We start from the raw sequence: 209272 nt of genomic DNA on the forward strand, positions 1-209272 counted from the left end.
GCGACTGCACCTCGCCCGTGCGCGTGCGCGTGAAGAAGGCCAGGGACATGCGCTGGAGCCGGCCGTAGACGGCGGTGCGCAGATCGTGCATGACGCGCTGGCCGACCGTCGTGGAGATCAGGGTCTGGAGGACTCCGAAGACGCTGGTGAGGACCGCGCTGAGGATCATGCCGAGGGCGAGCAGGCTGAGCAGGCCCGTGCGCCCCTCGGGGATCGCGACGTCCAGGATCTCCTTCAGCAGGAAGGGGGTGGCGACCGAGACCAGCGACGCGGCACCGACCAGCAGGCCGACGATCGCGAGGCGGCCCCGGTAGGGGCGGAAGAGGCCGAGGATGCGGCGGACCTGCCGGGGCTGCTCCTTCGAGTCGGCCGGTGGGGTCCAGGAGGCTTCACGGTCGGGATGCATGGGCTCCTACGAGGGATGCGGCGGATCGGATCACAGCTCATTGTTACCTATACTCACAATGAACTGCATCCTGATATTGTTCCCGCATGACCACGCCCGACTCCGACGGCCTGCTCGCCGAGCAGTTGCTGCGGCTCACCCGTCGTGTGCACCGCATCCAGAAGCGCCATCTGGAGCAGCGCGACCTCGGCATCACCCCGGCTCAGTCCCGCCTGCTGCGCACGCTGGCGCACTGGGGCTCGCCACCGCGCATGGCGGACCTGGCGGAGCGCCTCGAGGTGGTGCCGCGGGCCGTGACGACTCTGGTCGACGCCCTGGAGGCGAGCGGCAAGGTGCGCCGGGTCCCGGACCCCGCGAACCGGCGGGTGATCCGCATCGAGCTCACGGACGACGGCCGGGCTGCGCTGCGCGAACTGCGGGCGGCCCGCAGGTCGGCCGCCGAGGAGATCCTCGCGCCGCTGACGGGCGATCAGCGCGAGGCGCTCGGTGGGCTGCTGAACACACTGATCGACGGGGAACCGGTCAGGTCCTGCTGACCGGCCGAACCCCGCAGACGGACCGCGGCCGTCGCTCCTTCGTCCGGAGCGGCGGCCGCGGTCCGTGCGGTCCCGTCAACCCGCCCCGGCGGCGGGCTCCCTGAGCTCCTCGGGCGCCGTGGACTTCTGGGCCGGGATGGCCGCGGCGAGCGCGCCGGCGCCGGTCTCACCGCCGGCGGCCCCCTCATCGCCGTCCGGCTCGGAGGTGTCCTCCCCGTCGAGCACCCTCTTCGCCCTGTCGGTGTCGAGGGCTCCCTCCCAGCGGGACACCGCGAAGACGGCGACACAGTTGCCGAGCAGGTTCGTCACGACCCGCATCGAGTCCATGATGCGGTCCACGCCGAGCAGCAGCGCGACGGCGCCGGTGGGGATCGCCCCCAGGGACGAGGCGGTCGCGGACAGGGCGAGGAACGCGGAACCGGGAACGCCCGCCATGCCCTTGCTCGTCAGCATCAGCACCAGGACGACGGTGATCTGCTGACCGAGGCTCAGGTCCACGCCCACCGCCTGGGCGATGAACAGCGTACCGATGGACAGGTAGAGCGAGGCCCCGTCGAGATTGAAGGAGTAGCCGGTGGGGAGCACCAGCCCCACAGCGTCGTCCCGGGCACCGGCCCGGCGCAGTTTCTGCATCACGCGCGGCATGACCGACTCGGTGGAGGCGGTACCGAGCGCCAGGAGCATCTCCTCGCGGATGTAGCGCAGGAACTTCCAGAGGCTGAGCCCTGTGACGGCCTTCAGGGCGACGGCGAGCAGCGTGAGGAACAGCGCCGCGGCCACATAGCAGACCACGATGAGCTCGGCGTACGTCCGTATCACGCCCAGACCGTAGTTGCCGACCAGGTGGGCCATCGCCCCGAACACCGCGAGCGGTGCCAGCCGCATGATGAAACCGACGACCGCGAAGACGATCTCCTGCGCCTGCTCGACGGCCGGCAGGATCTTCGGCACCTTGGTGTGCCCGAGGTGCAGCAGGGCCGCGCCCACCAGGCAGGCCAGGATGAGGACTTGGAGCAGCTCGTTCTCGGCGAAGGCGCCGACGAAGCTCTGCGGCAGCGCGTTCAGGACGAACTCGGTGGTCGAGGGCAGGTGGCCCCCGCCGGTCGTCGCGTCCACCGCCTTGGTGTCCAGCGAGGCGGGGTCGACGTTCATGCCCCTGCCCGGTCCGACGACATTGGCCGCGACCAGACCGATGACCAGGGCCGCCGTGGAGGCGATCTCGAACCAGACGAGGGCCTTGACCCCGATCCGGCCGAACGCCTTGAGGTCTCCGGCCTGGGCGATGCCGACGACGACCACGCAGAACACCAGGGGCGAGATCACCGTCTTGATGAGCCGGGTGAAACCGTCGCCGAGCGGCTGGAGAGCCGTGGCCGTGTCCGGCCACAGCTTCCCGACGACGATTCCGAGGACCAGCGCGACGGAAACCTGCGCGAAAAGCGAGGTGCGTAGGGTGCGTGCGAGGCGGCGCGGAAGGGACGCTGCGGAGGGCGGCACGAAGCCTCCTAAGGGGGACGGGGCGCGCAGAAGCCGGAGGGGACTTCTGTGATACGGAATGCAAATTCCGTTTACGACACTCTGGGCGCTGTCTCGATCACGCACAAGACCGCAGCGTTTCGGCCAGGTAAAAATGCCATCGCCGCCGCGCCTCACTCGCCCCGCGACACCCTCAGCAACGCCTGCGGTCTCCCGTGAGCACCCCCTGAACAGTGGTCAGGGTGCGGTCGTGGCAGCCGTGCGAGCCGTACAGCCGGTAGCGCTCGCTCGTGGTGCCGACCGCGTGACGCTGGTCGCGCGGCACGTTCGCCGTGTAGGTCGCGTCGCCCGTGACGGTGTCGTCGAGCCTCGACCACGCGACGCGCCGCCCGCCGTGCGTCCTGACGACCGTGGCGCGGTCGCCCAGGGTCAGCACGGTGCGCAGCCGGTCGCCCGCGCCGAGGGTGGTCGTGCCGTCCATGGTGTAGGTGCGGTGGGTGCGCGTGGCGCGTCCGCCGACGGTCACCGACTCGGCGTCGGTCCACGTGGCGTCGAGTGCGTCGGTCGTCTCGCCGTCGGTCCAGCGGTGCGTGGAGGTGTGGGTCAGCGAGCGGCTGACCGTCGTCCTGACGCGGCCGTGCGAGGTGTCTACGTAGCCGCCCACGGTCAGCCGGTGGCCGCCCTCGGTCTCGACGCGGTGCTCGGAACCGGGCGTGTAGGCCGACGAGTTCGTGAGGCCGTCCGCCCTGTGCACGGTGAGCTTGCCGGTGACCCGCTCGCTTCGCTCGTCCTGCCAGACGAGGATGTTCACCGGCGTGCTCCAGCCGCTCTGCCCCTCGGGCACGCCGGCGACCGTGACCTCGACGCGGTGCGGACGGCCGTCGTTGAGGATCCCGGCGAAGGGCGTGAGGTCGTAGGTGACCGGCTTGACGTCGAAGGCGCGCGGACCCGGGATCACGTACCAGAGGAACGGGTTGGACCAGCCCCCGGTCCACACCGTCGGGAACGGGGCGGCGATGCCCGCGAGTCGCCCGTCGACGCTGATCCGCACCTCCCGGTAGGGGCCCTGCCCGGCCTTGCAGGAGTACGGCGCCGGTTCGGGGACCGTCAGGTACCAGTACTCCTCGCAGCCGCCGCCGGAGCCGGTCGCGTAGACCTCGGCGAGGACGCGCTCACTGTTGCGCGGGGTGGTGAGGGCCGAGTCGCCGTCGAGGGTGAGGACCCGGTCGGGAGTCGTCCCGTCGGGGCGGCCCGGGTAGAACGTCAGCGTGACCTCGACGTCGAACACGCCCGTGTAGGTGTCGTCGACGACGTTGCCGATGAGCATCTCGACGTCCCCGGGCGCGCGGAAGGTGTCGCTGTAGCGCGTGACGTCCTTCTCCACGGACCACTCGATGCCGTCCGGGGAGGGCTGCGGAGTCGATGTCCGGAAGACCTCCACCCCGCCGACGTGGAGGTGGCCGAGCCGGTCGTACTGGCGCCCCTTGACCTTGCCGTCGAGCCGGAGCACCACCGTGCTCCAGCGGTCGCCACAGCCGACCGGCGGGGTGTACGTGCCGCGGTACGGGGTGAAGTCGCGGAACCGCGCCCGCACGAGGGTGACTTCGCAGGACTTCCCGGCGGGCCTCTTCACGGGCGGCGCGGCCGTGACCGGGTCGTGCCAGTCGGTGCCGAACTCGGCGGGTGCGCCGGGGGCCGGGGCGGCGGCCGCCGGGACAGGGGCGGCCGCCGCCCCGGCGGGACCGGTACCGAGGAGGGTGCCCGCCAGGAGGGTCGCTCCGGCGAGCATGGACATGACGATCCGTCTCTTCATGGCGGTGTTCTACGGGAGTCGGCCACCCGCGCAATGAGCACTAAGCCGCCAGGTCGGCCCGGTCCCCCATCACCACCACGGGACGCTGTCGCGGGTCGAGCGTGCGCAGCAGGTACCTCATCGCCTGCTCGGGGAGGCTGACGCAGGCCGACGTGCCGCTGCCGTGGTCCATGTGCAGCCAGATCCCGCCACCCTTCTTCTGACCCTCGGGGCGGGTCTGGTCGTTCGGCGGGGTGCCCTTGACGCGGTTGTAGTCGATGGCGATGACGTAGTCGAAGTCGTGCCAGTAGGACTTGGACCACCAGCGCGGTGCGGCGAAGGCCGCGGAGTGGGTGTACGGGAGCCGGGAGCCCGGATCCGGCAGCACGCCGCCCGCGTCGCTGAGGGTGAACACGCCCACCGGGCTGCGGTCGTCGTCCTCGTGGTGGTCGGTGGTCCAGCCCTTCTTGCCGTTGTGGCCGGCCCAGCCGCGCTCGCGCTGCCAGGTCGAGCCGTGCTTGGTGTAGAGCACGACCGTGGAGGCGGCGGAGTCCTTCCCGTCGCCGTAGACCGCGACGACCTGGCGGGAGCCGGACGGGATCCGCCGCTGGAGCCGCTCGCCGACACCGGGAATGCGCGTCGGGGCGGCCTTGGCCGCGGGGGTGTGGGCCGCCCGGCCCGCGGCATCCGTGCCCCCGGTGCCCTTCGTGTTGCCGCAGGCGGACAGAGCCGTCAGAAGAGAGGCGAGGACCGCCGCCGCGGCCACCGCTCGTCGTACGCCACCACTGTGCATCGCTCCATGGTCGCACCGGGTTCGGAACGACGGTGGGTGAGGTCCGGACGGTCGGCCCGTCGCCGGGCGAGTGCACCCGGCTCGCTGTCGGCTGTCGGCCGATTCCGCACGACTGTCGAACGGTTCCGCGCGACGGTCGGCTGGTTCCGTAACGCGCGAGGACCGATTCCGCACGACGGTCGGCCGATCCCGCACGATGGTCGGCCGGTTCCGTACGGCGGACGGAAAACCGTTTGCCTCCGGCCCCGCCGCGACGCGAACCTGTCACGGTTTGCTGCCTCCGTCGGCGGGCGCCCTCGCCTCCCCCGCCGACCCGCCTCCCCATCCGTTCGCCCCCTGACACGAGCCACTGGGACGTCATGCAGATTCGAGATCTTCCCTACCCCGACCCAGGCGTGCCGGACGCGCGTTCGGGCCCCCGATTCCTGTGGTGGCTCTTCAGGAATCAGCTGGGCGGCCAGCTCAAGTCGCTGGCCTGGGGGCTGCTGCACTTCGCCTCCGTCGCCGCGCTGCCCTTCTGTGTCGGCGTCGCCGTCCAGGCCGTCGTCGACCGCTCCGGCTCCCGACTCGCCCTGTCCGGCGGTCTGCTGGCGCTGGCCTGCGTCGGCAACGCGGTCGGCGACACCTTCCTGCACCGCACCGCCATCACCAACTGGATCACGGCCGCCGCCCGCGTGCAGCAACTCCTCGCCCGCAAAGCCGCCCATCTGGGCTCGGCGCTGACCCGGCGGGTCGCGGCCGGTGAGGTGGTGGCGGTCTCGACGGGTGACGTCGAGAAGATCGGCTGGTTCGTCGAGGCCCTGTCCCGGTTCACCGCGGCCCTGGTCACCATCGTGCTGGTCTGTGCCGGCCTGCTCGTCTACCAGCCGGCACTCGGTGTGGTCGTCGCCGTGGGACTGCCCGCGCTGGCGCTCGCCGTGCTGCCGCTGCTCCCCCGCGCCACCCGGCGCGCCGACACCCAGCGGGAGAAGGCCGGACGCGCCACCGAACTCGCCTCGGACACCGTCGCCGGCCTGCGCGTGCTGCGCGGCATCGGCGGCGAGCAGCTGTTCCTCGACCGCTACCGCAGCGCCTCCCAGGAGGTCCGCCACGCGGCCGTGCGCAGCGCCCGGATGTGGTCCCTGATCTCGGCGATCCAGGTCCTGCTGCCGGGACTGCTGCTCATCGCCGTCGTCTGGCACGGCGTGCGGCTGGCGCGGGAGGGCCGGATCGCCGTCGGGGAACTGGTCACCGTCTACAGCTCGGTCATGGTCCTCACGTACCCGCTGCGGCACTTCGAGGAGATCGCCATGGCGTACTCCTTCTCCCGGCCCTCCGCCAAGCGGGCCGCGGGAGTGCTGTCCCTTCAGCGGGCCACGGACACCGCCGGGTCGCGCGCCGCCGACGTCCCCTCCGGTGACCTCTACGACCCGGAGACGGGACTGCTCGCGCCTGCCGGGCGGCTCACCGCCGTGGTGTGCGGCGACCCGGACGCGGCGGGCCTGCTCGCCGAGCGGCTGGGCGGACACGCGTCCCAGGAGGGCACCTCGGTGCTGCTCGGTGGGGTGCCGCTCGACGAACTCCCGCTGGACAGCGCCCGCACGGCCGTCCTCGTCCAGGACAAGGACCCGGTCCTGCTGTCCGGCACGCTGCGCGAACTGCTCGACGTGCCCGCGTCGGGTGAGGTCCCACCGCGGGCGGCGCTGGCGGCAGCGCAGTGCGACGACGTGCTGGCGGCGCTGGTGCAGGGCTCGCTGGAGGCGGCCGATCCCATGGACGCGCGGATCACCGAGCGCGGCCGGTCCCTGTCCGGCGGTCAGCGCCAGCGGCTCGCTCTGGCCCGGTCGCTGGTGACCGACCCCGAGGCGCTCGTCCTGGACGAGCCGACCTCGGCCGTCGACTCCCACACCGAGGCACGGATCGCGCAGGGCGTGCGGGAGTTGCGCGCGGGGCGCACGACCGTGGTGTTCACCTCCTCGCCGCTGCTGCTGGACCGCGCCGACCGGGTGGTGTTCCTGCACGACGGCGAGGCCGTGGCCGTGGGCGCCCACCGCGAGCTGGTGCGGAGCGAGCCCCGCTACCGGGCGGTGGTCACCCGCGAGACGGACGACGAGGCCGCGCCGAACGGCTCCGTCGCCCTGAAGGACGTCCTCCAGGAACTGCAAGAGATCGAGGAGAAGGCATGATCGGCGTAGCGCCACCGGCGTACGACCCGGCGGCCCCGACCACGGCGAGCACCCTGCCGGTCGGCGCTCCCGAGACCGTCCGCGGCTACGTGGCCGAACTGCTGCGGCGGCACCGGCGGGCGTTCCTGCTGCTGATCGCCGTCAACACCGCCGCCGTGATCGCTTCGATGGCCGGTCCCTGGCTGCTCGGCGGGCTCGTGGAGCGGGTCTCGGACGGGGCGCGTGACCTGCGCCTGGAATTCACGGCCGGGCTCTTCGTGGCCGCGCTGGCCGTGCAGGCGGTGTTCGTCCGTCAGGTGCGGCTGCGCGGCGCGATGCTGGGCGAGCGGATGCTGGCCGACCTGCGCGAGGACTTCCTCGTCCGGTCGGTCGGGCTGCCGCCCGGGGTGCTGGAGCGGGCCGGGACCGGCGATCTGCTGTCCCGGATCACGACCGACATCGACCGCCTGGGCAACGCCATGCGCGAGGCGGTACCGCAGCTGTCGATCGGCGTGGTGTGGGTGATCCTGCTGATGGGCGGGCTGGTGATCACGGCGCCGCCGCTGGCGCTCGCCGTGCTGCTCGCCCTGCCGCTGCTGATCGTGGGCTGCCGCTGGTACTTCCGGCGGGCCCCCTCGGCCTACCGCTCCGAGGCCGCCGGGTACGCCGCCGTGGCCGCCGCGCTCGCCGAGACCGTGGACGCCGGGCGCACCGTCGAGGCCCACCGCCTCGGCGACCGCCGCGTCGCGCTGTCGGAGCGCCGGATCCAGGAGTGGACGGCCTGGGAGCGGTACACGCTCTGGCTGCGGTCGGTGCTCTTCCCGGTCATCAACGTCACCCACGTGACCGTACTCGCCTCGGTCCTGATGATCGGCGGCGTGTTCGCCCTGCACGGGTGGATCGACGTCGGGCAGCTGACGACCGGCGCGCTGATCGCCCAGATGTTGGTCGACCCGGTGGGCATGATCCTGCGCTGGTACGACGAGCTCCAGGTGGCCCAGGTGTCGCTGGCCCGGCTCGTCGGGGTCCGCGACATCGAGCCGGACGCCGGTGATCCGTCGGTGGCCCCCGAGGGACGCCACGTGCACGCCGACCGGGTGCACTTCGGTTATCTGGAGGGCGTGGACGTGCTGCGCAAGGTGTCCCTGGAGGTCTCCCCCGGCACCCGGCTGGCCCTGGTCGGCCCGTCGGGTGCGGGCAAGTCCACGCTGGGCCGGCTGCTCGCCGGGATCTATGCGCCCCGGGACGGCCGCATCACCCTGGGCGACGCCGAGCTGTCCCGGATGCCCGCCGAGCGCGTCCGCTCCCATGTGGCCCTGGTCAACCAGGAGCACCACGTCTTCGTGGGGTCCCTGCGCGACAATCTCCGGCTCGCGCGGACCGGTGCCCTCGACGCCGAGCTGTGGGCCGCGCTGGGCGCGGTCGACGCCGACGGCTGGGCCCGGGCGCTGGAGGAGGGCCTGGACACCGAGGTCGGCTCGGGCGGTCTGGCGCTCACCCCGGCCCAGGCGCAGCAGATCGCCCTGGCCCGCCTGGTGCTGGCGGACCCGCACACGCTGGTCCTGGACGAGGCGACGTCGCTGCTCGACCCGCGCGCCGCCCGCAACCTGGAACGGTCCCTGGCCCGGGTCCTCGACGGCCGGACCGTCGTCGCCATCGCGCACCGGCTGCACACCGCCCATGACGCGGACGTCATCGCCGTCGTCGAGAACGGCCGCATCAGCGAGCTGGGCAGTCACGACGAGCTGGTCGCGGCGGACGGGGCGTACGCGGCGCTGTGGAGGTCGTGGCACGGCTGAGGCGGAGCGGGGCGGGCCCGGGGGCCGCGCGGTCCTTGGCGTTGCGCGGTTCTTGGCGTTGCGCGGTCCCGAGCCGGGGTGAAGGCTGGAATCAGGCACCGGCTCGGGGACGTCCGGGAACCAGCGGTTCGGGCGACGCCAGTGCTCCGTGCGGCGGCGGCCCGGCGCGGGCTCCGTGAAAGGGGCCCGCCCCCACCCCCTGGAGGTACCCGTGAACAGCTCCGACGGCTGGGGAGACGACGTCTACCAGCCGGACCAGGACGAGCAGAGGGAGGACACGGGGCTGCTCGACGCCGAGGACACCCTGGAGTACGACGGCGTCGACGATCCCCTGGACCGGGGCTGGTCCCCGCCCGAGCGGCCCTGGGCCGTCGAGCACCTCGGCGTGACGGCGGCCGAGCGGCAGCGGGGCGAGACGCTGGACCAGCGGCTGTCCGAGGAGCTGCCGGACGCCGCCGCCCCGGACGGTGACGGTCTCGGGGACTGCGCGGGGACCGACGGGGAACTCCTGGACAACGAGGTCGGTGCCGCGCGCTCCGGCCGGCTCGTGGCACCCGACGAGGGCGCCCACGAGGACGAGGAGGAGGCGCTGGTCGCCACGGACGTGGGCATCGACGGCGCCGCCGCGTCGGCCGAGGAGGCCGCCGTGCACATCGTCGACGAGGACACCCTGTACGGCTGATCGCAGCACCGGCCCGAGTCGTTCGAGGAGCATCCATGCAGCAGGACAAGCACCCCGACTACCACCCCGTCGTCTTCCGCGACCGCGCCGCCGGGTACGCGTTCCTCACCCGGTCCACCGCGGCCAGCGACCAGACCATCGAATGGGACGACGGGGAGACCTACCCGGTCGTGGACGTGGAGATCTCCTCGGAGAGCCACCCCTTCTACACGGGCAAGGCCCGGACGGTGGACTCGGAGGGCCGGGTCGCCGCGTTCGAGCGGCGCTACGGCGGCGGCTGAGGCTGCTGAGGCGCGCGGGCTAGATGACGTTGAGCGCCGCCGCGCAGCCCACCCCGCCGAGCAGCATGAACACCGGCATCAGCACCTTGAGCTCGACCCAGCTGCCGGCCCGGAACCGCATGACCTTCGGCGGCCCGACCGGATACCAGCGCTTGCGCCCGACGGGGATCGGCCACAGGATCGGACAGCCGGACACGGTGAGCGCGTCCCCGATGTCGTGCACGATCGCGCCCAGCACCACCGGCAGCCCCAGCCACAGGTACTCCTGGCCCGGCGCCGTGAACAGCCAGTCCGCGCCGTTGCCCGGCTTGTCCAGGACGCCCGCGAGGATCCACGCGGTGGTCGCGGCCAGCAGCCAGACGAGGACGTCGGCGCTGGAACCCCGGGTCGCGCGCCACAGCAGGCCCTCGATGGCGAGCACCAGATGCACGAAGAGGATCGCCAGCACGCCCCAGCGGTCGCTGGTGATCGCCACGACCGAGGTGCCCGCTCCGATCAGGACCGCCCACAGCCAGGTGTGCGTGAGGGTGCGGTGACCGCCGGAGCGGCGCGGGTCGCCCTGCTTCTTCGTGGCCTTGTAGACGGCGTAGGACAGCTTGTCGACGACCTCGCACAGCCAGCGTGACAGCGGTCCGAAGGCCCGGGAGATGGTGGCGGCCTTGTGATCGAGGTCCGGGGCCAGGGCGGCTCCGGCGCAGATCAGGGCCCCGGCGAGGAGGACGGGCCAGGGCATCGGCTGCCCGGCCGCCGCGGCGGCCGCACCGACGCCGAGCCAGGCGGCGGCTCCCGACAGTGAGTGTGCTGGTCCCATCATGGCCGCTGCCCGCCCCATTCCTCGTCCGCCGCTGTCCAGTTGACCGGGCGTGCTGACGTCCCGTCGGCGCCCCAGCGTAGCGCCGGTGATCTTCGGGCCCGCAGCCGATTCCCGCATCGGGCACCGGGCCAGGCAAGATGGGGGCGTGACCCTCATCGATCAGCTGCCGCGGACCGCCGACCCCGACGCCTTGTACGAAGCCTTCGAGTCGTGGGCCGGCGAGCGGGGGCTCACCCTCTACTCCCACCAGGAGGAGGCGCTGATCGAGGTGGTCTCCGGTGCGAACGTGATCGTGTCGACGCCCACCGGCTCCGGCAAGAGCATGATCGCGGCGGGCGCGCACTTCGCGGCTCTCGCCCGTGACGAGGTCACCTTCTACACCGCCCCGATCAAGGCGCTGGTGTCGGAGAAGTTCTTCGAGCTGTGCAAGATCTTCGGCACCGAGAACGTCGGCATGCTCACCGGCGACGCCTCCGTCAACGCGGACGCTCCCGTCATCTGCTGCACCGCCGAGGTGCTGGCGTCGATCGCGCTGCGCGACGGCAGGAACGCGGACGTCGGCCAGGTCGTGATGGACGAGTTCCACTTCTACGCCGAGGGCGACCGCGGCTGGGCCTGGCAGATCCCGATCCTGGAGCTGCCGCAGGCGCAGTTCGTGCTGATGTCGGCGACCCTCGGCGACGTGTCCTTCTTCGAGAAGGACCTCACCCGCCGCACCGGTCGCCCCACCGCGGTGGTCCGCTCGGCGACCCGCCCCGTGCCGCTGTCCTACGAGTACCGCTACACCCCGCTCACCGAGACCCTCACCGATCTGCTGTCCGCCCGGCAGGCCCCCGTGTACATCGTGCACTTCACGCAGGCGCAGGCCGTGGAGCGGGCGCAGGCGCTGATGAGCATCAACATGTGCTCGAAGGAGGAGAAGGAGCAGATCGCCGACCTGATCGGCAACTTCCGCTTCACCACCAAGTTCGGCCGCAACCTCTCCCGTTACGTCCGGCACGGCATCGGTGTGCACCACGCCGGCATGCTGCCCAAGTACCGCCGCCTGGTCGAGAAGCTCGCCCAGGCCGGTCTGCTGAAGGTCATCTGCGGCACCGACACCCTCGGCGTGGGCGTCAACGTCCCCATCCGCACGGTGCTGTTCACGGCCCTCACCAAGTACGACGGCACCCGCGTCCGCACGCTGCGCGCCCGGGAGTTCCACCAGATCGCGGGCCGGGCCGGGCGTGCCGGGTACGACACGGAGGGCTTCGTCGTCGCGCAGGCGCCCGAGCACGTCGTCGAGAACGAGAAGGCCCTCGCCAAGGCCGGCGACGATCCGAAGAAGCGCCGCAAGGTCGTCCGCAAGAAGGCGCCGGAAGGCTTCGTCGCCTGGTCGGAGCAGACCTTCGAGAAGCTCATCGGCTCCGAGCCGGAGCCGCTGACCTCTCGGTTCCGGGTGACGCACACCATGCTGCTGTCGGTGATCGCCCGCCCCGGCAACGCCTTCGAGGCGATGCGCCGGCTGCTGGAGGACAACCACGAGCCGCGCAAGCAGCAGTTGCGGCACATCCGCCGGGCCATCGCGATCTACCGTTCGCTGCTGGACGGCGGCATCGTCGAGAAGCTCGACCAGCCGGACGCCGAGGGCCGCGTCGTCCGCCTCACGGTCGACCTCCAGCAGGACTTCGCCCTCAACCAGCCGCTGTCCACGTTCGCCCTCGCCGCGTTCGAGCTGCTCGACCCCGAGTCGCCGTCGTACGCGCTCGACATGGTGTCCGTCGTGGAGTCCACGCTCGACGACCCGCGGCAGATCCTCGCCGCCCAGCAGAACAAGGCGCGCGGCGAGGCCGTGGCCCAGATGAAGGCGGACGGCGTCGAGTACGAGGAGCGCATGGAGCGCCTCCAGGACATCACGTACCCGAAGCCCCTGGAGGAGCTGCTCTTCCACGCGTACAACACGTACCGCAAGAGCCACCCCTGGGTCGGCGACCATCCGCTGTCGCCCAAGTCGGTCATCCGTGACATGTACGAACGGGCGATGTCCTTCACCGAGTTGGTGTCCCACTACGAGCTGGCCCGCACCGAGGGCATCGTGCTGCGCTACCTCGCCAGCGCCTACAAGGCCCTCGACCACACCGTCCCCGACGACCTCAAGTCCGAGGACCTCCAGGACCTGATCGCCTGGCTCGGCGAGATGGTGCGCCAGGTCGACTCCAGCCTGCTGGACGAGTGGGAGCAGCTGGCCAACCCGGCGGAGATGACCGCCGAGGAGGCCCAGGAGAAGGCCGACGAGGTCAAGCCGGTCACCGCCAACGCGCGCGCCTTCCGGGTCCTGGTCCGCAACGCCATGTTCCGCCGCGTCGAACTCGCCGCCCTCGACCAGGTCGGGGTACTGGGCGAGATGGACGCCGAGTCCGGCTGGGACGCCGACGCGTGGGGCGAGGCGATGGACAAGTACTGGGACGAGTACGAGGATCTCGGCACCGGCCCCGACGCCCGCGGCCCCAAGCTGCTGCTCATCGAGGAGGAGCCGGAGAACGCCCTGTGGCGGGTCCGGCAGATCTTCCACGACCCGAACGGCGACCACGACTGGGGCATCAGCGCGGAGGTCGACCTCACGGCCTCGGACGCGGAGGGCCGCGCGGTCGTCCGCGTGACCGACGTCGGCCAGCTGTGACGGGCCGGGCAGCAGCGAGCACAGGAGAATCCCACCGATGACGACGAACCCTGCCGAGAGACTTGTCGATCTGCTCGACCTGGAACAGATCGAGGTCAACATCTTCCGCGGCCGCAGCCCGCAGGAGTCCTTGCAGCGGGTCTTCGGCGGCCAGGTGGCCGGGCAGGCCCTGGTCGCCGCGGGCCGCACCACGGAGGGCGACCGCCCGGTGCACTCGCTGCACGCGTACTTCCTGCGCCCGGGCCGGCCCGGCGTGCCGATCGTCTACCAGGTCGAGCATGTGCGCGACGGGCGGTCGTTCACAACCCGACGGGTGACGGCCGTGCAGCAGGGCCGCACGATCTTCAATCTCACCGCGTCCTTCCACAAGCCGGAGGAGGGCAGCTTCGAGCACCAGCTGCCGCCGGCCCGCGAGGTCCCGGATCCGGAGTCCCTGCCCACGGTCACCGACGAGATCCGGCAGCACCTGGGCACGCTGCCCGAGCAGCTGGAGCGGATGGCCCGCCGCCAGCCGTTCGACATCCGCTATGTGGACCGGCTGCGCTGGAGCACCGCCGAGGTCGAGGACGCCGAGCCGCGCAGCGCGGTGTGGATGCGCGCGGTCGGGCCCCTCGGCGACGACCCGCTCGTGCACACCTGCGCCCTCACCTACGCCAGTGACATGACGCTCCTGGACGCCGTCCGCATCCCCGTCGAGCCGCTGTGGGGCCCGCGCGGCTTCGACATGGCGTCGCTGGACCACGCCATGTGGTTCCACCGCCCGTTCCGCGCGGACGACTGGCTGCTCTACGACCAGGAGTCGCCGATCGCGGTCGGTGGCCGTGGCCTGGCCCGGGGCCGGATCTACGACCGTGAGGGCCGTCTGGTCGTGTCCGTGGTGCAGGAGGGGCTCTTCCGCAAGCTCGGCTGACCTGGCTCCTGGCCCGTCCGGGCCCGTGCGGCGGGGTTCCGATCGCGTCCCCGACCGGATCCGGCGACCATGGCAGGAGCAGGCACAGCCGACGTCACACGCCCTCCGCTCCGGGAGGTGGCCACGCTGCACACCGTGCTCCCCGTCGTGTTCGCGATCTGCGCGGCCTTCAGCAACGCCGTCGCGACCGTGCTGCAACGCAAGGCGGCGCTCACCGTGCCCGCGTCCCAAGGACTGCGGGCCGGGCTGATCGTCGACCTGCTGCACCGGCCCGTGTGGCTGGCCGGCATCCTCGCGGTGATCGGCGCCGCCGTCTGCCAGGCGCTGGCGCTGGCCACCGGGCCTTTGACGATCGTGCAGCCGCTGTTCGTGCTGGAGCTGCCGCTCACCCTGATCGTCGCCTCCCTGCTCATGCACCGGCACCTGCCGGGCAGGGGCTGGCTGGCCGTGACGGTGGTGGTGACGGGTCTGGCGATCGCGCTCGCCGCCGCCTCCCCCGCCGGCAACCGCACCCATGTGGCGCTGGACCGCTGGATTCCCGCGCTCGCCGTGTGCGCGGGGGCCGTCGTCGCCCTGGCTCTCGCGGCGCTGCGGCGCCCGGAGGGCCGCGCCCGGGCGGCCTGCCTGGGTGCCGCGACGGCGATCAGCTACGCGGTGACCGCCGCGCTGATGAAGGCCGCCACCCACATCCTCGACGAGCAGGGCCTCGTCGGTTTCCTCACCGCCTGGCAGACCTACGCCTTCGCCGCGACCGGCGTGTGCGCGCTGTTCCTGCTGGAGAACGCCATGCAGGCCGGCCCGCTGGTCGCCTCGCAGCCCGCGCTCACCCTGGGTGACGCGCTGGTGAGCCTGGCCCTCGGCATCACCCTGTACGAGGAGACCGTCCGCGCCGGGTGGTGGCTGCTGCCCCAGCTGTTCGGTGTCGCGCTGATCGCCGCGGGAGTGCTCGCGCTGGCACGGATTCCGCTCACGCAGTCGCTGGTGGCCCCGGACGAGGAGCAGGAGACCGCGGCGGCACCCTGACCGGATGAGGTCCACCAGGGAACGCCTCAGCGAGCGGATGGCGATCGTCACCGGCGGCGCCGCAGGCATCGGGAGCACCGTGGCACGCGCCCTCGCGGCCGAGGGGCCTCCGTGGTGGGACACCGAGGGGACGGACCTCGCCGCTGCTCATCGTGGACGGCGGCCTCCTGGCCGGGGCACCGGCCGTCCTGGACCCCGGCCGGGTGACTGATCGCCGGTGACTGAATCGCCGTGACTGAATCGCCGGGGCGCCCGCCCGGGCACCGGCCGATCCCCGGGCCGCCGACCGGCCGGTGGCCGACCGACGGGACCCGGCTGGCCAGGAGCCGGCCGACAGGAGCGGGCCGTGCCCGGTGGGTTACCGGTCCGGCTGGCACCGCGGGCACCACACCGTGCCCCGCCCGCCCATCCGGGACCTGCGCAGCCCGCTGCCGCACCGCGGGCACCTCGGGTCCGGGCCGTCCCGGTGGCCGGTGAGCCAGGACTCACGCGGCGGCACGCAACCGGCGGCGACGGACCGGCGCAGGGTGCTGCGCATCTCGCTGTACAGACGCCGGCGTTCCTCCTGCGTGAGATCAGCTGCCCCGTGGGCAGGACGCAGCCGGGCCCGCCACAGGATCTCGTCGGCGAGCAGGTTGCCCAGCCCGGCGAGGACGGACTGGTCGGTCAGGACCGTCTTGAGACGCCCCCGGTGCGACGAGAGCGCCTCGTCGAACCCGGCCCGGTCCACCGCCAGCGCGTCCGGCCCCTGCGAGTCCAGCAGCCGCTCCACATCGGACTCGTCGTGGGCCAGCCAGAGCCCCTGGAGTTTGCGCTGGTCACGAAAGCGCAGCTGACGGACCCCGCCCAGGGTGAACAGGACCCGGTCGTACGCGTGGACGGGATCATCGGCCTGCCCGCACACCAGCCGCCCGGTCATGCCGAAGTGCAGTACGAGGGTCGGGCCACCGGTGCGGGCGAGCAGCCACTTGCCGTGCCGCTCCGGCGAGCCGAACCGCCGCCCCTCCAGGGCGTCCCGCAGCCGCCGGGCGTCGACGCCGTGCAGGACACCCGCGTCCCGCACCTCGACGCGCCGGATGACGCGGCCCTTCGCGCAGGACTCCAGCACCTGCCGGTAGCCCTCGACGTCGGGGAGCTCGGGCATGGGCGGCGCGTCAGGTTTCCTGGAGGACGGACAGCACGTTCCCCGCCGGGTCGGTGAACCACGCGATCAGCGGGCCGCCGCCCCGGAAGATGCCCTTGTCGTCCGTCTCCAGGTGGTCGTAGCGCTCGAACCGCACGCCTCGTCTGCCCAGCTCGTCGACCGCGGCCTCGATGTCGTCGACCGGGAAGTTGAGGATGGTGAACGTCGCCGGGGTGTGATCCGGCTTGGGGTAGACCAGGGTGTCCCGGTCGCCCGCGAGGTGCAGGATCAGCATCCCGTTCTCCTCCGACACGCGCAGACCGAGTGTGTCGCCGTAGAACGCCCTGGCCGCGTCGATGTCGTCCACCGAGAACCCGCTGAACGCCTTCGTCGTACCGAACATGATCGCCTCCTCGGGCCAGTCTCCTCGGAGGTGGGACCCCGGCGCATCCGGAAACTCATCGGTCGGCTCCTCACCCCGGCGTGACGCGGTGCTGCGGTGACGCGGTGCCGCGGGGTCACCCGGCCGGCCGCCTGCCCGCGGGATCACCCGCCCGGCCGCCTGCCTCTGCGGAGGAGTCTGCTCAGCAGGCCGTGGGGAGGTGTGGGGTCCGGGGGCGCGAGTGTTTCCGCGGCCGGTGCCCGGGGCGGCCCGGGCGGCTCCGGTACCGGTGGGCGTGTCAGGGGAGCCTCTGCCGGAGGGAGGTGCCTTCGGGCGGTCGCCAGCGTGTGGGCCAGGTCCGCTCGGAACCAGGCCACCTCGTCCGGCTCGCTCGCGGTCATCAGCGTCTCGGCCAGCTCGGCGGTGGGCGAACCGGGGGTGCCGTGCGCCGGGAGCCGCGGGCGGCAGCGGTCCAGGTGGTCTCGCTCGTGCCGGTCGGGGACGACGTCGGCGACGTCGGCGGGGTCGAGGAGACAGGCGACGGCCGCGGCGCGTGCCCAGGGGTCGTCGCCCGCCTGCCGCAACAGGAATCCGATGTGCCGCCCCCGCCAGTTGCGGGGGCGTCGGTCCATCTTGGCCTTCAGCCCCTCCCGGACCTCCGCGGGTGTGCGGCGGCCCGTCAGCAGCCGGGCGTTGCTCGGCTCGGCCGCGAACTGCCGCAATTCCTCGGCGAGATACAGCCAGACGACCGTCCGATAGCGGTTCAGGTAGAAGGTCACCGGGATCAGCAGGCCGAAGCGTGCCAGGCTCGTGAACCTGGTGGGCGTCACCCCCATGAGCCGGGCGCCCTCCGTGGTGCCGGCGGTCGCGACGCGTTCACGCAGGGCGCCCGGAAAGCCGTCCGCGGAGCGCAGCCGGTCGATCTCGGCCCGGGGAACGCACCGGCCTCCGCCTCCTTCGTCGGGGACGGTCCGGATCAGCCCCAGGTTCACCGCGAGCTCGAACTCGCTTCGCTTGAGCTCCAGTTCGCGGGCCGCCCGGCTCGGGGCGCAGGTGAGGTGGTGGGGTGTCGTGCTGATGCGTGCCATGGTCGGTCTCCCCCGTGGAGTCGGCGGCTCACGCCGTGTGCGGTCGCCGTGAAAAAAACCGTAGCCGCTGCCGCGCATCTCGTGGCGAGCCTGTGGATAACTCCGCGGGGATAACGGACGTGCAGGTCAGAGGTCTGCGATCGGTTTTTGTTCCGGCTGGCGGGCGTCCACGTCGAGGTGCTCGCCGACCCGGTTGACCAGCAGCGTCATCTCGTAGGCGATCTGGCCGATGTCGGCCTCGGCGCCGCTGAGGACGCACAGACAGCTGCCGGTTCCGGCGGCGGTGACGAAGAGCACCGCGTCGTCGAACTCGATCATCGTCTGGCGTACGTTGCCCGCGCCGAAGTGCCGTCCGGAGCCTTTGGCCAGGCTGTGCAGACCGGACGACACGGCCGCGAGGTGTTCGGCGTCCTCGCGGCGCAGTCCGGTGCTCGCGCCGGTCACCAGGCCGTCGTTGGACAGGACCAGTGCGTGACGCACTTCGTGGACGCGCTCGGTCAGGTCGTCCAGCAGCCAGTCGAGTCCCTGGTTCTGCGCCATGTCCGTTCTCCCCGTTTTCTCCCCGTGCGATTCTCCTCCTGGCCGGAGGATCTCCATGCCAGCCTTCACCACGACCGCTGCCGGGGCAAGGAGGATGGGAGCCATGGCAGAGAAGATGACCGACGCGCAATGGCGGGAGTTCGTCTCCCACGGCACACGCACCGCGAAGCTCTCCACCGTCCGGGCCGACGGCAGCCCGCACGTGACTCCGATCTGGTTCCTGCTGGACGGCGACGAGGTGGTGTTCAACACCGGTCAGGACAGCGTGAAGGGGCGCAACATCGTCCGGGACGGCCGGGTCGCCCTCTGCGTGGACGACGACCGGCCGCCTTACTCCTTCGTGGTGTTGCGGGGCCGCGCCCGCGTCGTCGAGGACCTCGACGAGGTGCGGCACTGGGCCACCCGGATCGGCGCCCGGTACATGGGCGAGGATCGCGCCGAGGAGTTCGGCGCGCGCAACGGCGTCCCCGGCGAACTCCTCGTCCGGGTCACGGTCGACAGGGTGCTGGCGGAGCGAGGCGTCGCGAACTGACCGCGGGACACCCGCTCCCCGGTCAGCCGACCGAGTCGAGCAGCCGGGCGGTGTGCATCCGTCCGGCGTACTCGACGAGCCGGATCAGCACCTCTTTCCCCGAGTCGCGGTCACGGGCGTCGCACAGCACCACGGGCGTTCCCTTGTCGAGGTCGAGGGCGCGCGAGACGTCCGGGGCGCCGTGCCGGCGGGCGCCCGCGAAGCAATTGACGGCCACGACGAACGGAATGCGCCGGTGCTCGAAGTAGTCGACCGCCGGGAAGCAGTCCTCCAGGCGGCGGGTGTCCGCGAGGACCACCGCGCCGAGCGCCCCTTGCGACAACTCGTCCCACAGGAACCAGAACCGGTCCTGGCCGGGCGTGCCGAACAGGTACAGCGAGAGACCGGACCGGATGGTGATGCGGCCGAAGTCCATGGCGACCGTCGTGGTGGTCTTGTGGTCCACGCCGTCGGTGTCGTCCACCGACTGCCCCGCTTCGCTGAGCAGTTCCTCGGTGCGCAGCGGCCGGATCTCGCTGACGGCGCCGACCAGGGTGGTCTTGCCCACCCCGAACCCGCCGGCGACCAGAATCTTCAACGCCAGCGCGGCGGTCTCGCCGCCCGGGTCGTCGGAGTGCTCGGAGACCATTGATCACTTCTCTCAGGAGTGCCGGGTGTCGTGAGTAACGCGCGGGGGTGTGGGTGATGTCGGGGACGGTCACGTGGTTCGAGCAGGGCGTGGGAGCTACAGCGCCCTCAGCCCCTCGATCACCTCGCGCAGGATGCGCTCGTCGGGCAGCTGCGCCGGCGGTACGGGGCGGCTGACGGTGACGCAGCCGAGTTCCATGAGGTCGCCCAGGAGGACTCTGACCACGCCGACGGGCAGGTCCGCGCCGGCGGCGAGTTCGGCGACCGACTGGGTCTCCGTGCGGCACAGGTCGAGGAGGTTGCGGTGTTCCGGCCCGAGCGGGGCGTCGTCGGCGCCGGGTGCGCCCGGATCCAGCGTGACCAGGGCGATCAGGTCGAACCGGACGCCCGTGGGGCCGGGCCGGGTGCGTCCGCCCGTCATGGCGTAGGGGCGGACCAGCGGGCCGGCCTCGTGGTCGTACCACTGGCTGCCCTGTTCGAGCGGGGTGCCCGTCATGTCCTCGGTCATCTGCGCGGACCGTTCTCCCGGTTCATCCGGCGGCGGGTGGCCGGGCGGCGGCACGGGGCGCGGTGCCGAGGTGCTCGCCGACGCGTTTGACCAGGCGTGCCATCTCGTAGGCCACCAGGCCGATGTCGGCGGTGACGGAGGTGAGGAGGGCGAGGCAGGAGCCGTCACCCGCGGCGGCCACGAACAGGAACCCCTCGTCCATCTCCACCATGGTCTGGCGGACCCCGCCGGCGCCGAAGTGCCGTCCCGCCCCCTTGGCCAGGCTGTGGAAGCCTGAGGCGACCGCGGCCAGGTGCTCGGCGTCCTCACGGCGCAGGCCGGTCGAGGCGCCCACGGCGAGGCCGTCGTTGGACAGCACCACGGCGTGCCGTATGTCGCTCACGCGGAGCACCAGGTCGTCCAGCAGCCAGTCGAGTTCGCCGGAGCGCCGGGCGGAGTGTGTGCTCGGGTCCTGGATCATGCGGGGTCTCCTTCGCTGCTGTCGCTGCCCGTGGCGGGGTGGTGCGTGAGGGCGCGGCCGGGTCGCCTGCCGCCGCCGCGCGCCCAGCCGTCGCGATAGGCCGCCATGCGGTCCCGTACGAGTTCGGGGGTGCGTTCGTCGTCCTGGGAGGCGGGCGTCGGCGGTCGCTCCTCGGGACGCCCGTCGCGCAGTTGGGGGGCGAGGCTGGCCTGTCGTACGCGGCGCGGGAGGTCGTCGGAGTCGTCGGGCTGCTGCGGGCGGTGCAGTCGCAAGGTGGCGACTCCTGGTGGTGGGGTCTGGCTCGGGGTCTCGAGATGGCGCGGGCCCTGCGTGTGACGCGACAGGTCCGCCAGGCATGACGAGTCCTCGTGACCCGATGAGTAGTCCTGACGCGATGAGTCCTCGTGACCCGATGAGTAGTCCTGACGCGACGAGTCCTCGTGACGCGACGAGTCCTCCTGCCGGAACGAGTCCTTCTGACGGGACGGGTCTTCGTGCCACGACGGGTCCTCGTGACGCGGAGGGGCTTCGTGACCCGACCGGTCCGCGTCACGCGAGAAGTGCTCATCCGGCGAGGGGCCCGCGTGAGGCACGCGCTCGTTCTGCGCGGAGACCGGTACGGGCGCCACGAGGGCACGCCGGTCGCTCCGGGCGGGGACGGCGTCCGGGAGCCGGGTGGACTCGGGCACGCGCGCGTGGGCGCGTTCCCCGGACGGCCGCACGGGTTCCACCGCCTCGGGGGAGCGCTCCGCCACCCCCGTCTGGAGCAGGGCCGTCGGCAGCAGGACGACCGCGGTGGTGCCGCCGTACGGTGAGGTCCTCAGGTGGACCTTGACGTCGTGCCGTGCGGCCAGTCTGCTGACCACGAACAGGCCGAGCCGGTCGCTGTCGAACAGGTCGAGCGCCTCGGAGTGCGCGATACGGCGGTTGGCCTCGGCGAGGGTTTCCTTGCCCATGCCGAGGCCGCGGTCCTCGACCTCGACGGCGTAGCCGTTGCCGACGGGTTCACCGGTGACGCGCACCCGCGTGTGGGGTGGCGAGAACTGGGCGGCGTTCTCGATGATCTCGGCCAGCAGATGGGTGAGGTCGGCGACGGCCGAGCCGACGACGGCTGCCTCGGGGAGCCGGCGGACCTCCACGCGCGCGTAGTCCTCCACTTCGGAGACGGCCGCGCGGACCACGTCGGTCAGGGAGACGGGCATGCGCCAGGCCCGCCCGGGGGCGGCGCCGGAGAGGATGATCAGGCTCTCCGCATGGCGTCGCATGCGGGTGGTGAGGTGGTCGAGGCGGAACAGGTCGCTCAGTTCGTTCGGGTCGTCGGAGCGGCGTTCCATGCTGTCGAGCAGGGCCAGTTGCCGGTGCACGAGGATCTGACTGCGGCGGGCCAGGTTGACGAAGACGCCGGAGATGCCGCTGGCGAGCTCGGCGCGTTCCACGGCTGCCCGCAGCGCCGCGCGGTGCACGGTGGTGAGGGCCTCGGCGACCTGCCCCGTCTCGTCCTCCGCGGGCGTTCCCGCAGGCGCCTCGACCCGGAGGTCGATCTCCTCGCCCGCGCGCAGTTTCCGCATGGCGTCGGGGAGTTTGCGCCGGGCGATCTCCAGGGCGGTGTTGCGCAGGTCGACCAGTTCCACGACGAGGCCGCGTCCGATGCGCACGGAGATGACGAGCGAGGCGGCGACGGCGGCGAGGCCGAGCAGGACGGCGGCACCGGCGGGGGTCAGGAGCCCTCGGGTGAAGGGGTCGGCGTCCCGCGCGACACCGCGTGCGGCGTCGTTCTCGATGGCGCGCATGCCGTTCTGCACGCGCGCGTGGGCGGTGCTCCAGGCGCTCTCGGGGGCCGCGTCGACGGCCTTCGCGCCCGGCCCCCGGGCGAGGACGCCGTCCTCGGCGTCGGTCACGGTGGTGGAGGCGCTGTCGTCGGCGAGGGCGTCCCAGGCGGCGCGTTCGGCGCCGCTCAGATCCGCGACGGCCGATGCGGTGAGCGTGCGGCGCAGCTCGACGGCGCCGGTGAAGAGCCGGAGCCGCTCGCCGCTCAGGGTGCCGTCCAGGCGGGCACTCGCCAGCACCGTGTCCTCCTGGGCGAGCGCCTCGCCCGCGCGGGCGAACTCCAGCAGCACGCGCGCGTCGGATCCGAGATCGGCGTCCTGGATCCCCGTGAGGGCACCTTCGACGCCGAAAGCGGCCGCGATGGTCCCGGTGTAGCGGTCGTACGTCTCGGCCCAGCCGGCGCGCCGCTCCCGTACCGCGGAGCGCAACGGCCGCAGGTGTTCGGCGCCGGTGACGAACTCCTCGAGCCGGTGCGCCACCCCGGTGGGCAGTTCCCCGCTGTCGGCGACGGTGTTGCCGCTGCCGAGCCGCAGTTTCGCGACGGCCCGGTCGGTGCGCCGGGCGAGCTCGTCCAGTTCGCCGGTGCGGACGGCGGACGGATCGGTGGCGTGCCGTACGGCGGCCGCGCGTTCGGCCTGGAGGGCGGTGACGGCGGCCGAGACGGGGGCGCGGACCGTGGCGTCCACGCGCTGGACCTGCCGCAGCCGGGAGATGTCCTGGGCGGTGGTGACGGTGGCGTAGGCCCACAGGGCCAGGAGGGAGACGACCGGCACCATCAGCAGGCAGACGATCTTGGCCCGCACGGTGCGGGGCCGTATGTGCCAGCGCTCCGCGCGCGCGGGTATCCCGTCCGCCGTGGCGCCCGGGTCCGTCTCGGGGCCCTCTTCGGCCGGTGGTCCGGCGTGCGCACGGCGACCGCGCACGGGCGGAGGCGGCGGCTCGACGCCGTCGGTGGGGCTCCTACGGGGTGTTCGCATGGACTCCTCGCTCGGGAGTGGGTCGGGGGCGTGCGAGCCGGAGTTCCGGCCGGGGACACCGTCGGGCTTCTGGGCGCACGGCGGGACCGGAGGCGGTCGCCGAGCCGTTCGCTAGGGGGCCGCGTTCTGAACGGGCCGCTGGGCCGAGGCGGACGCCGCTCGCTCCCCCGCGGTCGGAGACAGGGCGACGAAGGCCGAGGTGAGGAAAAGGTAGGAGCCGAGGCCGACGGCGAGGGGGAAGATGAACTGCATCGCCGTCGCCCCGGGCAGGGCCTCCCCGGAGGGCGTCACGCGCACCCCCACCGCGAACATCCCGGTGTAGTGCATGCTGCTGACGGCCGCGCCCATGATCAGCGAGGCGATGGTGACCGCCACGGGCGACTTGATGTTGAGGGCCGCCCACAGGGCCGCCGTCGCGGCGACGACGGCGATCAGCACGGAGAGTCCGACGAGCAGCGGGTCGTAGGTCACGTCTCCGTGCAGACGGACGGCGGCCATGCCCAGGTAGTGCATGCTCGCGACGCCGAGGCCGGTGGTGAGCCCGCCGACGAGCAGCGCCCGGCCCCGGTCCTTGCCGTAGCCGACGGCGAAGACGCCGGCGCTGACGACGACCATGGCGACGAGCAGGCTCAGCAGGGTGAGCGGCACGTCGTAGCGGATGTCGGTGCCGGTGACGCCGAAGCCGAGCATGGCCACGAAGTGCATGGTCCAGATGCCGGTGCCGATCGCCGAGGCGGCGGTGACGAGCCAGTTGCGGCGCGAGCGCCCGGTGGTGGCGAGGGCGCGGACGGTGCAGCGCAGACCGAGCGCGGCGCCTATGCAGGCCATCACGTACGACAGTGCGGGGGTCAGCCACCCCAGGGCTGCGTGGTCCAGGTGTCCCATGGCCCCGGGACGCTAGACCCGGCTGGGGCGCGCGAAGGGGGCGCATTTCGAAAGGTGCTGGAATATGACGCAAGGAGGTACCGGAACGATCGGGTCACTTTCGAACGTGTGCACTGAGGCGTCCTCCTTGCCGGTGACTCGACCTCTGTGCCGGTGCGGCGCCCTTCAGGCGGGTCATCCCTCTCCGCCGTGCGGCGCCCTTCAGACGGGTCATCCCTCTGTGCCGGTGCGGCGCCCTTCAGGCGGGTCATCCCTCTGTGCCGGTGCGGCGCCCTCCAAGGCGAGTCGTCCGTCTGCGCCGATGCGGCGCCCTCCGCGCCGGTGCGGAATCATGCCGTACATGAGTGACGAGCAGACGCGTGTCCAGGAGTTCTTCACCGCCCGCGCCGCCGACTGGGACAGCCGGTTCCCCGACGACGGCCCGGCCTACACCGCCGCGGTGGCCGAACTCGGGCTGCGGGCCGGCGACCGGGTGCTCGACGCGGGCTGTGGGACCGGACGCGCCCTGCCGCCCCTGCGAGCCGCCGTGGGGGCCTCGGGCGTGGTCATCGGGGCGGACCTGACGCCGGCGATGCTGCGGGAGGCCGTGCGGGCCGGGCGCGACCGAGACGGGCAGTTGCTGCTCACGGACGTGGCCGCGCTGCCCCTGCGCTCCCGGTCGCTGGACGCCGTGTTCGGGGCCGGCCTCATCTCGCACCTGGGAAGGCCGGCCGAGGACCTGCGGGAGCTGGCGCGCGTGGTGCGCCCCGGCGGGGTGCTGGCGCTGTTCCACCCGATCGGCAGGGCGGCTCTCGCGGCCCGCCACGGCCGCCCGCTCACCCCGGACGACCTGCGCGCCGAGCCCAACCTCCGCCCCCTGCTGGCCGGTTCCGGCTGGCGTCTGACCTCGTACGTCGACGAGGACTCCCGCTTCCTCGCGCTGGCCGTGCGCGAGGACTGAGCCGTCGCGTCAGCCCTCCTCGGCGTCCGGCGCGGCGTGCCGCACGGGGCAGCCCCGGACACCCGGGACCGGGTGGGTGCCGAGGTCGGCGATCCGGTAGCCGTAGGGGTAACTCTTGATCTCCCAGTTCTGGCGGGCGAAGTGCGGGGCTCGCCGGGGCGGCAGCAGACGGACGGCTCGGCCCCGGAGCCGGACCGCGCGACGCACCCACGCGCGCGTGGCGGCGCTCGGCGGGGCGTAACGGAAGGCGCGCAGCAGCGAGTCGTCGAGCAGCGCGAGGGTCGTGGTGCGCAGCAGGGGCGCGAGGGGGGCGGGGTACCAGGAGGCCATCAGAGCGAGCGTGGCGTCCGACACGCGCCGGGCGTCCTCGTCCCAGGCGAAGTGGGCGGCCTCGTAGGAGTCGAGGAAGCTCTCGAACTCCTCGTAGGTCTCGGGGATGTCCTTGATGCCCATGTGCCGGCCCAGGGTGCGGTAGTGGACGACACTGGCGACGATCTCGTGGCGTGACATCCTGCGCCAGCCGTAGGCGTCGATCCACCGCTTGGGCATCACGACGAACGTGCAGAGCACGTAGCGCATGTCGTCGTCGCCGATGTCGTAGCCGCGGTGCATCTGGTTGATGCGGCGGATCGCGGTCCGGCCCTGGTCACTTCCGAAACCGTGCTCGACCACGGCGTCCAGGAGCAGCGAGGTGTCGTCGTAGCGCTTCTGCGTCCGGTCGGTGAGTTCCGCGGTCCGCGCGAGCAGCCGGCCGATGCCGGGGACGGCGTACGTGCGGTACAGGGCCAGCTCCAGGGCGCGTGTGAAGTCCCAGGGGAACTCGTAGGCCACGCTGAGCCGGTAGATCTCTGTAGCCTCCTCGTACGGGTCCATCCCCCGGATCTGTTCGAGCCGTGAAAAGCGCTTCACCGTGCCGTCCCCCTTCTGCCACAGGTTCACCAACTTTACGTTGGGGGCAGGGAGATGGAGGAAGAGGCACCGCAGGTGCGCAGGGGGGAGAGGTGGTCAGCATGTGGGGCAGGTTCCGCAAGGCCGGGGGAAGGGTCGCCGGCGCGTGGCGCACCGAGCCGAGGGCCGGTGGCGGCGAGCGCCCGCACAATCTGTTCGAGGCCGCGGCGACGTATGTCACGGCGAGCGCGGAGGACGACCAGGAGCGGGCCGACGAGGCGGCCGCCTGGGTGTCTCCCGAGGCGCTGTCGTTCGGTGTGAACGAGCTGGCCTGCCGGGCCGTGGTCGCGCTCGCCCGGGAACGCGGCGAGTCACCGGAGACCGTGGCCCGCGGGTTGCTGGGGCTGCCGGCGGCGTGAGGGGGGCCTCCCGGAAGGCCGATTCGCCCCGTCCGCCGGAAAACGGCAGCTCCGAGCGCGCGGGACAGGCCGTGACAAGGGGCTCGCGGGCGCATTAGGGTGCGCGCCGGTGGACGAACCGATGGGGAGGCTGGGATGGCCGGGACGGACGAGGAAGCCGTCGCCGCCGCGGACGACGCGCTTTATGTGCTCACGGCGGTGCTGCTGACGCCGGCGAAGTTCCCGAGCGTGCTGGGCGACGACTACCCCGAGGCATGCGCGGCGCTCGGCCTCGCGCCGCTCGCCGACGGTTACGGGCTGGTACTGGGCCAGGACGGCGAGGGCGCCCGGTGGACGGTGGCCATCGACGACGTCTCCCTGGTGGCCGTGGCGATCGCGTCCTGGGACTGCGGCATGGAGTACGAGCTGTCGCCCGACGAGCGCACGGTCGTCGCGGCCCTGCCCGGCTGGCCCCTGGAGGTCGCCGTCGCGGCCCCCGGGGTACCCGCGCCGCACGACCCCGACCCGGAGGCGGACGACCGGCCCCCGCTGGCCCCTCCGGACGCCGGTGTCTGGGGTCCGGCCCAGCGGCGCCTGGGAGCCGACGAGATCGCGCTGCAGTGGGCGGCGTGGCGGGAGCAGGTGGACGACGCGACCTTCCCGGTGCCCGGCTCCTCGGCGACGCCGGGTGACGGGGAGGGTGCGGCCGACGGCGAGGGCGCGGCCGGAGCCGCCGAGAGCGGGTCCACAGGGGGGCACAGCGGCATCCGGCGCGTCCTCGCGGAGGCCCGCGCCTACCTCGACTCGCCGCCGCCTCTGGGCCGGGTCCGGTCGTCGTTCGCGTCGGGTGACGCCAGGACCCTGCGGGCCGACGGTCCGGGCTGGTCGCTCGTGGCCCGGACCGACGACATCGCGTTCGTGCTGCTCGACGAAGAACCCGGCGAGGTGCTGCCGGTGGGCCGGGGGCCGGAGCTGCCGGGCCTCCTCGAAGCGCTCGACAAGATGGCCGTACGGCCGAACTGAGCCGGTTCGGCCGGGCCCGGATGACGCGCCGGTTCGGCCAGCCCCGTCGACACGCCGGTTCAGCCGGCCCCATCGACACACCGGTTCAGCCGGCCCCATCGACACACCGGTTCAGCCGGCCCCATCGACACGCCGGTTCGGCCGGACCCGGGTGACGCGCCGGGCCGGGCCCGCCCCGGGTCAGCGTCTCAGCGGCCGAGCTCCTTGCGGGTGGTGCGGCGCAGCCGGCGCCGCTGCGACGGGTCCAGCGCGAGGTACGCGGCGGCCGGGACGCCCAGGATGATCAGGAGTGATGCCCACCAGGGCAGCCAGATCAGCAGGATGAGCCCGACCGCCACACCGCCTGCGGCGATCTTGGCGTTGTTCGACATGACTGTCGCCTCCTTCGCGGTCACTGCCGCTCTCTGTCCCGAGAACGGACCCGCGCTCACGGCGGTTCCGGACCGCGACCCTGAGTCATCCCCGATGTATGACCCCTACGCACCCCCGAGACCTCCATGGTGACCCAGCTCACCTACAAGTCATACCCGCGCGCATCGAAAGTGCTGTACTCTCGGCGACTCCGTTCCACTAGTCAAATTTGAGGAATCAGTCATAGCCGAGCATCCGACTCCCCCGGACTCTTCCACCGATCTCTGCGAACTAGCCCTGTGTCCCTCGGTGTTCGTGCCCGGCGACCCCGCGCGCGCCGGCAGGGTCGCCTTCTGGCGGCCCGATGGCACTGCTCCTCCGGTCGTGGCGTCCGCGACCGTCGCGGACCTGACCGTCGTCGTGCCTCACGGCGGCGGGGTCGAGGAGGTGAGTGTGCCCGCCACCCTGGTGCCGGTGCGCTCGGCCCTGCCGGTCCTCACGCGTGCGCGTGCCGGCGGACAAGGGCACCGGTCCACCGTCTTCTGGGGCGCCGCGGCTCTGCACGCCCTGCATCTCGTGGCGCGCGGGCTGCTGCTGCCCGGCCTGTCCCCGGGCGACCACGACGCCTGGCGCGCGGGCCCCCTGCGCACACCGGACGTGGAGGCCGTACGCCGTCTCGCCGCCGCGATGCCCCCCGAGGCACACGCCGTGCCCCTGGAAGGTGCCGGGCGCGGGCGACTGCCGGACCCGGAGCAGCTCCTGCGCGCCTTCCTCGACGCGGTCGCCGACACCCTGCCCCGCTCCCCCGCCGCCGTGCTGGTGACGGGCGGCCCGGCCTACGCAGCGCCGGAGCCGGTGCGGATGCCCGGGCAGCGCGCCTGGGCCGCCGATGTCGCCGCGGGACACGACGCGGGCGTCCGGCTGTCGTTGCGGATCGAGGCGGACGGCCTGGGAGACGCGGAGGCCGACGACTCGGACGTGCGGTTCCGAGCCGTACTGCAGGTGCACAGCGTGAGCGATCCCGCGCTGGTCGCGGACGCCGCGGACGTCTGGGCCGGCGCCGGGGGCGAGGCCTTCGGCCCGCGCGCGCGGATGGACGCCCTCCTCGCGCTGCGCCGTGCGGCCCGGGCGTGGGCTCCGCTCACGCCCCTGCTGTCGGAGACCGTGCCGGACGCGGCCGAACTCGCCGACGAGGAGGTCACCGAGCTTCTCGGCCCGGGCGCCCGTGCGCTGAGCGCGGCCGGTGTCGACGTGCACTGGCCCAAGGGGCTGACCCGCGAGTTCACCACGCATGCCGAGGTGGGCCCGGCCGAAGGCGAGCCGGAGTCCGGCCGGTCCTTCGCGGCCGTGCCGTCGTTCCTGTCCGCAGACGCGCTGCTGGCCTTCTCCTGGTCGTTCGCCCTCGGTGACCGGCGGCTGGACAGGGAGGACCTGGACCGGCTGGCCGAGGCCAAGCGTCCGGTGGTGCGACTGCGCGACCAGTGGGTCCTGATCGACCCTCAGGAGGTGCGCCTGGCCCGCTCCCGGCAGGACCGCAAGGTGACACCGGTGGACGCCCTGGGCGCTGCCCTGACGGGCTGGGCGGAGGTGGAGGGCCACCGGGTGGAGGTGCGGCCCACCGGGTGGCTGGCCGTCCTGCGGGAGCGGCTGGCCGACCCCGAGGGACAGCGGCCGGTGGAGCAGCCGGCCGCCCTCGCGGCGACCCTGCGGGACTACCAGCGGCGCGGCCTCAGCTGGCTCTCCGGTATGACGTCGCTGGGCCTGGGCTGCTGTCTCGCCGACGACATGGGACTCGGCAAGACGATCACCCTGATCGCCCTTCATCTGCACCGGCAGACGGAGTCCCGGTCGGCCGGGCCCACCCTGGTGGTCTGCCCGACGTCCCTGATGGGCAACTGGCAGCGGGAGATCGAACGGTTCGCGCCCGGCACACCGGTACGGCGCTTCCACGGCGCCGGACGCGGCCTGGACGACCTGGCGGACGGCGAGTTCGTGCTGACCACGTACGGCACGATGCGCCTGGACGCGCCCCGGCTCGCCGGAGTGCCGTGGGGCCTGCTCGTGGCGGACGAGGCCCAGCACGTGAAGAACCCCTACTCCTCGACCGCGCGGGAGCTGCGCTCCATCGGGGCACGCGCGCGCGTGGCGCTCACCGGCACTCCGGTGGAGAACAACCTCTCGGAGCTGTGGGCGATCCTCGACTGGACGACGCCGGGGCTGCTGGGCCGGCTCGGCACCTTCCGCCGGCGGTACGCGGAAGCCGTCGAGGGCGGCCGGGACCCGGCCGCGGCCGACCGTCTGGCCCGGCTCGTCAGTCCGTTCCTGCTGCGGCGCCGCAAGTCGGACCCTGGGATCGCGCCCGAGCTGCCGCCCAAGACCGAGACGGATCACGCCGTGTCCCTCACCCAGGAGCAGGCGGCGCTGTACGAGGCGGTGGTGCGCGAGGCGCTCGCGGAGATCTCCGGCGCCGGCAGCATGGCCCGCCGGGGCCTGATCGTGAAGCTGCTGACCGCTCTCAAGCAGATCTGCAATCACCCGGCCCAGTACCTCAAGGAGGACCGTCCGGTGATCGTGGGACGGTCGGGGAAGCTGGAGCTGCTGGACGAACTGCTCGACACGATCCTCGCCGAGGGGGCGGGGATGCTGGTGTTCACGCAGTACGTGCAGATGGCCCGTCTCCTGGAGCGGCATCTGGCCGCCCGGGGCACGCCGTCGCAGTTCCTGCACGGCGGGACCCCGGTCCCGGAGCGCGAGGCCATGGTGCGGCGCTTCCAGGACGGTGAGGTGCCGGTGTTCCTGCTGTCGCTGAAGGCGGCGGGCACCGGCCTGAACCTCACCCGGGCCGAGCACGTCGTGCACTACGACCGCTGGTGGAACCCGGCCGTCGAGGCGCAGGCCACCGACCGCGCGTACCGCATCGGCCAGACCCGCCCCGTGCAGGTGCACCGGATCATCGCCGAGGGAACCATCGAGGACCGCATCGCCGAACTGCTGCTGCGCAAGCGGGAGCTGGCCGACTCGGTGCTGGGCGCGGGCGAGGCGGCGCTCACGGAACTCACAGACGCTGAACTGTCGGATCTGGTCGAACTGCGAGGGGACCTGCGATGAGCCGGCACGAGGGCGACACGGAACGCACCTTCGCGGCGCTCCCGCCCGCGCAAGGGCGGGGCTTCGCACAGACCTGGTGGGGTCAGGCGTGGCTGACGGCGCTGGAGGCCACGGCGCTGGACTCGGCGCAGCTCAAGGCGGGCCGCCGGCTCGCCCGCGCGGGTGCGGTCGGCGCGGTCTCGGTGCGGCCGGGGCGGCTCACGGCCGTCGTCCAGGACCGCGACCGCACGGCACACCGGGCCGACGTGCTGCTGGAGGAGCTCTCGCCCGAACAGTGGGAACGTTTCCTGGACATGGCGGCCGAGCGGGCCGGTCATGTGGCGGCGCTGCTGGACCGGGACATGCCGCCGCACCTGGTCGAGGACGCGGCGGACGCGGGCGTCGAACTTCTGCCCGGCCTGGGTGATCTGGAGCCCCGGTGCGACTGCGGGGGCTGGGACCACTGCGGGCACACGGCGGCACTCTGCTACCAGGTGGCACGGCTGCTGGACCAGGACCCGTTCGTCCTGCTGCTGATGCGCGGGCGCGCCGAGACCACCGTGCTGGACGACCTCCAGACGCGCGGCGGCTCCACGTCCGGTGCCGGGCTCGCGGGGCCTTCGGGGGTGGACGCGGCGGAGGCGTACGCGGCCGGTGACATCCTGCCCCCGCTGCCGCCCCTGCCCGAACCGCCCGACGAGCCGGGGGCGCCACCGTCCCTGGACACCGAGACGCCGCCCGCTCCCGGCATCGACCCGGACGCGCTGGAGTACCTCGCGGCGCGGACCGCCGTACGGGCCCACACGCTGCTCACGAGGGCGCTCAGGGGCGGCTTCGAGGCGGAGCTGACGCCGGCGCAGGACGCGGCGCGGCTGGCCGCGGGCTCTCCGGGACGGGAGAGGGAGGACCGGCTCGCCGACGGATCGGGACGCGGCCGGGAGGGGCTCGCGGCGGCGGTCCGTGCCTGGCAGCACGGCGAGGCGGCCGCCCTGTCCGTCCTCGACGAGGAGTGGCGGGTGGAGGGCGACGCGCTCGCACGCGCGCGTGCCGCGCTGGACTCGGCCTGGGAGAAGGAGGACCGACCGGAGCTGCGGGCCCGCGGCAACCGCTGGACGGTCGTCGGGGCACCGGCCCAGCTGCGTCTCGGCCGGGACGGCCGCTGGTGGCCGTACCGCAAGGAACGCGGGCGCTGGCTGCCCGCCGGAGGCGCCGCACAGGACCCGGCGACGGCCCTGGCCGCAGCGGTGGCCCCGGCTTCGGCGGAACCCGCTCCGGGGAGCCACGCCCCAGGAGGTGCGGAGGACGCCCCCTTCGGCGCCGGACGGTAGGAGCTCGAACCCTGCCGGAGGACTGCAGGTGTCAGGGCTGTGGCTCGCCCGCGTCCAGGGAGGGCAGGAGCGATGCGATGCCGCTCGGCAGATCGCTCGGCAGATCGCTCGGCAGCCGGGTCGGGAAGCCCGACGGCAGCCGGGTCGGCAGCTCACTGGGCAGCCTGGTGGGCAGCTCGGTGGGGATGCCGAAGGAGGGAGTGGAAGTGCGGCCGGTGCTCCCGCCCTCCGGCTCGCCGTCCGGGGAGTCGTCCCGCCCCGAGGCCATCAGCACCACGAGGGACATGGCCGCGGCGGCCACGAGGACGGCGAGCAGGACGAGCAGCGGATTGCGGCGCCGGGGAGGTCCGGGCGGGTGCGGCGGTACGGGAGGCATGGCCATACCGACCAGAGTCGCCGCGCACCGGTCGAACCGGGAGAGGCGTGCGGAAGCCGAGACGCACCCATGGCGTGGACCGCATGATTCCGGAGCATGACGGGCCCGTCGGCCGGACGGAGTGACGGCAGGAACGGCCGCCGACGGGCCCGCACGCGCGCGTGGTCTCAGCCACGGGCCCCCAGCAGGTGGTCCATCGCCAACTGGTCCAGGTGCTCGAAGGCCATGCCGCGCGCGGCAGCCGCCTCCACGTCGAACGACTCGAACGCCGACCGGTCGGCGAGCAGTGCCTGGAGGCCGTCCGCGGCGGTGGGCTGGGCCAGCTCGTCCAGGCGGGCCGCGCGCAGGGCCTCCTGGACCTCCGGGTCGGCGCGGAAGGCGGCCGCGCGCTCCTTGAGGATGAGGTAGTTGCGCATGCAGCCGGCCGCCGAGGCCCACACGCCGTCGAGGTCCTCGGTCCGCGGCGGCTTGAAGTCGAAGTGGCGCGGACCGGTGTAGCCCGCCGACTCCAGCAGGTCGACCAGCCAGAAGGCGGCGCGCAGGTCACCGGCGCCGAAACGCAGGTCCTGGTCGTACTTGATGCCGGACTGGCCGTTGAGGTCGATGTGGAACAGCTTGCCCGCCCACAGCGCCTGCGCGATGCCGTGCGGGAAGTTCAGACCGGCCATCTGCTCGTGCCCGACCTCGGGGTTCACGCCGTACAGCTCGGGGCGCTCCAGGCGCTCGATGAACGCCAGGGCGTGGCCGACGGTCGGCAGCAGGATGTCGCCGCGCGGCTCGTTCGGCTTGGGTTCGATGGCGAAGCGCAGGTCGTAGCCCTGGGAGGTGACGTACTCGCCGAGCAGGTCGAAGGCCTCCTTCATCCGGTCCAGGGCGACGCGCACGTCCTTGGCGGCGCCGGACTCGGCCCCCTCGCGCCCGCCCCACGCGACGTACACCTGGGCGCCGAGCTCGGCGGCGAGGTCGATGTTGCGGATGGTCTTGCGCAGGGCGTAGCGGCGCACGTCGCGGTCGTTGGCGGTGAACGCGCCGTCCTTGAAGACGGGGTGCGTGAAGAGGTTGGTGGTGGCCATCGGGACCTTCATGCCCGTGGCGTCCAGTGCCTGCCGGAAGCGCTTGATGTGCGCCTCGCGCTCGGTGTCGCCCGACCCGAACGGGATCAGGTCGTCGTCGTGGAAGGTCACACCGTGGGCGCCCAGCTCGGCCAGGCGCTGCACCGTCTCGACCGGGTCGAGGGCACGCCGCGTGGCGTCGCCGAAGGGGTCCCGTCCCTGCCAGCCGACGGTCCACAGGCCGAACGTGAACCTGTCCTCGGGGGTGGGCTGGTAGCTCATGCCGCGGCTCCTTGCTCTCTGAGGTATTTCGTCATGCCGATTTACAAATTAGTATGCGAGCACCTCTCTGGGAAGAGACAAGGTGCCTCCGAACGGAGACACGTGCCGCGCGCAGTAGGGAGAAGCCCGATGTCAGCAGCCGAGGGTCCGCTCGTCGTCGGTGTGGATTCGTCCACCCAGTCCACCAAGGCGCTGGTGGTCGACGCGTCCACCGGCCGGGTGATCGCGAGCGGCCAGGCGCCGCACACGGTCTCCTCGGGGGCCGGGCGCGAGAGCGACCCGCGCCAGTGGTGGGACGCGCTGTGCGAGGCCCTGCACCAGTGCGGTGAGGCGGCGCACGAGGCGGCCGCCGTGTCGGTCGGGGGCCAGCAGCACGGCCTGGTCACCCTGGACGGCCGGGGTGAGCCGGTACGGCCCGCCCTGCTGTGGAACGACGTGCGTTCGGCGCCGCAGGCCCGCCGGCTGATGGAGGAACTGGGCGGCGCGAAGGTCTGGGCCGAGCGCACCGGGAGCGTGCCCGCCGCCTCGTTCACGGTCACCAAGTGGGCCTGGCTGGCCGAGCACGAGCCGGAGGCGGTCCGCGCCACGAAGGCCGTGCGGCTCCCCCACGACTACCTCACCGAGCGGCTCACCGGGCAGGGCACGACCGACCGCGGCGACGCCTCCGGGACGGGCTGGTGGGCGTCCGGGACGGAGGCCTACGACGAGGAGATCCTGGCGCGCGTGGGGCTCGACCCGGCCCTGCTGCCGCGTGTGGTCCGGCCCGGCGAGATCGCGGGCACGGTGCGCGACCGTCACGATCTGCCGTTCTCCAAGGGCACTCTGGTCGCGCCCGGCACCGGCGACAACGCCGCCGCAGCGCTGGGTCTGGGAGTGCGCCCCGGGGTTCCGGTGATGAGCCTCGGCACCTCGGGCACGGTGTACGCGGTGTCGCAGCGGCGGCCCGCCGACCCGAGTGGCACCGTGGCGGGCTTCGCCGACGCCCGCGGCGACTGGCTGCCGCTGGCCTGCACCCTCAACTGCACGCTCGCCGTCGACCGCGTCGCGGCGCTGCTGGGTCTCGACCGCGAGGCCGTGGAACCCGGCACGGCCGTGACGCTGCTGCCCTACCTGGACGGCGAACGCACTCCGAACCTGCCGAACGCCTCCGGCCTGCTGCACGGACTGCGTCACGACACGACCGCCGGCCAGCTGCTCCAGGCCGCCTACGACGGCGCCGTGCACTCCCTGCTCGGGGCGCTCGACCTGGTCCTCGACGAGGACGCGGACCCCTCGGAGCCGCTGCTCCTCATCGGCGGCGGTGCCCGCGGCACCGCCTGGCAGCAGACCGTACGGAGGCTGTCGGGACGGCCCGTGCAGGTGCCGGAGGCCAAGGAGCTGGTCGCGCTGGGGGCCGCCGCGCAGGCGGCCGGGCTGCTGACCGGGGAGGATCCGGCGGCGGTCGCGCGACGCTGGGACACCGCGGCCGGGCCCGTGCTGGAGGCCGTCGAGCGGGACCAGGAGACGCTGGCCAGGATCGCCGGGGTACTCTCCGACGCGGCTGCGCTGCTGGAGCGGCCCACCGACACCCACTGAGGACTGGCGTCAGGCATGACCGCACCGCTGCACGAGGCACGTCACGCCGGGCCGGGACGCGCCCTGCCCGACACCCAGCAGGGCATGCGCCGCCGCAACCTCGCCCGCGTCCTGCACACGGTCCGCGACGAGGGGCAGCTGTCCCGGGCCGCCGTCGCCTCGCGGATCGGCCTGACCCGGGCGGCGGTCTCGACCCTCGTCGACGAACTCATCCGCTCGGGACTTCTCGAGGAACTGGGGCCCGAGCGGCCCGGCCGGGTGGGCCGCCCCGGCTCCGCGCTCGCCGTCAGCGCACGCGGCCCGGCCGGCATCGGAGCGGAGGTCGGCGTCGACCATCTCGCGGTCTGCGCCGTCGATCTGCGCGGCACGACCCGGTCACGGGCGATACGGCAGGGAGCGAACCGCGACCGCTCCCCTCGACCCGTGCTCGCGGAACTCACCGAGCTGATCCGGCAGGTCGTCGCCGAGGCGGAGGGCGAGGGCCTGTGGCCGGCCGGACTCGCCGTGGCGGTGCCGGGCCTGGTGGCGCGTGACGCCCGGACCGTCGTGCGCGCCCCGAACCTCGGCTGGCACGACACGGACCTCGCCGAGCTGCTACCGGCGGACCTCCCGCTGACCGTGGACAACGAGGCCAACTTCGGCGCCCTCGCCGAACTCTGGCTGGGCGACGGCACGCCCCAGGACTTCCTGCACGTCTCGGCGGAGATCGGCATCGGCGGGGCGGTCGTGGTGGACGGCGGGCTGCTGCGCGGAACCCGCGGTTTCGCGGGCGAACTGGGGCACGTTCCGGTCCGGCCGGACGGGCCGGAGTGCGCCTGCGGCGGGCGGGGCTGCCTGGAGCAGTACGCCGGCGAGGAGGCCGTGCTGCGCGCCGCCGGCCTTGAACCCGACGAGGACCGGGTCGGGCTGCTCGCGGGGCGCGCCGCGGAGGGCGACGAGAACGTACGCCGCGCCCTGCGCGAGGCCGGTACGGCGCTCGGTGTGGCCCTGACCGGGGCGGTCAACCTGCTCGACCCGCGAAGCGTGGTCCTGGGCGGTGAACTCTCCGGGCTGGCGCCGTGGCTGCTGCCCTCGCTGCGGGACGAGCTGGCCCGGCGCACGGCGGGCCCGGTCTGCCCGGTGTCCGTGTCCGCACTGGGTCCCCAGGGGCCGCTGCTGGGGGCCGCGCACTCGGTGGTGCGGGCGGTGCTCGACGACCCGGCGTCCGTCGCCGGGCAGGCCTGAGAAAGGCCACCGGACACGGTCACCAGCTCGTCTCTCGCCTCGCCAATCACCCGGCCGAGTGAGGGAGTTGTCCACATCCGCAGGCCCGTCCACCGCGACGCACCGCCTCCCCGCACGCCGTCGGCAGGAGCCGTAACTTGATCACCGCGGGCCGCGACCACGACGGCCGCCGCTCCGCTCAGTCGATCAGGACACACCCTCCCGTCGAGCCCGGAAGAGGCACACACCCATGGAACGGACCACCACCCCCTCCCCCAGCCGGCGCGGCATCCTCGCGGGCGCCGCCCTCACCGCCGTCCCCTCCGTCCTGCTCACCGGCGGCCGGGCCGGTGCCCGGCCCCAGGCCGTCGATCACCCCGGAGCGGCGTGGCACCCGGCGAGCCGCGGCAACTACACGCCGTCGAACCGCCCGCGCGCCCATCCGCTGCGCTATGTGGTCATCCACGTGGCGCAGACGACCTTCTCCGGCACCCTGTCCGTGTTCCGGGACCCCGGGAAGAAGGTGTCCGCGCACTACGTGGTGCGCTCCTCCGACGGGCGCGTGGCGCAGTATGTGCGCGAGTCCGACATCGCGTGGCACGCGGGGAACTGGGACTACAACACCCGCAGCATCGGCATCGAGCACGAAGGCTGGGTGGACCGGCCCGGGTACTTCACCGACGCCATGTACGAGCGGTCGGCCCGGCTCACCGCGGCGATCTGCGCGCGGTACGGCATCCCGAGGAACCGCGCCCACATCATCGGCCACCACGAGGTGCCGGGCAGCGACCACACCGACCCGGGCCGGCACTGGGACTGGAAGCGCTACCTGAGACTCGTCACCTCCGCCTGAACGCCCGGCCGGCGCACGGCGGTTCACCTCACGTCCCGGTTACGAATCGCTCAACTGCTGGTTGCGGACCGGTGAGCGGGCGACGATGGGGCCATGACTCTGGCCCAGCGCGCCATGGAGCGCCTGCAGGCCTGGCCCGACCTGATGGCGGGCCCGGCGAGTTGCGGTACCGGAAGGGCGCTCCGTTCCGTCCGTGACGAGATCGTCCACTTCCACTCCTCGCGGGACGTGGACCTCCACCTCACCCGCCGGGCCGTCCAGCGCTTCCACTACGACCTCGCCGGTTCGAGCGCGATCCACCTGCTGCCCGGTTCGTGCTGGGTGACGGTCCACCTCGACTGTCAGGCGGACGTCGATCTGCTGCTGAGCCTGGTGAGCATCGCCCTCAAGGCACACCAGAACCGGCCCGCGGACACGGCGGAACCGGGGCGCACGGGGTGCAACTTCCACCGGGTCACGGTGTTGCCGCGGGACGCCGTCGCGGGCGGCTGAGCCTCACCGCGGCCCGCACCGGACGTGGCCGCAAGAAGAGCGCCGCCTGCCGGAAGCCGGGTCCGCCGATCGACCCAGCGCCCGCGCACCCGCGCACGTCACGCCGTTCGACACCGGAACGGGTGACGGCTGAGCACCCAGAGGGGTGCGTTTTTTCAGCCGTTCCCGCGGAGAAGGCGCTCAGCCGCCCTGCCGGACCCCGTGGTCTGGTGCACTGCCCCGAGGACTCCGGACGGTTGACGAGGCATCAGGGGGCACGGTGACAGGTCGGCACAGGCGCGGCGGAGCGGGCAGAGCGGTACTGGCGTTCGTCACGGCCTTCAGCGCGCTGACCGGCGCGGCCCTGGCGGGAGCGGCTCCGGCCGGCGCCGTCCAGAAGGGCGGGCGGGTCGCGCCGGGCGTGACGTACGAGGAGTTCGACATCAAGGCGGCCAAGGGGGTGACGCACGCACATCTGCTGAAGGTCGATCTGAGCAATTCTCAGGTGCGGGTGGATCTGCTGTACCCGGGGGCGGTGGCCTCGCGCGCACAGGTCTCGGCGATGGCGGACACCCAGGGCGCCGTCGCCGGTGTCAACGGCGACTTCTTCAACATCAGCGAGACCCAGCATCCGGGCGTCGAGGCGACCGGGGCGAGTGTGGGACCGGCGATCGCCGCCGGGCGGACGCTCAAGGCGGCCGTGCCGAACGGCCAGCGCTTCGGACCGGCCCTGCCACCCGGTACGACCACCGAGGACGTGTTCGGCGTGGACGGCGACGGGCGGGCACGGCTGGACCGGCTGAAGCTCTCCGGGGTGGTCCGCACGGCCGAGGCGCAGCTGCCTCTGGGCGGTCTGAACCAGTACGCGCTGCCGGTGGGTTCGGTCGGCGCGTTCACCTCCGACTGGGGCAGCGTCTCGCGGGTCCGCGCCACGTGCGGCACGGACACCGACCGCGCCGCTCCGTGCAGCACCGACACCTACGAGGTGACGGTCCGCGACGGCAAGGTCGTCTCGGCCGCCGACACCCCGGGCAGCGGTCCCATCGCCGCGGGCACCACGGTGCTGGTCGGCCGGGAGGCGGGCGCCCAGCAGTTGCGCAAGTTCTCCACCGGGGAGCCGGTCGAGGTCGAACACGGTCTGGTGGCGGCCTCGGACGGCGCCGCCTACCGGGCCGCCCTCGGCGGCTACCCGGTCCTCACGGGCGGGCAGCCGCTGCCTGGGCTCGACACCACGACGTCGGCCGTCCGTACGGCCGTGGGGATCGCCGACGGGGGGCGGCGCGTGCTGCTGTTCGCGCTGGACGGTGCCGCCGCCTACCGCAGCGGGCTGACGATCGCCGAAGTCGCCGCCACGCTGCGGGACCTGGGAGCCGAGGACGCCTTCAGCCTGGACGGCGGCGGATCGTCGACCCTGGTCGCCCGGGAGCAGGGCGCGAGCAAGGTCTCCGTGCGCAACCACCCCAGTGGCGGCGCCGAGCGCCTCGTGCCGAACGGCATCGGCGTGTTCTCGGGGTGAGCTCAGGGCCGCAGACCGCTGACGATGTCCGCCGTCGCCGTGAGGCCGCTGTGGATGGTGGGGGCGATGCTGGTGCTGGCCAGGTAGAAGCCGAGCAGCAGACAGACCACCGCATGGGAGACCTTCAGCCCGCCGTTGCGGAGGAAGATCACCGCAAGGATCAGCAGCAGCAGCACCACAGAGATGGAAATGGCCATCGTCAACTCCTCCGCCACGCCGCCATGTCCGGTTCACGGCGTTCGGCCGCAAGTGTGGCGTAGCGGAGGGTTCGTCCGGGCGGCTGACCTGTCCGCCGAACGTGTGGTGTTCGTGTGGTGTTCTTCCGGCCCTAGGCGGCCCGCCGGGCGTCGAGGAACGCCTCCAGTCCGGCGAGGTCGTCGGTGTTGAGGTGATCGACGCCGGCGGCGAGCAGTTCGCCCCACAGCGCGTCGCGGGCGGGTCCGGCCAGGTCAGGGGTGGCCCAGAACCGCACCCTCTGCCCGCGCCGGTGGGCGGCCCTCACGATGCTCCGCAGCTTCTCCCGCTCGGCGTGCGGGAAGGGTCCCACTCCCTGCCAGGTGAAGTTGAGCGACCAGTTGTCGCTGATCAGCGGGACGAAGGAGGCCGGTGCCTGGCTTCCGAGGTCGGCGAGGCGGCCGTCGTAGAAGGCGCGCCGGGCGGTCTGGGCCTCCATGGGCACGCGGGCCGCGCGGTCGCCGGAGATCACCACGGTGACCGGGCCGCGGTGGACGCGGCCGTGGGCGTACGTGGTGAACAGGTGCCGGTGGCGCCGGAGGTGACGGTCGAGTTCGAGGTAGGTCGACGCGCCCTCGGTCTTGATGTCGATGAGCAGTTGCAGCGAGCCGCGGTGCCCGCGGTACACCGAGCCGTGGTGGGACCGGACGCGGGCCGCGAGCGGGTCGAGGTAGAGGGACTCCAGGGTGCGGGAGGGGTCGAGGCCGTCCGGGTCGTGGCCGACGAGGAGCTGGTCGCCCACGAGGTGGATGTCGGCCTCGACACTGCCGAAGCGGTGGTCGAGGGCGTCGAACAGGGGGCGCGGGTGCTCGTAGTCGTTGTGGGCGTGGGCGCGCCACAACGGGCGTTGCCGGTCGTTGCGTTCACCGGCCGACGCGGGTGCGGCCGGGAGGGCGATCGAGCCCGCGAGGGCTGCGCCGAGGGCGGTGAGGGCTCCGCGACGGGTGGTGAGGGCCATGCTCTGCCTCCCTGGAGGTGCCGTACGGGAACCCTGCGAGTATGGGGTCCCGATCGGCCCAAGGAGCAGGCCCGCGCGCGGAGTTGGCCGGACTGCCGCCACGCGTTCACTTCGGTGGAGCGGGGTGCGCCAAGGCCCGCCCCTGGTGGGACGGGCCTCTTGGTTTCCCGGGTCTCGCGAGGGTGCCCTCGCGTCGGCCGGATGTGCGTCAGGGGGCCTGGAGGTCGACCAGTGCGGCCAGGGCCTCCCGGTGGGCGCCGGCGGTGCCGTAGGCGAGGGAGTCGGCCTTCGCGCGCTTGAGGTACAGGTGCGCGGGGTGCTCCCACGTCATGCCGATGCCGCCGTGCAGTTGCACGGCCTCCTCGGCGGCGTGCACGGCCACGGGTGCCGCGTAGGCCTGGGCGACGGTGACGGCCACGTCGACGTCCTCGCCGGTGGTCAGGGCGTCGGCGGCGTTGCGGGCGGCCGCGCGGGTGTTGACGACCTCCAGCCACAGCTGGGCGAGCCGGTGCTTGAGCGCCTGGAAGCCGCCGACGGGCCGGTTGAACTGCTTGCGGTCCTTCAGGTGGCGGACGGTCTCCGTCAGCGTCCACTCGGCCAGCCCGTACTGCTCGGAGGCGAGCAGTCCGGCCCCGGCGCGCAGCGCACGGCGCACGGCCGATTCGGCGTCGCCCAGCAGCCGGCCCGGCGCTCCGTCGAGGGTGACGGTCGCGAGCGGCCGGGTCAGGTCCAGGGAGGTCCGGGGGGTGACGGTCGCGGCCGAGGCGTCGACCGCGTAGAGGCCGCCGTCGTCGGCGGGCACGAGCAGGACGTCCGCGACGGCGGCGTCGGCGATGCCGGTCAACTCCCCGTGCAGGGCGCCGCCGTCGTGCCGGACGGTCCGGTAGGCGGTCCCGGGTGCGATGTGGAGGGCGACCGCGAGGATGCCGATCGTCGTCCCGGTCGCGAGGTCGCGGAGCAGGTCGTCGGTGCCGCAGGCCAGCAGGGCCTCGGTGGCGACGACCGCGCTGGTCAGGTACGGCACGGGCGCGACCGCGCGTCCCAGTTCCTCCAGCACCACGGCGGCTTCGCGGTGGGTGGCGCCCTGGCCGTCGAGTTCCTCGGGCACCAGCAGGCCGGCGAGGCCCATGCCCTCGGTCAGGGTCTTCCACAGCGCCCGGTGGTGCGGGGTGTCCGACTCGGTGCGGGCGATGACGCCGGGCGCGTCGCAGTGGTCGGCGAGCAGGTCGCGGACGGCGGCGCGCAGCGCCTCTTCCTCTTCCGAGTACAACAGGTCACTCATCGGGCGAGGTCCTTCCAGGCGACGTCCTTGTCGGTGCGCGGCTCGGCGGGCAGGCCGAGGACGCGCTCGGCGACGATGTTCAGCAGGACCTCGCTGGTCCCGCCCTCGATGCTGTTGCCCTTGGAGCGCAGATAGCGGTAGCCGGCGTCGCGGCCGGTGAAGTCGACCAGCTCCGGGCGCCGCATGGTCCAGTCGTCGTACAGCAGGCCTTCCTCACCGAGGAGTTCCACCTCCAGGCCGCTGATCTCCTGGTTGAGGCGGGCGAAGGCCAGCTTCATGCCGGCGCCTTCGGGGCCGGGCTGGCCCACGACGAGCTGCTGGCGCAGCCGCTCCGCGGTGAGGCGGGAGACCTCGGCCTCCACCCAGAGCTTCAGCAGCCGCTGGTGCAGATCGTGGGTGCGCAGCTCGGGCCGCTCGCGCCAAGTCTTCGAGACCGGGCCGATCATGCCGCCCTCGCGGGGCAGCCGCATGCCGCCGATCGCCACGCGCTCGTTGTTCAGCGTGGTCTGGGCGACCTTCCAGCCGTCGCCGACCGCTCCAAGGCGCCGCGCGTCGGGGATGCGGACGTCGGTGAGGAACACCTCGTTGAACTCGGCCTCGCCGGTGATCTGCCGCAGCGGCCGCACCTCGACACCGGGGTCGGTCATGTCACAGACGAAGTAGGTGATGCCCCGGTGCTTGGGCACGTCCGGGTCGGTGCGGGCGATGAGGATCGCCCAGCGGGCCACATGGGCGCTGGACGTCCAGACCTTCTGCCCGTTGACGACCCAGTCTCCCCCGTCCTCCCGCACGGCCCGGGTGCCCAGCGCGGCCAGGTCGGATCCGGCTCCGGGCTCGCTGAACAGCTGGCACCAGACCTCCTCGCCGGTCCACAGCGGCCTGAGGAAACGCCGTTTCTGTTCCTCGGTGCCGAACTGGAGGATCGTCGGCGCGGCCATGCCCAGACCGATGCCGATGCGCCGCGGGTCGTTGTCGGGCGCCCCGGCGGCCTCCAGCTCGGCGTCCACGACGGCCTGGAGAGACCGGGGGGCGCCGAGTCCGCCGAGGCCCTCCGGGTAGTGCACCCAGGCCAGCCCGGCGTCGAAGCGGGCCCGGAGGAAGTCCCGGCGGTCGGTGGAGGCCGGCGGGTGGGCGGCCAGCAACTCCCGGGTGCGGCGGCGCAGTTCCTCGGTGCCGGTCATGCTGCCTCCTCCATGACGACCGCGACCCGGCCGGTGGTCAGACCGTCCGCCACCTTCTGCACGGCGGTCGCCGCCGAGCCGAGCGGCACGCGTTCGCTGACCAGCGGCTTGATCGCACCCTGGGCGGCCAGTTCGGTGAGCCGCTCGTGGCAGTGCCGGACCAGCTTGGGGTCCTTGGTGTTGTACAGGCCCCAGTGCAGGCCGAGGATCGAGTAGTTCTTCACCAGGGCGTGGTTCAGGCCCGGGCTGGGGATCGTGCCGCTGGCGAAGCCGACGACGACGATCCGCCCCTCGAAGGCGACGACCTTGGCTGACTGTGTGTAGGCCTCGCCGCCGACCGGGTCGTAGATCACGTCGGCGCCCCGGCCGCCGGTGGCCTCCTTGACGGCGGCGACGACGTCCTCGGAGTGCCGGTCGATCACGACGTCGCAGCCCAGCTCGCGGGCGACGGCCGCTTTCCCGGGGCCGCCGACGACACCGATGACGGTGGCGCCGGCGGCCTTCCCGAGCTGCACGGCCGCGCTGCCGACCCCTCCGGCGGCAGCGTGGACGAGCAGGGTCTCGCCGGCCTCCAGACCGGCCCGGCGGTGCAGACCGAACCACCCGGTCTGGTAGCCGATGTGCAGGGCCGCGGCCTCGGCGTCGTCGAGTGCGTCCGGCGCGGGCAGCAGGGCGGCGGCGTCCGCGACGGCGTACTCGGCGAAGCCGCCGTGGGGCAGCGCCGGGTTGGCGATCACCCGGCGGCCGTCCTCGGTCTCGCCGCAGATCTCCACGCCCGGGGTGAACGGCAGGGGCGGCCTGACCTGGTACTGGCCGCGGCACAGCAGGGCGTCCGGGAAGTTGATGTTGGCCGCCCGTACCTTCAGCAGAACCTGGCCGTCACCGGGCGTGGGCGGCTCCACGTCCTCGAGCTTCATCACCTCGCCCGGCTCGCCGTTCTCGTGCACTTGCCATGCCTGCATGCGGGGCCTCCACGGGGGACTGCTTCGTCTGACCGGGGTCGGTTCGCATACTAAGCGGTCGCTTGCTGATCAGGGAACAGTCTCCGGGAAAGTCCCGCGCGGAGGTCCGCCGTACGTCACGCGCCCTTCGGCCGCGCCCGCACGTGCATCCGCTCGCCCTGCGGTCCGAACAGGCTGAGGAACTCCACGGGCCCCTCCCCCGTCGAGCCGAACCAGTGCGGCACCCGGGTGTCGAACTCGGCGGCCTCCCCCGCGGTGAGCACCACGTCGTGCTCGCCCAGCACCAGGCGCAGCTTCCCGGACAGCACGTACAGCCACTCGTAGCCCTCGTGCGTCCGCGGTTCCGGTTCCTGCCGGCGCCGGGGTTCCAGGACTTTGTAGGCCTGAAGGCCGCCGGGCTGGCGGGTGAGCGGCCAGTGGGTGCGGCCGCCCATCACGATCGGCTTGGCACGCACGCGCGGATCACCGGCCGGCGGGGCGCCGACCAGCTCGTCCAGCGCCACCTGGTGGGCGCGCGCGATCGGCAGCAGCAGTTCCAGACTGGGTTTGCGCAGGCCGGACTCCAGCCGCGAGAGGGTGCTGACGGAGATGCCGGTGGTCTCGGACAGTGCCGCCAGGGTCACCTCCCGCTCCTTGCGCAGCTGCCGCAGCCTGGGGCCCACGCCCGCGAGTACCTCGTCCGTCGTCATGGTGGTATTGCAGGTTCGGCAAAGTCGTTTGTCAATCCCGCAGTGCTCGGGCGACGCTCGGCAGCGGAGGTGGTCACATGACCGACACATACACGGTGGTCGTCGTCGGCGGGGGCGCGGCGGGTCTGTCCGCCGCGCTGGTGCTGGGGCGCGCCCGGCAGCACACGCTGGTGGTCGACGCGGGCGAACCGCGCAACGCGCCCGCCGCCCACATGCAGGGTTACCTGTCTCGGGACGGCATGCCGCCCGCCGAGTTCCTGGCCCTCGGCCGGGAGGAGATCGCGCGCTACGGCGTGGACCTCGTGCGGGACCGGGTGGTGGACGTGGAGAAGGGTGAGGACTTCACCGTGGTGCTGGCCGGCGGCCGGACCGTACGGGCCCGGCGGCTGGTCGTCGCCACAGGGCTGAAGGACGAACTGCCCGAGGTCGACGGACTCGCCGAGCGGTTCGGGCGGGACGTGCTGCACTGCCCCTTCTGCCACGGCTGGGAGGTGCGCGACCAGCCGTTCGGCGTGCTGGCCACGACCGCGGCGAGTGTGCACCAGGCGCTGATGGTGTCCCAGTGGTCCAAGGACGTGCGGTTCTTCCTGCACACGGTCGCCGAGGAGGAGCTGTCCGACGTGGACCTGCGCCGGCTCGCCGCGGCCGGGGTGGAGGTGGTGCCCGGGCAGGTCGCGGGACTGGTGGTCGAGGACGACCGCCTCACCGGCGTGCGGCTCGCGGACGGCACCACCCACGCCCGGTCGGTGCTGTTCACCGCCCCGCGGGCGGTTCCGCGGACCGGCCTGCTTCAGCGGCTGGGCGCTCAGCTGCACGAGACGCCGTTCGGCGCCTACCCGGTGATCGACGCGACCGGCCTGACGACGGTGCCGGGCGTGTGGGCCGCGGGCAACGCGATCGGCTTCGCCGAGCAGGTCGTGCACGCGGCGAGCGGCGGATACCGGGCGGCGTCGGCGATCGTCGGGGACCTGCTGATGACCGACCTCGACGCGGCCGCGCAGGTGTAGAGGCACCGTCGGCGGTGCACCATGACTGCATGCTGCTGCACCGGCTGGCCCGAGTGTCCCGGGAGGTCGCCGCCACCTCGGCGCGGTCCCGCAAGACGGCCCTGCTCGCGGAGCTCTTCCGGGACGCCGAGCCCGAGGACGTGCCGATCGTCATCCCGTACCTGGCGGGACGGCTGCCGCAGGGGCGGATCGGCGTCGGCTGGAAGGTGCTGAGCCGCCCGGTCGGCCCGGCGGCCGAGCCGGGCCTGACCGTGCGGGAGGTGGACGCCCGGCTGTCCGAGCTCGCCAAGGTGTCCGGGCCCGGCTCCCAGGCGGAACGGACCCGCCTGGTGGCCGAGTTGATGGGCGCGGCCACCGAGGACGAGCAGCGGTTCCTGCTCGGGCTGCTCACCGGAGAGGTCCGGCAGGGCGCGCTGGACGCGGTGGCGGTCGAGGGGCTGGCCCAGGCGACCGGGGCACCGTCGGCGGACGTACGCCGGGCCGTGATGCTCGCGGGTTCCCTCCAGGCGGTGGCGGAAGCGCTGCTCGCTCAGGGGCCGGGCTCCCTCGACCGCTTCCGCCTCACCGTCGGCCGTCCGGTGCTGCCGATGCTGGCGCACAGCGCCTCCTCGGTGGCCGAGGCGGTGGACAAGCTGGGCACCTGCGCGGTGGAGGAGAAGCTGGACGGCATCCGCGTCCAGGTGCACCGGGACGGCGACACCGTGCGGCTCTACACCCGCACCCTCGACGACATCACCGACCGCCTGCCCGAAGTGACGGCCGCGGCCCTTGAATTGCGGGGTGAGCGGTTCATCCTGGACGGCGAGGTGATCTCCTTCGACGAAGGCGGGCGCCCCCGCTCGTTCCAGGAGACCGCCGGACGTGTCGGCTCCCGCACGGACGTGGCCACGGCCGCCCGCGCGGTGCCGGTCTCCCCCGTCTTCTTCGACGCGCTGTCCGTCGACGGCCACGACCTGCTCGACCTGCCCTTCGCCGAGCGGCACGCCGAGCTGGCCCGCCTGGTGCCCGAGCCGATGCGGGTGCGGCGCACGCTGGTGTCCGGCCCGGACGACACGCCCGGCGCGGAGGAGTTCCTCGCCGCGACGCTGGAGCGCGGCCACGAGGGCGTCGTCCTCAAGGCGCTCGACGCCCCCTACAGCGCGGGCCGGCGCGGCGCGTCCTGGCTGAAGGTGAAGCCGGTCCACACCCTCGACCTGGTCGTCCTGGCCGCCGAGTGGGGCCACGGCCGCCGCGCCGGCAAGCTCTCCAACCTCCACCTGGGCGCGCGCACCGCCGACGGCGGCCTCGCCATGCTCGGCAAGACCTTCAAGGGCATGACCGACGCGATGCTCACCTGGCAGACCGAACGCCTCCAGCGGCTCGCCGTCGAGACCGACGACTACGTGGTGAGGGTCCGCCCCGAACTCGTCGTCGAGATCGCCTACGACGGACTTCAGCGCTCCACCCGCTACCCGGCCGGTGTCACCCTCCGCTTCGCCCGCGTGGTCCGCTACCGGGAGGACAAGCGCCCCGAGGACGCCGACACGGTCGAGACGCTGCTCGCGGCGCATCCGGAGGTGAAGCCGTGAAGCGCAGTGCCGGCCTGCTGCTCTTCCACCGCACCGACGAGGGCCTCGAAGTGCTGCTCGGCCACATGGGCGGGCCGTTCTTCGCCCGGCGCGACGCCGGGGCGTGGACCGTGATCAAGGGCGAGTACGACCCGGACGAGTCCGCCTGGGACGCCGCCCGCCGCGAGTTCCAGGAGGAACTGGGGCTGCCCCCGCCCGACGGCGAGGCCCTCGACCTGGGCGAGGTCCGGCAGACGGGCGGCAAGATCGTCACGGCCTGGGCGGTCGAGGCGGACCTCGACCCGGCGACGATCACACCGGGCACCTTCAGCATGGAGTGGCCGCCGAGGTCGGGACGGTTCCAGGAGTTCCCGGAGCTGGACCGGGTGGCCTGGTTCGGCCTGGACCGGGCCCGCGCGGTGATCGTCACGGCGCAGGCGGCGTTTCTCGACCGCCTGGCGGAGCACTCGCCCTGAGGAGACGCTCCCGCGTTGCGGTCCCCTCCGCCGCGCGGGAAGGTCGAGACACAGCCCGCTCCGAGGGAGGTCAGCCATGCCCATCGCAACGGTGAACCCGGCGAACGGCGAGACGCTCAAGACGTACGAGGCCATGGACGAGCAGGAGATCGAGCGTCGGCTCCAGCTCGCGGAGGCCACGTTCCGCACCTACCGGACGACGAGCTTCGACGAGCGGGCGCGGCTGCTGCACCGGGCCGCCGACCTCCTCGAAGAGGACCAGCAGGACATCGCCCGCGTGATGACCACCGAGATGGGCAAGCCGATCCAGCAGGCCCGGGCCGAGGCGGCGAAGTGCGCCAAGGCGATGCGCTGGTACGCCGACCACGCCGAGGAGCTGCTCGCCGACGAGGAACCCGCCGACGCCGACGTCAAGGACTCCGGCGCCTCCCGCGTGCGGGTCCGCTACCGGCCGCTCGGCCCGGTGCTGGCGGTGATGCCGTGGAACTTCCCGCTGTGGCAGGTGATCCGCTTCGCCGCGCCCGCGCTGATGGCGGGCAACGTGGGCCTGCTCAAGCACGCCTCGAACGTCCCGCAGACCGCCTTGTACATCGAGGACCTCTTCCACCGGGCGGGCTTCACCGAGGGCACCTTCCAGACGCTGCTGATCGGCTCCGCCGCGGTCGACGAGATCCTGCGCGACGAGCGGGTCAAGGCGGCCACGCTCACCGGCAGCGAACCGGCGGGACGCGCGGTCGCCTCCACCGCCGGAGAGATGATCAAGAAGACGGTGCTGGAGCTGGGCGGCAGCGACCCGTTCGTCGTCATGCCCTCCGCCGACATCGACCGGGCCGCGAAGGTCGCGGTGACCGCCCGGGTGCAGAACACCGGCCAGTCGTGCATCGCCGCGAAGCGGTTCATCGTGCACACGGACGTCTACGACGCCTTCGCCGAGCGGTTCGCCGCGGGCATGAGGGCGCTGAAGGTCGGCGACCCCCTGTCCGACGACACCGAGGTCGGGCCGCTCTCCAGCGAGCAGGGACTGCGTGATCTGGAGGAACTGGTCGACGACGCGGTGCGCAGCGGGGCCGAGGTGCTGTGCGGTGGCGAACGGCCGGACGGCCCGGGCTGGTACTACACGCCGACGATCCTCGCCGGCATCACCCGCGAGATGCGCATCCACCGGGAGGAGGCGTTCGGGCCGGTCGCGACGCTGTACCGGGCGGCCGACCTGGACGAGGCGGTGCTGATCGCGAACGACTCGCCGTTCGGACTGAGTTCGAACGTGTGGACGCGCGACGAGGAAGAGGTGGAGCGGTTCACACGCGATCTGGAGGCCGGCGGGGTGTTCTTCAACGGCATGACGGCGTCCCACCCGGCGTTCCCGTTCGGCGGTGTGAAGCGGTCCGGGTACGGGCGTGAGCTGTCCGGGCACGGAATCCGCGAGTTCTGCAACATCACCACTGTTTGGCATGGTGCGTGAGTGTTGCGGGGCTACGATCGCGTCTGTGAACCGCGAAGTGACTCTGCCTCTGATCGTCGACGACCGCGGAACCTTGCAGGTGGCCGCGGCGGATGTGAGCAAGCTCTTGCGGACGGTGGGGGGTCGGTGGGTGCGGCTCGTGGAAGGCGGGGAGTCGGGGCTGGACGAGGACACGGTCGCCGAGCTGGCCATCGAGCTGGCGAAGCTGGCCGATCGCATCGATGTGGCCTGCATCGCGCACAGCAGTGGGACGGCCACATAGGTGCCGCGCGTGCGGTGCGCCGTGCTGTGCGGCGCGGCTGGCCGCGCCCCTAGGCGGTCGGCTCCCCCAGGGTCGACCAGAACCTCGCCTCGTACGTCTGCAGCAGGCGGCCGTATGCGTGGGCTCGTGTCTCGTCGAGGCGGCCGGCGTCCAGCCCCGCCCGCACCGCCTCCGTCGCCAGCCGGTCGAGGTCCGGCGACGGCTCGGCGAAGAAGTCGAAGAAGGCGCAGGCCTCGTCCGTGAAGCCGTACCGCTCGCGCAGCGCGGTCGCGATGGTCGCGCAATAGCCGCCCCACGCCGAGAAGTTGGCCGTGAGGGCCAGGACCACGTCCGCCGGTGAGGCGTTCAGGGCCAGCCAGGCCACGTAGGCCGGGTAGGTCTGGCAGCCGGGCAGCGGGACGTAGGACGCCTCCCTCTCCTGGTCCACGCCGCATGCCCGGGCGAAGGCGGTCAGCCGCTCCCCCGCCAGGACTTCGCCCTGGGCGAGCGCCGTGAAGAACGCCGCGGCTCGCGGGTCCGTCACCGCGGAACGCTCCGCCAGGTGCTCGAACGCGCGGCGGTCCGCGGGAATCACCCAGGTCTGCTCCAGGGCGAGGGCGGCGAGGACCGAGCGCGGCGCCGTGCCGTCGGCGATCCGGGGGACGAGGGGGTTGGACCGCGGATCGGGGGCGAGGCGGGCGGTGGTCTTCGTCAGCAGGTCCCGGGCCGGGTGCGTCATCGCGTCCTCCGTCATCCAAGTGTCGCAACGAGCCTTGCACGTCCTCCCCGGTACGGAGTAGCCCGGCGCGAAGTCGCGGTGCCGGCGGGTGATCGTGGGGTGACCACCCCTAGTGGTGAACCACCTTCTGGCCGGGGGGCGAGGCGCCTTCCGGAAGGCGAAAGCAGGCATGGTTCATGGCGACTTTGTGCAGACCCGCGGTGTCCGTCCCGGAGTACGTGATCACGATGGAGGAGACGCTGGAGCTGGCGCGCCGGCGCCACGCCGACCACCCGCAACTGCCGCTCGCCCTTCGGCTGATCGAGAACACCGGTGTGCGCACGCGCCACATCGTGCAGCCCATCGAGGAAACGCTGAAGCACCCCGGGTTCGAGGACCGCAACAAGCTCTACGAGGCCGAGGCCAAGGCCCGCGTGCCCGCGGTCGTGCAGCAGGCACTCGACGACGCCGAGCTGCTCACCACCGAGGTGGACCTGATCATCTACGTGTCGTGCACGGGCTTCATGATGCCCTCGCTCACGGCCTGGCTGATCAACGAGATGGGTTTCGAACCGACCACCCGTCAGCTGCCGGTGGCCCAGCTGGGATGCGCGGCCGGCGGTGCGGCGATCAACCGGGCCCACGACTTCTGCACGGCGTATCCCGAGGCCAACGTGCTGATCGTGGCGTGCGAGTTCTGCTCGCTGTGCTACCAGCCCACCGACATCGGTGTCGGCTCGCTGCTGTCGAACGGGCTGTTCGGTGACGGCATCGCCGCCGCCGTGGTCCGCGGCCGGGGCGGCGAAGGAGTCCTCCTGGAGCGCAACGGCTCGTACCTGATCCCCAAGACCGAGGAATGGATCATGTACGACGTGCGGGCGACCGGCTTCCACTTCCTGCTGGACAAGCGGGTGCCGGGCACGATGGAGCCGCTCGCCCCGGTGCTGAAGGACTTGGCCGGTGACCACGGCTGGGACGCCACCGACCTGGACTTCTACATCGTCCACGCGGGCGGGCCGCGCATCCTGGATGACCTCAGTACCTTCCTGCACGTCGACCCGCACGCCTTCCGCTTCAGCCGGGCCACGCTCACCGAGTACGGCAACATCGCCAGCGCCGTCGTCCTGGACGCGCTGCGCCGGCTGTTCGACGAGGGCCGCCCCGAGGACCGGGCGCGCGGACTGCTCGCCGGGTTCGGACCCGGCATCACCGCCGAGATGGCCCTGGGCCGCTGGCGCAGCGCGGACGAGACGATGTGACATGAGCGAGGAGACGATCAGCGGGGACCGGCCCCCGGTCCGGGAGCGCCCCGCGTCCGCCCCGCCCGGCGCGGACCCCGGCCCGCTGTGCGAGCCGGGGGACGCGGGCCCTCCCACTCGCGTCGGGCTACCCGACGGCGCGGGCTGGGCATGGCTGGTCACCCGGCACGACGAGGTGCGGGCGGTGGCCGAGGACCCGCGCTTCAGCCGCGTGGCCGTCACCGGCCGGCGCGTCGGCCGCCCGGCCCCGCACCCTGTCCGGGCCGGTGGCGCGGCGGGCTTCCCGGACACGCCGGACCACAACCGCCTGCGGCGCGGTGTGGCCGCCGCGTTCAGTGCGAGCGGGGTGGAGCGCAGGCGTGAGCGGTGCGGCCGCATGCTGAGCGAGCTGGTGGAGGAGATGCTCCAGGACGGCCCGCCGGCCGATCTGACGGAGGCCGTTCTTGGCCCGTTCCCCGTCGCGGTGATCTGCGAACTGATGGGCGTCCCGCCCGCCGACCGGCAGGGCATGCACGCGTGGACGCGGCAGATCCTGTCCTCCCCGCACGGCGCCGACGCGGGCGAGCGGGCCGGGAAGGAGATGGCCGCCTACTTCTCCGATCTGATCGGTCTGCGCGAGGGCAGCACCGGCGAGGACGTCGCCTCCCTGCTCGGCGCCGCCCTCGGCCGCGCGGAGCTCACCCTGGACGAGGCGACCGGATGCGCGGTGGGCCTTCAGATCGGCGGCGAGGCGGTCACCCACCTGGGCAGTCGGCTGTTCCGCCTGCTGCTGAGCCGCCCCGAGCTGGCCGAACGCCTGCGCGCCGAGCCGGAGATCCGTCCCCGGGCCGTCGACGAACTGCTGCGCCGGCTCTGCCGGGACGACCCGGACGGGCCGCGACGCATCGCCAGAGAGGACGTGGAGATCGGGGGTGTCCGCGTCCGGGCCGGCGAGGTGGTCCAGGTGTCGTACGCGGCCGCGAACCACGACCCGGTCGTCTTCCCGGACCCGGAGGCGATCGACGTCGATCGCGACCCGAACCCGCACCTCTCCTTCGGCTCCGGCCCGCACCACTGCCCCGGCGACGCGTTGGCCCGGATGGAGCTGGAGCTCCTGGCCGACGCGCTCCTCGACGGGGTGCCGGGCCTGCGGCTCGCGGTCCCGGCCGAGGCGGTGTCCCCCGGAAGGAACACTCCGGTCGGCGGGCCCGAGGCCCTGCCCGTGACGTGGTGAGCGGGCGATGACGGCGACCGACGGACTGTTCGTCCCCCCGGGCCACGGCCGGGTGATGGCGGCCCCCGCCCACCACGTCACCTTCAAGGTGACCGGCGCGCACTCCCGGACGGCGTCCACCTTCGAGGTGGTGGTGCCGCCGGGCTTCGACGTCGGCGCCCATGTGCACACCCGCAGCGAGGAGTTGTTCTACGTCCTCGAGGGCGAGCTGGATGTCCTCGCCTTCGAGCCGCGGGTGCGCACTCCCGACCACTGGCAGCGGTGGGAGTCCCGGTCGGGGGACCGGGTGGTGCGGGCGACACCGGGCACGGTGATCGCCGTGCCGCCGGGTTGTCCGCACGCGTTCGCCAACCCGACGGACGAGCCCGCGAAGATGTTCTTCCAGGCGAGCCCGCCGCCGGACCACGAGCGGTACTTCGAGGAGCTGCTGGAGATCCTCGGCGGCGGGGGCCCGCCGGACCACGCCGCGATCGAGGAGCTGCGGGCGCGGTACGACATCGAGCAGCTGACGCCGCTCAGGCACCGTTAGCGGATCGGCACCCCGGCCAGGGTGCGGGCGATGACCAGGCGCTGGATCTCGCTGGTGCCCTCGAAGATGGTGTAGATGGCCGCGTCGCGGTGCATCCGCTCGACCGGGTACTCGCGGGTGTAGCCGTTGCCGCCGAGGATCTGTATCGCCTGGGCCGTGACCTTCTTGGCCGTCTCGCTCGCGAACAGCTTGGACATCGAACCCTCGGCCGCCGTGAAGGGCTTGCCGTTGATCGCCATCCAGGACGCGCGCCACACCAGCAGCCGGGCCGCGTCGATGGAGGTCCGCATGTCCGCGAGCTGGAAGGCGACGCCCTGGTTGTCGATGATCGGGCGGCCGAACTGCTCCCTGGTCTTCGCGTAGTCGAGGGCGACCTCGTAGGCCGCCCTCGCGGTGCCGACCGCCATGGCGCCGACCGCCGGGCGCGAGGCCTCGAACGTGGCCATCGCCGCGTTCTTCACCCGCTCCCCGCCCTGCTTGGCCTTCTCCCGCGCGCGGGCCAGGCGTTCGTCCAGCTTCTCCTTGCCGCCCAGCAGGCACGAGCCGGGGACGCGCACGTTGTCGAGGATGACCTCGGCGGTGTGCGAGGCGCGGATGCCGTGCTTCTTGAACTTCTGCCCCTGGGACAGACCCGGCGTCCCCGGCGGGACGATGAAGGAGGCGTGCCCCTTGGAGCCCAGCTCGGGGTCGACGACCGCGACGACGACGTGGACGTTGGCGATGCCGCCGTTGGTCGCCCAGGTCTTGGTGCCGTTGAGCACCCATTCGTCCTTGGCCTCGTCGTAGACGGCCCGGGTGCGCATGGAGGCCACGTCGGAGCCGGCGTCGGGCTCGGAGGAGCAGAAGGCCGCGACCTTGACATCGTTGGCGTCGCCGTACATCTGCGGGATCCAGGTGCCGATCTGCTCCTCGGTGCCGTTGGCGAGGACGCCCACGGCGGCGAGGCCGGTGCCGACGATCGACAGCGCGATGCCCGCGTCGCCCCAGAAGAGCTCCTCCATCGCCATGGGGATGCCGAGGCCGGTGGAGTCGAAGTACTGCTGGGCGTAGAAGTCCAGGGAGTAGATGCCGACCTTGGCGGCCTCCTGGATGACCGGCCAGGGAGTCTCCTCACGCTCGTCCCATTCGGCGGCCGCGGGCCGGATCACGTCGGCGGCGAAGCCGTGGAGCCAGTCGCGGACCTCCTTCTGTTCGTCGTTGAGCTCCATGGTGAACTCGGCCATGTCGTCCCCTCCAGCGGCGCACGTGCATGTTACTTGCGGTAACACCAGTGTGTTACCGGCGGGTAGGAGAAGTCAACTCCTACCGACCGGTCGGCACCCGTTCGGTGTCCTGAGCATGCTTCAGTGTTAGTTTGCGCAGGCGTCAGCGAAACACCACGGGTGGGGAGAGCACATGGACACCACACAGCGGACCGATCAGCAAAGGTCCGCCGACCGCCGTCGGCGTGAGCTGCTGGAAGCCGCCGACCGAGTGGTGCTGCGTGACGGCCCGCAGGCCTCCATGAACGCGATCGCGGCGGAAGCCGGCATCACCAAGCCGATCCTCTACCGGCACTTCGGCGACAAGGGCGGACTTTACGCGGCCCTTGCCAAACGGCACACGGACGCACTGCTGGATTCGCTGCGGGCGGCGCTGGACGCGCCGGCGGACCGGCGGGAACGGGTCGAGGCGACGCTGGGGACGTACCTCGCGGCGATCGAGGCGCGGCCCCAGGTGTACCGGTTCCTGATGCACCCGGCGGAGGGGAGCCAGCCGGGGGATCAGGGATTCGACGTCGGCAAGCACAGTGCGCCGTTGCTGCGGCGGATGGGCGAGGAACTGGCGCAGGTCATCGAGGAGCGGCTGGACCTCGGTCCGGGCGGGCAGCAGCTGGCGCGGGTGTGGGGGCACGGGATCGTCGGCATGATGCATGCGGCCGGGGACTGGTGGCTGGGAGAACGGCCGTGTTCCCGTGCCGAGTTGGTGCGCAGTCTGGCCGATCTGCTGTGGGGCAGGCTCGCCGCCGCCGGGGACCGGGTGGGTGGCCCGGGGTTCTGACGGTCATGTGCCGTGTGCGGACCGGCAGGGGCTGGTCGCGCGGTTCCCCTCGCCCCTGAGGGAATCACCGGTGCCAGGCGGCCTTGGCCACCTGGCGCATCAGCCTGCGGTGGCGCCAGCCTGTGAGGTGGTCCGCGTAGACGCGGCCCTCCACGTGGTCGCATTCGTGCTGCAGGCAGCGGGCGAAGAAGCCCGTGCCGTGGACGGTGACGGGTTCTCCCGTCACCGTGAAACCCTCCACCACCGCGTGGTCGTACCGCTCCGTGCCCGCTTCCAGGCCCGGCAGGGACAGGCAGCCCTCCGGGCCCCGGATCACCACGCCGTCCTTTTCGGTCAGCCGGGGGTTGATCACATGCCCCACGTGGCGGACGTCCTCGTCGTCCGGGCAGTCGTAGACGAAGACCCGCAGCGGCTCGCCGACCTGGTTGGCGGCCAGCCCGACGCCCCGGGCGGCGTACATGGTGGCGAACAAGTCCTCGACGAGCCGGGCCAGTTCGGGACCGAAGTCGGTGACCTCGGCACAGGGTGCGTGCAGGAGCGGGTCGCCGTGCAGGGTGAGGGGTCTCACGCGGCCGTGGGCGCCGGGGATGGAGCTGTGTCGCATGGCGGCAAGAGTAAGGTCCTGTCGGTCCGCGCCTTCCACACGAGTTCGCCACAGTGCCGCGGTTCGGGAGTGCGAATGGATCTCGATAGGCTGAGGTCCACACCACGTGGCCGTCAGGCTTCAAGGCGCGGCGCGTACGCAAGGAGGATCGAGAACTGATGGCAGGCAACTCGGACCCGCTCTCGCCGCGGGCCAAGCTGGCCGTGACCGCGGGCAAGGCGGTCGCGGCGGCATCGCGCGCCGCAGGGCGCGGCAGCGGATCGGTGATCGGCGGCCGGGTCGCGCTCAAACTCGACCCCGACCTCCTGGCCCGGCTCGCCCAGAACCTGGACGTGACCCTGGTCTCCGCGACGAACGGCAAGACCACCACCACCCGGCTCATCGCCGAGGCCCTGCGCGCGGCGGGACCGGTCGTGTCCAACGCGCTCGGCGCCAACATGCCGGCCGGCATCACCTCGGCCCTCGCCGGCAGCTCGGACGCCCGCTACGGCGTCATCGAGGTCGACGAGAAGTACCTCGCGGGCGTGGCCCGGGACACCGCCCCGAAGTGCATCGCCCTGCTCAACCTCTCGCGCGACCAGCTCGACCGTGCCGCCGAGACCCGCATGCTCGCCGAGAACTGGCGGGAGGGGCTCGCTGGCTCCAAGGCCGTGGTCGTGGCCAACTGCGACGATCCGCTGGTGGTGTGGGCGGCGTCGTCCTCCCCCAATGTGATCTGGGTCGCGGCCGGGCAGATGTGGAAGGACGACGCCTGGTCCTGCCCGTCCTGCGGCGGCGTGATGCAGCGCCCCGGCGACGACTGGTTCTGCGGCGAGTGCGGCTTCCGCCGTCCCACGCCGAGTTGGGCCCTCTCGGGCGACCACGTCCTCGACCCGCACGGCTCGGCCTGGCCGATCCACCTCCAGCTGCCCGGCCGCGCCAACAAGGCCAACGCCGCCTCCTCGGCCGCCGTGGCCGCCGTGTTCGGGGTGCCGCCGCAGGTCGCGCTGGAGCGCATGTACCAGGTGCAGGCGGTGGCCGGACGCTACGACGTCGTCCAGTTCCAGGGCCGCGACCTCAGGCTGCTGCTCGCGAAGAACCCGGCCGGCTGGCTGGAGACGTTCTCGCTCATCGACCCGCCGCCCACCCCGGTCATCCTCTCCGTGAACGCCCGCGGCGCCGACGGCACCGACACCTCCTGGCTGTGGGACGTCGACTACACGCGCCTGACCGGCCACCCGATCTGCGTGGTGGGCGACCGCCGGCTGGACCTGGCGGTGCGCCTGGAGGTCGCCGACCAGCACTTCCAGGTCTACGAGAACCTCGACCAGGCCGTGGCCGCGTGCCCGCCCGGCCGCATCGAGGTCATCGCCAACTACACGGCGTTCCAGGACCTGCGCCGCCGCGTCGGCAACTGAGCACGAGACGTCAGGGGACTTTTGTGAGCGACAACCAACTGCGCATCGTCTGGATCTATCCCGACCTGCTCAGCACCTACGGCGACCAAGGCAACGTGCTCGTCGTGGAGCGCCGCGCCCGGCAGCGCCGCCTGGACGTGGCCCGGCTGGACGTGCGCAGCGACCAGCCGATCCCGACCTCCGGCGACATCTACCTGATCGGCGGCGGTGAGGACCGGCCGCAGCGGCTCGCCGCCGAGCGGCTGCGCCGGGACGGCGGACTGACCCGGGCCGTGGAGAACGGCGCGATCGTCTTCTCCGTGTGCGCCGGCTACCAGATCCTCGGCCACGAGTTCATCAACGACCTCGGCCAGCGCGAGCCCGGCCTCGGGCTGCTGGACGTGGTGTCGACGCGCGGCGAGGGTGCCCGCTGTGTCGGTGACGTGCTGGGCGACGTCGACGCGCGGCTCGGCCTGCCCCCGCTGACCGGCTTCGAGAACCACCAGGGCGTCACCCACCTCGGCCCCACCGCCCGCCCGCTCGCCCGGGTGCGCTTCGGCAACGGCAACGGCACGGGCGACGGCACGGAGGGCGCGTACAACGACACCGTCTTCGGCACGTACATGCACGGGCCGGTGCTCGCCCGCAACCCGCTGATCGCGGACCTGCTGCTGAAGCTGGCCCTCGACGTCAACGCGCTGCCGCCGACCGACGACCGCTGGTACGAGGCCCTGCGCAACGAGCGCATCGCCGCTGCTCAGCAGCCTGCCTGAGCGCAGCGCCGCAGCGTGTGCGCGGCACGCGTCAACCTGCTGGTCAACAGCCCGTCTGACGGCACATCCGCACAGGTGAGCGAGGTCGTCCAGCAGGCGGACGCGTGCTTCGGTCCGGCCCCTCGGTGCCGCTAGGGTGGCGGGGATTCCAGCCGGACAAGGTGGTCCGGCCCCCGGCCCACGTGGAGAAGGTATTCGGGCTATGCGCATTGGTGTCCTCACGTCCGGCGGCGACTGCCCCGGCCTGAACGCCGTCATCCGGTCCGTCGTGCACCGCGCCGTCGTCGACCACGGCGACGAGGTCATCGGCTTCCGGGACGGCTGGAAGGGCCTCCTGGAGTGCGACTACCTCAAGCTCGACCTCGACGCGGTGGGCGGCATCCTCGCCCGCGGCGGCACGATCCTCGGGTCCTCCCGGGTCCAGCCCTCCCATCTGCGCGACGGTGTGGAGCGGGCCAGGGGCCATGTCGAGGAGCTCGGCCTCGACGCGATCATCCCGATCGGCGGCGAGGGCACGCTCAAGGCGGCGCGCCTGATGTCGGACAGCGGCCTGCCCGTCGTGGGCGTGCCGAAGACCATCGACAACGACATCGCGGTCACGGACGTGACCTTCGGCTTCGACACGGCCGTCGGGGTGGCGACCGAGGCGCTGGACCGTCTGAAGACCACGGCCGAGTCCCACCAGCGGGTCCTGGTGGTCGAGGTCATGGGCCGGCACACCGGCTGGATCGCGCTGCACTCCGGGATGGCGGCCGGTGCGCACGCCATCGTCGTGCCCGAGCGGCCCTTCGACATAGAGGAGCTGACCCGCCGGGTCGGTGAGCGCTTCGAGGCGGGCAAGCGGTTCGCGATCGTCGTCGCGGCCGAGGGGGCGAAGCCCAAGGCCGGGACCATGGAGTTCGACGAGGGCGGCAAGGACATCTACGGGCACGAGCGGTTCGCCGGGATCGCCCGGCAGCTGTCCGTGGAGCTGGAGGGGCGGCTCGGGAAGGAAGCCCGGCCGGTGATCCTCGGACATGTGCAGCGGGGCGGGACGCCGACCGCCTACGACCGGGTGCTGGCGACGCGCTTCGGGTGGCACGCGGTGGAGGCCGTGCACCGGGGTGAGTTCGGGCAGATGACGGCGCTGCGCGGGACCGAGATCGTGATGGTGCCGTTGGCTGAGGCCGTGGAGACGCTGAAGACCGTGCCGGACGAGCGGTATGCCGAAGCGGAGACCGTTCTCTGAGGTTGCTGCAGTCGTCCGGGTGCGGGAGGTGTGCGGCCGTTCGCCCAGTTCCCCGCGCCCCTGAAATCCGCCCCCGGTCATGTGTGTGGTCGGGGGCGGTTCTACTCTTGTGGGCGGACAGATGGCTGCACACCCCCACGAAACAGGAGCCGGCGGAATGGATCACAGCGGGCACGGCATGACCATGGATCTGCCGCCGTTCACGCTGGGACGAGGTCTGGAGTGGTCGGCGGACCCGTTCTTCCTCGTCGCCTGCCTCGCGGGGCTGGCCCTGTACGGGTGGGGTGTCGTGCGGCTCGCCCGGCGCGGGGACAAGTGGCCCGTGGGGCGGACGGTCGCCTACGTCCTGGGTGTGCTGAGCGTCATGCTCATGATGTGCACCCAGCTGAACGACTACGGCATGGTCATGTTCAGCGTGCACATGGTGCAGCACATGGTCATCAGCATGGTGTCGCCCATCCTCGTCCTGCTCGGGGCGCCGATCACGCTGGCGCTCCGGGCGCTGCCGATCGCCGGGCGGGACCGCAAGGGTCCCCGCGAGCTGCTGCTGATGTTCCTGCACAGCCGGTACATGCGGATCATCACGCACCCGGCGTTCACGATCCCGCTGTTCATCGCGAGCCTGTACGGGCTGTACTTCACCCCGATCTTCGACACCCTGATGGGGTCCAGGACGGGCCACATCGCGATGATGGTGCACTTCCTCGCCGTCGGCCTGGTGTTCTTCTGGCCGATCATGGGCGTGGACCCGGGGCCGCACCGCCCGGGCTATCTGATGCGGATGCTGGAGCTCTTCGCGGGCATGCCGTTCCACGCGTTCTTCGGGATCGCCCTGATGATGGCGTCCGAGCCGATGGTCGAGACGTTCAAGAACCCGCCCGGCTCGCTCGGCATCGAGGCGCTGTCGGACCAGAACGCGGCGGGCGGCATCGCCTGGGCGTTCAGCGAGATCCCCTCCGTGCTGGTGCTGGTCGCCCTGCTGTTCCAGTGGTACGCCTCCGACCAGCGCCAGGCCAGGCGTGAGGACCGGGCCGCCGACCGCGACGGGGACAAGGAACTCGAGGCGTACAACGCCTATCTGGCCTCGCTGAACACGCAGGGGCGCTGAACACCGCTCGGGTACGGGCCGTGCGCGCCGGGCGTCCGCCGGGCACCATGGAGGGACCGAACCATGAGGAGGGTGTTGCGATGCCCGGTTCCACGAACGGTTCCAACTCGACGAAGACCATGGGAGTGCTCACCGTGGGCGGGCTGGTCGCGGTGACGGCCTACACGGTGGCGCTCGGCAGCAACGGCTGGCTGTGGTTCGGCTGGGTCGTGCTGGGTCTGATCACCCTGGGACTGGTGGTCACCACACGCAGCACCTGACGGCTCACTCCCGGGGCAGCCGGCCCGCCGAGTGCACGCCCGGCTGGTACTTCGGGAGCCTCACGGTGATCTTCATGCCCGCGCCCGCGGCGGTCTCGATGACGAGGCCGTAGTCGTCGCCGTAGACCTGGCGCAGCCGGTCGTCGACGTTGGACAGGCCGATGCCGCCCGAGGGGCTGACCTCGCGGGCGAGGATGCGGCGCAGCAGGCCGGGGTCCATGCCGGCGCCGTCGTCCTCGATGACGACGAGCGCCTCGGCGCCCGTGTCCTGGGCGGTGATCTGGATGTGGCACTTGCCGGAGGGCACGGCCTTGCCCTCCAGGCCGTGCTTGACGGCGTTCTCGACGAGCGGCTGAAGGCACAGGAAGGGCAGAGTCACCGGCAGCACCTCCGGCGCTATCTGGAGGGTGACGGACAGGCGGTCGCCGAAGCGTGCCCGCACCAGGGCCAGGTAGTGGTCGATGGCGTGCAGTTCCTCGGCGAGCGTGGTGAAGTCGCCGTGCCTGCGGAACGAGTAGCGGGTGAAGTCGGCGAACTCCAGCAGCAGCTCGCGGGCGCGCTCGGGGTCGGTGCGGACGAACGAGGCGATCACCGCGAGCGAGTTGAAGATGAAGTGCGGGGAGATCTGCGCCCGCAGGACCTTGATCTCGGCCTCGATCAGCCGGGTGCGGGACTGGTCGAGATCGGCCAGTTCCAGCTGGACGGAGACCCAGCGGGCGACCTCGCCGGCGGCCCGGACGAGGACGGCCGACTCACGGGGCGCGCAGGCGACGAGGGCGCCGTGCACCCGGTCGTCGACGGTGAGCGGGGCGACGACCGCCCAGCGCACGGAGCAGTCGAGGCTGTCGCAGGTGAGCCGGAAGGCCTCGCCCCGGCCGGTCTCCAGGGAGCCGGCGAGGCGCTCCATGATCTCGGTGCGGTGGTGGGCGCCGTCGCCGTCCCAGACGAGCACCTGCTTGCGGTCGGTGAGGCAGAGGGCGTCCGTGCCGAGCAGCGAGCGCAGCTTGCGGGCCGACTTGCGGGCGGTCTCCTCGGTCAGGCCGGCCCGCAGCGGGGGTGCGGCGAGGGACGCGGTGTGCAGGGTCTCGAAGGTGGCGTGCTCGACGGGGGTGCCCAGGCCGGCGAGGCTCTTGGCGCGGGCGGTGCGGCGGCCGATCCAGACCCCCAGGGCCAGCACCGGGAGCACGGCGACGCACAGGCCCGCCAGGAATCCGCTCATGCCGTCACCTCCGTGCGCAGTTCCTCGGGCAGGTGGAAGCGGGCCAGGACGGCGGCGGTGCCGGGCGGGACCCGGCCCGGGGTGGCCAGGGAGACCAGGATCATGGTGAGGAAGCCCAGCGGCACCGACCACAGGGCGGGCCAGGCGAGCAGGGCGTGCGCGGCGGCGCCTTCGCCGGGGTAGCCCGCCATGGTGGCGGCCACGGCGAGCAGGGCCGAGCCGCCGCCGATCAGCATCCCGGCGGCGGCTCCGGGCGGGGTGAGCCGGCGCCACCAGATCCCGAGGACGAGCAGCGGGCAGAAGGAGGACGCCGAGACCGCGAAGGCGAGCCCGACGGCGTCGGCGACCGGCAGCCCGCCGACCAGGACGCTCGCCGCGAGGGGCACGGCCATGGCGAGGACCGTCCCGAGCCGGAAGTGCCGTACGCCCCGGGAGGGGAGGACGTCCTGGGTGAGGACGCCGGCGACCGCCATGGTCAGGCCCGAGGCCGTGGACAGGAACGCGGCGAAGGCGCCCCCGGCGACCAGGGCGCCCAGCAGGTCGCCCCCCACTCCCCCGATCATGCGGTCGGGCAGCAGCAGCACGGCGGCGTCCGGGTCGCCGGTGAGGGTGAGTTCGGGGGCGTAGAGGCGGCCGAGCGCGCCGTAGAGGGGCGGCAGGAGGTAGAAGGCGCCGATCAGGCCGAGGACCGCGACGGTGGTGCGGCGGGCGGCGACGCCGTGCGGGCTGGTGTAGAAGCGGACCACGACGTGCGGCAGGCCCATGGTGCCGAGGAACGTGGCGAGGATCAGCCCGTACGTGGCGTACAGCGGACGTTCCTCACGGCTCTCGGCCTGGGACGGGGACAGGTCGCCGCCGCCGCTGCGCTCGGCCCTGGGGACGGGGGCGCCCGCGGCGAAGGTGAGACGGGTGCCGCCTTCGATGCGGTGGGTGCCCGCGGGGAGATGGAGACGGGTGCCGGTGTGCGTCCGGCCGTCGACGGTGCCGGTCACGGTGACCGTCAGGGGCCGGTCCAGCTTCAAATCGATGCCGTCGTCCACGCGGACGGCGCGCTGCTCGCGGAAGGTGGCCGGTTCGTCGAAGGCGTGCCGGGGGGCGCCGTCGCCCTGCCAGGTGAGGACCAGGAAGAGGGCGGGGACGAGCAGGGCGGTGAGCTTCAGCCAGTACTGGAAGGCCTGCACGAAGGTGATGCTGCGCATGCCTCCGGCGGCGACGATGGCGGTGACGACGACGGCGACGATGACTCCGCCGAGCCAGTCGGGCGCCCCGCTCAGCACGGTCAGGGTCAGTCCGGCGCCCTGGAGCTGGGGCAGCAGGTACAGCCAGCCGACCCCGACGACGAAGGCGCCGGCCAGCCGCCGCACGGCCGGGGAGGCGAGGCGGGCCTCGGCGAAGTCGGGGAGGGTGTAGGCGCCGGAGCGGCGCAGCGGGGCGGCGACGAACAGCAGCAGGACCAGGTAGCCGGCGGTGTAGCCGACCGGGTACCAGAGCATGTCGGGGCCCTGGACCAGGACGAGGCCCGCTATGCCGAGGAAGGAGGCGGCGGAGAGGTACTCCCCGCTGATGGCGGCGGCGTTCAGGCGCGGCCCGACGGTGCGGGAGGCGACGTAGAAGTCGGAGGTGGTGCGGGAGATGCGCAGGCCGAAGGCGCCGACGAGGATCGTCGCGACGACGACCAGGGCGACGGCGGGGATGGCGTAGCCGGAGTTCATGGGTGCGGTTTCAGCGGTCTTCCACGAGGCGTACGAAGTCGCGCTCGTTGCGCTCGGCGCGGCGGACGTACCAGCGGGCGAGCAGGACCAGGGGGGCGTAGAGGCCGAAGCCGAGGACGGCCCACTCCAGGCGGCGGGCGTCGGGCATCGCCGCGAACAGCAGCGGGAGCGGGCCGACCAGCAGGCCGAGGACGGCGAACACGGTGAGGGCGGCGCGCAGTTGGGTGCGCATCAGGGAGCGGACGTAGGTGTGGCCGAGGGTGGTCTGCTCGTCGATCTCGGTGCGCGGGCGGTAGTAGCCGGAGGCCCGGCCGGTGCGGCGGGGCGGGCCGGTGACGACGACGCGGCGTTCGGTGTGGTCCTGGGGCACCGTCACGGCCTCCTCATGAGCAGGTCGCGCAGTTCGCGCGTGTGGCGCCGGCTGACCTGGAGTTCCTCGGAGCCGACGAGGACGCTGACGGTGCCCGCGTCGAGGCGGAGTTCGCCGATGTGGCGCAGGGCGACGAGGTGGCGGCGGTGGATGCGGACGAAGCCGCGGGTGCGCCAGCGCTCCTCCAGGGTGGACAGCGGGATGCGCACCAGGTGGCTGCCCTTGTCGGTGTGCAGGCGGGCGTAGTCGCCCTGGGCCTCGACGTGCGTGATGTCGTCGACCGCGACGAAGCGGGTCACGCCGCCGAGCTCGACGGGTATGTGGTCCGGGTCGGGTTCGTGCACGGGGATGCGCGGGGGGGCGCCGCGCAGTTCGGCGGCCCGGCGGACGGCCTCGGCCAGGCGCTCCTTGCGGACGGGCTTGAGGACGTAGTCGACGGCCTTGAGGTCGAAGGCCTGCACGGCGAAGTCCTCGTGGGCGGTGACGAACACGATGAGCGGCGGCCGGGCGAAGCCGGTGAGCAGCCGGGCGAGGTCGAGGCCGTCGAGGCCGGGCATCTGGATGTCGAGGAAGACGACGTCGACGGCCTCGGGCCCGTCCGGGCCGGACTCCAGGGCCCGGTTCATGCGGCGCAGCGCCTCGGTGGCGTCACCGGCGCCCTCGGCGCTGGCGATGCGGGGGTCGGCGTGCAGGAGGTAGAGCAGCTCCTCCAGGGAGGGGCGTTCGTCGTCGACAGCCAGGGCGCGCAGCATGAACGTGGAGTGTAGGGGCGATCCCCGCCGTGCGGACACGTGGATACAGTGCCCACATGAACAGCAGGTCGTCCACGCCGTCCGACGAACTCGACCGGAAGATCATCACCGCGCTGATGGCGAACGCGAGGACGTCGTTCGCGGAAATCGGCACGGCGATCGGGCTGTCGGCCACGGCGGTCAAGCGGCGGGTCGACCGGCTGCGCGAGACGGGTGTGATCACCGGGTTCTCCGCGACGGTGAAGCCGTCGGCGCTGGGCTGGCGCACGGAGGCCTATGTCGAGGTGTACTGCGAGGGCGCCGCCCCGCCGCGACGGCTGGCCGAGGTCGTGCGCGACTACCCGGAGATCACCGCCGGGATGACGGTGACCGGTGGCGCTGACGCGCTGCTGCATGTGCGGGCGCGGGACGTGGAGCACTTCGAGGAGGTGCTGGAGCGGATCCGGCAGGAGCCGTTCATCCGGAAGACGATCAGTGTGATGGTGCTGTCGCATCTGCTTCCGGAGAGTCCGGAGGCCGGGGCGAGCCATCCGGCTCCCGAGGGCGCGCCGGGCGGCGCAGCAGACGTGCGCTGAGCGGCCGCAAGACGCAGCGTTCCTGCGCGGACGCGCAATCTTTGTTCCTTGTCGGGCACCACCGCCAGTTCCTACCGTTGTGTCAACATACCGTCACACACCGTGAGGAAGCGGAGGGACCCCTCTGTGCCCGACTCCCGTGTGCCGCGTCGGCGGCGCTACCTCGTCTGCGAACCCAGACACTTCGCCGTGCAGTACGCGATCAACCCGTGGATGCGTCCCGGTGAACCCGTCGACGTGATCCGCGCCCTGGACCAGTGGCAGGCGCTGGTCGACGCCTATCGTGCCCACGGCCATACCGTGGACAGTGTGAAACCCGTCCCCGGTCTGCCCGACATGGTCTTCGCCGCGAACGCGGCGGTCGTGGTCGACGGCCGCGTGTTCGGCTCCCTCTTCCACGCGCCCGAGCGCCGTCCCGAGTCCGTGCCGTACGAGGCGTGGTTCAAGACGGAGGGCTACGAGGTGTACCACCCCGAGTCGGTGTGCGAGGGCGAGGGCGATCTCGTGCCGGCCGGGCGCTGGATCCTGGCCGGGACGGGCTTTCGTACGACCCGGGCGGCCCACAGCGAGGCGCAGGAGTACTTCGGGACGCCGGTGATCGGCCTGACGCTGGTGGATCCGTACTTCTACCACCTGGACACGGCGCTGTTCGTCCTCGACGACGGGCACGACGGGAACATCGCCTACTACCCCGAGGCGTTCTCGCCGGGCAGCCGCGAGGTGCTGGCCCGGCTGTACCCGGACGCGGTGCTCGCCACCCGTGAGGATGCGATGGCGTTCGGGCTCAACTCCGTCTGCGACGGGCGTCATGTCTTCATCTCGCCGGGGGCGACGGGACTGGCCGGGCAACTGGCCGGCCGTGGGTACGTCCCCGTCCCCGTCGACCTGTCCGAGTTCCACAAGGCCGGTGGCGGCATCAAGTGCTGCACCCAGGAGATCCGGGAGATCCGCTCATGACCGCACCCGTCCGCACCGACGACTCGCAGGGCGCCCGTGAGGGGCGGGCGAGCCGTGGCTCGCAGGAGCTGATCCGCGCGGAGGAGCCGGTCCTCGCGCACAACTACCACCCGCTGCCGGTGGTCGTGGCCCGGGCCGAGGGCACCTGGGTGGAGGACGTGGAGGGACGGCGCTACCTGGACATGCTGGCCGGTTATTCGGCCCTCAACTTCGGCCACCGGCATCCCGCGCTGATCGAGGCGGCCCATCGTCAGCTGGACCGGCTGACCCTGACCTCGCGCGCGTTCCACAACGACCGGCTCGCCGGGTTCGCGGAGCGGCTGGCCGCGCTGACCGGCATGGACATGGTGCTGCCCATGAACACCGGCGCGGAGGCCGTGGAGAGCGGGGTGAAGGTGGCCCGCAAGTGGGCCTACGACGTCAAGGGCGTACCGGACGGCCGGGCGACGATCGTGGTCGCGGCGGACAACTTCCACGGCCGTACGACGACGATCGTCAGTTTCTCCACGGACGAGACGGCCCGGGCGGGCTTCGGGCCCTTCACCCCGGGATTCCGGGTGGTGCCCTACAACGACCTGGCCGCGCTGGAGGCGGCGGTCGACGAGACGACGGCGGCGGTGCTGATCGAGCCGATCCAGGGCGAGGCGGGGGTGATCATCCCCGACGACGGCTATCTGGCCGGTGTGCGGGAGCTGACCCGCCGCGAGGGCTGTCTGTTCATCGCCGACGAGATCCAGTCCGGGCTCGGCCGCACGGGCCGCACCCTGGCGGTGGAGCACGAGCCGGTGGTGCCGGACGTGCTGCTGCTGGGCAAGGCGCTGGGCGGGGGGATCGTGCCGGTGTCGGCGGTGGTCGGGCGGCGGGAGGTGCTCGGGGTGCTGCATCCCGGGGAGCACGGCTCGACGTTCGGCGGCAATCCGCTGGCGGCCGCGGTCGGCACGGCGGTGGTGGAGCTGCTGGAGACGGGCGAGTTCCAGCGCCGGGCGGCCGAGCTGGGCGTGATCCTGCGCGACGGTCTGACCAGCCTGGTCGGCAAGGGCGTCGTCGGCTTCCGCTCACGCGGCCTGTGGGCGGGCGTGGACGTCGACCCGGCGCTCGGCACGGGCCGTGAGATCAGCGAGCGGCTCATGCGGGAGGGCGTGCTGGCGAAGGACACCCACGGCTCGACGATCCGCCTGGCCCCGCCGCTGACCATCACGGGCGAAGAGCTGCGGGAGGCGCTCGCGGCGCTGGAGAAGACGCTGGGGTAGGCACCCCCGCCGGCCCACCGGGGTGACGATCGGTGCCCCTCGGCACCCAGGTGGGCCCGGCCGGGCGGAACCGGCACCGACGACGCCGGTTTCCGCGGCCAGAGCCGCGGGCGGAGTGCCGGTCGCCACCACGCGCGGCCCCGCCCGAGCCGCCTCCCGGCGCCGGAAGGGTGAAGATTGGGGCAAGAGGTGGTAGACCACTCTCAGCGACAGAGAGGTCGGCCGTGGGCGCAGACGAGGAGTACGGCGTTGCCCGGCAGCGGTTCGATGTGGCCGACGCGGCGCCCCTGTTGCTCGATCCACAGGGCGTGGTGACGGGCTGGACCAGCGCTGCCCGGCGGCTGCTGGCGTACCCGGCCGCCGAGGCGGTCGGCAGGAAGCTGGCCGACCTGCTGGTCGCCGAGGACGCGCAGCGGGTGCCGGACCTGGTCGAGCGGTGCCGCAGGAACGGCGGCTGGACGGGGCTGCTGACGGCCCGCCGCCGGGACGGCCGGCCGGTGAGGGTCGTGGCCCGGATCGCCTCGGCCGAGGAGGCGCACGGTGGGTCGCGCTGGCTGATGCTGCTGTCGGAGCTGGCCGACGCGCCCGGCTGGAACATGAGCCGCACGGTCCTGGAACAGATGGCGGCGGCCGCCCCGGTCGGCATCGCGATCGTGGACACGGACCTGCGCTTCGTGTGGTCGAACGCCGCCCTGGAACAGTTCGGCGGCGGTCCGGCGGCGCGACGGCTCGGGCTGCGCTTCGCGGACGTCCAGCCGGGCATGGACGCCCAGGCGGTCGAGGCGCAGATGCGGCACGTGCTGGAGACCGGCGAACCGGTGGTCGGCTACGAGCACGTGGGCCATGTGCGCTCGGCCCCGCTGCGCGAGACGGCCCACATGCTGTCGTTCACCCGGCTGGAGGACGACCGGGGCCATCCGATCGGCGTGTACTACACGGTCGTGGACATGACCGAGCGGCACCGCGCGCGGCAACGGCTGGCGCTGCTGGACCGGGCCGGTCAGAGCATCGGCCGCAGTCTGGACCTCACCCGCACGGCGCAGGAGCTGGCGGACGTGGCCGCGCCGGGCCTGGCCGACTTCGTCACGGTGGACCTGCTGGAGTCGGTGCTGCGGGGCGCCGAACCGGCTCCCGGGCCGCTGGAGGACTCCGAGGAGCCGGTGGAACTGCGCCGGGCCGGTTACCGGTCCGCGCAGGACGACCTGACGGAAGCCGTCATCGCGATCGGTGAGGCGGTCGCCTTCCGCCCCGGGACGCCCCCCTTCCGCTGTCTGGCCACCGGGCGGTCCTGGCGCCGGGAGAGGCTCGACCCGCTGACCCGGGACTGGACGACGGACACCCCGAGCGGCCGCCGGGCCACGTTCCGGGAGCTGGGCCTGCACAGCGTGATGGCCGTGCCGATCCGCTCGCGCGGCACCACGCTGGGCATCACGACCTTCTACCGCCGCGACGGCCGGGAGCCGTTCGACGAGGAGGACCTGCGGCTGGCCGAGGACGTCGTCGCCCGCGCGGCCGTCTGCGTGGACAACGCCCGCCGCTACACCCGGGAACGGGACGCCGCGCTCGTCCTCCAGCGCAGTCTGCTCCCCCACCGGCTGCCCGAGCAGGACGCCGTCGAGGTCGCCGCGTGCTACCGGCCGGCCGACGAGCTGACCGGCCTGGGCGGCGACTGGTACGACCTCATCCCGCTGTCCGGGGCGCGGGTCGCGCTGGTCGTGGGCGAGGCGCCCGGGCACGGCATCGACGCCGCGGCGGCCATGGGGCAGCTGCGGACGGCCGTGCGGACGCTGGCGGCTCTGGATCTGCCGCCCGAGGAGGTGCTGGCGCATCTGGACGACCTCGTGGCGCGCTCGGCACGGGAGGAGGGGGCCGAGCCCGGCACCGTGGGGTCCGCGGGCACGCAGGGGGTGGGCTCCGGGTGCCTGTACGTCGTCTACGACCCGGTCGACGGTGGCTGTGCGATGGCCGCGGCGGGGCATCCCGCCCCGGCGGTGGTGCTGCCCGACCGTTCGGTCGTCTTCGTCGATCTGCCGCAGGGCCCGCCGCTCGGCGTGGGCGGCCCGCCCTTCGAGGCGGTCGAACTGACCCTGGCGGAGGGCAGCACGCTCGCGCTGCACACCGACGGACTGCTGGCCCGCGGTGAGACCTGGGCCGTCGACGCGAGCCGGGAGCGGCTGCGTCGCGCGCTGGAGCGGACCGGTCCGCTCGACTCCTCCTGCCGGGCCGTGGTCGACGCGCTGGTCCCGGCCCGCCCGTACGACGACGTGGCCCTGCTGCTGGCCCGGACGAAACGTCTCGGCACCGAGCAGGTCGCGGCCTGGGACCTGCCCTCGGATCCGGCGGTGGTCGCCGACGCCCGGCGCACCGCCACCCGGCAGCTGGCCCACTGGGGCCTGGAGGAGCTGGCCTTCACCACGGAGCTGGTGGTGAGCGAGCTGGTCACCAACGCCATCCGGTACGCCACCGGGTCCATCCGGCTCCGGCTGATCCGGGAGCGCGCCCTGGTCTGCGAGGTCCTCGACGGCGGCGCCACCGCACCCCACCTGCGCCATCCCCGTACGACGGACGAGGGCGGACGCGGGCTGCTGCTGGTCTCCCAGCTCACGCAGCGCTGGGGCACGCGGTTCGTCCCCGAGGGGAAGATCATCTGGGCCGAGCAGTCGCTGACCGGCCTCTCGGAATGAGGCCGGTTCAGGTTCGCCCGTACCGTGCGAAACTGGTGTGATCCCGGCGGCGGTGAGGCGGCAGCCATGGCGGATTCGGCGATCGACTACAGGGCGGTCTTCCAGGCCCTGCCCGGCATGGTGGCCCTCCTGACACCCGAGCTGGTCTACTCCGACGTGAACGAGGAGTTCGTCCGCGTCTCGGGCCGCACGCGCGAGCAGCTGGTCGGCAAGTACATCTTCGACGTGTTCCCGGACAACCCGCACGACCCGGCCGCCTCGGGCATGCGCAATCTGGAGGCCTCGCTGTACCGCGTCCTGGCCACCGGGGAGCGCGACACCATGGCCCTGCAGCGCTACGACGTCGAGGACCCCGAGCGGCCCGGCGAATGGCACAAGCGCTACTGGAGCCCGGTGAACGCCCCGCTGCTCGGCCCGGACGGCAAGGTCGTGCTGATCGTGCACCGCGTGGAGGAGGTCACGGAGCTGATCAGGGCCCGGGGCGGCTCCGAGGGGAGCCGGGGCGGCCGGGCCCGGGTGCTGGAGGCGGAGCTGTACACCCGCGCCCGTGAGCTTCAGGAGCTCAACGAGCGGCTGCGCCAGGCGCACTCCCGGGAGCGGGAGGTGGCGCTGGCGTTGCAGGAGGCGATGCTGCCCGCGCCCCGGCAGGTCGGCCACCACCGGGCCGCCGTGCGGTACCGGCCCGCCGTGGGCGCGCTCAATGTGTGCGGGGACTGGTACGACCTGGTCGATCTGGTGGGCGGCGACCGCATCGGCGTGTCGGTGGGCGACGTCGTCGGGCACGGGCTGGAGGCCGCCGGCGTGATGGGGCAGCTGCGCAGCGCGCTCAGCGCGGCCTCCCGGGTCGCCGCGGGGCCGGCCCAGGCGCTGGACGTGCTGGGGCGGTACGCCCACGTGATAGACGGGGCCGAGTCGGCGACGGCGGTGACGACCTTCATCGACTGCGACCGTCACGTCATCACCTACAGCAGCGCCGGCCATCTCCCGCCCGTGCTGGTGCACGCCGACGGCCGCACGGAGTTCCTCGACCAGGCCACGGACACACCGCTCGACGCCCGCCCGGACCCGATCCCCAGGCCCCAGGCCGCGACCACGTTCTCGCCCGGGGCCACGCTCGTGCTCTACACCGACGGCCTGATCGAACGGCGGCGCGAGGACATCGACACGGGTCTGGAGCGGCTCGCCGCCGCCCTGCGTGACCATCGGGACCAGGACCCCGAGGATCTGGCCGACACCGTTCTGGCGCAGTTGCTGCCGCCCGGCGGCGCCACCGACGACACGGCGCTGATCATCGTGCGTCTGTGAATGCGGCGAGCCGCACCGCGTGTCCGTGATCTACAGACGGGTCTTGCCGTGGTCGAGCAGCCGGACCCGGTCGACGTTCTGCCGGTCCTCGGTCTCCGTGCTGGGCTCGCCGGCGAACCACGCGTCCAGGATCTCCGTCAGCAGCGGCTCCGACGTCAGCCGCAGGCTGAGCGCGAGCACGTTGGCGTCGTTCCAGCGGCGCGCCCCGTCGGCCGTATAGGCGTCCGTACACAGGGCGGCGCGCACGCCGGGCACCTTGTTCGCGGCGATCGAGGCGCCCGTGCCGGTCCAGCAGCACACCACCGCCTGGTCGGCCGTACCGTCGGCGACCTCGCGGGCCGCCGCCTCGGAGCACACCGCCCACTGCGGGTCGTCCCCCGGGCGCAGTGCGCCGTGCGGGCGCACCTCGTGCCCCCGCTCGCGCAGGGCGGCCACGAGGGACCGGGCCACGGGTTCGTCCATGTCCGAGGAAACAGAGATCCGCATGTCCGGCAGATTACCCGCCCCCGCGGCACCCGCCACCGGCCCACGATCGCCGCCGGCCGTCAAGGACCACCGGCCCGCCACGCACCCTCACCATCGCGCCGGACCACCCGTTCGGCCTGGCGGTCACCCGGGCGGCGCAGCACACTGGTCCCGCGGTTCTCCCCGGCCGCATGAGCACCATCGGACACCCACCGCCTGACTGACCATCAGTCAAATGGCGGAGGATCTGTGCGGTCCGCCCGCACGAGGTGCCCGGTGGCCGCCCCTGCACCTACACTGGCACCCCACGACATGCCGGTTGACCTGCACGAACGCGGCGGTTGAGTACACCGCGAGAGTCGAGGAGCGCCCGCTTTGTTCTACTACCTGCTGAAATACGTCCTGCTGGGTCCGCTGCTGCGACTGGTCTTCCGGCCCCGCATAGAGGGCCTGGAGCACGTTCCCGCGGAGGGCGCCGCCATCATCGCCGGCAACCACCTGTCGTTCTCGGACCACTTCCTGATGCCGGCGATCCTCAAGCGCCGCATCACCTTCCTTGCGAAGGCCGAGTACTTCACGGGCCCGGGCGTCAAAGGCCGCCTGACCGCCTTCTTCTTCCGCAGCGCGGGCCAGATCCCGGTCGACCGCTCCGGCAAGGACGCGGGCCAGGCCGCGATCCGCGAGGGCCTCGGCGTGCTGAGCAAGGACGAGTTGCTCGGCATCTACCCCGAGGGGACCCGCTCCCACGACGGCCGCCTCTACAAGGGCAAGGTCGGGGTCGCGGTGATGGCCCTGAAGGCCGGCGTCCCGGTGATCCCCTGCGCGATGATCGGCACCTTCGAGGCACAGCCCCCCGGCAAGGTCATCCCGAACCTCCACCCCGTCGTGATCCGCTTCGGCGAGCCCCTCGACTTCTCCCGCTACGAGGGCATGGAGAACGAGAAGGCGATCCTGCGCGCCATCACCGACGAGATCATGTACGCGATCCTCTCCCTGTCCGAGCAGGAGTACGTCGACCGCTACGCGGCCGTGGTGAAGGCCGAGGAGGCCGCCAAGAAGGAGCGCAAGTTCCGGCGGATGCCGCTCGGTTGAGCTCTGCTGTCGGCAGAGGCCCGTTCCCCCTGCGCTCCGGGCGATCTACGGTCGCGGCATGAGACGAGCTGTGGTGATCGGGGCGGCCGGGCAGATCGGGAAACCCGCGGTGGAGGCCCTGGCGAGGGACGGCTGGGAGGTGACGGCTCTCTCGCGCGGCGGCGGCCGGCACCCGAACTGGCCCGCTGAGGTGCGCACGCGGCGGCTGGACCGCGAGGACGACGCGGCGCTGGGCGCGCTGATCGGCGACGGCTGCGACCTCGTGGTCGACCTCGTCGCCTACGGGGCCCGCCACGCACGGCAGTTGACCGGCCTGGCCGACCGGATCGGCTCGGCCGTGGTGGTGTCGAGCGTGTCGGTGTACGAGGACGGCCAAGGCCGCGGCTTCGACACCATGACCGCTCCGGACGGTCTGCCGCGCTACCCCGTGCCGATCAGGGAGGACCAGGTCACCGTCGCGCCCGGTCAGGCCACGTACAGCACGCGCAAGGTGGCCCTGGAACACGAACTCCTGGCGGCGGGCGACCGGTTGCCGACCACCGTGCTGCGTCCCGGGGCGATCCACGGACCGGGCAGCCCCCTCCCCCGGGAGCTGTACTTCGTCAAGCGGAACCTCGACGGCCGGCGCAGGCGGGTGCTCGCCTTCCGGGGCGAGAGCGTCTTCCACACCTCGGCCGCGCGCAACATCGCCGAACTCGTCCGGCTGGCGGCGGCACGACCGGGCTCCCGGGTGCTCAACGCCTGCGATCCGCTGCCACCGACCGTGTCGGAGATCGGCTCCGCCGTGGACGCGGTCATGGGGGTGGAGACGGAGACCGTCCTGCTGGACGGGCCGGCGCAGGGGTCCGTGGGCAGCTCCCCCTGGTCGGTGGAACTGCCGGTGGTGTGCGACATGTCCGCCGCTGAGCGGGAGCTGGGGTACCGGCCGGTGGTGTCCTGTCCGGAAGCCCTCCCGGAGACGGTCGATTGGCTCGTGAGCCGGCTGTCCGAGGAGGACTGGCGGGCGGCGTTCCCCACCCTCGCCCGCGCCTACCCGGACCTCTTCGACTACGCGGCGGAGGACGCCTGGTTCGGGGCCCGGCCGGCATGAGGAAGGGGCGGCCGGTGTCCCGGCCGCCCCTCACCGCCGTACGGACGACGGTTACGGCTTCGGCGTGGCGTGCGGCGCGCAGGTCACGTCGGCGCCGTCCAGCTTGCCGGTGAGCAGGTAGCTGTCGACCCGGGGGTTGATGCACGGGTTGACCAGGCCGGCGACTCCGTGGGAGCCCGCGTCCTTCTCCGTGATCAGACGGGAGCCCTTGAACCGCTTGTGCAGCTCCACGGCGCCCTCGTACGGGGTGGCGGCGTCCCGCTCGGACTGGACGATGAGCACGCCGGGCAGGCCCTTGCCGGTCTTGACGTTCACCGGCGTCTGCTGCTTGGCCGGCCAGGTGGCGCACGGCAGGTTCATCCAGGCGTTGGCCCAGGTCATGAACGGGTGGTCCTTGTGGAGCCGCGTGTTGTCGCGGTCCCAGCGCTGCCAGCTGGTGGGCCACTTGGCGTCGGCGCACTCCACGGCCGTGTAGACGGCGTTGCCGTTCTCGGAGGACGCGTTGCCGGCCGTGTCGGACAGGTCCGGGGCGGCGGCGTCGACGAGCGCCTGGGTGTCCCCGGCGACGTACTTGGCGAAGACCGAGGCGGTCGACGCCCAGGCGGAGTCGTAGTACGGGGCGCTCTGGAAGAAGGAGATCAGCTCGGCCGGGCCGACGACCCCGCCGATCGGGTTCTTCTTCGCGGTGGCGCGCAGCTTCAGCCACTGCTCCTGGACCTCGGCGCGGGTGTCACCGAGGTGGTAGGTCGCGTCGTTCTTCGCGACCCAGTCCTGCCAGTCCTTCCAGCGGCCCTCGAACGCGACGTCCTGGTCCAGGTTGGCCTGGTACCAGACCTTCTCGCGGGACGGGTTGACGACGCTGTCGACGACCATCCGGCGCACGTGGCCCGGGAAGAGGGTGCCGTAGACGGCGCCCAGGTAGGTGCCGTAGGAGACGCCGAGGAAGTTGAGCTTCTTCTCGCCGAGGGCGGCGCGGATGACGTCGAGGTCGCGCGCGGTGTTCGGCGTGGTCATGTGCGGCAGCATCCAGCCGCTGCGCTCCTGGCAGCCCTCGGCGTACTCGCGGGCCAGCTTGCGCTGGGCGCGCTTGTCGGCCTCGGAGTCTGGCACCGGGTCGGCCTTGGGCGCCTTGACGAACTCCTGCGGGTCGACACAGGAGATGGGCGTGGACTTGCCGACACCGCGCGGGTCGAAGCCCACGAAGTCATAGGCCTTGGCCGCGTTGGCCCAGACGGGGTTCTTGTTGGTGACCCGGGTCGGGAAGCGCAGTCCGGAGCCTCCGGGGCCGCCGGGGTTGTACAGGAGCGCGCCCTGCCGCTCGGCCTCGGTGCCGGTGTTGCCGATGCGGTCGACGGCGAGCTTGATCTGCTTGCCGTGGGGCTTGGCGTAGTCGAGCGGCACGGTGACGTACCCGCACTGGATCGGCTTGGCCAGGTTCCAGTCGGCGGGGCAGTCCTGCCAGTCGATGCCGGTCTTCGCGGCCCGGGCGGCGGCGATCGCGGTGCCGCGGGCCTCCCGGTCCTGTCCGTGGCCGCTGCCCGCGCTCGCGCTCGCGGCGGGCGCCGCGACGGCGCCGGCTATCAGCGTGGCCGTGACGAGCGCGCCGGCCGAACCGAGCACCGTCACCCGGCTCTTCGGTATCGAACCCCTCAAGGGGGACCTCCCCGTACCTCGTTGCGATCAGTACGGGGGATCCTCCCGGTTGTGAGGTCCCTGACAACAGGGGCGGACGCCCTTCTTTGCCAATCCGATAAACGGAGAGCCGATTCTGCTCTACGGACAGCTACGGTCGCGGCGTCAGGGACGACAGGCTCGCGTCGAGCACTCGCCGCAGCCGCAGGCCGTCCGGCGCCACGGCGGTCACCAGCGCGGCGGGCCCGGCGAGCGGCACCACCGACGCCCCCTCCCCCAGCACTGCGGCGGTCACCGGCTCGGTGGCGAACTCGGGGCGCACGACGACCAGTTGTCCGACCGCCCGGTGTCCCGCCAGCACGGCGGGCCCGTCCCAGCCGCCCGGGGCGCCCGGTCCGCAGGCGAGTTCCTGGTCGAGCACGGCCTGTCCGGCGATCCGCACGGTCAGACGGCTCGTGAGCCGCCCGGGTTGCTCACCGGCGCGCCCGAGCACCTGCTCCTCGCGCAGCACGAGCCGGGCCGTGCCGGCGAGTTCGACGCGGGTGGTGACGTACAGGTCGCTGCCCTGGGAGGAAATCAACTGCTCGGGCATCCATTGCAGTTCCGCCTGCTCGGCGACCTCGATCCGGACGTCGTAGCGGGCCTCGCCCTTGGCCTGACCGGGCAGCGCGATGGTGGCGGCGGCGGAACCGACGGACAGCCTCGCCCCCTCCTCCACCCGGGCCCGCACCGTGAAGTGGTCCCCGCCGAGCGGTCCGCTCATCGCACCGACCAGCATGACCCGCGCCTCGGCGCCGGCGGCACGGGTGCGCCGCAGTGCCAGGGGGCCGTCGCTCTCCAGCACGGGCAGCGAGGTCCCGCCCCGCCCGTCGTCGCGGGCGACGATCCGGGCGAGGGAGCGCACCCCGGCGCCGGGGCGCACGCTCACGCCGTCCACGCGGCGAGCTGGGCACGCACCCACGCGGCGACGTCCGCCACTCCGGCCTCACCGCGCAGCGACTGGAAGACCACCGGCAGTTCGGCTCGCTGCGCCTTGGCGTCGGCGGCCATCCGGGCCAGGTCGGAGCCCACGTACGGGGCGAGGTCGGTCTTGTTGACGACGAGCAGGTCGGCGGTGGTCACGCCCGGGCCGCCCTTGCGCGGGATGTCGTCGCCCCCGGCCACGTCGATCACGAAGATCTGCGCGTCGACGAGCCCCTTGGAGAAGGTCGCGGTGAGGTTGTCCCCGCCGGACTCCACCAGCACCAGGTCCAGCGGCCCGACCGCGTCCTCCAGGTCCTCCACCGCCTCCAGATTCGCGGAGATGTCGTCCCGGATCGCGGTGTGCGGGCAGGCCCCCGTCTCCACGGCGGTGATCCGCTCGGGCGGCAGCACCGCCTCGCGCAGCAGGAACTCGGCGTCCTCGCGCGTGTAGATGTCGTTGGTGACGACGGCGAGCGACAGTTCGTCCCTGAGCGCCCGGCAGAGCGCGGCCACGGTGGCGGTCTTCCCGGATCCGACGGGGCCGCCGAGCCCGATGCGGAGCGCTCTGCGGGTGCCGTCGGGGCGGTGGGCGTCCGCACCGAGGGCGGTGGGGGTGTCGTGGTGGTGGTCGAGGTGCATGTACGGCTCCTGCGGCTCGTGGTCGGATGCGGGTGGATGACGGCGGGGGGCGTTCAGACGGCCAGGCCGCACGGCGAGCACAGCCCCGGGCCCCCGGGTGGGCTGCTCAGCGCCCTCAAGAGGCTGAGCGCCCTTAAGAGGCGAACAGGCGTACCGGCCACGCGGCATGCACCTCCGCCCCGATCTCCAGCAGCGGCGCCGACCCCGCCGGCAGGGCGTCGACCCCCTCGTCGACCACCTTCCGGGCCGCCTCCACGGCCCGGTCCACGACCCGGTCGACCTCCGGCGCCAGCCGGGCCAGCACCCGCGTCGCGTCGAACGGGTCCAGGCTCAGCAGCCGAACCGTCGCCGACGCGGGCCCGCTCACACTCTCGTACGCCGCGCAGTAGGCCGCGTCCACCGGGCCCAGCCCGGCCGCCCGGGCCGCCAGCCCGAGCACCACCGGCTGGTGCGCTCCCTTGGGGAACTCCCTTCCGAGCGCGTCCAGCTCGGCGGAAGGCCAGGTCGCCCGAGCGGCCCTCAGCAGTTGCCGCCCCAGTTTGCGCGCGGCCGCCCGCAGGGCGGGCGACGGTGTGCGCGCGTCGGCGGCGCGGTCCAGCGCGACGGGATCGATCCCGAGGGCCGCCGCCGCGCACAGCCCCGCCGCCGTCAGCCCCGCGGTGTGCAGCCGGCCCCGGCAGAACTCGCCCAGGCTCGCCGCCCCGCTGATCCGGCCGGCCTTGACCGCCGCCTCGGCTCCGCCGGAGTGCGCGTGTCCCCCGGCCGGGAACCGTCCGTCGGCCAGGACGAGAAGCGCCGCACGCGACATCAGACCACCCTCAGAACAGGAAGTACCGCTGGGCCATGGGGAGTTCGGCCGCAGGCGTCGCCTCGACCAGCTCCCCGTCGATGTGCACGGCGAAGCTGTCGGGATCGACCCGGACCTCGGGCCGTGCGTCGTTCTCGCGCATGTCGGCCTTGGTGACGGCGCGTGTCGACTCGATCGCCACGAACCGCTTCCCGAGCCCCAGCCGCTCCGGCAGCCCGGCCTCGACGGCCAGGGGCGCCACGAAGTTGAGGGAGTTGGCGGCCGGCGCCCGCCCGATCGCCCCGTACATCGGGCGCGGCAGGATCGGCTGCGGTGTGGGGATGGAGGCGTTCGCGTCGCCCATCTGCGCGTACGCGATCTGGCCGCCCTTGATGACGAGTTGCGGCTTCACGCCGAAGAACGCCGGCTCCCACAGCACCAGGTCGGCCAGCTTGCCGCTCTCCACCGAGCCGATCTCCCGGGCCAGACCCTGGGCGAGCGCGGGGTTGATCGTGTACTTGGCGACATAGCGACGTACCCGGTGGTTGTCGGCCCGGCCGTCACCGGGCAGGGCGCCCCGCCGCCGCTTCATCACATGGGCGGTCTGCCAGGTGCGCATGACGACCTCGCCGACACGTCCCATGGCCTGGGAGTCGGAGGAGATGATCGAGATGGCGCCGAGGTCGTGCAGTACGTCCTCCGCCCCGATCGTGGACGGCCGGATCCGGGACTCGGCGAAGGCCAGGTCCTCCGGCACGGCCGGGTTGAGGTGGTGGCACACCATCAGCATGTCGAGGTGTTCCTCGGCGGTGTTGACGGTGAACGGCCGGGTGGGGTTCGTGGAGCTGGGCAGCACGTACGACTCGGAGACCACGGTCATGATGTCCGGCGCGTGCCCGCCGCCCGCGCCCTCGGTGTGGTACGCGTGGATGCCCCGTCCGGCGATCGCGGCGAGGGTGTCACCGACGAACCCGGCCTCGTTGAGGGTGTCGGTGTGGATGGCGACCTGGATGCCGGTGCGGTCGGCGACGGTCAGCGCGGCGTCGATGACGGCGGGGGTCGAGCCCCAGTCCTCGTGCAGTTTCAGGCCGAGCGCGCCGCCGCGGATCTGCGACAGCATCGCCTCGTGGGAGACGGTGTTGCCCTTGCCGAGCAGCCCGATGTTGAGGGGATGGGCCTCCATCGCCTCCAGCATCCGCGCGAGGTGCCAGGGCCCGGGGGTCACGGTGGTGGCCTTGGAGCCCTCGGCCGGTCCCGTGCCGCCGCCGACGAGGGTCGTGATGCCCGAGGAGAGCGCCTCGTCGGCGATCTGGGGGCAGATGAAGTGCACGTGGGCGTCGATCGCGCCCGCCGTGAGGATCCGCCCGTTGCCGGCGATGATCTCGGTCTCCGGGCCGATCACCAGGTCCGGGTGGACGCCGTCCATGGTGTCGGGGTTGCCGGCCTTGCCGATGCCGGTGATCCGGCCGTCGCGGATGCCGACGTCGGCCTTGACGACGCCCCAGTGGTCGATGATCACCGCGCCGGTGATGACGGTGTCGGGCGTTCCTTCCGCGCGCGTGGCGCGTGACTGGCCCATGGACTCGCGGATGACCTTGCCGCCGCCGAAGACCGCCTCGTCACCGGCGAGTCCGGGGCCGCCGGAGCGGTCCTCCTCGATCTCGACCAGCAGGTCGGTGTCGGCCAGGCGGATCCGGTCGCCGGTCGTCGGGCCGAACAGGTCGGCGTACGCGGCTCGTGAGATCTCAGGCATCGAGGGCACCTCCGGTCTCCCCGCGCAGACCGGGCACCACCCGGGCCCCGGACAGCGCGACGAGTTCGACGTCGACGGGGATCCCGGGCTCGAACCGCACGGCCGTGCCGGCGGCGACGTTCAGCCGCTTGCCGCGCGCGGCGGAGCGGTCGAACTCCAGGCCGGGGTTGGCCTCGGCGAAGTGGTAGTGGGAGCCGACCTGCACGGGCCGGTCGGCGGCGTTGAGGACGGTGAGGCGGGTGACCTCGCGTCCCTGGTTGTAGACGATCGGGTCCTCGGCGAAAAGGATCTCTCCGGGAATCACAGCGGCCTCCCCCTCAGACGATCGGCTCATGGACGGTGACGAGCTTGGTGCCGTCCGGGAAGGTCGCCTCGACCTGCACGTCGTGGATCATCTCCGGGATGCCCTCCATGACGTCGTCCCTGGTCAGGAGGGTGCGTCCGGAGGCCATGAGTTCCGCGACGGTCCGGCCGTCGCGTGCGCCCTCGAGGATGTGCGAGGTGATGAGCGCGACCGCCTCGGGGTGATTGAGCTTCAGCCCGCGGGCCCGGCGCTTCTCGGCCACGTCGGCCGCCACGTGGATCAGCAGTCGTTCTTGCTCGTGCGGGGTCAGTTGCACGTCCCACCTCACAGTCCTCGCTCCGGGCCGTGCGGGGCCCGGCTGCCGCGGCCACCGGGCAAAGTGCCAGGTGGCGTGGATCGGCAGGCTAGTTGGACCGCGTTTCGGGCACGTTAACCGAGCTGTGATCTCTCAGGCCGGAGCGGGCGGCTCACCCGGCATGCTCATCAGGGCCCGCAGTCCGTCGCGGAGCACCTCGACCGGGGCGGGCCCGAAGAGGGACTGCTGTGCGATGAACCCGAGCACGGCCGCGATCATCGTGCGGGCGACATGGTCCGGCGCCACGTCCGTCCGCATCATCCCGGCCTCCTGGTAGCTCTCGACGATCGTCGCCCAGGCCGCGCGCACCGAGCCGTAGCCCTCCCGCAGGAGGGCCGCCAGCTCCTCGTTGCGCAGCGTCTCCGTCCACACCTGGATCACGAGCCGCGGGAAGGCCGGCCGTCCGTCGACGACCAGGGACTCGCGAGCGCTGAGCGTCCTGCCGAGCACGGAGGTGACGAGTTCGTCCGGGGGCGGGGGCGGAGTCTGCCGCGCCGCCTCCTCGAAGGCACTGCGCACCGAGCCGAGCACCTCGGCCACGATCGCGCCGATCAGCTCCTCCTTGCCGCTGAAGTAGCGGTACACGGCGCCCGCCGAGAGGTCGGCCTCCTTCAGCACGTCCTGCATGGACGTGGCGTGGAAGCCGTTGCGGGCGAAGCAGAGCGCGGCGCCGTCCAGGATCTGGCGGCGGCGGGCGTCGAGATGTTCCTGAGACACGCGTGCCATGATCCCCAAAGTAAAACGAATATTCATTCTTGACAAGAGGCGACGAGCTGGAGCACGGTGAGGGCAGAGCAAAAACGAACGATCCTTCTTTTTGGAGCGGCCGGCCTGCTCCGGCCCTTCCGGCTCACCTCAGGAGACCTCATGCCTTCCCGCAACCGCCAAGTGCTCGCGGTCGTCGTCCTCGTGCCGGTCCTGGCGGCCCTCGCCCTGTGGGCCTTCGCCTGGCCGGCCTCCCGCATCGCGCCGCGCGACCTGCCGCTGGGCGTGGCCGGACCGCCCTCCGCCGTGACCGAGGTCGAGCGGCGACTGGAGAGCCACGAGGGTGCCTTCGAGCTCCACCGCTACGCCGACGAGACCGCCGCCCGGGACGCCATCGAGGACCGGAGCGTGTACGGCGCTGTGGTGGTCACGCCGCAGGGCCCCGAACTGCTCACCGCGTCCGCGGCCGGGCCGGCCGTCGCGCAGTTCCTCCAGCAGGCCGTGGGCCGGCAGGCCGCTGCCGGGGGCACACAGGTCAAGACGGTCGATGTCGTGCCCACCCCGTCCGCCGATCCGCGCGGAGGGGCGCTGAGCGCCGCGGTGCTGCCGCTCGCCCTGGCCGGGATCGCGGCGGGGGCGGTGGTCACCCTGCTGGGGCTGCGCGGCATCCGGGCCGTGATCGCGCTGCTCGGCGCGTCCGCCCTGGTGGGTGTGGTCGCGGCCCTGATCGCGCACAGCTGGCTGGGGGTGCTCGGCGGCGACTGGTGGGCGGAGGCGTCGGTGCTGGGCCTGTCCACGCTGGCCGTGGGCGGAGCCGTCGCCGGACTCGCCGCCCTGATCGGCCCCGCGGGGACGGGGATCGGCGCCGCCGTGGTGATGCTGCTCGGCAATCCCTTCTCCGGCGCCACCTCGGCCCCGCAGATGCTGCCCGAGCCGGTCGGCACGATCGGCCAGTGGCTGCCGCCGGGCGCGGGCACGTCCCTGCTGCGCTCGGTGTCGTTCTTCGACGGCGCGGCCGGGACCGGGCCCGCCCTGACCCTGGCCTGGTGGGCGGCGCTGGGCCTGGGGGCCGTCCTGCTGGGCCACGCGCTGCGGACGCGGAAGGCGGGCGGCGGGTCCGCGGCCGATCGACGGGAGCTCTCGGCCGTCGCCTGACCACCACCCCGGAATCGACCGCGCGCCCCCGTCCCCGCCGTGGCGGACGGGGGCGCACGGTCCTGTGCCGGCCGCGGCCAGGCCTGTCCGCACAGCCCCTCCGTCCACCCGGAGGCAGGAGGGGCTCCGCGGACACGGCTCAGGCCCGCCCGGCTCCGCGGTGTTCCGCCGCGATGCCGAACCGCTGGGGTTCGCCAGGGGCGGACGCCACCTCGCGGACCGTGGAGACCGCGCTGACCACCTGCTCCTCGGCGGACTCCGGGGGCTGCTGGAGCTCGTCGAGTCGCCGCAGGTCATCGGCCGAGACGAGAGCCACGAGGGGCTTGCCGTGCCGGGTGACGACGACGCGTTCGCCGCCGTACACCACGCGGTTGATCAGGTCGGCGAGCTCAGCCCTCGCTTGCGTCACCGGAATCTCGTAGGCCATGCCCCCATCCTACCGTGACGTACGTCCTGTACATTTTTTACAGAGACGGCTGCCGCCGGAGACAGCCGCGCCGCGAGGAGGGGTTCGTCATGAGCCGACCGTCCGCCCGTCACGTGCTGCCCGAGTTCACCGAACGGACCGGGCCGGGACACCGGACGATGGACCCGTACTCCAAGCTCCTGGAGGAGCGGATCGTCTTCCTCGGAGCGCCCCTGGACGAGACCTCGGCGAACGACGTGATGGCCCAGTTCATACATCTGGAGTACCGGTCCCCGGACCGCGACATCTCGCTCTACATCAACTCCCCCGGCGGCAGCTTCCACGCGATGGCGGCCGTCTACGACACGATGCGGTACGTCTCCTGCGACGTGGAGACGATCTGCCTGGGCCGGGCCGGCGCCGTCTCCTCGGTGCTGCTGGCGGGAGGCACCCCCGGCAAGCGATTCGCGTTGCCCGACGCGCGCGTGGTGATCCGTCAGCCCGCCCTGCCCGAGCCGGCCCGGGGTCAGGCGAGCGATCTGGCGATCCAGGCCGACGAGTTGACGCGCATCCGGCTCCGCATGGAGGAGATGCTCGCGCGGCACACGGGCCGCAGCCAGGAGCAGGTGAGCACGGACATCGAACGGGAGAAGACCCTCACCGCCCAGGAAGCGGTGGAGTACGGCCTGGTGGACGGGATCATCCCCAGCCGCAAGGCCATCCCGGTCCCGCCGGCCGGACGGTGAGGTCCCGGTGCTCCCGCCCGAACTGCCGCCGCTGCCCGCCCTGACACGCGCCGAGGCGGAATTGATCGACCGTTACCTCGAGGTCGTCGACCTGCTGGGTCGTATCAACCCCGCGCAGGACGGCGACACCTACCGCGGTCTGCGCGCCGCCCAGGCCCTGGTCGGCAAGGCCACCGCCCTGCGGGACGCACTGGCCCTGATGCACCAGCGGGGCGAGAGAGAGCTGCACGCCCGCACGCTGGCCCGGGCCCTGCGGGTGCTGGACGGCGAGCGGCGCACGGCACGGCTCAGCCTCCCGCCGGAGTCCGCCAGTTGACGCGAAGCCGTCGATCCCGGACGCCCGATCCGACTGAGAGGCGTCCGGAGCTGAGTCGAAACGGACCAAATGACGTACCCCTGTTCGGAGTAGACGGGAGACCGATTTCGAGACCGCCCCGGTTGCGCAACGCGCGTGGCCAGGGGACGGAATGGGTTATTCCATCGCTGGTCCGGCGCTCCGCGAACCCGTGGACAGTGGCTCGAACGCACACGTGTCCACCCGAACGGGCGAGTGGTGAGTAACAACACAAATCCCCGGTTCCGTTGGGAAATCCGGACAGGCATGAGCCAAGATCCCTGTCTGACGACAAGCCCCCGCCGCTGTGGCGGGGCGATCCGGGCGGACGCCGAGTCCTGCCGCCGCCCGGATGACCGGTCGACAGGAGTGGATCGGCAGGAGTGGAGGACCCAAGCACGACGGGTCGCCGACACGGTCACGCCATGACCGGAGCCGAGCAGCCCTTGGGGTGAAGCCGCGTCAGCGGCCGGGCAACTTCGCCAGCCCGAATCCGACAGGTCATCCTTCACAGGCGGCTGACGAAGGGTTGCGCATGACTGCGCTCAATCGTGTCCCGTCGCTCATGGCCCGGGCCGGCACGGCCTCGGCGCTCACCATCGCCGCCGTCGGCGGTTCGATAGTGGCGCCCGGCTTCGCCTCCGACGCCGCGGCAGCCACGCCGGCGACCAAGGCACTCCAGATCGCGGCCTCGAAGAAGGGTGCACCTTACAAGTACGGGGCCACCGGTCCGCACCGGTTCGACTGCTCCGGGCTCACGCTCTACTCGTTCAAGAAGGCCGGCAAGAAGCTCCCCCGCACGGCTGCCCAGCAGTACAACAAGACCCGCCACATCTCCGCCAAGAACCGCAAGGCGGGAGACCTGGTGTTCTTCCACTCGGGCAGCAACGTGTACCACGTCGGTATCTACGCGGGTAAGAACAAGCTCTGGCACTCCCCGAAGAGCGGGGACGTGGTGCGGCTCCAGAAGATCTGGACCAAGAGCGTCTGGTACGGGCGCGTGAAGTGATCCACCCGGCGTGCGGTGGCGTCCTGACGCGCCGCCGCACGCCGGCGCTTGACACGGGCTCCCAGGGACACCCGTCACCCCTTGGCCGAGCACCGTCCCTGCACCGCGCGCAACGAGACTCCGCTGCAACGCGCCGGCCGCGACGTCGTCGAGCTGCTCCAGGAACTGCGGATCACCCGGACGGGCGTACAGATCCTCTTCGCCTTCCTGCTCTCGCTCGCCTGCACCTCGCGCTGGTGACGCGCTGGACCGTGCCGAGGTCCTCGAAGCGTCGCGGCGGGCGTCGCGACGTTCCTGGTCTGCGTCGGCCTGTGGGGGGTGCTGCCGCGGCTGGCACGGCGGGCAGGGCTGCGGAACGGGGCGGAGGGCGCCGCGGAGGCCGCCGGGCAGGAGCCGGAGCGGGAGGACGTCGGCGGGATCCCCGCACCGCTGCGGCACACCGTCAGGCAGCCGTCAGGGCTCCGGGGAGCGGCTGCGCACCGGGAGGCGTCGGCGCGGCAGCGGTGACGGTCGCGCGGGCCGGGGCGCGCGCGGGGGGAGCTACGGCTCCTGCCGGGCCGTGGTCGCCGGCCGGACCGGGACGGCCCACGGGAGCTCGACCGAGATGGTCTTGCCGCCCTCGCGGGTGGGGCGGATGCGGAGCCGGCCGCCGCACTCCGCGGTCAGCCAGCGGATGATGACCAGTCCTCGGCCGTTGTCCTGCTGCACGGCGGCCGGCAGGCGTCTGGGGAAGCGCGGGTGGCTGTCCGTGACGCCGATGCGCAGCTGTTCGTCGCGCTCGAGTGCGACGTCCACGGTGAACGTGGGCGACTGGCCGAAGGTGTGCTGGACGGCGTTGGTGGCGAGTTCGGAGACGATGATCCGGACGGTGTCGGACACTTCCGTGCCCGCCGGCAGGCCCCACTCCGCCAGCGTGTCCACGACATAGGCACGCGCTGCGAAGACCGAGGCGGGATCGCTCGGCAGAGTGACGGATGCTTCCAAATGGTCTGCCATGGCGACGTCGTCCCTTTCCCACGGGACCGCGGTCCGACACGGAGCGGATGGTTCGAGTACGGTCCCGGACTGGTGCTTCGTCGCCAGACTGCCACCAGAACGCCCGTGAAGGACGGCGATCCACCAAGATATGCATATATCTGTCGCTCGAAGCGGTGAACTCTGCGACGCGAGACCGTATTTGGGTGGCTCGGAAGGAGTAAGGAGGAGCCCATGCAGCACGGTCCCGCGGTACGCCGCCGCAAACTGGGCGCCGAACTGCGTGCGCTGCGCACCTCTGCGGGGCTCACGAGCGGTGAGGCGGCCCGGCTGGTGGGCTGGCACCAGTCCAAGGTCAGCCGGATCGAGACGGGCACGAGCGGGGTGAAACCGGCCGATGTGCGGTTACTCCTCGACGCCTACGGCGTGGCCGACACCCAACTGCGCGACCTGCTGCTGGCGTTGGCCGGCGGCGACGCGAGCGACGGACGTCATCACTGGTGGCACGCCTACCGCGGGGTGCTGCCGCCGACCTACCGGGACTTCATCAGCCTGGAGTCGCAGGCCGGCACGATGCGCACGCTGGAGACCACGGTGGTCCCGGGCCTGCTCCAGACGCCCGAGTACGCGCGCGCGGTGACGCGGGCGGCGGTGGAGGGGCTCGCGGAGGACCGGGTCGACGCGCTGGTCGAGGTGCGCCTGGCCCGGCAGGACGTGCTGCGCGCGGACCCTCCGCTGGAACTGAGCGCCGTCCTGGACGAGGCGGTGCTGCGCCGGGAGGTGGGCGGACCCGGGGTCATGACCCGCCAGCTGGAGCGGCTGGTCGAGGCCGCCCGGCTGCCCCAAGTGCGCCTCCAGGTCCTGCCGTTCGCCGCCGGGGCGCACATCGGCGTCACCGGCCCTTTCGTTATCTTCTCATTTTCGAGCACTTCTGATCTAGATGTGGTTGTTCTCGACCACTTGACGAGTAGCCTCTACCTCGAACGGAAAGAAGACCTCCAGGCCTACACGGAGGCCTTCAACGCCCTTCAGATCCACGCCCTTTCGCCCGAGGACTCGTTGGATTTCATCGCCGGGACAGCCACCGGCGCGTAAGGAGGCACCATGCGTGCACTGCCTCGTCATGTCCCCTCAAGCAGCGAACTGCACAGTGTGCGGTGGTTGCGCAGCAGCTACAGCACCGGCGCGAACAACTGCGTCGAGACCGCGCGTCCGGACGCCCCGCCGTGGGCCGGACTGCTCGCCGTGCGCGACTCCAAGGACCCGGCCGGACCCGCGTTGCTCTTCTCGCCGGAGAGCTGGACGGCGTTCACGGCCGGGATGGACCGCATCTGACCGCGTTCGATCGATACCTCATCGTGCGACGCACGGCCGTGTCACGCCGACTCATGGCCGCGTCTCGCCGATCAGCCGCACCGCGCTTTCGATCTGTTGACCGGTCAGGTCGGCGCGAGCGGTCAGCCTGAGCCGTGAGATGCCGTCGGGCACGGAGGGAGGACGGAAACACCCCACGGCCAGGCCCGCCGCGCGGCACCGTGCCGCCCAGTTCACCGCGTCCTCCGCGGAGGGCGCGCGCACCGAGACCACCGCGGCGTCCGGACGTACCGCCTCAAGGCCCGCGGCGGTCAGGCGTGCGTGCAGTTCGGCCGCCACCGCGCGGGCCCGCGCCGCCCGTTCCGGTTCCCGGCGCAGCAGCCGGAGGGCCGACAGGGCCGCCCCCGCCGCGGCCGGGGCGAGTCCGGTGTCGAAGATGAACGTCCGGGCCGCGTTGACCAGGTGCTCGACGACCCGGGCGGGGCCGAGGACGGCTCCGCCCTGGCTGCCGAGCGACTTGGACAGCGTGACCGTCGCGACGACGTCCCCGGCGCCCGCGAGTCCGGCCGCGTGCGGCGCGCCGCGGCCGCCCTCGCCCAGGACGCCCAGGCCGTGGGCGTCGTCGACGACCAGCCCGGCACCGCGCTCCCGGCAGGCCCGCGCCAGCGCGGCGAGGGGGGCCGCGTCGCCGTCGACCGAGAAGACCGTGTCGGACACGGCGATCGCGGTGCCCTCGTGCGTCGACAGGGCCTTGCGCACGGCGTCGGGTTCGGCGTGCGCCACGACCTGGGTGGTGCCCCGGGCCAGCCGGCAGCCGTCGATGAGCGAGGCGTGGTTGCCCGCGTCGGAGACGATCAGCGAGCCGTGCGGCGCCAGCGCGGTGACGGCGGCGAGGTTGGCGGCGTACCCGGAGGAGAAGACGAGGGCGGCCTCGAAGCCGCAGAATTCGGTCAGTTCCCGTTCGAGTTCCGTGTGCAGTTCGGTGGTGCCGGTGACCAGCCGGGAGCCGGTCGAGCCGGCGCCCCAGGTCCGCGCGGCCCGGGCCGCGCCCTCGGTGACCTCGGGATGGCGGGCCAGCCCCAGGTAGTCGTTGCTCGCCAGGTCGAGGAGCGGTGAGGCGGCCGGACGGGGGCGCAGAGTCCGTACGAGTCCGGCGCGGGCACGCAGCTTTGCCTGCTCGTCGATCCAGCCGAACGCCATGGGTGGTCCTCCGGGGGAATTTGTAGGCAGTGCACAGACACTAGCGGGACGACCAGCAGGTCAGTGTGTGGCAATACCCACACCTCGAAGCGACTCTGTTGTACGAAGCCTCCTTGGCCCCGGGCGCCTCCGTAGGACAGGATCGGCTTCCATGGACCTGCTGAACACGCTGGTGGACAAGGGGCTTCGGCGCGAGCTGCCGACCCGCGACGAGGCACTGGCCGTCCTCGCGACGTCCGACGACGACCTGCTCGATGTGGTGGCCGCGGCCGGAAAGGTGCGGCGGCACTGGTTCGGCCGACGGGTGAAACTGAACTATCTCGTCAATCTCAAGTCCGGCCTGTGCCCCGAGGACTGCTCGTACTGTTCGCAGCGGCTGGGCTCGACGGCCGGGATTCTGAAGTACACCTGGCTGAAGCCCGACCAGGCGTCCGACGCGGCGGCGGCCGGGGTGGCCGGAGGGGCCAAGCGGGTGTGCCTGGTGGCCAGCGGGCGCGGTCCGACGGACCGGGACGTGGACCGGGTCTCCGAGACGATCAAGACGATCAAGGAGAACAACGAGGGCGTCGAGGTGTGCGCGTGCCTCGGGCTGCTCTCCGACGGCCAGGCCGAGCGGCTGCGCGAGGCGGGCGCCGACGCCTACAACCACAACCTCAACACGTCGGAGGCGACGTACGGGGAGATCACCACGACGCACACCTACGAGGACCGCGTCGACACCGTGCAGAAGGCGCACGCGGCCGGTCTGTCCGCCTGCTCCGGGCTGATCGCCGGCATGGGCGAGACGGACGAGGACCTCGTGGACGTGGTCTTCTCGCTGCGTGAGCTGGACCCGGACTCGGTTCCGGTCAACTTCCTGATCCCGTTCGAGGGCACCCCGCTCGGCAAGGAGTGGAACCTGACCCCGCAGCGGTGCCTGAGGATCCTGGCGATGACGCGGTTCGTCTGCCCGGACGTCGAGGTGCGCATCGCCGGCGGACGCGAGGTCCATCTGCGCACCATGCAGCCGCTCGCCCTGCACCTGGCCAACTCGATCTTCCTCGGGGACTACCTCACCAGTGAGGGCCAGGCCGGCAAGGCCGACCTGGAGATGATCGCGGACGCCGGGTTCGAGGTGGAGGGAACCGGCCAGGTGACCCTTCCGGAGCACCGGGCCGCAGGGGGCTGTCACGACGGGGGCGGCGTCTGCGGGTCCGGCGGCACCGGCTGCGGCTCCGCCGAGGAGGAGCCGCAGGTCGCCGATACCCGGACCGGCGCCGAACCGCGCACCGACCTGGTCGCCGTGCGCCGCCGGGGCGCCGGGACGGACCTCGCGCCCAATGCCTGAGCCGGCGGTCGCCGAGCTGCTGGAGCTCGACCGGCGGCACGTGTGGCATCCGTACGGCCCGATGCCCGGACGGCAGGAACCGCTCGTCGTGGAGTCGGCGAGCGGGGTGCGGCTGCGGCTCGCCGACGGCTCGGGAGAGCTGATCGACGGGATGTCGTCCTGGTGGTCGGCGATCCACGGCTACAACCACCCGGTGCTCAACGAGGCCGCACGCGAGCAGCTCGGGCGGATGAGCCACGTGATGTTCGGCGGGCTCACCCATGAGCCCGCCGTCCGTCTGGCGAAGCTCCTTGTCGACATGTCACCCGATGGTCTGGAGCACGTCTTCCTCGCCGACTCCGGGTCGGTGTCGGTCGAGGTCGCGGTCAAGATGTGCCTGCAGTACTGGCGTTCGCTGGGCCGCCCCGGCAAGCAGCGGCTGCTCACCTGGCGCGGCGGCTACCACGGCGACACCTGGCAGCCGATGTCCGTGTGCGATCCCGAGGGCGGGATGCACGACCTGTGGACCGGGGTGCTGCCACGCCAGGTGTTCGCCGACCCGCCCCCCGCGGAGTACGACGCGACGTACGCCGGGCACCTGCGGTCGCTGATCGAGCGGCACGCCGGCGAACTGGCCGCGGTGATCGTCGAACCGGTGGTGCAGGGCGCGGGCGGGATGCGGTTCCACTCCCCCGCGTATCTGCGGGTGCTGCGCGAGGCGTGCGACGCGCACGACGTGCTGCTGGTGTTCGACGAGATCGCGACCGGGTTCGGCCGTACGGGCGCGATGTTCGCGGCGGAGCACGCGGGGGTGACTCCGGACGTGATGTGCGTGGGCAAGGCGCTGACCGGCGGTTACCTGACCATGGCGGCGACGCTGTGCACCGCGCGGGTGGCCGACGGCATCTCGCGGGGCGAGGTGCCGGTGCTCGCGCACGGCCCCACCTTCATGGGCAACCCGCTGGCGTCCGCCGTGGCCTGCGCCTCGATCGAGCTGCTGCTCGGGCAGGACTGGAAGGCGGAGGTCGAGCGGATCGAGGCGGGGCTGCGGGACGGGCTCGCGGCGGCCGCGGATCTGCCCGGGGTGAAGGACGTACGGGTCCTCGGCGCCATCGGGGTGGTGCAGCTGGACCACTCCGTGGACATGCGGGCGGCGACGGAGGCGGCCGTGCGCGAGGGCGTGTGGCTGCGGCCGTTCCGCGATCTGATCTACACCATGCCGCCGTACGTCACGGGCGACACGGACCTGGCGCGGATCGCGCGGGCCGTGTGCGCGGCGGCGCGAGAGGGATGACATGCCGGTACTGGTGATCACGGGCACGGGCACGGAGGTCGGCAAGACGGTCGTGACCGCCGCCGTCGCCGCGACGGCCCTGGCGGCGGGCCGTTCGGTGGCCGTGCTGAAGGCCGCCCAGACGGGCGTACGGCCGGACGAGCCGGGGGACGCTGCCGAGGTGGCGCGCCTGGCGGGTCCGCTGACGACGGCCGAACTGGCCCGCTACCCCGAGCCGCTGGCCCCGGCGACCGCGGCGCGCCGGGCCGGCCGGGCTCCGGTGCATCCTCACGAGGTCGCGGAGGCCGCCGCCAAGCTGGCCACCGAGCACGACCTGGTGCTGGTCGAAGGGGCGGGCGGACTGCTCGTGCGCTTCGACGCGGCCGGAGGGACCCTGGCGGACGCGGCCCGGCTGCTGTCGGCGCCGGTGCTGGTCGTGGTGGCGGCCGGGCTCGGCACGCTGAACACGACGGAGCTGACGGCCCGGGAACTGCGCTCCCGGGGGCTTGACCTGGCCGGTCTCGTCATCGGGAGCTGGCCCGAGGCCCCGGATCTGGCGGCGCGCTGCAATCTGGCGGACCTGCCGGACGTGGCCGGAGCGCCGCTGCTGGGCTCCGTTCCGGCGGGGTCGGGCGCCCTGGAGCCCACCGCCTTCCGGACGGCGGCGCCGCACTGGCTGGCGCCCCGGCTGGACGGTTCCTGGGACGCGGAGGCCTTCCGGGTACGGCAGGCGCCCGAGGCGTTCTGAGGGGCCCGGCGGACGGGAGGTGCAACCGGCGCGGACGTGATCGCGTGGTGAACCATGTACGTGATCGCCTCTGAAGGGACCACCTTGCACACGAACGGATTACGCCCGTCCCGCCGCACGGCCCTGACGCTGGGCGCGGCCGCCGCCCTCTCGCTGGGCGGCGGCACGGCACACGCCTCGACCGCCACCGGCGGGACGACCGCGCGGCTGCGGCAACTGGAGCGGGAGCACACCGCCCGGCTGGGGGTGTACGCCCGCAACCTGCGCACGGGCCGGACGGTGGTGTACCGGGCCGACGAACGCTTCCCGATGGCCTCGGTGTTCAAGACCCTGGCCGCCGCGGCCGTCCTGCGCGACCTCGACCGCGACGGCGAGTTCCTGGCCCGGCGCGTCCACTACACCGAGGCCTACGTCGAGAGGTCCGGGTTCTCACCGGTCACCAAGAACAACGTCGCGACCGGCATGACCGTCGGCGAGCTGTGCGACGCCACCATCCGCTTCAGCGACAACACCGCCGGCAACCTGCTTCTGAAGGAGCTGGGCGGGCCGACCGCCGTCACGCGTTTCTGCCGCTCGGTCGGTGACCGGGTCACCCGGCTCGACCGGTGGGAGCCCGAGCTCAACTCGGCGGAGCCGTGGCGGCTGACCGACACGACCTCCCCGCGTGCGGTCGGCACGACCTACGCCCGGCTGGTGCTCGGCACCACACTGGAACCGCGGGACCGGGCGCGGCTGACGGACTGGCTGCTGCGCAACACCACCAGCGTCGACAGGTTCCGCAAGGGCCTGCCCGCCGACTGGCTGCTCGCCGACAAGACCGGCGGCGGACGGTACGGCAGCAACAACGACGTGGGCATCACCTGGCCGCCGGACGGCCCGCCGATCGTGCTGTCCGTCCTGACCACCCAGCCGGAGGAGGACGCCGAGGCCGACAACCCGCTGGTGGCCCGGACAGCCGCGCTGCTGGCGGCCGAACTCGCCTAGCGTCACCGTCCGCGGCAGGTCCTCGTGGGAGGCCCGGCCCGTAGAGGGCTGATGGTCCAGGAGGAACCGACGGCGCGGCCCGTGAGGAGAGCGCGGCCCGGCCCGGTGCCGGGAAGAGGGGCCGCGGTGACACGGGTGGCGGTGCCGGGCGTGGCCGTGAGCGACCACGCCCGGCGCCCGGCCGCGTACGTCTTCGCGGGCGGCAGGGGTGCGCCGGGCTCGTCGCGGGGAGAATCGCGGTAGGCCCCGCATCGTCAGGGAGGTCCCCATGCCGCTGCGCTCCGGAAAGGTGCCACGGGACGCCGTGCACCATCCGCTGTTCGCCCGCTGTTACGCCCGGGCCAGTGTGGCCGCCGAGACCCGGATGGGCATGGGCCGGATGCGCGGGAGACTCCTCGGCGGGCTGTCCGGGCGGGTGATCGAGATCGGCGCGGGCAACGGGCTGAACTTCGCCCACTACCCGGGCACCGTCGCGGAGGTCGTGGCGATCGAACCGGAGCGGCGGCTGCGGCAGCTGGCCGTGGAGGCCGCGCTGCGCGCCGAGGTGCCGGTGGACGTGGCGCCGGGTGCGGCCGAGGCGCTGCCGGTCAAGAGCGAGGCCTTCGACGCGGCCGTGCTGTCGCTGGTGCTGTGCAGTGTGCGGGACGTGCCGCGGGCGCTCGCGGAGCTGCGGCGGGTGCTGCGGCCGGGCGGCGAGGTGCGGTTCTTCGAGCACGGCCGGGGAGGTGGCCGGGTGATGGGCTGCACGCAGCACGCGCTGGACCGGACGGTGTGGCCGCTGCTGAGCGGGGGCTGCCATGTGGCGCGTGATCCGGTGCGGGCGCTGCGGGACGCCGGGTTCGAACTCGGCCCCTACCGGCGGGTGCTGATGCCGGCGGAGGGACCAAAGCTGCCCACCTCGTACTGCGTGCTCGGGACGGCCTGGCGTCCGGTCGGCGGGTGATCACGGGCTTCCCGCGCCGGCGCCGGTGAGGCGGGGCTCCGACCCGCGGAGGATACCGAGTGTGGGCCGGGTCACATTACCCTCGGGCAGGGTCGGAGTGCCCTGACGTCCACCCCGAGGAGGCGGCCTTGTCCACACCTGCTGCGGAGCACGCACCCGGCCTCGCGCCGGCCGACGGGATCGCGGCGCGCGCCCGCGGTCTGACCAAGGCGTACGGCTCGGGCGAGACGACCGTGCTGGCGCTCGATTCCGTGGACGTGGACGTCGTCCGCGGCCGGTTCACCGCCGTCATGGGCCCCTCGGGCTCCGGGAAGTCCACGCTGATGCACTGCCTGGCGGGCCTCGACACCGTCTCCGCCGGACAGGTGTGGCTGGGTGACACGGAGATCACGGGGCTGAAGGAGCGCGAGCTGACACGGTTGCGCCGCGACCGGATCGGGTTCATGTTCCAGTCGTTCAACCTCATCCCGACTCTGAACGCCCTGGAGAACATCACCTTGCCCATGGACATCGCGGGCCGCGAGCCCGACCGGAAGTGGCTGGACCAGGTGATCGACACCCTGGGCCTGCGGGACCGGCTCGGGCACCGCCCCGCGCAGCTCTCCGGCGGACAGCAGCAGCGCGTGGCCTGCGCGCGGGCCCTGGCCTCCCGGCCCGAGCTGATCTTCGCGGACGAACCGACCGGCAACCTGGACTCGCGTGCCGGCCTGGAGGTGCTCGGCTTCCTGCGCGAGGCGGTCGACCGGCTCGGGCAGACCGTCGTCATGGTCACCCACGACCCGGGCGCCGCCGCGCACTCGGACCTGGTGCTCTTCCTCGGGGACGGCCGGATCGTCGACGAGATGCGGCGCCCGACGGCAGAGGCGGTACTGGAACGGATGAAGAGGTTCGACGTGATCCGCACCCGGTCCGAGGACGTGCCGGCCCCACCCGAGGAGAGCTGAGCCCGTGCTGAAGGCGACGCTGAGGAGCTTCCTGGCGCACAAGGGGCGGCTGCTGCTCTCCGCGCTCGCCGTCCTGCTGTCCGTCGCGTTCGTCACGGGGAGCCTGATCTTCTCGGACACCGTCAGCCGCACCTTCGACCGGCTGTTCGCCTCCACCGCGGCCGATGTCACGGTCAGCCCGAAGGAAGGCCTCGACGAGGCGGTGCCCTCCGGCCGGACGGCCACCCTGCCGGCCGCGCTCGCCGACCGGGTCCGGCGGGTCGACGGGGTCGCGGCGGCCCGTGCCGACGTCAAGGTGAACGGCCTCACCGTCGTCGACGAGGAGAACCAGCCGGTGGGCCCGACCACCGGCGCGCCGACGCTCGGCCGCGCCTGGAACCCGCACGGGCGCAGCCCTGTCCGGCTGACCTCGGGCCATGCCCCGCACGGCCCCGCCGAGGCGCTGCTCGACTCCCAGACCGCCGGCCGCAAGGACGTGCGCATCGGCGACGCGCTCACCGTCATCGCGCCTCCCGGGTCGTTCCGGGTCCGGGTGGTCGGCATCGTCACGTTCAGGACCACCAACCCCGGCTCCGCGCTGGTCTACTTCGACACCCCCACCGCGCAGACGAGGCTGCTCGGCCGGCCGGGGACCGCCACCGCCATCTCGGTCGACGCGGCGCGGGGCGTCGACGACGAGCGGCTCAAGCAGCGGGTGGCGGCCGCGCTCGGGGCACACACCTACGACTTCAGGACGGCCGGTGAGCAGGCCGAGTCGGATGTGGAACAGCTGGGCGGGTTCCTCGACGTCATCAAGTACGTGATGCTCGGCTTCGCCGGGATCGCCGTGCTGGTGGGCGTGTTCCTGATCGTCAACACGTTCTCCATGCTCATCGCCCAGCGCACCCGGGAGCTGGGGCTGCTGCGCGCGCTCGGCGCCGACCGGCGCCAGGTCCGGCGCTCGGTGCTCACCGAGGCTCTGCTGCTCGGGCTGGTCGGCTCCACGCTGGGGCTCGCCGCGGGGATCGGGCTCGCGGCCGGGCTGATCGGGCTGATGGGCCTGCTCGGCATGAACATCGACGCCGACGAGATGGAGATCCGCTGGGTGACCCCGGTGTCGGCGTACGCCGTCGGGCTCGGCGTCACCTTCGTCGCCGCCTACCTCCCGGCGCGGCGGGCGGCGGGTGTCTCGCCGATGGCCGCCCTCTCGGACGCCGAGGTCGCCGGGGTGGGGCGGCCGTTGCGGATGCGCGCGGTGGCGGGCGGGATCACCGGCGCGGCCGGTGCGGCGGCGCTCGTGGGCTGCGCGCTGGCGGAGCGGACGGCGTCGGCGGCGTCCCTGCTGGGGCTCGGGGTGGTGCTCACCCTGATCGCGACGGTGATCGCCGGGCCGTTGCTGGTGCGGCCGGTGATCCGGGTGCTCGGCGCGGCGTTTCCCGCGCTGTTCGGGCCGGTCGGCCGGATGAGCCAGCGCAACGCCCTGCGCAATCCCCGTCGCACCGGGGCCACCGCAGCCGCCCTGATGGTGGGGATCGCCCTGGTCGCCGGGATGTCGGTGGCGAGCGAGTCGATGACGGCGTCGTTCGACCGGCAGATCGACAAGACGCTGGGCGCCGACTTCGTCCTGCAGAACGGCAACTTCCAGCCGTTCCCGCGCGAGGTCACCGACAAGGTGCGCGGCACGGAGGGGGTGGGCCTCGTCGTGCGGGGACGGTTCACCCCGGTCGCGGTGCGGCTCCCGGACGGTGACCGGGTGGAGACGACCGCCGCGGGCTACGATCCGCGGCTCGACGAGGTCGCCAACATCACCTACGCGCAAGGGGACACGGCGGCCGCCCTCGCGAGCGGGCACCTCGCCATGGACCGGGACTTCGCACGCGATCACGGCGTGCGGGTGGGCGGTACGGTCCCGGTGGAGTTCCAGGGCGGGCGCTCGGCCCGGCTGACGGTCGGCGCGCTCACCGACCAGGACGCCGCCGAGGGGTTCGGCACCCAGGGCGGGCTGTACTTCGGGCTGGGCACCCTGGAGCGGTACGCGCCGGGCGGGCAGGACTCCGCGCTGTACGTCAACGCCTCGGGCGGCACGGGCGACGACGCCCTGCGCGCGCGCCTGGAGGCGAGCCTGGACCCGTATCCGCAGGTCCAGGTGCGGGACCTGGCCGACTACAAGCGACTGGTCCACGACCAGATCGCCGTGCTGCTGTACCTGGTGTACGCGCTGCTGGGGCTGGCGATCATCATCGCGGTGCTGGGCGTGGTGAACACCCTCGCGCTGTCGGTCGTCGAGCGCACCCGGGAGATCGGGCTGCTGCGGGCGATCGGGCTGGCCCGGCGCCAGTTGCGGCGGATGATCCGGCTGGAGTCGGTGGTGATCGCCGTGTTCGGGGCGGTCCTCGGGCTGGTGCTGGGCCTGGTGTGGGGGGTGTGCACGCAGCAGGTGCTGGCGCTCCAGGGCATGACGGCGCTGGCCGTGCCGTGGCCGACGATCGCGCTGGTGATGGTCGGTTCGGCGGTGGTCGGGGTGGTGGCGGCGCTGCTTCCGGCGCTGCGCGCCTCCCGTATGAACGTGCTGGCGGCCATCGCGCACGAGTGACGTCCGCATGCTGAAACGGTCTGACGCGGTTCGGCACGAGTGATGTGATCAAGAGATGACCGATCTGCGCATCCGGGCCGCGACGCCCGAGGACCTCGACGCCGTGCTGGCCTTCTGGAAGACGGCGGCCGAGGGCACGAGCATCAGTGACGACCGCGGCGGGGTGGAGCGGCTGGTCGCGCGTGACCCCGAGGCCTTGCTGCTGGCGGAGCTCGACGACGAACTGGTGGGCACGGTGATCGCCGGGTTCGACGGCTGGCGCTGCCACCTGTACCGGCTGGCCGTGCACCCGGAGCGGCGCCGCCGCGGCATCGCGTCCGCGCTGCTCGCCGCCGCGGAGGAGCGTTTCGTGCGGCTCGGCGGGCGGCGCGCGGACGCGATGGTGCTCACCCGCAACGAGACAGCGCACCGGGCGTGGGACGCCGCCGGTTACGGGCCCGAGGAGCAGTGGCGGCGCTGGGTGAAGCCGCTCGCCGGCCAGGGGGCGCACCCGGCCTCGTGATCGCCCCGGAGAGGACTTTGCCCATCCTTTACGCTTGATTGGCCACTCGGTCCTGCATGAAAGGTTGTGAGCGTCCGCCCATGGGCGAGCCTCCCCGTGCGCGACACCGCGCGTTCCGTCCCGTCCTGGACAACCATGGGACGGGGGTGAACCGATGACCGAAGTGCTCCTCCTCCTGGCGGCGATCCTGCTCTCGCTCGCCTGCGGCGCCTTCGTGGCGGCCGAGTTCTCGCTGACCACGGTCGAGCGCGCGGAGCTGGAGCGGGCCGTCGAGCGCGGCGAGCGGGGTGCGCAGGGCGCCCTGAAGGCCGTACGGAATCTGACGTTCCAGCTTTCCGGCGCACAGCTCGGCATCACGGTCACCAACCTGGTGGTCGGCATGCTCGCCGAGCCGTCGATCGCCGCCCTGATCGCCGGGCCGCTGGAGGGCCTCGGCATCTCGCGCTCGGCGTCGCACAGCGTCGCGCTGGTGCTGGGCACGGCGGTGTCGACGGTGTTCCTGATGGTCGTCGGCGAGCTGGTCCCGAAGAACTGGGCGATCTCCTCGCCGCTGGCCGTCGCCAAGACCGTGGGCAACGCGCAGCGGTGGTTCAGTGCCGCGTTCCGGCCCTTCATCACGCACCTCAACAACACGGCGAACCGGGTCGTGCGGCGGATCGGTGTCGAGCCCGCGGAGGAGCTCGCCTCGGCGCGCGGGCCGCAGGAGCTGGCGGCCCTGGCCCGGCACTCCGCGAAGGAAGGCGCCCTGGAGCCCGACACCGCCGAGCTGTTCGTGCGGACCCTGAACCTCGCCGACCTGACCGCGGAGAACGTGATGACGCCCCGGGTGCAGGTCGTCGCCCTGGAGGTGCAGGCGACCTTGGAGGACGTCGCCAACGCGACCCGGGCGACCGGTCTGTCCCGGTTCCCGGTCTACCGCGGGACCCTCGACTCGGTCGTCGGAACGGCCCACGTCAAGGACGTGCTGGCGGTGCCCGCCGAGCGCCGCACCCGGATCTACGTCTCCGAGCTGATGCGCGAGCCGCTGCTGGTCCCGGAGTCGCTCACCGTCGACCGGCTCCTGGACCGGCTCTCCGGCAAGCGCACGATGGCCGTCGTGATCGACGAGTACGGCGGCACGGCGGGTGTCGCCACCCTGGAGGACATCGTCGAGGAGGTCGTCGGCGAGGTCCGTGACGAACACGACCCGCACGAGACCCCGGACCTCGCCCCGGCCGGCACCGACGAGGCCGGACACCCGCTGTACTCGGCCGACGGCTCCGCACGCGTGGACCACCTGGAGCGCGTCGGGCTGCGCGCCCCGGACGGGCCCTACGAGACGCTCGCCGGGCTGGTGGCCACCGTGCTGGGCCGGATACCGGCCGCCGGTGACACCCTCGAGGTCGCCGGCTGGCACCTGGAGGTCCTCGACGCGACGGGCCGCCGCGCCGCCCGGGTCCGGCTGCGCGCCCCCCTCGACGACCACAGGCCCGAGGAGAAGGGGGTGGAGCTGTGACCGCCGTCCAGCTGCTCATCGGACTGGCGACGCTGGTCGTCAACGCCTTCTTCGTGGGCGCCGAGTTCGCGCTGATCTCGGTTCGCCGCAGCCAGATCGAACCCCACGTCGACCGGGGCGACCGGCGCGCCAAGAGCGTGCTGTGGGGCCTGGAGCACGTGTCCGCGCTGATGGCCGCGGCCCAGCTCGGCATCACGCTGTGCACGCTGGTGCTGGGCGTGGTGGCCGAGCCGGCGATCGCGCATCTGCTGGAGCCGGTGTTCCACGCGGTGGGCGTGCCCGAGGGCGCGGGGCACGCGGTGTCCTTCGTGATCGCGCTGGCCCTGGCGACCTATCTGCACATGCTGCTCGGCGAGATGGTGCCGAAGAACATCGCGCTGGCCGAGCCGGTGCGCAGCGCCCTGGCACTCGGTCCGCCCCTGGTGGCGCTGTCCCGGGCGCTGCGCCCGGTGATCTTCACGGTGAACGCCTTCGCCAACGCCCTGCTGAAGCTGCTGCGGGTGGAAGCCCGGGAGGAGGTCACCGCCTCCTACTCGGACGCGGAGATCGCGCAGATCGTGAAGGACTCCAGCGAGGCCGGCCTGATCGACGACCGGGCCCAGGAGCGGCTGCGCGACGCGCTGGAGCTCGGCCGCCGTCCGGTGCGGGACGTGGTGCTGCCGCTGGAGCGCGTGGTGTACGCGAGCGTGGGGATCACACCGGAGGGGCTGGAGCGGCTGTCGGCTGAGTCCGGGTTCTCCCGCTTCCCGGTGGTGGACGAGGGCCGGCGGATCGTGGGCTACCTCCATGTGAAGGACGCCCTGGACGCCGCCGGACGGAACGCGCCGTTCCGGCTGCGTGACATGCGGCCCATCGCGCGCGTGGTGGAGCGCACACCGCTGGACGACGTCCTGACGGCGATGCGGGGCAGCCGGACGCACCTCGCCGCCGTCCTCGGGGCCGACGGGCGGATGGCCGGGCTGGTGACCATGGAAGACGTGCTGCGGGAGCTGTTCGGCCAGCGCGCGTGAAGTCGGCGGGCCGCGGAAGGACGCCGCACTCGGGCCCGGAGGCCCGACCGACTGCTGGGTATATGCACGGGATACCCTTTCCGTCGCCATGCAGAAGAACCCCACCTACAGCAGCCTGGTCGCCGTCGGCGACTCCTTCACCGAGGGCATGTCGGACCTGATGCCCGACGGCACCTACCGGGGCTGGGCCGACCTGCTCGCCGCGCGGATGGCGGCCCGCACACCCGGCTTCCGGTACGCCAACCTCGCGGTGCGCGGCAAGCTGATCCGGCAGATCGTCGACGAACAGGTCGACGTCGCGGCGGCCATGGGCGCCGATGTGATCACCCTGGTCGGCGGCCTCAACGACACCCTGCGGCCCAAGTGCGACATGGGCCGGGTGCGCGGGCTGCTGGAGGAGGCCGTGGAGAAGCTGGCCCCCGCGTGCCGGCAACTGGTCCTGATGCGCAGCCCGGGCCGGCAGGGTCCCGTCCTGGAGCGGTTCCGGCCGCGCATGGAGGAGCTGTTCGCCTGCATCGACGAGCTGGCCGCCCGGCACGGCGCGATCGTCGTCGACCTGTACGGCGCGCCCTCCCTGAGCGACCCGCGGATGTGGGACGTGGACCGACTGCACCTGACGGCCGAGGGCCACCGCCGGGTCGCGGAGGCGGTGTGGCAGACGCTGGGCTACGACCCCGAGGACGCCGACTGGCACACGCCGATGCCCGCGACGCTCCCGCCGGGCTGGGTCATGCGCCGTGTGGCGGACGCGCGCTTCGCCCGGCAGCACCTGCTGCCGTGGATAGGCCGCCGCCTGACGGGCCGCTCCTCGGGCGACGGCATGCCCCCGAAGCGGCCGGAGCTGCTGCCGTACGAGGACCTGGCGTAGCCGCAGGTGGAGACGGCCCCGGCGCTCTCGTAGGTTCCGACAACGACACCCGCGGCGCTGGCCTGCACGAATCGCCAGTAGAATCCGTGCACGTGACTTCCGCTCCCGCCAAGCCCCGCATCCCGAACGTCCTCGCCGGACGCTACGCCTCCGCCGAGCTCGCCACGCTCTGGTCGCCCGAGCAGAAGGTGAAGCTGGAGCGGCAGCTCTGGCTCGCCGTGCTGCGGGCCCAGAAGGACCTCGGGATCGAGGTGCCGGACGCGGCGCTCGCCGATTACGAGCGTGTTCTCGACACCGTCGACCTGGCCTCGATCGCCGAGCGCGAGAAGGTCACGCGGCACGACGTGAAGGCGCGGATCGAGGAGTTCAACGACCTCGCCGGGCACGAGCACGTGCACAAGGGCATGACCTCCCGCGACCTCACCGAGAACGTCGAGCAGCTCCAGATCCGCCTCTCGCTGGAGCTGGTGCGCGACCGCACGGTCGCCGTCCTGGCCCGGCTCGGCAGGCTCGCCGGCGAGTACGGCGAGCTCGTCATGGCCGGCCGTTCGCACAACGTGGCCGCCCAGGCCACCACCCTGGGCAAGCGTTTCGCCACCGCCGCCGACGAGCTGCTGGTCGCCTTCGGCCGCGTCGAGGAGCTGCTGGGCCGCTACCCGCTGCGCGGCATCAAGGGCCCGGTCGGCACCGCGCAGGACATGCTGGACCTGCTGGGCGGGGACGCGGCCAAGCTCGCGGACCTGGAGCAGCGGATCGCCACGCACCTGGGCTTCTCGCAGGCCTTCACCTCGGTCGGCCAGGTCTACCCGCGCTCGCTGGACTACGAGGTCGTGACGGCGCTGGTGCAGCTGGCGTCGGCCCCGTCGTCGCTGGCCAAGACGATCCGGCTGATGGCCGGGCACGAGTTGGTCACCGAGGGCTTCAAGCCCGGCCAGGTCGGCTCCTCGGCGATGCCGCACAAGATGAACACCCGCTCGTGCGAGCGCGTCAACGGCCTGATGGTGATCCTGCGCGGCTACGCCTCGATGACCGGTGAGCTGGCGGGCGACCAGTGGAACGAGGGCGACGTGTCCTGCTCGGTGGTGCGCCGGGTCGCGCTGCCGGACGCGTTCTTCGCGCTGGACGGCCTGCTGGAGACGTTCCTGACGGTGCTCGACGAGTTCGGCGCGTTCCCGGCGGTCGTCGCCCGGGAGCTGGACCGCTACCTGCCGTTCCTCGCCACCACCAAGGTGCTGATGGGCGCCGTGCGCGCGGGCGTGGGCCGGGAGCTGGCGCACGAGGCGATCAAGGAGAACGCCGTCGCCTCCGCGCTCGCCATGCGCGAGCAGGGCGCCGAGCGCAACGAGCTGCTGGACAAGCTGGCCGCCGACGCGCGCATCCCGCTGGACCGCGACCAGCTGGACGCGCTGATGGCCGACAAGCTGTCCTTCACCGGTGCCGCGGGTGACCAGGTCGCCGCCGTCGTGGCCCGGGTCGAGGAGATCGTCAAGCAGCACCCCCAGGCCGCGGGCTACACGCCCGGGGCGATCCTCTGACACGCCGCCCGGGTAGCCGACGGTGCCGCGTTTCACGCCCGAGGAGCTTCAGGCCGCCCGCGACCGCGTCGTGCCCGACGTGGTCGCGGAGGGGCTGCGTGTGCTGTTCTGCGGGATCAACCCCGGGCTGATGACGGCCGCGACGGGCCATCACTTCGCCCGCCCGGGCAACCGCTTCTGGCCGGCGCTGCACCGGTCCGGATTCACCCCGCGGCTGCTGAAGCCGGCCGAGCAGCGGGAGTTGCTGTCGTACGGGCTCGGCATCACCAATGTCGTGGCGCGGGCCTCGGCCCGGGCCGACGAGCTGAGCGCCGAGGAGTACCGGGAGGGCGGGCGGCTGCTCGCGGCGAAGGTGGAAGAGCTGCGTCCGCGCTGGCTGGCCGTGGTGGGGGTGACCGCCTACCGCGCCGCGTTCGACGACCGCAAGGCGCGGGTGGGACCCCAGGCGCGGACGATCGGGGACACGCGCGTGTGGGTACTGCCCAATCCGAGCGGACTGAACGCGCACTGGACGCTGGAGACGATGGCGCAGGAGTTCGGGCGGCTGCGGGAAGCCGCCGAGGACTGATCCGCTACGGCGGGTCCGTCTCCGTGACCAGGGCCAGCAGCTGGACCTCCCGCGCCGGGTCCCGGTCGGCCACCGCCACGGCGACCCAGCGGCCCGTGCCCTCCACCTCCCACAGGTGCGCGACGCCCGCCCGCGCGCTCAACTCGGCCCACGGCGCGGGTATCTCCTCCCGCTCGGTGCGCAGCAGAACGGTCCGCAGGTTGTACGGGTCGGTGTCGCCCCAGCGGGAGGCGAGGAGCTCGTAGACGGCGTCCCGGTCCTTCTCGAACTGGTCGATCGCCACCGCGCGGGCGGCCGGGTCGTCGGTCGCGGCCTCTAACACCGCGAGGTGGTGACCGGGCCCCGAGACGCCGACGTCCGACGGGCCGTGCTCCGCCGGAAAGGGGCGGTAGCACAGCTCGTCGATGAGCGCGATGTGCTGTGCGATGTTCATGGGTCCAGTAAACCGCCCACCACTGACAGTTGGCGGGGCATCATCCGGCCCTCCGTCAGGCGTCCCTACGGCGCACGCTCCAGGCTCCCGCCAGCAGGGCCGCGGCCGTCCACAGCGCGGTCACCGCCAGTCCCGACCAGGGGCCGAGGGTGCCCTCGGGGGCCTCCCTCAGGACCAGTTGCCCCGCCTTGTCGGGCAGGAAGTCGGCGACCGTGCCCGTCGCGTCGCCGATCACGAACGACACGACGAGGACGAACGGCACCAGCAGGGCGAGGGTCGCCACGCCGCTGCGCAGCAGGGCGGCGATCCCGGCGGCGAACAACGCCATCAGCATGAGGTAGACGCCGCAGCCCACGACACCGCGCACCTGCTCACCGGCGTCGAGCCCGTCGGCCGCGGCGCCGAGGCCCGCCCGGGCGGCGAGGAGCGAGGCGAGGGCGGTCACCAGCCCCACGAGGAGCGCCGGTACGGCGATGACGGCCGCCTTGGCCGCGAACCACCGGCCGCGCCGCGGCACCGCGGCCAGCGACAGCCGCAGCGCCCCCGGGTGGAACTCCGACGACACGGCCATGGCCCCGAAGGCGATGGCCGCGATCTGGCCCGGCAGGACACCGGACAGGGCCATGAACAGCGGATCGAACCCCGGGTCGGAGGCGTCGGAGACCCCGGCGATCGCGGAGAAGGCCGTGGTGGCAGCGAACAGCGCCAGCAGCGCGCCCGGCAGCGAGCGCAGCGTGCGGATCTTCAGCCACTCGGAGCGCAGCAGGGGTGTGACGTGCATGGTCAGGCCTCCAGGGGCTGTGCGGCGAACTCGGTCTCGGCACCGGTGAGGTCGAAATAGGCCTGCTCCAAGGTGCCCTCCTGGGCGGCCAGTTCCAGGACCGGGACGCCCGCGGCCGAGGTGATGCGGCCGATGTCGTCCACGCGGGCGTCGTGCACGCTCCAGTGCCCGTCCGCATGTTCCTCGGCGGCGTGGCCGTGCCGGGCGAGGGCCGACCGAAGGGCGACGGGGTCGCTCGTGCGGATCCGTACGCGGGGCTGCACGCGCGCGTGGATGAAGTCCCGCATCGGGGTGTCGGCGAGCAGCCGGCCCCGGCCGAGGACGACGAGGTGGTCGGCGAAGGACGCGGTCTCGTTCATCAGGTGGCTGGAGACCAGCACCGTGCGGCCCTCGCCGGCGAGCCGCCGCAGCAACGTCCGGATCCACACGATGCCTTCGGGGTCCAGGCCGTTGGACGGCTCGTCCAGCATGACCACCTCGGGGTCGCCCAGCAGGGCGGCGGCGATGCCGAGCCGCTGGCGCATGCCCAGGGAGTAGGTCCGCACGCGGCGCCGGGCCACCGACGCCAGTCCCGTCTCCTCCAGCAGCTCGTCGACCCGTCGCTCCGGGATGCGGTTGCTCGCCGCCAGGACACGGAGGTGGTCGCGGGCGGTGCGGGAGCCGTGCGCGGCCTGGGCGTCGAGCAGGGCGCCCACGTGGCGCAGCGGTTCACGAAGCACCGGGTAGGGGCGGCCGCCGATCGTGGCGGAACCGGAGGTCGGCCGGTCGAGGCCGAGCACCAGCCGCATGGTGGTGGACTTCCCGGCGCCGTTCGGGCCGAGGAAGCCCGTCACGCGGCCGGGCAGCACGCGGAAGGTGAGCCGGTCCACGGCTCGCCGGCTGCCGAACTCCTTGGTGAGGTCCTGGACGTCGATGCTGGTCATGGCAGCAGCGTGGCCGACGGACCGGGCCGCGGGCCTCCCCCTGCGGTGGCGGTCGTCTCCCCCGTGCGGGGGAGGCTCACCGCCGGTGGGGGCTGGCACGATGACGCCATGGTCCGCATGCTGCGCCCCTTCACCCGGGCGGTGACGTACACCCGGTGGCTGCACCTCGCCATGGCCATCGTGTGGCCCGCCCTGTGGCTGTTCATCGACGAGGCGTGGTGGACCGTGGGCACGGCGACCGTGCTGCTCGCTCTCGCGGGCCTCGTCCCCGCCATGCGGGTGGTGGAAGGGCTCCAGGCCCGGCTGCTGCTGACCGGCCATCGGGACGGCGGCCAGGGCCCGGAGATCGTGGTCGCCTCCTCGTCCACCTGGGGCGACCGGGGGCGGATGGTGGTGTGGCTTCAGGCGCGCTTGTTCCTCGGGGTCCTGGTGAGCCATCTGTGCGTCCAGCTCCTCCTGCTCACGCTGGACCTGGTGTCGACGTCGTTCAGCGGTGAGCGCGCGGGCGACGCCTGGCTCGCCGTGGAGGGCCCTCACCGGTGGCACGTCCTGCTCGCGCCCCTGCCCCTGGCCGTGGCGGCCGGTGTCGTGGTCGGTTCGGGGCACCTCATCACCCGCATCGCCCTGCGTCTGCTCGGCCCCTCCCCCGACGAGCGGCTCGCCGCGCTGGAGGAGCGCACGGAGCAGCTCCTCGAACGCACCCGTATCGCCCGCGAGTTGCACGACTCCATCGGTCACGCGCTCACCGTCGCCGTCGTGCAGGCCGGAGCCGCCCGGGCGGCGGGTGATCCCGCCTTCACCGAGCGCGCCCTCAGCGCCATCGAGGAGACGGGCCGGGCGGCGCTGGAGGACCTGGAGCGGGTGCTCGGCGTCCTGCGCGAGTCGGAGAAGCCGGTGAGCGGCCGGCCGACCCTCGCGGACGCCGACCGCCTGCTGGAGTCGGCCCGGGCGGCGGGGGCGAAGGTCGACGCCGAGGTGAGCGGCCCGGTGGAGAGCGTGCCCGGGCCGGTCTCCCGGGAGGGGTACCGGATCCTCCAGGAGTCGCTGACCAACGTCCTGCGGCACGCCGGGGCGGTCCCGGTGCGCGTCCGGGTGCGGGTGGCCGGCGACTCGGTCGTCCTCGCGGTACGCAATCCGCTGCCGGCCGGGACGTCCGGTTCCGGGCGCGGCAGCGGCCTGCGCGGCATACGGGAGCGCGCGGCGCTGCTGGGCGGGCGGGCCAGGACCGGACCCGACGCGGGCGAGTGGCAGGTTCATGCCGAACTGCCGCTGAGTTGATCTACGCTGGTCCGATGCCGGTCACCGTTCTCCTCGTCGACGACGAGCCCCTCGTGCGCGCGGGGCTTCGGGCCGTGCTGGAGGCACAGCCCGACATCGAGGTCGTCGGGGAGGCAGCGGACGGGGCGGCGGTGATCCCGCTCGTGCGGCGGCTGCGGCCGGACGTGGTCGCCATGGACGTCCGGATGCCGCTGATGGACGGCATCGAGGCCACCCGGGCGCTGCTGCGAACGGTGGACGAGCCGCCCCGGATCCTCGTGGTGACGACCTTCGAGAACGACGAGTACGTGTACGAGGCGCTGCGGGCGGGAGCCGACGGGTTTCTCCTCAAGCGGGCCCGGCCCGCCGAGATCGTGCACGCGGTGCGGCTGATCGCCGAGGGCGAGTCACTGCTGTTCCCGGCCTCGGTGCGGCAGCTCGCCGCCGAGTACGGCGACACCGGCGGCAACCGCGCGGCCCGGGCCGTGCTGGAGCGGGCCCGGCTGACCGAACGCGAGGCCGACGTGCTGCGCCTGATGGCGCGGGGTCTGTCGAACGCGGAGATCGCCGCCCGGCTGGTCGTGGGGACCGAGACCGTGAAGTCACATGTCAGCTCGGTGCTGGCGAAGGTGGGGGCGCGGGATCGCACCCAGGCGGTGATCGTGGCGTACGAGTCGGGCTTCGTGGCGCCGGGCTGATCGGCGAGGACCGGTGCCCCGCCCCTCGCCGGGGTGTGCCGTGCCGAAGTACGATCCGGCCATCACGCGCACGACCTGGGAGGACGGACGGTGGGGCGGCTGACCGGCGGGGACCCCTCGCTGCTGCGAAGGATCAACTCCGCGGTGGTGCTGCACGCGCTGCGTGCCACGGACTGCGCGACGCTGACCGAGATCACCCGGGTGACGGGGCTGTCCCGGCCGACGGTCGAGGGGGTCGTCGAAGGGCTCATCGAGGCCGGGCTCGTCGTCGAGAAGGCGGCCGAGGAGGGCGCCGCCCGGCGGCAGGGGCGTCCGGCGCGGCGGTTCCGTTTCCGGGCGGAGGCCGGGCATCTGCTGGGGCTGGAGATCGGGGCGCACCGGGTGGCCGCGTTGCTGTCCGACCTGGACGGCCGGGTCATCGGCGCCCAGGCCAAGGACGTGCCCGAGACGGCGGGGGCGGACGAGCGGCTGGAGCGCCTGCGCGGGGCCGTCGCCGAGCTGCTGCGGCGGGCCGGGGTCGCGCGCGGTTCGCTGCGGGCCGTGGGCGTGGCGACACCCGGGATCGTCGAGGCCGACGGCACGGTACGGCTGGGCACGGCGCTGCCGGGGTGGACGGGGCTGCGGCTGGGCGAGCGGCTGAGCCGGTCGTTCAAGTGCCCGGTGCTGGTCGAGAACGACGCCAACGCCGCGGTGGTCGCCGAGCACTGGAAGGGCGCGGCCACCGAGTCGGAGGACGTGGTGTTCGTGCTGGCGGGGCTCAGTCCGGGCGCCGGTTCGCTGATCGGGGGGCGGCTGCACCGGGGCTACGGCGGAGCGGCCGGCGAGATCGGCGCGCTGCATCTGCTGGGCCGGGGGGTGACGCCCGAGACCCTGCTCTCGACCACCGACGAGCCTTTGCACCCGCTCGACGAGCAGGCCGTCGCCGAGGTCTTCGCGCAGGCCCGCGAGGGCGACCGGCAGGCCCGGGCGGCGGTCCACCGCTTCCTCCAGCGCCTGGTCCACGACGTGGCGGCCCTCGTCCTCGCCCTGGACCCGGAGCTGGTCGTCATCGGCGGCTGGGCGGCGGGCCTGGACGGCGTCCTGGCCCCCCTCCGCGAGGAACTCGACCGCTACTGCCTGCGCCCGCCGAAGGTGACCCTCTCAGGCCTGGGGGACGCGGCGGTGGCCACCGGCGCCCTGCGCCTGGCCCTGGACCACGTGGAGGAGCAGCTGTTCACGGTGGAGCCGCGCTCCTTTTAGGGGCACCGGGTACCACGCGATCGGCCGCACCGGACGCGTGGCCCCGGTGCAGCGGGCCGTGACGCCAGGGACGGGCGGCGACGGGCACGCCCCCCCCCATCGCGCCGCGCCGCCTCAGGACGACCTCTCCGGGCGGCGCCACTCAGCGCACCGCACGGCCTCGGGTCAGGACGCCTGCTTCTGGGGTCCGGCGTGGATCTCCACACCCCCCGAGTCACCGAAGGTGAGCCGGCAGGTGTCGGCGCGATACGTCGCCACCGACAACGCCGCCGTCCGGCCCCCGGCGACGAACCGCGTGGTCACCACCAGCACGGGCGCCCCGGGCAGCCGGTCCAGCTCCTTCGCCTCGTCGGCTCCGGCGGACCCGAGCTCCACCGCGTTCTCCTGCCGCTCCAGGTCCAGCCGCTGCAGTTCGCGCAGCACCGCACGGGCGCGGGCCGCTCCGGACGGCGTGTCGATGCCGGAGAGGTCGGGCACCGAGGGCTGCGGGATGTAGAGCAACTCCGCGGCCACCGGCCGGCCGTGCGAGACGCGGGAGCGGCGCACGATGTGCACGGACTCCTCCTTGCCGGTCCCCAGCGTCTCGGCGACGGCCGCCGGGGGCGCCGCCGCCGTGCAGTCGACGGGCTGCCAGGCGTCCTCGGGACCGCCCGGCCAGGTGTGCGGGCCGGTGCCGAGGGAGACGCCCACGCGCGGCGGCGCGACGGTCGTCCCCACCCCCCGGCGGCGCTGCAGCCTGCCTTCGAGTTCGAGCTGCTCCAGTGCCTGGCGGAGCGTGGCGCGGGCGACGCCGAAGCGGGCCGCGAGGTCGCGCTCGTTCGGAAGGATCTCCCCCACCGAGAACTCCGAGTCGAGCGCCTGACTGAGCACGGTCTTGAGATGCCAGTACTTCGGTTCCTGTACCGATTCCAGCTGCGTGGTCCCCACCCTGTCCTCCGCAATCGCCGTGGTCGGCAGCGTTTTAGCGCCCTTGTTTATTAAAGGTTGTTGCACTTCTCTGCGACCATAGGGCGGCCCTGATCCTTGGTCAAGACCAATGGCCGGGAACGTTCACGGCCCCGTGACAAGGCCTCCCGAGCGACTCCGGGAGGTCCGGTCACCCGGCGGCCAGCGACCGCAGTTTGTCGGGGTTGCGGATGATGTAGACGGCTTGGACGCGGCCGTCGGCGACGTCGACCTGGAAGACGGAGTCGGGCTTGCCGTCGGAAAGGATCAGCGCGGCCGGGCCCGCGTTGAGTTCCAGGAACCGCACGGACAGCCCCGGGAGGTTCTTCTGAGCGACGCCGACCAGGAAGCGGCCCACCTTGTCGGCGGACTCCAGCACCCGCAGCGGCGCCTGCGCCTTGCCGCCGCTGTCGCCGACCAGCCGGACCTCCGGGGCGAGCAGCGCCATCAGCCCTTCGAGGTCGCCCTCGGCAGCGGCGGCGAGGAACCGTTCGGTGACGTTCCGGCGCTGGGCGGGGTCGACCTCGTAGCGCGGGCGCCGCTCGTCGACGTGCCTGCGGGCCCGCCCGGCCAGCTGGCGCACCGCCGGTTCGCCGCGGTCGAGCATGGCGGCGATGTCGGCGTAGGGGAAGCCGAAGGCCTCGCGCAGCACGAACACGGCCCGCTCCAGCGGTGACAGCGACTCCAGGACGACGAGGACGGCGAGCGAGACGGAGTCGGCGAGCACGGCCCGCTCGGCGGTGTCGGGCACGGTGTCGCCGAAGTCGGTGACGTAGGGCTCGGGCAGCCAGGGGCCGACGTACGTCTCGCCGCGGGCCTTGATCTGGCGCAGGCGGTCGATGGCGAGCCGGGTGGTGATCCGCACGAGGTAGCCGCGTGGTTCGCGCACGTCGTCGCGGGCCGCGCCGGACCAGCGCAGCCAGGCCTCCTGGACCACGTCCTCCGCGTCGGCCACGCGGCCCAGCATGCGGTAGGCGACGCCCAGCAGGACCGGGCGGTGCGCTTCGAACACGTCGGTCGCGGTCTCGGTGGTCACGGCTCCATCCCAGCCCACCGCTGCGGCCCTGTCCAGGCGGAACCGTCCCTTCCCGGACAGAATGGCCGACAGGGCGCCGGTGATCGGCGCACGGCTGCGGAGGTGGCGATGCGGTACGCGGTGCTGGGCACGGGACAGGTCGGACGCACGCTCGGCGGGCGGCTGGTGGAGCTGGGGCACGAGGTGCGGCTCGGCTCGCGCACGCGGGACAACACCGCCGCCGTGCAGTGGGCGGCGGCCGCCGGGCCGCGGGCGGGCGTGGGGACGTTCGCCGAGGCGGCCGGGTTCGGCGAGGTCGTGGTGAACGCGGTCGGCGGGCGGGTGGCCCTCACCGTGCTGGAGGCGGTCGGGGCGGAGAACGTCGAGGGGAAGGTCCTCGTGGACGTCTCCAATCCGCTGGCGTTCGAGGAGGGGGAGCCGCGGCTGTCCCCGGTCGGGTCGGACAGCGTGGGTGAGCAGATCCAGCGGGCGTTTCCCGGGGCGCGCGTGGTGAAGACGCTCAACACGGTCAACTGCCGGGTGATGGTGGAACCGGCGCGTGTGCCCGGTGAGCACAACGTCTTCGTGTGCGGGGACGACCCGGACGCCAAAGAGCGGGTGACGGCACTGCTCGGGGAGTTCGGCTGGCCGGCGGACCGGGTGCTCGACCTCGGCGGCATCCGGGCGGCCCGCGGCGTGGAGATGTGGCTGCCCCTGTGGGTCGGCCTGTTCCAGAAGTTCGGGCACGGCGAGTTCAACCTGGAGCTGCGCCGGGCCCGTTGAGCGGCCGTGCCGCGCACCGGCGACACCATGGGGCTACCGGCGGGTAGCAATTGCTGACAAGCTGTCTACGGCGTCCGTCAGCGAGCACAGCCGAGGAGCACCCCATGTCCGCCACCGTCTCCTTCACCGTCGCCTCCCCGCAGGGCGAGCGCGGCGTGACCCTGGCCTACACCCGCCGGGGCAGCGGCGAACCGCTGCTCCTGCTGCACGGGATCGGCCACCACCGGCAGGCGTGGGAACCGGTGATCCCGGCACTCGCGGCCGAACGCGACGTGATCGCCGTGGACCTGCCCGGCTGCGGTGAGTCACCTGCCCTCCCGGACGGCATGGCGCACGACCTGCCCACGATGAGCACGGTCCTCACGGCACTGTGCGAGGCGCTGGAGATCGAACGGCCGCACGTCGCCGGCAACTCCCTGGGCGGCCTGCTGGCGCTGGACCTGGCCCGGACCCGACGCGTCCGCTCGGTCACCGCCCTGTCCCCCGCCGGGTTCTGGAACGACGCCGAGCGCCGCTACGCCTTCACGGTGCTGGCGACGATGCGGCAGATCGCCCGGCGCATGCCGCCGCCCCTGGTGGAACGGCTGGCCCGCCCGGCCCTGGGCCGCACCCTCCTGACCAGCACCATCTACGCCCGCCCGGGCCGCCGTTCGCCCGAGGCCGTGGTCGCCGAGACGCTGGCGCTGGCCCGGGCCCAGGGGTTCTCCGAGACACTGCGCTCCGGCCGGACCGTGCGGTTCACCCACGACATCGTGGGCACGCCGGTCACGGTGGCGTGGGGCAACCGGGACCGGCTGCTCATCCCCCGCCAGGGCGTGCGCGCCAAGGGCGTCATCCCCGGGGCCCGGCTGGTGCGCCTGCCCGGCTGCGGGCACGTCCCGATGAACGACGACCCGGCGCTGGTGGCCCGGGTCGTGCTCGACGGCAGCCGCTGAGCCGCCCAGGGGGTCGGCGCTGCGTCTAAGGTCTGCCCCCATGAGGTCACCACAGAGCGCCCCGGGCGAGGGCGAGGCGTCCGCCGCCTGGGAACTGCTGCTCCCCGCCGCCTCCGCACCGGCACGCACCCGGGGCCGTTCCCTCCAGGCGGCACTGCGCGAGGCGGTCCGCTCGGGCCGCCTCGCGCCGGGCACCCGGCTGCCGTCGAGCCGGGACCTCGCCGCCGACCTCGGGGTGTCGCGCGGCCTGGTCACGGAGGCGTACGAGCAGCTGACGGCGGAGGGTTACCTGCGCAGCGGCCGGGGCGCCGGGACGTGGGTGGGCGCGGCGGTCCGGGCCGCGCGGCCGCGGGCGCACGACCTCGCTCCCCGCTCGCCCGGCACCCGGGCGGACTTCGTCCCCGGGACACCGGACCCGGCCCTCTTCCCCCGCGCGGCGTGGGCCGCGGCGCACCGCGGTGTGCTGGCCGGACTGCCCCACCAGGAACTCGGGTATCCCGATCCGCGCGGACTCCCGCGGTTGCGTACCGCGCTGGCCGAACTGCTCGCCCGGCGGCGGGGCGTGGTGGCCGACCCCGAGCGGATCGTGGTGGTCTCGGGGGTGACCCAGGCGACGACCCTGCTCGGTTTCGCGCTGCACGCGCGCGGGATGACCACGGTGGGCGTGGAGAACCCGGGCAGCCCCCAGCACGACGCGCTGTACGGCGCGGCCGGAGTCAGAGCCGTACCGCTGCCGGTGGACGAGGAGGGGGTCGCCCCGAAGTCTCTGTGGGCGTCGGGCGTACGGGCCGTGGTGACGACTCCGGCCCACCAGTTCCCCACCGGCATCGCCTACTCGGCCCGGCGCCGCGCCGCGTTGCTGGACTGGGCGCGGTCCGTCGACGGCATCGTCCTGGAGGACGACTACGACGGCGACTTCCGCTACGACCGGGCGCCCGTCGGTGCCCTCCAGGGCCTCGACCCGGACCACGTCGCCTACACGGGCTCGGTCAGCAAGTCCCTCGCCCCGGGCCTGCGGCTGGGCTGGCTCCTGGTGCCGGAGTCCTGGGCGCAGGAGATCGTCGAGCGCAAACGCGCCATGGATCTCGGCCACCCGGCCCTGGACCAGGCGCTGTTCGCGCGTTTCCTGGAGCGCGGCGACTACGACCGCCAGCTGCGCCGCTGCCAGCGCGCCTACCGCGAGCGGCGTGACGCGCTGGTCGCCGCCCTGGACACGCACTTCCCCGGCGCGCAGGTGTCCGGGATCGCCGCGGGCCTGCATGTGATCGTCACGCTGCCGGCGCGGTGCGTACCCGAGGAGCGCTTCCTCGCACGGGTGGCGGCGGCAGGGGTGGCGGTACGCCCGCTGTCGGCGTACCGCCACCCCGGCACCGGGTCCGGGGAAGCCGAGAGGATCCGGCTCGTCCTGGGCTATGCCCATGTGTCCCCGGCGCGGATCGCCGAGGGCGTGCGCCTGATGGCGCAGGCCGCGGCCGGGTGAGGCGGCCGGTTCGCCGGTTCCCTCACCCCGCGGCCGGTTGTTCACTTGGGGTTCGTGTGCGCGCCGCGGCGGGCCAGTAGGTGTGGCTGTGCACACTTGGCCGGATCCCGTCCCTGGAGGCGCATCCATGTCCCACCGTCCGTTGCCCGGGCGCCGTAGCGTCCTGCGTGGCTCCCTCGCCGCGTCGGCGGCCCTGTCCTTGCCCACCGCCCTCGGCGCGGCACCCGCCTTCGCACGCTCGGGGCGCCCGACGGCGGGATGGGGTGTGCAGGCGGGAGACGTGACCTGCGACTCCGGGCTGGTGTGGGTGCGCTCCGACCGGCCGGCCCGGATGGTCGTCGAGACCTCGGCCACCGAGTCGTTCCGCAACGCCCGCAGATGGCACGGCCCGCTGCTGGGCCCGGGCACCGACTTCACCGGCACGACCCGGCTGCGCGGCCTGCCGTCCGGCGAGCAGATCCACTACCGCGTGCTGCTCGCCGACCCGGACGACCCGCGCCGCACCGGTGAGCCGGTCACCGGCACCTTCCGCACCGCGTCCGCCAAGCGCCGCGACGGCGTGCGGTTCGTCTGGTCCGGCGACCTGGCCGGGCAGGGCTGGGGCATCAACCCGGAGTTCGGCGGCTACACGATCTACAACGCGATGGCCGCCCTCGACCCGGACTTCTTCCTGTGCAGCGGCGACAACATCTACGCCGACGGCCCGATCACCCAGGCCGTGTCCCTGCCCGACGGCCGGACCTGGCGGAACATCACCACCGAGGAGAAGGCGAAGGTCGCCGAGACGCTCGGGGAGTTCCGCGGCAACTTCCGCTACAACCTGCTCGACGAGAACCTGCGCGCCTTCAACGCCCGGGTCCCGTCCATCATCCAGTGGGACGACCACGAGGTCACCAACAACTGGTACCCGGGCGAGATCCTCACCGACGCCCGGTACACCGAGAAGCGCGTCGACGTGCTCGCCGCCCGCGCCCGCCGGGCCTTCTCGGAGTACTTCCCGATCTCCACGCTGCGCCGCCCCGACGGCCGGGTCTACCGCGTGCAGCACCACGGGCCGCTGCTGGACGTCTTCGTCCTGGACATGCGCACCTACCGCAACGCCAACTCGCCGGACGACCAGCCGGCCGACCCGCAGGGCATCCTCGGCCGCGAGCAACTCCAGTGGCTCAAGCGCGAGCTGTCCCGCTCCCGGGCCGTGTGGAAGGTGATCGCCTCCGACATGCCGATCGGCCTCGTCGTCCCGGACGCGCCGAACATCGAGGCCGTCGCTCAGGGCGACCCCGGCGAGCCGCTCGGCCGCGAACTGCAGATCGCCGAACTGCTGCGGTTCGTCAAGCACCGCCGGATCACCGGCACGGTGTGGCTGACCGCCGATGTGCACCACACCTCGGCGCAGCACTACCAGCCGTCGAGGGCCGCCTTCACCGACTTCGAGCCGTTCTGGGAGTTCGTCTCGGGCCCGCTCAACGCCGGTGCCTTCCCGGCGAACGCGCTCGACGGCACCTTCGGCCCGGACCGCGTGTTCGTGAAGGCCCCGACGACCGCCAACGTGTCGCCGGCCGGGGGCTTCCAGTTCTTCGGCGAGGTCGACATCGACGGCCACAGCGGGGAGCTGACGGTCCGTCTGCGGGAGCAGGACGGCACCGTGTTGTTCACGCAGGTGCTCCAGCCGGGCCGGGTCGGCCAGTAGTACGCAACGCAACGTTTGAAACGACGGTGAAGGGGGGAAGCTCCCCCCTTTACCCGGTGGTCACAAAGCGTTCTCGATCGTGCAACACCGCTCCGTCACAGTGGGTGCATGACGCGAGACGTGACTTCTGTGCCGCACCACTTCGACGACTGCCGCACCGCCACACCGTGGCAGCGGATCGCGCAGGCGTTCCGGACATGGCGAACACGCCGCCACGAACACGCCCCGCCGACCGGTGATACCGGGTCCCCGGCGCCACAGGCGGTGCCGGGGGCGAACACCCTGTGGCGGATGCGGACCACGGTCCAGGACGAGCCGGGATCGCTGGCGGTCCTCTGCGCGGCCCTGGCGGGACAGCGCGTCGACATCCTGAGCCTCCAGACGCACCCGCTGGGCGCGGGCACGGTCGACGAGTTCCTGCTGCGGGGCCCGGACGGTCTGTCGGCGTCCGCGATCACCACGGCCGTCGAGTCGGCCGGTGGCGCCGACACCTGGATCGAGCGGGCCGACGCGCACGACCTGGTGGACGCGCCGACCCGGGTCCTCGGGCTCGCCGCCCGCACCGCCCTGGACTCGGCGGAACTTCCCCTGGCCCTGCGGCAGTTGCTCGGCCGGTGCACGATCCGCTCCCAGCCCGCTCCGGCCGGCGCCGGCCAGGCGCCGGGCAGCGCGCCGGTGGAAGGGGCCCTGGACGACACGGTGATGCGGCTGCGCGCCCCGGAAGGCGGAGTGATCACCGTGGAGCGCCCGTATCTGCCGTTCACACCGACCGAGTTCGCCCGGGCCAGGGCCCTGGTGGAACTGGACGCCCGGCTCGGCCCGCGCCTCCCGCACGGCCGGGAGGAGCTCACGCTGGCCGAGGGCAGCGACCTCACCGTGCGGCGGGCCGACACACGTGACCTCGAAGCGGCCAGGGCGATGCACGAGCGGTGCTCGGCGCACACGCTGAAGCAGCGCTATCACGGGCCCGTGGGTGACGCCGACCGGTACCTCACCCACCTGCTCGGGCCGCGCCACGGCCGCACTCTGGCCGTGCAGACCGCCTCCGGCCGGATCGTCGGGCTGGGCCACCTTCTGTGGGACGGGGACGAGACGGAGGTCGCGCTGCTCGTCGAGGACGCGTGGCAGCGGCGGGGTGTCGGGGCGGAGCTGCTCGGGCGGCTGGTCGGGATGGCCGTCGAGGCCGGTTGCTCGAGCGTGTACGCCGTGACGCAGGCGTCCAACACGGGGATGGTCGCCGCGATGCGCGGGCTCGGGCTGCCTCTGGACTACCAGGTCGAGGAAGGGACGCTGGTCATCACGGCCAGGCTGGGTGAGGCGGTCGTGACGAGCGCGGAGGAGCTCGGGAGCGCCTCCGCGTCGTAGGGGCGTTCGTCAGTGGGCGGCTGCGGGTGCGCTGTGGCTCGTCGCGCGGTGCCCCGCGCCCCTGGCGGGGCGTCCCAGCGCCTGGTCGAGATCGGACCAGAGGTCCTCCACGTCCTCCAGGCCCACCGACATGCGCAGGAGCTGGTCGCCGACCCCGGCTCCCCGGCGGTCGTCCGCGTCGACGATGCGGTGGCTGATGGAGGCCGGGTGCTGGATGAGGGTGTCCACGCTGCCCAGGCTCACCGCCGGGGTGATGAGGCCCACCCCGGCGATGACCTCGTGGGGGTCGCCGTGCACCTCGAAGGCGACCATGGCGCCGCCGATGCGCGGGTAGTGCACCCGGGCGATCCGCGGGTCGGCGGCCAGGCGCCGCACCAGTTCGGCGGCGGTGGCGGAGGCCGCCCGGACCCGGACCGGCAGGGTGGACAGGCCGCGCAGCAGCAGATAGCCGGCCAGCGGGTGCAGGACACCGCCCGTGGCGAAGCGCACCTGGCGCAGCCGTCCGGCGAACTCCTCGTCGCAGGCGACCACGCCGGCGAGCACGTCGCCGTGCCCGCCGAGGTACTTGGTGGCGCTGTGCAGGATCAGCCGGGCGCCCTGCTCGGCGGGGCGCTGCAGAACGGGTGTGGCGAAGGTGTTGTCCACCAGCAGCGGCACCGAACCGCAGGCGTGGGCGACGGCCCGCAGGTCGACCTCGGCGAGGGTCGGGTTGGCCGGGGACTCGACCAGGACCAGACCGGTGTCCGGGCGCAGCACGTCGGCGACACCGGCCGGGTCGGTCCAGGTCACCTCCGAGCCGAGCAGTCCGGCGGTCAGCAGATGGTCGCTGCACCCGTAGAGGGGCCGTACGGCCACGACGTGGCGCAGGCCCATCGCGCCGCGGACGAGGAGGACGGCGCTCAGCGCCGCCATGCCGCTGGCGAACGCCACCGCCGCCTCGGTGCCCTCCAGCCGGGCCAGGGCGGTCTCGAAGCGGGCGACCGTCGGGTTGCCGAGCCGCCCGTAGACCGGCGGGCCGTCCGGCTCGGCGCCGGTGGTGGCGAACGCGTCGATGCGGGCCGCCTCGCCCCGGCTGTCGTAGGACGGGTAGGTGGTGGACAGGTCGATCGGCGGGGCGTGCAGCCCCTGCCGGGCGAGGTCGTCCCGCCCGGCGTGCACGGCCTCGGTGGCGAGGGCTCGCGGTGCGGTGCGTACGTCGTCGTGGGCGCGCGTGCTCGTTGTGTCCATGTCCATGGTGGGCAAGAGTGAACAGGGACCGGGTCTTCGGCGCACAACCCCGTGTTACGTTCGGCCCATGGCTGAATCCGTCGCACTGGATCCGGTGGATCTCCATCTGCTGCGCCTGTTGCAGAACGACGCCCGGGCGACGTACCGGGATCTCGCCGCGCAGGTCGGGGTGGCGCCGTCGACCTGTCTGGACCGGGTGACGCGGCTGCGCCGCTCGGGCGTGATCCTCGGGCACCGGCTGGAACTGGATCCGGCCAAGCTGGGGCGCGGCCTGGAGGCCCTGTTGTCGGTGCAGGTCAGACCGCACCGGCGGGAGCTGGTGGGGCCGTTCGTGGAGCGGATCCGCGCTCTGCCGGAATCGCGGACGGTCTTCCATCTGACCGGGCCCGACGACTACCTGGTCCATGTCGCCGTCGCCGACATGGCCGATCTCCAGCGGCTGGTGCTGGACGAGTTCACCTCGCGACGGGAGGTGGCGCGGGTGGAGACCCGGCTGATCTTCCAGCAGTGGGAGTGCGGGCCGCTGCTGCCGCCTTCGCCCACGGCTCAATCCGCGTGACGTGCGCGGTCCCTCGTACGAGGATGGCCGCATGCCTGAGATCAACAGCCAGCTGCCCCGCGAAGTCGCCGACGCCTACGTCGACGAGCTCGTCGCCCTCGATCCGATCACCGGTACCTTCCTCGGCGACAAGGAGAGTTCGAGCAGGTTGCCGGACACGTCGCCGGAGGGCCAGGAGGCGCTCGCGGAGCTGGCGCGCCGGACGCTGGCCCGGCTGGACGAGGCCGAGCGGCTGCCCGGCGCGGACAGCGACATCGAACGCCGTTGCGCCCGGCTGCTGCGCGAGCGGCTCAGCGCCGATCTCGCGGTGCACGAGGCCGACGAGAGCCTGCGGTCCGTCAGCAACCTGAGCTCCATCGCCCACGCGGTGCGGCAGGTGTTCACCGTGACACCGGCGCAGACCGAGGAGGACTGGGCGGCCATCGCGGAGCGGCTGCGCGCGGTCCCCGCCGCGCTGGAGGGCTACCGCCGGTCCCTGGCGCTCGGCCTGGAGCGCAAGCTGTACGGCGGCCCCCGCGCCACGGCCACCTTCCTCCGGCAGCTCGGCGAGTGGGCCGGCGCCGACGGCGAGGGCCACGGCTGGTTCGAGCAGTACGCCGCCGCCGGTCCCGAGGCCCTGCGCCAGGAGCTGGACACCGCCGCCCGCTCGGCCACCGAGGCCGTCGTGCGCCTGCGCGACTGGATGCGGGACGTGTACGCGCCGGCGATCGAGGGCGCGCCGGACGTGGTGGGCCGGGAGCGGTACGCGCGCTGGGTGCGCTACTTCAACGGCACGGACCTCGACCTGGACGAGGCCTACGCCTACGGCTGGTCCGAGTACCACCGCCTCCTCGGCGAGATGAGGACCGAGGCCGAGAAGATCCTGCCGGGCGCCGCCACCCCGTGGGAGGCGCTGGCCCACCTGGATGCGCAGGGCACCCACATCGAGGGCGTCGACGAGGTCCGCGACTGGCTGCAGAGCCTCATGGACGAGGCGATGGACGCGCTCGACGGCACCCACTTCGACCTGGCCGAGCGGGTGCGCCGGGTGGAGTCGCGCATCGCCCCGCCGGGCAGCGCCGCCGCCCCCTACTACACCCCGCCGTCGGACGACTTCTCCCGCCCGGGCTGCACCTGGCTGCCGACCATGGGAGAGACGCGCTTCCCGGTCTACGACCTGGTGTCGACCTGGTACCACGAGGGCGTGCCCGGCCACCACCTCCAGCTGGCCCAGTGGAAGCACGTGGCGCAGGACCTCTCCCGCTACCAGGCGAGCGTCGGCATGGTGAGCGCCAACGCCGAGGGCTGGGCGCTGTACGCGGAGCGGCTGATGGACGAACTGGGCTTCCTGACCGACCCGGAGCGCCGGCTCGGCTACCTGGACGCGCAGATGATGCGGGCCGTGCGCGTCATCATCGACATCGGCATGCACCTGGAGCTGACGATCCCGGACGACTCGCCCTTCCACCCCGGCGAGCGCTGGACGCCCGAGCTGGCGCAGGAGTTCTTCGGCTCGCACAGCAGCCGCCCCGCGGACTTCGTGGAGAGCGAGCTGACCCGCTATCTGTCCATGCCGGGCCAGGCCATCGGCTACAAGCTCGGCGAACGGGCCTGGCTGCTGGGCCGCGAGAACGCCCGCAAGCGGCACGGCGACGCCTTCGACCCGAAGGCGTGGCACATGGCGGCGCTGTCGCAGGGGTCGCTGGGGCTGGACGACCTGGTGGACGAACTGTCGCGGCTGTAGATCCGCGCCGGCGCCGGTAGCCGTGGGAACGGCGCCGGGTGGGTCCGGGTCCGGTGCGGCCGGTCGCGCGGTTCCGTTGGTTCGCGGCCGGTCGCGCGGTTCCGTTGGTTCGCGGCCGGTCGCGCGGGTCCGTTGAATTGCGGCCGGTCGCGCGAATCCCCGCGGCCCCTGGAAGGCGTCCGTCAGCGCGGCGTTCCCAGCTGGAGCCGGACGAGGTCCAGCCAGGTCTCCGGCCCCGGTCGGACCCGTGCGGTGCGGACCGTGTAGGTGCCGGGCTCCAGAGCCACCCGGACCTGGTCGGTGTCCGCGAGGCCCGTCCCGGGCCAGGCCGCGTCGAAGAGGCGGACGGGCCCGGGCACCTTCCAGGACGTCCGCGGTCCCCACTCCGCTTCGGCGGTCGCCGACGGGACGCTCGCCAGCAGTTCGTCCTCGACGTCACCGGCGCACCAGCGGACGAACAGGCCGTGCTCGGGCAGATAGGCGGTCGAGGCGGGCTCGTCGCCCAGGACCAGGGCGGTGCAGTCGCCGACCGGGAGGAGGCCGATCTGGCCGTCCACCTCGCAGGCCCGGTCGTAGTCCGAGGCCGTCTCCTCGCCGTCGGCACCCGCCCAGAACGGCAGAACGGTCTCCGGTACCGCTATCAGCGGCCCGCCGCCCGACTCGACCCATTCCACCGCGCCCGGCTCCGCGTATCGCACCATGGCGCAAGAACCTACAGGGTCAACAGGCGGCGCCGGAGCGTGGGTTCAGCAGCCGCAGTCTCCGCCGACGGGGGCCGTCAGGGGGTCCGGGGCCCGGCGCTCGCGCCCCTGCCAGGTCTCGAACGTGAAGCCCTCGCGCACCCAGTACTCGAAGCCGCCGAGCATCTCCTTCACCCGGTAGCCGAGTTCCGCGAGGGCGAGGGCCGCGCGGGCGGCGCCGTCGCAGCCGGGGCCCCAGCAGTAGGTCACGACCGGCACCGACCGGTCGAGGAGCCGCGCGGCCCGCTCGGCGACGAGCGCGGTCGGCAGGTGGACCGCGCCCGGGACGTGGCCCTGGTCCCAGGCCTCGGTGGAGCGCGAGTCGACGAGGACGAAGCCGGGGTCGCCTCCGCCGGCGAGCGCGGCCGCGACATCGGACACGTCGGTGTGGAAGGCGAGACCGGCGCGGAAGTGCGCGGCGGCCTCGGCCGGAGCGGCGGGGGCGACGCGCAGGACGGGGTTCACGGTGGTGGTCATGCGACACAAACTACGGGCGGCGCTCCCGCCCCTGAAGGGACGATCCCCGGCGCTCGGCTTGATCCGCCGGGGATTCCCCTGCTATTCCTCGGCGGTGACCGAGTATTCCCCGGACGCCACCGACTGGCGCATCCTCGACATCCTCCAGCGGGAGGGCCGGGCCGGTTTCGCCGAGCTGGCCCGCGCCGTGTCCATGTCCGCCAGCGCGGTCACCGAACGGGTGCGCCGCCTGGAGGAGGCCGGGATCATCCAGGGCTACGCGGCCGTGGTCGACCCGGAGCGGCTGGGCCTGCCGATCCTGGCGTTCGTGCGCCTGCGGTACCCGAACGGCAACTACAAGCCCTTCCACGACCTGGTCGCCGTCACGCCCGAGATTCTGGAGGCGCACCACGTCACGGGGGACGACTGCTTCGTCATCAAGGTCACGGCCCGCTCGATGCGTCACCTGGAGGAGGTGTCGGGGAAGATCGGGGCGCTGGGCTCGGTGACGACGAGCGTGGTGTACTCCTCGCCCCTCCCCCGGCGCCCCCTGGGCCGCTGACTCAGCCGGCGCCGCGCTGCCGCAGCACGGACCCGGACCGGCCCTTGACCACTTCGAGCTGGGCGTGGATCCGCCGCCGCAGGTCGGCGACATGGCTGACGATGCCGACGCTGCGGTCGCGTTCGCGCAGCGAGTCCAGGACGTCGAGGACCTCGTCGAGGGTCTGGTCGTCGAGACTGCCGAAGCCCTCGTCGATGAAGAGGGTGTCCAGCCGCACCCCGCCCGCCTCGTCGGTCACGACGTCCGCGAGGCCCAGGGCCAGGGCGAGCGAGGCGAAGAAGGTCTCCCCGCCGGACAGCGTGGCCGTGTCCCGCTCGCGGCCGGTCCAGGCGTCGACGACGTGCAGCCCGAGCCCGCTGCGGCCGCGTCCGGTGCGGTCGTCGGAGTGGACGAGGGTGTAGCGGCCGGAGGACATGCGGCGCAGCCGTACCGTCGCGGCGGCGGCGACCTGCTCCAGCCGGGCCGCCAGCACGTACGACTCCAGGCGCATCTTGCGTTCGTTGTCCGCGGAGGTGCCGGCGGCGAGGCCGGCCATCCGGGCGACGCGGTCGTACTCCTGGCGCAGCGGCGCGAGCCGGTACACGGAGGCGGTCGCCCGAGCGGACAGCCGGTCGAGTTCGGCGCAGCGCCGGCCGGCGGCGTCGTGGGCGGAGGCGGCGTCGCGCACCCGCCGGGCCGCCTCGTCGGCCACCCGTTGCGCCGCGTCCAGGTCGGCCCGCGGGGCGTGCGCCGCCGCGGCCGTGTCGGCCTCGGCGAGGACGGCCCGTACGGCGGCCTCCTCGTGCTGCCAGGCGTCGAGCCGGCGTTGCAGCTCGCGGTGGGCGGCGTTGTCGAGGAGGGCGGCGGCCGCGGCCTGCGGGGTCTCGAAGCCGGCGCGGAAGGCGGCGTCGGCGAGCCGGGCGTCGGCGTCCTTGAGCCGCTGGGCGGTGTCCTCGGCCACGCGGACGGCGTCGGCGGCGTCGGTGAGCAGCACGGTGCGCCGCTCCAGCTGCGCGGCCCGCGCCGCGACGCTGTCCAGGGAGCCCCGCGCCCGCTCCAGTTCCTCCTCCAGAGCGGCCCGTTCCCGGTCCAGGCGCTCCCGGTGACCGACCCGCGAGGCGGCCCGTACCGCGGCCTCCTGCCGGGCGGCGAGGCGCCGTTCGTGTTCCTGCCCGGCCTGCCGCAGGCGCTCCTGCGCGGCGTGCAGCTCGGCGGCGGCGCCACGGGCCCGCTCGTACTGCTCCTCCAGCTCCGCCGCCTGCCGGGCGAGTTCACCGGTGGGCGTGTCACCGGCCTCGGCGGTGGCGGCGGCGAGCGCCTCCCGGGCGACGCCGAGCCGCCGTTCGTCCTCGGCGCGCTGTTCCTCGGCGCGCTGGTGGGCGGTGAGGGCGTGCTCCTCCGCCTCGCGGTCGACGTGGCCGGCGACCTTGCGGGCGGGGGCGGGGTGTTCGGTGGCGCCGCAGACGGCGCAGGGTTCGCCGTCGGTGAGGTGCGCGGCCAGTTCGGCCGCGATGCCGTTCAGGCGCTGCTCCTTGAGGTCGAGCCAGTGCTGCTTGGCCCGCAGTGCCTCGTCCCGCGCGCGGCGCACCCGCTCGACCGCCCGGTCCGTGTCCTGGGCGAGCTGGTCGCGCATGCGGGCGGCCTTCAGCCGCTGCTGTGCGGGCTCGCGCCGTACGGCGAGCTGTTCGGCGAGGGCGGCGGCCTGCTGTGCGGAGTCGACCCGGCTCTGGAGCGCGGTGCGGGTCGCCTCCCATCCGTCGAGCCAGGCCTGCGCCTCCTGGAGCAGCTCCGTGTCGGCGCGCTCCTGGCGGTCCAGGCCGGTGCGCTCGTCGAGGAGTTCGGCCAGCCTCCGCTCGGCGCGGCGGGCCGCGTCGAGCCCGCCCAGCTCCTCGGCGGCCCGGCGTGCGGCGGCGGCGAGCCCGGCCGCTCCGGCGTCGGCGAAGCTCTCCGGCAGCTGGGCGCGGGCGCGCGCCTCGGCGGCGGTGGCGCGGCGGTGCTCGGCGTCCGCGGCATCGCGCAGCTCCAGGGCGGGCGCGACCGCTTCCGCCTTGCGGGCCCGCTCCATGAGCGTCTGCGCCTCCCGGTAGGCCTCGGCTCCCTGCTCCAGGCGCGCCGCCCGTTCCCGTGCCTGGGTGAACCGGCGCTGGAGTCGGTCCAGTTCGCGGACGTCGTCCAGGACGCGGTCGGCGGCGGCCTGGGCGGACTCGGCGGCGGTGAGGGTGCACGCGGCGACGGTGAGCTGTTCGCGGGCGGTGCCGCGGGCGACGGCGGCCGCGCTCAGCACGGCCTCGGCGAGTCCCGGTTCGCCGGGGGCGAGTTCGGGCAGCTCCATGGCGTCGCCCGCGGCCTGCTGCATGCGGTGGGCGTCGGCCAGCAGCTCCGCGTCCCCGTCCCGCACCTGGGCCTCGGTGACGCGGCGGCGTTCGGCGAGGCGCTTTTCGACGTCGGCGAAGCGGCGGGTGTCGAACAGCCGGCCCAGCAGCTTGCCGCGGGCCTCGGCGTCGGCGCGCAGGAACCGGGCGAAGTCGCCCTGCGGCAACAGCACGACCTGGCAGAACTGCTCACGGCTCATGCCGAGCAGCTGGGTGATCTCCTCACCGATCTCCTGGTGGGAGCGGCTCAGGTCCTTCCAGGCGCCGGCCGCCCTGTCGTACTCACGCAGCCAGGTCTGGGCCTTGTCCAGGGTCGTGCCGGTGCCGCGTTTCTTGGGGCGCTCCCAGGGCGGCTGGCGGGTGACCTCCAGACGGCGTCCGGCGACGGTGAGTTCGAGGGCGACCTCGGTGCGCGTGGCGGGCGCGGCGTGGTCACTGCGCAGGGCCGTGCCCTGGCCGCCGCCCTGTCGGGCGCCCGGCACCGAGCCGTACAGGGCGTAGCAGACGGCGTCGAGGACGGAGGTCTTGCCCGCGCCGGTGGGGCCGTGCAGCAGGAAGAGACCGGCCGCCGACAGTTCGTCGAAGTCGACGGTCTGGGTGGCCGGGAAGGGCCCGAAGGCGGTGACCGTGAGCCGGTGGAGCCTCACCGGGCCACCTCCCGCACGCTCTCGTCGGCCCGCACGGCGTCGAACGCGTCCCGCAGCACGCCCTGTTCGTGCGGGTCGGGTCCGGCGCCGCGCACATGGGCGACGAAGTCCTCCGCGATCTCCTGGTCGCTGCGGCCGGCCAGACGCCGGGCGTAGGACACCTCGGACTCCTCCTCGTCGCGGTCGGGGTCGAAGACGAGGCTGAGCGTGTGCGGGAAACGCTCGGTGAGCCGGGCCATCGGGTCGGCCGGGCGGACGGGGTCGGTGAGGGTCGCCTCGACCCACGCGTCCTCGTGCCGTGCCAGACCCGGGTCGGCGAGCAGGTCCTCCAGCGTGCCCCGGATGCGGGCCAGGGCGCGCGGCACCGGGCAGTCGAGGCGCTCGGCCTCGACGGAGCCGTCGGCGGCCAGGTCGACCAGCCACATGCTCTTGCGGTGGGCGGCCTCGGAGAAGGAGTAGGGCAGGGGGGATCCCGAGTAGCGGACGCGGTCGGTGAGGGTCTGGCAGCCGTGCAGATGCCCGAGCGCCACGTAGTCGACGCCGTCGAACACGCCGGCGGGCACCGCGGCGACGCCGCCGACGGTGATGTCCCGTTCGCTGTCGCTGGGTTCACCGCCGGTGACGAAGGCGTGCGCGAGGACGACGGAGCGGGTGCCGGGCGCGCGGTCGGCGAGGTCGGCGCGGACCCGGTCCATGGCGGCGGCGAGCACGGCTTCGTGACCGGCCTTCTCCACGCCGAACTCGTCCTTGACCAGAGCCGGTTCGAGATAGGGCAGGCCGTAGAAGACGACGTCGCCGTGGGTGTCTGACAGCACCACCGGGGTGCCCGCCGCCGACGGCTCCGTCCGCAGGTGGATGCCGGCCCGTCCGATCAGGCCGGCGCCGACGCCGAGACGGCGGGCGGAGTCGTGGTTCCCGGAGATCATCACCGTCGGCACGCCGAGGTCGGCGAGGCGGTGCAGGGCGTCGTCGAACAGCTCGACCGCGGCGAGCGGCGGCACCGCCCGGTCGTACACGTCTCCCGACACCAGCACCGCGTCCACGGCCCGCTCCCGCACGGTCGTGACGAGGTGGGCGATGAACTCGGCCTGGGCCCCGAGCATGGTGACCCGGTGGAACGCCCGGCCGAGGTGCCAGTCGGAAGTGTGCAGCAGTCTCATGATCCCCCGAGACTAACCGCCGGGTCTGACAGCACGGGCGGTTACTCCCGTATCGACCGTCATCTCCCGCCACGGAAGCGACCCTTATGACCGCTTCGGTCCGGAACGTCAGGCGTCCCCGTACGCCTCGCCGCCCGGCTCGAAGCCGGCCGTGCCGGAGGTCACGTCGGCGAGCCAGGCCCGGAAGGGCGCGACGTCCGCGTCCGGGAGGGCGATCTCGATCGTGACGGCTTCGGCGTAGCGCACGTCCCGGACCTCGCGCCCGGTGGTCCGCAGGTCGTTCTCGAGCCTGCCGGCCCGCTGGTGGTCGACGGTGACCGTGGCGAGCCGGTACCTGCGGCGGGTGCGGGTGCCGAGGGCGTCCAGCGCCTCGCCGACCGCTCCGCCGTAGGCCCGGATGAGTCCGCCCGCGCCGAGTTTGACCCCGCCGTAGTAGCGGGTGACGACGGCGACGACGTACCGCATGTCCCGGCGCAGCAGCATCTGGAGCATGGGGACGCCTGCGGTGCCGCCGGGTTCGCCGTCGTCGCTCGCCTTCTGGACGGAGGCGTCGGCGCCGATGACGTAGGCCCAGCAGTTGTGGCTGGCGTCGGCGTGCTCCTTGCGGACCGCGGCGATGAAGTCCTGGGCCTCCCGCTCGGTGGCCGCCGGGGCGAGGGCGCACAGGAAGCGGGAGCGGTTGACCTCGGTCTCGTGCACGCCGGCGGCGGCGACCGTGCGGTATTCGTCCTGCATCCGGCCAGCCTATGCGCGGGCCGGGGGCTACTTCTTCGCGCCCCGGGGCACGGTCACGGACGTGAGCAGCGCGGTGCCGGCCTCGAGGGCCCGCCAGGCCGTGCCGCGCCAGGACAGGACGGCGATCGCGGAGGTGGGGAACTTGGTGCGGACCTGCTCCAGGGTGTCGTCGAGGCCGTCGCCGGCGAGGGCCAGGACCAGTTCCTCGAGGCCCGGGTTGTGGCCGATCAGCAGCAGTGTCTCCACCTCGGCGGGCGCCTCGTGCACGACGGCCAGCAGGCCCGACGGGCCGGCGGCGTAGAGCCGGCGGTCGTACCGGACCGGCGGGGGTGTGCCCCACTGGGCGGCGGCCAGGTCCCAGGTGCTGCGGGCGCGCAGGGCGGTGGAGCACAGTGCGAGGTCCGGCAGGAGGTCGGCGTCGGCCAGGGCCCGCCCGGCCGCGGGGGCGTCCCGTCGTCCGCGCGGGGCGAGGGGGCGTTCGTGGTCGGCGACGTCCAGGGGCCAGGCGGACTTGGCGTGCCGGAGCACGACGAGGCGGCGCAGCGGGCCCGCTCCGGCTCGTTCGATCATGACGGTGCTCCCAGGTCGCGGGTGAGGTCGAGGCCGAGGAGGCGGTCGGCGTAGGCGTAGGTCTCGAAGCGGGCGCCGTCGGCCAGGTCCGGCCGGGTCTCGACCTGGCGCAGCACCTCCAGCACCCGGGGCAGGTCCAGGTCGTCCTCCCAGGCGTCGCGCAGTCTCCCGCGCACGTCGTCGGGGATCGGCCGGGAGGGCTGCCGCGCCCAGTGGGCGACCGCGGTGCGCCAGCGGGCGAGGGTGGCGCGGGCGCCGTCGACGTCGGCCGCCGCCGGCCGGACGGGGGCGCTGTGGTGCCGGGTGAGCAGGGCGAGGCGCAGGGCGGCGGGGTCGCCGTGTTCGGGCGGGTCCGTCTGCACCGGCGCGACGGCGATCAGCGCCCCGTCGGGCGCCGCCCCGCCCTGGGCGGCGACGTGGACGGCCTGGGACTCGCCCAGGCTCGCGCCGACGGCGGGGCTGTCCTCGAAGGGGCGGATGTTCAGGGTCGCGGCCCGCGCGCGCAGTTCGGCCTGGCGGTGGCCGCCGGTCAGCAGGGCCCACACCGGCGTGCCGCCCAGTTCCAGGGTCCGGACGAGCAGGTCCCCGACGAGCAGCACCCGCAGGTTCGTGGTGTCGGAACCGGGCGCGTGCACCTCGACACGGGTCAGGCCCCGGCGGGCCGGGGCGGCGTCGACCGGCTGGCCGGTCCGGGCGTCGATGATGCGCAGCACGAGGTGAGCGTAGGCGGGAAGGCCGTCGCACGCGGGCAGGTTCGGGGTTTCCCGGCCGCCGTGGCGGGATCACCGCGCCCGGGGCGGGTCGGGCCGCTCGTCACGGGACAGGGTGCCCAGGAACCGCACGTGCGGCCGCCCCTCGGACCCCTCGCGGCTGACGGCGGCGCGCACGCCGTACACGTCGGCGATGAGTTCCGCGGTGAGGACGTCTCCCGGAGTGCCCCCGGCCACGACCCGGCCCTCGTGCAGCACCACGACCCGGTCGCAGTACATCGCCGCCAGGTTGAGGTCGTGCAGGGCGACGACGGTGGTGACCGGCAGGCCGGTGACGAGGGTGAGCAGATCGAGCTGGTGGTGGATGTCGAGGTGATTGGTGGGCTCGTCGAGGAGGAGCTCACGGGGTTCCTGGGCGAGCGCCCGGGCGATCTGCACCCGCTGGCGTTCGCCGCCCGAGAGGGTGTGCCAGGACCGGCCGGAGCAGTCGGCGAGGCCCGTGCGCTCCAGGGCGGCGCGCACCGCCCGCTCGTCGTCCGCCGAGGCCGGTGCCCAGGCTCGGCGGTGCGGGATCCGGCCCAGCCGTACGACGTCCTCGACCGTGAACTCGACCTGCGTGTCGGACTGCTGCTCGACCACGGCGAGGCGCCGGGCGACCGTGCGGCGGGGCAGCTCACCGAGCGGTGTGCCGTCGAGCGTGACGACTCCGCAGGTCGGGGCGAGCAGCCCGGCCAGCAGGCGCAGCAGCGTGGACTTGCCGGAGCCGTTGGGGCCGAGGACACCGACGGTGGAGCCGGTCTCCGGCGCGAGGACCACGCCGTCCAGGATGAGACGCCCGTCGGTGCGGCGGCCGACCCGGTCGGCCCGCAGGCCCGCGTCCGGTGACGCCGTGGTGCCGCTCATCCGGACCTCCGTGTCCGGTACAGCACCGCCACGAAGGCCGGCACCCCGATCAGCGACGTCACGACCCCCACCGGGATCTCCTGCGGGTCCAGGACGGTGCGGGCCAGGGTGTCGACCCACACCAGGAACACCGCCCCGGCGAGGCCGGTGACCGGCAGGAGCCGGGCGTGCCCGGGCTTGGTCAGGGCGCGGGCGGCGTGCGGCAGGACCAGCCCGACGAAGCCGATCGCCCCGGCCGAGCTGACCAGCGCCGCCGTGAGCAGGGCGGTGACGCACAGCAGCACCAGACGGGTGCGGGCGACGGACACCCCGAGCGCGGCCGCCGCGTCCTGCCCGAAGGCGAAGGCGTCGAGGGTACGGGCGTACGCCAGGCACACCACCAGCGCCACGGCCAGCACGGCCAGGCACAGCCACACGTCGGTCCAGCCGGCGCCGCCGAGCGAGCCGAGGAGCCAGAACAGCACGCCGCGGGTCGTCTCGGCGTCGGCGGCGGTCAACACGACGAAGGACGTGAGCGCCGAGAAGAGCTGCATGGCGGCGACGCCCGCGAGGACGACCCGGTCGGTGGTGCCGCCGAGGGTGTGACTGAGCAGCAGCACCAGGGCGAACGACACCAGGGCGCCGAGAAACGCGCCCGCCGGGACCGGGAGGGCACCGCCGCCCACGCCGAGCACGACGACCAGGACCGCTCCGGTGGAGGCGCCGGAGGACACCCCGAGCACGAAGGGGTCGGCCAGCGGGTTGCGCAGCAGCGACTGCATCACCGCACCGCACACGGCCAGTCCGGCCCCGCACACGGCCGCGAGCAGGGTGCGCGGCAGCCGCAGTTGCCAGACGATCCCGTCCCGGATCGGCGTCAGCCGCGAGCTGCCGAGACCGAGATGGGCGGCGACCACGGACCACACGTCGGCGACCCGGATGTCGGCGGGACCGATGGTGACGGCCACGGCGAGGGAGGCCACGAGCGCGACCGCCCCGGCGGCCGCCGGCGCGAGACCGGCCCCGCGCCGGGGCCGCGCCCCGGCACCCGGCACACCGCGGGTGGTCACTTCACCAGCCCGAACCGGCGCAGCCCCGCGGCCACCCGCTCCACGCCCTCGACGGTGCGGATGGTGGGGTTCATGGCCTGCCCGCTGAGCAGCACGTACCGCTTGTGCCGGACGGCGTCCATGTTCCTGGTGACCGGATTGGACTCCAGGAAGGCGATCTTCCTGGCGGCCGACTCGGCGGTCTGCGACCTGCGGGTCAGGTCGCCGATGACGAGGACGTCGGGGTCGCGGTCGGCGACCGTCTCCCAGTTGACCTGCGGCCATTCCTCGTGGGTGTCGCCGAAGGCGTTCTTGGCGCCGAGGGCGCGGGTGATGATGCCGGGCGCTCCGCAGCAGCCGGCCATGTAGGGCGACTCGGAGTTGGCGAACCAGTACAGGAGGGTGACGCCGGAGGCGTCGATGCCGGCCGTGGCCTTCTTCATGCGCCGCTGGAGGGAGGCGACGAGTGCGTCGCCGCGTCCCTTGACCCCGAACACGGTCGCGAGGTCCCGGACCTCGCCGTAGACGGTGTCGATGTCCAGGGCCGTGTCGCGTGCGCCGTCGCCGCCGCCCGAGTTGTCCTTGCCGACGCAGTCGGACGGGGAGACGTAGGTGGGGACGCCGAGCTTCTCGAACTGCTCGCGGGTGGCGACGCCGCCCTTGCCGAGAGTGGAGACGAAGGAGGCGGCGACGAAGTCGGGGTCCGCGGCCAGGACGCGTTCGAAGGACGGGTTGTTCTCGGCGAGGCGGGGCACCTTCGCCTCGGCCTTCTCCAGCCCCTTCATCACAGGGTCGGTCCAGGTGGCGGTGCCCGCGAGGCGGTCGGCCAGACCGAGCGAGAGCAGGATCTCGGTGGTGCCCTGGTTGAGGGACACGGCGTGCCGCGGGGCGGCCGTGACGCGGACCTCGTGGCCGCAGTCGAAGAGCGTGACGGCGGCCTTCGCCGTCGTGGGCCCTGAGGCACCGCAGCCGCTCAGGAGCAGGGAGCCGGCCGTCAGCAGGACGGCGGCACGGGCGGGTCGGGCGAGGGGCACGGGAACCAGTCCTCAGGCGTCGAGGGCCCATTCGCGGAGCCCGGTCGTACGGTGCTCCCCCGCCGCACACGGCCGCGGGGGCCGCCAGCAGGTCTTCGGACTCGGGTTCCTCCGGAGCGGGGCGCCTTCCCGGACGTCCGCGAGGGAGTCCAGTGGCCGAGGCCCCGCCCGTCCCCCTCACCGCTGCGCGTCAGTTCCGGATTCGCACCGGATTCCCTGACCCACGTACATGGGTTCGACTGGCCTCGGCAAGCTATCACGCGGGCCCGCCGGGGAATCATCGCCCGCCCGGAGCCGTTGCCCTGACAGCAGTTCGTCCACGACGTTCCGAGGAGGCCGCCGGTGTACGGCGACGAGGCAACGGTCCGCAGGATCCTCACCGAGCTCGGCGACACCTGGGCCGTGGTGGGCCTGTCGTCGAACCGTCAGCGGGCGGCGTACGGCGTCGCCGCGACGCTCCGGCGCTTCGGCAAGCGCGTGGTGCCGGTGCATCCGAAGGCCGAGACGGTGCACGGGGAGCAGGGGTACGCGAGCCTGGCGGACATCCCCTTCGACGTGGACGTCGTCGACGTGTTCGTGAACAGCGACCTCGCCGGTGCCGTCGCGGACGAGGCGGTCGCCAAGGGGGCGAAGGGCGTCTGGTTCCAGCTCGGCGTCATCGACGAGACGGCGTACGACCGGACGCGTGCGGCGGGTGTGGAGATGGTGATGGACCGCTGCCCGGCGATCGAGATCCCACGGCTGTCTCATGGCCGTGTACAGGAATCCTGAAGCGTTTCCCACGAAACACCCGCACCCGGTCAAGGCTGCACAACGCGTCTTCTGCGGCCGTCCGGCCGGTTCCTAACCTGAGGCCTCTTGCTCGCCGAACTCCCCGAGTTCATCTCCGAGAGGCCTTGTATTCATGGAAAGAGACGGCCTGCGCCGGGACGTCGGGCTGATCGGGCTCATGTGGGCCTCGGTCGGTTCCATCATCGGCTCGGGCTGGTTGTACGGCGCCGAGAAGGCCGTCGTGGCGGCCGGCCCCGCGGCCATCCTGTCCTGGCTCATCGGCGCGGTGGCGATCGTGCTGCTGGCCCTGGTGCACGCCGAGCTGGGCGGCATGTTCCCGGTCGCGGGCGGCACGGCCCGTTATCCGCACTACGCGTTCGGCGGGCTGGCCGGGATGTCGTTCGGCTGGTTCTCCTGGCTCCAGGCGGCGACCGTGGCACCGATCGAGGTCGAGGCCATGATCGGCTACGCCGGGCACTGGCACTGGGCGCAGGGGCTCCAGCACGCGAAGGACGGCACCCTCACGACGAGCGGTTTCGTCGTCGCCGTCGTGCTGATGGCCGTGTTCGTCGTCGTCAACTTCCTCGGCGTGCGCGTCCTGGCGCACACCAACAGCGCCGCCACCTGGTGGAAGGTGGCGGTGCCGCTGGCGGCGATCTTCATCATCGCGGCCGGCAACTTCCACCCGGGCAACTTCACCGAGCACGGCTTCGCCCCGTTCGGCGCCCATGGCGTGCTGAGCGCCGTCAGTTCCAGCGGCATCATCTTCGCCCTGCTGGGCTTCGAGCAGGCGATCCAGCTGGCGGGCGAGAGCCGTGACCCGCGACGTGACCTGCCCCGCGCCACGATCGGCTCGGTCGCCATCGGCGCGGGCATCTACGTCCTGCTCCAGGTCGTCTTCATCGCCGCCCTGCCGCTGAGCTCCTTCGCGCACGGCTGGACCAAGCTCGACTACCCCGGCATCAGCGGTCCGTGGGCGGGGCTCGCGACCCTGGTGGGACTCGGCTGGCTGAGCGTGGTGTTGTACCTGGACGCGGTGGTCTCCCCCGGCGGCACCGGCCTGATCTACACGACGGCCACGTCCCGCGTCTCCTACGGCCTGGCCCGCAACGGCTACGCGCCGAAGCTCTTCGCCCGCACCGACGCGCGCGGCGTGCCGTGGTTCGGGCTGATCGTGTCGTTCGTGACGGGCGTGGTCTGTTTCCTGCCGTTCCCGAGCTGGCAGCAGCTGGTCGGCTTCATCACCTCGGCGAGCGTGCTGATGTACGCGGGCGCCCCGCTGGCCTACGGCGTCTTCGCCGACCGGCTGCCGCACCGGGAACGCCCCTACCGCCTGCCCGGCGGCGCGGTGGTGTCACCCCTGTCGTTCGTGGTGGCCAACCTCATCATCTACTGGTCCACCTGGGACACGCTGTGGCGGCTCGGCGTGGCCATCGTCCTCGGCTACGTCCTGCTCGGCGGCTACGCCTGGTACGCCACCCGCAAGGGCCTGCCGGACGCGCCCCGCCTGGACTGGAAGGCCGCCCAGTGGCTGCCCGTCTACCTGCTGGGCTTGGGCGTCATCTCCTGGCAGGGCGGTTTCGGCGGCCAGGGGCACCTCACGCTGTGGTGGGACATGCTGGTCGTGGCCGTGTTCTCGCTGGCGATCTACTACTGGGCCCGGGCCTCGGCCTCCCTGCCCGCGGAGATAGAGCGGAGCATCGAGGAGGTGGCCGTCACGGAGGTGCCGGTGCACTGAGACCGGCCTCCATAATGTGCGCATGACCCACCCCCTTCCGTCCGTGAACTCCGGCGCCCCGCAACGTTTCCCAGTCGTTGTCGTGGGCGCCGGTCCGGCGGGTCTGACCGTCGGGAACATCCTGCGGGCCGCGTCCGTGGACTGTCTGGTGCTGGAGACGGAGACCCGGGAGTTCATCGAACGGCGGCCCCGGGCCGGGGTCATCGAGGAGTGGGCCGTACGCGGCCTGGAAAAGCGCGGCCTCGCCCGCAACCTCCTGGACCGCGCCGAGCTGCACACCGCGTGCGAGTTCCGCTTCGGCGGCGAGCGCTACCGGTTCCCCTACGGGGAGCTGACGGGCAGTCACCACTTCGTCTATCCGCAGCCGTTGCTGGTGACGGACCTGGTGCGGGAGTACGCCGACGTCCGGGGCGGCGCGATCCGCTTCGGGGTCCGGGACGTGCGCGTCCACGACCTCGACACCGACCGGCCGTGGGTGTCGTACACCTGCCCCGAGACGGGCGAGGGCCAGGTCGCGCACTGCGACTTCGTCGCCGGCTGCGACGGGGCACGCGGGGTGACCCGTGCCTCGCTGCCGCCGGAGCGGGTGCGGATCGCGCGGCACGACTACGGCATCGGCTGGCTCGCCCTGCTCGCCGAGGCGCCGCCGTCCGCCGACTGCGTGCTGTTCGGCTGCCATGCCCGCGGGTTCGCCGGGCAGATGCCCCGCAGCCCGGAGGTGACCCGCTACTACCTCCAGTGCCCGCCGGGTGACGACCCGGAGAACTGGCCGCACGAGCGTGTGTGGGCCGAACTCCGGGAGCGGCTCGGGGCGGCCGGGGTGCCACCGCCGGCCGAGGGTCGGCTGATCGACAAGCGCGTGCTGGACATGCACGACTACGTGGTCGAGCCGATGGTGCACGGCCGGCTCTTCCTCGCCGGTGACGCGGCCCATCTGGTCGCCCCCATCGCGGCCAAGGGCATGAACCTCGCCCTGCACGACGCCTTCCTGCTCGGCGACGCGCTGGCCGCCCGGCTGACCACCGGTGACGGCAGCGGGCTCGACGGTTACGCGCAGGCGTGCCTGCGACGCGTGTGGGACTACCAGGAGTTCTCGCAGTGGCTGTCGGAGGTGTACCACGGCGCGGCGACGGGCGACCCGTTCCGCGCGGGCACCACGCTCGCCCGGCTGCGTCGCCTGTTCACCTCGCCCGCGGCGGCCGCCGCCTTCGCAGAGCAGTACCTGGGGACCGCGCCGCGGTACTGACCCGGCCGTGCGGCTCAGTCGTGCGGCGCGGTACCGGCATCAGTCGTGCGGGGGCCGGTCGCTGAGGCGGTGGTCGGCCACGTTCAGCGCCTCGTCCACGAGCCGGCGCAAGTGGCCGTCGCGCAGGGAGTAGACCACCCGGCGGCCCTCCTTGCGTGTGTTCACCAGGCCCGCGAGGCGCAGCCGTGCCAGGTGCTGGCTGACGGCCGGTCTGGCCGCCCCGCACGCCTTAGTGAGGGTGGTGACGTCGGCCTCTCCCCCGGCCAGCGCGTGCAGCAGCGCGAGCCTGGTCCGGTCCCCCAGCAGGGCCAGCAGTTCGGCGGCGAGCGCGAACTGCTCCTCGCCGGGGCTGCGCGGATGCGCATCATGTGCAGATGACAGGTGCATGCGTGCGCTCATACGCACATAATGGCGCCACGGCCCGGGTACGTCCATTCCCAGCGCACCGGAAGGGGACCCACGTGAGCGACCGGCACGAGCACTCCCACCCGCACGACCACGACCATGACCACGGCCACGGCAACGACCACGGCCCCCGGCAGGGGCTTCGCCACCGGATGAGCCACCTGCTGACCCCGCACTCCCACGAGACGGCCGACAAGGTCGACCCCGCGCTGGAGTCCTCGGCGCGCGGGATGCGGGCGCTGTGGGTCTCGCTCGCCGTTCTCGGCGTGACGGCGCTGGCCCAGGCGGTCGTGGTGGCCGTCTCCGGGTCGGTCGCGCTGCTCGGGGACACGGTGCACAACACCGCGGACGCGCTGACGGCCGTTCCGCTGGGGATCGCCTTCGTGGTGGGCCGGCGCGCGGCCACCCGCCGCTTCACCTACGGCTACGGGCGGGCCGAGGATCTGGCCGGCCTGGTGATCGTGCTGACGATCGCCGCGTCCGCGGTGTTCGCCGGCTGGACCGCCGTGGACCGGCTGCTGGATCCGCGCCCGGTCCAGCACGTGCCGGCGGTCGCCGTGGCCGCTCTCGTCGGCTTCGCCGGTAACGAGTGGGTGGCCCGCTACCGCATCCGTGTCGGCCGCTCGATCGGCTCGGCCGCGCTCGTCGCCGACGGACTGCATGCCCGCACCGACGGTTTCACCTCACTGGCCGTGCTGCTGGGCGCCGGGGGCTCGGCTCTGGGATGGCAACTCGCGGACCCGATCGTCGGGCTGGCCATCACGGCGGCGATCGCCCTGGTGCTGCGGGACGCGGCGCGGGAGGTGTTCCGCCGGGTGATGGACGCCGTCGACCCGGCCCTGGTGGAGCGGGCCGAGCGGGCTCTGGCCGAGGTGCCCGGGGTGCGCGGGGTGGGTGAGCTGCGGCTGCGCTGGATCGGTCACCGGCTGCGCGCCGAGGTGGCGGTGGTGGTGGACGGCGACGCGACGGTGCGCGAGGCGCACCGCGTCGCCGTGGACGCCGAGCACGCGCTGCTGCACGCGGTACCGCGGCTGACCGCGGCCCTGGTCCACGCGGACCCGGAGCCGGCGCCGGGCGAGAGCGATCCGCATCTGCCGCTGGCCCACCACAGCGCGGCGTAGGCCGGCGGACCCCGCAGCCCTCCGTGGGGTACGGCGTCGGCGACCCGGGCGGTGCGTCCGCCGAGGCGGGCGGGGCCGGGCGTCTCAGGTCACGGGCGGCACCGAGACGGCCATGACCATCTCCATGGGCGCGTCACCGGTGTTGCCGTAGGTGTGCGGGACGTTGGCCTCGAAGTGGACGCTGGCGCCGGCGGGCACGCGGTGCTCGACGCCGTCGACGGTGAGGGTCAGTTCGCCCGCCGTGACGTGCAGCAGTTCGGTCGTGCCGGCGGGGTGGGGGTCGGAGGGGCTGCTCTCGCCGGGCATGAGCCGCCAGTCCCACATCTCCAGCGGGCCGGGCGCCTCGGTGCCCGCGAGGAGCCGGTTGTAGCTGCCGGCGTCGGTGTGCCACAGCCGTACGGCCTGTTCGGCCGGGACGATGCGGACGTTCGGACCCTGCTCGTAGTCGAGCAGGGTGGTGATGCTGACTCCGAGGGCGTCGCCGATCTTGACGACGGTGCCGAGGCTGGGGTTGGTGCGGGCCTGCTCGATCTGGATGAGCATGCCGCGGCTGACACCCGCCCGGGCGGCGAGCACGTCCAGGGTGAAGCCGCGCACGGCGCGCCAGTGCTTGACGCTCCGCGCCAGGGACTGGGTCAGCAGGTCGAGGTCCGACACGTTCCGTCCAATATTCTGTATGACACAGTGCAACGCGCTGCACTATGGTGTGGTTGACCTGATCGTTCACTGAACTGTACTGCGAGGTATCCGCCCCATGACAGCGCTCTTCGCCCTGGCCACCAGCCTGCTGTGGGGGCTGGCCGACTTCGGCGGCGGCCTGCTGACCCGGCGCACGCCCGCGCTCACGGTGGTCGTGCTCTCGCAGTCGATCGCGGTGGCCGTGCTGGGCGTGGTCGTGGTGGCGACCGGCGGCTGGAGCGAGGCGGGACCGCAGCTGTGGTGCGCCGTCGCGGCCGGGCTGGTCGGGCCCGTGGCGATGCTCGCCTTCTACAAGGCACTCGCGCTGGGCCCGATGGGCGTGGTCTCCCCGCTGGGGTCGATCGGCGTGGCCGTACCGGTCGGGGTGGGCCTCGTGCTGGGCGAACGCCCCGGCCTGCTGCAGTTCCTCGGCATCCTGGTCGCCGTCGCCGGGGTGTGCCTGGCCGGTGGCCCGCAGTTCCGCGGGGCCCCGGTGCAGCGCCAGGCCATCGCCCTGACCCTGCTCGCGGCGTTCGGCTTCGGCGCGGTGATGGCCCTGATCGCCGAGGCGTCGTCGACCCTCACAGGACTGTTCCTCGCCCTGTTCGTGCAGCGGGTGACGAACGTCGCCGCGGGTGGACTGGCGCTGTACGTCTCGGTGCGCCGCGGGTCGCCCGCGTTCCCGGCGGGCGGCTTCCCCTGGCGGTCCCTGCCCGCCCTCGCCTTCGTCGGCCTCGCGGACGTCGCCGCGAACGGCACGTACTCCATCGCCGCGCAGCACGGCCCGGTGACGGTCGCCGCCGTGCTGGCCTCCCTGTACCCGGTGGTGACGGCCGTGGCCGCACGCGGTGTCCTGCGCGAACGTCTCCAGGCGATACAGGCAGCGGGAGCGGGCCTGGCCCTGGTCGGCACGGTGCTGCTGGCGTCGGGCTGATCCCGTCCGGGTCGTCGTCCCCGGCGCGCCGCCGGTGTCGGGACCGGGGGTTCAGGAACCCGGCTCCAGCTCCGCGAGTCCCGCCGCGGCCTCCTCGTCCAGCTCGGCGAGCCGGGCCGCCGTCTCCTCGTCCAGGCCCGACAGCGCGCTCAGCTGCTCGGGCGTGACGCCTTCCGGTATCGGGACCGGCGCCGGGGTGCGCAGCGGGGGCTGCCAGCCGTCGGCCGGGGTCCAGCGTCGTACGACGCGGGCCGGGGCGCCCGCGACGACGGCGTGGTCGGGGACCGTGCCCCGGACGACCGCGCCCGCGGCCACCACCACGTTCCGCCCGATCCGGGCGCCGGGCAGGATCACCGCCCCCGTGCCGATCCAGCAGCCGGGCCCGATCTCCACCGGTTCCATCCGCGGCCACTGCTTGCCGATCGGCTGGTGCGGGTCGTCGTAGGAGTGGTTCGTGGACGTGACGTAGACGTAGGGGCCGAAGTAGCAGTCGCTGCCGATCGTGACCGTGGTGTCGGCGATGACATGACTGCCGCGGCCCAGTACGACGCCGTCGCCGACGCGCAGGATCGGGTCCGGGCCGAGGTCGAGGTCGGGCATGAGGCCGGCGGTGAGGGTGACCTGCTCGCCGATGATGCAGTGGGAGCCGAGGTGGATCCACGGTTCGCCGAAGACCGTGCCGAGCGGGAAGGCGAGCCTGGTACCTGTTCCTATCGCGCCGAACCGGTACCGGCCGGGGTGCTCGGCGGTGACGGAGGCCGTCCGCTGCAGCCAGGCCCAGCCCGCGTGGACGGCGCGCTGCGTGAGGCCCCGCCGCCGGGATGAGAACGTGTTCTTGCGCTTCGGCACCCGCTCACCGTACTCAGCGGGCGCTCACCGGGCGGCGTGGGATGCCTGTGATCTTCGCCCCACCGGGTGGCGTACGGTGTGCGCGTTGTCCACGAGGCTTGGGAGGCGGACATGGGTCGGCAGGCGATGATCACGGGCATCGGCGGCAGGGAGCCGGAGATCGACGGGACGGCGTTCGTGGCGCCCACGGCTTCGGTGATCGGGGGCGTGACCCTGGGGGCGGGGGCGAGCGTCTGGTACGGAGCCGTGGTGCGCGGCGACGTCGAGGCGATCTCGGTGGGAGCCAGCAGCAACGTGCAGGACAACTGCACCCTCCACGCCGATCCGGGCTTCCCCGTGCGGATCGGTGAGCGGGTGAGCATCGGGCACAACGCGGTGGTGCACGGGGCGACCGTCGAGGACGACTGTCTGATCGGCATGGGGGCGACGGTGCTGAACGGCGCCGTCGTCGGGGCCGGATCACTCGTCGCCGCACAGGCCCTGGTCCCGCAGGGCATGGTCGTGCCACCCGGGTCGCTGGTGGCGGGAGTGCCCGCGAAGGTCCGGCGGGAGCTGTCGGAGGAGGAGCGGCAGGGGGTCACCCTCAACGGCACGATGTACGCCGAGCTGGCGAAGGCGCACCGCGACGTTCACGCGTGACGGGGGGCGGGTCTACTCCGCTGCGGCCACGGGCTGGGCCTGCTCCGCCTGGTGGACCTGCTGGGCCTTCTTCGCCTTGCGCTTGATCACCAGCATGGACGTGAGGCCCACCAGGACCGCCGCGACCAGGCCCAGCCACGAGAAGCGCTTCAGCCAGGACTCCGCGACGATGCCGACGTAGTAGATGACGGCGGTCGTGCCGCCCGCCCAGACGATGCCGCCGAGGACGTTGGCGATGAGGAACTTCCAGTACGGCATGCGCAGCACGCCCGCGAGGGGGCCGGCGAAGATGCGCAGCAGGGCGACGAAGCGGCCGAAGAAGACGGCCCACATGCCCCACTTCTCGAAGGAGCGCTCGGCGGTGGCGATGTGGCCCTCGCTGAAGTGCTTGGGAAACTTGTTCCCGAGCCAGGCCAGCAGGGGCCGTCCGCCCTTGCGGCCGATGGCGTAGCCGATCGAGTCGCCGATGATCGCGCCGGCCGTGGCGCTGGCGCCGAGGACGACGGGGTCGATCTCGCCGTGCTGGGACGCGAGCAGCGCGGAGGAGACCAGGATGATCTCGCCCGGCAGCGGGATGCCCAGGCTTTCCAGGCCGATGACCAGCCCCACCAGTGCGTAGACGGCGACGGCGGGTACGGTTTCGAGCCACTCCTGGACGTGCAACGCCGGTTCCTTTCCCTGAGCTTGCCCGCGGGCTTCCCTGCGTGCCCCCGGAAGCCTACCGGCTCTTAGGACGTCCGCGGCGGCTCAGGCGTTCCAGCTCCACTCGGCGACCTCGGGCAGATCGGTGCCGTGCTCCCGGATCCAGGCGTGGTGGCGGGTGCGGGCGTCGGCCATCCGCTGGCGTACGGCCGTGGCCCGCACCGCGAGGCCGGGAACGCGGTCGATGACGTCCATGACCAGGCGGTAACGGTCGAGGTCGTTACGGACGACCATGTCGAACGGCGTGGTCGTGGTGCCCGCCTCCTTGTAGCCGCGCACGTGCAGGTGGCCGTGGCCGGTGCGGCGGTAGGCGAGTCGGTGGATGAGCCACGGATAGCCGTGGTAGGCGAAGATCACCGGCTTGTCGGCGGTGAACAGGCCGTCGTACTCGAAGTCGCTCATGCCGTGCGGGTGCTCCCCCTGGGGCAGCAGCCGGGCGAGGTCGACGACGTTGACGACCCGCACGGACAGCTCGGGCAGGTGGCGGCGCAGCAGGTGCGCGGCGGCCAGGGTCTCCTGGGTGGGGACGTCCCCGGCGCAGGCCAGCACCACGTCGGGCTCGCCGCCGTTCTCGGTTCCGGCCCACTCCCAGATGCCGGCGCCGCGGGCGCAGTGCACGCTGGCCTCGTCCATGGAGAGCCAGTCGAAGCAGGGCTGCTTCCCGGCGACGATCACGTTGACGTAGTCGCGGCTGCGCAGGGCGTGGTCCGCCACCGACAGGAGGGTGTTGGCGTCCGGCGGGAGGTAGACCCGGACGACTTCGGGGCTCTTGTTGAGGACGTGGTCGACGAAGCCGGGGTCCTGGTGGGAGAAGCCGTTGTGGTCCTGCCGCCACACATGCGAGGTCAGCAGGTAGTTGAGGGAGGCGATGGGGGCGCGCCAGGGCAGCCCGCGCGAGGTGCGCAGCCACTTGATGTGCTGGTTGACCATGGAGTCGACGATGTGCACGAACGCCTCGTAGCAGGAGAACAGCCCGTGCCGGCCGGTGAGCAGATAGCCCTCCAGCCAGCCCTGGCAGAGGTGTTCGGACAGGATTTCCATCACCCGGCCGTGCCGGTCCAGGTGCTCGTCCACGGGCAGGGTCCCGGCCTGCCAGGCCTTCCCGCTGGCGTCGTAGACGGCCTGAAGCCGGTTGGAGGCGGTCTCGTCGGGGCCGACCAGGCGGAAATCGCGGCGGTCGGCGGTGTCGCTCATGATCCGGGCGAGGAGGTCGCCGAGGACCCGGGTCGGTTCGTGCAGCGTCGTGCCGGGTTTGTCGACGGGGACGGCGAACTCGTCCAGCGGCGGGACGGGCAGGTCGCGGACGAGCAGTCCGCCGTTGCCGTACGGGGTGGCGCCCAGGCGCCTGGTGCCGTCGGGGACGCAGGCGAGGACGTCCGCGACCGGGCGGCCCTCTGCGTCGAACAGTTCCTCGGGCCGGTAGGAGCGCAGCCAGGACTCCAGTTGGCGCAGATGGTCGGGGTTGTCGCGGACGCCGGACAACGGCACCTGGTGGGCGCGCCAGGTGCCCTCGACGGGTTCGCCGTCGACCTCGGCCGGGCCGGTCCAGCCCTTCGGGGTGCGCAGCACGATCACCGGCCAGTGCGGGCGCTCGGTCACGCCCTCCTCACGGGCGGCGCGCTGAGCCTCGGCGATACGGTCCAGAGCGGTGTCCATGGCCTGCGCCATCGCGGGGTGGACGATGGCCGGATCGTCGCCGGACACGTGGATCGGCTCGTGGCCGTAGCCGCGCAGCAGCGCGTCGAGTTCGTCCTGCGGGAGACGGGCGAGGACGGTCGGATTGGCGATCTTGTAGCCGTTGAGGTGCAGGATCGGCAGGACGGCACCGTCGTGGACGGGGTCGAGGAACTTGTTGGCGTGCCAGGACCCGGCGAGCGGGCCGGTCTCCGCCTCGCCGTCGCCGATCACACAGGCGACGAGCAGGTTCGGGTGGTCGAGGGCGGCGCCGTAGGCGTGGGCGAGGGAGTAGCCGAGTTCGCCGCCCTCGTGGATCGAGCCGGGCACCTCCGGGGCGACGTGGCTGGGCACCCCGCCGGGGAAGGAGAACTGCCGCATGAGCAGCTCCATGCCGCGCGCGTCACGGCTCGCGTCCGGGTACTTCTCGCTGTAGCTGCCCTCCAGCCAGGAGTTGGCCAGGACCGACGGCCCGCCGTGGCCCGGGCCCCAGATGCACAGGGCGTCCAGCTCGCGTGCCTTGATGACCCGGTTGAGGTGGGTGTGGACGAGGTTGAGCCCGGGTGAGGTGCCCCAGTGGCCCAGCAGCCGCGGCTTGATGTGCTCGGGCCGCAGCGGCTCGGTGAGCAGCGGGTTCGCCAGCAGGTAGATCTGACCGGCCGCCAGGTAGTTGGCGGCCCGCCAGTGGGCGTCCAGCGTGCGCAGTTCCTCCTCGGTCGGTGCGGTCCTGCTGTCCCGGCGCGGGGCCTCGGGCATGAGTGACTCCCTGGGTTCTGCGGGCGGCCTCAGGAGGAGTACCAGTGTGGTCCGGTTCGATGCCTGGCGCCTCTCGGCGATGCCCGGACCCGCTCGATACCGGCCGCCGGCTCTCGCGGCCGACCGCAGCGCGGGATGTCTTGCCGACAGCGGTTCGGGCCCGGGCGGCCGCACCCCGGTGGGCGGCCCGCCCGCGGACGCTGCTCGGGCCGAGCACGCGACCGCACCGGGGCGGCGGCCCCCTACGGCAGGGTGACGGTGGGGAGGGCCGTCACCGTGTCCGCCAGGGTGTCGGTCACGGTGTCCGCGAGGGTGGCGGTCACCGTGTCGGGGACGCCGGGGCCGGGGCCGGGCCCGGTGCCGGTGTCCTCGGCACCGGACGGTGCCTCCTCGCAGCAGTCCACCTCCGCGAACCGCGGCTCGTACCGCTCCTGCGGCGGCTCCTCGGACCGGGTGCGGGGCGGGTCGGGCCGGATGCCGGGCGAGGCGTCGCCGTACGGCTGCCGCCCCTGCTCCCGCCAGCCTTCCCGCGGAGTGTCCTCGGCGCGTTTCTGCCGTGCCTCCCCCGGCCCCTCGGGAGCGGGCACCGTTTCCAGGGCCCAGCGCTGGGCCGCGGTTCCGTCACGTCGGGTGACGACGACGTCCCGGCCCTTCCCGGGAGCGACGGCCCGCCCCCTGCTGCCGCGCGGCAGGAGCTCGCCGCGCACGGTCAGGTCGTAGCGGACGACTCCGGCGTGCACGAGGCAGCCGGCCAGGACGACCGAGCCGTCGGTCGCGTCGGAGCCGAGGCACAGGGTGGGGTCGGCGGCGCTGCGCAGGACACCGTCGTCCCGGTACGACCACCGCTGGGACCCGCTCGCGGAGCAGGTGGCCAGGACGACGGGGGCTTCGGCCCGGATACGGCCGCCCCGGACGTCGAGGCACAGCCCGGCGCCGAGGTTGCGCAGCCGCCCGCGCGCCACTTCGGCGGGGTTGCCGGCGGAGGCGGCGGAGGGCGAACCGACGGGCGGGGCCCCGCCGGGCGGAGCACCGGACGAGGAGTTCGCGGCATCCGGGCGCACGGGCGAGGATCCCCCGCCGTCCGGGCGGACGGAGTGGCCGCTGACCGCGCCCCAGGTGGCCTGCGGGTCGGTGGTGCCGTTCTCCTCCGTCCAGCCCCGGGCGGCGAGCAGGGTCGCGAGCAGGACGAGGGAGGTCACCCCGACCGCGGCCGCCAGTGCCTTGGTGTGCCTTCTCGACGGTCCGGGACGGCCGTCGGCGGGCAGGGCACGCGTCCGGAGGCGGTGGCGTCCGCCGGGGGGCGTGATGCCCCGGTTCTCGTCGCGGCCCGGCCGTGACTCCAGGTAGCGGCGGGCGCCCCAGCCGAGCACCGTCTCGGCGAGCAGCTCTTCCAGACCGCCTTCGAAATGGCTGAGTTGTTCGGCGGCGTGACGGCAGTAGCGGCAGGCCATGAGATGCCGTTGCACATCGGGCAGCAGGGACCCGCCGCGACGCATGGGAACGTCCAGCAGGCGGTTGTAGTAGCGGCATTCCCGCGTCGGCGCGAGTTCCCGGTGCGCTCGTACGCACCCGGTCCGGAATTGCTCGCGGGCCTCCTCCAGCGCTGCCGACGCGATGGCGGTATCCACCCCCAGCAGACCGGCCGGTACGGATATGGGTTCGGCTTCGACCTCGGTGTGCCACAGGAGGCATTGGGAGGCCGCCGGAAGGCCGCGGAAAGCACGCTCGGCGAGACGCCGCCTTTCGGGCGTACCGGACCGGGCGGCGCGCAGACCGCGGGCGCCGACGGTTTTGCGGAGTTCCGGCAGGACACGGGAAATGCCGTCGTCGGCGGCCCACGTCCCGACGGTCTCCCGGACGGCCGTCAGCAGGCGGGGACGCAGGGCGCCGGCGCCCGGCCCGGCCAGTTCCCCGCGGAAGGCGGCGGCTGCCGCCATCGACGCGGAGTCCTCCGCGCAGGCCAGGCAGATCACGGCGTATTCGTGGACCGCGCGCCAGTGCCGTGCCAGCAACAGCGCGACGGCGTGCGGCCCTTCATCCGGTGCGCCGACCCGGGCGAGGAGATTGCGGTCGGATTCGGCGGGCCCCGCTCCGGGGCGTGGCGGGTACGGCGGGCGTGGGGGGTGGGGGGAGTGCACGGAACCATGTCCTTCCAGCCGCGGAACGGCATGCGAATGGCGCGTCCGTCGGAAAGCAGGGGGTGATTGGTGCATACCTGTGCCGCATCAGCTGCGGACTCGGTGTGAGGCGGCTCACTTTCGCACACACGACTCACAGGTAACAAGGAGTTCGGATGACCCACGTTCAAAACGCGGCGAAATCAAATATGTTACCGGCGGTATCCGTACCGGCTTTCGAAAAATGCCGCCGCTCAGGACGCCACGTCGTGTGCGCACAAAGGCGATCGGTCCACGAAATCTCCCCCTGGAGGTCCCGCCCGGTTCGTGGCGTGGCCGCGGGCCACCCTCGGGGAACCGGACGGCGCACGCCCGGGGCGCCGCGACAGGGCGGCCCGGCATGCGAAAACCCCGGCACCGGGCCGGGGTCACGCATACTCGCGGGTGGGGTCAGCCGTTGGGCCGCAGGGTCCACACCACGGTCATCTCGCCGGTCACGGCGCCGTCGGCCCGCTGGATGGCGATGGTCACCGGGAACTCGGGGCGCTCCCCGGCATCCAGCTGTGCGACCACCTCGGCGGCCGGGCGGCCGAGGGTGGCCGTCGCGGTCACGGCGCCCATCGCCAGCTTCTTGTAGGAGATCTCGGCACTGACCGCGAGCGGCACGGCGCGCGAGAGCTGGTCACCGAACGCGGCCAGCACGATCGCCCCGCTCGCGGACTCGCCCAGCGTGAACATCGCTCCGGCGTGCGGACCGCCCACGTGGTTGTGGTACTCGCTCTGGTCCGGCAGCGACACCACCGCCCGCTCCGGCGAGGTCTCCAGGAACTCGAGGTTCAGGGTCCGGGCCATGGGCACGGTGGCGGCGAGCATCTCGCCGATGGACATCTGCTCTGCGCTCATGACCGCATGTTACTCACGAGTAGAGAGGGCTGACCAGGATGTGTGACGACCGCCGCACCGACCCGTACGCCACCGGCCGCACCGCCGCGTACCCCGGGTTGCTACGCCTCCGTCCACGGGCGGTGACCGAATCGTGTCCGGAGCGCGGCTAGGGTGGCTGCCCATGTGGCCAGGACAGCAGCCGCCCGGGGGCGAGCAGAACCCGCAGGGGAACAACCCGTACCAGCAGCCGGGGTACCAGCAGCCGAATCCGTACCAGCAGCCGGGATACCAGCAGCAGCCCAACCCCTATGGGCAGCAGCCGCAGTGGGGCACTCCGGCTCCGGCCGGCGCGCCGCAGCCCCCGCAGGGCGGCGGCGGCAGGAACCGGACGAAGCTGGTCGCGATCATCGCCGCCACCGCGGTGGTCGTGGCCGCCGGTGTGACCGGTTTCCTGGTGCTCGGCGGCGACAAGGACGACACGGCGGACGGCGGCGGCAAGAGCGGCAAGGCGTCGTCGAGTCCGTCGGCCGAGGAGCCGAGCGCCTCCGCCACGGGCGACAACCCCCGCGGCGGCGAGGCGGAGCAGCCCACCGTCAAGGGCTGGAAGGTCGTCGTCAACCCCAAGTGGGGCACCGCCTTCGACGTTCCCGCGGACTGGGAGGTGGCCTCCCCCACCTCGTCCGTCTTCTTCGAGGACGAGAAGTCCGACGACGGCAAGGCGCTGATCATCATGTCGGCACCGGCGTTCTACAAGTCCAAGTGGTGCACGAGCGACGACAACAAGGACGGCAGGTCCGAGACCGAGTCCCTGGCCGGAGCGGGCACCAAGGGCGCCGACGGCGCCAAGAACACCGACGAGGTCGCGGTCAACCAGGTGGGCTGGTGGGTGTACGGCGGCTACACCCAGCCGGACAAGAAGAGCGTCAAGGCCGACGCCAAGGCCAAGCCCTACACCACCGCCTCGGGCGTGAAGGGCAGCGTCGCCTGGGCGCACTCGGAGAACACCCCCGACAAGGGCAAGTGCGCGAGCGACGGCAAGGCCGTCACCTTCGGCTTCAAGAACTCCGCCGGTGACTTCGTCGCCTGGAGCCTCTTCGGCGCCAAGGGCGTCAAGGGCGAGGTGCCCGAGAAGACCATCATGAAGATCCTCAGCACGGTCCGCCTGCACGGCGAGCCGACCGGAGGCTGACGCAGACGGAAGGGCCCGCTCCTGTTATGGGGAAACCGTTTGGCGGAGCGGGCCACCGGCAGGGATAGTCACCCGGTGACCTCCCCCACCGCCTCCTCCCGGAGCCCGCACAGACCCGGCCGGGCCGGCCGCAACCACTCCCTGCTGACCGCCGCCGCGGTGATCACCGGCCTGGGCAGTAACGGCGCCTTGGTCGCGGGGGCGTTCGCGGTGCTTGAAGCGGGCGGCGACGGTGGCGACATCGGTCTGGTGGCGGCGGCGCGGACCCTGCCCCTGGTGCTGTTCCTGCTGATCGGCGGCGCCGTCGCCGACCGGCTGCCCCGGCACCGCGTGATGGTCGCTGCCAACGTCCTGAACTGCCTCTCGCAGGCCGCCTTCGCCGCCCTCGTGCTGGCCGGGGAGCCCCGGTTGTGGCACATGATGCTGCTCGCCGCCCTGGGCGGTACCGGCCAGGCGTTCTTCGGCCCGGCCGCCGAGGGCATGCTGATGTCCTCGGTCGAGGGCGAGAACGCCGGGCGCGCCTTCGCCGTGTTCCGGATGGCCATGCAGGGCGCCGCCCTGGGCGGTGCCGCGCTCGGCGGCGCCATGGTCGCGGCGATCGGGCCCGGCTGGGTGCTCGCGGCGGACGCGGCGGCCTTCGCGCTCGCCGGGGCGCTGCGTGCCTTTCTCGACGTCGGCCACATCCCGCCCCGGGCTCCGGGCGGCGGCCTGCTCGCCGATCTGCGGGACGGCTGGCAGGAGTTCGCCGGCCGCCCCTGGCTGTGGGGCATCGTGGTCCAGTTCTCCGTCGCCAACGCCGTCGTCGCCGCCGCCGACGCGGTCTACGGCCCGCTCGTGGCCCGCGACCACCTCGGCGGCGCGGGTCCCTGGGGCCTCGCCCTGGGCGCGTTCGGCGCGGGCACGGTCGCCGGTGCCCTGCTGATGACCCGCTGGAAGCCCCGCCGGCTGCTCCTCGCCGGCACCCTGTGCGTGTTCCCGCTGGCCCTGCCCTCGGCCGCCCTCGCCGTCCCGGTGCCGGTGGGCGTCCTGTTCGCGGTGATGTTCCTCGCCGGAGCGACGGTGGAGGTCTTCGGGGTGTCCTGGATGACGGCCCTGCACCAGGAGATCCCCGAGAACAAGCTCTCCCGCGTCTCGGCGTACGACTGGTTCGGCTCGGTCGCGCTGGTCCCCCTCGCCACGGCCGTGGCGGGACCGACGGAGGAGGCCTTCGGCCGCACGGCCGCCCTGTGGGGCTGCTCGGGCCTCGTCGTCCTGGTCACGGCGGCCGTGCTGTGTGTCCCGGACGTCCGCAACCTGCGCCGCACGACCACACCGGTGGCCCGGGGCGGCACCGCGCCGGCGTCAGCCGATGCCGAACGCCCCCTCGGGGGGCTCGGGTGAGGGCACGGCGTCCTCGTCCCGCACCGCACGCGCGCTGCCGACGAAGTCCCGCAGCGCGGCTCCGTGTTCGACCCGGGCCGGGAAGGCGTCGGAGGCGGTGAGCCGGGCCAGGGCGGCGACGTCGATCGGCCGGTGCCCGGCCACGAGCACCGCGTTCCCGAACCGCCGCCCCCGCAGCACGCCCGGCTCGGCGATGAGCGCGAGCTCCCCGAAGACGGTGGCCAGCGTGGCGAGTTGCGACCGCAGGAAGGCGAACGGCGCGGCGTCGGGGAGATTGGCGAGGTACACCCCGCCGTCCCGCAGCACCCGCCCGGCCTCGCGGACGTAGGCGACGGAGGTCAGGTGCGCGGGCACCCGCGACCCGGTGAAGACGTCCGCGACGAGAACGTCCGCCGAGGCGGCGGGAGCGTGCTCCAGCCAGTTCCGTGCGTCCGCCGCGTGCAGGGCGATGCGCGCGCCCTGCGGCAGCGGCAGATGCTCCGACACCAGCTCCAGCAGCCCCCGGTCGGCCTCGACGACGTCCTGCCGTGAGCCCGGCCGGGTCACGGCCACGTACCGGGGCAGCGTGAGGGCCCCGCCCCCCAGATGCACCACGTCCAGCGCCCGCCCCGGCTCGGCCACGACGTCCAGCACATGACCGAGCCGCCGCGTGTACTCGAACTCCAGGTGCGCGGGTTCGTCGAGATCGACGTAGGACTGCGGCGCCCCGTCCACGGTCAGCAGCCAGGCCCTGTCCCGGTCGACGTCGGGCATGAGCTTGGCGGTGCCGTGATCGGTGACTCTGGCCACGGGAATGGGATCCTTCACCCCGCCATTGTGCAGGGGCGATCGCTCTTCGGGGCACGGGGAACCGCGCGGCCGGCCACCACGGCCCTGCGGTCCCCCGACGACCTCAACCCACCAGGGTCACGGTCCCCGCCCCCACGGTTCGCCCACCCTCACGGACGGCGAACCCGAGCCCCGCCTCCAGCGGCACGTCCCGCCCCAGCTCCACGGTCATCACCACCGTGTCACCGGGCCGGGCCACGGCCACGTCCCCCAGGTCGACGTCCCCCACCACATCCGCCGTGCGGATGTAGAACTGCGGCCGGTACCCACTGGAGACAGGCGTCGTACGCCCGCCCTCACGCGCGGACAGCACATACACCCGCGCCGTGAACCGCCGGCTCGGCACCACACTTCCGGGCGCCGCGACCACATGACCGCGCCGTACGGCATCCCGCGGCACCCCCCGCAGCAGCACCGCCACGTTGTCCCCGGCCTGCGCCTCCTCCATCGGCTTCCCGAAGGTCTCCAGCCCCGTGACCACCGTCTCGACGGCGGCCCCGAGCACCTCGACCCGGTCCCCGACGCGCACCACGCCGCGCTCGACCGCCCCGGTCACCACGGTCCCGCGCCCGGTGATGGTCAGGACGTTCTCGACCGGCAGCAGGAACGGCGCGTCCAGATACCGCTCCGGCATCGGAATGTAGGTGTCCACCGCGTCGAGCAGCGCCTCGATCGACGCCGTCCAGCGCGGGTCCCCCTCCAGGGCCTTCAGGCCGGAGACGCGGACGACGGGCACACAGTCACCGCCGTAGCCATGCTCGGTGAGCAGGTCGCGGACCTCCAGCTCGACCAGGTCGGTCAGCTCCTCGTCCCCCGCGTCGGCCTTGTTGAGGGCGACCACGATGTGGTCGACGCCCACCTGCCGCGCGAGCAGGACGTGTTCGGCGGTCTGCGGCATGATCCCGTCCAGCGCGGAGACGACGAGGATCGCCCCGTCGAGCTGCGCGGCGCCGGTGACCATGTTCTTGACGTAGTCGGCGTGGCCCGGCATGTCGACGTGCGCGTAGTGCCGGGTGTCGGTCTCGTACTCGACGTGCGCGATGTTGATGGTGATGCCGCGCGCCGCCTCCTCGGGCGCCCGGTCGATCCGGTCGAACGGCACGAACGCGCCGCTGCCCCGGTCGGCGAGGACCTTGGTGATGGCGGCCGTGAGGGTCGTCTTGCCGTGGTCGACATGACCCATCGTGCCGATGTTGAGATGCGGTTTCGTACGGACGTAGGCCGTCTTGGACATGGCGGTACCTCGAAGCGTCTGATCGGCGGAGGAGAGCGTGGGACCCCGAGGACCTGCCCGACCCTCCCCTTGCGGGGTCCGCCGGACGAACCGGAGAGGGTCAGCTTCGGGCGCCGTCGGCGACGGCCGTGAGAACGGCGACGGCAGCCTTCGGGGCATCCGTGACCACGGATGCGGCGAGGGCGAAGGCGTGCCGGAACATGCGTCGATCCTTGCCGACGCGTCACCGCACGTCGAATGGTTTTCGGTGCCTGCGCAAGGGTTCGCGCACGGGCTCGCGCACTGGCCTGCACACGGGCTCGCGCACCGCCGGCTGTGACGCTCGTGAGACGAACCATACGGCGATCACACACATTTGTCGGTTAGTGTCACCGGATGCTCGATGCCACCACCCGCTCTGGGGGCACCGCCACGGCCTCTCCCCGGGCCACCGCCGCGGAGCTCGCCGTCGCCGTCCCCCCGGCACCGACCGCCTCGACCGCCGTACCGACCCGTTTCGCCGCCCGCTGCACGAGAGTTCTGCTCTCGCCGTGGTCGCGGCTGTCCCTGCTCGCCGTGCTGCTCGCCGCGGGCGGGTGCGGGGTGCTGCTGTTCGAGCCGCAGCGGCTGCTGACGGAGGGCCTGCCGACCCAGCTCGGTGGGGCCGCCGCGGCGCTGGTGTTCGCGGTGGCGTACGGCGTGTGCACCGTGGCGTTCGTGCCGAGGCCGCTGCTGAACCTCGCGGCCGGCGCGCTGTTCGGTTCGCAGCTGGGCCTCGGCGTCGCCCTCGCGGGCACGGTGCTCGGCGCCGGGATCGCCTTCTGCCTGGGCCGGGCACTGGGCCAGGACGCCCTGCGGCCGCTGCTGCGGGGGCGCTGGCTCAAGGCCGCGGACGGCCAGCTCAGCCGGCACGGCTTCCGCTCGATGCTGGCGGTGCGGCTGTTCCCGGGCGTGCCGTTCTGGGCCGCGAACTACTGCGCCTCCGTCTCCCGTATGGGCCTGCTGCCGTTCCTGCTGGCCACGGCGCTCGGCTCGATCCCGAACACCGCCGCCTACGCCGTCGCGGGTGCCCGTGCCTCCGCCCCCACCTCTCCCGCCTTCCTGATCGCCCTGGCGTGCATCGCCCTGCCGGCGCTGGCGGGCGTGGTGGTGGCCTGGCGCAAGCGGCACCAGCTGCGCCGCCTCTGACGGGCGCTCAGCCCGCCTGGTTCACACTCGTTCCAGCACCATGGCGTTGGCGAGGCCGCCCGCCTCGCACATGGTCTGGAGCGCGTACCGGGCGCCCCGTTCCCGCATCGCGTGCACCAGCGTCGTCGTCAGACGGGTACCGCTCGCGCCGAGCGGGTGGCCGAGCGCGATGGCGCCGCCGTGCACATTGACCCGGGCGAAGTCCGCGCCCGTCTCCTGACGCCAGGCCAGGACGACACTGGAGAACGCCTCGTTGACCTCGAACAAATCGATGTCGTCGAGGGTCAGGGACGCCTTGCGCAGCACCTTCTCGGTCGCCGGGATCACGCCCGTGAGCATCAGCAGCGGGTCGGAGCCGGTGACGGCGAAGCTGTGCAGCCGGGCGAGCGGGCGCAGCCCGAGCCGGGCCGCCGTCTCGCTCGACGTGATGAGCACCGCCGAGGCGCCGTCGTTGATCGGGCTGGCGTTGCCCGCGGTGACGTTCCACTCGATCTGCGGGAAACGCTCGGCGAAGACGGGGTCGTGGTAGGCGGGCCTAAGCCCGGCGAGGATCTCGGTGGTGCTGCCGGGCCGGACGCATTCGTCGCGCGCGACCCCCTCCAGCGGCGCGACCTCGGCGTCGAAGAGCCCGGCCTCCCAGGCCGCGGCGGCCTTCAGGTGGGAGGAGACGGCGAAGTCGTCCATCTGCTCGCGGCCGATCGACCACTTCGCGGCGATCAGTTCGGCGCTGATGCCCTGCGGGACGAGCCCCTCCGGGTAGCGCTCGGCGACTCCGGGGCCGAAGGGGTCCGCGCCCGCGGGCACGTTGGACCACATCGGCACCCGGCTCATCGACTCGACCCCGCAGGCGACGACGAGGTCGTACGCCCCCGAGAGGACGCCCTGCGCCGCGAAGTGCACGGCCTGCTGGGAGGAGCCGCACTGGCGGTCCACGGTGGTCGCGGGCACCGACTCCGGAAAGCCCGCCGACAGGACGGCGTAGCGGGTGGTGTTCATGGCCTGTTCGCCGACCTGGTCGACGGTGCCGCCGATGACGTCGTCGATCAGCGCCGGGTCGATCCCGGACCGTTCGACGAGGGTGCGCAGGGTGTGGGCGAGGAGCTCCACGGGGTGGACGTGCGCCAGGGCGCCGTTCGGCTTGCCCTTGCCGATCGGGGTGCGTACGGCTTCGACGATGACTGCGTCGCGCATGTGCGGGCCTCCACGACTACTGGTGAGTAGGAAATCCGAACTCACCGTAACCCCCAGGGTTGGAAATTCCAACCCTCTCTTAGACTGACCCCCATGGCCGCTCGCAAAGACCCGCGCCCCTGCTCCATCGCCGACACCCTCGCGCTCGTCGGTGAGAAGTACTCGCTGCTCGTGCTGAGGGAGGTGTGCCTGGGCAACGGCCGTTTCGACCAACTGGTGCGCAACATCGGCGCCCCGCGCGACATCCTGGCCACCCGGCTGCGCCGGCTGGTCGACGCCGGGATCCTGGCCAAGCACCTCTACAGCGAGCGCCCGCAGCGCTTCGAGTACCGGCCGACCCGGGCGGGACTGGAGCTGGAGCCGGTGCTGATGACCCTCATGGCCTGGGGCGACCGCCATCTGCGGCCGGACGGCGAGCGCCCGATGGTCCTGGAGCACTCCTGCGGCCAGGCCCTCGCCCCCGCCGTCACCTGCCGGGCGTGCGGCGACGAGGTGCGCCACGAGGACCTCACGGCCCGCCCCCAGACGCCCGGCTGGACGGTGACCGGACCCGCCGCGGCCTGATCGCCGCTGCTCGGGAGCGGCTTCCAAACCCCTGTGTCCTGGCGGCCGTCCGGGGGCGCTACGCTTCCCCCTCGGCGCACATGATCCCCCGTTCCACGCAACGGCGGTCCGGTGCGCCCGTCGCCCGTCCCACGATCGGCACTTGGACTCCGCTACCTCATGTCTTGGTTCGAATCACTCATCCTCGGACTCGTCCAGGGGCTGACCGAGTTCCTTCCCGTCTCCTCCAGCGCCCACCTGCGGCTGACGGCGGCCTTCTCGGGCTGGAAGGACCCGGGCGCGGCCTTCACGGCGATCACGCAGATCGGCACCGAGGCCGCCGTGCTGATCTACTTCCGCAAGGACATCGGGCGGATCATCTCGGCGTGGACACGCTCGCTCACCAACAAGGAGCTGCGCAGCGATCCCGACGCCCGGATGGGCTGGCTGGTGATCGTCGGCTCGATCCCGATCGGCGTGCTCGGCGTGACGCTGAAGGACCAGATCGAGGGACCGTTCCGCGACTTGCGGATCACCGCGACGATGCTGATCGGCATGGGCATCGTCCTGGGCATCGCCGACCGGCTCGCGGCCCGCGACGAGAGCGGCGGCAAGCACCGCGCGCCCAAGCAGCGCAAGGCACTTGAGGACTTGGGCGTTCGAGACGGCCTCATCTACGGCGTCTGCCAGGCCATGGCGCTCGTCCCGGGCGTCTCCCGGTCCGGCGCCACCATCAGCGGCGGCCTGTTCATGGGGTACAAGCGTGAGGCCGCGGCCCGCTACTCCTTCCTCCTCGCCATCCCCGCGGTGCTCGCCTCCGGCGTCTTCGAGCTCAAGGACGCCACGGAGGGCGGCCATGTCTCCTGGGGCCCGACGATCTTCGCGACGGTCATCGCCTTCGGGGTCGGATACGCGGTGATCGCCTGGTTCATGAAGTTCATCTCGACCAAGAGCTTCATGCCGTTCGTCTACTACCGCATCGCGCTCGGCATCCTCATCATCGTCCTGGTCAGCGTGGGTGCCCTGAGCCCGCACGCGGCCGAGTCGGCGGGCTGACCCGGGGGGTCTGTGACCGGGGTCTCGTGACCAACCGCATAGCGATCGGGTAGCCGTCCGGTAGCGGGCTGTCAGGGGCTGCCCCTAGGCTTGTCCGCATGTCCCCCGAATTCGTGACCCCTGGTTCCGTGCGGTCCGCTGCCGAGGTCAACGACGAGATCCGTGCGCTGTGGCAGCGCACGGGCGGCACCCTGTCGGCCGAGGAGCGCGCGGAGTACGAGCTGCTCGTCGTCGAGTGGGCCGCAGCGATGCGAGGAGCGGTCGTCGCAGCGGCCTGATCCCCGCCGCCCTCAGGCGCGCAGGGACGCCAGCACCTCGTCGTCGACGTCGTACGGCCGCTCCTCGGGCAACAGGGCGGCCGCCGACTCCAGTCGACCCACCCGCACCAGCGCGTGGATCTCCGAGGCGAGCGGCGTGACGTCCTCGATCCCCACGGTCCACTCGTCCGCGTACCGCGCGGCCGCCTCCCCCGCCAGTCCCAGCTGAAGCGACCGGTGCGGCAGCGGCTCGAGGCGCAGATCCCGTTCCGGATCCCACTGCACCCGCGTCGGCGCCCGCCTCAACTGCCGCTTCCAGTTCGCCTGGTCGCCGTGCAGGGCGGGGACGTAGTGGGACAGGCAGGCGTTGCGCAGGGCCCAGTGGAAGCCCTCCCGGTCGATCTCGATCGCCAGGACCGTCTCCTGGCCCTCCTTGGTGCCCCAGCCGCAGCGGTACATCATCCACAGGAACAACGGCTTGATCCAGGTCATGCGCTCCCGCTTCCAGGACGACGGGAAGCGGCCGTGGCGGGCGGCGGGGCCGCCGATCTCCGGGCGGTAGGCCTGGTAGACGGTGAGGGTGGACTCGGTGTGGCGGGCCCGTATGCGAAATCTCGGCTCGGTCCCTTCGCTGACATCGTTCACATCGTTCACATCGTTCACGAAGGACAGGCTGGGCCCCGGCGCCCCTCGGCGGCCACCGAATATCGCGTGCGCACGGCCCTTGGCCCTCCCCCCGCCATGCCCAACACTGGGGCGATGACGCAGCGTGTGGAGCTCGCCACCGTGAGGGACCGGCTGGCCGTCGACAGTCTGATCACCGACTACGCGGTGGCGGTCGACGACGGCGACTGGGAGGCCTACCGGCAGCTGTTCGCCCCGCGGGGACGGGCGGACTACCGGTCGGCCGGCGGCATCGAGGGCGAGGCCCTGGCGGTCGCCGGGTGGCTGGCGGAGAGCCTGCGCCTGTTCCCGATGCGGCAGCATCTGATCGTCAACCGGCGGGTGCGCTTCGGGATCTGGGAGCAGGACACCGGCGACACGGCCGAGGTCCAGGCCGACTACGTCAATCCCATGGCCACCACGGGGCCCGCCCCCGACTTCGTGTGCGGCGGCCGGTACGCCTTCGCGCTGCTGCGCACGGACGACGGCTGGCGGCTGAGCGAGGTGGTCGTGCGGGAGAAGTGGCGGCGCCTTCCCGAGCCGCGGACGGCCCCTGTGGTCAACTGACCCGGCGTCCCGGGTCCTAGATCGTCCACGGGGCGCACACTGGAGGCACCCGCGGGTAGGAGCCGCCTATGAAGACGCTTGGCCATTGGCTCACCTCCCCCTGGCGCCGCTCGGCGGTCGCGGCGGTCGCGGGTGCCCTGCCCGTCCTCGCCTTCCCCGCACCGTCCCTGTGGTGGTGGGCCTACGTCGCGCTGGTCCCCTGGCTCCTGCTGGTGCGCACCGCGCCGACCGGGAAACGGGCCGCGTACGACGGCTGGTGTGCGGGCCTGGGCTTCATGCTGGCCATGCACCACTGGCTGCTGCCCAGCCTGCACGTGTTCACGATCGTCCTCGCCGCCCTCCTCGGTGCCCTGTGGGCCCCATGGGGCTGGCTGGTGCGTCGTCTCCTCGGCGGGATCCCCTCACCGGCCCAGGTCGCGGTGGCGCTGGTGGTGCTGCCGTCGGGTTGGCTGGCCGTCGAGCTGGTGCGGTCCTGGCAGGGCCTCGGCGGACCCTGGGGCATGCTCGGCAGCAGCCAGTGGCAGGTCGAGGCCGCGCTGCGGCTCGCCTCGGTGGGCGGGGTGTGGCTGCTCAGCTACCTGCTCGTGGCGGTCAACGTCGCCGTCGCCGTCCTCGTGGCGGTCCGCCGGGCCCGGGTGCCCGCGGTCGCAGGTCTGGTCGTCACGGCCGCCGCCACCTCCGCCGCCTGGACCTTCTCGCCGCGCCCCGCCGTCGACGGCCAGATCAGGCTCGCCGTCGTGCAGCCGGGCGTCGTCGCGGGCCCTGACCACCGGTTCGCCCTCGAGGAGCAGCTGACCCGCCGGCTCGCCGGGCAGGACCTCGACCTGATCGTCTGGGGCGAGAGCAGCGTCGGCTTCGACCTCGACGACCGCCCCGGCCTGGCCCGGCGGCTGGCGGAGCTGTCCCGCGCGACGGGCGCCGACATCCTGGTCAACGTGGACGCCCGGCGCTCCGACCGGCCCGGCATCTACAAGAGTTCCGTCCTGGTCGGCCCCGACGGCCCGACCGGCGAGCGCTACGACAAGATGCGCCTGGTCCCCTTCGGCGAGTACATCCCCGCCCGTTCCCTGCTCGGCTGGGCGACCTCCGTCGGGAAGGCCGCCGGCGAGGACCGCAGGCGCGGCTCGCAGCCGGTCGTGATGCACATAGGTGACGGGCTGCGCGCCGGACCGCTGGTGTGCTTCGAGACGGCGTTCCCCGACATGACCCGGCACCTCACGCGGGAGGGCGTCGACGTGCTGATCGGCCAGTCGTCGACCTCCTCGTTCCAGCACAGCTGGGCTCCCGGGCAGCACGCCTCGCTCGCCGCGCTGCGCGCCGCCGAGACCGGCCGCCCCATGGTGCACGCGACCCTGACGGGCGTCTCCGCCGTCTACGGCCCGGACGGACAGCGCGTCGGATCGTGGCTCGGTACGGACGCCTCCGCCACGCGGGTCTACGAGATCCCGCTCGCCCACGGCACCACGCCCTACGTCCGCCACGGCGACTGGACGGTGCACGCGGCGATGGTCGTCCTCGCCCTGTGGGCCGTCGGCGAGGGGGCGCGGACCCTGCGGCTCAGGCGCTCCGCTCCTGAACCGCGCGTACCACCCGTTCGCACAGTTCATGGGTCTCCAGCGCGTCCCGGGCGCTGAGCACCCTGCCCGCCCGGACCGCGTCCAGGAACGCCAGCACGGCCTGCTCGATCCCGCGCTGCCGGGCCACCGGCACCCAGTCCCCGCGCCGGCGCACGGTCGGCTGGCCCTTGTGGTCGACGACCTCGGCGAGATTGACGACCTGGCGCTTGGTGTCCTGCCCGGACACCTCCAGGATCTCCTCGGAGGAACCGCTGAGCCGGTTCATCACGCCGAGCGCGGTGAAACCGTCCCCGGCGAGCTGGAGCACCACGTGGTGCAGCAGCCCGTCCCGGACGCGGGCGCGCACGGTCACGTCGTCGATCTCGCCCGGCGCCAGGAACCGCAGGGTGTCGACGACGTGGATGAAGTCGTCGAGGATCATCGCGCGGGGTTCCTCCGGCAGCCCGATGCGGTTCTTCTGCATCAGGATCAGTTCGCGCGGATGGTCCGCGCACTGCGTGTAGCCGGGGGCGTGGCGCCGGTTGAAGCCGACCGCGAGGCTCACCCGCCGCTCCTCGGCGAGCGCCACCAGCCGCTCGGAGTCCTCCAGCGCGTAGGCGAGCGGCTTGTCGACGTACGTCGGGACGCCGGCCTCCAGCAGCCGGGTCACGATCTCCGGGTGCACCAGCGTGGGCGCGTGCACGAAGGCCGCGTCGAGGTCCGCGGCGAGCAAGGAGTCGAGGGTGGTGTGCCGCCGCTGCGGCGGGATGTGCAGGCCCTCGGCGACCCGGTCGAGAGTGGCGGGCGTGCGGGTCTGCAGGTGCAGCTCCACCTCGGGCCGGAAGGCGAGGACCGGAAGGTAGGCCTTCTGCGCGATGTCGCCGAGTCCGATGCAGCCGACCTTCACGGGGTCTCCTCTAACGGTTGCCTGCCGGGGTCTGCCCGGAAGCATACGGCCGCTGCGGGGGCGCCCAGTCCGCGATGCCGTCGAAGCTGCGCACGAAGAGGGCGGGGCCGGCCTTGGACAGTGCGGCCATGGCCGTGTCCCGCAGGACGATGCCGGTCCGGCCGCTCATGAGGCTGAGGCGGGCCACCCGCACGGCCTGGCGGGCGATGGCGGTCGTGCGCGGCAGCCGGGCGGCGGTGTAGGCGGCGAGGTCGTCGCAGTGGTGGGCGAGCACGAGGGCGTCCTCGATCGCCTGGTTGCCGCCCTGGCCGAGGTTGGGGGGCATGGCGTGCGCGGCGTCGCCCAGCAGCGCGACCCGGCCGTGGTGGTGGGCGGGCAGGGGCTCGGCGATGTGGTGGACGTCGTGGCGCAGGACGTCCTCGGGCCGGGTGGCGGCGAGCACGGCGGGGATCGGGGCGTGCCAGTCGCCGAAGCGGCGCAGCAGCTCGGACCTCTCGTCGTCGGGCGCCCGGCCGCCGGCGGGGGTCAGGGCGGCGCCGTAGGCGTAGACGCGGCCGTCCTTCAGGGGGTGGGTGCCCCAGATGCGGCCCCGGCCCCAGGTCTCGTGCGAGGCGAACCGGACGCCGGGGACGGTGGTCAGGACCCGCCAGGTGGTGAAGCCGGAGTAGACGGGCCCGGGGTGCCGGGGGAAGAGCGCGCCGCGCACGGCCGAGCGGACGCCGTCCGCGCCGACCACCAGGTCGGCTACGAGGTCGCCGTCAGCGGTGGTGACGCGGGCCGCCCGGCCGGGGCCTCCGCTGTCGGCGAGGGCCGCGGCGGTGCCCGTACGGACGGCGCCCGCCGGGAGCAGGGCGGCCAGACGCTCGATCAGGGTGGCGCGGGGCAGCAGCACGAGCGGGCCGCCGAAGCGCGCGGCGGCTGCGTCGGACGAGGAGCGGGACAGCCACCGCCCGCCGGGGGTGCGCAGGCCTCCGTCCCCCGACCAGGCGGCGAGGTCGCGGATCTCGTCGCCGAGGCCGATGACGTCCAGTGCGCGCAGGGCGTTGGGCGCGAGGGAGATCGCGGCGCCGACCGGGTCTAGTGCGGGGGCGCGCTCCAGCACGGTGACGTGCAGACCGCGCCGGTGCAGGGCGACCGCTGCGGTCAGGCCTCCGATGCCGCCGCCGATCACGACGACCCGCTGGGACTGTGTCATGGCACCTGTCACGACTCCTCCTACATCTGACTACACCTGTAGTGACAGCACCGACGCTACTACAGATGTAGTCGGACGGGTAGCGTGGGCCCATGTCCGTACGCACCGCCGGCCCCGCCCGCTCCGACCTCGTCGCCGACACCGCCCTCGCCCTGCTCGCCGAGCGCGGGATGCGCGGCCTCACCCACCGGGCCGTCGACGAGGCGGCCGGGCTCCCCCAGGGCTCCACCTCCAACCTCGCGCGGACCCGGCAGGCCCTGCTGGAACTGGCGGTGCGGCGCCTGGCCGACCGTGAGGCACGGGTGCTGGGGCTGCACGAGATGCCGGACCCCCGGGCCGGGACCGGCCCGCTGGCCGACGCGCTGGCACTGGCGACCCACCGGGCCCTGACGGGCGACCGCGCGCTCACCCTGGCGCGCTACGAACTGGCCCTGGAGGCGACGCGCCGCCCCGAGCTGCGGGCCTACTTCGACGCCACGGGCGCCCGCTTCCGGGACCAGCTCGCCGTCCTGGTCGCCGGCATGGGCTCGACGGACCCGGCCCGGCACACCCTGTCGCTGATCGCCTGGGCGGACGGGCTGATGTTCAGCTGCGTGGCGGGGTCGTTCGGTGCCGAGGTGCCGAGCCTGGAGGAGGTGCGGGCCGGGCTGGGAGAACTGCTGGAGGGGATGCTCGGGGACTGAAAATCTTGTGGTGCGCCGGGGGCGGCTCGGAAAGGATGCTTCCATGACGAACGAACGCAGCATGCCCGCCACCACCGCCGACGAGCGCACCATGCTGGAGGGCTGGCTGGACTTCCACCGGCAGACCCTCGCGTGGAAGTGCGAGGGCCTGAGTGACGAGCAGCTCAGGTCCGCGGCCGTCGAGCCGTCCGACCTGTCCCTGCTGGGGCTGGTGCGGCACATGGCGCACGTCGAGCGGAGCTGGTTCCGCCGGGTGCTGACGGACGAGGATGCCGGGCCGCTCTACCGGAGCGACGAGGACCCCGACGGCGATTTCCGCCTCACCGAGGCGGACACCTGGCAGGAGGCGTACGCCACCTGGCAGGCCGAGATCGAGACGGCCCGGCGCAACTGCTCCCGCTTCGGTCTGGACGACATCACCGAGGGCAAGCACCGGCGCACCGGCGAGCGGTTCAACCTGCGGTGGCTGTACACCCACATGATCGAGGAGTACGCGCGGCACAACGGCCACGCCGACCTGATCCGCCAGCGCATCGACGGCGCGACCGGCGACTGACGTCCCGGCCGTCGCGCGCCTCACCGTTCGCGCCCGTCACCGCACGTCACCCCCGTCACACCGGGGCCCTCCCTACGGGGTGCGAGATCACCCGTCCGGGGCAACGTCCGCCTGTCCGCCGCCCCATCTCGGGCCGGACGCACCAGAGTTGCGCGGGTGCATCGAACGACGACCACAGCGACGCTCCTGGTGACCGTGGCGGTCTCGGCCCTCTCCGGCTGTACGACGGTCCCGCGTCCCCCGACGCCGGGGCCCTCGGCGGCACCGTCCCGGCCGCCGGCGCCGCGGCCGGAGGGGGAGGCGTCGCCACAGATCGTGCAGGCACCGGCCCGCGAGGCCCTGCAACTCATCGAAGAGGCCTCCCGCCGGCCGGAGCCGGCCGTGCCGACACCCCGCCGGGCCGACCGGCCGGAGGTCGCACCGGAGCAGGGGCAGCAGCCACGGCCCGGCCCTCGCGACGTCCACCGCCCTCGCCCCGCGCGTCCGCAACGCCCCGAGCCCGCCCCGCACCGCCCCCAGCGGTCGCACGCCGACCTCCCCGATGTCTCGGACCCGGTACGGCGGGACGTCGAGAGGAGCGTCCCGGACAACGCGGACGTGTGCGCGCTGGGCCGGCGCTACGGGGGGTGGCGGGCGGACAGCCCGGAGGCGACGATCTGCCGCGACACCTATGGCCGGTGACCACCGCGACACCAACGGGCCCGGGCCCGCCGCGACATCAACGGCCGCTGACCTGCGGCAACACCGGCGGGCCTGGAAGCCGCCGTTACACCAACGGCCGTTGACCTAGCGCGACATCAACGGCCGGTGACTTGCGGCAACAGCAACGGCCGTCGACCTGCCGCAGAGCCCACGGGCCTGGACCGCCGCAACACCAGAGGCCGTTGACCCGCCGTGGAACCCACGGGCCGGCGACCTACCGCGGACACCACGGGCGTGGACCCGCCGCCACACCAGAGGCCGTTGACCCGCCGTGGAACCCACGGGCCGGCGACCTACCGCGGACCCCACGGGCCGGTGACCCACCACAACACCACCGGCAGGTGACCCGCCACGGACCCCACAGGCCGGTAACCCACCGCAACACCACCGGCCGGTGACCCGCCACGTCAGGGCCGCTGGCGCGGCGGTGTCCATGTTCCCGGGCCGTCCTCTCCCAGCCGGGACTCCAGCCGGGCGATGGCCGCCCACACGCCCTCGCCGTAGCTGTCGTCGGCGAGGGCCGCGGCGGCGTCCCGGGCCCACCGCAGATGGGTGCGGGCGGCGTCATCATGGCCGAGCCCGAGGTAGTCGTCGGCGAGGTCGAGGTGCAGCAAGGGGTAGAGCGCGGTCACCGCGGTCACCGCGACCGCCGCCTCCCTGGCCTCCTCCGCCGCCATCAAGGCCCGCAGATCCCAGGCCAGTTCGTCCGCCGGGTCGTCATGGGTGTCGGCCAGGTAGTGGGCGAGGGTGCAGCGGTGCAGCGGGTCGCCGTGCTCCCCGAGCTCCGCCCACAGGCCCAGGAACCGGTGCCGGGCCTCCTCGCGGTCCCCCGCGTGGTGCAGCATCACGACCTGCCCGATCCGTGTCAGCACGGCGTCCGGCGCCGCCTGCCCCTGTCGCTCCGCCACGACGCCCTCCGCGCACTCGCCGGCTGTTCCCGCCGACGCTAACCGCAGGTGACGGCGATCCGGCTCAGGCGGCTCCGGACACCGCCGGACCCGTCACGGCCGTGTGCCCGGCGTCCTCAGCCCAGGTTCGGGATCGTCCAGTCGACCGGGGTGTGGCCCTGCGCCGCCACGGCCTCGTTGATCTGCGTGAAGGGACGCGAGCCGAAGAACTTCTTCGCGGACAGGGGCGAGGGATGCGCGCCCTTGACCACCGCGTGCCGGGACTGGTCGATCAGCGGCAGCTTCTTCTGCGCGTAATTGCCCCACAGCACGAAGACCGCCGGGTCGGGGCGCTCGGCCACGGCCCGGATCACGGCGTCGGTGAACTTCTCCCAGCCTCGGCCCTTGTGCGAGTTGGCCTCGCCGCCGCGGACCGTGAGGACCGCGTTGAGCAGCAGCACGCCCTGCTGTGCCCACGGCATCAGATAGCCGTTGTCCGGGACCGGTGTGCCCAGCTCCTGGTGCATCTCCTTGTAGATGTTGCGCAGGGACGGCGGGACCCGCACCCCCGGCCGGACCGAGAAGCACAGACCGTGCCCCTGCCCCTCGCCGTGGTAGGGGTCCTGACCGAGGATCAGGACCTTGACCTCGTCGTACGGCGTGGCGTCCAGCGCGGCGAAGACCTCCTCGCGAGGCGGGTAGACGGGACCCTTCGCCCGCTCGTCCTCGACGAACTCCGTCAGCTCCTTGAACCAGGGCTGCTGCAGTTCGTCACCCAGAACCCCGCGCCAGGACTCGGGCAGCATGGCGATGTCGGTCACGTCAACGTCCTCACGATGTGCGGTCACTTCAGGCCACAGAACCTACAGGCGACCACTGACAACGCGCCCGGGAACGCCCCGGTCCGGGCCGCCTACCAGGCGGTCTTGCGGTGCAGCTCCCACATCATCATGATCGTCGACGGGTCCATGGCGCGCTCGGCCCCCGAGACGTCCCGGCTGGCCGCCACGTACTGCCGGCCCTGCCACAGCGGCAGCAGCCGCGCGTCGTCCACGAGGATCTGCTGCGCCTCCTCGATCTCCTTCACCACGTTCGCGCGGTCGCTCTCCCGGCGTGACCGGGGCAGCAGGTCGCCGGTGATCTCGGGGGCCGGATAGGGCGTACCGAGGGCGTTCTGGTCGCCGACGAACGGCGCGATGAAGTTCTCGGCGTCCGGGAAGTCGGGGAACCAGCCGCGCCCGAACACCGGGTACTCGCCCTTCTGGTACCCCTCGACGTACGTCTTCCAGGGGCGGCTCTTCAGGCTGACCGTGAACAGGCCGGAGGCCTCGAGCTGACGCTTCAGCTCCTTGAACTCCCCGGCGGTCTCGGAGCCGTAACGGTCGCTCGTGTACCAGAAGGTGAGCGGGACGCGCTGGTTGATGCCGGCCCCGGTGAGGATCTTGCGGGCCTTGGCGACGTCCGGGTCGCCGTAGTCGTCGAAGAAGCCCGTGGTGTGGCCGGTGAGGCCCTTGGGGACCATGGAGTACAGCGGGTCGACGGTGTCCTTGTAGACCTTGTGGGCGATGGCCGCCCGGTCGACGACCTGCGCGATCGCACGGCGCACGGCCTTCTTGTTCGCCCAGGGGTCCTTCGGGTTGAACACCAGGTAGTTGATGTCGGTGCCGGTGCCCTCGACGAGCTGGATCTCCTCGTCCTTGGAGGTCTTGCTCTGGAGCTCGACGACGTCACCGGCGGCCAGGCCGCGGTAGGTCACGTCGATCTTCCCGTCGCGCAGGGCCTTCACCATGGCGCCGGAGTCCTGGAAGTACCGGACGGTCACGGCGTCGTTCCGGCGCTCCGCGTAGCCCTTGTAGTCGTCGTTGCGGACGAGGACGGCTTCCTTGCCGTCGGAGTACGAGTCGAGGGTGTACGGCCCGGACCCGACGACGTCGCCGTCCTTGCGCAGGCCGTCCGCCGGGTAGGCCTGCGGGGACACGATGGACATCGCCGGGGTGGCCAGCACGAACGGGAAGGTGGAGTCCGGCTTGTTGAGGTGGAATATCACCTCACGGTCGTTCCGCGCCTGGACCCGCTCCAGGCTGCCCAGCAGACCGGCCGGGCCGCCGTTGACGTTGATCTTGCGGATCCGGTCGAACGAGTACTTCACGGCCTGGGCGTCGAGCGCGCTGCCGTCGGAGAACTTCAGGCCCTCATGCAGTTCGCAGCGGTAGACCTGGTTCGAGGAGTCGGTGAAGCCGCACTGCTCGGCGGCGTCCGGCTCGGGCTCGCTCGCGCCGGTCGGATAGCTCAGCAGCGTTTGGTAGATGTTGCGGAACAGCTCCCAGGAGCTGTCCCACGAAGCGGCAGGGTCGAGCGTGCTGGGGGCACTGGTGGTGCCCACGACGATCGGTCCTTCGTCCTCCGGGGTGTCGGACGACAGCACGCCGCACCCGGCGAGCACGGACGATATGGACGCGATGGCCGCCACCTGCCACAGGCACCGGTTCCGCTTGAACACGCGCACGCTCCTCGATCTGCCATACCAAGGGTCGGCAGACCATACCGCAGTGCCGCGCCGGCTGACCCTCCCCGGGACATGACCTCTTGATCGATAAACCTTTGACGACGTTGTCATCGGTCTTTGCGGTTGCTTTGCACCGGCGAGGGCGCCCTCCGATGCCGGCGGGCGCCCGTGCCGATGCGTGTGCGCGCTCCTCGTCAGCCGGTGCCGGCGTTGAGGAAGATGCCGCCGTCCACGACGAGCGTCTGACCGGTGACCCAGTCGGACTGCTCGGAGGTGAGGAACGCCGCCGCGCCCCCGATGTCGGAGGGCACGCCGAGCCGGCCCAGCGGGTACGCCGCGGCGGCCTCCTCCTCCCGGCCCTCGTACAGGGCCTGGGCGAACTTGGTCTTGACGACGGCCGGGGCGATGGCGTTGACCCGCACCTTGGGCGCGAACTCGTGCGCGAGCTGCACGGTCAGGTTGATCATCGCGGCCTTGCTGACGCCGTACGCGCCGATGAACGGTGAGGGCGACAGACCCGCGACCGAGGCGATGTTGACGATCGCGCCGCCGTTGTCCTTCTGCCAGGCGTGCCAGGTCCGCTGGGCGAAGCCGAGCGCCGAGACGACGTTGGTCTCGAAGACCTTGCGGGCGACGTTCAGGTCGAGGTCGGCGATCGGCCCGAACACCGGGTTGGTGCCCGCGTTGTTGACCAGGTAGTCGACGCGGCCGAAGGCCTCCATCGTGCGCTCGACGGCGACGGCCTGGTGGGCCTCGTCGTGCGCCTTGCCGACGACGTAGACCGCGCGGTCGGCGCCGAGCCGCTCGACGGCCTCCTTGAGGGCGTCCTCGTTGCGGCCCGTGATGCAGACGCGATCGCCGCGGGCGACCAGGGCCTCGGCGACGCCGTAGCCGATGCCGCGGCTGGCGCCCGTGACGAGGGCGGCCTTGCCGGAGAGTTCCACGGAAGTCATGTTCTCGGTCCCTTAGTCGAGCGGTCCGCCGGCCACGTACAGCACCTGGCCGGAGACGAACCCGGCCGCCTCGCCGGTGAAGAAGGCGATGGCGTTGGCGATGTCCTCCGGCTCACCGACCCGGGCCACCGGGATCTGGGTGGCGGCGGCGGCCTTGAAGTCCTCGAAGCCCATGCCGACGCGCTCGGCGGTGGCCTTGGTCATCTCGGTGGCGATGAAGCCGGGGGCGACGGAGTTGGCGGTGACGCCGAACTTGCCGAGCTCCTTGGCGAGGGTCTTGGTGAAGCCCTGCAGGCCCGCCTTGGCCGCCGAGTAGTTCACCTGGCCGCGGTTGCCGAGCGCGGACGACGACGACAGGTTGACGATGCGGCCGAAGCCGGCGTCCACCATGTGCTTCTGACAGGCCTTGGACATCAGGAAGGCGCCGCGCAGGTGCACGTTCATGACGGTGTCCCAGTCGGAGACGCTCATCTTGAACAGCAGGTTGTCGCGCAGCACGCCCGCGTTGTTGACCAGGATCGTCGGCGCGCCGAGCTCCTCGGCGATCCGGGCGACGGCCGCCTCGACCTGGGCCTCGTCCGAGACGTCGCAGCCGACCGCGAGGGCCTTGCCGCCCGCGGCGGTGATCTTCTCGACGGTGTCCTTGCAGGCCGCCTCGTCGAGGTCGAGCACGGCGACCGCGCGGCCCTCGGCGGCCAGTCGTACGGCGGTGGCGGCACCGATGCCGCGCGCGGCACCGGTCACGACGGCAACCCGCTGCTCAGTGGTGGACATGACTGCTACTCCTCAGGTGAGCGACCGCTTAGTACCTTCAGTGGGAGTGACGCTAGAAGCCCTGGCACGCGGTGTCAACGGCCAGAGTCGGCATGTGATCCATCCCCCGGCCCGACCCTGCCCCGCGGCGCCCCGGCGGACACCCGATCGGCCCATGGCCGCGCGCCGCGACACCCCTCGGCGCCTAGCGTCGGAGCGCGAGCCACCCGTGTCGGAAGGAGGCGCTCCATGCGCCGTCGTACCGGTGCCATCGGCGCGCTGTTCGCGATCGCCGCGATCATGCCGCTGGCCGACCCCGCTCACGCCCGGCAGGACCTGGACTGCCGCGACTTCGCCTTCCAGGAGGACGCGCAGGCGGTCTTCGACGCGGATCCGAGTGATCCCCACCGACTCGACGAGGACCCGGGCCGGGACGACGGCATCGCGTGTGAGGCGCTGCCGCGCCGCGGTGTCATCTCCCCCGTCACGCCTGCGCCGACGGCCCCGTCGCCGAGCCTCTCCGTCAGCCCGCTCGTCAGTCCGCCGATCAGCCCGTCCGTCAGCGCGTCGATCAGCCCGTCCGTCAGCGCGTCGGTCAGTCCCTCCGCTCATGTCACCGCCACGCCCAGCGGCACTCCGAGCCAGGGCGTGCGCGGGGGACTCGGCGGCGCGGTGGACTCGGGACCGAGCCGCTGGGACGTCGCCATCGGCCTGGCCTTCGCGGCGGGGGCCGCCGTCGCCGCCGGTTACGTGCTGAGGCGCCGCAGGCGCTGACGAGGGCCGGGCGGGGTGCCCGTCACCTCGTGCCCGTCACCTCACCAGCAGGTCCAGCAACCGCTCGGGCTCCGCCGCCGCGTTCATGGTCAGGCCGGTGTGCACGGGCCCGGGCTGGACGATCGTGGAGCGGGGGGCGACGAGCCAGCGGAAACGGCGGCCCGGGTCGTCGGAGGCCGCCTGACCTGCCTCGCTGCCACCCGCGCAGAGTCCCTCGATCGCCCGCAGGGCCGCCCGGACCCCGGCCACGTCGGCCCGGGGGTCGAGGGCCAACAGGCGGGTCTCGTCGAGGTGGGTGCGGGCGCCGACGTAGGCCTCGGCGCGGCAGTACACGAGGACCCCGGCGTTGATGCACTCGCCGCGTTCGACGCGCGGGACGACCCGCAGCAGGGCGTACTCGTAGACGTGGCGGTCCCGCGGTCCGCCCCTGATGATGTGCCGGTCGTTCACGTGAGTCCCTGGATGCGGTCGTGGATGACGGCGGCCCGGGCGAGCAGCGGTCGCGCGTAGGCCCGCCGCAGGTCGTCCGGGGTGGGGAAGCCGGGTTCGTCGGTGAGCCAGGCGTCCGGGATCTGCGCGGTCACGTCGGCGAGGAGGTCCTCGGTGACCAGGGGCGCCAACTCGGCCGCGGCGGAGGCGACATCGGGCGCGAAGGACGCCAGCGCGTGGTCGGAGGCGTCGTACGGGCGGGCGGCGGAGGCCTCCACGCCCGGCCAGTTGTGGTGCCAGATCATCGTCGCCCCGTGGTCGACCAGCCACAGTTCACCCCGCCACCTCAGCAGGTTGGGGTTGCGCCAGGACCGGTCGACGTTGTTGATCAGCGCGTCGAACCAGACCACCCGGCCGGCCTCCTCCGGGCTCACCGGGAAGGCGAGCGGGTCGAAGCCGAGCGCGCCGGAGAGGAAGTCCATGCCGAGGTTGGTGCCGCCGCTGGAGCGGAGCAGACTTTGCACCTGCTCGTCCGGCTCGCCCAGCCCCAGCTCGGCGTCGAGTTCGACGGTGACCAGGCGCGGCATGCGCAGACCCAGCCGGCGGGCGAGTTCCCCGCAGACGACCTCGGCGACGAGCGTCTTGCGGCCCTGTCCCGCGCCGGTGAACTTCAGGACGTAGGTGCCGAGGTCGTCGGCCTCGACCAGGCCCGGCAGCGAACCGCCCTCGCGCAGGGGCGCGATGAAACGGGTCGCGATCACTTCCTTGAGCATCGCCCCAGGTTACTGACGCGGGCGACGCTCGTGACGGGGGCCTCGCGGTGGCGGGGCGGAACCCGACAGCCAACCGACAGCTCCGCTTTACCCGTGTCCCTCCGCGAACGCGTCAGGATTTCGACAAGCTCTGAACAGCCGGTCCCCAGGGGCCGTACCACTCGGCAGATCACGAACTTCCCCGGAAGGAACGTCAGCATGACCAGCGAATCAGTTCAGCCGATGTCGGGACCGAGCCGCCGCACCGTCGTGGCGGCGGTCGGCGCGGCGGGGCTCACCGTGGCGCTGACGGCGTGCGGGTCGGACGACAAGGCGTCCGACCCGTCCACCGAACAGGACGGAGCGGGGGCCGGCGGTGCGGCGCTCGCGAAGACCGCCGACATCCCGGAGGGCAGCGGCAAGATCTTCAAGGACGAGAAGGTGGTGGTCTCGCAGCCGGCCGCTGGCGACTACAAGGCCTTCTCGACGATCTGCACCCACCAGAAGTGCCCGATGGTCGACCTCAAGGACGACATCATCTCCTGCGCCTGCCACGGCAGTCAGTTCTCGGTCCTCGACGGCAGCGTGAAGAAGGGACCCGCGGTCGAGCCGCTGGAGGCGAAGCAGATCAGTGTGAAGGGCGACTCCATCACGCTCGCCTGACGCCGTCCGGACCCTTCAGGCACGCCAGCACCTCGTCCGTGGTCGCGACCGTGGCGACCAGCGCGAGGGTGTGACGGATCATCGCGGCGGTGTAGTCGGCGGGCACTCCCGCGATGGCGTCGGCCGGGACGACGACGGTGTAGCCGCGGTTCACGGCGTCGAACACGGCGTTGGGCACGGCCACGTTGGCCGAGACCCCGGTGACGATCAGCGTGCGGCAGCCGAGGTTGCGCAGCAGCGGATCGACGTCGGTGCCCTGAAGGGGGGACAGCCCGTGCAGCCGCCGTACGACGAGGTCCTCCTCGGCGACCTCGATCGGGGCCGCCACCCGCACCGCCGCGGTGCCGGTCACCTGCTGGACGGGCAGGCGCGCGGCGGCGCGGAAGAGGCGGGCGTTGCGGTTGGCGCCGCGGCCGTCGGGCCGGCGCTCGGCGACGGCGTGCACGACCTGCACACCGAGGGCGTGGGCGGCCGCCACCAGACAGGCGACGTTGGCGAGGGCACCGCCGGCGCGGGCCTGCGCCGCGAGTTCGGGCAGGGCGCTGCCGGCCCCGACGACGCCCTCCTGGCACTCGACGGTGAGCAGCACGGTGGTGCGCGGTTCGATGAGCTCGCTGAGCGCGTCGTACGAGGGCATGCCTCCCCCTGTCACCGGCGGCCGGGCGGGCGAGCGTAGCCACCATTGCGCACGGACGGAAGAGCACCCATCCTTTTCTGACGTGATGTCAGAGGATCTCCTCTGGCACGACGTGGGAGAAAGAGGGGGCGCATGACCGTCACGCAGCAGCGCAGGGGCCGGAAGATCATGATGACGCCGAGCGAGCTGGACGACTTCCTGACCACGCAGCGCACGTGCCGGGTGGCCACGGTGTCCGCCGACGGCGCGCCGCACGTCAGTACGCTGTGGTTCGCCTGGGACGGGGCCTCGATGTGGCTGTACTCGGTCGTCCGCAGCAAGCGGTGGACCGACCTGCGGCGCGACCCGCGCGTGGCGATCGTGGTCGACACCGGCGAGGAGTACGACGAGCTGCGCGGCGTCGAGCTGTCCGGCACGGTCGAGTTCGTGGGCGAGATACCGCGCACGGGCGAGCTACGCGCGGAACTGGACGTGCCGGAGACGCTGTTCGCGCGGAAGAACTTCGGCCTGGAGGAGATGCCGCACGACGGCCGCCACGCCTGGATCCGGCTGACGCCGCAGAAGATCGTCTCCTGGGACTTCCGCAAACTGGCCGGCCGATAGCGGCTCGCCGGGAGCGGCAGTGCTTCCTCTCTGGGACTTCCGCAAACTGGCCGGCCTGTAGCGGCTCGCCCGGAGCGGCAGCGCTTCCTCTCCTGGGAGTTCCGCAACTGGACGGCCAGGAGCGGCTCGCCGGAAGCGGCGCTGCCCCCTCACAACACAACGGCCCGAAGGCCGAAGCCGGGACAGCAGCCGCGCCCCCGCGACCGGGGGCGCGGCCCGGGCGGCAGCCACACACCCACCCGAGGCCCGGGCACCGACCACACCACCGCGACCCCGCCCTCGGCCAGGACGGCGGACCTCCCCGGACGACCGGCGCGTCCCGGGTGCCGCCCCTGCGCACATCCACCCGAAGCCCGGGCAGCCCGGGCCACACCACCGCGACCCCGCCCTCGGCCAGGACCGCGGACCTCCCCGTGCAACCTGCCCCCGGCCCCCGCCCAGCACAGCCGATCCTCCCCGGACGACCGGCGCGTCCCGGCGCGTCCCGGCGGTAGCCGTTCCCGGTGCGTCAGTCGACGTTCTCCCCCGCCGCCCGCAGGGCCTCCACCGCCGCCCGGATGGACGGGCGGCGGTCCGCGTCCGCGCGCCAGACGACGTACACGTGCCGCCGGACCCGCTGTTTGAGGGGGACGGTCACCACCCCGGCGGGCACGGGGCGGCGGCCGAGCACCGGGGCGATGCACACCCCGAGCCCCGCCGCGACCAGCGCGAGCTGGGTGTGATTCTCGGCGGCGCGGTGCCCGACGATCGGCTCGACGCCCTTGGAGCGGAGCGTGAACATCAGCCACTCGTGGCAGAACTCGCCCTCGCCCCAGGTGATCCACTCGTCGTCGGCGAACTCGGCGAGGTCCACCTCGTCGCGCTCCGCGAGCCGGTGGCCGAGCGGCATGGCGACCTCGGCCGGGTCGTCCAAAATCGACGCCTTGACGAGCCCGTCGGGCAGCGCCATCGGCTTGTTGTACCAGTCGAGCACGACGGCGAGATCGAGGTCGCCGCGCACCACTCCGGCGATCCCCTGCTCCGGTTCGAGTTCGCAGGAGCGCAGCCGGAGCGCGGGGTGCCGCTCGCGCAGGGCGGCCAGCGCGTGCGGGAACAGCCCGCGTGCGGCCGTCGGGAACGCCGAGAGCCGGAGCTCACCGACGACCTGCCCGCGCTGCGCCTCCAGGTCCGACTGGGCGAGTTCGACCTGGGACAGGATGCGCGCGGCGTGCTCGGCGAGCAGCCGGCCCGCGTCGGTGAGCCGCACGCCCCGGCCGTTCTTGGCGAGGAGCTGCTGGCCGACCTCCCGCTCCAGCTTGGACAGCTGCTGGGAGACGGCCGAGGTCGTGATGTGCAGCCCCTCGGCCGCGCCGCTCACCGAGCCGTGCCGGGCGAGGGCGTCGAGGGTGCGCAGGCGCTCCAGGTTCAACATGTAAGCAATGCTACGTGGTACCGGGTGCGAAATCTCGATTGTGCTACGAGGTCGCCGTGCCGCATCGTGGCAGGCATGAGCACCGTCACCACCCCGCCCGGCCGGGTCGCCACGGCCCCGTCCGCACCGTCCCGCCGACGTCTCGACTGGCGTCTCCGGTTCGCCGCGCTGTCCCTGATCTGGGGTTTCAGCTTCCTTCTGATCAAGGTGGGCACCGGGGGCTACGCCCCGTTCCAGGTCACGCTCGGCCGGCTGGTGTTCGGCACGGTGGTGCTGGCCGCCGCGATGGTGGTGCGACGCGAGCGGCTGCCGCGCGGGGCCCGCGTCTGGGGGCATCTGGCGGTCGCCGCGTTCCTGCTGAACGCCCTGCCGTTCTCCCTGTTCGCGTACGCCGAGCTGACCATCCCGTCCACGCTGGCGGGCATCTGCAACGCGACCTCCCCGCTGTGGGGCATGGCGCTGTCGCTGGTCGCCCTGTCGGAGGACCGGCCGACCCGGGTGCGGGTCGCCGGGCTCGGACTCGGCTTCCTCGGGGTGCTCACGGTGCTGGGCGCCTGGCAGGGCTTTCACGGCCTGGACGCCACCGGCACGGCACTGGCCCTGCTCGCCTCCCTGAGCTACCCGATCGGCTGGATCTACGTCCGCCGCACCCTGGCCGGGGCAGGCCACTCGCACCTGTCGATGACCGGCGCCCAGCTGCTGCTCGCGACGGTCCAGCTGGCCGTCGTCACCCCGCTGTTCACGTCCCTGCCCTCCCGTGTGTCCGTGGTGCCGCTGCTGGCGATCGCCGCCTTGGGCGCGCTGGGCACGGGCCTCGCGATGCTCCTCCAGTACGGCATAGTCGCGGAGGTGGGACCGACGACCGCGCAGATGGTCACGTACTTCGTTCCGGTCATCGCCACGGCCGCGGGCGTCGCCCTCCTCGGCGAGACGCTCGCCTGGTCGACGCCGGTGGGAGCCCTGATCATCCTGACGGGCGCGGCACTCACCCAGGTACGCCCGAAGCCCCGCACCGCGCCCCGGCCGTAGCGGCGGTCCGGGGCCGGGCGCCTCGGCGGCGCCCCGGATCAGGCCAGCCACCACCACACACGGCGGGCCGAGCCCCCGGCGCCCGCCTCAGTCGTAGCTCCGGGCCGGTGCCGGCCCGACCGCCGAGGCGATCGCGTCGGCCAGCGCCTCGATGTCGTCCCCGGTGAGCGTCGAGACCGTGACCCGGATGCCGGGCGGTGCGCTCAGCCGGAAGCGGGCGCCGGGGGCCACCGCCCACCCGGCGTGCAGCAGCCGGGCGACGGCGCCGGTCTCGTCCGGCACGGGCACCCACACGTTCATGCCGCTGCGCCCGTACGAGGTGACACCGCGCCGGTCGAGCGCAGCGATCAGCGCCTCCCGCCGCCGCCCGTACGACGCCGCCACCCCGGTCGTGTCCACCGCGCCGTCGGCCCACAGCCGCACCAGGGCCCGCTGCATCAGCCGGCTGACCCAGCCCGGCCCGAGGCGGTGCCGCCCGCGGACCCGGTCGACGGTGACGGCGTCCCCGGTGAGGACGGCCAGCCGCAGGTCGGGGCCGTAGGCCTTGGCGGCCGAGCGCACGAACGCCCAGTGCCGGGTGGTGCCCGCCAGCGGGTGCAGGGGGAGGTCGACGATGCCGTGTCCGTGGTCGTCCTCGATCAGCAGGACCTCGGGGTGCTCGCGCAGCACGGCCCGCAGGGCGTGGGCGCGGGGGCCGCTCACCGCGGCGCCGGTGGGGTTCTGCGCCCGGTCCGTGACGATCAGGGCCCGCGCCCCGGCCTCCAGCGCCTCGCGGACGTCGCGCTCCAGCGGCCCCTCGTCGTCGACACCGACGGGCACGGTCCGCAGCCCGAGCGCGGGCACGAGATCGAGGGTGCGGCCCCAGCCGGGGTCCTCGACGGCGACGGTGTCCCCGGGCTTGAGGTGGGCCGCCAGCACCCGTTCGACACCGTCGAGGGCCCCGGAGACCACGGCGAGCGGCCCGTCCGGGACCCCGTCCGCGTCGAGTCCGGCCCGGGCGATCCGGGCGAGCTCCGGTTCCACCGGCAGGTCTCCGTAGAGCACGGGCGCCCGGTCGCCCTCGGCGGCCGCCGCCGCGAACGCGCTCGCGAGCGGCGGCAGCAGCGCCGGGTCCGGGTTGCCCTGCGCCACGTCCCGCACGCCCTCGGGGACGTCCACCCTGATGTGGTCCCGCCCGGTCGTCGCCGGTGCGGAGCGGACCCGGCTGCCGCGCCGGCCCGCGGTCTCGATGACCCCGCGCTCGCGCAGCGTCCGGTACGCGGCCGCGACGGTGTTCGGGTTCACGCCCAGCCGCTCCGCCAACTCCCGCATGGGAGGCAGCGGTTGACCGGGCCGCAGCTCACCGGCTCCCACCGCCCGCTCGATGCTCGCGGAAATGTCCGCCGCGCGACGCCCACTGATCCGATACTCTCCTAGCACAAAGCTAATTATGCACTAGTGCAATGGAGAGCGCCATGCAGGGGACCGCGCAGACGCCGTCGCAGCCCGACTCCCGCTACACCCCGACCGACCGCACCGTCCCCACCCGCTCCCCGGACCGGGCCTCGTACGACAAGGAGTTGGTGCACGGGATACTCGACGAGGCCTACGTCTGCCATCTCGGGTTCGTCCGCGACGGAGCGCCGGTCGTTCTGCCCACGCTGTACGCCCGGGTGGGCGAGCGGCTGTACGTGCACGGCTCGACGGGCTCGCGTCCGCTGCGCGCGGCCGGTCAGGCCGACCCGGGCCTCGCAGTGTGCCTGACGGTCACGCATGTCGACGGGCTGGTCCTGGCCCGTTCGGCCTTCCACCACTCGATCAACTACCGCTCGGTGGTGGTGCACGGCGTCGCCCACGACGTGACGGACCCCGAGGAGAAGCGCCAGGCCCTGGACGCGCTCGTCGACCATGTCGTGCCCGGCAGGTCCGCCGACTCCCGGCCCGCCAACAAGAAGGAACTGGCCGCCACCGCCGTCATCCGCCTGGACCTGGAGGAGGTCTCCGCGAAGCTGCGCACCGGCGGTGTGAACGACGAACCGGAGGACCTCGCCCTCCCCCACTGGGCCGGTGTCGTCCCCGTACAGCGCGTCTACGGCACTCCGCTGCCCGACCCGGACCTGGCCCCCGGCACCGGCCTGCCCGGCTACCTCGGGACCCTGTGATGCTGATCCACCCCTGGGACGCGGCGCGCGACGACACCGAATGGCGACGGTGGCTGGCCGACCACGACTTCGGCCAGCTCGCCGTCAACGGCCCGCCGGGCGAGCCGCCCCACGTGCAGCCCCTGCACTTCGCCTACGACGCCGAGCGCGGCGAGATCCTCACGCACCTCGCCCGCCCGAACCCGCTCTGGCCCGCGCTGGAGGTCCACCCGGACGTCCTGCTGAGCGTGGTCGACGACTACGTGTTCGTGCCCGGCCCCTGGCAGGCCGCCCCGGACGTCCCGCCCGAGCACGGCACCCCCACGAGCTTCTACACGGCCGTGCAGCTCCGCTGCCGTGCCCATGTCGTGGACGACCCGGCGGACAAGGCGGCGCTCCTCAACCGCCAGGTCGACCACTTCCAGCCCCGGGGCGGCTCCGCACGGGCAGCGGCGGGTGAGGCCCCGTACGGCAGGCTGCTCGCCGGCATTCGCGGTCTGCGCCTCGAAGTGACGGACGTACGGGCCAAGTTCAAGTACGCGAACCACAGGCCGGCCGAGGTCCGGGAGCGGATCGCCGCGGGGCTCGCGGCCCGCGGCGGACCGGGCGACTCCAGGGCGCGCGACCACCTCCTGCGCAGGCGGGAGGCGTAGGCCGCGCTACCCGGTCTCACACCGCCATCACCGGCTCCTCACGTGCCCGGGCGCCTCGCGCCTCCCCCACCGCGAGCCCCGCCACCGAGCCCAGCATCATCAGGGTTCCGGTCAGGGTCGCCGCCGTGAGGTGCTCGCCGAGCAGGACGACGGCGAGCACCGCGGCGCTCACCGGTTCGAGCAGCATGATCACCGACACGGTGGCGGACCGCACGACGGCCGCGCCCGCGAAGTACAGGCCGTAGGCGAGCGCGGTGGGCACGGCGGCGACGTAGGCCAGCAGGAGCAGCAGCCGGACCGGTTCGCCGGTGTGCGGCAGCAGTCCCTCGGCCAGGGCGAACGGCAGCAGGCACACGCTCGTCACGGCGAAGGCCCCGGCGGTCGTCCGGGAGGCGTCGGCCTCGCCGCCGCGGCCCCACCGGCGGGTGAGCAGCGTCATCACGCTGTACCCGGCCGCGGACAGCAGCGCGAGCAGCACACCCGGCATCCGGACGCTCGTGGCTCCGCCCCCGAGGACGAGCACCACGAGGCCGGTGAGTGCGCCTCCCACGGCGAGGGCACCGCCCCGGCCCAGGCGCTCGGCCAGGGTCAGCCGGGCGCCGAGCGCGATGAGGACGGGACCCGCGCCCAGGGTGACGACGGTGGCCACGGCGAGGCCGGTGGCGGAGACGGCCGCGAAGTACGCGGTCTGGAAGACGGCGAGGCCCAGCCCGGTGACGCCGCTCCGCAGCGCCCGGCGGCCAAGCGGCTCCCGCGCGGGGGCCGGGGCGCCGGGCCGCAGCAGGCGGACGCCGAGCAACAGCACGAGGCCCGCGGCGCAGCGCCAGAAGGAGAGGGCGACGGGCCCCAGGTCACTGGCCCGGTAGACCAGGGATGCGGCGGCGCCCGCGGTGCCCCAGGCGGCACCGGCGACGATCAGATAGAGGAGGCCTCGCCCGGTGGGCAGGCCGGATGCGGTGTTCGACACGTGTTCTCTCCGCAGGCGCGCCCGGCCGGCCGCACCCGCGTGGGGCGGCGGTCGGTGCGCGGAAGTTCGGGAAGGGCCCCGGATCGGTCGGGATCAGCGGGGCCGCGGACTTCGTCTGCGGGCAGCACCGTTCAGCGCGTCGGCGCATCGCCGGGCGCGGTCTGCTCAGGGCCCGCCTCAGGCGGCCGGAGGCGGAAGAACGAGTGCGTTCGAAGGCATGATCGGCACCTTATGCGCTGGTCCCGCGCCTGGACAATTCCCTTTCCGGGCCGCCGCCGGCCACCGGCCGGTCCGATCCCTTCACGGGGGTCGAGGACTGCGCGATGAACGCGCCCACCAGCACGATGGCCCCACCGGCGATCTGCGGCGCCGAGAGGTGCTCGCCGAGCAGGACCCAGGCCAGGACGGTGGCGATGACCGCTTCGAGGCAGGCCACGACTCCCGCGACCTGCGGGGAGAGCCGACGCACCGAGACCACGCCGGTGACGTAGGCGACGACCGTGGCGACGAGGACGATCCACGCCAGGAGCGCCACGGCCGCGACGGGAGTGCCGTCCATGCTCGCGGTGCCCCGGAGCACCGACCAGTCCATGGTCCAAGGCCGGGCGACGACGGTGAGCACGGCCGCGCCGACCAGCAGTCCGTAGGCGATGACGCCGAGCGGGTCGGGCGCCTCGTCCCCGGCGTCGCTGCCCTGGTCGGACAGCACGAAGTAGCCGACCTGACAGCAGGCCGCGCCGAGCGCCAACAGCAGCCCGAGGGCGTCGAAGCTCAGGCCCGACCAGACCTCCACGACACAGGCGAGTCCGCCGACGGCGAGGACGACACCGACGGCGGCGGCACGCGTCACGGGCCGCTTCTGCACGAACCGCACCCAGCCCAGCACGAGCGCGGGCGCGAGGTACTCGATGAGCAGGGCGACGCCGACGGGGATCCGGGAGAGCGCCGCGAAGTAGCAGGCCTGGACACCGGCGACGGCCAGCAGCCCGAAACCGGCGAGCAGGCCGGGGCGCCGGCGCAGCAGCGCGCGGTGCCGCACGGCGAGCGGCAGCATGACCAGGGCGGCCCCGGCCACGCGCAGCCACACCACGTGCAACGGGTCCAGGCCGGCCTCGATCAGCGGCTTGGCCGCGACACCGGATCCGCCGAAGGCCACCGCGGACAGGAGCGCGAGGCCGAGGCCCACACCCCTGCCGCGCCCGTCCGTGCTGCTGTCAGAGGTACGCACCGGCACATGATGACAGGCCATGACAGGAGCGTCATCCCCGGTGGCACCTGTCTCACAGCCTGGACGGGGCGAGCGGCCCGACGCCGGGCCGCTCAGCGGGTGCCTTCGCCGTACTCCTCGGTGAGGCCGGACCAGCCGTCGAGCCGGGCGAACACCTCGTGCGGGTCGATGCCGGCCCGTGTCAGCACCTCCACCGCGCGCGCCTGCGGGTCGACGACGATCGCCGCGAGCAGATCGGTGCCGCGGGCCTGCTCTCCGCGCACGGCGGCGCGTCGGCAGGCGCACTCCAGGGACGCGGCGGCGAGCGGGGAGAAGCCGGCCGTCCCGGCCACCATGGGAACGGCCCCGGAATCCTCCACACCGCTCTGCCAGCGCAGGCCGTAGCCGATGCTGCGCTGGACGAGGTAGCCGAGCAGCCGCGCGATCTGCGGCCCCTCGCCGAAGACGGCACGCGTCCCGGGCTCGGACTCCAGCAGCGAGTGGAGCAGATGGGCGGTGTCGATCTGCCGGTCGCCGTCCCGGACCGCCCGGCGCCGGGCACCGCTGATCACCGACGCCAGCTCGTCGCTGAGCCTGGCATCGTTGTCCACGCGCTGGATGCCGTGCTCACGGGCCGACTGCCGGGGGGTACAAGGGTGCACGTCCCCTACCCCATCAGCCCCGGGGGCCCGGGGCATCCCCGGCGGGAAGCATCTTCGCGTCCCACGGGAAGTGGACTCCGCGGGCCCGAATCTCCTCCTTGCGGAGGAGATCAGGCGGATATGGAGGAACGCCGCCGAAGCTGACGGTTCGTCAGTATGGAACATTGCGACCGTCGCGGCTACGTTCCGCGACACCCAGCCCGACACGAAGAGGTGGTCGCATGGCCGAAGTCAGCGCGGAAGCACGCATCGGGGCGCCGGCCGAGAAGGTGTGGGCGAGACTCACGGACTGGTCCGGGTACGGCGAGTGGAACGCGACCCACACGAGTTTTCCCGCGGGGGGTCCCGAGCCCCTCGAAGTGGGCGCGACGTTCCAGGAGGACATGCGGCTGATGAACTTCCCGGCCGAGGTGGCCTGGACCGTCGAGCAGCTGGAACCGGCCCGTGTGCTCGCCCTCCGCGGCAAGGGCCCGATGGCGGTGACCGTCGCGACGCGCTACACCCTGACGCCCGACGGCGACGCCACGACGGTCCGCATCGACGGTGAGTTCACCGGCGCGACGGTGTCCCTGATGGCGGGCAGGCTCAAGGACTCGGCCACGGCGGCCCTGCACGAGTCGCTGCGCAGGCTGGCCGGGCTGGTGACCTGACCCCCGCAACGCCGAGGCGCCCCCGGACCACTCCGGGGGCGCCTTGTATGCCGTGCCGCTCAGTCCTCGTCGGCGAGGATGAGATACAGCTTCTTGCGGGCCTCGTTGATGACACCGAGCGCCTTCTCCCGCTGCTCCTTGCTGCCGGTCTTCCAGACCTGGCCGAAGGCCTCCATCAGACCGAAGCCGGCCTGGCGGATCTCACCGAGGGCCTCCCAGTCGACCCCGCGGGAGGCCTCCTCCCAGGGCGCCTCGGGACCCTCCCCGGCCGCCTCACGGCCCGCCTCGGTGAGGGAGAACAGCTTCTTGCCGCCCTCGGAGGCACTGACGATCAGGCCCTCGTCCTCCAGCAGCTGGAGGGTCGGGTACACCGAGCCGGGGCTGGGCTTCCACGCCCCGCCGCTGCGCTCGGCGATCTCCTGGATCATCTCGTAGCCGTGCATCGGCCGGTCCTTCAGCAGGGCCAGGATCGAGGTCCGCACGTCACCGCGCCGCGCCCTCCCCCTCGGCCCGCCGCGCCCTCGCCCGCCCCAGGGGCCAGGACCGAAGCCCGGTCCGCCGGGACCGCCCCAGCCCGGGCCGCCAGGGCCTCCGGGACCGAACGGACCGAAGGCCGCACGCAGTCCTTCGAAGCCGCCACGGCCGGGGTGCGGGCCGCCGTGTCCATGTCCACGCTCGAATCCGTGGGTACGCATCGCAACCACTCTCCATTCCATCGTTGATCTGTCGCGATGTTTCAAAGATATATCGGTAACGTTCGGGTGACAAGACCCCCAGGCGGGGCCCGGCCCCGCCGAACCAGGCCGCCACTCGCGAATTGGCCTTGGCCTGCGGCGTCGGCGGAGCCGTAGCGTCGCGGCATGCGAATCCGGATCGTCGACGCCTTCACCGATCGCCCCTTCTCCGGCAATCCGGCCGGGGTCCTGCTCCTGACCGACGCGGACGCCTTCCCGGACGACACCTGGCTGCAGAACGTCGCCCTGGAGGTCAACCACGCCGAGACGGCCTTCGCCCACCGCCTCCCCGAGGGCGCGGCGGCCGACTGGGCGCTGCGCTGGTTCACACCGGCCGCCGAGGTCGCGATGTGCGGCCACGCGACCCTCGCCACCGCCCACGTCCTGCACACGACCGGCGCCCACGAGGGCCCGGTGCGGTTCGCCACCCGCAGCGGCGTCCTGGTCGCCACCCCCGCCGCGGACGGCTCGGTCACCATGGACTTCCCGACGGCCCCGCTCACCCGCCTCGACCCGCCGGACGGCCTGGCCCGGGCCCTGGGCGCCGAGCCGCTCACCGTCCTCGACACCGGCCCGAACGTCGGCGACCTGCTCGTCGAGGTCGCCGACGAGAAGACGGTGCACGCCCTCGACCCCGACCCGAAGGCCCTGGCCGCCCACTCCGAGCGGGGCATCATCGCCACCGCCCGCGCCGAGGACCCCGCCCGGGGCTACGACTTCGTCTCGCGCTGCTTCTTCCCGAACGTCGGCATCGACGAGGACCCGGTGACCGGCAGCGCCCACACCGCGCTCGCCCCCTTCTGGTCCGAGCGCCTGGGCCGTCCCCGCCTCACCGGGCTCCAGGCCTCACCCCGCTCCGGCCGGGTCCGCACGGAGCTGCGGGGCGACCGCACCCTGCTGACCGGCAGGGCCGTCACCGTCATCGAGGGCGATCTCCTGGTCTAGGAACGGGGGCAGGGGCGTACGACACCGTCGTACGCCCCTGTCCCCGTCGCTTCAGGCCGTCGGCAGCCAGCCCACCTTGCCCGCCAGCAGCGCGTACCCGACGAACGCCCCGATGTCGAGCAGCGAGTGGGCCACCACGAGCGGACCGACGCGCCCCCAGCGGCGGTAGAGGAAGACGAAGACGACGCCCATGACCATGTTCCCGACGAAGCCGCCGATGCCCTGGTAGAGGTGGTACGACCCGCGCAGCACCGCGCTGCCGGCCAGCGCGGCCGTCGGCGTCCAGCCCAGCCGGCCCATGCGGCGCAGCAGGTAGCCGACGACGATCACTTCCTCCAGCACGGCGTTCTGGATCGCCGAGAGGATCAGCACCGGGTACTTCCACCACACCTCCGGCAGCGCCTCGGGCACCACGGTGAGGTTGAAGCCGAGGCCGCGTGCCGCGAGGTAGAAGGCGATGCCGGTGCTGCCGATGACGGCCGCGACCGCCGCCCCACGGCCGAGGTCGGGCCAGGGGCGCGTGCGGTCGAAGCCGATCGTGCGCAGACTCGCGTTCTCCCGCAGCAGGAAGTGCGCGACGAGCGCCACGGGCACGAGCGCCGTGGTGATCCCGAAGAGCTGCCAGGCGAGGTCGAGCCAGGGCCGGCCGGGCGCGGCCGAGGCGTTCATCGTGGCCGCCTGGTCCTTGAGCCCGCCCGGCTTGGTGACCGACCCGATGAAGCTGATCAGCGCGGACACCCCGCTCGCGCCCAGCGAGAGCGCGAGGACGAGCAGGGTCTCGTGGCGGAGCATCCGCCGCGAGAGCCCCTGCTGGGGAATGGATTCGCCCACCGGGCTCGCCTCCGCCTGCACACCCGCCTCCACTTCACCGACCTGTCGGATCAGTATGGCGGCAGCGGGAGGCCGGCCCGGCGGCGGCATCAGCCCAGCGACACCGGCTCCGGCAGCCCCACCGGCCAGTGGTGCACCGGCTCTCCCTTGTGCATCAGCTCGCGGTAGCGCCGGGTCGTGGCGGCCAGCGCGTCGTCCCGGGAGAGGCCGGCGTCCAGCGCGGTGTGGAAGGTGGCGGCCTGCCAGCTCGCCCCGTTCACCCGGCGCCGGCAGCGCTCCTCGATCACACCCAGGTACAGATCGCGGTCGGCCGGCTCGATGCCCCAGGCGTCCAGCCCGGCCTCGGCCAGCGGCAGCAGCTCGTCGCGGATCAGGCTCACCGCGTCGACCTCCGTCGTGCCGCTGTACCGGCCGCGCCCGGGCCAGGTGAAGCGGGCGTCGATGCCGTCCTTGCACGCGGCGTCGAAGTTGGCGGCGGCCGCCTCGAAGGGCAGCCGGGACCACACCGGCCGGGACTCCTCCGCGAGCGCCCGGACGACTCCGTAGAAGAACGCCGCGTTGGCGACGACGTCGATGACGGTGGGCCCGGCCGGCAGGACGCGGTTCTCCACGCGCAGGTGCGGGACGCCGTCGGCGACGCCGTAGACCGGGCGGTTCCAGCGGTAGATCGTGCCGTTGTGCAGGACGAGCTCGGCGAGCGAGGGCGTGCCGCCCTGGTCGATGACCTTGAGCGGGTCCTCGTCGTCGCAGATCGGCAGCAGGGCCGGGTAGTAGCGCAGGTTCTCCTCGAAGAGGTCGTACGCCGAGGTGATCCAGCGCTCCCCGAACCAGGTGCGGGGCCTGACGCCCTGGGCCTGGAGCTCGGGCGGGCGGGTGTCGGTGGACTGCTGGAACAGCGGCGGCCGCGACTCGCGCCACAGCTCGCGGCCGAACAGGAACGGCGAGTTGGCCCCGACGGCGATCTGCGCGGCGGCGACCGCCTGGGCCGCGTTCCACACGTCGGCGAAGCGGGCCGGGGTGACCTGGAGGTGCAGCTGCACGGAGGTGCAGGCGGCCTCGGGCGCGATGGACTTCGAGGTGCAGCTCAGATGCTCCACCCCGTCGATGTCGAGGGTGAACTCCTCGCCCCGGGCGGCCACGATCTGGTCGTTCAGGAGGGTGTAGCGGTCGACGTCGGAGAGGTTCGACGACACCAAGTCGTCACGGTCCAGAGTCGGCAGAATACCGATCATCACAATACCGGCGTCGACCTCGCCCGCTTTTCGGTCGGCATATGCCAGCGACGTACGGAGTTCCTCCGCGAGCCGGTCGAATACCCGGCCTCCCAGACGGTGTGGGGGAATGTTGACTTCCAGATTGAACATGGCGAGTTCTGTTTGGAAATCGCGACTCGCGATGCGCTCGAGGACTTGCCCGTTCAACATTTTGGGCATGCCGTCGGCGCCCGCGAGATTCAATTCGATCTCCAGCCCCATGAGGTTCTTGGGGCGGTCGAACCGCTTCTCCGCCAGGAGTCGCTCCAAGCCCGTCAGACACTGACGCAGCTTGTCGCGGTAGCGCTGGCGATCGGACAGGTCGAACCGCCCTGCCACGACCTTCTCCCCCATCGAAGCGTCCCTTCTCGGTGATGCGGGCCGGGATCCGGCTGCCTGGGTCCCGGTCAGGTGGAGGATGCCCAGCAAAAGCGATCGATAACGTCCCGGGCCGGCCCGGCGGCCGCTACGCTGGTCATGTGTGACCGGTGGCACATTCACTCGGCATGACGCGCCGGACGGTTCCGGCCCCTCACGAAGTCGTGAAAAACGCCGACGAGAATAGGCCGACCGGCCCACGGACATTCGCCGAGGTCATCGCCGCGCACCCGCAGCCGGAATCGGGATGATTCTCACGTATCGCCGACCGAATGTACCCTTGTTCTACTCACCGGAAACGACTAGACGAAACACAGTCTGAACCCGTGTCGTATAAACTCCGCGAACAAGGCAGAAGGTTGGCGCCCACGGTCGACGGGTCCTGCCGTCGAGGCGACGCGGACCCCACCCTCCTCTCGTTCACGACCCGGCCCCTGCCTCTCTGACCCTCGTGAGCTGACAGCGCCGTCCGCCCCCGCCCTCGCGCCACCGTGCCTTTGAATGAGAGGCGACCCACCATGCCGCTGCATGTCCCTCCGGCTCCCGCGCCCGCACTCCGTTCCGTCCTCACCGCGCTCTCCTCTCCCACCGCGGTCCGCGAAGCCCGAACTCCCTCCCTGCTCGGCACCCAGGGACCCGCCACACCCGAGCTCCCGCTGCCCGTCCACGTTCTCGACCACGTCACGGCCGAGGGCGTCTCCGCCACCCGGCTGGCCGGGTGGCGCTTCCTGATCCGCTGCGGCGACCGCGCGGTGGCCGCGGCGGAGACCATGCTGACCCCCGACGGCTGGGCCTTCTCGCATTTCTTCGAGGGCCCGTACATCACCTCCACCGAGCGCGCCCTGCGCCAGGCGGAGACCATGCCGCAGCCGTACCAGCCCCGCCTGCTGTCGGTGCCGGGCCTGTACATGCTGACGCTCTGGCTGCACGAGGACTGCGCCGCCGACGGTGCCGCCGGCCACCCCGCCGCCACCGACCTGCTCGTCCCGCTCGCGCCCGCCCCTCCCGGCATCGCGGCCCACCGCCCGCACCGCGTCGCGGAACTCCTCCCTGTGCTGACCCACCGGGTGGCTCCCACCAGATTGCTCGGCTCGCCCGCCTGAAGAGCCACGGGTTCCCCTGCCCCGTCGCCGTATTCCGGCGGCGGGGTTCTTCGTCCGCCGCCGGACCGTCCGCGCGGTCACTTCTCCCCCTCGCGCTCACCTTCCGCTCACATGTTCGCTCAGGCGAGCCGCCAGCGGCTCGTACGAGCCGGAACGGCCGTCGCCCCGAGCGGACTAGCCCTATCCGGCCACTGCGAACCACCCGAAGGGACACCCCAGTTGGGATGAACCGTCCGCGCGGGTGACGCGTCCTGAACCTGTGAGAAGCGGTGCGGCGAAATCCCTGCGGATCCACGCCCGTGGGGCAACACTGGGTTCCGACGACTTATCACAACGGGGGGGCGGCCATGAACGACACTTCTAGCCGCGGAACAGACACGTCAGCCAACGAAGTCCCATCGTCCGTCTCGACCCAGCGAAAGATCCCACCCATGTGCCAGCACCAGACCCAGTGCCCCTCAGCCGACTCCGCCGACCGGGAATCCGCCCGCCTCGTGGCGCACCACCCGGAGCAGGGATGGAGCCTGCTGTGCAACGGCGTGGTGCTCTTCGAGGACACCGGCGAGCTCCTGCCGGACGGCCGGGCCATCGCCCCGCACCGTCCGCTGGCGGGCCAGGTGATGACGGCCGCCTGAGGCCGTTCGGCGGGGCGACGTCCCGTCGGCAGACATGAGGGGCCGGCCGCAGGACGCCCTGCGCACCGGCCCCGACGCGCACCGGGGCCCGTCACGCTCCGTGACTCGCCGCCACGTCCCGTTCCCGCCCCGGCAGCCTTCCCAGGGATGCCCGTCTTCCGGAAGACTCCTGGAAGTTTCGCGGTCACCGTCGACGGAGGTAGGGCAAGTGGGAGTACGTGAGGCCGGCGCCGAGGGCAAGGTCACCATCACGGAGATCGCCCGGCAGGCCGGCGTGTCCGTACCGACCGTGTCCCGGGTCGTCAACGGCCGGTCCGACGTGTCGCCGCGGACCCGGGCCCGGGTCGAGGACCTGCTGCGCCGGCACGGCTACCGCAGACGCCCCGCTGCCCCGGGCACCCGCGCGGCCCTGCTCGACCTGGTCTTCGACGACCTCGACAGCCCCTGGGCCGTGGAGATCATCCGCGGGGTCGAGGAGGTCGCCCACGCGGAGGGGATCGGCACCGTGGTGTCGGCGGTCCACGGGCGGTCGGGCGACGCCCGCGAGTGGATGCGCAATCTGAGGGCGCGCGCCTCCGACGGGGTCGTCCTCGTCACCTCCGCCCTGGATGCGACGCTGCACGAGGAACTGCGGATCCTCGGCGTGCCCCTGGTGGTCGTCGACCCGGCGGGCTCCCCCTCCCCGGGCGCCCCCACGATCGGCGCCGCGAACTGGTCGGGCGGACTGGCGGCCACCGAGCACCTGCTGTCCCTCGGCCACCGCAGGATCGGCCTGATCGCCGGCCCGCCCGGACTGCTGTGCTCCCGGGCCCGGCTGGACGGGTACCGCGCGGCCCTGGAAGGTGCCGGCCTCACGCCGGACGCGTCCCTGGTCGTCACCGGGGACTTCCGTCCCGAGTCCGGATTCACCGCCTGCACCACCCTGCTCGACCTGCCCGAACCGCCGACGGCCCTGTTCGCCGCCGGTGACCGGATGGCGCTCGGCGCGATCGAGGCGCTGCGCCGGCGAGGGCTGCGGGTGCCGCAGGACATGAGCGTGGTCGGCTTCGACGATCTCCCGGAGGTCCGCTGGTCCTCGCCGCCCCTGACGACGGTCCGCCAGCCCCTGGCCGACATGGGCAGGCTGGCCGTGCGCACGGCACTCGGGCTCACCCGAGACGAGCAGCCGGACTCCCCGCGGGTCGAGCTCGGCACCGACCTGGTGGTACGCGCGAGCACCGCGCCTCCCGGCTGAGCCCGGGACGGCGAGGCTGTTGGCGCGTCATGGAAAGAACAGCAGTGCCCGCCACACCACCGGTCACGGGCCGGTCCGCCCGTCTCACACGTCGCGGCACTCCTGGCGGCCAAGCAGCGAAGCGAGCTCCTGCGCCGTGACCGGCCCGCCGTCGCGAACGGGCCGGCCGATGTCGGCCGGCCAACCGGGTCTGACACGCGCGACGAAGTCCGCGAAGTCCTCCCGCACATACCGCTGATCGCACGGCTTCAGCCGGATCTGCTGACGGCGGTCCGCCCACCAGACCTCGAAATCGGTGATGGTTCCCTCGGCGGGCCAGTGTTCCGCCCGTTCCGGCAGCAGCAGAACGTCGACGAAGCCCCCGACGCCCCTTCCGATGTCCACGAAGACGCCGATCGCCCCGGGCCTGGGCACCTCCACCACGGTGCCCCGCACCACTTGCCCGTAGCGGAGACTCCCCCGCATCCGCTCCCACTGCGCATCCGTCACCACACAGGGCATCCTCGCAGTCTCACGGCCCCGAGTCAGCCCGGTTCTCGTGGCGAGCACGGGCCCCCTCACGAGACCAGGCCGACTGTGGCAGCGTCCCCGGCCCGGCAGGGCGCCGCCCACCCCCGCTACTTCGCGCCGAGCACCTCGCGCAGCGCGAAGTACGCCGGCTTGGGCCGCAGCTCCTCGTCCCACGGCAGGGCGGCGCCCTCGCCGGGGAAGAACGCCGGGATCCACGAGTACTTGTCGGTGTAGTCCCACAGGGTGATGCCGACGCAGCGGCGGACCGACAGGCACGCCTCGGTCAGGTCGGCGTACCACTGGGCCTGCTGGGCCAGCTTCTCCTCGGTCGCGGGCAGCTGCATCCGTATGTCGACCTCGGTGAGCGCGGTGTCGAGGCCGAGCCGGGAGAAGCGGCGCAGGTTGTCCTCCAGCGTGGTGGGATAGCCGTACTGCAGGGCGAGGTGGGCCTGGAGGCCGATGCCGTGCAGCGGAACGCCCTTGGCCTTCAGCTCCTTGGCCAGCTTGTAGTACGCGTCGCTCTTCGGGCCGATCCCCTCGATGTTGTAGTCGTTGAGGTAGAGCTTGACGCGCGGATCGGCCTGGTGCGCCCAGCGCAGCGCGTCGGCGATGTAGCCGGGCCCGAGCGTCTTGTAGAAGACCGACTCCCGGTAGGTGCCGTCCTCGTTAAAGGCCTCGTTGACGACGTCCCAGGCGAACACCTTGCCCCGGTAGTGCCGCACCTCCGTCTGGATGTGCTTCTTCAGCACGGCCCTCAGCTCGGGGGCCGTCCACTCCCTGCTCGTGATCCATCCGGGCAGTTGGCTGTGCCAGACCAGCGTGTGGCCGCGCACCTTCTGCCGGTTGGCCCGGGCGAGGTTCACGATCTCGTCGCCCGCCGAGAAGTCGAACACGCCCTGCTCGGGCTCGGTGGCGTACCACTTCATGCCGTTGCCGGGGGTGATCTGGTCGAACTCGCTGCCGAGCAGGGCCTTGTACGGTCCGTCCACGAGCTCGGAGTTGTCGGTGGCGCTGCCGAAGTAGCGGCCGTGCCGCTGGGCGAGGTCGGCGAGGGTGGGCTGCTGGTGACCCGCCTGGGCGGGCGTGCCGGCACCGATGCCGGCGGCGAGCAGGAGCGCCGTGACGGCGCCGACGAGTCTCAGACGGTTCTTGCGCATGGTGCGACTCCTCACGACGGGGACGGGGAGAACAGAGCCGTACGTTCGCGGCGCGTCAGCCCTTGGTGGCGCCGGCGGTGAGGCCGCCGACGAGCTGGCGTTCGGCGACCGAGTAGAAGGCGAGGGCGGGCACCATGGCCAGCACGAGATAGGCGAAGACCTTGGCGTACTCCGCGGAGTACTGCCCCTGGAACTGCTGGACGCCGATCGGCAGCGTCCACCACTGCGCGTCGGTGAACACCAGCAGCGGCAGGAAGAAGTTGTTCCAGCTGGTGACGACGGCCAGCACGGAGACCGTGCCGAGGGCGGGCCGTGCCATGGGCAGCAGCACCCGCCAGAAGAAGCCGAAGGAGGTGCACCCGTCGAGCGTGGCCGCTTCCTCCAGCTCACCGGGGATCTGCCGGAAGAAGCCGCGCAGGATGATGATCGTCATCGGCAGTCCGAAGGCGGCCTGCGGGAGGATCACGCCGAGCGGGTTGTCCAGCAGGTCCAGGGAGCGCAGCAGCAGGAACAGCGGCAGGGCAGCCACCGCGAACGGGAACATCAGCCCCATGGTGAACAGGGTGAACAGCGCCTCCCGGCCCCGGAAGGCGAACCGCGCGAAGGAGAAGGCCGACAGCGCGGACACCGCGACGATCAGGACGGTCGTGCCCACCGCGATCAGCGTGCTGTTGCCGATCAGCCGCCAGAAGTCCCCCGAGCCGAGGATCTGGGTGTAGTTGGAGGTCACCCACGACTCGGGCAGGCCGACCGGGTTGCGGGAGAGCTCGTCGGTCGTCTTGAAGCCGGAGAGCACGGCGTAGAGCAGGGGGACGGCCATGACCGCGCCGACGACGGTCAGGACGAGGTGCAGGCTCCAGACCCTGGCGCCCCCACGGGTCTTCCGACTGGCTGTCACTTTCCGTCCCCCCGCATGGTCGTGGTGGCCCCCTGCAGGTCGCGTCGCAGGACGAACCGCTGGTAGGCGAGGGCGAAGACGAGGCTGATGCCGAACATGACCACGCTGATCGCGCTGGCGTAGCCGACCTGGTAGCGCTTGAAGCCGTACTGGAACATGGTCACGGCCATGGTCTCGGAGTGGTGGTCGGGACCGCCCGCCGTGGTCACCCACACCAGGTCGAAGAGCTGGATCGAGCCGATGACCGCCAGGAACACGCTGATGCGCAGGGTGGGCGCGAGCAGGGGCAGCGTCACGTTGCGGAACCGCTGCCAGGCACTGGCGCCGTCGATGAGCGCCGCCTCGGTCAGTTCCTTCGGCACGGCCTGGAGCGCGGCCAGGTACAGCATCATGTGGAAGCCGAAGTACTTCCAGGTCATGACCAGGAACACGGTCGCCATGACGGTGGAGGGGTCCGCGAACCACTCGCCGCCCAGCCCGGGCAGTCCGATCTTGCCGAGGACCTGGTCGGCGAAGCCGTCGTCCGGGGCGAAGATCATGCCGAAGAGGATTCCGGTGATGGCCTCCGACAGGACGTACGGGGCGAAGAACAGCATCCGGTACACCGCCCGGCCGCGCACCCGCTGGTTGAGCAGCACGGCCATGGCGAGCGCGAACGGCAGCTGGACGGCGAGCGACAGCACGACCAGGAGCAGGCAGCGCCACAGGTCGCCGAGGAAGACGTCGTCCTGGAAGAGCCGGGTGAAGTTCTCGCCGCCGATGTAGTCGGAGGGCATGCCGAAGCCGCCCCAGCGGAAGAACGCGGCGTACAGGGCGAACAGCATCGGCAGCAGCACGAGCCCCATGAACAGCACCAGGGCCGGGAGCTGGAAGCCGGCCGCGGTGAGCCAGTGCAGTGCGCGGCGCCGGGACCGCCCCGTGGGCCGCTCCGGCGCCGGGGGCGGGGAACCGGCGCCGCGGCCGGTCCGTTTGTCCGGCAGGAACGTGGAGGTCATCGCCGGCTACTGCTCTTCCTTCGCGGTCTTCGTGATCGACTGGGCGACCTGTCCGGGCGACTTGGAGCCGGCGATGAGCCCGGCCACGCTGTCGTTGACCTCCTGGCCGACGGCGGGCGCGTAGGCCTGGTCCAGGTAGAGCTGGAAGCCGGTGGCGGCCTTCAACTGGGCCTGGACGGCCTTGAGGTTGGGGTCGGCCATGGCGCTCTCGGCCGCGGGCACCACGGGCAGGACACCGGTCTTCTTGACCAGTTCCCGGTCGGTGGCCTCGGACGCGAAGAACTTGAGGAAGTCGACGGCCTCCTGCGGGGCGCCCCGGCGCAGCGCGTGCCCGCCTCCGCCGCCGAACACCTCGGTGAGGGCGCCCTTGCCGCCCTCGACGGCCGGGAACGGGAAGAAGCCGAGGTCCTTGCCGAGGCCCTTGCCCGCGTCGGCCTGGACCGTGGGCGCCCACTGGCCCATGAGTTCCATCGCCGCCTTGCCGTTGCCGACGGTGGCGGCCTGACCGGTGGGGGTGGAGTAGGCGGCGCCGAGGTAGCCCTTCTGGAACGGCTGGAGGCCGACCAGTTCCTCGAGGTGCTCGCCCGCCTCGACGAAGGGGGCTGCGGTGAAGTCTTTGGCGTCGTAGGCCTTCTGGAGCGCGTCGGCGCCGGCGGTGCGCATCGCGAGGTAGGCCCAGTAGTACATGCCGGGCCACTTCTCCTTGCCGGCCAGTGCCAGCGGGGTGATCTTGGCGGCCTTCAGCTTGCGTACGGCGTCGAGGAAGCCGTCCCAGGTGGTCGGCGGTGCTGCGATGCCGGCCTTCGCGAAGAGCGCCTTGTTGTACCAGAAGCCGATCATGCCGATGTCGAACGGAACGCCGTAGGCCTGGTCGTCGAAGAGGTACGGCTCCCTCGCGACCGGCAGCAGGGCGTCGCCCCAGGGCTTGGTCCGGTCGGTGAGGTTCTCGACGAGCCCGGCGTCGACCTGCTGCTTGAGCACGCCGCCGCCCCAGGTGTGGAAGATGTCGGGCAGCTTCCCGGAGGCGGTCAGGGCCGTCATCTTCGACTTGTAGGCGTCGTTCTCCAACTGGACGATCTTTATCTTGACCTTGGGGTTCTGCGCCTCGTACTTGCGGGCGAGAGCGGCCCAGACGCCCTTGGCCGGCTGCGTGGTGGAGATGTTCCACCACTCGACGGTGGTCGTCCCCGACGACCCCTTGTCCGAGTCTCCGCCGCATGCGGTCAGGGCCGTCATCCCCAGTCCGGCAGCGGCGGAGGCCCCCAGGAAGCTGCGGCGGGACAGTGCCGGGTCGCCCATCATGCGCTCCTCGAAAGTTTCGAATGAGATCCAGAAAGCTTCGCTGTTGCCGCACCCTAGAGACAGCGCCCAAACGGTGGCAACCCCCTGTGCACGGTGAATCTTTCACCGCCGGAGGGTGTGAGGACTGAGGGCGAAACATTCGGGAGAAGATGCGAACGTTCCGAGATGGACGCGGGAGTGGTCACGCTCGGTGTCCACCTGCGCGCCGGCCGGCCAGGGCCGTCCACTCCGCCGACAGGGCCGTCTCACGGCCTCTCAGCTCGCGTTTTCGCGGGTGCCGCCGCCCCGGCCGCCAGTCTTAACGGAAGTTTGACGCGCTCGGCCCGCTCATCCCCGGGCCACGGCATCACGCTCCGCTTACGCTGATCGGGCTGTCCGGCGATGGCCGGAAACCCGCCGATCCGCACATCGGGAGCACGTCGATGGCCACCACCGAGCACCCGGCACCGAGCCGTCCGGAGCCCAACGCCCCCAGCCGCCTGCGCGCCTGGATGCTGGAGGGCCTGTCCGACATGGGCAAGGGCGGCGGCCACACCGGGCCGCACGCGGAGCCGAAGCCCCCGCACCGGGGTCAGCCCTGGTGGCGGGTGATGTGCCTGACCGGTGTCGACTACTTTTCGACCCTCGGCTACCAGCCGGGCATCGCGGCCCTCGCCGCCGGACTGTTGTCACCGATCGCGACCATCGTCCTGGTCGTCGTCACACTGGCCGGGGCCCTGCCCGTCTACCGCCGCGTGGCCGAGGAGAGCCCGCACGGCGAGGGCTCGATCGCGATGCTGGAGCGGCTGCTGTCCTTCTGGCAGGGCAAACTCTTCGTGCTGACGCTGCTGGGCTTCGCCGCCACCGACTTCCTCATCACGATCACCCTGTCGGCGGCCGACGCCTCCACCCACCTCGTGGAGAACCCGCATCTGACCGGTGCGCTCCAGGACCACCGGATGCTGATCACGCTGATCCTCGTGGCCCTGCTCGGGGCGGTGTTCCTCAAGGGGTTCCTGGAGGCGGTCGGTGTCGCGGTCGCCCTCGTCGGCGCCTATCTGGCGCTCAACGCGGTCGTGGTGGTCGTCGGCCTCTACCACGTGGCCACCGCGGGCCATGTGGTCGCCGACTGGTCGAGCGCGCTCACCGCCCAGCACAGCAACGTCTTCGCGATGATCGGCGTCGCCCTGCTCGTCTTCCCGAAGCTGGCCCTCGGCCTCTCCGGGTTCGAGACGGGCGTCGCGGTGATGCCGCACGTCAAGGGCGGCCCGGACGACACGGAGGCCCGCCCGGCCGGCCGCATCCGCGACACCAGGAAGCTGCTCACCACCGCCGCTGTGATCATGAGCGGCTTTCTCATCACCACCAGCTTCATCACCACCCTGCTCATCCCGGAGAAGGAGTTCGAGGCGGGCGGCCAGGCCAACGGCCGGGCACTCGCCTACCTGGCGCACGACTACCTGGGCAACACCTTCGGTACGGTCTACGACGTCTCGACGATCGCCATCCTGTGGTTCGCCGGCGCCTCCGCGATGGCGGGTCTGCTCAATCTGATGCCGCGCTACCTGCCCCGGTACGGCATGGCCCCGCACTGGGCCCGGGCGGTGCGGCCGATGGTCATCGTCTTCACCCTGATCGCCTTCCTGGTGACCTGGATCTTCGACGCGGACGTCAACGCCCAGGGCGGTGCCTACGCCACCGGTGTGCTCGTCCTCATCAGCTCCGCCGCGATCGCCGTGACCATCGCCGCCCGCAAGGCCCGCCAGCGGAACTGGACTTTCGCCTTCGCGGTGATCTCCGCGGTGTTCCTCTACACGACCGTGCTCAACGTCATCGAGCGCCCCGACGGCGTGAAGATCGGCGGCTGCTTCATCGCCGGCATCATCCTGGTGTCCCTGCTGTCACGGCTGGCCCGGGCGTTCGAACTGCGCGTGACCAGCGTGACGCTGGACGACATGGCGGAACGCTTCGTCCGGGACATGGCCAGCCGCCGGATGCGGTTCATCGCCAACGAGCCCGACCGGCGCGACATCGCCGAGTACCGCGACAAGATCGAGCAGATCCGGCACGACAACGACGTAAGCGGGCAGGAGGACTTCGTCTTCGTCGAGGTGACGGTGACCGACCCGTCCGAGTTCGAAGCGGGGCTGACCGTGCGGGGCGAGGTGCTGCACGGCCGCTACCGGGTGCTGACCCTGGAGTCGTCCTCCATCCCCAACGCCCTGGCGGCGCTCTTGCTGTATGTCCGCGACGCGACCGGCCGCACGCCGCACATCTACTTCGAGTGGACCGAGGGCGGGCCCTTCGCCAACCTCCTGCGCTTCTTCCTGTTCGGCCAGGGCGAGGTCGCCCCGGTGACCCGCGAGGTGCTGCGGGAGGCGGAACCGGACCGGAAGCGGCGGCCGAGGGTGCACGTGGGCTGAGTCAGGCGGTCGCGCCCCTCCGGCCGAAGCCCCGGCGCCGCGGGCGCACCACGATCTGCCCGTAGTGGACCTCGCCCGTGATCCGTATCCGCAGCAGGACGGGGGCGTCGGCCGGCCGTCGTGCCTTGATCCCGGAGTAGTGCAGGTCCAGGCCGCCGGTGTCCACGACGACGCCCGGCCGGGTCAGCAGCTTCAGGGCACCGGCACGCAGGTCCAGGTCGATGTCGAGCGTGTCGTGGACGATCACCGCGTCGGTGAGGTCGAGCGTGACCTCGCCCCACGCCGAGCGGATCTCCAGCCGCCGGGGCACCACCCAGCCGTCGCCCCGCCGGGTCGAGGCCCCCTCCTGACGGATCCGGACCACCTCCTCGGCCTCGGTGACGGCCTGGCCGGCCGGCACGGGCCGATCCGCAGTCAGCACGGCGAGCTCACCGACCGTACGGGCGGACAGCGCGACCTCCAGCCGCGCCTCCAGCTCCTCCAGGGTCAGCCGGCCGTCTCCCGCGGCGACGCGCAGTACGTCCACGATCCGGTCCCGGTCCGCGTGCGACGCCCTCACCTCGGGCGATCCCACGCTCCGCACGATCTCGGCCGCCATCACTCCACCCCCGGTCCCCCGGGCACGCCGCCCGGCCGTCCACTCGAGGACTAACGCTATATCGCGTTATACCCCAGGGCCAACCCCCGCACCCGCCGTCGTCTCTCCCCGCCCCCTATCGTGACCGGATGCAGTCCTACACGATCGGCCAGGCAGCACGGCTGCTCGGCGTGAGCCCGGACACCGCCCGGCGCTGGGCGGACGCGGGGCGCGTCACGACCCACCGCGACGAGACCGGGCGACGGCTCATCGACGGGCGCGACCTGGCCGCCTTCTCGGTCGAACTCGCCCGCTCCGGCGCCGTCGGGGAGGACACCCCCTACACCTCGGCCCGCAACGCCTTCCCGGGCATCGTCACCGCGATCAAGCTGGGCGACGTGGCCGCCCAGGTGGAGATCCAGGCCGGCCCGCACCGGCTCGTCTCCCTGCTCACCCGCGAGGCGGTGGAGGAACTGGGCCTGGAGGTCGGCATGGAGGCCACGGCCCGCGTGAAGTCGACGAACGTCCACATCGACCGCGTCTGAGCGTCGGGGGCGACGGCACCACCGACGCGGGCACCCGCATCCCCGGCTCGGCGCGGCCCCGGGGCTACCGTGCACCCATGAGCCTGAGCATCCGCAACCAGCTCCCCGGCACCGTCACCGCCGTCACCCCCGGCGAGGCCATGGCGGCGGTCGGGGTCCGTCTCGACGGTGGCCAGGACCTCACCGCCGCCATCACCCGTGAGGCCGCGGAAGACCTCCGTCTCACCCCGGGCACCGCCGTGCGCGCCCTGATGAAGTCCACGGAGGTCTCGCTGGCCACGGCCCCGATCGAGGGCCTGTCGATCCGCAACCAGCTCCCCGGCACGGTGACGGACATCGCGGCCGGCGACGCGATGGCCTCGGTCCGCGTCACGGTCGAGGGCGGCGAGCTGACCGCCGTGATCACCAGGGACGCGGCGGACGAGCTCGCCCTGTCACCCGGAATCCCGGTGGTCGCCCTGGTCAAGGCGACCGAGGTGTCACTCGCCACCGTCTGACGGCCCGGCGAACGCCGGGAGGGGCCCGCACCGCGGAGCCCCTCCCCGTGACCGGTCGGCCGGTCAGTCCTCGTACGCGTCCAGCGGCGGGCAGGAGCACACGAGGTTGCGGTCGCCGTAGGCCTGGTCGATGCGGCGCACCGGCGGCCAGTACTTGTCGGCGGGCGAGACCCCGGCCGGGAAGACGGCCTCCTCACGGCTGTAGGCGTGCTCCCACGCCCCGGCCAGCGCGCCGGCGGTGTGCGGGGCACCGCGCAGCGGGTTGTCCTGCGCGGGCCACTCACCGGAGCCGACCTTCTCGATCTCCGCCCGGATGGCGATCATCGCGTCGCAGAACCGGTCGAGTTCGGCGAGGTCCTCCGACTCGGTCGGTTCGATCATCAGCGTCCCGGCCACCGGGAACGACATCGTCGGCGCGTGGAAGCCGTAGTCGATCAGCCGCTTGGCCACGTCGTCGACGCTCACGCCGGTCGCCTTGGTCAGGGGCCGCAGGTCGATGATGCACTCGTGCGCGACCAGGCCGCCGGGGCCGGTGTAGAGCACCGGGTAGTGCGGCTCCAGCCGCTTGGCGATGTAGTTGGCGCTGAGCACCGCCACCTGCGTGGCCCGCTTGAGCCCCTCGCCGCCCATGAGGCGCACGTACGCCCACGAGATGGGCAGGATGCCCGCCGAGCCCCACGGCGCCGCGGAGATGGGCCCGACGCCCGTCTCGGGGCCCGCCTCGGGCTGCAGCGGGTGGTTCGGCAGGTAGGGGGCGAGGTGTTCGCGCACCGCCACCGGGCCGACGCCGGGGCCGCCGCCGCCGTGCGGGATGCAGAAGGTCTTGTGCAGGTTCAGGTGCGAGACGTCGCCGCCGAAGTGCCCCGGCTTGGCGAGCCCGACGAGCGCGTTGAGGTTGGCCCCGTCGACGTAGACCTGCCCGCCGGCCTCGTGCACCTGCGCGCAGATGTCGGCGACGTGCTCCTCGAACACGCCGTGGGTGGACGGGTAGGTGATCATCAGTACGGCCAGCTCGTCGCGGTACTGCTCGATCTTCGCCCGCAGGTCCTCGACGTCGATCTCGCCGTCCTCGGCGGTCTTCACGACGACGACCTTCATGCCGGCCATGACCGCGCTGGCGGCGTTGGTGCCGTGCGCGGACGACGGGATCAGGCACACGGTGCGCTGCTCGTCGCCGTTGGCCCGGTGGTACCCGCGGACCGCGAGCAGACCGGCCAGCTCGCCCTGCGACCCGGCGTTCGGCTGGAGGGAGACCTTGTCGTAGCCGGTGACCTCGGCGAGGCGGTCCTCCAGCTCGTGGATGAGGGTGAGGTAGCCCGCGGCCTGCTCGGCGGGGGCGAAGGGGTGCAGCTGCCCGAACTCGGGCCAGGTGACCGGCTCCATCTCCGTGGTCGCGTTGAGCTTCATGGTGCAGGAGCCCAGCGGGATCATGCCCCGGTCGAGCGCGTAGTCCCGGTCGGCCAGCTTGCGCAGGTAGCGCAGCATGGCCGTCTCGGAGCGGTGCTGGTGGAAGACCGGGTGCGTCAGGTAGTCGTCGGTCCGCAGCAGACCGGCCGGAAGCCCGTCCTCCGTGGCGGCATCCAGCGCTTCGACGACGCCCTCGACGCCGAAGGCGGCCCACACGGCCCGCAGCTGGGCGCGGGTGGTGGTCTCGTCGCAGGCGATGGCGACGTGGTCGGCGTCGACCCGGCGCAGGTTGACCCCGTTGTCCCGGGCGGCGGCCACGACCTCGGCGGCGCGGCCCTCGACCCGCACGGTCACCGTGTCGAAGTAGGAGCCGTGCACGACCTCGACCCCGCCGTTCGCGAGCCCGGCGGCGAGGACGGTGGCGTACCGGTGGGTGCGCCGCGCGATGCCCTTGAGGCCCTCGGGGCCGTGGTAGACGGCGTACATGCCGGCCATGACGGCGAGCAGCACCTGCGCGGTGCAGATGTTGCTGGTGGCCTTCTCCCGGCGGATGTGCTGCTCACGCGTCTGCAGCGCCAGCCGGTAGGCCTTGTTGCCGTCGGCGTCGACGGACACGCCGACGAGCCGCCCGGGCAGGCTGCGCGCCATCTTGTCCTGGACGGCCATGTAGCCGGCGTGCGGACCGCCGAAGCCCATCGGCACGCCGAAGCGCTGCGTCGTCCCGACCGCGATGTCCGCCCCGAGCTCGCCGGGGGACTTCAGCAGCGTCAGCGCCAGCAGATCGGCGGCGACGGTGACGAGCGCCCCGAGTTCGTGCGCCTGGTCGATGACGGGCTTGATGTCCCGCACGGCTCCGGAGGCGCCCGGGTACTGGATCAGTACGCCGTTGATCTCGCGCTCGGCGATCTCGGCGGGGATGCCGTCGCCGAGGTCGGCGACGACGACCTCGACGCCGGTCGGCTCGGCGCGGGTCCGGATCACCGCGATGGTCTGCGGCAGCGCGTCCGCGTCGACCAGGAACAGGCCCTTCTTGTTCTTGCCCAGACGCCGCGACAGCGCCATGGCCTCGGCGGCCGCTGTGCCCTCGTCGAGCAGCGAGGCGCCGGAGGTGGGCAGTCCGGTCAGGTCGGCGACCATGGTCTGGAAGTTCAGCAGCGCTTCGAGCCGGCCCTGCGAGATCTCCGGCTGGTACGGCGTGTAGGCCGTGTACCAGGACGGGTTCTCCATGACGTTGCGCAGGATGACCGGCGGCGTGAACGTGCCGTAGTAGCCGAGGCCGATCATGGAGCCGAGGACCTGGTTGCGGTCGGCCAGCGAGCGCAGCTCGGCGATCACCTCGGCCTCGCTGCGGGCGCCCGGCAGGTCCAGTGCCTCGGCGCTCGCGATCACGGCCGGGACCGCGGCGGCGGTGAGCTCGTCCAGCGAGCCGTAGCCGACGTGCGCGAGCATCTTGGCGCAGGCCTCGTGGTCGGGGCCGATGTGGCGCTGCTCGAAGGGGGCTGCCTCTTCGAGCTCGGAGAGCGGAATGCGGTGGGCGGTCATTACGGAGGCCTCCTGGTCGACACGACCTGCGAGGGGCACCACGGCACGGGTACCCGGACGGCCTCCCCCTCTGTCATCTCAACCTGAGAGCTTCACCGGATCGCCCGAGGGCGCCCGGTTTTCACCGTCGGTGAGAGCGGAAGCCGTCGACACCCGCCCTGCTTTCCAGAGTGACCTCGTCCGTGCGGTACGTGAGCCTGAGAGATTCCGGGGAGGATTTGCTCCTTCGGCGCCTCCGATGACGTCTGGAGGACTCTCCCGCACGGGGTCAACAGCCGCTGCCAGCGTACCAGCGCGGTCAACGCACGAACCTTCGAGTGGCCGCATCCGCACTTGTACCGTTTTGTAGTGCTTACGGATGAGGTGCGACCATGTGGAGGGCCCGTGCGAACCGATATCGATCCGCGCAACCTGATCGGCCGCAAGGCGTTCGACCGCAGGGGGGCCAGGATCGGCACGATCGACGAGGTCTACCTCGACGACGCCACCGGCGAACCGGAGTGGGCCGCCATACGGACCGGCCTGTTCAGCAGGGACGCTTTCGTCCCCCTGGAGCCCAGCGAACTGATCGAGGGGGCCCTGCACGTCCCCTTCGACCGCGCCCTGATCAAGGACGCCCCCGACTTCGGTGTGGGCCGTCACCTCTCCCCCGAGCAGGAACTGCAGCTCTACCACCACTACGGCCTCGACGTCGCCGCCCCGCCGCCGCTCCCCGACCACGACTTCGGCAAGCTGGCGGGCACCGACGAGACGGCCTGAGACCCCGCTCCGGGCACCTCTCCTCCCCCATCCGGCCCCGATAACACCAACGGCAACGGGTCGGCCGCCTCCAGCTGCGGATCGTCGATCCGGAAGGTGCGCACGCGCCCGGGCTCCGACGAGGGCGTCTCGAACCGCACGGTGACCCGCCCCAGGCCGCTGCCCTGCACCCAGCCGTGCCCGAACTCGGCATGCCGCACGTCGCGCCCGGCGGGCCATCGGCGCTCGGCCGGCGCCGGCTGCTTCTCGACCGGCGCCGGGGCCTGCTCCTCGGCCGGGCCCTCGGCGACCGCCCGCTCCCCCGCCGCCTGCGCGAACAGGTCCTCCTGCGTGTAGTCGGCGAGCCCGCTCACGCCCACCCCGAGCAGCCGCACCCCGCCCGTGGTGTCGACCGAGTCCAGCAGTCTGGCCGCCGCCTCCCGGATCACCGCGGGATCGTCCGTCGGCCCGCGCAGCGTCTCGGATCTCGTGAGCGTCGAGAAGTCGTAGCGCCGCACCTTCAGCACGATGGTCCGCCCCGACAGCCCGGCCCCGCGCAGCCGCCGCACACACCGCTCGGCGAGCCGCTGCACCTCCAGCCCGACCCGCGTCCGGTCGTGGATGTCGACGTCGTAGGTGTCCTCGACGGACACCGACTTGGCCTCGCGCTCCGCCACCACGGGCCGGTCGTCCCGCGCCAGGGCCATGGCGTACAGCCCATGCCCGTGCGCCTTGCCCAGCAGCCGGACCAGCTCGTCCTCGCCCGCCTCGACGATCTCCTCGACCGTGGTGATGCCGGCCCGCCGCAGATGGTCGCCGGTCGCCGGCCCCACCCCCGGCAGCGTCCGCACCGACATCGGCCCGAGCATCGCCCGCTCGGTGCCCGGCTCGATCACGACCAGCCCATCGGGCTTGGCCTCCTCCGAGGCGATCTTGGCGAGCATCTTGGAGGCGGCGAGACCCACCGACCCCGTAAGCCCTGTGACGGCCCGGATGTCCGCGCGCAGCTTCACCCCGGCCAGCCGCGCCGACCGCTCGTCCCAGGCCACTCCTCCGGCCTCCAGGTCCACGAACGCCTCGTCCAGGCTCAGCGGCTCCACCAGCGGCGACAACGCGCGCAGCAGCTCCATCACACGCTCGCTGATCGAGCGGTAGAAGTCGAAGCGCGGCACGAGATACGCGGCGTTTGGAGCGAGCCGTCTGGCCTGCCCCATGGGCATCGCCGAATGCACCCCGAAGACCCGCGCCTCGTACGAGGCGGTCGCCACCACGCCTCGCGGCCCGAGCCCGCCCACGACCACGGCCTTGCCGCGCAGACTCGGCTTGGACGCCTGCTCCACCGAGGCGTAGAAGGCATCCATGTCGAGATGCAGGATCGTGGGCGCGGTTCTCACACCTCCGATGCTGCCCTACGCCACTGACAACGCCTTGCGCGGCCACCCCGACAGCGGCGGGGGAAACCGCTTGCGGCCCGGCGCGGAAACGTCCCGCCTCGAGCGACCACGTCCGTCCACCCGCCGCAGGACGGCTCAGACGGCCCGGTTGCGCCGGCGCGCCAGTTCGTCCGCCGGGTTGGGCCCGACCAGGGTCTCGCCGGTGTCGATCCGCTCGCCGTGCAGCTGGGACAGCGCGCTCTCGACGTCCCGCCACACCACGCCCACGGCGATCCCGAACACCCCTTGCCCACCCTGGAGCAGGGCGTGCACCTCGTCGGGCGAGGTGCACTCGTAGACCGTAGCGCCGTCGCTCATCAGCGTCATGCGCTCCAGGTCGCTGAAACCGCGTTCCCTGAGGTGCTGGACGGCCGTGCGGATGTTCTGCAACGACACCCCGGTGTCGAGGAACCGCTTGACGATCTTCAGGACGACGACGTCCCGGAAGCTGTACAGCCGCTGCGTCCCGGACCCGTGGGCGGGGCGCACGCTCGGCTCGACGAGCCCCGTGCGAGCCCAGTAGTCCAATTGCCGGTAGGTGATACCGGCGGCCGCACAGGCCGTGGGGCCGCGATAGCCGATCTGCTCGGACGCCATGGACGTCGTCCCTCCGCTGCTCGGCACCGCTGTCGGTCGCTGCGGAGCGTGATCGGCCGCACCGCCGGGCTGGGGGCATCCCCCACCCGCCAGGGCCCGTGAGCCGGGGGGAGGGTACGGACCGCTCGCCCTGAGACTGCGCTCGGGGCCGCCCCCAGCCGTACCGTCGCCGCTGCTTCTCACGCCGACCTCCGTCCTTGACCTGCCTTCTCGACGGTAGGCAGTCACCAGGGGTGCGTCAACGATCGCCACACTCGCCACGCCGAGTGATAATCACCCTGAGAGTGGTTTCCCGTGCCCCACCGCGGGGAAAGGCTAGCCGAATGTGGTCCGCACGGGCCGTGTGACGCACTCATGCGCCACGGGCACATGCGGGCAATTCACCCTCACACATACGGCGGGCGGCCCCGCCGCGGACCACTTCGTCCGCCGGGCCGCCCACACACCGCTCCGACCGCTTCCGCCGACCGCGGAACTCACTGACTGCTGGTGCCGAAGTCCTCCGGCGAGATCTGGTCGAGGAACTCGCGGAACTTCTCCACCTCGTCCTCCTGCTCGTCCGGGATCGCGATCCCCGCGTCGTCGAGCACCGTGTCACTGCCGTAGATCGGCGTCCCGGTGCGCAACGCGAGCGCTATGGCGTCGGACGGGCGGGCACTCACCTCGACGCCGCTGGCGAACACCAGCTCCGCGTAGAAGACGCCGTCACGCAGGTCCGTGATGCGCACTTCCGTGAGCTCCTGGCCGACCGCTTCCAGCACGTCCTTGAACAGGTCGTGGGTCAGCGGCCGCGCGGGAGCCATGCCCTGCTGGGCGAAGGCGATCGCCGTCGCCTCCCCCGGTCCGATCCAGATGGGGAGGTAACGGTCGCCTCCCACTTCACGCAGCAGCACGATCGGTTGGTTGGAGGGCATTTCGACCCGGACACCTACGACATCGAGCTCGTTCACACAGCAACCCTAGGCCGTGCTCGGGACGTTTGGGTAGTCGGGCCGGGACAGGGCGCCTGATCCGGCCCCTCGAACGACCGCCTCGTCAGGGCAGCCGGACCCCGAGCGCCGTCTGCACGAGCGCGGCGTGCAGCTTCACCGTCAGCCCCGCCAGTTCCTTCGTACGGTCCTCGGCGTGGGCCCTCGTCTGCGGGTTCCGGTGCCGCCTCAGCGGGGCCACCACCTGGTCCACCAGCCCGGCCTCCCGGTCGGCGGCGGCCTTCATCACACGCAGATGGCGCGGCTCGATCCCGAATCGCCCCAGCTCGGTGATGAGCGAGGCGACCGTGACCGCCTCCGCGTCGTAGGACCCGTCCTCCAGTGGGGTGAGCAGCCCGTAGGACTCCCACTCCTTGAGCTCCGGCTCGTCGACCCCGGCGGCGGCGAGCAGCTCCTCACGGCCGATCCTGGCCGCTGTGGGCCCCTCGGACGGCTCGGGCACCACTTCACCGTCACGCCGGCGGCCCACGACCGGCAGCGCGACGGCATCACCGCGCTCCCTGGCCGCCAGGTGCTCCCGGATCACCTTCAGAGGCAGGTAGTGGTCCCGCTGCATCCTCAGGACCTGCCCGAGACGCTCGACGTCGCGGGCGCTGAACTTGCGATACCCCGAGGGGGTCCGCTGCGGCTCGATGAGCCCCTCCGACTCCAGGAAACGGATCTTGGAGATGGTCACCTCGGGAAACTCGTCGCGCAGCACGTTCAGCACCGTGCCGATGCTCATCAGCCCGCTGTCCGTGGCGGCGGCGCCGTGTCCGGCACCGCCGCTCGGTGTTTGCAGCATGGACCTTCCCTGACGGACGGACCTTCGCTGGGCCTCGCGGGACGCAGCCCGGTCAGTAGCCCCGCTGGCTGGCGTAGAAGACCAGCCGGTACTTGCCGATCTGCACCTCGTCGCCGTTGTTCAGCGCGACCTGGTCGATCCGCTCGCGGTTGACGTACGTGCCGTTGAGGCTGCCCACGTCGGCCACCGTGAACGAGCCGTCCTGACCGCGGCGGAACTCCACATGGCGCCGGGAGACCGTCACGTCGTCCAGGAAGATGTCGCTCTGCGGGTGACGACCGGCCGTGGTCAGATCGCCGTCCAGCAGGAAGCGGCTGCCCGAGTTCGGACCGCGGCGCACCACCAGGAGCGCGGAGCCCAGCGGCAGCGCGTCGACGGCCGCCTGCGCCTCGGGGGACAGCGTCGGCATCGGCGTCTGGCCGGTGGTCTCGCTGTCGTAGGCCTCGAGACCGGAGATGGAGATCGTGGAAGTCGTCTCGGACGGACGCTCCGGCGTCGCACCCGCCCGCAGCGGCGCGCCGCAGTTGGAGCAGAAACGGCTGTTCTCCCCGTTGCGGTTACCGCACCTCGTACACACCAGGGCCGACATCGGATCCTCCTGCCGCGGCTGCCCACCGGGGGCGTTGGACGCGTACGGGTCGGAGAACGCTCCACCCGCACCTGAGGTTGACGGCTGCCCGAAACCTATTCCGCCGGGCTGCGCAGGGTCAACCGACGAAGCGCCCTGACCACCGGAGACATCGCCGCCCGGGCCGCCGACCTGGTCCCGGAACAGCGGTCGCTGGCCTTCCGCGTCAGGCTGTGCGCGATGACGGGCGGTGGCGTTGTCGCTGCCCTCTCGCGCGCTCTTGCCGAACAACTTCGCAAACAACTTCACGGGCGATTCCCCTTGACCGAAACAGACCCGCCCGTGGGGCAGGACGAACCCTGACTGAACACTCTGGCCGACCCGGACATCCTGACAACGTCCGTCTGCACCAGACAGTTTCCACCACGCACCGCCCATTCGGTGCGCCGACCCCCCGCAACCTCATGCCCTCGCCCGACGCCGCCCATGCACCCCCGGTTCACTGCGAGGACGACCGAGCGTAGTCAGGCCGCTTCGCTGCTCGCAAGGCGTCCACGACGATCTTGGTCGACCGCTCGATCGTGACGGTGGCCTGTTCCTTCTCGAGAGTCTGCACCACGCCTCCGGGGATGTTGAGCGCCGGCTCGAGGTCCTGCGGCTTGCCGATGACCTTGAAACGATAGGGCGCGTTGATCTTGTTCCCGTCGACGCCTACGCCCTTGCCCGAGTCCGTCAGGTACGTGCCGGCGACGACCCGTACGCCGTTGACCTGGATCGCCTCGGCGCCCGCCGCGCGCAGCTCCTGGATCGCGTCGAGCAGCATGTCCGCCTCGACCGTCCCCTTCGTGTCCTGGATCGTCATGGTGATGCCGGGCCCCTGCGCGGCCACGGTGCCCGCCAGGATGCCGAGTTGCCTCTCCTTCTCGATCGTCTGCTTCCGGGCCTCCTCGGCCTGGTCCGAGCTGTTCTCCAGCTCGTCACGCTGCTTCTCGAGACCTTGCTTCTCGTCCTCTAGACGATGAGTACGGTCATCCAGTTCATCGAGGATGCGAACAAGATCTTCCTGCCGCGCTCCCCGCAGGGCGCTGTCGCTGTCACTGTTGGAGGCCACCTGCACCGCCAGTCCGAACCCGAGGCCGAACAGCAGCACCGCGACGATGAGTTGGGCCCGGGTGATGCGCGGCGGCCACACTCCCTGCACCAGCCGCTGCCGGCCGGTCAGCCGCGGCTCGGCCTCCGGCTGCGGTCGCGGGGCCGGCTCCGGCTCTCTCGGCGTCTCCTCGGCGGGGGCGGGTGGCGCCACCGCGGGCACCTCCTGGGGCAGCTCCTTGCGCAGCCTGCTCCCGGGCTCGGCACCGCCGTCGCGCGTGCCGTCCCGATCCTCTGCGGGCCTGTCGTCGTGCTCGCTCATCGGCCTCACGCCCGGAACACGTGGCGGCGGATCGCCGCGGCGTTGGAGAAGATCCGGATGCCGAGGACGACCACCACACCGGTGGACAGCTGCGCACCCACGCCGAGCTTGTCGCCCAGGAACACGATCAGCGCGGCCACGACCACGTTCGACAGGAACGACACCACGAAGACCTTGTCGTCGAAGATGCCGTCGAGCATGGCCCGCAGACCGCCGAAGACGGCGTCGAGCGCCGCCACGACAGCGATCGGCAGATAAGGCTCGACCACCGCCGGAACCTCAGGCCGGACCAACAGGCCGGCCACGACTCCCACCACGAGGCCCAGTACGGCGATCACGATGTGCCCTTCTCGCTCTTCTCGATGCTCGGCTGTGCTGTACGTACGGTCACACTCGGCGCGGCAGGCAGCCGGAGGTCGTCCTCCACGGAGATGCCTGTCCTGATGCCGTAGCTCTCCTGCAGCGCGTGCAGGTACAACCCGTCGGCGCTGTTCTGGAACCGCGTGCTCAACCGCTGCCCGTCCCCCACCGCGAGCACCGTGTACGGCGGCACCAGCGGTTTGTTGTCGACCAGTATGGCGTCCCCCGCGGCCCTGATCGCGGACAGCGCCGTCAGCCGCTGCCCGTTGATGGAGACGGCCTCGGCGCCCGACTCCCACAGCCCGTTGACCACGCGCTGCATGTCCCGGTCACGTACCCGGCCGGTGTCGGAGAAGCCGGAGGTCTCGCGCGGGTTGCCGTCGCCGCCCGAGGCGGCTTCCTTGGCGTCGTTCACGACCAGCTTCACACCGGGCCCGTGCACCGCGACCGCGCCGGACAGGATGCCCGTCAGGTCGGAGTCCGCGCTGCCCCCGCTGTGCTTCAGCGCCTCGCGCTGGCGGGCGCTCACGTCCGCGCGCAGCTCGTCGACGGAATCCTCCAGCTTGTCCGCGGCCTCGGTCTCCCGGTCGATGCGGTCGACCAGCTCGCCCCGCTCCTTGGCGACGACCGGAGCGGCGACCCGTGCCTGCGCCGCCCCGACGGTCACGATCAAAGCCGCCAGCACCAGGCCGGCGGCGAGTCCGAGCTTCGCCCTGAGCGTCTTCGGCATGCCGCTGTCGCCCGCGGCCTTCTTGCGCGCGGCGGCCTCGGCGTAACCGTCGTCGAGGCTGTGGTCCATGACGTTGGTGAGCAACGACATGGACGCATCCGGGCGCCGGGGCCGCGCGGGTGTGCTCCGAATGGGGGGTTGCTGCGGCATGCCGCACATCGTCGCATGTCGCGAGCGCTACCTCCGAACGGGCCCTGCGGCGTGCCGGACAGGCCCCGTTGGGGACACTTGTCCGGCACGCACGCGTGCAGCCCGTCTACCGGCCGGCGCTGTCCACGACCGCCGACCATTCGTCGAGCAGGGCCTGCGCGGAGGCGTCGTCCGGCCCCTCGGCCCACAGGTGGGTGACGGCCTCGGCCGGGTCGGGCAGCACCATCACCCAACGGCCGTCGGTCTCCACCACCCGCACACCGTCGGTGGTGTCCACGAAGCGGTCTCCGGCCGCTTCGACGACCCGCCGCATCACGAGCCCCTTGACGGCCCACGGGGTCGCCAGGTCCCGCTTCAGGACGTGCGCCCGCGGGATCCGCGCGTCGATCTGGCTCAGCGTGAGCTGCGTGCGCGCCACCAGGCCGATGAGCCGCACGAAGGCCGCCGTGGCGTCGTACACACTGCTGAACTCGGGGACGATGAAACCGCCCTTGCCGTCACCGCCGAAGATCGTCCCTTCCTCACCGCCCACGCGCGTGAGGTCGTCGGGCGAGGTGGTCGTCCACTCGACCTGCGTCCCGTGGTACGCCGCCACCTGCTCGGCGATCCGGGTCGTGGTCACCGGCAGCGCGACCCGGCCGCTGCGCCGCTCGGCCGCGACCAGGTCCAGCATCACGAGCAGCGCCCGGTCGTCCTCGATGATCCGGCCCTTCTCGTCGACGAGCGAGAGCCGCTCGCCGACCGGGTCGAACCGCACACCGAACGCGGCACCCGAGGACGCCACGATCTCGCCGAGCCGCACCATGCCCGACCGCCGCATGTCGGCCGTCTCGGTCGGCCGGGACTCGTCGAGACCGGGGTTGATCGTCAGCGAGTCGACACCCAGCTTGCCGAGCAGGCTGGGCAGCACCAGGCCGGCGCTTCCGTTGGAGGCGTCGACGACGACCTTGAGCCCGGAGTCCGCGATCCCGGTCGTGTCGACGTTCCGCAGCAGCGACCCGGTGTACGAGTCGAAGACGCTGGCCGGGAAGTGCAGGTCACCGATCTCCCCGGGGAAGGCACGGCGGTACTCCTGCCGCGCGAACACCCGGTCCAGCTTCCGCTGGCTGCCCTGCGACAGGTCGGCGCCCTGCCCGTCGAAGAACATGATGTCGACCGAGTCCGGCACTCCGGGCGTGGTCCGGATCATGATGCCTCCCGCGCTGCCCCGCGCGGTCTGCTGCCGGGCCACGGGCAGCGGCACGTTCTCCAGGTCGCGCACGTCGATCGCGCTGGCCTGCAACGCGGAGATCACCGCCCGCTTCAGCGCGCGGGCACCACGCGAGTGGTCGCGGGCCGTGGTGACGGTCGAGCCCTTCTTCAGGGTCGTCGCGTACGCGCCCGCCAGACGCACCGCCAGTTCCGGCGTGATCTCCACGTTCAGGATGCCGGAGACACCACGGGCACCGAAAAGATGCGCCTGGCCCCTGGACTCCCAGATCACCGAGGTGTTGACGAAAGCACCGGCCTCGATGGTCTTGAACGGATAGACCCGCACATTGCCCTGGACGATCGATTCCTCACCGATCAGGCACTCATCACCGATGACCGCCCCGTCCTCGATCCGCGCCGCGCGCATGATGTCGGTGTTCTTGCCGACCACGCAGCCGCGCAGATTGCTGTGCGGTCCCACGTACACGTTGTCGTGGACGACGGCCTTGTGCAGGAACGCGCCGCTCTTGACGACCACGTTGGAGCCCACGACCGTGTGCTCGCGGATTTCGGCGCCGGCCTCGACCTTGGCGTAGTCACCGATGTAGACGGGCCCGCGCAGAACGGCGTCCGGGTGGACCTCGGCGCCTTCTGCGACCCATACGCCCGGGGAGATCTCGAACCCGTCGATGTCGACGTCGACCTTGCCCTCGAGGACGTCGGCCTGCGCCTTCACATAGCTCTCGTGGGTGCCGACGTCCTCCCAGTAGCCCTCGGCGATGTAGCCGTAGACGGGCTTGCCTTCCTTCATCAGCTGCGGGAAGACGTCACCGGACCAGTCGACGGGCACGTCGGGGTCGACGTAGTCGAAGACCTCGGGCTCCATGACATAGATACCGGTGTTCACCGTGTCGGAGAAGACCTGGCCCCAGGTGGGCTTCTCGAGGAAGCGCTCCACCTTGCCTTCCTCATCGACGATGGTGATACCGAATTCCAGCGGATTGGGCACACGCGTCAGGCAGACGGTGACCAGTGCGCCCTTCTCCTTGTGGAAATTGATGAGCTCGGTGAGGTCGAAGTCCGTCAGGGCATCGCCGGAGATGACGAGGAAGGCATCGTCCTTCAACGCCTCTTCGGCGTTCTTGACGCTTCCGGCGGTACCGAGTGGCTTCTCCTCATTGGCATAGGTGAGCTCCATACCAAGCTCTTCGCCGTCACCGAAGTAGTTCTTGACGAGCGAGGCCAGGAACTGGACAGTCACGACTGTTTCATTGAGCCCATGCCTTTTGAGCAGCCGCAGAACATGCTCCATGATCGGCCGGTTTGCCACCGGCAGGAGCGGCTTGGGCATGCTTGAGGTCATAGGGCGAAGGCGCGTGCCTTCGCCTCCGGCCATCACGACGGCCTTCATGTCGGAAGCGTCCTCCTCGAAGAGACGGTCTAGCCGACCTCCCCCGCCAGGATTGTCCCGCACTTATCCAGCACGGGCCATCGCTCCGCTACGGCAGCAGGACCATCCGGGAGTTCAATCGGCCGTGGCATCCGCACGGACCAGGCGGCGGACTTGTACCACGTAGAGGACTCCTGCCCACCAGTACAGCGTTGTACCCCATCCGGCGAACGCCCATCCGAAAATAGCAGCGAGTGACGAGATCCAGCCAGTTCCGTCACTGAGCAGAAGCAGGGGGAAGGCGTACATCAGGTTGAAGGTGGCAGCCTTGCCCAGGAAGTTCACCTGGGGCGGCGGATAGCCGTGCCGCCGCAGGATGCCCACCATGACCAGCAGGACGAGCTCTCGCGCGACCAGTACCGCGGTCAACCAGAGGGGCAGAATCTCACGCCAGGTGAGGCCGACCAAGGTCGTCAGAATGTACAGGCGATCGGCGGCGGGATCGAGGAGCCGGCCGAGGCTGCTGATCTGGTTCCAGCGGCGGGCCAGTTTGCCGTCCAGGTAGTCGCTGACGCCGCTCAGAGCGAGCACCAGAAGGGCCCAGCCGTCACTCTTGGGCCCACCGAACTCAGGCCACAGGATCAGCCACAGGAAGACGGGCACGCCGACGAGTCGAGCCATGCTGAGGATGTTCGGGATGGTGAGCACACGGTCCGTCTGGACGCGAGTCTCCTGAACCTCCACCCGGGGGCCTCCTGTGGGAAACGTGCCAACGATGCCCCCTGACCCTACCTCAACGCAAAAAAGCTCTGGCTCTCGGGCTTAACCCGAGAGCCAGAGCTCTAAGAATTGTTCGGCGGCGTCCTACTCTCCCACAGGGTCCCCCCTGCAGTACCATCGGCGCTGTAAGGCTTAGCTTCCGGGTTCGGAATGTAACCGGGC

General features: G+C 72.6%; 207 protein-coding genes, 1 rRNA gene, 1 pseudogene and 3 riboswitches (1 of these 212 running past the window's edge). Of the genes and pseudogenes, 103 read left to right on the forward strand and 106 right to left on the reverse strand.

What is annotated here, in order from left to right; genetic code table 11:
• Positions 1-406 carry the start of an ABC transporter ATP-binding protein gene (locus AC0665_RS19200; protein WP_478509199.1) on the reverse strand. It extends 1397 nt beyond the left edge of the window, so the window shows 406 of its 1803 coding nt (coding positions 1-406); it begins with the start codon at positions 404-406; its stop codon lies beyond the left edge, outside the window.
• Positions 407-492: 86 nt separating this feature from the next.
• Here AC0665_RS19200 and AC0665_RS19205 point away from each other — a divergent pair, with 86 nt between their 5' ends.
• Positions 493-942, forward strand: a complete 450-nt coding sequence (locus AC0665_RS19205; RefSeq protein WP_468405243.1) for a MarR family winged helix-turn-helix transcriptional regulator — start codon at positions 493-495, stop codon at positions 940-942.
• A gap of 75 nt (positions 943-1017) precedes the next feature.
• Here AC0665_RS19205 and AC0665_RS19210 read toward each other — a convergent pair whose 3' ends face one another.
• The 3 genes from AC0665_RS19210 to AC0665_RS19220 all read right to left on the reverse strand — a co-directional run bounded on the left by AC0665_RS19210 (position 1018) and on the right by AC0665_RS19220 (position 5003).
• Positions 1018-2439, reverse strand: a complete 1422-nt coding sequence (locus AC0665_RS19210) for a cation:dicarboxylate symporter family transporter (protein WP_478705429.1) — start codon at positions 2437-2439, stop codon at positions 1018-1020.
• 172 nt (positions 2440-2611) lie between these two features.
• Positions 2612-4231 (reverse strand): peptide-N4-asparagine amidase, encoded by a 1620-nt coding sequence (locus AC0665_RS19215; protein WP_478705430.1) that lies wholly within the window; start codon positions 4229-4231, stop codon positions 2612-2614.
• A gap of 40 nt (positions 4232-4271) precedes the next feature.
• On the reverse strand, positions 4272-5003 hold the full coding sequence (locus AC0665_RS19220; protein WP_478608222.1) for a L,D-transpeptidase family protein: 732 nt from the start codon (positions 5001-5003) through the stop codon (positions 4272-4274).
• A gap of 359 nt (positions 5004-5362) precedes the next feature.
• On the opposite strand from AC0665_RS19220, the gene AC0665_RS19225 reads away from it, so the two are divergent.
• The 4 genes from AC0665_RS19225 to AC0665_RS19240 all read left to right on the forward strand — a co-directional run bounded on the left by AC0665_RS19225 (position 5363) and on the right by AC0665_RS19240 (position 9909).
• Entirely contained in the window at positions 5363-7168 is a 1806-nt protein-coding gene (locus tag AC0665_RS19225) for an ABC transporter ATP-binding protein (protein WP_468405235.1), read from the forward strand.
• Positions 7165-8946 (forward strand): ABC transporter ATP-binding protein, encoded by a 1782-nt coding sequence (locus tag AC0665_RS19230; protein ID WP_478705431.1) that lies wholly within the window; start codon positions 7165-7167, stop codon positions 8944-8946. Before AC0665_RS19225 ends, AC0665_RS19230 begins: the two co-directional genes overlap by 4 nt.
• A gap of 211 nt (positions 8947-9157) precedes the next feature.
• Positions 9158-9628 (forward strand): DUF5709 domain-containing protein, encoded by a 471-nt coding sequence (locus tag AC0665_RS19235; protein WP_363120583.1) that lies wholly within the window; start codon positions 9158-9160, stop codon positions 9626-9628.
• A 35-nt stretch (positions 9629-9663) separates the two neighbouring features.
• On the forward strand, positions 9664-9909 hold the full coding sequence (locus AC0665_RS19240; RefSeq protein WP_363120582.1) for a type B 50S ribosomal protein L31: 246 nt from the start codon (positions 9664-9666) through the stop codon (positions 9907-9909).
• Positions 9910-9928: 19 nt separating this feature from the next.
• Here the strand turns inward: AC0665_RS19240 and AC0665_RS19245 are convergent, their stop codons facing one another.
• Entirely contained in the window at positions 9929-10723 is a 795-nt protein-coding gene (locus tag AC0665_RS19245; protein ID WP_468405229.1) for a metal-dependent hydrolase, read from the reverse strand.
• Between the two features lie 145 nt (positions 10724-10868).
• Between AC0665_RS19245 and AC0665_RS19250 the strand changes: the two genes are divergently transcribed.
• The 3 genes from AC0665_RS19250 to AC0665_RS19260 all read left to right on the forward strand — a co-directional run bounded on the left by AC0665_RS19250 (position 10869) and on the right by AC0665_RS19260 (position 15315).
• Complete coding sequence (locus AC0665_RS19250) at positions 10869-13382, forward strand: DEAD/DEAH box helicase (protein WP_478509203.1); 2514 nt, start codon at positions 10869-10871, stop codon at positions 13380-13382.
• A gap of 37 nt (positions 13383-13419) precedes the next feature.
• Positions 13420-14292: an acyl-CoA thioesterase gene (locus tag AC0665_RS19255; protein ID WP_478705432.1), complete on the forward strand. Its 873-nt coding sequence runs from the start codon at positions 13420-13422 to the stop codon at positions 14290-14292.
• Between the two features lie 126 nt (positions 14293-14418).
• Positions 14419-15315, forward strand: a complete 897-nt coding sequence (locus tag AC0665_RS19260) for a DMT family transporter (protein WP_478608397.1) — start codon at positions 14419-14421, stop codon at positions 15313-15315.
• A 358-nt stretch (positions 15316-15673) separates the two neighbouring features.
• On the opposite strand, the gene AC0665_RS19265 is transcribed toward AC0665_RS19260, so the two are convergent.
• The 4 genes from AC0665_RS19265 to AC0665_RS19280 form a co-directional block, all read right to left on the reverse strand.
• Positions 15674-16459, reverse strand: a complete 786-nt coding sequence (locus AC0665_RS19265) for an Fpg/Nei family DNA glycosylase (RefSeq protein WP_478608212.1) — start codon at positions 16457-16459, stop codon at positions 15674-15676.
• Positions 16460-16469: 10 nt separating this feature from the next.
• Complete coding sequence (locus AC0665_RS19270; protein WP_478509205.1) at positions 16470-16841, reverse strand: VOC family protein; 372 nt, start codon at positions 16839-16841, stop codon at positions 16470-16472.
• A 143-nt stretch (positions 16842-16984) separates the two neighbouring features.
• Complete coding sequence (locus AC0665_RS19275; protein ID WP_478608209.1) at positions 16985-17908, reverse strand: DUF6397 family protein; 924 nt, start codon at positions 17906-17908, stop codon at positions 16985-16987.
• A 126-nt stretch (positions 17909-18034) separates the two neighbouring features.
• Positions 18035-18448 (reverse strand): roadblock/LC7 domain-containing protein, encoded by a 414-nt coding sequence (locus AC0665_RS19280; protein WP_363120574.1) that lies wholly within the window; start codon positions 18446-18448, stop codon positions 18035-18037.
• 103 nt (positions 18449-18551) lie between these two features.
• Between AC0665_RS19280 and AC0665_RS19285 the strand changes: the two genes are divergently transcribed.
• Positions 18552-18980 carry a PPOX class F420-dependent oxidoreductase gene (locus tag AC0665_RS19285; RefSeq protein WP_478509207.1) on the forward strand — a complete coding sequence of 143 codons (429 nt, stop codon included), beginning with the start codon at positions 18552-18554 and terminating at the stop codon, positions 18978-18980.
• Positions 18981-19002: 22 nt separating this feature from the next.
• On the opposite strand, the gene AC0665_RS19290 is transcribed toward AC0665_RS19285, so the two are convergent.
• The 5 genes from AC0665_RS19290 to AC0665_RS19310 all read right to left on the reverse strand — a co-directional run bounded on the left by AC0665_RS19290 (position 19003) and on the right by AC0665_RS19310 (position 24264).
• Entirely contained in the window at positions 19003-19608 is a 606-nt protein-coding gene (locus tag AC0665_RS19290) for a GTP-binding protein (RefSeq protein WP_468405216.1), read from the reverse strand.
• A 96-nt stretch (positions 19609-19704) separates the two neighbouring features.
• On the reverse strand, positions 19705-20115 hold the full coding sequence (locus tag AC0665_RS19295; protein ID WP_468637863.1) for a DUF742 domain-containing protein: 411 nt from the start codon (positions 20113-20115) through the stop codon (positions 19705-19707).
• A gap of 22 nt (positions 20116-20137) precedes the next feature.
• Positions 20138-20575 carry a roadblock/LC7 domain-containing protein gene (locus AC0665_RS19300; protein ID WP_468405212.1) on the reverse strand — a complete coding sequence of 146 codons (438 nt, stop codon included), beginning with the start codon at positions 20573-20575 and terminating at the stop codon, positions 20138-20140.
• Positions 20572-23379, reverse strand: coding sequence for a nitrate- and nitrite sensing domain-containing protein (locus AC0665_RS19305; protein ID WP_478705433.1), 2808 nt, complete (start codon positions 23377-23379; stop codon positions 20572-20574). The genes AC0665_RS19300 and AC0665_RS19305 overlap by 4 nt, the downstream gene beginning before the upstream one ends.
• Positions 23380-23490: 111 nt before the next feature.
• Entirely contained in the window at positions 23491-24264 is a 774-nt protein-coding gene (locus AC0665_RS19310) for an MHYT domain-containing protein (protein ID WP_363120568.1), read from the reverse strand.
• A 340-nt stretch (positions 24265-24604) separates the two neighbouring features.
• Here AC0665_RS19310 and AC0665_RS19315 point away from each other — a divergent pair, with 340 nt between their 5' ends.
• A complete protein-coding gene (locus AC0665_RS19315) occupies positions 24605-25204 on the forward strand; it encodes a class I SAM-dependent methyltransferase (protein WP_468637865.1) in 600 nt (199 codons plus the stop codon).
• A gap of 9 nt (positions 25205-25213) precedes the next feature.
• On the opposite strand, the gene AC0665_RS19320 is transcribed toward AC0665_RS19315, so the two are convergent.
• Positions 25214-26113 (reverse strand): oxygenase MpaB family protein, encoded by a 900-nt coding sequence (locus tag AC0665_RS19320; protein ID WP_468406344.1) that lies wholly within the window; start codon positions 26111-26113, stop codon positions 25214-25216.
• 101 nt (positions 26114-26214) lie between these two features.
• On the opposite strand from AC0665_RS19320, the gene AC0665_RS19325 reads away from it, so the two are divergent.
• Both AC0665_RS19325 and AC0665_RS19330 read left to right on the forward strand, forming a co-directional pair.
• The gene (locus AC0665_RS19325; RefSeq protein ID WP_478705434.1) at positions 26215-26511 is read left to right on the forward strand and encodes a hypothetical protein; all 297 of its coding nucleotides are present in this window, start codon (positions 26215-26217) and stop codon (positions 26509-26511) included.
• Between the two features lie 135 nt (positions 26512-26646).
• Positions 26647-27513 (forward strand): hypothetical protein, encoded by an 867-nt coding sequence (locus AC0665_RS19330; RefSeq protein WP_478705435.1) that lies wholly within the window; start codon positions 26647-26649, stop codon positions 27511-27513.
• A gap of 188 nt (positions 27514-27701) precedes the next feature.
• Here the strand turns inward: AC0665_RS19330 and AC0665_RS19335 are convergent, their stop codons facing one another.
• Entirely contained in the window at positions 27702-27884 is a 183-nt protein-coding gene (locus AC0665_RS19335; protein WP_031107015.1) for a hypothetical protein, read from the reverse strand.
• A 223-nt stretch (positions 27885-28107) separates the two neighbouring features.
• Between AC0665_RS19335 and AC0665_RS19340 the strand changes: the two genes are divergently transcribed.
• Entirely contained in the window at positions 28108-30972 is a 2865-nt protein-coding gene (locus AC0665_RS19340) for a DEAD/DEAH box helicase (RefSeq protein ID WP_478705498.1), read from the forward strand.
• Positions 30969-32279 carry an SWIM zinc finger family protein gene (locus tag AC0665_RS19345; protein ID WP_478705436.1) on the forward strand — a complete coding sequence of 437 codons (1311 nt, stop codon included), beginning with the start codon at positions 30969-30971 and terminating at the stop codon, positions 32277-32279. Before AC0665_RS19340 ends, AC0665_RS19345 begins: the two co-directional genes overlap by 4 nt.
• Positions 32280-32310: 31 nt before the next feature.
• On the opposite strand, the gene AC0665_RS19350 is transcribed toward AC0665_RS19345, so the two are convergent.
• Entirely contained in the window at positions 32311-32661 is a 351-nt protein-coding gene (locus AC0665_RS19350; RefSeq protein WP_478705437.1) for a hypothetical protein, read from the reverse strand.
• A 161-nt stretch (positions 32662-32822) separates the two neighbouring features.
• Complete coding sequence (xylA, locus tag AC0665_RS19355) at positions 32823-33989, reverse strand: xylose isomerase (RefSeq protein WP_478509215.1); 1167 nt, start codon at positions 33987-33989, stop codon at positions 32823-32825.
• A 129-nt stretch (positions 33990-34118) separates the two neighbouring features.
• Between xylA and xylB the strand changes: the two genes are divergently transcribed.
• The 5 genes from xylB (at position 34119) to AC0665_RS19380 (ending at position 39607) form a co-directional block, all read left to right on the forward strand.
• Complete coding sequence (gene xylB, locus AC0665_RS19360) at positions 34119-35564, forward strand: xylulokinase (RefSeq protein ID WP_468637870.1); 1446 nt, start codon at positions 34119-34121, stop codon at positions 35562-35564.
• A gap of 15 nt (positions 35565-35579) precedes the next feature.
• A complete protein-coding gene (locus AC0665_RS19365) occupies positions 35580-36788 on the forward strand; it encodes an ROK family protein (RefSeq protein ID WP_468405195.1) in 1209 nt (402 codons plus the stop codon).
• A 229-nt stretch (positions 36789-37017) separates the two neighbouring features.
• On the forward strand, positions 37018-37620 hold the full coding sequence (locus AC0665_RS19370; protein WP_478705438.1) for an N-acetylmuramoyl-L-alanine amidase: 603 nt from the start codon (positions 37018-37020) through the stop codon (positions 37618-37620).
• A gap of 93 nt (positions 37621-37713) precedes the next feature.
• Positions 37714-38112 (forward strand): luciferase domain-containing protein, encoded by a 399-nt coding sequence (locus AC0665_RS19375; RefSeq protein ID WP_478608186.1) that lies wholly within the window; start codon positions 37714-37716, stop codon positions 38110-38112.
• Positions 38113-38371: 259 nt separating this feature from the next.
• Complete coding sequence (locus tag AC0665_RS19380; protein ID WP_478608183.1) at positions 38372-39607, forward strand: phosphodiester glycosidase family protein; 1236 nt, start codon at positions 38372-38374, stop codon at positions 39605-39607.
• 2 nt (positions 39608-39609) lie between these two features.
• On the opposite strand, the gene AC0665_RS19385 is transcribed toward AC0665_RS19380, so the two are convergent.
• From AC0665_RS19385 to AC0665_RS19410, 6 genes are all read right to left on the reverse strand, one after another.
• Positions 39610-39804: a hypothetical protein gene (locus AC0665_RS19385; protein WP_468405189.1), complete on the reverse strand. Its 195-nt coding sequence runs from the start codon at positions 39802-39804 to the stop codon at positions 39610-39612.
• Positions 39805-39935: 131 nt separating this feature from the next.
• Positions 39936-40799: a phosphatidylinositol-specific phospholipase C/glycerophosphodiester phosphodiesterase family protein gene (locus AC0665_RS19390; protein WP_478608180.1), complete on the reverse strand. Its 864-nt coding sequence runs from the start codon at positions 40797-40799 to the stop codon at positions 39936-39938.
• A 208-nt stretch (positions 40800-41007) separates the two neighbouring features.
• On the reverse strand, positions 41008-42081 hold the full coding sequence (locus AC0665_RS19395; RefSeq protein WP_478608177.1) for an acyl-CoA dehydrogenase family protein: 1074 nt from the start codon (positions 42079-42081) through the stop codon (positions 41008-41010).
• On the reverse strand, positions 42078-43262 hold the full coding sequence (locus tag AC0665_RS19400; protein WP_478608174.1) for an acyl-CoA dehydrogenase family protein: 1185 nt from the start codon (positions 43260-43262) through the stop codon (positions 42078-42080). Before AC0665_RS19400 ends, AC0665_RS19395 begins: the two co-directional genes overlap by 4 nt.
• Positions 43259-44224 (reverse strand): NADPH:quinone oxidoreductase family protein, encoded by a 966-nt coding sequence (locus tag AC0665_RS19405; RefSeq protein WP_468637877.1) that lies wholly within the window; start codon positions 44222-44224, stop codon positions 43259-43261. The genes AC0665_RS19400 and AC0665_RS19405 overlap by 4 nt, the downstream gene beginning before the upstream one ends.
• A gap of 116 nt (positions 44225-44340) precedes the next feature.
• Positions 44341-44913, reverse strand: a complete 573-nt coding sequence (locus tag AC0665_RS19410; protein ID WP_478608170.1) for a helix-turn-helix domain-containing protein — start codon at positions 44911-44913, stop codon at positions 44341-44343.
• Positions 44914-44990: 77 nt separating this feature from the next.
• On the opposite strand from AC0665_RS19410, the gene AC0665_RS19415 reads away from it, so the two are divergent.
• The 5 genes from AC0665_RS19415 (at position 44991) to AC0665_RS19435 (ending at position 49667) form a co-directional block, all read left to right on the forward strand.
• Positions 44991-45920 carry an NAD(P)/FAD-dependent oxidoreductase gene (locus tag AC0665_RS19415; RefSeq protein WP_478608168.1) on the forward strand — a complete coding sequence of 310 codons (930 nt, stop codon included), beginning with the start codon at positions 44991-44993 and terminating at the stop codon, positions 45918-45920.
• Between the two features lie 29 nt (positions 45921-45949).
• Complete coding sequence (locus tag AC0665_RS19420; RefSeq protein ID WP_478608165.1) at positions 45950-47488, forward strand: ATP-dependent DNA ligase; 1539 nt, start codon at positions 45950-45952, stop codon at positions 47486-47488.
• Positions 47485-47943, forward strand: coding sequence for an NUDIX hydrolase (locus AC0665_RS19425; RefSeq protein ID WP_468405173.1), 459 nt, complete (start codon positions 47485-47487; stop codon positions 47941-47943). Before AC0665_RS19420 ends, AC0665_RS19425 begins: the two co-directional genes overlap by 4 nt.
• 76 nt (positions 47944-48019) lie before the next feature.
• Positions 48020-49405, forward strand: a complete 1386-nt coding sequence (locus AC0665_RS19430) for an NADP-dependent succinic semialdehyde dehydrogenase (RefSeq protein WP_468637881.1) — start codon at positions 48020-48022, stop codon at positions 49403-49405.
• A gap of 25 nt (positions 49406-49430) precedes the next feature.
• Complete coding sequence (locus AC0665_RS19435; RefSeq protein WP_033307522.1) at positions 49431-49667, forward strand: DUF6213 family protein; 237 nt, start codon at positions 49431-49433, stop codon at positions 49665-49667.
• Between the two features lie 49 nt (positions 49668-49716).
• Here AC0665_RS19435 and AC0665_RS19440 read toward each other — a convergent pair whose 3' ends face one another.
• Positions 49717-50385 (reverse strand): thiaminase II/PqqC family protein, encoded by a 669-nt coding sequence (locus AC0665_RS19440; RefSeq protein ID WP_478608159.1) that lies wholly within the window; start codon positions 50383-50385, stop codon positions 49717-49719.
• Between the two features lie 176 nt (positions 50386-50561).
• Between AC0665_RS19440 and AC0665_RS19445 the strand changes: the two genes are divergently transcribed.
• The 3 genes from AC0665_RS19445 to AC0665_RS19455 are packed head-to-tail and all read left to right on the forward strand — an operon-like array spanning position 50562 to position 53365.
• Entirely contained in the window at positions 50562-51623 is a 1062-nt protein-coding gene (locus AC0665_RS19445; protein WP_478608156.1) for a type III polyketide synthase, read from the forward strand.
• Between the two features lies 1 nt (position 51624).
• On the forward strand, positions 51625-52836 hold the full coding sequence (locus tag AC0665_RS19450; RefSeq protein WP_478705439.1) for a cytochrome P450: 1212 nt from the start codon (positions 51625-51627) through the stop codon (positions 52834-52836).
• 7 nt (positions 52837-52843) lie between these two features.
• Positions 52844-53365 (forward strand): cupin domain-containing protein, encoded by a 522-nt coding sequence (locus tag AC0665_RS19455; protein WP_363120544.1) that lies wholly within the window; start codon positions 52844-52846, stop codon positions 53363-53365.
• On the opposite strand, the gene AC0665_RS19460 is transcribed toward AC0665_RS19455, so the two are convergent.
• On the reverse strand, positions 53362-54588 hold the full coding sequence (locus tag AC0665_RS19460) for an acyl-CoA dehydrogenase family protein (RefSeq protein WP_468405161.1): 1227 nt from the start codon (positions 54586-54588) through the stop codon (positions 53362-53364). The two genes, AC0665_RS19455 and AC0665_RS19460, sit on opposite strands and share 4 nt — an antisense overlap.
• Positions 54589-54760: 172 nt before the next feature.
• On the opposite strand from AC0665_RS19460, the gene AC0665_RS19465 reads away from it, so the two are divergent.
• Complete coding sequence (locus AC0665_RS19465) at positions 54761-55405, forward strand: TetR/AcrR family transcriptional regulator (RefSeq protein WP_468405159.1); 645 nt, start codon at positions 54761-54763, stop codon at positions 55403-55405.
• A gap of 64 nt (positions 55406-55469) precedes the next feature.
• On the opposite strand, the gene def is transcribed toward AC0665_RS19465, so the two are convergent.
• Positions 55470-56009: a peptide deformylase gene (def, locus tag AC0665_RS19470; RefSeq protein ID WP_478705440.1), complete on the reverse strand. Its 540-nt coding sequence runs from the start codon at positions 56007-56009 to the stop codon at positions 55470-55472.
• Positions 56010-56167: 158 nt separating this feature from the next.
• On the opposite strand from def, the gene AC0665_RS19475 reads away from it, so the two are divergent.
• From AC0665_RS19475 to AC0665_RS19495, 5 genes are all read left to right on the forward strand, one after another.
• Positions 56168-57406, forward strand: a complete 1239-nt coding sequence (locus AC0665_RS19475; protein WP_363120540.1) for a MurT ligase domain-containing protein — start codon at positions 56168-56170, stop codon at positions 57404-57406.
• A 23-nt stretch (positions 57407-57429) separates the two neighbouring features.
• Positions 57430-58158 (forward strand): type 1 glutamine amidotransferase, encoded by a 729-nt coding sequence (locus tag AC0665_RS19480; RefSeq protein ID WP_468405154.1) that lies wholly within the window; start codon positions 57430-57432, stop codon positions 58156-58158.
• Between the two features lie 202 nt (positions 58159-58360).
• The gene (locus AC0665_RS19485; protein WP_468405152.1) at positions 58361-59386 is read left to right on the forward strand and encodes a 6-phosphofructokinase; all 1026 of its coding nucleotides are present in this window, start codon (positions 58361-58363) and stop codon (positions 59384-59386) included.
• A 157-nt stretch (positions 59387-59543) separates the two neighbouring features.
• On the forward strand, positions 59544-60494 hold the full coding sequence (locus AC0665_RS19490) for a cytochrome c oxidase assembly protein (protein WP_478705441.1): 951 nt from the start codon (positions 59544-59546) through the stop codon (positions 60492-60494).
• 80 nt (positions 60495-60574) lie between these two features.
• On the forward strand, positions 60575-60754 hold the full coding sequence (locus AC0665_RS19495) for a hypothetical protein (RefSeq protein WP_363120536.1): 180 nt from the start codon (positions 60575-60577) through the stop codon (positions 60752-60754).
• A 4-nt stretch (positions 60755-60758) separates the two neighbouring features.
• Here the strand turns inward: AC0665_RS19495 and AC0665_RS19500 are convergent, their stop codons facing one another.
• From AC0665_RS19500 to AC0665_RS19515, 4 genes are read right to left on the reverse strand one after another with little or no spacing between them, the layout of a single operon-like run.
• On the reverse strand, positions 60759-61973 hold the full coding sequence (locus AC0665_RS19500) for a sensor histidine kinase (RefSeq protein WP_478608146.1): 1215 nt from the start codon (positions 61971-61973) through the stop codon (positions 60759-60761).
• Positions 61970-63685, reverse strand: coding sequence for a sodium/solute symporter (locus AC0665_RS19505; RefSeq protein ID WP_478705442.1), 1716 nt, complete (start codon positions 63683-63685; stop codon positions 61970-61972). Before AC0665_RS19505 ends, AC0665_RS19500 begins: the two co-directional genes overlap by 4 nt.
• 10 nt (positions 63686-63695) lie before the next feature.
• Positions 63696-64055, reverse strand: coding sequence for a hypothetical protein (locus AC0665_RS19510; protein WP_468406340.1), 360 nt, complete (start codon positions 64053-64055; stop codon positions 63696-63698).
• A 2-nt stretch (positions 64056-64057) separates the two neighbouring features.
• Positions 64058-64807, reverse strand: a complete 750-nt coding sequence (locus AC0665_RS19515; RefSeq protein WP_478705443.1) for a LytR/AlgR family response regulator transcription factor — start codon at positions 64805-64807, stop codon at positions 64058-64060.
• A gap of 56 nt (positions 64808-64863) precedes the next feature.
• On the opposite strand from AC0665_RS19515, the gene AC0665_RS19520 reads away from it, so the two are divergent.
• From AC0665_RS19520 to AC0665_RS19540, 5 genes are all read left to right on the forward strand, one after another.
• Positions 64864-65382, forward strand: a complete 519-nt coding sequence (locus AC0665_RS19520) for an Lrp/AsnC family transcriptional regulator (protein ID WP_468405142.1) — start codon at positions 64864-64866, stop codon at positions 65380-65382.
• Between the two features lie 126 nt (positions 65383-65508).
• A complete protein-coding gene (gene ddaH / locus AC0665_RS19525; RefSeq protein WP_478705444.1) occupies positions 65509-66339 on the forward strand; it encodes a dimethylargininase in 831 nt (276 codons plus the stop codon).
• A complete protein-coding gene (gene rocD / locus AC0665_RS19530) occupies positions 66336-67589 on the forward strand; it encodes an ornithine--oxo-acid transaminase (protein ID WP_478705445.1) in 1254 nt (417 codons plus the stop codon). Before ddaH ends, rocD begins: the two co-directional genes overlap by 4 nt.
• A gap of 224 nt (positions 67590-67813) precedes the next feature.
• Positions 67814-70273 (forward strand): SpoIIE family protein phosphatase, encoded by a 2460-nt coding sequence (locus AC0665_RS19535; protein ID WP_478608137.1) that lies wholly within the window; start codon positions 67814-67816, stop codon positions 70271-70273.
• 66 nt (positions 70274-70339) lie between these two features.
• On the forward strand, positions 70340-71578 hold the full coding sequence (locus AC0665_RS19540) for a PP2C family protein-serine/threonine phosphatase (RefSeq protein WP_478705446.1): 1239 nt from the start codon (positions 70340-70342) through the stop codon (positions 71576-71578).
• A 30-nt stretch (positions 71579-71608) separates the two neighbouring features.
• Here the strand turns inward: AC0665_RS19540 and AC0665_RS19545 are convergent, their stop codons facing one another.
• Positions 71609-72064: an RpiB/LacA/LacB family sugar-phosphate isomerase gene (locus AC0665_RS19545; protein WP_478705447.1), complete on the reverse strand. Its 456-nt coding sequence runs from the start codon at positions 72062-72064 to the stop codon at positions 71609-71611.
• Positions 72065-72418: 354 nt separating this feature from the next.
• Here AC0665_RS19545 and AC0665_RS19550 point away from each other — a divergent pair, with 354 nt between their 5' ends.
• Both AC0665_RS19550 and AC0665_RS19555 read left to right on the forward strand, forming a co-directional pair.
• Positions 72419-73135 carry a lysophospholipid acyltransferase family protein gene (locus AC0665_RS19550; protein ID WP_468405131.1) on the forward strand — a complete coding sequence of 239 codons (717 nt, stop codon included), beginning with the start codon at positions 72419-72421 and terminating at the stop codon, positions 73133-73135.
• Between the two features lie 58 nt (positions 73136-73193).
• A complete protein-coding gene (locus AC0665_RS19555; protein WP_478705448.1) occupies positions 73194-74225 on the forward strand; it encodes an NAD-dependent epimerase/dehydratase family protein in 1032 nt (343 codons plus the stop codon).
• A gap of 51 nt (positions 74226-74276) precedes the next feature.
• Here the strand turns inward: AC0665_RS19555 and AC0665_RS19560 are convergent, their stop codons facing one another.
• The 8 genes from AC0665_RS19560 to AC0665_RS19595 all read right to left on the reverse strand — a co-directional run bounded on the left by AC0665_RS19560 (position 74277) and on the right by AC0665_RS19595 (position 81384).
• Complete coding sequence (locus tag AC0665_RS19560; RefSeq protein WP_468637892.1) at positions 74277-75878, reverse strand: alpha/beta hydrolase; 1602 nt, start codon at positions 75876-75878, stop codon at positions 74277-74279.
• Between the two features lie 130 nt (positions 75879-76008).
• Complete coding sequence (locus tag AC0665_RS19565; RefSeq protein WP_478608124.1) at positions 76009-76794, reverse strand: urease accessory protein UreD; 786 nt, start codon at positions 76792-76794, stop codon at positions 76009-76011.
• Positions 76782-77459: an urease accessory protein UreG gene (gene ureG / locus AC0665_RS19570; RefSeq protein ID WP_478509239.1), complete on the reverse strand. Its 678-nt coding sequence runs from the start codon at positions 77457-77459 to the stop codon at positions 76782-76784. Before ureG ends, AC0665_RS19565 begins: the two co-directional genes overlap by 13 nt.
• 133 nt (positions 77460-77592) lie before the next feature.
• The gene (locus AC0665_RS19575; RefSeq protein WP_468637895.1) at positions 77593-78267 is read right to left on the reverse strand and encodes an urease accessory protein UreF; all 675 of its coding nucleotides are present in this window, start codon (positions 78265-78267) and stop codon (positions 77593-77595) included.
• 10 nt (positions 78268-78277) lie between these two features.
• The gene (locus AC0665_RS19580) at positions 78278-79999 is read right to left on the reverse strand and encodes an urease subunit alpha (RefSeq protein WP_468405119.1); all 1722 of its coding nucleotides are present in this window, start codon (positions 79997-79999) and stop codon (positions 78278-78280) included.
• Entirely contained in the window at positions 79992-80303 is a 312-nt protein-coding gene (locus tag AC0665_RS19585; protein ID WP_363120518.1) for an urease subunit beta, read from the reverse strand. Before AC0665_RS19585 ends, AC0665_RS19580 begins: the two co-directional genes overlap by 8 nt.
• A 13-nt stretch (positions 80304-80316) precedes the next feature.
• The gene (locus AC0665_RS19590; protein WP_366051839.1) at positions 80317-80619 is read right to left on the reverse strand and encodes an urease subunit gamma; all 303 of its coding nucleotides are present in this window, start codon (positions 80617-80619) and stop codon (positions 80317-80319) included.
• A 132-nt stretch (positions 80620-80751) separates the two neighbouring features.
• Positions 80752-81384: a TetR/AcrR family transcriptional regulator gene (locus AC0665_RS19595; RefSeq protein ID WP_478509241.1), complete on the reverse strand. Its 633-nt coding sequence runs from the start codon at positions 81382-81384 to the stop codon at positions 80752-80754.
• Between the two features lie 141 nt (positions 81385-81525).
• On the opposite strand from AC0665_RS19595, the gene AC0665_RS19600 reads away from it, so the two are divergent.
• Positions 81526-82518: an ABC transporter permease gene (locus tag AC0665_RS19600; RefSeq protein WP_478608122.1), complete on the forward strand. Its 993-nt coding sequence runs from the start codon at positions 81526-81528 to the stop codon at positions 82516-82518.
• Positions 82519-82657: 139 nt separating this feature from the next.
• Here AC0665_RS19600 and AC0665_RS19605 read toward each other — a convergent pair whose 3' ends face one another.
• On the reverse strand, positions 82658-82945 hold the full coding sequence (locus AC0665_RS19605) for a type II toxin-antitoxin system Phd/YefM family antitoxin (RefSeq protein ID WP_478608119.1): 288 nt from the start codon (positions 82943-82945) through the stop codon (positions 82658-82660).
• Between the two features lie 89 nt (positions 82946-83034).
• On the opposite strand from AC0665_RS19605, the gene AC0665_RS19610 reads away from it, so the two are divergent.
• The 4 genes and pseudogenes from AC0665_RS19610 to AC0665_RS19625 form a co-directional block, all read left to right on the forward strand.
• On the forward strand, positions 83035-83670 hold the full coding sequence (locus AC0665_RS19610; RefSeq protein WP_478608116.1) for an ATP-dependent Clp protease proteolytic subunit: 636 nt from the start codon (positions 83035-83037) through the stop codon (positions 83668-83670).
• A 7-nt stretch (positions 83671-83677) separates the two neighbouring features.
• Positions 83678-83986 (forward strand): hypothetical protein, encoded by a 309-nt coding sequence (locus AC0665_RS19615; RefSeq protein WP_468405110.1) that lies wholly within the window; start codon positions 83678-83680, stop codon positions 83984-83986.
• A gap of 415 nt (positions 83987-84401) precedes the next feature.
• Positions 84402-84536: riboswitch (cyclic di-AMP (ydaO/yuaA leader) on the forward strand.
• Positions 84537-84539: 3 nt separating this feature from the next.
• Positions 84540-85013 carry a C40 family peptidase gene (locus AC0665_RS19620; RefSeq protein ID WP_362243388.1) on the forward strand — a complete coding sequence of 158 codons (474 nt, stop codon included), beginning with the start codon at positions 84540-84542 and terminating at the stop codon, positions 85011-85013.
• Between the two features lie 81 nt (positions 85014-85094).
• Positions 85095-85250 (forward strand): annotated as a pseudogene (locus AC0665_RS19625) (DUF6328 family protein); the annotation flags it as partial.
• A gap of 303 nt (positions 85251-85553) precedes the next feature.
• On the opposite strand, the gene AC0665_RS19630 reads toward AC0665_RS19625, so the two are convergent.
• Entirely contained in the window at positions 85554-86009 is a 456-nt protein-coding gene (locus AC0665_RS19630) for an ATP-binding protein (RefSeq protein ID WP_478608113.1), read from the reverse strand.
• 213 nt (positions 86010-86222) lie between these two features.
• Here AC0665_RS19630 and AC0665_RS19635 point away from each other — a divergent pair, with 213 nt between their 5' ends.
• Both AC0665_RS19635 and AC0665_RS19640 read left to right on the forward strand, forming a co-directional pair.
• A complete protein-coding gene (locus AC0665_RS19635; RefSeq protein ID WP_468405106.1) occupies positions 86223-87083 on the forward strand; it encodes a helix-turn-helix domain-containing protein in 861 nt (286 codons plus the stop codon).
• 9 nt (positions 87084-87092) lie between these two features.
• Positions 87093-87323 (forward strand): DUF397 domain-containing protein, encoded by a 231-nt coding sequence (locus AC0665_RS19640; RefSeq protein WP_478608111.1) that lies wholly within the window; start codon positions 87093-87095, stop codon positions 87321-87323.
• Positions 87324-87374: 51 nt separating this feature from the next.
• Here AC0665_RS19640 and AC0665_RS19645 read toward each other — a convergent pair whose 3' ends face one another.
• Complete coding sequence (locus tag AC0665_RS19645; protein ID WP_478608108.1) at positions 87375-88502, reverse strand: 8-amino-7-oxononanoate synthase; 1128 nt, start codon at positions 88500-88502, stop codon at positions 87375-87377.
• A 151-nt stretch (positions 88503-88653) separates the two neighbouring features.
• Between AC0665_RS19645 and bioB the strand changes: the two genes are divergently transcribed.
• The 13 genes from bioB (at position 88654) to mug (ending at position 103250) form a co-directional block, all read left to right on the forward strand.
• Positions 88654-89829, forward strand: coding sequence for a biotin synthase BioB (gene bioB / locus AC0665_RS19650; RefSeq protein WP_478608105.1), 1176 nt, complete (start codon positions 88654-88656; stop codon positions 89827-89829).
• Positions 89822-91102 (forward strand): adenosylmethionine--8-amino-7-oxononanoate transaminase, encoded by a 1281-nt coding sequence (locus tag AC0665_RS19655; protein WP_478608102.1) that lies wholly within the window; start codon positions 89822-89824, stop codon positions 91100-91102. The genes bioB and AC0665_RS19655 overlap by 8 nt, the downstream gene beginning before the upstream one ends.
• A 1-nt stretch (position 91103) precedes the next feature.
• Entirely contained in the window at positions 91104-91829 is a 726-nt protein-coding gene (bioD, locus tag AC0665_RS19660; protein WP_478608099.1) for a dethiobiotin synthase, read from the forward strand.
• Positions 91830-91883: 54 nt separating this feature from the next.
• The gene (gene bla, locus AC0665_RS19665; RefSeq protein WP_478705449.1) at positions 91884-92813 is read left to right on the forward strand and encodes a class A beta-lactamase; all 930 of its coding nucleotides are present in this window, start codon (positions 91884-91886) and stop codon (positions 92811-92813) included.
• A gap of 268 nt (positions 92814-93081) precedes the next feature.
• Positions 93082-93756, forward strand: coding sequence for a class I SAM-dependent methyltransferase (locus tag AC0665_RS19670; RefSeq protein ID WP_468405092.1), 675 nt, complete (start codon positions 93082-93084; stop codon positions 93754-93756).
• A 128-nt stretch (positions 93757-93884) separates the two neighbouring features.
• Positions 93885-94700 (forward strand): ABC transporter ATP-binding protein, encoded by an 816-nt coding sequence (locus AC0665_RS19675; RefSeq protein ID WP_468405090.1) that lies wholly within the window; start codon positions 93885-93887, stop codon positions 94698-94700.
• Positions 94701-94704: 4 nt separating this feature from the next.
• Positions 94705-97272, forward strand: coding sequence for an ABC transporter permease (locus AC0665_RS19680; RefSeq protein WP_478705450.1), 2568 nt, complete (start codon positions 94705-94707; stop codon positions 97270-97272).
• Positions 97273-97327: 55 nt separating this feature from the next.
• Positions 97328-97774, forward strand: coding sequence for a GNAT family N-acetyltransferase (locus AC0665_RS19685; RefSeq protein ID WP_468405086.1), 447 nt, complete (start codon positions 97328-97330; stop codon positions 97772-97774).
• A gap of 154 nt (positions 97775-97928) precedes the next feature.
• Complete coding sequence (locus tag AC0665_RS19690) at positions 97929-99269, forward strand: hemolysin family protein (protein WP_478608085.1); 1341 nt, start codon at positions 97929-97931, stop codon at positions 99267-99269.
• A complete protein-coding gene (locus AC0665_RS19695; RefSeq protein WP_468405082.1) occupies positions 99266-100279 on the forward strand; it encodes a hemolysin family protein in 1014 nt (337 codons plus the stop codon). Before AC0665_RS19690 ends, AC0665_RS19695 begins: the two co-directional genes overlap by 4 nt.
• An 88-nt stretch (positions 100280-100367) precedes the next feature.
• Positions 100368-101147 carry an SGNH/GDSL hydrolase family protein gene (locus AC0665_RS19700; RefSeq protein ID WP_468637908.1) on the forward strand — a complete coding sequence of 260 codons (780 nt, stop codon included), beginning with the start codon at positions 100368-100370 and terminating at the stop codon, positions 101145-101147.
• Between the two features lie 92 nt (positions 101148-101239).
• Positions 101240-102682, forward strand: a complete 1443-nt coding sequence (purB, locus tag AC0665_RS19705) for an adenylosuccinate lyase (RefSeq protein ID WP_478608079.1) — start codon at positions 101240-101242, stop codon at positions 102680-102682.
• Positions 102683-102704: 22 nt separating this feature from the next.
• Positions 102705-103250 (forward strand): G/U mismatch-specific DNA glycosylase, encoded by a 546-nt coding sequence (mug, locus tag AC0665_RS19710; protein ID WP_468405077.1) that lies wholly within the window; start codon positions 102705-102707, stop codon positions 103248-103250.
• A gap of 4 nt (positions 103251-103254) precedes the next feature.
• Here mug and AC0665_RS19715 read toward each other — a convergent pair whose 3' ends face one another.
• From AC0665_RS19715 to AC0665_RS19725, 3 genes are read right to left on the reverse strand one after another with little or no spacing between them, the layout of a single operon-like run.
• Entirely contained in the window at positions 103255-103683 is a 429-nt protein-coding gene (locus AC0665_RS19715) for a hypothetical protein (RefSeq protein WP_468405075.1), read from the reverse strand.
• A 55-nt stretch (positions 103684-103738) separates the two neighbouring features.
• Positions 103739-104464 (reverse strand): ABC transporter permease, encoded by a 726-nt coding sequence (locus AC0665_RS19720; RefSeq protein ID WP_468405073.1) that lies wholly within the window; start codon positions 104462-104464, stop codon positions 103739-103741.
• A gap of 2 nt (positions 104465-104466) precedes the next feature.
• Positions 104467-105387 (reverse strand): ATP-binding cassette domain-containing protein, encoded by a 921-nt coding sequence (locus AC0665_RS19725; protein ID WP_468405071.1) that lies wholly within the window; start codon positions 105385-105387, stop codon positions 104467-104469.
• 108 nt (positions 105388-105495) lie between these two features.
• On the opposite strand from AC0665_RS19725, the gene AC0665_RS19730 reads away from it, so the two are divergent.
• The 3 genes from AC0665_RS19730 (at position 105496) to AC0665_RS19740 (ending at position 108581) form a co-directional block, all read left to right on the forward strand.
• Positions 105496-106665: a sensor histidine kinase gene (locus tag AC0665_RS19730; protein ID WP_478705451.1), complete on the forward strand. Its 1170-nt coding sequence runs from the start codon at positions 105496-105498 to the stop codon at positions 106663-106665.
• A gap of 14 nt (positions 106666-106679) precedes the next feature.
• A complete protein-coding gene (locus AC0665_RS19735) occupies positions 106680-107342 on the forward strand; it encodes a response regulator (protein WP_468405067.1) in 663 nt (220 codons plus the stop codon).
• Positions 107343-107432: 90 nt separating this feature from the next.
• Positions 107433-108581, forward strand: a complete 1149-nt coding sequence (locus AC0665_RS19740; protein WP_478608073.1) for an ROK family transcriptional regulator — start codon at positions 107433-107435, stop codon at positions 108579-108581.
• 165 nt (positions 108582-108746) lie between these two features.
• Here AC0665_RS19740 and AC0665_RS19745 read toward each other — a convergent pair whose 3' ends face one another.
• Positions 108747-109508: a GntR family transcriptional regulator gene (locus AC0665_RS19745; RefSeq protein WP_366051857.1), complete on the reverse strand. Its 762-nt coding sequence runs from the start codon at positions 109506-109508 to the stop codon at positions 108747-108749.
• A 169-nt stretch (positions 109509-109677) separates the two neighbouring features.
• Positions 109678-110562 (reverse strand): RNA polymerase sigma-70 factor, encoded by an 885-nt coding sequence (locus AC0665_RS19750; RefSeq protein WP_468405061.1) that lies wholly within the window; start codon positions 110560-110562, stop codon positions 109678-109680.
• 108 nt (positions 110563-110670) lie between these two features.
• On the opposite strand from AC0665_RS19750, the gene AC0665_RS19755 reads away from it, so the two are divergent.
• The 5 genes from AC0665_RS19755 to AC0665_RS19775 all read left to right on the forward strand — a co-directional run bounded on the left by AC0665_RS19755 (position 110671) and on the right by AC0665_RS19775 (position 116794).
• Positions 110671-111324 (forward strand): NADPH-dependent F420 reductase, encoded by a 654-nt coding sequence (locus AC0665_RS19755; RefSeq protein ID WP_478705452.1) that lies wholly within the window; start codon positions 110671-110673, stop codon positions 111322-111324.
• A gap of 104 nt (positions 111325-111428) precedes the next feature.
• On the forward strand, positions 111429-112259 hold the full coding sequence (locus tag AC0665_RS19760) for an alpha/beta fold hydrolase (RefSeq protein WP_468405056.1): 831 nt from the start codon (positions 111429-111431) through the stop codon (positions 112257-112259).
• A gap of 40 nt (positions 112260-112299) precedes the next feature.
• Entirely contained in the window at positions 112300-113739 is a 1440-nt protein-coding gene (gene pdxR, locus AC0665_RS19765; protein WP_478705453.1) for a MocR-like pyridoxine biosynthesis transcription factor PdxR, read from the forward strand.
• A 127-nt stretch (positions 113740-113866) separates the two neighbouring features.
• Positions 113867-115429 (forward strand): alkaline phosphatase D family protein, encoded by a 1563-nt coding sequence (locus AC0665_RS19770; RefSeq protein WP_478705454.1) that lies wholly within the window; start codon positions 113867-113869, stop codon positions 115427-115429.
• Between the two features lie 108 nt (positions 115430-115537).
• Entirely contained in the window at positions 115538-116794 is a 1257-nt protein-coding gene (locus AC0665_RS19775) for an N-acetyltransferase family protein (RefSeq protein WP_478705455.1), read from the forward strand.
• 9 nt (positions 116795-116803) lie between these two features.
• Here AC0665_RS19775 and AC0665_RS19780 read toward each other — a convergent pair whose 3' ends face one another.
• Positions 116804-118021, reverse strand: a complete 1218-nt coding sequence (locus tag AC0665_RS19780; protein ID WP_478705499.1) for a trans-sulfuration enzyme family protein — start codon at positions 118019-118021, stop codon at positions 116804-116806.
• 67 nt (positions 118022-118088) lie between these two features.
• Here AC0665_RS19780 and AC0665_RS19785 point away from each other — a divergent pair, with 67 nt between their 5' ends.
• Both AC0665_RS19785 and AC0665_RS19790 read left to right on the forward strand, forming a co-directional pair.
• The gene (locus AC0665_RS19785) at positions 118089-118580 is read left to right on the forward strand and encodes an Lrp/AsnC family transcriptional regulator (protein ID WP_468405048.1); all 492 of its coding nucleotides are present in this window, start codon (positions 118089-118091) and stop codon (positions 118578-118580) included.
• Between the two features lie 31 nt (positions 118581-118611).
• Complete coding sequence (locus tag AC0665_RS19790) at positions 118612-120303, forward strand: DUF885 domain-containing protein (RefSeq protein WP_478705456.1); 1692 nt, start codon at positions 118612-118614, stop codon at positions 120301-120303.
• Between the two features lie 182 nt (positions 120304-120485).
• Here the strand turns inward: AC0665_RS19790 and AC0665_RS19795 are convergent, their stop codons facing one another.
• The gene (locus tag AC0665_RS19795) at positions 120486-121004 is read right to left on the reverse strand and encodes an immunity 21 family protein (RefSeq protein WP_468405044.1); all 519 of its coding nucleotides are present in this window, start codon (positions 121002-121004) and stop codon (positions 120486-120488) included.
• A 45-nt stretch (positions 121005-121049) separates the two neighbouring features.
• Positions 121050-121520, reverse strand: coding sequence for a rhodanese-like domain-containing protein (locus tag AC0665_RS19800; RefSeq protein WP_478705457.1), 471 nt, complete (start codon positions 121518-121520; stop codon positions 121050-121052).
• A gap of 94 nt (positions 121521-121614) precedes the next feature.
• On the opposite strand from AC0665_RS19800, the gene AC0665_RS19805 reads away from it, so the two are divergent.
• On the forward strand, positions 121615-122061 hold the full coding sequence (locus AC0665_RS19805; RefSeq protein WP_468405040.1) for an Lrp/AsnC family transcriptional regulator: 447 nt from the start codon (positions 121615-121617) through the stop codon (positions 122059-122061).
• Position 122062: 1 nt separating this feature from the next.
• Here the strand turns inward: AC0665_RS19805 and AC0665_RS19810 are convergent, their stop codons facing one another.
• The 8 genes from AC0665_RS19810 to AC0665_RS19845 all read right to left on the reverse strand — a co-directional run bounded on the left by AC0665_RS19810 (position 122063) and on the right by AC0665_RS19845 (position 131199).
• On the reverse strand, positions 122063-125059 hold the full coding sequence (locus AC0665_RS19810; protein ID WP_478705458.1) for an AAA family ATPase: 2997 nt from the start codon (positions 125057-125059) through the stop codon (positions 122063-122065).
• On the reverse strand, positions 125056-126219 hold the full coding sequence (locus tag AC0665_RS19815) for an exonuclease SbcCD subunit D (protein ID WP_478705459.1): 1164 nt from the start codon (positions 126217-126219) through the stop codon (positions 125056-125058). Before AC0665_RS19815 ends, AC0665_RS19810 begins: the two co-directional genes overlap by 4 nt.
• A gap of 108 nt (positions 126220-126327) precedes the next feature.
• Positions 126328-126954, reverse strand: coding sequence for a YigZ family protein (locus AC0665_RS19820; protein ID WP_478509266.1), 627 nt, complete (start codon positions 126952-126954; stop codon positions 126328-126330).
• 27 nt (positions 126955-126981) lie between these two features.
• On the reverse strand, positions 126982-127524 hold the full coding sequence (locus AC0665_RS19825) for a SixA phosphatase family protein (RefSeq protein ID WP_478608047.1): 543 nt from the start codon (positions 127522-127524) through the stop codon (positions 126982-126984).
• The gene (locus AC0665_RS19830; protein ID WP_468405030.1) at positions 127521-128237 is read right to left on the reverse strand and encodes a hypothetical protein; all 717 of its coding nucleotides are present in this window, start codon (positions 128235-128237) and stop codon (positions 127521-127523) included. The genes AC0665_RS19825 and AC0665_RS19830 overlap by 4 nt, the downstream gene beginning before the upstream one ends.
• A gap of 69 nt (positions 128238-128306) precedes the next feature.
• Positions 128307-129137, reverse strand: a complete 831-nt coding sequence (locus AC0665_RS19835) for an ABC transporter ATP-binding protein (protein WP_468405028.1) — start codon at positions 129135-129137, stop codon at positions 128307-128309.
• Positions 129134-130171, reverse strand: a complete 1038-nt coding sequence (locus AC0665_RS19840; RefSeq protein ID WP_478705500.1) for a FecCD family ABC transporter permease — start codon at positions 130169-130171, stop codon at positions 129134-129136. Before AC0665_RS19840 ends, AC0665_RS19835 begins: the two co-directional genes overlap by 4 nt.
• An 11-nt stretch (positions 130172-130182) precedes the next feature.
• Positions 130183-131199 carry an ABC transporter substrate-binding protein gene (locus AC0665_RS19845; protein ID WP_468405026.1) on the reverse strand — a complete coding sequence of 339 codons (1017 nt, stop codon included), beginning with the start codon at positions 131197-131199 and terminating at the stop codon, positions 130183-130185.
• A gap of 83 nt (positions 131200-131282) precedes the next feature.
• Positions 131283-131443: riboswitch (cobalamin riboswitch) on the reverse strand.
• Positions 131444-131541: 98 nt separating this feature from the next.
• Between AC0665_RS19845 and AC0665_RS19850 the strand changes: the two genes are divergently transcribed.
• The 3 genes from AC0665_RS19850 (at position 131542) to AC0665_RS19860 (ending at position 134954) form a co-directional block, all read left to right on the forward strand.
• The gene (locus tag AC0665_RS19850) at positions 131542-131970 is read left to right on the forward strand and encodes a CoA-binding protein (protein WP_468405024.1); all 429 of its coding nucleotides are present in this window, start codon (positions 131542-131544) and stop codon (positions 131968-131970) included.
• Positions 131971-132103: 133 nt separating this feature from the next.
• On the forward strand, positions 132104-133708 hold the full coding sequence (locus AC0665_RS19855; RefSeq protein ID WP_478608035.1) for an APC family permease: 1605 nt from the start codon (positions 132104-132106) through the stop codon (positions 133706-133708).
• 22 nt (positions 133709-133730) lie between these two features.
• Positions 133731-134954, forward strand: coding sequence for a 4-hydroxybenzoate 3-monooxygenase (locus AC0665_RS19860; protein ID WP_478608032.1), 1224 nt, complete (start codon positions 133731-133733; stop codon positions 134952-134954).
• Positions 134955-134993: 39 nt separating this feature from the next.
• On the opposite strand, the gene AC0665_RS19865 is transcribed toward AC0665_RS19860, so the two are convergent.
• The gene (locus tag AC0665_RS19865) at positions 134994-135353 is read right to left on the reverse strand and encodes an ArsR/SmtB family transcription factor (RefSeq protein ID WP_478608030.1); all 360 of its coding nucleotides are present in this window, start codon (positions 135351-135353) and stop codon (positions 134994-134996) included.
• 62 nt (positions 135354-135415) lie between these two features.
• Between AC0665_RS19865 and AC0665_RS19870 the strand changes: the two genes are divergently transcribed.
• Positions 135416-136480, forward strand: coding sequence for a cation diffusion facilitator family transporter (locus AC0665_RS19870; protein ID WP_478509272.1), 1065 nt, complete (start codon positions 135416-135418; stop codon positions 136478-136480).
• An 84-nt stretch (positions 136481-136564) separates the two neighbouring features.
• On the opposite strand, the gene AC0665_RS19875 is transcribed toward AC0665_RS19870, so the two are convergent.
• On the reverse strand, positions 136565-137137 hold the full coding sequence (locus AC0665_RS19875; protein ID WP_104781916.1) for an XRE family transcriptional regulator: 573 nt from the start codon (positions 137135-137137) through the stop codon (positions 136565-136567).
• A gap of 97 nt (positions 137138-137234) precedes the next feature.
• Here AC0665_RS19875 and AC0665_RS19880 point away from each other — a divergent pair, with 97 nt between their 5' ends.
• Entirely contained in the window at positions 137235-138092 is an 858-nt protein-coding gene (locus tag AC0665_RS19880) for an EamA family transporter (protein ID WP_468405012.1), read from the forward strand.
• 51 nt (positions 138093-138143) lie between these two features.
• Here the strand turns inward: AC0665_RS19880 and AC0665_RS19885 are convergent, their stop codons facing one another.
• Positions 138144-138941, reverse strand: coding sequence for an acyltransferase (locus AC0665_RS19885; RefSeq protein WP_478705460.1), 798 nt, complete (start codon positions 138939-138941; stop codon positions 138144-138146).
• A 111-nt stretch (positions 138942-139052) separates the two neighbouring features.
• Between AC0665_RS19885 and AC0665_RS19890 the strand changes: the two genes are divergently transcribed.
• Complete coding sequence (locus tag AC0665_RS19890) at positions 139053-139580, forward strand: gamma carbonic anhydrase family protein (protein ID WP_478509274.1); 528 nt, start codon at positions 139053-139055, stop codon at positions 139578-139580.
• Positions 139581-139592: 12 nt separating this feature from the next.
• On the opposite strand, the gene AC0665_RS19895 is transcribed toward AC0665_RS19890, so the two are convergent.
• The 4 genes from AC0665_RS19895 to AC0665_RS19910 all read right to left on the reverse strand — a co-directional run bounded on the left by AC0665_RS19895 (position 139593) and on the right by AC0665_RS19910 (position 145717).
• A complete protein-coding gene (locus tag AC0665_RS19895) occupies positions 139593-140243 on the reverse strand; it encodes a DedA family protein (protein WP_468405006.1) in 651 nt (216 codons plus the stop codon).
• 84 nt (positions 140244-140327) lie between these two features.
• Positions 140328-142712, reverse strand: a complete 2385-nt coding sequence (locus AC0665_RS19900) for a phosphoketolase family protein (RefSeq protein ID WP_478705461.1) — start codon at positions 142710-142712, stop codon at positions 140328-140330.
• Positions 142713-142954: 242 nt separating this feature from the next.
• A complete protein-coding gene (locus AC0665_RS19905) occupies positions 142955-144850 on the reverse strand; it encodes an RICIN domain-containing protein (protein ID WP_478608016.1) in 1896 nt (631 codons plus the stop codon).
• Positions 144851-145279: 429 nt separating this feature from the next.
• Positions 145280-145717 carry a DUF4442 domain-containing protein gene (locus AC0665_RS19910; protein WP_478509339.1) on the reverse strand — a complete coding sequence of 146 codons (438 nt, stop codon included), beginning with the start codon at positions 145715-145717 and terminating at the stop codon, positions 145280-145282.
• A 178-nt stretch (positions 145718-145895) separates the two neighbouring features.
• Between AC0665_RS19910 and AC0665_RS19915 the strand changes: the two genes are divergently transcribed.
• Entirely contained in the window at positions 145896-146903 is a 1008-nt protein-coding gene (locus AC0665_RS19915; RefSeq protein ID WP_478705462.1) for a DUF8017 domain-containing protein, read from the forward strand.
• A 75-nt stretch (positions 146904-146978) separates the two neighbouring features.
• Positions 146979-148283, forward strand: coding sequence for an MFS transporter (locus tag AC0665_RS19920; RefSeq protein WP_478705463.1), 1305 nt, complete (start codon positions 146979-146981; stop codon positions 148281-148283).
• On the opposite strand, the gene AC0665_RS19925 is transcribed toward AC0665_RS19920, so the two are convergent.
• Entirely contained in the window at positions 148245-149090 is an 846-nt protein-coding gene (locus AC0665_RS19925) for a spermidine synthase (protein WP_478705464.1), read from the reverse strand. The genes AC0665_RS19920 and AC0665_RS19925 overlap by 39 nt on opposite strands.
• An 85-nt stretch (positions 149091-149175) precedes the next feature.
• The gene (gene tuf, locus AC0665_RS19930) at positions 149176-150345 is read right to left on the reverse strand and encodes an elongation factor Tu (protein WP_478608007.1); all 1170 of its coding nucleotides are present in this window, start codon (positions 150343-150345) and stop codon (positions 149176-149178) included.
• Between the two features lie 375 nt (positions 150346-150720).
• Here tuf and AC0665_RS19935 point away from each other — a divergent pair, with 375 nt between their 5' ends.
• Positions 150721-151512 (forward strand): TVP38/TMEM64 family protein, encoded by a 792-nt coding sequence (locus AC0665_RS19935; RefSeq protein WP_478608005.1) that lies wholly within the window; start codon positions 150721-150723, stop codon positions 151510-151512.
• A gap of 21 nt (positions 151513-151533) precedes the next feature.
• Here AC0665_RS19935 and AC0665_RS19940 read toward each other — a convergent pair whose 3' ends face one another.
• The gene (locus AC0665_RS19940; protein WP_478705465.1) at positions 151534-152703 is read right to left on the reverse strand and encodes a thiolase family protein; all 1170 of its coding nucleotides are present in this window, start codon (positions 152701-152703) and stop codon (positions 151534-151536) included.
• Positions 152704-152796: 93 nt separating this feature from the next.
• On the opposite strand from AC0665_RS19940, the gene AC0665_RS19945 reads away from it, so the two are divergent.
• The 3 genes from AC0665_RS19945 (at position 152797) to AC0665_RS19955 (ending at position 154580) form a co-directional block, all read left to right on the forward strand.
• Positions 152797-153267, forward strand: coding sequence for a winged helix-turn-helix transcriptional regulator (locus tag AC0665_RS19945; RefSeq protein ID WP_478705466.1), 471 nt, complete (start codon positions 152797-152799; stop codon positions 153265-153267).
• Between the two features lie 159 nt (positions 153268-153426).
• Positions 153427-154302 carry an undecaprenyl-diphosphate phosphatase gene (locus AC0665_RS19950; RefSeq protein ID WP_478509282.1) on the forward strand — a complete coding sequence of 292 codons (876 nt, stop codon included), beginning with the start codon at positions 153427-153429 and terminating at the stop codon, positions 154300-154302.
• Positions 154303-154400: 98 nt separating this feature from the next.
• A complete protein-coding gene (locus AC0665_RS19955) occupies positions 154401-154580 on the forward strand; it encodes a hypothetical protein (RefSeq protein ID WP_363122451.1) in 180 nt (59 codons plus the stop codon).
• 12 nt (positions 154581-154592) lie between these two features.
• Here the strand turns inward: AC0665_RS19955 and AC0665_RS19960 are convergent, their stop codons facing one another.
• On the reverse strand, positions 154593-155222 hold the full coding sequence (locus tag AC0665_RS19960) for a DUF4291 domain-containing protein (protein WP_478705467.1): 630 nt from the start codon (positions 155220-155222) through the stop codon (positions 154593-154595).
• 96 nt (positions 155223-155318) lie between these two features.
• Here AC0665_RS19960 and AC0665_RS19965 point away from each other — a divergent pair, with 96 nt between their 5' ends.
• On the forward strand, positions 155319-155789 hold the full coding sequence (locus tag AC0665_RS19965; protein WP_468404981.1) for a nuclear transport factor 2 family protein: 471 nt from the start codon (positions 155319-155321) through the stop codon (positions 155787-155789).
• 68 nt (positions 155790-155857) lie between these two features.
• Positions 155858-157423: an apolipoprotein N-acyltransferase gene (gene lnt, locus AC0665_RS19970; protein ID WP_478607995.1), complete on the forward strand. Its 1566-nt coding sequence runs from the start codon at positions 155858-155860 to the stop codon at positions 157421-157423.
• Here lnt and AC0665_RS19975 read toward each other — a convergent pair.
• Both AC0665_RS19975 and AC0665_RS19980 read right to left on the reverse strand, forming a co-directional pair.
• Positions 157347-158252 (reverse strand): Gfo/Idh/MocA family protein, encoded by a 906-nt coding sequence (locus AC0665_RS19975; protein WP_478705468.1) that lies wholly within the window; start codon positions 158250-158252, stop codon positions 157347-157349. The two genes, lnt and AC0665_RS19975, sit on opposite strands and share 77 nt — an antisense overlap.
• Before the next feature lie 10 nt (positions 158253-158262).
• The gene (locus tag AC0665_RS19980; protein WP_478705469.1) at positions 158263-159447 is read right to left on the reverse strand and encodes an FAD-dependent monooxygenase; all 1185 of its coding nucleotides are present in this window, start codon (positions 159445-159447) and stop codon (positions 158263-158265) included.
• Between the two features lie 92 nt (positions 159448-159539).
• Between AC0665_RS19980 and AC0665_RS19985 the strand changes: the two genes are divergently transcribed.
• From AC0665_RS19985 to AC0665_RS19995, 3 genes are all read left to right on the forward strand, one after another.
• On the forward strand, positions 159540-160130 hold the full coding sequence (locus tag AC0665_RS19985; protein WP_363122456.1) for a TetR/AcrR family transcriptional regulator: 591 nt from the start codon (positions 159540-159542) through the stop codon (positions 160128-160130).
• Positions 160131-160173: 43 nt separating this feature from the next.
• The gene (locus tag AC0665_RS19990) at positions 160174-160686 is read left to right on the forward strand and encodes a DinB family protein (protein WP_468404974.1); all 513 of its coding nucleotides are present in this window, start codon (positions 160174-160176) and stop codon (positions 160684-160686) included.
• Between the two features lie 315 nt (positions 160687-161001).
• Positions 161002-161367 (forward strand): hypothetical protein, encoded by a 366-nt coding sequence (locus tag AC0665_RS19995; protein WP_478705470.1) that lies wholly within the window; start codon positions 161002-161004, stop codon positions 161365-161367.
• A 428-nt stretch (positions 161368-161795) separates the two neighbouring features.
• Here AC0665_RS19995 and AC0665_RS20000 read toward each other — a convergent pair whose 3' ends face one another.
• From AC0665_RS20000 to fabG, 5 genes are all read right to left on the reverse strand, one after another.
• Entirely contained in the window at positions 161796-162296 is a 501-nt protein-coding gene (locus AC0665_RS20000; RefSeq protein ID WP_478705471.1) for a hypothetical protein, read from the reverse strand.
• A gap of 116 nt (positions 162297-162412) precedes the next feature.
• The gene (gene ung / locus AC0665_RS20005; RefSeq protein WP_478705472.1) at positions 162413-163096 is read right to left on the reverse strand and encodes a uracil-DNA glycosylase; all 684 of its coding nucleotides are present in this window, start codon (positions 163094-163096) and stop codon (positions 162413-162415) included.
• A gap of 92 nt (positions 163097-163188) precedes the next feature.
• A complete protein-coding gene (locus tag AC0665_RS20010) occupies positions 163189-164775 on the reverse strand; it encodes an ABC transporter substrate-binding protein (protein ID WP_468404967.1) in 1587 nt (528 codons plus the stop codon).
• A 200-nt stretch (positions 164776-164975) separates the two neighbouring features.
• Positions 164976-165734, reverse strand: a complete 759-nt coding sequence (locus tag AC0665_RS20015) for an SDR family oxidoreductase (RefSeq protein WP_468404965.1) — start codon at positions 165732-165734, stop codon at positions 164976-164978.
• Between the two features lie 12 nt (positions 165735-165746).
• Complete coding sequence (gene fabG, locus AC0665_RS20020) at positions 165747-166508, reverse strand: 3-oxoacyl-ACP reductase FabG (protein ID WP_363122463.1); 762 nt, start codon at positions 166506-166508, stop codon at positions 165747-165749.
• A 228-nt stretch (positions 166509-166736) separates the two neighbouring features.
• Between fabG and AC0665_RS20025 the strand changes: the two genes are divergently transcribed.
• Entirely contained in the window at positions 166737-167261 is a 525-nt protein-coding gene (locus AC0665_RS20025; RefSeq protein WP_478705473.1) for an excalibur calcium-binding protein, read from the forward strand.
• Between the two features lie 36 nt (positions 167262-167297).
• Here AC0665_RS20025 and AC0665_RS20030 read toward each other — a convergent pair whose 3' ends face one another.
• Positions 167298-167711: a DUF3037 domain-containing protein gene (locus AC0665_RS20030; RefSeq protein WP_478509292.1), complete on the reverse strand. Its 414-nt coding sequence runs from the start codon at positions 167709-167711 to the stop codon at positions 167298-167300.
• Positions 167708-168463, reverse strand: coding sequence for a HipA family kinase (locus tag AC0665_RS20035; protein WP_468404958.1), 756 nt, complete (start codon positions 168461-168463; stop codon positions 167708-167710). The genes AC0665_RS20030 and AC0665_RS20035 overlap by 4 nt, the downstream gene beginning before the upstream one ends.
• Before the next feature lie 198 nt (positions 168464-168661).
• On the opposite strand from AC0665_RS20035, the gene AC0665_RS20040 reads away from it, so the two are divergent.
• Positions 168662-169105, forward strand: coding sequence for a Rieske (2Fe-2S) protein (locus AC0665_RS20040; protein ID WP_468404956.1), 444 nt, complete (start codon positions 168662-168664; stop codon positions 169103-169105).
• On the opposite strand, the gene AC0665_RS20045 is transcribed toward AC0665_RS20040, so the two are convergent.
• Positions 169092-169742, reverse strand: a complete 651-nt coding sequence (locus AC0665_RS20045) for a cysteine hydrolase family protein (RefSeq protein WP_478705474.1) — start codon at positions 169740-169742, stop codon at positions 169092-169094. The genes AC0665_RS20040 and AC0665_RS20045 overlap by 14 nt on opposite strands.
• A 132-nt stretch (positions 169743-169874) precedes the next feature.
• Between AC0665_RS20045 and AC0665_RS20050 the strand changes: the two genes are divergently transcribed.
• The gene (locus AC0665_RS20050) at positions 169875-170345 is read left to right on the forward strand and encodes a pyridoxamine 5'-phosphate oxidase family protein (RefSeq protein WP_478705475.1); all 471 of its coding nucleotides are present in this window, start codon (positions 169875-169877) and stop codon (positions 170343-170345) included.
• A gap of 508 nt (positions 170346-170853) precedes the next feature.
• Here the strand turns inward: AC0665_RS20050 and AC0665_RS20055 are convergent.
• Positions 170854-171756: a LysR family transcriptional regulator gene (locus AC0665_RS20055; RefSeq protein ID WP_468637953.1), complete on the reverse strand. Its 903-nt coding sequence runs from the start codon at positions 171754-171756 to the stop codon at positions 170854-170856.
• A 75-nt stretch (positions 171757-171831) separates the two neighbouring features.
• Here AC0665_RS20055 and AC0665_RS20060 point away from each other — a divergent pair, with 75 nt between their 5' ends.
• Positions 171832-172785, forward strand: a complete 954-nt coding sequence (locus AC0665_RS20060; protein ID WP_478705476.1) for a DMT family transporter — start codon at positions 171832-171834, stop codon at positions 172783-172785.
• A gap of 87 nt (positions 172786-172872) precedes the next feature.
• Here AC0665_RS20060 and AC0665_RS20065 read toward each other — a convergent pair whose 3' ends face one another.
• Positions 172873-174204: an aminotransferase class I/II-fold pyridoxal phosphate-dependent enzyme gene (locus AC0665_RS20065; protein ID WP_478607971.1), complete on the reverse strand. Its 1332-nt coding sequence runs from the start codon at positions 174202-174204 to the stop codon at positions 172873-172875.
• 35 nt (positions 174205-174239) lie between these two features.
• Here AC0665_RS20065 and AC0665_RS20070 point away from each other — a divergent pair, with 35 nt between their 5' ends.
• Positions 174240-174926, forward strand: a complete 687-nt coding sequence (locus AC0665_RS20070; RefSeq protein WP_468404944.1) for a pyridoxamine 5'-phosphate oxidase family protein — start codon at positions 174240-174242, stop codon at positions 174924-174926.
• Complete coding sequence (locus tag AC0665_RS20075; protein ID WP_468637956.1) at positions 174926-175558, forward strand: FMN-binding negative transcriptional regulator; 633 nt, start codon at positions 174926-174928, stop codon at positions 175556-175558. Before AC0665_RS20070 ends, AC0665_RS20075 begins: the two co-directional genes overlap by 1 nt.
• A gap of 16 nt (positions 175559-175574) precedes the next feature.
• Here the strand turns inward: AC0665_RS20075 and AC0665_RS20080 are convergent, their stop codons facing one another.
• The 3 genes from AC0665_RS20080 to AC0665_RS20090 all read right to left on the reverse strand — a co-directional run bounded on the left by AC0665_RS20080 (position 175575) and on the right by AC0665_RS20090 (position 178394).
• Complete coding sequence (locus tag AC0665_RS20080; RefSeq protein WP_478509300.1) at positions 175575-176525, reverse strand: DMT family transporter; 951 nt, start codon at positions 176523-176525, stop codon at positions 175575-175577.
• Between the two features lie 229 nt (positions 176526-176754).
• Positions 176755-177759 carry an EamA family transporter gene (locus tag AC0665_RS20085; RefSeq protein WP_468406330.1) on the reverse strand — a complete coding sequence of 335 codons (1005 nt, stop codon included), beginning with the start codon at positions 177757-177759 and terminating at the stop codon, positions 176755-176757.
• A gap of 86 nt (positions 177760-177845) precedes the next feature.
• Entirely contained in the window at positions 177846-178394 is a 549-nt protein-coding gene (locus AC0665_RS20090; protein WP_468637958.1) for a Clp protease N-terminal domain-containing protein, read from the reverse strand.
• Between the two features lie 221 nt (positions 178395-178615).
• On the opposite strand from AC0665_RS20090, the gene AC0665_RS20095 reads away from it, so the two are divergent.
• The gene (locus AC0665_RS20095; protein WP_468404936.1) at positions 178616-179044 is read left to right on the forward strand and encodes a type II toxin-antitoxin system Rv0910 family toxin; all 429 of its coding nucleotides are present in this window, start codon (positions 178616-178618) and stop codon (positions 179042-179044) included.
• A gap of 59 nt (positions 179045-179103) precedes the next feature.
• Here AC0665_RS20095 and AC0665_RS20100 read toward each other — a convergent pair whose 3' ends face one another.
• Positions 179104-179739, reverse strand: coding sequence for a PadR family transcriptional regulator (locus tag AC0665_RS20100; RefSeq protein ID WP_468404934.1), 636 nt, complete (start codon positions 179737-179739; stop codon positions 179104-179106).
• 165 nt (positions 179740-179904) lie between these two features.
• On the opposite strand from AC0665_RS20100, the gene AC0665_RS20105 reads away from it, so the two are divergent.
• Positions 179905-180723, forward strand: a complete 819-nt coding sequence (locus AC0665_RS20105) for a PhzF family phenazine biosynthesis protein (protein WP_478509303.1) — start codon at positions 179905-179907, stop codon at positions 180721-180723.
• 51 nt (positions 180724-180774) lie between these two features.
• Here AC0665_RS20105 and AC0665_RS20110 read toward each other — a convergent pair whose 3' ends face one another.
• Positions 180775-181575 (reverse strand): CPBP family intramembrane glutamic endopeptidase, encoded by an 801-nt coding sequence (locus AC0665_RS20110; RefSeq protein WP_468404930.1) that lies wholly within the window; start codon positions 181573-181575, stop codon positions 180775-180777.
• A gap of 68 nt (positions 181576-181643) precedes the next feature.
• Positions 181644-183161 (reverse strand): glutamate-cysteine ligase family protein, encoded by a 1518-nt coding sequence (locus AC0665_RS20115; protein WP_478705477.1) that lies wholly within the window; start codon positions 183159-183161, stop codon positions 181644-181646.
• Positions 183162-183703: 542 nt separating this feature from the next.
• Here AC0665_RS20115 and AC0665_RS20120 point away from each other — a divergent pair.
• The 3 genes from AC0665_RS20120 (at position 183704) to AC0665_RS20130 (ending at position 186157) form a co-directional block, all read left to right on the forward strand.
• A complete protein-coding gene (locus AC0665_RS20120; RefSeq protein ID WP_363122483.1) occupies positions 183704-184288 on the forward strand; it encodes a hypothetical protein in 585 nt (194 codons plus the stop codon).
• Between the two features lie 431 nt (positions 184289-184719).
• Positions 184720-184923, forward strand: coding sequence for a DUF5999 family protein (locus AC0665_RS20125; protein ID WP_030835828.1), 204 nt, complete (start codon positions 184720-184722; stop codon positions 184921-184923).
• 208 nt (positions 184924-185131) lie between these two features.
• A complete protein-coding gene (locus AC0665_RS20130; RefSeq protein ID WP_468404924.1) occupies positions 185132-186157 on the forward strand; it encodes a LacI family DNA-binding transcriptional regulator in 1026 nt (341 codons plus the stop codon).
• Between the two features lie 84 nt (positions 186158-186241).
• Here the strand turns inward: AC0665_RS20130 and AC0665_RS20135 are convergent, their stop codons facing one another.
• From AC0665_RS20135 to AC0665_RS20155, 5 genes are all read right to left on the reverse strand, one after another.
• On the reverse strand, positions 186242-186580 hold the full coding sequence (locus AC0665_RS20135) for a hypothetical protein (protein ID WP_478705478.1): 339 nt from the start codon (positions 186578-186580) through the stop codon (positions 186242-186244).
• Between the two features lie 194 nt (positions 186581-186774).
• Entirely contained in the window at positions 186775-187824 is a 1050-nt protein-coding gene (locus tag AC0665_RS20140; RefSeq protein WP_478705479.1) for an endo-1,4-beta-xylanase, read from the reverse strand.
• A gap of 55 nt (positions 187825-187879) precedes the next feature.
• A complete protein-coding gene (locus AC0665_RS20145) occupies positions 187880-188644 on the reverse strand; it encodes a carbohydrate ABC transporter permease (RefSeq protein ID WP_468406328.1) in 765 nt (254 codons plus the stop codon).
• A gap of 74 nt (positions 188645-188718) precedes the next feature.
• Positions 188719-189717: a carbohydrate ABC transporter permease gene (locus AC0665_RS20150; RefSeq protein WP_468637964.1), complete on the reverse strand. Its 999-nt coding sequence runs from the start codon at positions 189715-189717 to the stop codon at positions 188719-188721.
• Between the two features lie 6 nt (positions 189718-189723).
• Positions 189724-191016 (reverse strand): extracellular solute-binding protein, encoded by a 1293-nt coding sequence (locus tag AC0665_RS20155; RefSeq protein WP_478705480.1) that lies wholly within the window; start codon positions 191014-191016, stop codon positions 189724-189726.
• 425 nt (positions 191017-191441) lie between these two features.
• Between AC0665_RS20155 and AC0665_RS20160 the strand changes: the two genes are divergently transcribed.
• On the forward strand, positions 191442-193421 hold the full coding sequence (locus AC0665_RS20160) for an APC family permease (RefSeq protein ID WP_478705481.1): 1980 nt from the start codon (positions 191442-191444) through the stop codon (positions 193419-193421).
• A 1-nt stretch (position 193422) separates the two neighbouring features.
• On the opposite strand, the gene AC0665_RS20165 is transcribed toward AC0665_RS20160, so the two are convergent.
• Positions 193423-194019 (reverse strand): DUF1707 SHOCT-like domain-containing protein, encoded by a 597-nt coding sequence (locus AC0665_RS20165; RefSeq protein ID WP_478705482.1) that lies wholly within the window; start codon positions 194017-194019, stop codon positions 193423-193425.
• Between the two features lie 128 nt (positions 194020-194147).
• Between AC0665_RS20165 and AC0665_RS20170 the strand changes: the two genes are divergently transcribed.
• Positions 194148-194543, forward strand: a complete 396-nt coding sequence (locus tag AC0665_RS20170; protein ID WP_478705483.1) for a TOBE domain-containing protein — start codon at positions 194148-194150, stop codon at positions 194541-194543.
• 77 nt (positions 194544-194620) lie between these two features.
• A complete protein-coding gene (locus tag AC0665_RS20175) occupies positions 194621-195040 on the forward strand; it encodes a TOBE domain-containing protein (RefSeq protein WP_468404910.1) in 420 nt (139 codons plus the stop codon).
• A 63-nt stretch (positions 195041-195103) separates the two neighbouring features.
• On the opposite strand, the gene gcvP is transcribed toward AC0665_RS20175, so the two are convergent.
• Positions 195104-197989 carry an aminomethyl-transferring glycine dehydrogenase gene (gcvP, locus tag AC0665_RS20180; RefSeq protein ID WP_478607943.1) on the reverse strand — a complete coding sequence of 962 codons (2886 nt, stop codon included), beginning with the start codon at positions 197987-197989 and terminating at the stop codon, positions 195104-195106.
• 175 nt (positions 197990-198164) lie between these two features.
• Positions 198165-198260: riboswitch (glycine riboswitch) on the reverse strand.
• A gap of 113 nt (positions 198261-198373) precedes the next feature.
• On the opposite strand from gcvP, the gene AC0665_RS20185 reads away from it, so the two are divergent.
• Complete coding sequence (locus AC0665_RS20185) at positions 198374-198748, forward strand: PRC-barrel domain-containing protein (RefSeq protein WP_468404906.1); 375 nt, start codon at positions 198374-198376, stop codon at positions 198746-198748.
• On the opposite strand, the gene AC0665_RS20190 is transcribed toward AC0665_RS20185, so the two are convergent.
• The 11 genes from AC0665_RS20190 to rrf form a co-directional block, all read right to left on the reverse strand.
• Positions 198667-200121: a DNA polymerase IV gene (locus tag AC0665_RS20190; RefSeq protein ID WP_478607941.1), complete on the reverse strand. Its 1455-nt coding sequence runs from the start codon at positions 200119-200121 to the stop codon at positions 198667-198669. The two genes, AC0665_RS20185 and AC0665_RS20190, sit on opposite strands and share 82 nt — an antisense overlap.
• Positions 200122-200256: 135 nt before the next feature.
• The gene (locus AC0665_RS20195) at positions 200257-200940 is read right to left on the reverse strand and encodes a MerR family transcriptional regulator (RefSeq protein WP_468637970.1); all 684 of its coding nucleotides are present in this window, start codon (positions 200938-200940) and stop codon (positions 200257-200259) included.
• Between the two features lie 293 nt (positions 200941-201233).
• Positions 201234-201707, reverse strand: a complete 474-nt coding sequence (locus AC0665_RS20200) for a bifunctional nuclease family protein (protein WP_190897230.1) — start codon at positions 201705-201707, stop codon at positions 201234-201236.
• A gap of 85 nt (positions 201708-201792) precedes the next feature.
• Entirely contained in the window at positions 201793-202530 is a 738-nt protein-coding gene (ftsR, locus tag AC0665_RS20205) for a transcriptional regulator FtsR (protein ID WP_478705484.1), read from the reverse strand.
• Positions 202531-202582: 52 nt separating this feature from the next.
• Complete coding sequence (locus AC0665_RS20210; protein ID WP_468404898.1) at positions 202583-203536, reverse strand: FHA domain-containing protein; 954 nt, start codon at positions 203534-203536, stop codon at positions 202583-202585.
• Positions 203537-203597: 61 nt separating this feature from the next.
• Positions 203598-204509 carry a DUF881 domain-containing protein gene (locus AC0665_RS20215; protein WP_478705485.1) on the reverse strand — a complete coding sequence of 304 codons (912 nt, stop codon included), beginning with the start codon at positions 204507-204509 and terminating at the stop codon, positions 203598-203600.
• 5 nt (positions 204510-204514) lie between these two features.
• Positions 204515-204847 (reverse strand): small basic family protein, encoded by a 333-nt coding sequence (locus tag AC0665_RS20220; protein WP_003988855.1) that lies wholly within the window; start codon positions 204845-204847, stop codon positions 204515-204517.
• Positions 204844-205758, reverse strand: a complete 915-nt coding sequence (locus AC0665_RS20225; protein WP_478607936.1) for a DUF881 domain-containing protein — start codon at positions 205756-205758, stop codon at positions 204844-204846. The genes AC0665_RS20220 and AC0665_RS20225 overlap by 4 nt, the downstream gene beginning before the upstream one ends.
• A gap of 97 nt (positions 205759-205855) precedes the next feature.
• On the reverse strand, positions 205856-208351 hold the full coding sequence (locus AC0665_RS20230) for a sugar phosphate nucleotidyltransferase (RefSeq protein ID WP_468404892.1): 2496 nt from the start codon (positions 208349-208351) through the stop codon (positions 205856-205858).
• Positions 208352-208465: 114 nt separating this feature from the next.
• Positions 208466-209074 (reverse strand): cardiolipin synthase ClsA, encoded by a 609-nt coding sequence (clsA, locus tag AC0665_RS20235; protein ID WP_363122503.1) that lies wholly within the window; start codon positions 209072-209074, stop codon positions 208466-208468.
• Between the two features lie 107 nt (positions 209075-209181).
• Positions 209182-209272, reverse strand: a 5S ribosomal RNA gene (gene rrf, locus AC0665_RS20240); the annotation flags it as partial.

The organism is Streptomyces sp. NPDC043685 (assembly GCF_056436585.1).

Coding starts and splice junctions, on each gene's coding strand:
- AC0665_RS19205 (WP_468405243.1), top strand. CDS start 493: ATGACCACGCCCGACTCCGACGGCCTGCTCGCCGAGCAGTTGCTGCGG.
- AC0665_RS19215 (WP_478705430.1), bottom strand. CDS start 4,231: ATGAAGAGACGGATCGTCATGTCCATGCTCGCCGGAGCGACCCTCCTG.
- AC0665_RS19220 (WP_478608222.1), bottom strand. CDS start 5,003: ATGCACAGTGGTGGCGTACGACGAGCGGTGGCCGCGGCGGCGGTCCTC.
- AC0665_RS19225 (WP_468405235.1), top strand. CDS start 5,363: ATGCAGATTCGAGATCTTCCCTACCCCGACCCAGGCGTGCCGGACGCG.
- AC0665_RS19230 (WP_478705431.1), top strand. CDS start 7,165: ATGATCGGCGTAGCGCCACCGGCGTACGACCCGGCGGCCCCGACCACG.
- AC0665_RS19240 (WP_363120582.1), top strand. CDS start 9,664: ATGCAGCAGGACAAGCACCCCGACTACCACCCCGTCGTCTTCCGCGAC.
- AC0665_RS19245 (WP_468405229.1), bottom strand. CDS start 10,723: ATGATGGGACCAGCACACTCACTGTCGGGAGCCGCCGCCTGGCTCGGC.
- AC0665_RS19255 (WP_478705432.1), top strand. CDS start 13,420: ATGACGACGAACCCTGCCGAGAGACTTGTCGATCTGCTCGACCTGGAA.
- AC0665_RS19265 (WP_478608212.1), bottom strand. CDS start 16,459: ATGCCCGAGCTCCCCGACGTCGAGGGCTACCGGCAGGTGCTGGAGTCC.
- AC0665_RS19270 (WP_478509205.1), bottom strand. CDS start 16,841: ATGTTCGGTACGACGAAGGCGTTCAGCGGGTTCTCGGTGGACGACATC.
- AC0665_RS19275 (WP_478608209.1), bottom strand. CDS start 17,908: ATGGCACGCATCAGCACGACACCCCACCACCTCACCTGCGCCCCGAGC.
- AC0665_RS19280 (WP_363120574.1), bottom strand. CDS start 18,448: ATGGCGCAGAACCAGGGACTCGACTGGCTGCTGGACGACCTGACCGAG.
- AC0665_RS19285 (WP_478509207.1), top strand. CDS start 18,552: ATGGCAGAGAAGATGACCGACGCGCAATGGCGGGAGTTCGTCTCCCAC.
- AC0665_RS19290 (WP_468405216.1), bottom strand. CDS start 19,608: ATGGTCTCCGAGCACTCCGACGACCCGGGCGGCGAGACCGCCGCGCTG.
- AC0665_RS19295 (WP_468637863.1), bottom strand. CDS start 20,115: ATGACCGAGGACATGACGGGCACCCCGCTCGAACAGGGCAGCCAGTGG.
- AC0665_RS19300 (WP_468405212.1), bottom strand. CDS start 20,575: ATGATCCAGGACCCGAGCACACACTCCGCCCGGCGCTCCGGCGAACTC.
- AC0665_RS19305 (WP_478705433.1), bottom strand. CDS start 23,379: ATGCGAACACCCCGTAGGAGCCCCACCGACGGCGTCGAGCCGCCGCCT.
- AC0665_RS19310 (WP_363120568.1), bottom strand. CDS start 24,264: ATGGGACACCTGGACCACGCAGCCCTGGGGTGGCTGACCCCCGCACTG.
- AC0665_RS19315 (WP_468637865.1), top strand. CDS start 24,605: ATGAGTGACGAGCAGACGCGTGTCCAGGAGTTCTTCACCGCCCGCGCC.
- AC0665_RS19325 (WP_478705434.1), top strand. CDS start 26,215: ATGTGGGGCAGGTTCCGCAAGGCCGGGGGAAGGGTCGCCGGCGCGTGG.
- AC0665_RS19330 (WP_478705435.1), top strand. CDS start 26,647: ATGGCCGGGACGGACGAGGAAGCCGTCGCCGCCGCGGACGACGCGCTT.
- AC0665_RS19335 (WP_031107015.1), bottom strand. CDS start 27,884: ATGTCGAACAACGCCAAGATCGCCGCAGGCGGTGTGGCGGTCGGGCTC.
- AC0665_RS19345 (WP_478705436.1), top strand. CDS start 30,969: ATGAGCCGGCACGAGGGCGACACGGAACGCACCTTCGCGGCGCTCCCG.
- AC0665_RS19350 (WP_478705437.1), bottom strand. CDS start 32,661: ATGGCCATGCCTCCCGTACCGCCGCACCCGCCCGGACCTCCCCGGCGC.
- xylA (WP_478509215.1), bottom strand. CDS start 33,989: ATGAGCTACCAGCCCACCCCCGAGGACAGGTTCACGTTCGGCCTGTGG.
- xylB (WP_468637870.1), top strand. CDS start 34,119: ATGTCAGCAGCCGAGGGTCCGCTCGTCGTCGGTGTGGATTCGTCCACC.
- AC0665_RS19365 (WP_468405195.1), top strand. CDS start 35,580: ATGACCGCACCGCTGCACGAGGCACGTCACGCCGGGCCGGGACGCGCC.
- AC0665_RS19370 (WP_478705438.1), top strand. CDS start 37,018: ATGGAACGGACCACCACCCCCTCCCCCAGCCGGCGCGGCATCCTCGCG.
- AC0665_RS19375 (WP_478608186.1), top strand. CDS start 37,714: ATGACTCTGGCCCAGCGCGCCATGGAGCGCCTGCAGGCCTGGCCCGAC.
- AC0665_RS19385 (WP_468405189.1), bottom strand. CDS start 39,804: ATGGCCATTTCCATCTCTGTGGTGCTGCTGCTGCTGATCCTTGCGGTG.
- AC0665_RS19390 (WP_478608180.1), bottom strand. CDS start 40,799: ATGGCCCTCACCACCCGTCGCGGAGCCCTCACCGCCCTCGGCGCAGCC.
- AC0665_RS19395 (WP_478608177.1), bottom strand. CDS start 42,081: ATGAGTGACCTGTTGTACTCGGAAGAGGAAGAGGCGCTGCGCGCCGCC.
- AC0665_RS19400 (WP_478608174.1), bottom strand. CDS start 43,262: ATGACCGGCACCGAGGAACTGCGCCGCCGCACCCGGGAGTTGCTGGCC.
- AC0665_RS19405 (WP_468637877.1), bottom strand. CDS start 44,224: ATGCAGGCATGGCAAGTGCACGAGAACGGCGAGCCGGGCGAGGTGATG.
- AC0665_RS19410 (WP_478608170.1), bottom strand. CDS start 44,913: ATGACGACGGACGAGGTACTCGCGGGCGTGGGCCCCAGGCTGCGGCAG.
- AC0665_RS19415 (WP_478608168.1), top strand. CDS start 44,991: ATGACCGACACATACACGGTGGTCGTCGTCGGCGGGGGCGCGGCGGGT.
- AC0665_RS19420 (WP_478608165.1), top strand. CDS start 45,950: ATGCTGCTGCACCGGCTGGCCCGAGTGTCCCGGGAGGTCGCCGCCACC.
- AC0665_RS19430 (WP_468637881.1), top strand. CDS start 48,020: ATGCCCATCGCAACGGTGAACCCGGCGAACGGCGAGACGCTCAAGACG.
- AC0665_RS19440 (WP_478608159.1), bottom strand. CDS start 50,385: ATGACGCACCCGGCCCGGGACCTGCTGACGAAGACCACCGCCCGCCTC.
- AC0665_RS19445 (WP_478608156.1), top strand. CDS start 50,562: ATGGCGACTTTGTGCAGACCCGCGGTGTCCGTCCCGGAGTACGTGATC.
- AC0665_RS19450 (WP_478705439.1), top strand. CDS start 51,625: ATGAGCGAGGAGACGATCAGCGGGGACCGGCCCCCGGTCCGGGAGCGC.
- AC0665_RS19455 (WP_363120544.1), top strand. CDS start 52,844: ATGACGGCGACCGACGGACTGTTCGTCCCCCCGGGCCACGGCCGGGTG.
- AC0665_RS19460 (WP_468405161.1), bottom strand. CDS start 54,588: ATGGCCGAGTTCACCATGGAGCTCAACGACGAACAGAAGGAGGTCCGC.
- AC0665_RS19465 (WP_468405159.1), top strand. CDS start 54,761: ATGGACACCACACAGCGGACCGATCAGCAAAGGTCCGCCGACCGCCGT.
- def (WP_478705440.1), bottom strand. CDS start 56,009: ATGCGACACAGCTCCATCCCCGGCGCCCACGGCCGCGTGAGACCCCTC.
- AC0665_RS19475 (WP_363120540.1), top strand. CDS start 56,168: ATGGCAGGCAACTCGGACCCGCTCTCGCCGCGGGCCAAGCTGGCCGTG.
- AC0665_RS19485 (WP_468405152.1), top strand. CDS start 58,361: ATGCGCATTGGTGTCCTCACGTCCGGCGGCGACTGCCCCGGCCTGAAC.
- AC0665_RS19490 (WP_478705441.1), top strand. CDS start 59,544: ATGGATCACAGCGGGCACGGCATGACCATGGATCTGCCGCCGTTCACG.
- AC0665_RS19495 (WP_363120536.1), top strand. CDS start 60,575: ATGCCCGGTTCCACGAACGGTTCCAACTCGACGAAGACCATGGGAGTG.
- AC0665_RS19500 (WP_478608146.1), bottom strand. CDS start 61,973: ATGAGCGGATTCCTGGCGGGCCTGTGCGTCGCCGTGCTCCCGGTGCTG.
- AC0665_RS19505 (WP_478705442.1), bottom strand. CDS start 63,685: ATGAACTCCGGCTACGCCATCCCCGCCGTCGCCCTGGTCGTCGTCGCG.
- AC0665_RS19515 (WP_478705443.1), bottom strand. CDS start 64,807: ATGCTGCGCGCCCTGGCTGTCGACGACGAACGCCCCTCCCTGGAGGAG.
- AC0665_RS19520 (WP_468405142.1), top strand. CDS start 64,864: ATGAACAGCAGGTCGTCCACGCCGTCCGACGAACTCGACCGGAAGATC.
- rocD (WP_478705445.1), top strand. CDS start 66,336: ATGACCGCACCCGTCCGCACCGACGACTCGCAGGGCGCCCGTGAGGGG.
- AC0665_RS19540 (WP_478705446.1), top strand. CDS start 70,340: ATGGCGGATTCGGCGATCGACTACAGGGCGGTCTTCCAGGCCCTGCCC.
- AC0665_RS19545 (WP_478705447.1), bottom strand. CDS start 72,064: ATGCGGATCTCTGTTTCCTCGGACATGGACGAACCCGTGGCCCGGTCC.
- AC0665_RS19555 (WP_478705448.1), top strand. CDS start 73,194: ATGAGACGAGCTGTGGTGATCGGGGCGGCCGGGCAGATCGGGAAACCC.
- ureG (WP_478509239.1), bottom strand. CDS start 77,459: ATGCACCTCGACCACCACCACGACACCCCCACCGCCCTCGGTGCGGAC.
- AC0665_RS19575 (WP_468637895.1), bottom strand. CDS start 78,267: ATGTCGCGTGCGGCGCTTCTCGTCCTGGCCGACGGACGGTTCCCGGCC.
- AC0665_RS19580 (WP_468405119.1), bottom strand. CDS start 79,999: ATGCCTGAGATCTCACGAGCCGCGTACGCCGACCTGTTCGGCCCGACG.
- AC0665_RS19595 (WP_478509241.1), bottom strand. CDS start 81,384: ATGGCACGCGTGTCTCAGGAACATCTCGACGCCCGCCGCCGCCAGATC.
- AC0665_RS19600 (WP_478608122.1), top strand. CDS start 81,526: ATGCCTTCCCGCAACCGCCAAGTGCTCGCGGTCGTCGTCCTCGTGCCG.
- AC0665_RS19605 (WP_478608119.1), bottom strand. CDS start 82,945: ATGGCCTACGAGATTCCGGTGACGCAAGCGAGGGCTGAGCTCGCCGAC.
- AC0665_RS19610 (WP_478608116.1), top strand. CDS start 83,035: ATGAGCCGACCGTCCGCCCGTCACGTGCTGCCCGAGTTCACCGAACGG.
- AC0665_RS19620 (WP_362243388.1), top strand. CDS start 84,540: ATGACTGCGCTCAATCGTGTCCCGTCGCTCATGGCCCGGGCCGGCACG.
- AC0665_RS19630 (WP_478608113.1), bottom strand. CDS start 86,009: ATGGCAGACCATTTGGAAGCATCCGTCACTCTGCCGAGCGATCCCGCC.
- AC0665_RS19635 (WP_468405106.1), top strand. CDS start 86,223: ATGCAGCACGGTCCCGCGGTACGCCGCCGCAAACTGGGCGCCGAACTG.
- AC0665_RS19640 (WP_478608111.1), top strand. CDS start 87,093: ATGCGTGCACTGCCTCGTCATGTCCCCTCAAGCAGCGAACTGCACAGT.
- AC0665_RS19645 (WP_478608108.1), bottom strand. CDS start 88,502: ATGGCGTTCGGCTGGATCGACGAGCAGGCAAAGCTGCGTGCCCGCGCC.
- bioB (WP_478608105.1), top strand. CDS start 88,654: ATGGACCTGCTGAACACGCTGGTGGACAAGGGGCTTCGGCGCGAGCTG.
- AC0665_RS19655 (WP_478608102.1), top strand. CDS start 89,822: ATGCCTGAGCCGGCGGTCGCCGAGCTGCTGGAGCTCGACCGGCGGCAC.
- bioD (WP_478608099.1), top strand. CDS start 91,104: ATGCCGGTACTGGTGATCACGGGCACGGGCACGGAGGTCGGCAAGACG.
- bla (WP_478705449.1), top strand. CDS start 91,884: ATGTACGTGATCGCCTCTGAAGGGACCACCTTGCACACGAACGGATTA.
- AC0665_RS19670 (WP_468405092.1), top strand. CDS start 93,082: ATGCCGCTGCGCTCCGGAAAGGTGCCACGGGACGCCGTGCACCATCCG.
- AC0665_RS19685 (WP_468405086.1), top strand. CDS start 97,328: ATGACCGATCTGCGCATCCGGGCCGCGACGCCCGAGGACCTCGACGCC.
- AC0665_RS19690 (WP_478608085.1), top strand. CDS start 97,929: ATGACCGAAGTGCTCCTCCTCCTGGCGGCGATCCTGCTCTCGCTCGCC.
- AC0665_RS19700 (WP_468637908.1), top strand. CDS start 100,368: ATGCAGAAGAACCCCACCTACAGCAGCCTGGTCGCCGTCGGCGACTCC.
- AC0665_RS19715 (WP_468405075.1), bottom strand. CDS start 103,683: ATGAACATCGCACAGCACATCGCGCTCATCGACGAGCTGTGCTACCGC.
- AC0665_RS19720 (WP_468405073.1), bottom strand. CDS start 104,464: ATGCACGTCACACCCCTGCTGCGCTCCGAGTGGCTGAAGATCCGCACG.
- AC0665_RS19725 (WP_468405071.1), bottom strand. CDS start 105,387: ATGACCAGCATCGACGTCCAGGACCTCACCAAGGAGTTCGGCAGCCGG.
- AC0665_RS19730 (WP_478705451.1), top strand. CDS start 105,496: ATGGTCCGCATGCTGCGCCCCTTCACCCGGGCGGTGACGTACACCCGG.
- AC0665_RS19735 (WP_468405067.1), top strand. CDS start 106,680: ATGCCGGTCACCGTTCTCCTCGTCGACGACGAGCCCCTCGTGCGCGCG.
- AC0665_RS19755 (WP_478705452.1), top strand. CDS start 110,671: ATGCGGTACGCGGTGCTGGGCACGGGACAGGTCGGACGCACGCTCGGC.
- AC0665_RS19760 (WP_468405056.1), top strand. CDS start 111,429: ATGTCCGCCACCGTCTCCTTCACCGTCGCCTCCCCGCAGGGCGAGCGC.
- pdxR (WP_478705453.1), top strand. CDS start 112,300: ATGAGGTCACCACAGAGCGCCCCGGGCGAGGGCGAGGCGTCCGCCGCC.
- AC0665_RS19770 (WP_478705454.1), top strand. CDS start 113,867: ATGTCCCACCGTCCGTTGCCCGGGCGCCGTAGCGTCCTGCGTGGCTCC.
- AC0665_RS19775 (WP_478705455.1), top strand. CDS start 115,538: ATGACGCGAGACGTGACTTCTGTGCCGCACCACTTCGACGACTGCCGC.
- AC0665_RS19780 (WP_478705499.1), bottom strand. CDS start 118,021: ATGGACACAACGAGCACGCGCGCCCACGACGACGTACGCACCGCACCG.
- AC0665_RS19785 (WP_468405048.1), top strand. CDS start 118,089: ATGGCTGAATCCGTCGCACTGGATCCGGTGGATCTCCATCTGCTGCGC.
- AC0665_RS19790 (WP_478705456.1), top strand. CDS start 118,612: ATGCCTGAGATCAACAGCCAGCTGCCCCGCGAAGTCGCCGACGCCTAC.
- AC0665_RS19795 (WP_468405044.1), bottom strand. CDS start 121,004: ATGGTGCGATACGCGGAGCCGGGCGCGGTGGAATGGGTCGAGTCGGGC.
- AC0665_RS19800 (WP_478705457.1), bottom strand. CDS start 121,520: ATGACCACCACCGTGAACCCCGTCCTGCGCGTCGCCCCCGCCGCTCCG.
- AC0665_RS19815 (WP_478705459.1), bottom strand. CDS start 126,219: ATGAGACTGCTGCACACTTCCGACTGGCACCTCGGCCGGGCGTTCCAC.
- AC0665_RS19820 (WP_478509266.1), bottom strand. CDS start 126,954: ATGCAGGACGAATACCGCACGGTCGCCGCCGCCGGCGTGCACGAGACC.
- AC0665_RS19825 (WP_478608047.1), bottom strand. CDS start 127,524: ATGATCGAACGAGCCGGAGCGGGCCCGCTGCGCCGCCTCGTCGTGCTC.
- AC0665_RS19835 (WP_468405028.1), bottom strand. CDS start 129,137: ATGAGCGGCACCACGGCGTCACCGGACGCGGGCCTGCGGGCCGACCGG.
- AC0665_RS19855 (WP_478608035.1), top strand. CDS start 132,104: ATGGAAAGAGACGGCCTGCGCCGGGACGTCGGGCTGATCGGGCTCATG.
- AC0665_RS19860 (WP_478608032.1), top strand. CDS start 133,731: ATGACCCACCCCCTTCCGTCCGTGAACTCCGGCGCCCCGCAACGTTTC.
- AC0665_RS19865 (WP_478608030.1), bottom strand. CDS start 135,353: ATGAGCGCACGCATGCACCTGTCATCTGCACATGATGCGCATCCGCGC.
- AC0665_RS19880 (WP_468405012.1), top strand. CDS start 137,235: ATGACAGCGCTCTTCGCCCTGGCCACCAGCCTGCTGTGGGGGCTGGCC.
- AC0665_RS19890 (WP_478509274.1), top strand. CDS start 139,053: ATGGGTCGGCAGGCGATGATCACGGGCATCGGCGGCAGGGAGCCGGAG.
- AC0665_RS19900 (WP_478705461.1), bottom strand. CDS start 142,712: ATGCCCGAGGCCCCGCGCCGGGACAGCAGGACCGCACCGACCGAGGAG.
- AC0665_RS19910 (WP_478509339.1), bottom strand. CDS start 145,717: ATGTCCATCGGCGAGATGCTCGCCGCCACCGTGCCCATGGCCCGGACC.
- AC0665_RS19915 (WP_478705462.1), top strand. CDS start 145,896: ATGTGGCCAGGACAGCAGCCGCCCGGGGGCGAGCAGAACCCGCAGGGG.
- tuf (WP_478608007.1), bottom strand. CDS start 150,345: ATGTCCAAGACGGCCTACGTCCGTACGAAACCGCATCTCAACATCGGC.
- AC0665_RS19935 (WP_478608005.1), top strand. CDS start 150,721: ATGCTCGATGCCACCACCCGCTCTGGGGGCACCGCCACGGCCTCTCCC.
- AC0665_RS19940 (WP_478705465.1), bottom strand. CDS start 152,703: ATGCGCGACGCAGTCATCGTCGAAGCCGTACGCACCCCGATCGGCAAG.
- AC0665_RS19945 (WP_478705466.1), top strand. CDS start 152,797: ATGGCCGCTCGCAAAGACCCGCGCCCCTGCTCCATCGCCGACACCCTC.
- AC0665_RS19950 (WP_478509282.1), top strand. CDS start 153,427: ATGTCTTGGTTCGAATCACTCATCCTCGGACTCGTCCAGGGGCTGACC.
- AC0665_RS19955 (WP_363122451.1), top strand. CDS start 154,401: ATGTCCCCCGAATTCGTGACCCCTGGTTCCGTGCGGTCCGCTGCCGAG.
- AC0665_RS19965 (WP_468404981.1), top strand. CDS start 155,319: ATGACGCAGCGTGTGGAGCTCGCCACCGTGAGGGACCGGCTGGCCGTC.
- lnt (WP_478607995.1), top strand. CDS start 155,858: ATGAAGACGCTTGGCCATTGGCTCACCTCCCCCTGGCGCCGCTCGGCG.
- AC0665_RS19980 (WP_478705469.1), bottom strand. CDS start 159,447: ATGACACAGTCCCAGCGGGTCGTCGTGATCGGCGGCGGCATCGGAGGC.
- AC0665_RS19985 (WP_363122456.1), top strand. CDS start 159,540: ATGTCCGTACGCACCGCCGGCCCCGCCCGCTCCGACCTCGTCGCCGAC.
- AC0665_RS19990 (WP_468404974.1), top strand. CDS start 160,174: ATGACGAACGAACGCAGCATGCCCGCCACCACCGCCGACGAGCGCACC.
- AC0665_RS20015 (WP_468404965.1), bottom strand. CDS start 165,734: ATGACTTCCGTGGAACTCTCCGGCAAGGCCGCCCTCGTCACGGGCGCC.
- fabG (WP_363122463.1), bottom strand. CDS start 166,508: ATGTCCACCACTGAGCAGCGGGTTGCCGTCGTGACCGGTGCCGCGCGC.
- AC0665_RS20025 (WP_478705473.1), top strand. CDS start 166,737: ATGCGCCGTCGTACCGGTGCCATCGGCGCGCTGTTCGCGATCGCCGCG.
- AC0665_RS20035 (WP_468404958.1), bottom strand. CDS start 168,463: ATGCTCAAGGAAGTGATCGCGACCCGTTTCATCGCGCCCCTGCGCGAG.
- AC0665_RS20040 (WP_468404956.1), top strand. CDS start 168,662: ATGACCAGCGAATCAGTTCAGCCGATGTCGGGACCGAGCCGCCGCACC.
- AC0665_RS20045 (WP_478705474.1), bottom strand. CDS start 169,742: ATGCCCTCGTACGACGCGCTCAGCGAGCTCATCGAACCGCGCACCACC.
- AC0665_RS20050 (WP_478705475.1), top strand. CDS start 169,875: ATGACCGTCACGCAGCAGCGCAGGGGCCGGAAGATCATGATGACGCCG.
- AC0665_RS20055 (WP_468637953.1), bottom strand. CDS start 171,756: ATGTTGAACCTGGAGCGCCTGCGCACCCTCGACGCCCTCGCCCGGCAC.
- AC0665_RS20060 (WP_478705476.1), top strand. CDS start 171,832: ATGAGCACCGTCACCACCCCGCCCGGCCGGGTCGCCACGGCCCCGTCC.
- AC0665_RS20070 (WP_468404944.1), top strand. CDS start 174,240: ATGCAGGGGACCGCGCAGACGCCGTCGCAGCCCGACTCCCGCTACACC.
- AC0665_RS20075 (WP_468637956.1), top strand. CDS start 174,926: ATGCTGATCCACCCCTGGGACGCGGCGCGCGACGACACCGAATGGCGA.
- AC0665_RS20095 (WP_468404936.1), top strand. CDS start 178,616: ATGGCCGAAGTCAGCGCGGAAGCACGCATCGGGGCGCCGGCCGAGAAG.
- AC0665_RS20100 (WP_468404934.1), bottom strand. CDS start 179,739: ATGCGTACCCACGGATTCGAGCGTGGACATGGACACGGCGGCCCGCAC.
- AC0665_RS20105 (WP_478509303.1), top strand. CDS start 179,905: ATGCGAATCCGGATCGTCGACGCCTTCACCGATCGCCCCTTCTCCGGC.
- AC0665_RS20115 (WP_478705477.1), bottom strand. CDS start 183,161: ATGGGGGAGAAGGTCGTGGCAGGGCGGTTCGACCTGTCCGATCGCCAG.
- AC0665_RS20120 (WP_363122483.1), top strand. CDS start 183,704: ATGCCGCTGCATGTCCCTCCGGCTCCCGCGCCCGCACTCCGTTCCGTC.
- AC0665_RS20125 (WP_030835828.1), top strand. CDS start 184,720: ATGTGCCAGCACCAGACCCAGTGCCCCTCAGCCGACTCCGCCGACCGG.
- AC0665_RS20140 (WP_478705479.1), bottom strand. CDS start 187,824: ATGCGCAAGAACCGTCTGAGACTCGTCGGCGCCGTCACGGCGCTCCTG.
- AC0665_RS20145 (WP_468406328.1), bottom strand. CDS start 188,644: ATGGCCGTCCCCCTGCTCTACGCCGTGCTCTCCGGCTTCAAGACGACC.
- AC0665_RS20150 (WP_468637964.1), bottom strand. CDS start 189,717: ATGACCTCCACGTTCCTGCCGGACAAACGGACCGGCCGCGGCGCCGGT.
- AC0665_RS20155 (WP_478705480.1), bottom strand. CDS start 191,016: ATGGGCGACCCGGCACTGTCCCGCCGCAGCTTCCTGGGGGCCTCCGCC.
- AC0665_RS20160 (WP_478705481.1), top strand. CDS start 191,442: ATGGCCACCACCGAGCACCCGGCACCGAGCCGTCCGGAGCCCAACGCC.
- AC0665_RS20165 (WP_478705482.1), bottom strand. CDS start 194,019: ATGGCGGCCGAGATCGTGCGGAGCGTGGGATCGCCCGAGGTGAGGGCG.
- AC0665_RS20170 (WP_478705483.1), top strand. CDS start 194,148: ATGCAGTCCTACACGATCGGCCAGGCAGCACGGCTGCTCGGCGTGAGC.
- AC0665_RS20175 (WP_468404910.1), top strand. CDS start 194,621: ATGAGCCTGAGCATCCGCAACCAGCTCCCCGGCACCGTCACCGCCGTC.
- gcvP (WP_478607943.1), bottom strand. CDS start 197,989: ATGACCGCCCACCGCATTCCGCTCTCCGAGCTCGAAGAGGCAGCCCCC.
- ftsR (WP_478705484.1), bottom strand. CDS start 202,530: ATGCTGCAAACACCGAGCGGCGGTGCCGGACACGGCGCCGCCGCCACG.
- AC0665_RS20210 (WP_468404898.1), bottom strand. CDS start 203,536: ATGGGCGGTGCGTGGTGGAAACTGTCTGGTGCAGACGGACGTTGTCAG.
- AC0665_RS20215 (WP_478705485.1), bottom strand. CDS start 204,509: ATGAGCGAGCACGACGACAGGCCCGCAGAGGATCGGGACGGCACGCGC.
- AC0665_RS20225 (WP_478607936.1), bottom strand. CDS start 205,758: ATGTGCGGCATGCCGCAGCAACCCCCCATTCGGAGCACACCCGCGCGG.
- AC0665_RS20230 (WP_468404892.1), bottom strand. CDS start 208,351: ATGAAGGCCGTCGTGATGGCCGGAGGCGAAGGCACGCGCCTTCGCCCT.